General features: G+C 62.1%; 197 protein-coding genes, 1 tRNA gene and 2 pseudogenes (2 of these 200 running past the window's edge). 109 read left to right on the top strand and 91 right to left on the bottom strand.

What is annotated here, in order from left to right; translation table 11 throughout:
* The 4 genes in view from LDN82_RS11695 to LDN82_RS11680 are tightly spaced (at most 45 nt apart) and all read left to right on the top strand, a layout consistent with a single transcriptional unit that may run on beyond the window.
* Positions 1-1,423, top strand: the 3' portion of a protein-coding gene (locus LDN82_RS11695; RefSeq protein ID WP_224164353.1) for a DEAD/DEAH box helicase. Its footprint begins 1,112 nt before the window's first position; only the last 1,423 of its 2,535 coding nucleotides appear in the window; its start codon lies beyond the left edge, outside the window; the stop codon is at positions 1,421-1,423.
* A 45-nt stretch (positions 1,424-1,468) separates the two neighbouring features.
* On the top strand, positions 1,469-2,851 hold the full coding sequence (locus tag LDN82_RS11690; RefSeq protein WP_224164352.1) for a CoA transferase: 1,383 nt from the start codon (positions 1,469-1,471) through the stop codon (positions 2,849-2,851).
* A 29-nt stretch (positions 2,852-2,880) separates the two neighbouring features.
* A complete protein-coding gene (locus tag LDN82_RS11685; RefSeq protein WP_224164351.1) occupies positions 2,881-3,393 on the top strand; it encodes a GNAT family N-acetyltransferase in 513 nt (170 codons plus the stop codon).
* Positions 3,386-4,735 (top strand): alpha/beta fold hydrolase, encoded by a 1,350-nt coding sequence (locus LDN82_RS11680; protein WP_224164350.1) that lies wholly within the window; start codon positions 3,386-3,388, stop codon positions 4,733-4,735. The genes LDN82_RS11685 and LDN82_RS11680 overlap by 8 nt, the downstream gene beginning before the upstream one ends.
* Positions 4,736-4,782: 47 nt before the next feature.
* On the opposite strand, the gene LDN82_RS11675 is transcribed toward LDN82_RS11680, so the two are convergent.
* From LDN82_RS11675 to coaE, 4 genes are all read right to left on the bottom strand, one after another.
* Positions 4,783-6,099, bottom strand: coding sequence for an MFS transporter (locus tag LDN82_RS11675; RefSeq protein ID WP_224164349.1), 1,317 nt, complete (start codon positions 6,097-6,099; stop codon positions 4,783-4,785).
* Positions 6,100-6,128: 29 nt separating this feature from the next.
* Positions 6,129-7,157 carry a TerC family protein gene (locus tag LDN82_RS11670; RefSeq protein WP_224090214.1) on the bottom strand — a complete coding sequence of 343 codons (1,029 nt, stop codon included), beginning with the start codon at positions 7,155-7,157 and terminating at the stop codon, positions 6,129-6,131.
* A 166-nt stretch (positions 7,158-7,323) separates the two neighbouring features.
* Complete coding sequence (uvrB, locus tag LDN82_RS11665) at positions 7,324-9,420, bottom strand: excinuclease ABC subunit UvrB (protein ID WP_224090213.1); 2,097 nt, start codon at positions 9,418-9,420, stop codon at positions 7,324-7,326.
* Between the two features lie 42 nt (positions 9,421-9,462).
* Positions 9,463-10,692, bottom strand: coding sequence for a dephospho-CoA kinase (gene coaE, locus LDN82_RS11660; protein WP_224164348.1), 1,230 nt, complete (start codon positions 10,690-10,692; stop codon positions 9,463-9,465).
* 22 nt (positions 10,693-10,714) lie between these two features.
* Between coaE and LDN82_RS11655 the strand changes: the two genes are divergently transcribed.
* Together LDN82_RS11655 and LDN82_RS11650 are read left to right on the top strand one after the other, a co-directional pair.
* Positions 10,715-11,401 carry a YigZ family protein gene (locus LDN82_RS11655; protein WP_224164347.1) on the top strand — a complete coding sequence of 229 codons (687 nt, stop codon included), beginning with the start codon at positions 10,715-10,717 and terminating at the stop codon, positions 11,399-11,401.
* Positions 11,391-11,897: a GNAT family N-acetyltransferase gene (locus tag LDN82_RS11650; protein WP_224164346.1), complete on the top strand. Its 507-nt coding sequence runs from the start codon at positions 11,391-11,393 to the stop codon at positions 11,895-11,897. Before LDN82_RS11655 ends, LDN82_RS11650 begins: the two co-directional genes overlap by 11 nt.
* 112 nt (positions 11,898-12,009) lie before the next feature.
* On the opposite strand, the gene rpsA is transcribed toward LDN82_RS11650, so the two are convergent.
* The 4 genes from rpsA to polA all read right to left on the bottom strand — a co-directional run bounded on the left by rpsA (position 12,010) and on the right by polA (position 18,837).
* Positions 12,010-13,485 (bottom strand): 30S ribosomal protein S1, encoded by a 1,476-nt coding sequence (rpsA, locus tag LDN82_RS11645; protein ID WP_216925808.1) that lies wholly within the window; start codon positions 13,483-13,485, stop codon positions 12,010-12,012.
* 204 nt (positions 13,486-13,689) lie between these two features.
* Positions 13,690-14,724: a polysaccharide deacetylase family protein gene (locus LDN82_RS11640; RefSeq protein WP_224164345.1), complete on the bottom strand. Its 1,035-nt coding sequence runs from the start codon at positions 14,722-14,724 to the stop codon at positions 13,690-13,692.
* A 48-nt stretch (positions 14,725-14,772) separates the two neighbouring features.
* Complete coding sequence (locus LDN82_RS11635) at positions 14,773-16,113, bottom strand: GNAT family N-acetyltransferase (RefSeq protein ID WP_224164344.1); 1,341 nt, start codon at positions 16,111-16,113, stop codon at positions 14,773-14,775.
* Between the two features lie 81 nt (positions 16,114-16,194).
* A complete protein-coding gene (gene polA / locus LDN82_RS11630; RefSeq protein WP_263422305.1) occupies positions 16,195-18,837 on the bottom strand; it encodes a DNA polymerase I in 2,643 nt (880 codons plus the stop codon).
* 160 nt (positions 18,838-18,997) lie between these two features.
* Here polA and LDN82_RS11625 point away from each other — a divergent pair, with 160 nt between their 5' ends.
* The gene (locus LDN82_RS11625; RefSeq protein WP_223932901.1) at positions 18,998-19,462 is read left to right on the top strand and encodes a hotdog fold thioesterase; all 465 of its coding nucleotides are present in this window, start codon (positions 18,998-19,000) and stop codon (positions 19,460-19,462) included.
* 22 nt (positions 19,463-19,484) lie between these two features.
* Here LDN82_RS11625 and LDN82_RS11620 read toward each other — a convergent pair whose 3' ends face one another.
* From LDN82_RS11620 to LDN82_RS11595, 6 genes are all read right to left on the bottom strand, one after another.
* The gene (locus LDN82_RS11620; protein ID WP_224164342.1) at positions 19,485-20,030 is read right to left on the bottom strand and encodes a dihydrofolate reductase family protein; all 546 of its coding nucleotides are present in this window, start codon (positions 20,028-20,030) and stop codon (positions 19,485-19,487) included.
* A 13-nt stretch (positions 20,031-20,043) separates the two neighbouring features.
* Positions 20,044-20,973 carry a hypothetical protein gene (locus LDN82_RS11615; protein ID WP_224164341.1) on the bottom strand — a complete coding sequence of 310 codons (930 nt, stop codon included), beginning with the start codon at positions 20,971-20,973 and terminating at the stop codon, positions 20,044-20,046.
* Positions 20,970-21,971, bottom strand: coding sequence for a hypothetical protein (locus tag LDN82_RS11610; RefSeq protein WP_224164340.1), 1,002 nt, complete (start codon positions 21,969-21,971; stop codon positions 20,970-20,972). Before LDN82_RS11610 ends, LDN82_RS11615 begins: the two co-directional genes overlap by 4 nt.
* A gap of 92 nt (positions 21,972-22,063) precedes the next feature.
* Positions 22,064-22,285, bottom strand: coding sequence for a hypothetical protein (locus LDN82_RS11605; RefSeq protein WP_216925815.1), 222 nt, complete (start codon positions 22,283-22,285; stop codon positions 22,064-22,066).
* Positions 22,282-23,487, bottom strand: a complete 1,206-nt coding sequence (locus LDN82_RS11600) for an inorganic phosphate transporter (RefSeq protein ID WP_224164339.1) — start codon at positions 23,485-23,487, stop codon at positions 22,282-22,284. Before LDN82_RS11600 ends, LDN82_RS11605 begins: the two co-directional genes overlap by 4 nt.
* Before the next feature lie 179 nt (positions 23,488-23,666).
* Positions 23,667-24,173: an HAD domain-containing protein gene (locus tag LDN82_RS11595; protein ID WP_224164338.1), complete on the bottom strand. Its 507-nt coding sequence runs from the start codon at positions 24,171-24,173 to the stop codon at positions 23,667-23,669.
* Between the two features lie 131 nt (positions 24,174-24,304).
* On the opposite strand from LDN82_RS11595, the gene kynA reads away from it, so the two are divergent.
* Genes kynA through LDN82_RS11580 form a run of 3 tightly spaced genes read left to right on the top strand, consistent with a single transcriptional unit; the run spans position 24,305 to position 27,303 of the window.
* Positions 24,305-25,174, top strand: a complete 870-nt coding sequence (gene kynA, locus LDN82_RS11590; RefSeq protein WP_224164337.1) for a tryptophan 2,3-dioxygenase — start codon at positions 24,305-24,307, stop codon at positions 25,172-25,174.
* A gap of 36 nt (positions 25,175-25,210) precedes the next feature.
* A complete protein-coding gene (kynU, locus tag LDN82_RS11585; RefSeq protein WP_224164336.1) occupies positions 25,211-26,449 on the top strand; it encodes a kynureninase in 1,239 nt (412 codons plus the stop codon).
* Positions 26,446-27,303 (top strand): PaaX family transcriptional regulator C-terminal domain-containing protein, encoded by an 858-nt coding sequence (locus tag LDN82_RS11580; protein WP_224164335.1) that lies wholly within the window; start codon positions 26,446-26,448, stop codon positions 27,301-27,303. Before kynU ends, LDN82_RS11580 begins: the two co-directional genes overlap by 4 nt.
* Before the next feature lie 42 nt (positions 27,304-27,345).
* Here LDN82_RS11580 and LDN82_RS11575 read toward each other — a convergent pair whose 3' ends face one another.
* Entirely contained in the window at positions 27,346-28,077 is a 732-nt protein-coding gene (locus tag LDN82_RS11575; RefSeq protein ID WP_224091008.1) for a GntR family transcriptional regulator, read from the bottom strand.
* 112 nt (positions 28,078-28,189) lie between these two features.
* Here LDN82_RS11575 and LDN82_RS22580 point away from each other — a divergent pair.
* From LDN82_RS22580 to LDN82_RS11540, 8 genes and pseudogenes are all read left to right on the top strand, one after another.
* A pseudogene (locus LDN82_RS22580) lies at positions 28,190-28,792 on the top strand (MFS transporter); the annotation flags it as partial.
* 71 nt (positions 28,793-28,863) lie between these two features.
* Positions 28,864-29,622: an MFS transporter gene (locus LDN82_RS22575; RefSeq protein WP_263422241.1), complete on the top strand. Its 759-nt coding sequence runs from the start codon at positions 28,864-28,866 to the stop codon at positions 29,620-29,622.
* Positions 29,619-30,536 carry a BadF/BadG/BcrA/BcrD ATPase family protein gene (locus tag LDN82_RS11565; RefSeq protein WP_224164334.1) on the top strand — a complete coding sequence of 306 codons (918 nt, stop codon included), beginning with the start codon at positions 29,619-29,621 and terminating at the stop codon, positions 30,534-30,536. Before LDN82_RS22575 ends, LDN82_RS11565 begins: the two co-directional genes overlap by 4 nt.
* Positions 30,537-30,576: 40 nt before the next feature.
* Positions 30,577-31,656, top strand: coding sequence for an SIS domain-containing protein (locus tag LDN82_RS11560; RefSeq protein ID WP_224164333.1), 1,080 nt, complete (start codon positions 30,577-30,579; stop codon positions 31,654-31,656).
* A 127-nt stretch (positions 31,657-31,783) separates the two neighbouring features.
* A complete protein-coding gene (locus LDN82_RS11555; RefSeq protein ID WP_224164332.1) occupies positions 31,784-32,950 on the top strand; it encodes a DUF2092 domain-containing protein in 1,167 nt (388 codons plus the stop codon).
* 105 nt (positions 32,951-33,055) lie between these two features.
* Positions 33,056-33,991: an ABC transporter ATP-binding protein gene (locus LDN82_RS11550; RefSeq protein ID WP_224167526.1), complete on the top strand. Its 936-nt coding sequence runs from the start codon at positions 33,056-33,058 to the stop codon at positions 33,989-33,991.
* Positions 33,992-34,067: 76 nt separating this feature from the next.
* Entirely contained in the window at positions 34,068-34,883 is an 816-nt protein-coding gene (locus LDN82_RS11545; RefSeq protein ID WP_224167525.1) for an ABC transporter permease, read from the top strand.
* 20 nt (positions 34,884-34,903) lie between these two features.
* The gene (locus tag LDN82_RS11540; RefSeq protein ID WP_216925826.1) at positions 34,904-35,524 is read left to right on the top strand and encodes an L-threonylcarbamoyladenylate synthase; all 621 of its coding nucleotides are present in this window, start codon (positions 34,904-34,906) and stop codon (positions 35,522-35,524) included.
* Between the two features lie 25 nt (positions 35,525-35,549).
* On the opposite strand, the gene LDN82_RS11535 is transcribed toward LDN82_RS11540, so the two are convergent.
* Positions 35,550-36,566, bottom strand: a complete 1,017-nt coding sequence (locus tag LDN82_RS11535) for a serine hydrolase domain-containing protein (RefSeq protein ID WP_224167524.1) — start codon at positions 36,564-36,566, stop codon at positions 35,550-35,552.
* A 122-nt stretch (positions 36,567-36,688) separates the two neighbouring features.
* Positions 36,689-37,714 carry a non-homologous end-joining DNA ligase gene (gene ligD / locus LDN82_RS11530; RefSeq protein ID WP_224164331.1) on the bottom strand — a complete coding sequence of 342 codons (1,026 nt, stop codon included), beginning with the start codon at positions 37,712-37,714 and terminating at the stop codon, positions 36,689-36,691.
* 112 nt (positions 37,715-37,826) lie between these two features.
* Here ligD (LDN82_RS11530) and LDN82_RS11525 point away from each other — a divergent pair, with 112 nt between their 5' ends.
* A complete protein-coding gene (locus tag LDN82_RS11525) occupies positions 37,827-38,492 on the top strand; it encodes an alpha/beta family hydrolase (protein WP_224164330.1) in 666 nt (221 codons plus the stop codon).
* 4 nt (positions 38,493-38,496) lie between these two features.
* Here the strand turns inward: LDN82_RS11525 and LDN82_RS11520 are convergent, their stop codons facing one another.
* The 3 genes from LDN82_RS11520 to LDN82_RS11510 all read right to left on the bottom strand — a co-directional run bounded on the left by LDN82_RS11520 (position 38,497) and on the right by LDN82_RS11510 (position 42,122).
* Positions 38,497-40,581, bottom strand: a complete 2,085-nt coding sequence (locus tag LDN82_RS11520; RefSeq protein WP_224164329.1) for an elongation factor G-like protein EF-G2 — start codon at positions 40,579-40,581, stop codon at positions 38,497-38,499.
* 144 nt (positions 40,582-40,725) lie between these two features.
* Positions 40,726-41,460 (bottom strand): M50 family metallopeptidase, encoded by a 735-nt coding sequence (locus tag LDN82_RS11515; RefSeq protein ID WP_224164328.1) that lies wholly within the window; start codon positions 41,458-41,460, stop codon positions 40,726-40,728.
* A 44-nt stretch (positions 41,461-41,504) separates the two neighbouring features.
* Positions 41,505-42,122, bottom strand: a complete 618-nt coding sequence (locus LDN82_RS11510) for a TetR/AcrR family transcriptional regulator C-terminal domain-containing protein (protein ID WP_224164327.1) — start codon at positions 42,120-42,122, stop codon at positions 41,505-41,507.
* A 154-nt stretch (positions 42,123-42,276) separates the two neighbouring features.
* On the opposite strand from LDN82_RS11510, the gene LDN82_RS11505 reads away from it, so the two are divergent.
* Both LDN82_RS11505 and LDN82_RS11500 read left to right on the top strand, forming a co-directional pair.
* The gene (locus LDN82_RS11505) at positions 42,277-43,734 is read left to right on the top strand and encodes an APC family permease (protein ID WP_224164326.1); all 1,458 of its coding nucleotides are present in this window, start codon (positions 42,277-42,279) and stop codon (positions 43,732-43,734) included.
* Entirely contained in the window at positions 43,724-45,403 is a 1,680-nt protein-coding gene (locus tag LDN82_RS11500) for an amidohydrolase (RefSeq protein WP_224164325.1), read from the top strand. Before LDN82_RS11505 ends, LDN82_RS11500 begins: the two co-directional genes overlap by 11 nt.
* Before the next feature lie 20 nt (positions 45,404-45,423).
* On the opposite strand, the gene hrpB is transcribed toward LDN82_RS11500, so the two are convergent.
* Together hrpB and LDN82_RS11490 are read right to left on the bottom strand one after the other, a co-directional pair.
* Positions 45,424-48,114 (bottom strand): ATP-dependent helicase HrpB, encoded by a 2,691-nt coding sequence (gene hrpB, locus LDN82_RS11495; protein ID WP_346347118.1) that lies wholly within the window; start codon positions 48,112-48,114, stop codon positions 45,424-45,426.
* Positions 48,115-48,196: 82 nt separating this feature from the next.
* Positions 48,197-49,240 carry an NAD(P)-dependent alcohol dehydrogenase gene (locus LDN82_RS11490; RefSeq protein ID WP_224164324.1) on the bottom strand — a complete coding sequence of 348 codons (1,044 nt, stop codon included), beginning with the start codon at positions 49,238-49,240 and terminating at the stop codon, positions 48,197-48,199.
* A 130-nt stretch (positions 49,241-49,370) separates the two neighbouring features.
* Here LDN82_RS11490 and LDN82_RS11485 point away from each other — a divergent pair, with 130 nt between their 5' ends.
* Genes LDN82_RS11485 through LDN82_RS11475 form a run of 3 tightly spaced genes read left to right on the top strand, consistent with a single transcriptional unit; the run spans position 49,371 to position 52,915 of the window.
* Complete coding sequence (locus LDN82_RS11485; RefSeq protein ID WP_224164323.1) at positions 49,371-50,279, top strand: helix-turn-helix transcriptional regulator; 909 nt, start codon at positions 49,371-49,373, stop codon at positions 50,277-50,279.
* Between the two features lie 21 nt (positions 50,280-50,300).
* Entirely contained in the window at positions 50,301-50,705 is a 405-nt protein-coding gene (locus LDN82_RS11480; RefSeq protein ID WP_224164322.1) for a cupin domain-containing protein, read from the top strand.
* A gap of 53 nt (positions 50,706-50,758) precedes the next feature.
* Positions 50,759-52,915 carry an HNH endonuclease signature motif containing protein gene (locus LDN82_RS11475; RefSeq protein WP_224164321.1) on the top strand — a complete coding sequence of 719 codons (2,157 nt, stop codon included), beginning with the start codon at positions 50,759-50,761 and terminating at the stop codon, positions 52,913-52,915.
* A gap of 98 nt (positions 52,916-53,013) precedes the next feature.
* Here the strand turns inward: LDN82_RS11475 and LDN82_RS11470 are convergent, their stop codons facing one another.
* The 4 genes from LDN82_RS11470 to LDN82_RS11455 all read right to left on the bottom strand — a co-directional run bounded on the left by LDN82_RS11470 (position 53,014) and on the right by LDN82_RS11455 (position 56,639).
* The gene (locus LDN82_RS11470; RefSeq protein ID WP_224164320.1) at positions 53,014-54,276 is read right to left on the bottom strand and encodes an RNA polymerase sigma factor; all 1,263 of its coding nucleotides are present in this window, start codon (positions 54,274-54,276) and stop codon (positions 53,014-53,016) included.
* An 81-nt stretch (positions 54,277-54,357) separates the two neighbouring features.
* On the bottom strand, positions 54,358-54,777 hold the full coding sequence (locus LDN82_RS11465) for a YciI family protein (RefSeq protein WP_224090154.1): 420 nt from the start codon (positions 54,775-54,777) through the stop codon (positions 54,358-54,360).
* Positions 54,778-54,994: 217 nt separating this feature from the next.
* Entirely contained in the window at positions 54,995-55,552 is a 558-nt protein-coding gene (locus LDN82_RS11460; protein WP_224164319.1) for a hypothetical protein, read from the bottom strand.
* Between the two features lie 139 nt (positions 55,553-55,691).
* Positions 55,692-56,639 (bottom strand): 5'-3' exonuclease, encoded by a 948-nt coding sequence (locus LDN82_RS11455; protein ID WP_224164318.1) that lies wholly within the window; start codon positions 56,637-56,639, stop codon positions 55,692-55,694.
* A gap of 182 nt (positions 56,640-56,821) precedes the next feature.
* Here LDN82_RS11455 and LDN82_RS11450 point away from each other — a divergent pair, with 182 nt between their 5' ends.
* The 3 genes from LDN82_RS11450 to LDN82_RS11440 all read left to right on the top strand — a co-directional run bounded on the left by LDN82_RS11450 (position 56,822) and on the right by LDN82_RS11440 (position 60,549).
* Entirely contained in the window at positions 56,822-58,756 is a 1,935-nt protein-coding gene (locus LDN82_RS11450; RefSeq protein ID WP_224164317.1) for an FAD-binding monooxygenase, read from the top strand.
* Between the two features lie 129 nt (positions 58,757-58,885).
* Positions 58,886-60,142: an MFS transporter gene (locus LDN82_RS11445; protein WP_224167522.1), complete on the top strand. Its 1,257-nt coding sequence runs from the start codon at positions 58,886-58,888 to the stop codon at positions 60,140-60,142.
* Positions 60,143-60,330: 188 nt separating this feature from the next.
* Positions 60,331-60,549, top strand: coding sequence for a hypothetical protein (locus LDN82_RS11440; RefSeq protein ID WP_224164316.1), 219 nt, complete (start codon positions 60,331-60,333; stop codon positions 60,547-60,549).
* A gap of 67 nt (positions 60,550-60,616) precedes the next feature.
* Here the strand turns inward: LDN82_RS11440 and LDN82_RS11435 are convergent, their stop codons facing one another.
* Positions 60,617-60,970 carry a TraR/DksA C4-type zinc finger protein gene (locus LDN82_RS11435; protein WP_224164315.1) on the bottom strand — a complete coding sequence of 118 codons (354 nt, stop codon included), beginning with the start codon at positions 60,968-60,970 and terminating at the stop codon, positions 60,617-60,619.
* Positions 60,971-61,146: 176 nt separating this feature from the next.
* Here LDN82_RS11435 and LDN82_RS11430 point away from each other — a divergent pair, with 176 nt between their 5' ends.
* The gene (locus tag LDN82_RS11430; RefSeq protein ID WP_263422240.1) at positions 61,147-61,476 is read left to right on the top strand and encodes a DUF1801 domain-containing protein; all 330 of its coding nucleotides are present in this window, start codon (positions 61,147-61,149) and stop codon (positions 61,474-61,476) included.
* 126 nt (positions 61,477-61,602) lie between these two features.
* Entirely contained in the window at positions 61,603-61,992 is a 390-nt protein-coding gene (locus tag LDN82_RS11425; RefSeq protein WP_224164313.1) for a hypothetical protein, read from the top strand.
* On the opposite strand, the gene LDN82_RS11420 is transcribed toward LDN82_RS11425, so the two are convergent.
* From LDN82_RS11420 to LDN82_RS11410, 3 genes are all read right to left on the bottom strand, one after another.
* Positions 61,964-62,557, bottom strand: coding sequence for a dihydrofolate reductase family protein (locus LDN82_RS11420; RefSeq protein ID WP_224167521.1), 594 nt, complete (start codon positions 62,555-62,557; stop codon positions 61,964-61,966). The genes LDN82_RS11425 and LDN82_RS11420 overlap by 29 nt on opposite strands.
* A gap of 107 nt (positions 62,558-62,664) precedes the next feature.
* Positions 62,665-63,546 (bottom strand): SDR family oxidoreductase, encoded by an 882-nt coding sequence (locus LDN82_RS11415; protein WP_224164312.1) that lies wholly within the window; start codon positions 63,544-63,546, stop codon positions 62,665-62,667.
* The gene (locus LDN82_RS11410) at positions 63,543-64,016 is read right to left on the bottom strand and encodes a nuclear transport factor 2 family protein (protein WP_224164311.1); all 474 of its coding nucleotides are present in this window, start codon (positions 64,014-64,016) and stop codon (positions 63,543-63,545) included. The genes LDN82_RS11415 and LDN82_RS11410 overlap by 4 nt, the downstream gene beginning before the upstream one ends.
* Positions 64,017-64,082: 66 nt before the next feature.
* Between LDN82_RS11410 and LDN82_RS11405 the strand changes: the two genes are divergently transcribed.
* The 5 genes from LDN82_RS11405 to LDN82_RS11385 all read left to right on the top strand — a co-directional run bounded on the left by LDN82_RS11405 (position 64,083) and on the right by LDN82_RS11385 (position 68,421).
* Positions 64,083-64,745: a TetR/AcrR family transcriptional regulator gene (locus tag LDN82_RS11405; RefSeq protein WP_224164310.1), complete on the top strand. Its 663-nt coding sequence runs from the start codon at positions 64,083-64,085 to the stop codon at positions 64,743-64,745.
* Positions 64,746-64,841: 96 nt separating this feature from the next.
* Positions 64,842-65,261 carry an alternative ribosome rescue aminoacyl-tRNA hydrolase ArfB gene (arfB, locus tag LDN82_RS11400; protein ID WP_224164309.1) on the top strand — a complete coding sequence of 140 codons (420 nt, stop codon included), beginning with the start codon at positions 64,842-64,844 and terminating at the stop codon, positions 65,259-65,261.
* Between the two features lie 116 nt (positions 65,262-65,377).
* Positions 65,378-65,779: a RidA family protein gene (locus LDN82_RS11395; protein WP_224164308.1), complete on the top strand. Its 402-nt coding sequence runs from the start codon at positions 65,378-65,380 to the stop codon at positions 65,777-65,779.
* A 187-nt stretch (positions 65,780-65,966) separates the two neighbouring features.
* Positions 65,967-67,013: a homoserine dehydrogenase gene (locus LDN82_RS11390; protein WP_224164307.1), complete on the top strand. Its 1,047-nt coding sequence runs from the start codon at positions 65,967-65,969 to the stop codon at positions 67,011-67,013.
* The gene (locus tag LDN82_RS11385; protein ID WP_224164306.1) at positions 67,006-68,421 is read left to right on the top strand and encodes an aldehyde dehydrogenase family protein; all 1,416 of its coding nucleotides are present in this window, start codon (positions 67,006-67,008) and stop codon (positions 68,419-68,421) included. The genes LDN82_RS11390 and LDN82_RS11385 overlap by 8 nt, the downstream gene beginning before the upstream one ends.
* Positions 68,422-68,532: 111 nt before the next feature.
* Here the strand turns inward: LDN82_RS11385 and LDN82_RS11380 are convergent, their stop codons facing one another.
* The 3 genes from LDN82_RS11380 to LDN82_RS11370 form a co-directional block, all read right to left on the bottom strand.
* Positions 68,533-68,988 carry an Lrp/AsnC family transcriptional regulator gene (locus tag LDN82_RS11380; RefSeq protein WP_224090134.1) on the bottom strand — a complete coding sequence of 152 codons (456 nt, stop codon included), beginning with the start codon at positions 68,986-68,988 and terminating at the stop codon, positions 68,533-68,535.
* 300 nt (positions 68,989-69,288) lie between these two features.
* Positions 69,289-70,542: an MFS transporter gene (locus LDN82_RS11375; RefSeq protein ID WP_224164305.1), complete on the bottom strand. Its 1,254-nt coding sequence runs from the start codon at positions 70,540-70,542 to the stop codon at positions 69,289-69,291.
* A gap of 76 nt (positions 70,543-70,618) precedes the next feature.
* Positions 70,619-71,506, bottom strand: coding sequence for a dihydrodipicolinate synthase family protein (locus LDN82_RS11370; RefSeq protein WP_224164304.1), 888 nt, complete (start codon positions 71,504-71,506; stop codon positions 70,619-70,621).
* 124 nt (positions 71,507-71,630) lie between these two features.
* Here LDN82_RS11370 and LDN82_RS11365 point away from each other — a divergent pair, with 124 nt between their 5' ends.
* Positions 71,631-73,028 (top strand): PLP-dependent aminotransferase family protein, encoded by a 1,398-nt coding sequence (locus tag LDN82_RS11365; RefSeq protein WP_224164303.1) that lies wholly within the window; start codon positions 71,631-71,633, stop codon positions 73,026-73,028.
* Between the two features lie 51 nt (positions 73,029-73,079).
* On the opposite strand, the gene LDN82_RS11360 is transcribed toward LDN82_RS11365, so the two are convergent.
* Positions 73,080-74,828 carry a pyruvate dehydrogenase gene (locus LDN82_RS11360; RefSeq protein WP_224164302.1) on the bottom strand — a complete coding sequence of 583 codons (1,749 nt, stop codon included), beginning with the start codon at positions 74,826-74,828 and terminating at the stop codon, positions 73,080-73,082.
* Positions 74,829-74,934: 106 nt separating this feature from the next.
* Here LDN82_RS11360 and ligD (LDN82_RS11355) point away from each other — a divergent pair, with 106 nt between their 5' ends.
* Both ligD (LDN82_RS11355) and LDN82_RS11350 read left to right on the top strand, forming a co-directional pair.
* Positions 74,935-76,179 carry a non-homologous end-joining DNA ligase gene (ligD, locus tag LDN82_RS11355; RefSeq protein ID WP_224164301.1) on the top strand — a complete coding sequence of 415 codons (1,245 nt, stop codon included), beginning with the start codon at positions 74,935-74,937 and terminating at the stop codon, positions 76,177-76,179.
* A 302-nt stretch (positions 76,180-76,481) separates the two neighbouring features.
* Positions 76,482-76,673 carry a hypothetical protein gene (locus LDN82_RS11350; protein ID WP_224090122.1) on the top strand — a complete coding sequence of 64 codons (192 nt, stop codon included), beginning with the start codon at positions 76,482-76,484 and terminating at the stop codon, positions 76,671-76,673.
* Positions 76,674-77,039: 366 nt separating this feature from the next.
* Here LDN82_RS11350 and LDN82_RS11340 read toward each other — a convergent pair whose 3' ends face one another.
* On the bottom strand, positions 77,040-78,062 hold the full coding sequence (locus LDN82_RS11340) for an AraC family transcriptional regulator (RefSeq protein ID WP_224164300.1): 1,023 nt from the start codon (positions 78,060-78,062) through the stop codon (positions 77,040-77,042).
* A gap of 369 nt (positions 78,063-78,431) precedes the next feature.
* Here LDN82_RS11340 and LDN82_RS11335 point away from each other — a divergent pair, with 369 nt between their 5' ends.
* From LDN82_RS11335 to LDN82_RS11310, 6 genes are all read left to right on the top strand, one after another.
* Entirely contained in the window at positions 78,432-79,226 is a 795-nt protein-coding gene (locus LDN82_RS11335) for an SDR family oxidoreductase (protein WP_224164299.1), read from the top strand.
* Positions 79,227-79,369: 143 nt separating this feature from the next.
* Entirely contained in the window at positions 79,370-80,614 is a 1,245-nt protein-coding gene (locus tag LDN82_RS11330; RefSeq protein ID WP_224164298.1) for a styrene monooxygenase/indole monooxygenase family protein, read from the top strand.
* A gap of 49 nt (positions 80,615-80,663) precedes the next feature.
* Positions 80,664-82,442, top strand: coding sequence for a flavin reductase (locus tag LDN82_RS11325; protein ID WP_224164297.1), 1,779 nt, complete (start codon positions 80,664-80,666; stop codon positions 82,440-82,442).
* A gap of 16 nt (positions 82,443-82,458) precedes the next feature.
* The gene (locus LDN82_RS11320) at positions 82,459-84,036 is read left to right on the top strand and encodes an NAD(P)/FAD-dependent oxidoreductase (RefSeq protein WP_224164296.1); all 1,578 of its coding nucleotides are present in this window, start codon (positions 82,459-82,461) and stop codon (positions 84,034-84,036) included.
* 28 nt (positions 84,037-84,064) lie between these two features.
* A complete protein-coding gene (locus tag LDN82_RS11315; RefSeq protein WP_224164295.1) occupies positions 84,065-84,877 on the top strand; it encodes a cyclase family protein in 813 nt (270 codons plus the stop codon).
* Positions 84,874-86,550 (top strand): thiamine pyrophosphate-binding protein, encoded by a 1,677-nt coding sequence (locus LDN82_RS11310; RefSeq protein WP_224164294.1) that lies wholly within the window; start codon positions 84,874-84,876, stop codon positions 86,548-86,550. Before LDN82_RS11315 ends, LDN82_RS11310 begins: the two co-directional genes overlap by 4 nt.
* Before the next feature lie 286 nt (positions 86,551-86,836).
* On the opposite strand, the gene LDN82_RS11305 is transcribed toward LDN82_RS11310, so the two are convergent.
* Positions 86,837-86,977, bottom strand: a complete 141-nt coding sequence (locus tag LDN82_RS11305) for a hypothetical protein (RefSeq protein WP_224164293.1) — start codon at positions 86,975-86,977, stop codon at positions 86,837-86,839.
* A gap of 237 nt (positions 86,978-87,214) precedes the next feature.
* On the opposite strand from LDN82_RS11305, the gene LDN82_RS11300 reads away from it, so the two are divergent.
* Together LDN82_RS11300 and LDN82_RS11295 are read left to right on the top strand one after the other, a co-directional pair.
* Positions 87,215-87,634, top strand: a complete 420-nt coding sequence (locus tag LDN82_RS11300) for a nuclear transport factor 2 family protein (RefSeq protein ID WP_224164292.1) — start codon at positions 87,215-87,217, stop codon at positions 87,632-87,634.
* A 16-nt stretch (positions 87,635-87,650) separates the two neighbouring features.
* On the top strand, positions 87,651-88,463 hold the full coding sequence (locus LDN82_RS11295) for a hydrolase (RefSeq protein ID WP_224164291.1): 813 nt from the start codon (positions 87,651-87,653) through the stop codon (positions 88,461-88,463).
* Positions 88,464-88,493: 30 nt separating this feature from the next.
* Here LDN82_RS11295 and LDN82_RS22620 read toward each other — a convergent pair whose 3' ends face one another.
* Positions 88,494-90,146: a helix-turn-helix transcriptional regulator gene (locus LDN82_RS22620; RefSeq protein WP_275964361.1), complete on the bottom strand. Its 1,653-nt coding sequence runs from the start codon at positions 90,144-90,146 to the stop codon at positions 88,494-88,496.
* Between the two features lie 158 nt (positions 90,147-90,304).
* Here LDN82_RS22620 and LDN82_RS11285 point away from each other — a divergent pair, with 158 nt between their 5' ends.
* The 6 genes from LDN82_RS11285 to LDN82_RS11260 all read left to right on the top strand — a co-directional run bounded on the left by LDN82_RS11285 (position 90,305) and on the right by LDN82_RS11260 (position 94,875).
* Positions 90,305-90,691 carry a hypothetical protein gene (locus LDN82_RS11285; RefSeq protein ID WP_224090088.1) on the top strand — a complete coding sequence of 129 codons (387 nt, stop codon included), beginning with the start codon at positions 90,305-90,307 and terminating at the stop codon, positions 90,689-90,691.
* Between the two features lie 218 nt (positions 90,692-90,909).
* Positions 90,910-91,305, top strand: coding sequence for a hypothetical protein (locus LDN82_RS11280; RefSeq protein ID WP_224164290.1), 396 nt, complete (start codon positions 90,910-90,912; stop codon positions 91,303-91,305).
* A 94-nt stretch (positions 91,306-91,399) separates the two neighbouring features.
* The gene (locus tag LDN82_RS11275) at positions 91,400-92,074 is read left to right on the top strand and encodes a DUF6766 family protein (protein ID WP_224164289.1); all 675 of its coding nucleotides are present in this window, start codon (positions 91,400-91,402) and stop codon (positions 92,072-92,074) included.
* A 115-nt stretch (positions 92,075-92,189) separates the two neighbouring features.
* Positions 92,190-92,262, top strand: a tRNA-Lys gene (locus tag LDN82_RS11270).
* Positions 92,263-92,306: 44 nt separating this feature from the next.
* Complete coding sequence (locus LDN82_RS11265; protein WP_224164288.1) at positions 92,307-93,203, top strand: LysR family transcriptional regulator; 897 nt, start codon at positions 92,307-92,309, stop codon at positions 93,201-93,203.
* Positions 93,204-93,387: 184 nt separating this feature from the next.
* Positions 93,388-94,875 (top strand): NAD-dependent succinate-semialdehyde dehydrogenase, encoded by a 1,488-nt coding sequence (locus tag LDN82_RS11260; RefSeq protein WP_224164287.1) that lies wholly within the window; start codon positions 93,388-93,390, stop codon positions 94,873-94,875.
* Positions 94,876-95,105: 230 nt separating this feature from the next.
* Here the strand turns inward: LDN82_RS11260 and LDN82_RS11255 are convergent, their stop codons facing one another.
* Both LDN82_RS11255 and LDN82_RS11250 read right to left on the bottom strand, forming a co-directional pair.
* A complete protein-coding gene (locus LDN82_RS11255) occupies positions 95,106-96,521 on the bottom strand; it encodes a ferredoxin reductase (protein ID WP_224164286.1) in 1,416 nt (471 codons plus the stop codon).
* Positions 96,518-97,819, bottom strand: coding sequence for an aromatic ring-hydroxylating dioxygenase subunit alpha (locus LDN82_RS11250; RefSeq protein ID WP_224164285.1), 1,302 nt, complete (start codon positions 97,817-97,819; stop codon positions 96,518-96,520). The genes LDN82_RS11255 and LDN82_RS11250 overlap by 4 nt, the downstream gene beginning before the upstream one ends.
* 163 nt (positions 97,820-97,982) lie before the next feature.
* Here LDN82_RS11250 and LDN82_RS11245 point away from each other — a divergent pair, with 163 nt between their 5' ends.
* From LDN82_RS11245 to LDN82_RS11230, 4 genes are all read left to right on the top strand, one after another.
* A complete protein-coding gene (locus tag LDN82_RS11245; protein ID WP_224090081.1) occupies positions 97,983-98,915 on the top strand; it encodes a LysR family transcriptional regulator in 933 nt (310 codons plus the stop codon).
* 487 nt (positions 98,916-99,402) lie between these two features.
* On the top strand, positions 99,403-100,440 hold the full coding sequence (locus tag LDN82_RS11240) for a glycine betaine/L-proline ABC transporter ATP-binding protein (protein ID WP_224164284.1): 1,038 nt from the start codon (positions 99,403-99,405) through the stop codon (positions 100,438-100,440).
* Positions 100,440-102,467 carry an ABC transporter permease subunit gene (locus LDN82_RS11235; RefSeq protein ID WP_224164283.1) on the top strand — a complete coding sequence of 676 codons (2,028 nt, stop codon included), beginning with the start codon at positions 100,440-100,442 and terminating at the stop codon, positions 102,465-102,467. The genes LDN82_RS11240 and LDN82_RS11235 overlap by 1 nt, the downstream gene beginning before the upstream one ends.
* A 65-nt stretch (positions 102,468-102,532) precedes the next feature.
* Complete coding sequence (locus LDN82_RS11230) at positions 102,533-103,513, top strand: ABC transporter substrate-binding protein (RefSeq protein WP_224164282.1); 981 nt, start codon at positions 102,533-102,535, stop codon at positions 103,511-103,513.
* A gap of 397 nt (positions 103,514-103,910) precedes the next feature.
* Here LDN82_RS11230 and LDN82_RS11225 read toward each other — a convergent pair whose 3' ends face one another.
* The gene (locus tag LDN82_RS11225; protein ID WP_224164281.1) at positions 103,911-104,951 is read right to left on the bottom strand and encodes an AAA family ATPase; all 1,041 of its coding nucleotides are present in this window, start codon (positions 104,949-104,951) and stop codon (positions 103,911-103,913) included.
* 120 nt (positions 104,952-105,071) lie between these two features.
* Entirely contained in the window at positions 105,072-105,482 is a 411-nt protein-coding gene (locus LDN82_RS11220) for a Rid family hydrolase (protein ID WP_224164280.1), read from the bottom strand.
* Positions 105,483-105,563: 81 nt separating this feature from the next.
* On the opposite strand from LDN82_RS11220, the gene LDN82_RS11215 reads away from it, so the two are divergent.
* Positions 105,564-105,950: a helix-turn-helix domain-containing protein gene (locus tag LDN82_RS11215; RefSeq protein ID WP_224090072.1), complete on the top strand. Its 387-nt coding sequence runs from the start codon at positions 105,564-105,566 to the stop codon at positions 105,948-105,950.
* Positions 105,951-105,961: 11 nt separating this feature from the next.
* Here LDN82_RS11215 and LDN82_RS11210 read toward each other — a convergent pair whose 3' ends face one another.
* From LDN82_RS11210 to LDN82_RS11200, 3 genes are all read right to left on the bottom strand, one after another.
* Positions 105,962-106,804, bottom strand: a complete 843-nt coding sequence (locus tag LDN82_RS11210) for a pyruvate, water dikinase regulatory protein (protein ID WP_224164279.1) — start codon at positions 106,802-106,804, stop codon at positions 105,962-105,964.
* The gene (ppsA, locus tag LDN82_RS11205; protein WP_224164278.1) at positions 106,805-109,204 is read right to left on the bottom strand and encodes a phosphoenolpyruvate synthase; all 2,400 of its coding nucleotides are present in this window, start codon (positions 109,202-109,204) and stop codon (positions 106,805-106,807) included.
* 214 nt (positions 109,205-109,418) lie between these two features.
* Complete coding sequence (locus tag LDN82_RS11200) at positions 109,419-110,162, bottom strand: FadR/GntR family transcriptional regulator (protein ID WP_224164277.1); 744 nt, start codon at positions 110,160-110,162, stop codon at positions 109,419-109,421.
* A gap of 206 nt (positions 110,163-110,368) precedes the next feature.
* Here LDN82_RS11200 and LDN82_RS11195 point away from each other — a divergent pair, with 206 nt between their 5' ends.
* The 9 genes from LDN82_RS11195 to LDN82_RS11155 all read left to right on the top strand — a co-directional run bounded on the left by LDN82_RS11195 (position 110,369) and on the right by LDN82_RS11155 (position 122,297).
* Complete coding sequence (locus LDN82_RS11195) at positions 110,369-111,736, top strand: MFS transporter (RefSeq protein WP_224164276.1); 1,368 nt, start codon at positions 110,369-110,371, stop codon at positions 111,734-111,736.
* Positions 111,737-111,823: 87 nt separating this feature from the next.
* Positions 111,824-113,584: a dihydroxyacetone kinase family protein gene (locus LDN82_RS11190; protein ID WP_224164275.1), complete on the top strand. Its 1,761-nt coding sequence runs from the start codon at positions 111,824-111,826 to the stop codon at positions 113,582-113,584.
* The gene (locus LDN82_RS11185; protein WP_224090067.1) at positions 113,581-114,051 is read left to right on the top strand and encodes a ribose-5-phosphate isomerase; all 471 of its coding nucleotides are present in this window, start codon (positions 113,581-113,583) and stop codon (positions 114,049-114,051) included. Before LDN82_RS11190 ends, LDN82_RS11185 begins: the two co-directional genes overlap by 4 nt.
* A gap of 46 nt (positions 114,052-114,097) precedes the next feature.
* A complete protein-coding gene (locus LDN82_RS11180) occupies positions 114,098-114,853 on the top strand; it encodes a triose-phosphate isomerase family protein (protein WP_263422304.1) in 756 nt (251 codons plus the stop codon).
* Positions 114,850-115,647, top strand: coding sequence for a sugar phosphate isomerase/epimerase family protein (locus tag LDN82_RS11175; protein WP_224164273.1), 798 nt, complete (start codon positions 114,850-114,852; stop codon positions 115,645-115,647). Before LDN82_RS11180 ends, LDN82_RS11175 begins: the two co-directional genes overlap by 4 nt.
* 1 nt (position 115,648) lies before the next feature.
* Entirely contained in the window at positions 115,649-116,509 is an 861-nt protein-coding gene (locus tag LDN82_RS11170) for a phosphogluconate dehydrogenase C-terminal domain-containing protein (RefSeq protein WP_224164272.1), read from the top strand.
* Between the two features lie 257 nt (positions 116,510-116,766).
* Positions 116,767-119,181 carry a glycoside hydrolase family 3 N-terminal domain-containing protein gene (locus tag LDN82_RS11165; RefSeq protein WP_224164271.1) on the top strand — a complete coding sequence of 805 codons (2,415 nt, stop codon included), beginning with the start codon at positions 116,767-116,769 and terminating at the stop codon, positions 119,179-119,181.
* A 47-nt stretch (positions 119,182-119,228) separates the two neighbouring features.
* Positions 119,229-120,272 carry a family 43 glycosylhydrolase gene (locus LDN82_RS11160; protein ID WP_224167429.1) on the top strand — a complete coding sequence of 348 codons (1,044 nt, stop codon included), beginning with the start codon at positions 119,229-119,231 and terminating at the stop codon, positions 120,270-120,272.
* Between the two features lie 171 nt (positions 120,273-120,443).
* Positions 120,444-122,297: a hypothetical protein gene (locus LDN82_RS11155; RefSeq protein WP_224167428.1), complete on the top strand. Its 1,854-nt coding sequence runs from the start codon at positions 120,444-120,446 to the stop codon at positions 122,295-122,297.
* A 186-nt stretch (positions 122,298-122,483) separates the two neighbouring features.
* Here the strand turns inward: LDN82_RS11155 and LDN82_RS11150 are convergent, their stop codons facing one another.
* The 11 genes from LDN82_RS11150 to LDN82_RS11100 all read right to left on the bottom strand — a co-directional run bounded on the left by LDN82_RS11150 (position 122,484) and on the right by LDN82_RS11100 (position 139,213).
* Entirely contained in the window at positions 122,484-123,236 is a 753-nt protein-coding gene (locus LDN82_RS11150) for an SDR family oxidoreductase (protein ID WP_224167427.1), read from the bottom strand.
* Complete coding sequence (locus tag LDN82_RS11145) at positions 123,233-124,978, bottom strand: hypothetical protein (protein ID WP_224167426.1); 1,746 nt, start codon at positions 124,976-124,978, stop codon at positions 123,233-123,235. Before LDN82_RS11145 ends, LDN82_RS11150 begins: the two co-directional genes overlap by 4 nt.
* Entirely contained in the window at positions 124,978-126,720 is a 1,743-nt protein-coding gene (locus LDN82_RS11140; RefSeq protein ID WP_224167425.1) for a DUF5605 domain-containing protein, read from the bottom strand. Before LDN82_RS11140 ends, LDN82_RS11145 begins: the two co-directional genes overlap by 1 nt.
* Positions 126,704-127,981: an MFS transporter gene (locus LDN82_RS11135; protein WP_224167424.1), complete on the bottom strand. Its 1,278-nt coding sequence runs from the start codon at positions 127,979-127,981 to the stop codon at positions 126,704-126,706. The genes LDN82_RS11140 and LDN82_RS11135 overlap by 17 nt, the downstream gene beginning before the upstream one ends.
* A gap of 70 nt (positions 127,982-128,051) precedes the next feature.
* On the bottom strand, positions 128,052-129,812 hold the full coding sequence (locus tag LDN82_RS11130) for a DUF5605 domain-containing protein (RefSeq protein ID WP_224167423.1): 1,761 nt from the start codon (positions 129,810-129,812) through the stop codon (positions 128,052-128,054).
* Positions 129,813-129,822: 10 nt separating this feature from the next.
* Positions 129,823-131,334, bottom strand: a complete 1,512-nt coding sequence (locus LDN82_RS11125) for a glycoside hydrolase family 43 protein (protein ID WP_224167421.1) — start codon at positions 131,332-131,334, stop codon at positions 129,823-129,825.
* Positions 131,331-134,150 (bottom strand): family 78 glycoside hydrolase catalytic domain, encoded by a 2,820-nt coding sequence (locus LDN82_RS11120; RefSeq protein ID WP_224167419.1) that lies wholly within the window; start codon positions 134,148-134,150, stop codon positions 131,331-131,333. Before LDN82_RS11120 ends, LDN82_RS11125 begins: the two co-directional genes overlap by 4 nt.
* Positions 134,151-134,220: 70 nt before the next feature.
* On the bottom strand, positions 134,221-135,078 hold the full coding sequence (locus LDN82_RS11115; protein ID WP_224167417.1) for an ATP-binding cassette domain-containing protein: 858 nt from the start codon (positions 135,076-135,078) through the stop codon (positions 134,221-134,223).
* Positions 135,079-135,080: 2 nt separating this feature from the next.
* The gene (locus LDN82_RS11110; RefSeq protein ID WP_224167416.1) at positions 135,081-136,823 is read right to left on the bottom strand and encodes a dipeptide/oligopeptide/nickel ABC transporter permease/ATP-binding protein; all 1,743 of its coding nucleotides are present in this window, start codon (positions 136,821-136,823) and stop codon (positions 135,081-135,083) included.
* A 14-nt stretch (positions 136,824-136,837) separates the two neighbouring features.
* Positions 136,838-137,776: an ABC transporter permease gene (locus tag LDN82_RS11105; RefSeq protein WP_224167518.1), complete on the bottom strand. Its 939-nt coding sequence runs from the start codon at positions 137,774-137,776 to the stop codon at positions 136,838-136,840.
* Positions 137,777-137,806: 30 nt separating this feature from the next.
* Positions 137,807-139,213, bottom strand: coding sequence for an ABC transporter substrate-binding protein (locus LDN82_RS11100; RefSeq protein WP_224167415.1), 1,407 nt, complete (start codon positions 139,211-139,213; stop codon positions 137,807-137,809).
* Positions 139,214-139,654: 441 nt separating this feature from the next.
* Here LDN82_RS11100 and LDN82_RS11095 point away from each other — a divergent pair, with 441 nt between their 5' ends.
* Positions 139,655-140,728, top strand: a complete 1,074-nt coding sequence (locus LDN82_RS11095) for a LacI family DNA-binding transcriptional regulator (protein WP_224167414.1) — start codon at positions 139,655-139,657, stop codon at positions 140,726-140,728.
* A gap of 122 nt (positions 140,729-140,850) precedes the next feature.
* Positions 140,851-141,915 carry a LacI family DNA-binding transcriptional regulator gene (locus tag LDN82_RS11090; RefSeq protein WP_224167413.1) on the top strand — a complete coding sequence of 355 codons (1,065 nt, stop codon included), beginning with the start codon at positions 140,851-140,853 and terminating at the stop codon, positions 141,913-141,915.
* Between the two features lie 284 nt (positions 141,916-142,199).
* Here the strand turns inward: LDN82_RS11090 and LDN82_RS11085 are convergent, their stop codons facing one another.
* Positions 142,200-143,870: a sodium:solute symporter gene (locus LDN82_RS11085; RefSeq protein ID WP_224167412.1), complete on the bottom strand. Its 1,671-nt coding sequence runs from the start codon at positions 143,868-143,870 to the stop codon at positions 142,200-142,202.
* The gene (locus LDN82_RS11080) at positions 143,867-144,214 is read right to left on the bottom strand and encodes a DUF3311 domain-containing protein (RefSeq protein WP_224090062.1); all 348 of its coding nucleotides are present in this window, start codon (positions 144,212-144,214) and stop codon (positions 143,867-143,869) included. The genes LDN82_RS11085 and LDN82_RS11080 overlap by 4 nt, the downstream gene beginning before the upstream one ends.
* Positions 144,215-144,416: 202 nt before the next feature.
* Between LDN82_RS11080 and LDN82_RS11075 the strand changes: the two genes are divergently transcribed.
* The 3 genes from LDN82_RS11075 to LDN82_RS11065 are packed head-to-tail and all read left to right on the top strand — an operon-like array spanning position 144,417 to position 146,455.
* Complete coding sequence (locus LDN82_RS11075) at positions 144,417-145,109, top strand: histidine phosphatase family protein (RefSeq protein WP_224167411.1); 693 nt, start codon at positions 144,417-144,419, stop codon at positions 145,107-145,109.
* A gap of 24 nt (positions 145,110-145,133) precedes the next feature.
* Positions 145,134-145,688 (top strand): DUF3090 domain-containing protein, encoded by a 555-nt coding sequence (locus LDN82_RS11070; RefSeq protein ID WP_224167410.1) that lies wholly within the window; start codon positions 145,134-145,136, stop codon positions 145,686-145,688.
* Positions 145,688-146,455: an SCO1664 family protein gene (locus LDN82_RS11065; RefSeq protein ID WP_224167409.1), complete on the top strand. Its 768-nt coding sequence runs from the start codon at positions 145,688-145,690 to the stop codon at positions 146,453-146,455. The genes LDN82_RS11070 and LDN82_RS11065 overlap by 1 nt, the downstream gene beginning before the upstream one ends.
* Before the next feature lie 90 nt (positions 146,456-146,545).
* Here the strand turns inward: LDN82_RS11065 and LDN82_RS11060 are convergent, their stop codons facing one another.
* A complete protein-coding gene (locus tag LDN82_RS11060; protein WP_224167408.1) occupies positions 146,546-146,863 on the bottom strand; it encodes a DUF6457 domain-containing protein in 318 nt (105 codons plus the stop codon).
* A gap of 196 nt (positions 146,864-147,059) precedes the next feature.
* Here LDN82_RS11060 and LDN82_RS11055 point away from each other — a divergent pair, with 196 nt between their 5' ends.
* From LDN82_RS11055 to LDN82_RS11040, 4 genes are all read left to right on the top strand, one after another.
* Positions 147,060-148,649, top strand: coding sequence for an ATP-dependent DNA ligase (locus tag LDN82_RS11055; RefSeq protein WP_224167406.1), 1,590 nt, complete (start codon positions 147,060-147,062; stop codon positions 148,647-148,649).
* Between the two features lie 301 nt (positions 148,650-148,950).
* Positions 148,951-150,207 carry an extracellular solute-binding protein gene (locus tag LDN82_RS11050; RefSeq protein WP_224167405.1) on the top strand — a complete coding sequence of 419 codons (1,257 nt, stop codon included), beginning with the start codon at positions 148,951-148,953 and terminating at the stop codon, positions 150,205-150,207.
* Positions 150,208-150,265: 58 nt separating this feature from the next.
* A complete protein-coding gene (locus LDN82_RS11045; RefSeq protein WP_224090056.1) occupies positions 150,266-151,198 on the top strand; it encodes a sugar ABC transporter permease in 933 nt (310 codons plus the stop codon).
* Positions 151,195-152,055, top strand: a complete 861-nt coding sequence (locus tag LDN82_RS11040; protein WP_224167404.1) for a carbohydrate ABC transporter permease — start codon at positions 151,195-151,197, stop codon at positions 152,053-152,055. Before LDN82_RS11045 ends, LDN82_RS11040 begins: the two co-directional genes overlap by 4 nt.
* Positions 152,056-152,145: 90 nt before the next feature.
* Here LDN82_RS11040 and LDN82_RS11035 read toward each other — a convergent pair whose 3' ends face one another.
* The 9 genes from LDN82_RS11035 to LDN82_RS10995 all read right to left on the bottom strand — a co-directional run bounded on the left by LDN82_RS11035 (position 152,146) and on the right by LDN82_RS10995 (position 160,374).
* Positions 152,146-152,610: a VOC family protein gene (locus LDN82_RS11035; protein ID WP_224167403.1), complete on the bottom strand. Its 465-nt coding sequence runs from the start codon at positions 152,608-152,610 to the stop codon at positions 152,146-152,148.
* 53 nt (positions 152,611-152,663) lie between these two features.
* Complete coding sequence (locus LDN82_RS11030; RefSeq protein ID WP_224090049.1) at positions 152,664-153,413, bottom strand: SDR family oxidoreductase; 750 nt, start codon at positions 153,411-153,413, stop codon at positions 152,664-152,666.
* Between the two features lie 81 nt (positions 153,414-153,494).
* Positions 153,495-154,541 (bottom strand): Gfo/Idh/MocA family oxidoreductase, encoded by a 1,047-nt coding sequence (locus tag LDN82_RS11025; protein WP_224167402.1) that lies wholly within the window; start codon positions 154,539-154,541, stop codon positions 153,495-153,497.
* A 135-nt stretch (positions 154,542-154,676) separates the two neighbouring features.
* Positions 154,677-155,906 carry an MFS transporter gene (locus tag LDN82_RS11020; RefSeq protein WP_224167401.1) on the bottom strand — a complete coding sequence of 410 codons (1,230 nt, stop codon included), beginning with the start codon at positions 155,904-155,906 and terminating at the stop codon, positions 154,677-154,679.
* A gap of 119 nt (positions 155,907-156,025) precedes the next feature.
* On the bottom strand, positions 156,026-157,018 hold the full coding sequence (locus tag LDN82_RS11015) for a Gfo/Idh/MocA family oxidoreductase (protein ID WP_224167400.1): 993 nt from the start codon (positions 157,016-157,018) through the stop codon (positions 156,026-156,028).
* The gene (locus LDN82_RS11010; protein WP_224167399.1) at positions 157,018-157,917 is read right to left on the bottom strand and encodes a sugar phosphate isomerase/epimerase family protein; all 900 of its coding nucleotides are present in this window, start codon (positions 157,915-157,917) and stop codon (positions 157,018-157,020) included. The genes LDN82_RS11015 and LDN82_RS11010 overlap by 1 nt, the downstream gene beginning before the upstream one ends.
* 3 nt (positions 157,918-157,920) lie before the next feature.
* A complete protein-coding gene (locus tag LDN82_RS11005) occupies positions 157,921-158,487 on the bottom strand; it encodes a VOC family protein (RefSeq protein WP_224090044.1) in 567 nt (188 codons plus the stop codon).
* Positions 158,484-159,479, bottom strand: coding sequence for a LacI family DNA-binding transcriptional regulator (locus LDN82_RS11000; protein ID WP_224167398.1), 996 nt, complete (start codon positions 159,477-159,479; stop codon positions 158,484-158,486). The genes LDN82_RS11005 and LDN82_RS11000 overlap by 4 nt, the downstream gene beginning before the upstream one ends.
* Positions 159,472-160,374 carry a Gfo/Idh/MocA family oxidoreductase gene (locus LDN82_RS10995; RefSeq protein WP_224167397.1) on the bottom strand — a complete coding sequence of 301 codons (903 nt, stop codon included), beginning with the start codon at positions 160,372-160,374 and terminating at the stop codon, positions 159,472-159,474. Before LDN82_RS10995 ends, LDN82_RS11000 begins: the two co-directional genes overlap by 8 nt.
* A gap of 225 nt (positions 160,375-160,599) precedes the next feature.
* Between LDN82_RS10995 and eda the strand changes: the two genes are divergently transcribed.
* The 13 genes from eda to LDN82_RS10930 all read left to right on the top strand — a co-directional run bounded on the left by eda (position 160,600) and on the right by LDN82_RS10930 (position 173,493).
* Positions 160,600-161,247, top strand: coding sequence for a bifunctional 4-hydroxy-2-oxoglutarate aldolase/2-dehydro-3-deoxy-phosphogluconate aldolase (gene eda, locus LDN82_RS10990; RefSeq protein WP_224090041.1), 648 nt, complete (start codon positions 160,600-160,602; stop codon positions 161,245-161,247).
* Positions 161,247-161,789 carry an AAA family ATPase gene (locus LDN82_RS10985; protein WP_224167396.1) on the top strand — a complete coding sequence of 181 codons (543 nt, stop codon included), beginning with the start codon at positions 161,247-161,249 and terminating at the stop codon, positions 161,787-161,789. The genes eda and LDN82_RS10985 overlap by 1 nt, the downstream gene beginning before the upstream one ends.
* 315 nt (positions 161,790-162,104) lie before the next feature.
* A complete protein-coding gene (locus LDN82_RS10980; protein ID WP_224167395.1) occupies positions 162,105-163,505 on the top strand; it encodes an MFS transporter in 1,401 nt (466 codons plus the stop codon).
* A 198-nt stretch (positions 163,506-163,703) separates the two neighbouring features.
* Entirely contained in the window at positions 163,704-164,516 is an 813-nt protein-coding gene (locus LDN82_RS10975; RefSeq protein ID WP_224167517.1) for a sugar phosphate isomerase/epimerase family protein, read from the top strand.
* A 159-nt stretch (positions 164,517-164,675) separates the two neighbouring features.
* Complete coding sequence (locus LDN82_RS10970; protein ID WP_224167394.1) at positions 164,676-165,467, top strand: SDR family oxidoreductase; 792 nt, start codon at positions 164,676-164,678, stop codon at positions 165,465-165,467.
* A gap of 739 nt (positions 165,468-166,206) precedes the next feature.
* Complete coding sequence (locus LDN82_RS10965) at positions 166,207-166,635, top strand: helix-turn-helix domain-containing protein (protein ID WP_224167393.1); 429 nt, start codon at positions 166,207-166,209, stop codon at positions 166,633-166,635.
* Positions 166,636-167,178: 543 nt separating this feature from the next.
* Complete coding sequence (locus LDN82_RS10960; protein WP_224090036.1) at positions 167,179-167,592, top strand: tautomerase family protein; 414 nt, start codon at positions 167,179-167,181, stop codon at positions 167,590-167,592.
* A gap of 178 nt (positions 167,593-167,770) precedes the next feature.
* Positions 167,771-168,634, top strand: coding sequence for an alpha/beta hydrolase (locus tag LDN82_RS10955; RefSeq protein WP_224090035.1), 864 nt, complete (start codon positions 167,771-167,773; stop codon positions 168,632-168,634).
* A gap of 332 nt (positions 168,635-168,966) precedes the next feature.
* The gene (locus LDN82_RS10950) at positions 168,967-169,758 is read left to right on the top strand and encodes an SDR family oxidoreductase (RefSeq protein ID WP_224090033.1); all 792 of its coding nucleotides are present in this window, start codon (positions 168,967-168,969) and stop codon (positions 169,756-169,758) included.
* Between the two features lie 86 nt (positions 169,759-169,844).
* The gene (locus LDN82_RS10945) at positions 169,845-171,242 is read left to right on the top strand and encodes an aromatic acid/H+ symport family MFS transporter (RefSeq protein WP_224090031.1); all 1,398 of its coding nucleotides are present in this window, start codon (positions 169,845-169,847) and stop codon (positions 171,240-171,242) included.
* 25 nt (positions 171,243-171,267) lie between these two features.
* Positions 171,268-172,032, top strand: coding sequence for a glucose 1-dehydrogenase (locus tag LDN82_RS10940; protein ID WP_224090030.1), 765 nt, complete (start codon positions 171,268-171,270; stop codon positions 172,030-172,032).
* A 126-nt stretch (positions 172,033-172,158) separates the two neighbouring features.
* Positions 172,159-173,106, top strand: a complete 948-nt coding sequence (locus tag LDN82_RS10935; protein WP_224167392.1) for an alpha/beta hydrolase — start codon at positions 172,159-172,161, stop codon at positions 173,104-173,106.
* A gap of 21 nt (positions 173,107-173,127) precedes the next feature.
* A complete protein-coding gene (locus tag LDN82_RS10930; RefSeq protein WP_224167390.1) occupies positions 173,128-173,493 on the top strand; it encodes a CGNR zinc finger domain-containing protein in 366 nt (121 codons plus the stop codon).
* Positions 173,494-174,379: 886 nt separating this feature from the next.
* Here the strand turns inward: LDN82_RS10930 and LDN82_RS10925 are convergent.
* The 5 genes and pseudogenes from LDN82_RS10925 to LDN82_RS10905 all read right to left on the bottom strand — a co-directional run bounded on the left by LDN82_RS10925 (position 174,380) and on the right by LDN82_RS10905 (position 181,464).
* Positions 174,380-175,567 carry an acetyl-CoA C-acyltransferase gene (locus tag LDN82_RS10925; RefSeq protein WP_224167516.1) on the bottom strand — a complete coding sequence of 396 codons (1,188 nt, stop codon included), beginning with the start codon at positions 175,565-175,567 and terminating at the stop codon, positions 174,380-174,382.
* 288 nt (positions 175,568-175,855) lie between these two features.
* A pseudogene (locus LDN82_RS10920) lies at positions 175,856-177,577 on the bottom strand (3-hydroxyacyl-CoA dehydrogenase NAD-binding domain-containing protein); the annotation flags it as partial.
* A gap of 49 nt (positions 177,578-177,626) precedes the next feature.
* Positions 177,627-178,790, bottom strand: a complete 1,164-nt coding sequence (locus LDN82_RS10915; protein WP_224167389.1) for an acyl-CoA dehydrogenase family protein — start codon at positions 178,788-178,790, stop codon at positions 177,627-177,629.
* Positions 178,787-180,058 (bottom strand): CoA transferase, encoded by a 1,272-nt coding sequence (locus LDN82_RS10910; protein WP_224090024.1) that lies wholly within the window; start codon positions 180,056-180,058, stop codon positions 178,787-178,789. Before LDN82_RS10910 ends, LDN82_RS10915 begins: the two co-directional genes overlap by 4 nt.
* A gap of 32 nt (positions 180,059-180,090) precedes the next feature.
* Positions 180,091-181,464, bottom strand: a complete 1,374-nt coding sequence (locus tag LDN82_RS10905; protein WP_224167388.1) for an MFS transporter — start codon at positions 181,462-181,464, stop codon at positions 180,091-180,093.
* A gap of 487 nt (positions 181,465-181,951) precedes the next feature.
* Here LDN82_RS10905 and LDN82_RS10900 point away from each other — a divergent pair, with 487 nt between their 5' ends.
* The 4 genes from LDN82_RS10900 to LDN82_RS10885 all read left to right on the top strand — a co-directional run bounded on the left by LDN82_RS10900 (position 181,952) and on the right by LDN82_RS10885 (position 185,831).
* Positions 181,952-182,983 carry a LacI family DNA-binding transcriptional regulator gene (locus LDN82_RS10900; protein WP_224090023.1) on the top strand — a complete coding sequence of 344 codons (1,032 nt, stop codon included), beginning with the start codon at positions 181,952-181,954 and terminating at the stop codon, positions 182,981-182,983.
* A 97-nt stretch (positions 182,984-183,080) separates the two neighbouring features.
* Positions 183,081-184,082 carry a VOC family protein gene (locus LDN82_RS10895; RefSeq protein ID WP_224090022.1) on the top strand — a complete coding sequence of 334 codons (1,002 nt, stop codon included), beginning with the start codon at positions 183,081-183,083 and terminating at the stop codon, positions 184,080-184,082.
* A gap of 44 nt (positions 184,083-184,126) precedes the next feature.
* The gene (locus LDN82_RS10890) at positions 184,127-184,669 is read left to right on the top strand and encodes a carboxymuconolactone decarboxylase family protein (RefSeq protein WP_224090021.1); all 543 of its coding nucleotides are present in this window, start codon (positions 184,127-184,129) and stop codon (positions 184,667-184,669) included.
* 52 nt (positions 184,670-184,721) lie between these two features.
* Positions 184,722-185,831 carry an alcohol dehydrogenase catalytic domain-containing protein gene (locus LDN82_RS10885; RefSeq protein WP_224090020.1) on the top strand — a complete coding sequence of 370 codons (1,110 nt, stop codon included), beginning with the start codon at positions 184,722-184,724 and terminating at the stop codon, positions 185,829-185,831.
* Positions 185,832-185,899: 68 nt separating this feature from the next.
* Here LDN82_RS10885 and LDN82_RS10880 read toward each other — a convergent pair whose 3' ends face one another.
* Positions 185,900-186,430, bottom strand: coding sequence for a cupin domain-containing protein (locus LDN82_RS10880; RefSeq protein ID WP_224090019.1), 531 nt, complete (start codon positions 186,428-186,430; stop codon positions 185,900-185,902).
* 158 nt (positions 186,431-186,588) lie between these two features.
* On the opposite strand from LDN82_RS10880, the gene LDN82_RS10875 reads away from it, so the two are divergent.
* The 7 genes from LDN82_RS10875 (at position 186,589) to LDN82_RS10845 (ending at position 193,225) form a co-directional block, all read left to right on the top strand.
* Entirely contained in the window at positions 186,589-187,656 is a 1,068-nt protein-coding gene (locus LDN82_RS10875) for a fumarylacetoacetate hydrolase family protein (RefSeq protein ID WP_224090017.1), read from the top strand.
* Positions 187,657-187,667: 11 nt separating this feature from the next.
* Positions 187,668-188,657 (top strand): C-terminal binding protein, encoded by a 990-nt coding sequence (locus LDN82_RS10870; RefSeq protein ID WP_224167387.1) that lies wholly within the window; start codon positions 187,668-187,670, stop codon positions 188,655-188,657.
* Complete coding sequence (gene eno / locus LDN82_RS10865; protein ID WP_224090014.1) at positions 188,654-189,958, top strand: phosphopyruvate hydratase; 1,305 nt, start codon at positions 188,654-188,656, stop codon at positions 189,956-189,958. The genes LDN82_RS10870 and eno overlap by 4 nt, the downstream gene beginning before the upstream one ends.
* Complete coding sequence (locus LDN82_RS10860; RefSeq protein WP_224090012.1) at positions 189,955-191,001, top strand: aminoglycoside phosphotransferase family protein; 1,047 nt, start codon at positions 189,955-189,957, stop codon at positions 190,999-191,001. The genes eno and LDN82_RS10860 overlap by 4 nt, the downstream gene beginning before the upstream one ends.
* Complete coding sequence (locus LDN82_RS10855; RefSeq protein ID WP_224090011.1) at positions 190,998-191,936, top strand: fumarylacetoacetate hydrolase family protein; 939 nt, start codon at positions 190,998-191,000, stop codon at positions 191,934-191,936. The genes LDN82_RS10860 and LDN82_RS10855 overlap by 4 nt, the downstream gene beginning before the upstream one ends.
* A gap of 28 nt (positions 191,937-191,964) precedes the next feature.
* Complete coding sequence (locus tag LDN82_RS10850; protein ID WP_224090009.1) at positions 191,965-192,903, top strand: zinc-binding alcohol dehydrogenase family protein; 939 nt, start codon at positions 191,965-191,967, stop codon at positions 192,901-192,903.
* 109 nt (positions 192,904-193,012) lie between these two features.
* Positions 193,013-193,225 (top strand): hypothetical protein, encoded by a 213-nt coding sequence (locus LDN82_RS10845; protein ID WP_224090007.1) that lies wholly within the window; start codon positions 193,013-193,015, stop codon positions 193,223-193,225.
* A 143-nt stretch (positions 193,226-193,368) separates the two neighbouring features.
* Here the strand turns inward: LDN82_RS10845 and LDN82_RS10840 are convergent, their stop codons facing one another.
* The 11 genes from LDN82_RS10840 to LDN82_RS10790 form a co-directional block, all read right to left on the bottom strand.
* Positions 193,369-194,646, bottom strand: a complete 1,278-nt coding sequence (locus LDN82_RS10840; RefSeq protein ID WP_224090005.1) for a glycosyltransferase — start codon at positions 194,644-194,646, stop codon at positions 193,369-193,371.
* The gene (locus LDN82_RS10835; RefSeq protein ID WP_224167386.1) at positions 194,646-195,266 is read right to left on the bottom strand and encodes a TetR/AcrR family transcriptional regulator; all 621 of its coding nucleotides are present in this window, start codon (positions 195,264-195,266) and stop codon (positions 194,646-194,648) included. Before LDN82_RS10835 ends, LDN82_RS10840 begins: the two co-directional genes overlap by 1 nt.
* Before the next feature lie 163 nt (positions 195,267-195,429).
* The gene (locus tag LDN82_RS10830) at positions 195,430-195,609 is read right to left on the bottom strand and encodes a hypothetical protein (protein ID WP_224167385.1); all 180 of its coding nucleotides are present in this window, start codon (positions 195,607-195,609) and stop codon (positions 195,430-195,432) included.
* A 145-nt stretch (positions 195,610-195,754) separates the two neighbouring features.
* Positions 195,755-197,263 carry a sulfatase gene (locus LDN82_RS10825; protein WP_224167384.1) on the bottom strand — a complete coding sequence of 503 codons (1,509 nt, stop codon included), beginning with the start codon at positions 197,261-197,263 and terminating at the stop codon, positions 195,755-195,757.
* Between the two features lie 48 nt (positions 197,264-197,311).
* Positions 197,312-199,780 (bottom strand): glycoside hydrolase family 3 C-terminal domain-containing protein, encoded by a 2,469-nt coding sequence (locus LDN82_RS10820; protein WP_224167383.1) that lies wholly within the window; start codon positions 199,778-199,780, stop codon positions 197,312-197,314.
* Between the two features lie 36 nt (positions 199,781-199,816).
* Positions 199,817-201,517: a sulfatase gene (locus LDN82_RS10815; RefSeq protein WP_224167382.1), complete on the bottom strand. Its 1,701-nt coding sequence runs from the start codon at positions 201,515-201,517 to the stop codon at positions 199,817-199,819.
* A complete protein-coding gene (locus tag LDN82_RS10810) occupies positions 201,514-201,717 on the bottom strand; it encodes a hypothetical protein (protein WP_224167381.1) in 204 nt (67 codons plus the stop codon). The genes LDN82_RS10815 and LDN82_RS10810 overlap by 4 nt, the downstream gene beginning before the upstream one ends.
* 54 nt (positions 201,718-201,771) lie before the next feature.
* Positions 201,772-202,608, bottom strand: a complete 837-nt coding sequence (locus LDN82_RS10805) for an ATP-binding cassette domain-containing protein (RefSeq protein ID WP_224167380.1) — start codon at positions 202,606-202,608, stop codon at positions 201,772-201,774.
* On the bottom strand, positions 202,605-204,443 hold the full coding sequence (locus tag LDN82_RS10800; protein ID WP_224167378.1) for a dipeptide/oligopeptide/nickel ABC transporter permease/ATP-binding protein: 1,839 nt from the start codon (positions 204,441-204,443) through the stop codon (positions 202,605-202,607). The genes LDN82_RS10805 and LDN82_RS10800 overlap by 4 nt, the downstream gene beginning before the upstream one ends.
* A complete protein-coding gene (locus tag LDN82_RS10795; RefSeq protein WP_224089991.1) occupies positions 204,440-205,381 on the bottom strand; it encodes an ABC transporter permease in 942 nt (313 codons plus the stop codon). Before LDN82_RS10795 ends, LDN82_RS10800 begins: the two co-directional genes overlap by 4 nt.
* Before the next feature lie 62 nt (positions 205,382-205,443).
* Positions 205,444-206,973, bottom strand: coding sequence for an ABC transporter substrate-binding protein (locus LDN82_RS10790; RefSeq protein WP_224167377.1), 1,530 nt, complete (start codon positions 206,971-206,973; stop codon positions 205,444-205,446).
* A gap of 267 nt (positions 206,974-207,240) precedes the next feature.
* Here LDN82_RS10790 and LDN82_RS10785 point away from each other — a divergent pair, with 267 nt between their 5' ends.
* The 3 genes from LDN82_RS10785 to LDN82_RS10775 all read left to right on the top strand — a co-directional run bounded on the left by LDN82_RS10785 (position 207,241) and on the right by LDN82_RS10775 (position 210,448).
* Positions 207,241-208,806 (top strand): sulfatase, encoded by a 1,566-nt coding sequence (locus LDN82_RS10785; RefSeq protein WP_224167376.1) that lies wholly within the window; start codon positions 207,241-207,243, stop codon positions 208,804-208,806.
* Between the two features lie 5 nt (positions 208,807-208,811).
* Positions 208,812-209,474 (top strand): PadR family transcriptional regulator, encoded by a 663-nt coding sequence (locus LDN82_RS10780; protein WP_224167375.1) that lies wholly within the window; start codon positions 208,812-208,814, stop codon positions 209,472-209,474.
* 164 nt (positions 209,475-209,638) lie between these two features.
* On the top strand, positions 209,639-210,448 hold the full coding sequence (locus LDN82_RS10775) for a formylglycine-generating enzyme family protein (protein WP_263422303.1): 810 nt from the start codon (positions 209,639-209,641) through the stop codon (positions 210,446-210,448).
* Between the two features lie 99 nt (positions 210,449-210,547).
* Here LDN82_RS10775 and LDN82_RS10770 read toward each other — a convergent pair whose 3' ends face one another.
* Entirely contained in the window at positions 210,548-210,715 is a 168-nt protein-coding gene (locus tag LDN82_RS10770; RefSeq protein ID WP_224167373.1) for a hypothetical protein, read from the bottom strand.
* 743 nt (positions 210,716-211,458) lie between these two features.
* Entirely contained in the window at positions 211,459-214,803 is a 3,345-nt protein-coding gene (locus tag LDN82_RS10765; RefSeq protein WP_224167372.1) for a galactose oxidase-like domain-containing protein, read from the bottom strand.
* 2,051 nt (positions 214,804-216,854) lie between these two features.
* Here LDN82_RS10765 and LDN82_RS10760 point away from each other — a divergent pair.
* The 4 genes from LDN82_RS10760 (at position 216,855) to LDN82_RS10745 (ending at position 221,869) form a co-directional block, all read left to right on the top strand.
* Positions 216,855-217,445, top strand: a complete 591-nt coding sequence (locus tag LDN82_RS10760) for a MarR family transcriptional regulator (RefSeq protein WP_224167371.1) — start codon at positions 216,855-216,857, stop codon at positions 217,443-217,445.
* A gap of 9 nt (positions 217,446-217,454) precedes the next feature.
* Positions 217,455-218,828, top strand: coding sequence for an aminotransferase class I/II-fold pyridoxal phosphate-dependent enzyme (locus LDN82_RS10755; RefSeq protein ID WP_224167370.1), 1,374 nt, complete (start codon positions 217,455-217,457; stop codon positions 218,826-218,828).
* A 222-nt stretch (positions 218,829-219,050) separates the two neighbouring features.
* Positions 219,051-221,051 (top strand): FAD-binding monooxygenase, encoded by a 2,001-nt coding sequence (locus tag LDN82_RS10750; RefSeq protein ID WP_224167369.1) that lies wholly within the window; start codon positions 219,051-219,053, stop codon positions 221,049-221,051.
* Positions 221,052-221,647: 596 nt separating this feature from the next.
* The gene (locus tag LDN82_RS10745; RefSeq protein WP_224167368.1) at positions 221,648-221,869 is read left to right on the top strand and encodes a hypothetical protein; all 222 of its coding nucleotides are present in this window, start codon (positions 221,648-221,650) and stop codon (positions 221,867-221,869) included.
* Positions 221,870-222,622: 753 nt separating this feature from the next.
* Here LDN82_RS10745 and LDN82_RS10740 read toward each other — a convergent pair.
* Positions 222,623-222,916 carry a hypothetical protein gene (locus tag LDN82_RS10740; RefSeq protein WP_224167367.1) on the bottom strand — a complete coding sequence of 98 codons (294 nt, stop codon included), beginning with the start codon at positions 222,914-222,916 and terminating at the stop codon, positions 222,623-222,625.
* A gap of 1,177 nt (positions 222,917-224,093) precedes the next feature.
* On the opposite strand from LDN82_RS10740, the gene LDN82_RS10735 reads away from it, so the two are divergent.
* A complete protein-coding gene (locus LDN82_RS10735; protein WP_224167366.1) occupies positions 224,094-224,309 on the top strand; it encodes a hypothetical protein in 216 nt (71 codons plus the stop codon).
* Between the two features lie 22 nt (positions 224,310-224,331).
* On the opposite strand, the gene LDN82_RS10730 is transcribed toward LDN82_RS10735, so the two are convergent.
* The gene (locus tag LDN82_RS10730) at positions 224,332-225,273 is read right to left on the bottom strand and encodes a LysR family transcriptional regulator (protein WP_224089986.1); all 942 of its coding nucleotides are present in this window, start codon (positions 225,271-225,273) and stop codon (positions 224,332-224,334) included.
* Positions 225,274-225,393: 120 nt separating this feature from the next.
* Between LDN82_RS10730 and LDN82_RS10725 the strand changes: the two genes are divergently transcribed.
* The 3 genes from LDN82_RS10725 to LDN82_RS10715 are packed head-to-tail and all read left to right on the top strand — an operon-like array spanning position 225,394 to position 228,028.
* A complete protein-coding gene (locus tag LDN82_RS10725) occupies positions 225,394-226,386 on the top strand; it encodes a DUF1852 domain-containing protein (RefSeq protein ID WP_224167365.1) in 993 nt (330 codons plus the stop codon).
* A 20-nt stretch (positions 226,387-226,406) separates the two neighbouring features.
* Positions 226,407-227,453 (top strand): methionine synthase, encoded by a 1,047-nt coding sequence (locus LDN82_RS10720; protein ID WP_224167364.1) that lies wholly within the window; start codon positions 226,407-226,409, stop codon positions 227,451-227,453.
* A 2-nt stretch (positions 227,454-227,455) separates the two neighbouring features.
* Positions 227,456-228,028, top strand: coding sequence for a flavin reductase family protein (locus LDN82_RS10715; RefSeq protein ID WP_224167363.1), 573 nt, complete (start codon positions 227,456-227,458; stop codon positions 228,026-228,028).
* 499 nt (positions 228,029-228,527) lie between these two features.
* Here LDN82_RS10715 and LDN82_RS10710 read toward each other — a convergent pair whose 3' ends face one another.
* The 3 genes from LDN82_RS10710 to LDN82_RS10700 form a co-directional block, all read right to left on the bottom strand.
* A complete protein-coding gene (locus tag LDN82_RS10710; protein WP_224167362.1) occupies positions 228,528-228,722 on the bottom strand; it encodes a hypothetical protein in 195 nt (64 codons plus the stop codon).
* A 14-nt stretch (positions 228,723-228,736) separates the two neighbouring features.
* Positions 228,737-228,880, bottom strand: coding sequence for a hypothetical protein (locus LDN82_RS10705; RefSeq protein ID WP_224089980.1), 144 nt, complete (start codon positions 228,878-228,880; stop codon positions 228,737-228,739).
* Between the two features lie 440 nt (positions 228,881-229,320).
* Positions 229,321-230,686 carry the final stretch of a carbohydrate binding domain-containing protein gene (locus LDN82_RS10700; protein ID WP_224089979.1) on the bottom strand. It continues 1,544 nt past the right edge of the window, so the window shows 1,366 of its 2,910 coding nt (coding positions 1,545-2,910); the start codon falls outside the window, past its right edge; its stop codon occupies positions 229,321-229,323.

Genomic DNA, 230,686 nt, shown 5'->3' with positions numbered 1-230,686 from the left:
CGCCGGCACCGTGGTGGTCCAGGCACCGGATCACGTAGTGGAGAATGCCAAGGCCATGGCAAAGGCCACGGCAAAGTTCGGCGACGACCAGAAGAAGCTTCGCCAAGTGGTCAAGAAGAAGCCACCGGAAGGTTTCGTTTCCTGGGGTGAATCAACGTTCAAACGGCTGGTGGAGTCGGTTCCGGAGCCTTTGGGTTCCAGCTTTACGGTCACCCACGCGATGCTCCTCAACCTCATGGAACGCCCAGGAGATCCGTTCCAGGCAACCCGGCGCTTGCTCAGTGAAAACCACGAGAACCGCCCGGCGCAGTTGAAACTCATGAAGAAAGCGCTGGGCATCTACCGTGAACTGCTGGCCGCGGGTGTGGTTGAACGCATTCCGGAAAATGAACAACAATCCGAAGGCCGTTCTGTCCGCTTGACGGTCCACTTGCAGGCCAACTTTGCCCTCAATCAACCGCTTTCACCGTTTGCGCTTGCCGCGCTGGAACTGCTGGATCCAGAGTCGCCGTCGTATGCGCTGGACGTTGTTTCGGTTATCGAGGCCACGTTGGAGAAGCCGCGCCAGATTCTCTCTGCTCAGCAGAAGAAGGCCCGTGGCGAGGCGGTTGCTGCCATGAAGGCCGATGGCATCGAATATGAGCAGCGGATGGCCATGCTCGATGAAGTCACGTACCCGATGCCCTTGGCGGAGATTCTTGGCGAAGCCTTCGAGGTGTACCGAAAGGCTGCCCCATGGGTGGGCGACTTCGAGCTGGCGCCCAAGTCAATTATCCGCGACATGTATGAACGTGCCATGAACTTCGGAGAGTTCGTGCAGTTCTACGGCCTGGCCCGCTCCGAAGGCATCGTCCTGCGCTACTTGGCGGATGGATTCCGTGCACTCAGGCAGACTGTGCCCCAGGACTTGCTGCGCGAGGACCTCGAAGACCTCATCGCCTGGCTGGGTGAACTTGTCCGGCAAGTGGACTCCAGCCTCCTTGACGAGTGGGAGGAGCTCACCTCAGGGCTGATGCCAACACCGCATGACGCTCCCCCACCTCCGCCGCCGCTATTGACCACGAACATCAGGGCTTTCCGGGTCATGGTCCGGAACGAAATGTTCCGCAGGGTGGAGCTGTTTGCGGACGAAGACTCTGCTGCCCTGGGTGAGCTGGACGCCGACGCCGGCTGGGACGCCGAGCGCTGGGAAGAGGTTCTGGACGACTACTTCGATGAACACGATGACATCGGCACGGGACCTGATGCCCGCGGACCCGGATTGCTCATCATCACCGAAGAACCCGGCACGTGGCGGGTCCGCCAGATCTTCGATGACCCTGCCGGAAACCACGACTGGGGCATCTCCGCCGATGTGGATCTCGCGGCTTCCGATGAGACGGGCACAGCCGTGGTTCGCGTGACGAACGTCAACCGGCTCTAAGCCAACAGGCTCCCAGGTCCAGCTCAACCGGCTTAAGGAAGTCCCATGGAATCCGTCCCCGATCTCGGCAGCAGCTTGCGGGCGCTGGAGGTAATGAGCGCACAACCTGCGGCTCCCTGGACCGGATCGCGACGATGGTGGCCCTGCGCAAATGGCGTTCCTGCACTGGACGTGGAAGGGCTGGCTTTGGGCGCGGTGCGGGCTGCAGCTACGGCCCTGAATGCCTTGATGGGAACGACGCGCCGGTATTCTGTCGCAGCGGGGCCCACTGCGGCCGCGTTCGATTCCCTGGGGCACCTGCGCATAGGTGGCCGGAAAGCTGAAGGGTTCGCTCCCTTGTCCGGTTTTCAAAAAACCGCTGATGGCTGGATCCGCCTCCACGCAAACTATCCACACCACGCGGCCCGGCTCATGGAAGCGGTCTCGGCCAGCGAACCTGCCGACGTGGACCGCGCACTTCTGGCAATGACGGCTTTGGAAGCCGAACACCTTATTGCGGGAAACGACGGCGTAGCGGCCGCTGTCCGTACCAGGGAAGAGTGGGTAGCCGCCCCTATGTTTGAAGCGGCCAGTGAGGGGCCGTGGATCACTTTCGATCAACCGGGACAATCCGCTGAAGCAAGCCGCCCGTCGTCGTGGGTTCCTGCCGCGGAACCGGAACGTCCTTTGGCAGGTCTCAAAGTCCTTGACCTGACCCGGGTCATTGCCGGCCCCGTGGCAACCCGGCTCCTTGGAGCCTTGGGCGCGGACGTCCTCCGGATAGACCCTCCCCAGCTTCCGGAGCTGACGGACGCCTTCATTGACTCCGGCTTTGACAAACACAGCGCCGAAGCAGACTTCCGGAATCCCGAAGATCTGGCTGCGGTAATGGGCCTCCTGGAGACGGCAGACGTTGTGGTGGTGGGGTATCGCGGCGGCGGGCTGGATCGTTTTGGATTGACCCCCGACGCGCTGGTGCGGCGCCGCGCCGACCTCGTCGTAGTTGCCTTGGACGCATGGGGCCACGGCGGTCCCTGGCAGGCGCGACGAGGTTTTGACAGCCTCGTGCAGGCAGCATGCGGGATAGCTGATCGATACGGCCAGTCCGGCGACGGCGGGTGGAGGCCTGGGGCGCTACCGGTGCAGGCACTGGATCACGCCACGGGTTATGGCCTTGCGGCGGCAGTGTTCGCTTTGCTTGCCCAGCGGCTGGGTACGGGACGTGGCGGAGCGGCCCGGCTTTCGCTGGCCCGGACAGCGGAAGAGTTACTTCTCCTTTCGACGGGCACGGCAACTGAAGTCGAGCTGCCAGAGCCCGATTTCCACGAGATGGACAGCCCCTACGGCCGTCTCCGGTACGTCGGCCCACCCATCACGGTGGATGGTGTTCCCGTTGGTTATCAAGAACCTCCTGTCACGTACGGCTCCTCCGCCCTGCGCTGGCGGTAGGCGACCCGGGCCCTAGTAAGCTCGGAAGCATGAGTGTAATCCGCCCTGCCACCGTTGAAGACGTTCCCGCCATCCTGCGTATGATCCACGATCTTGCGATCTACGAAAAGGAACCCGACGCCGTCAGGAACACCCCGGAGCTCCTGACCGAGGTGCTCTTCGGAGAGAACCCCCGGGTGTACGCCACCATGGCCGCGAATGCCGCTGGGACAGTGCAAGGTTTCGCCCTGTGGTTCCTGAACTACTCAACGTGGGAGGGTGTCCACGGCATCTACCTGGAGGACCTTTACGTTATTCCGGAAGCGCGTGGCGAGGGCCATGGCAAGGCGCTCCTGCAGCATCTTGCCGCGACCGCCGTCGAACGCGGCTATGCCCGGGTGGAGTGGAGCGTCCTGGACTGGAACGAACCGTCCATCAAGTTCTATAAGAACCTTGGCGCCCTCCCCATGGATGAATGGTCGACGTTCAGGCTGGCCGGCGAGGCGCTGGAAACGTTCGGGGCAGGTGCCACCAACGGAAGCAAGGCTCTTGCCCATGGCTGAACTGCAGGCCGTGGCCGACGCGCACCGCATCCGCGCCCGGCACGAATTCCGAGGCCTCCGAACCGCTGAGCACTACTTCACGGTCCCCCTGGACCACTGTTTGGCCACATCTGCTGTGGACGGCCAGACGACCGGCGAAACGATCACTGTATTCGCGCGGGAGTATTCCTCCACGGAGTACTCCGCGGAGGAGGCCGCCAAACTTCCGTGGTTGCTGTTCCTCCAGGGTGGACCCGGCGGACGCGGGAACCGCGTCACTTCCCTCTCAGGTTGGATGAAGGCAGCGGCCAAGGATTTTCGGATCCTGATGCTGGACCAGCGCGGCACAGGCCTTTCCACTCCGGTGGAGCGGCAGTCATTGGAGCTGCGGGGTGACGCCGCAGCCCAGGCTGACTACCTGACGCATTTCCGGGCCGATTCGATCGTGGCTGACGCCGAGTTCATCCGGCATGCCCTGGATTCCGGCCCATGGTCGGTGCTGGGCCAGAGCTTTGGTGGGTTCTGCGCGTTGACCTATTTATCGTTCGCCCCGAAAGGGCTGCGGGAGGTTCTCATCACGGGAGGACTTGCCCCGCTGCACGGTCCCGCAGAGCGCGTGTACCGCGCCACTTTCCGCCGGGTGGCGGAGCGGAACGCGGAGTATTTCGCCTGGTATCCGGAAGACCGCGAAACTGTCACCAGGATCGTCCGCCACCTCGGGCAGCATGAGGAATTCCTGGCCAGCGGAGAACGGCTGACGCCCGAGCGGTTCCAGATGGTGGGATCGTTCCTCGGCGGCAACACCCGGGTGGACTCCCTGCACTACCTCCTGGAGGACGCTTTCATCGAAACACCCGTGGGCGAACGCCTGTCGGAGGTGTTCCTTGAGCAAGTCCGGACCCTGGTGAGCCGGGCCGGGAACCCTCTGTACGCGGTTCTCCATGAATCGATCTACGGGCAGGGGCAGGCCACGGACTGGGCAGCATGGCGCGTGCTGGAAGAATTCCCGGAGTTCAAACCCGAAGCAGAAGCCCCCCTGCTCACGGGCGAAATGGTCTACCCCTGGTACTTCGAACAGGATCCGGCACTGATCCCGCTTCGCGACGTAGCCGACTTGCTGGCAGCCAAGTCGGACTGGTGTCCCCTCTACGACCACCAGCAGTTGGCGGTCAACAAGGTTCCAGTAGCAGCCGCCGTCTACAAAAACGATATCTACGTGGACCATGACCTCTCAATGGAAACCGCCGCGGCAGTCCGTGGGCTTCAAACCTGGGTCACGGACGACTTCCACCATGACGGCATAGGGGAAGACGGCGAAGGCATCTTCAGGCGGCTCTTCGGGCTTGTGCGGGGTTCCCGCTAACCCACCCTGTTTCCAGCGCAGGGATTGTTCCCGCGCAGGGATTCTTCCTATGCGGGGAGTGAACGGCGCACCCGGGCAGCGGTGGCGGCCGTTAAGGCCAGCATGACGGCGGCCAGCACGCCAGCGGCTATGTTCAGTCCTTCGTAGCCGAGCCAGGCGAGGAGGAGTCCGGACGTCGCGCCGCCCGTTGCACCCGCCGCGCCCATGAGCGTATCGGAAACGCCCTGCACGGTTACCCTCTGTTCTTCGCCGACGCTCTCCGCAAGCAGGGTGGATCCGGCAATGGTCGCGGCGGACCAGCCAAGGCCAAGGATGATCAGCCCGGTGGTGACCAACACCGGCTCTTGTTGGCCGATTCCTGCGATCAGCACTGCGACCAGCAGAAGCCCGTGGCCCATGGCGATGGTTTGGATGCGGCCGGCTTTGTCCGTCAGCCAACCCCAAAGTGGCGATAGGGCGAACATGCCGGCGATATGCAGCGAAATGGTCAGCCCAATAACTACCAAGGCATCCGTGCTGTCAGTTGTTCCGCCGTGATGGCCGGCATGTGAACCGCCAACCAGCTGCTGCAGGTGCAAGGGTGTCATGGACATGATCGCCACCATGACGCCGTGTGCTGCGACCACGGCCGCAAGCCCAAGGATGGCCCGGGGCGAGGAACGAACAGCCTGCAGGCCGGAACGGATGGTGCCCCTGACAGGCTGGGACCCGGCGCCCGCGGATTCCGAGGCCAAGCGCCGTGCCAGCAGCAGCGGGTCGGGCCGCAAACCGGCAAACAGCAGCACCGCCGCCAGGAACAGCCCTGCGGCCGAGAAGACAAACGGTCCGGCAATCGGCGGCAGGCCCAATGCGGCCCCCACTGCGGCGCCGGGCTGGATGAGGTTCGGCCCCGCGACAGCCCCAATCGTGATGGCCCAAACAACAGTGGACAGTGACCTGCCGCGGTGCTCAGCGTGGGCGAGGTCGACGGCGGCGAACCTCGCCTGAAGGTTGGCGGCTGTACCAAGACCGAGGAAACCGGCAGCGAGCAGGAGCAGCGGGAAGGATCCGACCACCACGGATGCCATCACCAGGAGCGCCCCGATCATGGCAGCGACCAAACCGGAGACGAGGCCAACCCGGCGTCCGCGTGCTTCCGCGAGACGTGCCAGCGGTAGGGCAGTCAGGGCTGCAGCGAGGGTCAGCACAGTAGTGATGGATCCAGCCCACGCCTCGGATCCGGACAGGTCCACGGCCAGGAGCGATCCAATGGATAACGTGGCCCCGTTACCGATTCCGCTCAGGAGCTGCGCCGAGCTGAGCAGGAAAACAGTACGGCGCTGAACCCGTTGGGGGTCCAGCGCCGTAGTAGAAGTGGTAGTCACTTCACGAGACTACAACCTTCACAGCCCGGTTACTCTGCTTCGCTCAAGCTCTTCTTCGCGTCTTCTTCCAACCGCGCGTCCAGCTTGGACTGGCGGGCGGCCGGGCTGAGCAAGCTGGCCACGACGGCTACGACGATCGTGCCGATAATGACCGCCAACGAAACGAAGGTGGGAATCTCCGGAGCCCACTCGATGTGGTGGCCGTTGTTGATGAAGGGAAGCTCGTTGACGTGCATTGCGTGCAGGACGAGCTTGACGCCAATGAAGGCAAGAATGACTGACAGGGCGTGCTTCAAGTAGATCAAGCGGCTCATCAGTCCGCCCAGCAGGAAGTACAGCTGGCGCAGGCCCATGAGCGCGAAGATGTTGGCCGTGAAGACGATGAAGGCACTCTGGGTCAGGCCGAAGATCGCGGGAATGGAGTCCACCGCGAACAGGAGGTCGGTCATGCCGATGGTCACGAAGACGATCAGCATCGGGGTGAAGACCTTCTTGCCGTCCACCGTGGTCCGCAGCTTGCCGCCGTCGAACTTTTCAGACATCGGCAGGACCTTGCGCAGCCGGGCAACCAGGGGGTTTTCGGCACCTTCTTCTTCGTCTTCACCGGAATCCGTGGCCTGCTTCCAGGCAGTCCACAGCAGGAACGCGCCGAAGATGTAGAAGATCCAGCTGAATTGCTCGATGACTACCGCGCCCAAGGCGATGAAAATACCGCGAAGGACCAGTGCGATGATGATGCCCACCATCAGCACTTCCTGCTGGTATTTCCGCGGCACCGAGAAGCGGGCCATGATGATGATGAAGACGAACAGGTTGTCGATGCTCAGGCTGTATTCGGTAACCCAGCCAGCGACGAACTGGCTGCCGTATTCGGGGCCAGTGAAGTAGAACATGGCACCGGCAAAGACCAGGGCCAAGGCAACGTAGAAGGCGACCCAGAGGCCGGCTTCCTTCATTGTTGGTTCGTGGGGACGCTTGACGACCAGGAGGAGGTCGATCAGCAGGATAATTCCGAGGGCGACAAACGAGCCGACCTCAAACCAGATTGGAAGCTCCATTAATGCGGGCCTTTCGCAGGGTACGGGAAAGCGGTGTAAGTCTCTCCGGCCTGCCAGTGCGGTGAATGCACGTTCAGCGGCCCACTAAGTCCGGCGAGGCATCTGTGCCTTGCGTGCTGACGGACGTAGCGCTTGGGATACTCCCCTACGTGACCATAACCTTACCTTAGGCGTGCCCTGCAGACTGCATTTGACGCAATTCCCGCTTCAACTCCCCCACTTCGTCACGGATTCGGGCCGCCACCTCGAATTGCAGTTCGGCAGCGGCGCCATGCATCTGTTCCGTGAGTTGTTCGATGAGGCCAACCAGGTCTTCCGCTGGAGCTGCGGCCAGCCCGTCCTTCCGGACGGTGGCTGCACCTTTGGCGCCGGACGTACGTTTGGCTCCCTTGGCCAGCCTGTTGTTGTTCAGGAGCTCCTGGGTATCGGCATCTTCGCGTGCCAACTGGTCCGTGATGTCAGCGATCTTCTTGCGAAGCGGCTGGGGGTCAACCCCATTGTCGGTGTTGTACTTGACCTGAATGGCGCGGCGCCGGTTGGTTTCCTCGATGGCGTGGGCCATGGAGTCCGTGATCCTGTCCGCGTACATGTGGACCTGGCCGGACACATTTCGAGCGGCACGGCCAATCGTCTGGATCAGGGAGGTGGAGGAACGCAGGAAGCCTTCCTTGTCCGCATCCAGGATGCTTACGAGTGAGACTTCAGGCAGGTCCAGGCCTTCACGCAGGAGGTTGATGCCGACCAGGACGTCAAAGACCCCCATCCGCAGCTCGCGCAGCAGTTCCACCCGGCGAAGAGTATCGACGTCGGAGTGGAGGTACTGGACCTTGACTCCATGGCCCAGAAGGTAGTCCGTGAGGTCTTCGGCCATCCGCTTGGTCAACGTGGTGACCAGGACACGTTCATCGCGTTCAGTACGTTGGCGGATTTCACCCAGGAGGTCATCGATTTGTCCCTTGGTGGGCTTCACGATCACTTCGGGGTCGATCAGGCCGGTGGGCCGGATGATCTGCTGGACATAGCCGTCGGCCTTCCCGAGCTCGTACTTTCCGGGCGTGGCCGACAAGTACACGGTCTGCCCGATGCGTTCAAGGAACTCGTCCCACTTCAATGGCCGGTTGTCCATGGCGGAGGGCAGCCGGAAGCCGTGGTCTACCAGCGTGCGCTTGCGGGACATGTCCCCTTCATACATAGCGCCAATTTGCGGGACGGTGACGTGGGATTCGTCGATGACCAGGAGGAAGTCGTCAGGGAAGTAGTCCAACAGGCAGTGCGGTGCCGTACCGCCGGCGCGGCCGTCAATGTGCCGGGAGTAATTCTCGATGCCGTTGCAGAAACCCATCTGCTGCATCATTTCGAGATCGTAGGTGGTCCGCATCCTGAGGCGCTGGGCTTCCACCAGCTTGTTCTGGCTTTCCAGCACCTTCAGGCGTTCGGCGAGTTCGTCTTCGATGGCTGTGATCGCCCGGCCCATTCGTTCCGGTCCTGCCACGTAGTGGGAAGCCGGGAAGACGTACATCTCGGTTTCCTCGCGGATGACCTCGCCGGTGACTGGATGCAGTGTGTAGATGTTCTCGATTTCATCGCCGAAGAATTCGATTCTGAGTGCGAGTTCCTCGTACATGGGAATGATCTCTACGGTGTCTCCGCGGACGCGAAAGGTGCCGCGGTGGAAGTCCATGTCGTTTCGCGTGTACTGCATGGAAACGAACTTGCGAAGGAGGTGGTCGCGGTTCATTTCAGCGCCCTTGGTGAGCGTCACCATGCCCGCAATGTATTCTTCGGGCGTTCCCAGGCCGTAAATGCAGGAGACTGTGGCCACCACGATGACATCGCGCCGGGTCAGCAGTGCATTGGTGGCCGAGTGCCGAAGGCGCTCAACTTCCTCATTGACCGAGGAGTCCTTTTCGATGAACGTATCCGTCTGGGGTACGTAGGCTTCCGGTTGGTAGTAGTCGTAGTACGAAACAAAATACTCCACCGCATTGTTGGGCAGGAGTTCCCTGAACTCGTTGGCGAGTTGCGCTGCCAGGGTCTTGTTTTGAACCATGACCAACGTGGGGCGCTGCACCTGCTCAATGAGCCACGCAGTGGTGGCGCTCTTCCCCGTACCCGTTGCGCCAAGAAGTACGACGTCCTTCTCGCCGTTCTTGATGCGTTCCGTCAGTTCCGCAATTGCCGCCGGCTGGTCTCCGGCGGGTTTGTAGTCGCTGACGACTTCGAAGGGCGCGACGACACGGTTGATCTCCTGGGCAAGACTCATGACACCAATCTACCCCCGCACCCCGACAGTTATTGTCCTGCTTTATGTCCCGCTGCAACCGGATGAATACGACGGCGGTTGCCAGCCGGTGCGGCTGGCCCACTCATCCATCAGCGGCCAGGCCACCTCCGTGAACCAGGGTTCTTTGGCATCGGCGTATCCAGCGGTGCCGGCGTCAGTGGCATGCTGTGCAGCCACTTCGCGTTTGTGCGCCTCGTACACGGCAAGAGCAGAAGGTTCCGCCCTCAACCAGTCGCGGAACAGCAGCGCGTATCTCCAACCCGGCGTGCCGGCAACGCGCACATGAAGGTTGGTTGGGCGTCCCGGATCAGCATTGGCATGGAAGCGCTTTTGCCATTGGGCCGGATCAGGGTGTGACGGCTTCGGGGTGTCCGCGGCCACGCCAGGAACACGTGGGTATCCAGCAGCGGCCAGACGAGCTGCGATCCGATCCGCTGCGTCAAGGTCCGCAACGGTCACTTGAAGGTCGATAACATCCTTGGCGGCCAGTCCGGGCACGGACGTAGACCCAATGTGGTCCACGGCGAGGATGTCATCCGGTGCTGCCGCCTGGATGCGCGAGGAGAGCCGGGCCGCTTGGCGGCCCCAGTCGGTTCTCGGGGCGGACAGGACCGGACCATTTGTCCGCCGGGCACGAACACCACGCCTGCAATTCTCAGCGAAGGGCACCAACCGCCCGAACCACAGGTCATCGACTTTGGCGAGCAGTTCCTCACGGCTACCGGAATTTTCCAGGACGATGTCCGCCGCAGCGATTCTTGCCTCCTGGCTGGCTTGGGCCGCCATTCGGGAACGCGCGTCCTCATGGGTCATTCCGCGAAGGCCGACCATCCGTTGAATCCGCACATCATCCGGGGCGTCCACCACGATTACCAGATGGAAAGCGCTCCCCTGCCCTGTCTCTACCAACAAGGGAATGTCCTGGACCAGAATGTCTTCATCCGTAGCTTCGGCGACGATTGCCGCTGCGGACTCCCGGACCAACGGATGGATGATGCCATTGAGCACTTCCCGCCGAGCGGGATCCTGGAAAACTATGGCGCCAAGGGCGGGCCGGTCCAGCCTCCCCTGAGGGTCCAGGATCTCCGGCCCAAAAGCCTCTACTACACGGGCCAGGCCCGGAGTTCCCGGCTCCACCACTTGCCTGGCAATGACGTCAGCATCAATGAGCACAGCCCCCAGCTCTTGCAGCCTGGCCGCCACCAGCGATTTTCCCGAGGCGATGCCGCCCGTCAGCCCGATCTTCAACACCCCTCCACACTAGACTGAAGCGGTGGAATTTGAGGATGACAGCCGCGCGACGGCCTACACAACGCTGGCCGAGGGTCCTGATTTCCGTCACGAGCTGGAGATCCGCCGCTCCCGCTTCATCACCGTCCTCCGCCGCTCTCCTGACGAAGATACGGCACGCTCACTTGTGGCAGCGCTGCGACGCGAGTTCCATGACGCACGGCACCACTGTTCGGCTTTCGTTGTAGGTCCGGACAGGATGGTTCAACGATCCAGTGACGACGGCGAACCTTCCGGCACGGCTGGTATCCCCATGCTGGAGGCACTGCTCAAGCGTGAGACAGCACCCGGGGTGACTGATCTGAGCGACGTAAGCGCCGTCGTCGTGCGCTATTTTGGTGGGATTCTCCTGGGCGCCGGCGGGCTGGTCCGCGCCTATTCGGAGTCGGTCTCGGCTGCCCTTGATGCCGCCCCGCTGGTGCAGCGCCGCAGGCTGCGGCTACACGCCGTCAGCGTTCCGCATGCCGCCGCCGGGCGACTGGAAAATGACCTCCGCTCGGCCGGGTACGTAATGGCGGAGACCGGCTACGGAGCCAACGAGACGGTCCTGCGATTGGCGCTCCCCGATGAGCCGGCAGCAATGGCCGACGCCGGTGCACGGCTCGCGGCGCTAACCGCCGGGTCTGCGGTGCTCCAGCCGGAGGGAACGGAATGGATCGATGTGCCCTGACTCACCTGTGGCACCCCGCGTGGCACTGGCCGACGTAGATGAGGAGATGCTCAAGGAATTGCTTGCGTTGGCGCTCGTACAAGCCAGCGCTGATGAGGTCACTCCCCCGCTGGGCTCGACGCCGTCCTGGAACCCTGAGCGGATCGCCTGGTTTCACGCCTATCACCGGGCCGCTGCAGCCGGACTTGAAGGGCCTGCGCGTGAGAAGACCTGGGCTGTGGTGGCAGACGGAACGGTGGTTGGCTCCATCAGGCTGAAACGAACGGCGCCCGGTTCCGCAGAAACCGGCATCTGGTTGGGCCGGAGTTTCCGGGGCCGGGGTGTGGGGCTGCTGGCCCTCCACCTGGTGGCAGACGAAGCGCGTGCTCGGGGCTTCGCCGTCCTCCAAGCCTCTACTACGCCAGCAAACATGGCTGCACAAGCCCTGCTGTCTTCCCTCGGTGCCGAACTCATAGTCGAGGCCGCTTCAGTGGAAGCGCGGCTGGTCCTCCGATAGGCAGCGCTCTTTTCACTAGTGCCCCTCGCACCTGACTTAAGCAGAAGGACCCCTGCCTTGCGGCAGGGGTCCTTCTTTAGCTATTCAGCGCATCCCGTGAGGGGTGGCGGAATTAGTTGCCGGTCAGCTTCTCACGCAGTGCCGCGAGAGCTTCGTCGGACGCCAGGGTACCGGCGTTGGACTCGGCAGCAGCCGGCTCCGAGGAGTAGCTGGTGGTGCCGGAATCGCTCTCACCGGACGTTGCAGCGGCAGCGTCGTCAGCAGCGTGCTGTGCAACCTGCTTCTTGTGGGCTTCCCAACGGGTCTGGGCGTCAGCGTACTGCTGCTCCCAAGCGGCGCGCTGGGTCTCGTAGCCTTCGAGCCATTCGTTCGACTCGGGGTCGAAGCCCTCGGGGTACTTGTAGTTGCCCTCTTCGTCGTACTCAGCGGCCATACCGTACAGAGCGGGATCGAACTCGGTGCTGTCAGCGTCAACGCCCTCGTTGGCCTGCTTGAGGGAGAGGGAGATGCGACGACGCTCGAGGTCGATGTCGATGACCTTGACGAACAGTTCGTCGCCAACGGAGACAACCTGCTCGGCGAGCTCCACGTGGCGGACAGCCAGCTCGGAGATGTGAACGAGGCCTTCGATGCCGTCTTCGACGCGAACGAACGCACCGAACGGAACCAGCTTGGTGACCTTACCCGGAACAACCTGGCCGAGGGCGTGGGTGCGGGCGAAGGTCTGCCACGGATCTTCCTGCGTAGCCTTGAGCGACAGGGAGACACGCTCGCGGTCCAGATCCACTTCGAGGACCTCGACGGTGACTTCCTGGCCAACCTCGACAACCTCGGACGGGTGGTCGATGTGCTTCCAGGAGAGCTCGGAAACGTGAACGAGGCCGTCTACGCCGCCAAGGTCCACGAATGCACCGAAGTTGACGATGGAGGAAACGACGCCGGGACGAACCTGGCCCTTTTCCAGCTTGTTGAGGAACGTGGAGCGGACCTCGGACTGGGTCTGCTCGAGCCATGCACGGCGGGACAGCACAACGTTGTTGCGGTTCTTGTCCAGCTCGATGATCTTGGCTTCGATCTGCTGACCGATGTACGGAGCGAGGTCGCGGACACGACGCATCTCGACGAGGGATGCGGGCAGGAAGCCGCGCAGGCCGATGTCCAGGATGAGGCCACCCTTGACAACCTCGATGACGGTACCGGTAACGACGCCGTCTTCTTCCTTGACCTTCTCGATGTCGCCCCAGGCGCGCTCGTACTGAGCACGCTTCTTGGAGAGGATCAGACGGCCTTCTTTGTCTTCCTTGGTGAGAACCAAAGCTTCGACCTGATCGCCAACGGCAACAACTTCGCCGGGGTCAACGTCGTGCTTGATGGAAAGCTCGCGGGAAGGGATGACACCTTCGGTCTTGTAACCGATGTCGAGCAGGACTTCGTCGCGGTCGACCTTGACGACGGTACCTTCGACGAGGTCGCCGTCGTTGAAGTACTTGATGGTGGCGTCGACAGCTGCGAGGAAGTCCTCAGCGGTACCGATGTCGTTAATGGCGACTACGGGGGTACCGGGCTTCTCGGTGGAGGTGATGGTCATGTAGTAGGGGCTCCGTTGTGGATAGTGTGTCGGTCAGGCAAACCGCTGCCGCCCGGGTCCGGACGGCAGAACACGGCAAAATACCGGGTCATCCTGATTTGTGGATTAATACAAAATGGACGCATGCACGTAGTACACGCCCGTTTATTCTAGTCGTATCTGCAAAGCAGGGTCAAAAGGACCCCGGCAGGACTACGAAGGCCTTCACACAGGCAGGACATCTCCGAGCCGCGCAAACGTAACCCCGCGGTCCAGCAAGCGAGGCAAAGCCTTCGCATAACCCTCGGCAGTTCCCGAGGTCGGCCTGTTGAAATGCGAAATCACGATGTCCCCCGCAGCAACCTTGGCCACTTCCCCGGCGACGGTTGCCGGCGTGAAAGTGGCTCCGCCGTCGCCGTTCACCGTGAAGTTGACCGGGAGCATCCCCAACCTGCGGGTCATGCTCGCAGCGACTTCGTCGTAGAACGCCGTTCCCGGCCTGAAGAAGCGAGGCGAAACACCGGTCAACTCAAGCATCAGGGCTTGGTTGCCCATTAATTCCTCGTACACTGCGGCCGGGTTTGCCGTTCCGGCAATGCCGTAGGCGGACCTGCCGTTAACTGACAAGGGCAGGTGCAGTGTCCCGTGGTTCGCGAGCTCGAAGAGAGGCTCGGCGGCCAGTTCCGCGGCAAGTGACCTGTTGGCGGCAATCCAACGGCTGTTGATGAAAAGCGTGGCCGGGACGTTGAGGCTGCGGAGCGACTTCAGCAATTTGTGGTCACAGCCGGTTCCGCCGGGGCCACCGCAGGCGTCGAAGGTCAGGGCCACATGCTGCGAGGCAGAATTGTTCACCACACCCGTAACGTGAAGGCCCCACTCCTGGGGCCGCAGGGGACCAAATTCCGCCAGGATCTGCGGCTTGCCTGGGATTGTGGCTGGCGATGCAGGAACGCTCGACGGCGGAGCTACAGTGCTGTCGCCTCCCTCACCGCTGCCTCCTTCACCGCCGCCGGGTTTGGCGGCGATGGCCGCGGTGGCCTGCTCGCTTGAGAGTGCAGCGATCGAAGGCGGTGGCGTCGCAGGGCCGGCACCCGGTGCGCTTGGCCGGGCGACAGGCGACGCCGGCCCTGCTCCCGCGCCGTCCGGGAATGCCGGCCTCCCGTTGTCCGCGCAAGCCGCCAGGGCAGCAGATGCCAGTCCCGCCATTCCAAGCAGCACTGATCGCCGGCCGGCCAGCGGCCGCCGCTTGGAATCCCCCATGGATGTCCTTGTCTATTGGGTGTGTGAGCTCTTTGTAGAAGTGTATTTCTAGAAATGGGTGAGGCAGTGTGCTGGCCGTTCCACAGCAAAAAGCTGTTGGGCTGCGAATGCGGCACCGGGCTTGCCTTCACGCATCCGCCCTGCAGCAGTGAGCGTCACCGGGGACACAGCACCAAGATAGATCGACGCGAGATCGGCGACATCCATCCAGAGATCCGGTTCCTGGCCGGATGCCTCGGTGACGGTCGCGGCAGCACCGCCGTCGGACTCCAACGCCCACGTGCCACCAGCCATGCCAAGGGTATCCGAGACTTCCATGACAAGCTTTCCGGCAACCGGGTACCGGCGGGCGGACAGCGCTGCCGGAACGTCCAGGATCCGTAACCACAACATGTCCCGCACGTCCGAGGAATCCAAGCATCTGGGATCTTCCAGGGCCCACGTCAACGGATCATCCACGGGGGCCTCGGCCCACGTCACCTGGTCAATGAGATCGATGCTCCCAAGGAAGCGCCAGAGATCGAGGTAGGCCGCATTGGTACCAGCAACGAGGTCCACGATTTCCATGGTGTACGGCTTGGCGTCCCAGCCCTTGAAGCGATAGGAAACGTAGCCGTCCGGTGTCCCGGAGGAGTCGTAGTGCAGGGCGCTTCTGACCCCGGTGTCCGGCTTCCCGTCATGGCCGATCGCTCCGGAAGCCAGCAAGCGATAGTACTCTTGACGGTCTACTGAGCCAGGAGTTACCCGCTGGACGTGCTCGAAGACCTGTGGCGCAACGTCCAGCAGAACTGCCGGATCAGCCACCTCAACCGTTCCCGTCGCCAGCCCCTTGAGGCGAAAACGAGGGCCGGTATCGACCTTGATGCTGCGCTCAAAAGTAGCCACGCCAAAACCGAAGCGGCCGTAGATGGACCCCTCCGAGGCCGTCAGCGCTGCCATGGCGAGGCCATCGTCCTTTGCGCCGGCAAGGTCAGCGGTGATCATGCCCCGGAGCAGCCCTTTGCGCCGGTGCGTTCCACGTACGGTCACCGCGGTCACCAGGTTTGATTCCAGTTGCCGGCCAAACCCGATGTTCAGGGATTTGCGCATGGTGCCGTACGTGGCCACCGGAACCTCCGCGCCCAGAGCGTGCTGGGGAACGTCTCCGTTGATGTAGACCCCGGTCAATTCGCGGCGGTCCGTGCGGTAAGCGCGCAGGGTCTTGGCGATGTAGTCGTCGTCGCGCCTGTGCTGGTGGAAGCCGTGCGAGACTGCCTGGACCCACGCGGCACAGCGGGAGTAGCCGGGGTCCTCGCGATCAGCTACGGCAGGGAATTGTTGAACCCTGTATTTCCCGGCATATTTTTCGGCGGAATTCGTTTCGGAATATCTTTCATTGGGATCAGCCACGCCCCGAGCCTAGCCAGACGCCGGAGGGCGCGCCACCATCCAGGCGGCGCGCCCTCCGGCGATCCTTGGAACGTCTGGCGGCTAGTGGCCGGCCTCATACCAGCTGGAGCCCACGCCGAGCTGGACGTCCAACGGGACTGACAGCTCAGCAGCAGCCCCCATTTGCTCCACCACGAGTTTCTCGACGGCCTCGCGCTCTCCCGGTGCGACCTCAAGGACGAGTTCATCATGGACCTGGAGGAGCATCCGCGATTTCAAGCCCTGGCCCGCAAGTTCGGCCGAAACACCCAACATTGCCCGCTTGATGATATCGGCGGCGGACCCCTGGATGGGCGAATTAAGGGCAATTCGCTCGGCCGCTTCCCGGCCCTGGCGATTAGTGCTGGTGAGGTCCGGGAGGTAACGGCGACGACCCTCAATGGTGGCCGTGTAACCATCCACCCTCGCCTGGTCCACAACGCCCCTGAGATAGTCACGCACGCCGCCGAAGCGATCGAAGTAATCCTTCATCAGCGTCCGGGCCTCGTCCACGGAAATTTCCAGCTGCTTTGAGAGGCCGAACGAGGTCAGCCCGTAAGCCAAGCCATAGGACATGGCCTTCACTTTGGATCGCATCGCGCTGGTGACCTCGGCAGGAGCGACGTTGAAGATCCGCGAGCCCACGAAGCGGTGCAGGTCCTCCCCGTCCCTGTATGCCTGGATCAGTGCTTCGTCACCGGAGAGGTGGGCCATGATGCGCATTTCGATCTGTGAGTAGTCAGCGGACAGGAGGCATTCATACCCTTCGCTGACCACGAAGATCCCGCGGACACGGCGACCTTCTTCGCTGCGGACCGGGATATTTTGCAGGTTGGGGTTGTTCGAGGAGATCCTGCCCGTGGCAGCAATGTTCTGCGCGTAGGTGGTGTGGATGCGCCCATCGTCCGCCACGGACTTCTTAAGGGTTTCCACCATCTGGGCGAGCTTGGATGATTCCCGGTGCGCCATGAGCTGCACCAGGAACTCGTGGCCGGTCTTCTCCAGCAGAGCCTTCAACGATGCCGCATCCGTGGTGTAGCCGGACTTGATTTTCTTGGTCTTCGGGAGGCCGAGTTCCTCGAAAAGGACGGTCTGCAGCTGCTTGGGCGAACCCAGGTTCACCTCATGCCCGATCGCGGCGAAGGCCTGCTCCTGGGCGTTCTCGATCACCTTGGTGAGGTCCGCAAGCTGCTCGTTCATGCGGTCCATGGAGACGTAGATACCAGTCAGTTCCATCTGTGCCAGGACGCGGGACACAGGGAGCTCCAGCGTGGTCAGCAGGGCGTCGGCCTTGCGGTCGGCGAGTTCCTTCTCGAAGTGCTTGCTGAGGGCATGCACGACGGCGGCCTGCTGGACGAGCGCTGCGGCTGCGGCTTGGTCGCTGCCCCCCATGAGGTCCAGCTCCAACTGCCCGGCCGACGCGGTTACAACGCCCAGGGAGATCTTGAGGTGGACCTGGGCGAGTTCAGGGAGGTCGTAGCTGCGGCGGTCAGGCTGGATCAGGTATCCGGAAACCGAGGTGTCATCAACCACGCCTTCCAGTCCCAGGCCACGGTTGTGCAGGGCCTTGAGGGCGGCCTTGAACTCGTGCACCACCTTGGCTTCTTCAGGATCCCGGAGCCAGTTGGCCAGCACCGGCTCGGCTGCTGAATCCAACTCCGTGAGGTCGATATAGGCAGCGCCATTGTTCCGGACCACTGCCAACGCGTTGGCATCCTCGCCTATGCGGCCTTGGACGGGCTGGATGGCAATCGCGGAACGTGTGCCGGAGCCGGCGCTGAAGAAGGCCTCCAACTCAGCGGCGTCCTTGAGCGTGGCAAACTCAGGGGCTTCGATGGTGTCCGGGGCGGCACCGGTGGTGTCGTCACCGTACAGATCGAACAACCGGGCGCGCAGGGTGCGGAATTCCAGTTCCTCGAACAGTTCCTCGATGGCCTGCCGGTCGGGGCGCGGCTCGTGGAGGTCCTCCAGCCCGACGGGCAGTTCGAGGTCCGTCAGCAGCTGGTTCAGCCTGCGGTTACGTTTGACGTTCTCCAGGTTCTCCTTGAGTGCCCCGCCCACCTTGCCGCCGATGGCGTCCAGGTTCTCCAGGATGCCCTCCAGGCCACCGTAGAGGTTGATCCATTTGGCGGCGGTCTTTGGCCCCACGCCCGGTACGCCCGGAAGGTTGTCCGCGGATTCGCCCACCAGTGCGGCGAGGTCCGAATACAGGGCAGGCTTGACGAAGTACTTCTCCTCAATGGCCGCGGCATCCAGCTTGGGGATGTTGCTCACGCCCTGTTTGGGGTAGAGCACAAACACGTTGTCATTGATGAGCTGGAAGGAGTCCCTGTCCCCCGAGACCAGGAGGACCTCAAAGCCGGCGGCATCCGCCTGGGCAGCTAGGGTGGCCAGGATGTCATCAGCCTCGTAGCCGGGCAGTGCGATGGTCTTGATACCCCAGGCCTCCATGACCCTGGCGATGAGGGCGATCTGGCCTTGGAACTCCGCAGGCGTCGCGTTGCGGCCACCCTTGTACTCGCTGTACTCGGCCTTGCGGAAGGTGGTGTCGTCAGAGACGTCGAACGCCACGGCGACGTGCGTTGGCTTCTGGTCCTTGATCAGGTTGATGAGCATGGAGGTGAATCCATGCACGGCGTTGGTGTGCTGGCCTCTGGCGGTAGAGAAGTTTTCAGCAGGAAGGGCGTAGAAGGCCCGGAATGCCATGGAATGGCCATCCAGGACCAGCAACCTGGGCCGGCCCTCCCCCGTGGTGCTGGATGAAGCGGTGGAAGAGGGGGTGGGTGCTGTTGCAATGGCAGCAGCTTGGGCCGTTGGAACCTGGTCCGGTTTGGTTGTTTCACTCACAGGTGCCAGCCTAGTTGGCATGATGGACAATTTCACGCCGAACCGGTTTGTCGACGAACTGAACGAGGCAGGTGTGCCCGAAGAGTTCCATGATTGGCTTTCGGGGCACGGCGTCGGCTCCCTTGTGGTGAAAATGGGGATCCGGTTTACCGAGCTCAGTGCCGAGCGGACTGTGGCAACCATGCCAGTGGAAGGGAACACACAGGTAGCCGGCATCCTTCACGGCGGAGCCCACGTGGTCCTCGCCGAAACCCTGGGTTCATTTGCTGCCTCGCTTCACGCCGGCAGGGGACGGCACGCCGTAGGAATCGAAGTTGGCGCAACGCACCACCGCTCCATTGCAAGCGGCACGGTAACCGGCACATGTACGGCGATCCACCTGGGCGGGACATTGGCCACCCACGAGATCGTTATCACCGATGAAAAAGGTCGCAGGCTTTCAACTGCCCGGATTACCAACATGATCCGGAACAACCGCCACTGATCCGGGAGTTGCTGCCTAACAGCTACCGTGGCGGCATACGGTAGTGCAGTTCAGCCGCGGCCCCGCCAAGGATGCGCGAGGAGAGCAACTCAAGTGGCGCCGTCGGGCCCTTCAGCGGCAGCAGCCGCTTACCGGCGCCAAGGACAACCGGGATGATGGTGACGATCATCTCGTGGAGCAAGCCGGCGTTGGCGAACTGGGCCACGAGGTCGCCGCCGCCCACCAGCCAGACGTTCTTGTCTCCGGCGTCGGCGAGGAGATCCGGTGCGAACTCGCGCACGTCCCCACGGACGAACGTGACATTGGAACCGGCCGGAGCTGAGTACTCATGATGCGTGAACACCCAACAGGGGATGTCCGGGTACGGCCACTTGCCGGGCTCGTGCTCCATGAGCCAACGGTAGGTCCCGCCGCCCATGGCGACACAACCCACACCTGCGAAGAAGGACTCATAGCTGCCGCTCACGCCTTCAACCTGGTCGAATTGCAGGAGCCAGCCGAGATCGTCATCCTCGGAAGCAATGAAACCGTCCACGGTGGACGCCACGTAATACTGGAAGATCGACATGGCCCCACACTAGTCAGTTGGCGCTGGCGTTCCCATACTCCACACGCACACTGCCATCATCACGCAGTACCACCACCCGGCCCTGGGCAAGCGTCCATCCATCGTTCAGCAGGAAGATCCTTCCTCCACTGACCACCAGCAGCCGCAGGCCCGTGTACCGGTACAACGGCTCAGCGTCCGTACCAGCCGAGTCCTCATGGACGTTGGGCGCTGTCACGGCCAACCGCTCCTTGCTGTAGACCACGGCTGTTGGCAGCAGGCTGGATCTTTCCTGGTAATCGATGGCCGCGCCCCGCCCAAGGGCCTGCGCGTAATCGGAGGTACCCCAGAAAAGGAGCAGGGTGACCAGGACGAACACAAGGGACCTTTCGAGTGAGCGCGGAGTGGTGGCGCGGAGGATCCGCTGGGCCGGATCAGCGGCCCGCCGACGAACGCTCAGTCCCCATGCCCCCACGAGCAAGCCGGCGGCGATGAGGAAGGGTGCGTAGAGCAGGATCCGTCCTGGCTGGGTCACGATCGCCACCCACATCACCGCCGCGTAGGCGAAACCAAGAACCAGCACCACCAGGGCGGCCCTTCGCAGAAGCGTCCGGTGGCGTGCGGCGCCCAGGAGCCGGGAAACGAGCCGGTCCACCATGAGCCACAACAACCCGATCACCACGAGCCAGGCCAGCGGCTGGAAGAGCGACTGGATACTCCGCAGGATAAAGTCCTGCACGGTATAACCAAACAGGCTGACGTCCAGGCCCATGGCCTTCGCCTGGGCATCCGTACGCGCCCAGCCGAAGTAGACCAACAACGCCGTGGCCACGGTCAGGGGCGGACCTATGACGGAGAGGACGTCCAGGGTCCGCTGCCAGCGGTTGTTGACCAGGCTCCGCTCCTCGGCTTCTTGTGAGGCAGCGGGTTCTTGTGAGGCAGCGGGCTCCTGGGCGGCGCTCATGGAGTTGCCGTGGGGGACGCACCGACGGAAGGAATGGTGGCCGGTGGGGCGCTCCGCGTGGGCTCGGCGCTTGGCGGGGTTCCATTGGTTTCGGGCGTTCCACCCGGGCCCGTGCTGGCCGGCGTGGAATCTTCATAGAAGAAGGTCACTGTTCCGCTGATGTCCACGGTGTCCGTAATGGAAATGCGGACGGCGGCGCGGCCATCGGACGGCGGCATCCTCAGGTACAGCGTTTCGTAGTCCCCTCCTCCGGCAACTATTTCGGGAGCTGCGGGGACGCCGTCGAACAGGATGTCCCCGACCCTGACGTAATAGCCATCCAGCCTGACCACAGTGCCGCCTGACCGGGGGCCGGAGGCACGCGCTGTGCCTGCCACTGGCCTCAGGTCGTTGTCGACCACCGTGAGGCCGCTCAAGTGCCGCGGGCAAGCTTCACCCGGGGCGGTTTCAGGCTTTAGTTGGACTCCCGGGTTGCTGCGGTGTTGGGCGACCGCAGAAGCTGACGTTGCGGCGACGGTGAACTCAAGACACTGGGTCTGCGGTATACGCGGTGTGGCTGCAACGGCATTCGAAGCGCGCTGCCAGTCCTGCTGCACACCACTTTGCAGTGCCTTGCAGACAGCGGCGGCGGCTTGCCACACGGCAACATCTTCGGCGCCTTCCAGGCTCTTGGCCAGCGCATCGCATTGGAATTGCTGCAGCAGGAGATAGCGTTGACCGGCCGTGGGATCGTTGGGGCCTACTGGCCCAATGGGTACCCAGCGCACCACCGGCGCTTCTGCCTGGGGTGCTCCCGGTCCGGCCGGACCTGCGGGCTGCCCGGCGGTGGGAGCGACGGCGGTGGGAACCGCTGGTGATGTTGCGTTGGTGGCGGGCGGAGCCGGATTGGGAGATGGACTGCCTTGTGGGGTGTTGTTGGGAACGCACGCAGAAAGTGCCAGCATCAGGACCGGAACCAGCGCCAGTCCGATGCGATGTCTTCGGGAATGGCACTTCATGACAGCCCCACATCTGCCGGATCACGACCACGCAGTGATGTAACTTCACTGCTGATTATTCTCCCGAATGGACTTTGCTGCCAGAGAGGCGGTTACTTTCCGAAGTAGGGCACGATCAAGTAGATGCCGAACAGCACGGCGAGTCCGCAGATGCCAAAGCATACGGCCGCCAGGGAGCGAACGAGTCCGGGCGACTTCTGCTGGGCGTCACCGGCAATTGCGGTGAGGCGTACTCCCAGGGAGTAGAGAACCACCAGGGTCACAGCAGCAACGAGCGTGACGCCGGCAACCTGAAGCAATTCCAGCCACTTCATCGCTGCACATCCTTGTTGTTGACGGACTTTCGGGTTTTCTTTTTCTTGCTGAACTTCACGGCGTGGCCGGCCTCTTCGACTTCCACTGCGTTGTGGTGGCCAACATGCGATTTACGCGACGCAACAAACATGAAGACGACGGCGGCGCTGCCGACGACCGCTGCAATGACGACACCCACGACACCGATGTTCACCAGGAGCGCGGTAAGCCCGCCCACGATGGCCGACGCCGGCAGGGTGAACAGCCAACCCAAAGCGATCTTGCCGGCAGTGCCCCAGCGAACGGAGGTGCCCTTTCGGCCCAGGCCGGAGCCAATGACGGAACCGGAGGCGACCTGCGTGGTGGAGAGCGCGAAACCCAGGTGGGAAGAAGCCAGGATGGCTGAGGCCGTGCTGGTCTCGGCCGAGAAGCCTTGCGCCGGCTTTACTTCGGTCAGGCCTGAACCCATGGTGCGGATGATGCGCCAGCCACCGGCATAAGTGCCGATGGCGATGGCCAAAGCACAAGCAGCCACGACCCAGAACTGCGGACCGGATCCCGGAGCCTGCGTGCCTCCCGCAATGAGGACCAGGGTGATGATGCCCATGGTCTTCTGGGCATCGTTGGTGCCGTGTGCGAGGGCTACGAGGCTGGACGTGAAGATCTGGCCGGTCCGGAAACCACCGCGCTTCTGCGTGAGCTTGTCACCCGTTTCGGGGTCGTGCCGGGAGGTCAGCGCGTAGGCCAGGCGGGTGCAAAGGTACGCTACGGCCCCGGCGATGAGGGGTGCAAAGACAGCTGGCAGGATCACCTTCTGCAGCACTGTTTCAAAGTTGATTGAGTGAAGTCCGATACCTACCACCGCGGCGCCGATGAGGCCGCCGAACAATGCGTGCGAGGAACTGGAGGGCAGGCCTTTGAGCCACGTGACCATGTTCCAGAGGATTGCACCCATCAGACCGGCGAAGATGATGTCCGGTGTGATGTGGATACCGTCCGAGCCTTCCCGGATGAGTCCCCCGGAAATGGTTTTTGCCACTTCGGTTGAAAGGAACGCCCCAACAAGGTTGAGCACGGCTGCCAGGGCAACCGCCGTCTTGGGCTTGATCGCCCCCGTAGCGATAGGCGTAGCCATCGCATTGGCTGTGTCGTGAAAGCCGTTGGTGAAGTCAAAGAATAGGGCCAACGCTATGACAAGCGCGACCATGAAGGTGATTTCCACCTGTTGCCCAATCTGCAGAGTCGACGTTCAGCAGTTCCACTTCCCCATACCTGCCATGCACAGCATAGTTCAGCCATTGTTCACCTGACTGGACTTGCCGCACTCTATCCGGCGGGCTTGAAACCTTAAGAATCCTACGTGCCAACCACCGAGCGGCCAAACAGGTACCGTCGCTTCGGTCAACCGAGGAAGGTACGGACCGCGGCAAGATCGCGGCGGGAGAGTCCCTTGCGTGGATCCGGTGAGATGCAAAGCACACGGCCCTGGTGGTATTCAGCCCAGGAACGGGCGTCTGACTCCTGGCCAAGTTGGTCGTCCAGCCACACGAAGCGCTCGGCTCCCATCGCGGCCAGGTCCTTCTGGAGCGCCCCGAGTTTCCACCATTCCGCGCTTTGGTCCCACCCCTGGCTGGTAAGGACAGGCCAATCCTCGCCCTTCAGTCCAATGGCAGGACAGAGAAACTCCGGGGCAAGGCGTTCCCAGGTGGTGAGCCATACAAAGCGGGCGAAGGGATGCTCTGCCAGCTCGTTGAGTTCGGCCACTGCCTCGGGCGCGAACGCGACGTCAAGGATGCCGGCGTCGGCGATTTTCCATTCTCCACCCCAATCAGTGACGCCTTGGGGGCCGAACGGGTTCACCACGCCGTCGACGTCCAAATATATGGACACCGGCATGTTGGAGGCCATGGTCGTCCTCCCTTCCCCGCGTTCCGGTCTACCAAGCCCAGCGTACGGCACTGCGGCGAACGTCAGGGGAAAGAACGTGCGGGCGAAATCATTCTCTTGACGTTCGTCATGGAAGTGATAATCTCGAAGGTATGGAAAAGCCCCCAGTCCATTCCCCCCAAAGTGTCCGCCACATAGAAGACTCAGTGCGCACCGATTTCCGGCATGCAATGTCCTATGGCGGTTATCTGGACCTGGACCACCTGCTCAACTCGCAGCATCCGCTCAGCCAGCCCGAGCACCACGACGAACTGCTGTTCATCATCCAGCACCAAACCAGTGAGCTGTGGCTCAAACTCGTCCTGCATGAGCTCCTGGAAGCCCGCAGGCTTTTTGACCAGGACAACCTTGGCAAGGCGCTCAAATGCATCGCCCGCGTCAAGGCCATCCAGCGCACCATGACAGAACAGTGGTCGGTCCTGGGCACGCTCACGCCCCGCGAGTATGCACAGTTCCGCGGATTCCTGGGTAGTTCCTCAGGTTTCCAGTCGTATCAATACCGCGGGGTTGAATTCCTGCTGGGTAACAAAAACAGGGGCATGCTGCGCGTTTTCGAAAGCGACCCCGAAGCACATGCGCTGCTCAGCCGGCTCCTGGATGAACCCACCCTGTACGACGCCTTCCTGGCGGTTCTCGCCCGGGCCGGATACGACATCCCGGCCGACATTTTGGAGCGGGACACCAGCGAGCCTTGGACGTTCCGAAAGGATCTGGTTCCGGTCTTCCAGAAGATCTACGAATCGGACGATACCCAGTGGGGACTGTACGAGGCCTGCGAAGACCTCGTGGACATCGAAGACAACTTCCAGGCCTGGCGGTTCCGGCATCTGCGCACCGTCCAGCGGACCATCGGGTTCAAGGTGGGCACCGGCGGCTCCTCCGGTGTCGACTTCCTCAAACGCGCCCTTGACCTCACCTTCTTCCCCGAGCTGTACGCCGTCCGTACTGAGATCGGCAACTAAGCAAACAACCGCCAAGCACTCCCCCAGGAGGGAACCATGACCACTGCCCAGCAGACCCAACGGCCAACGTCGGCCGAGCTGGACGCCGCAGATCCTCTCGCCGCCCAGCGTGAGGCGTTCTACACGCCCGACGCCGGCCAGCTCACCGCTTATCTCGACGGCAACTCGCTCGGACGTCCGCTGAAGGCAACCGCAGCGAACCTCCAATCCTTCGTCCATGATGCCTGGGGCAGCCGGCTGATCCGCGGCTGGGACGAACAGTGGATGGATGAGCCTACACGCGTGGGCGACCGCATCGGCGAAGTGACGCTTGGTGCCGCTCCCGGGCAGGTCACAGTGGGCGACTCCACCTCGGTCATGCTGTACAAGTTGATCCGGGCAGCGGTTGATGCCCAGCCGGGCCGTGACGAGATCATCATTGACCGGGACAACTTTCCCACGGACCGCTTCATCATCGAAGGGATCGCCAGGGAACGCGGGGCAAGCATCAAATGGATCGCCACCAACCCCGCAAGCGGCGTTCGTGCGGCGGACCTGGACGGGCTCCTTGGCGAGCGGACCGCCGTCGTGGTTCTTAGCCATGTGGCCTACCGCTCCGGGTTCCTTGCAGACGCGAAGGCAATCACCGGCAAGGTGCATGCCGCAGGTGCCCTCATGCTCTGGGACCTGTGCCATTCCGTAGGTTCCGTGCCGTTGGACCTTGATGCCTGGGACGTCGACCTGGCCGTTGGCTGCACCTACAAGTATCTCAACGGTGGTCCGGGCTCCCCCGCATTCGCGTATGTCAACGCCTCGCGGCAGAACCTTCTCCAGCAGCCCATCTGGGGGTGGATGGGTGCCGACAATCCATTCGGCATGACGGATTCATACCGTCCCGCCGCGGGAATCCGGCGGTTCATCACGGGTACTCCTCCTGTTCTTGCCATGCAGCCGATCAAGGACATGGTGGAGCTGATCGCCTCTGTGGGCATGGATAAGGTCCGGGAGAAGTCGGTCAAACTCACGGAGTACGCGATCGCCCTTGCGGACGAGCTCCTGGTTCCACTTGGAGTAGAAATTGTGAGCCCCCGCGACGCTGCCGAGCGTGGCTCGCATGTCACGGTGGACCACCCACTGTTTGCCGATGTGACGGCGAAGCTGTGGGAGCGGGGCGTCATTCCAGATTTCCGTCCCCCGCATGGCCTGCGCATCGGGTTGTCTCCCTTGAGCACGAGCTACGCTGAGGTTGAGCTGGGAGTGACAGCTATCCGCGACGCCCTCGCCGAACTGCTGTGAGTGCCGTTCTTGACGATATGGACTCCCGTCCCGGGAGTACCACGTCGTTGCTGCGAACCGTCATTGGCTTGTACCTGCGGGAAGCGGGCGGTTGGATGTCGGCCAAGGACATTGTCGTCCTCATGGAGGCCCTTGGCACGTCCGGCACTGTGACCCGGACGGCCCTGGGCCGCCTGCGGAAGAAGGACGTTGTCCTTCAGGAGACGCGCGACGGGATCCCCGGTTTCACGCTGACCGAAGGAGCGGCTTCCATGCTGGCCCGCGGCGATCGCAGGATTTACAACCCCACCAGCATGTCACCGTCCGATCCGTGGTGCCTCGTTTCCTTTTCGATTCCGGAGACGGAGCGGGAGAAGCGTCACCAGTTGCGGCGCAGGCTCCACTGGATTGGTTGCGGGACGGTGGCCGCCGGCCTGTGGATCTGCCCGGATACCCTTCGTGGCGAGGTGGAGGAAATCCTCGCCGACCTCGAACTCCGGGGAATGGCCACCCTCTTCGTGACGCAAACCCCGCTGGTGGGCGGCAGCCTGGAGGATGCCGCCTCGAAGTGGTGGGATCTGGACGCGGTAGCGGAACTCTACAAGGATTTCATCCGCGAGCACGGGTCTGCCGTGCCCGCCCGGGACGGCGCCGGCATCGATGCCGGCGCCTTTGCCAGGTATGTCCAATGCATTGACCGCTGGCGGATCATCCCCTACCTCGACCCCGGGCTGCCCGGGACATTCCTGCCCGAAGACTGGCCCGGGGCCCAAGGAACTGCGTTGTTCAAGCAGATTATGGACGCCTACGCACAACCAAGTGCGGACTTCGTGCGCCGCACCTTGCAGGGAAGTACCGCGGTTACTGTTTCCTAGCGGCCACTCCGCACCAGCTCCCCCGACGGCGAATTGGCCATCTCAGGCGCCCGACTTCACCCGGGAAACGAAGCGGAACCGGTCGCCGCGGAACGTGCTGCGCGTCCATTCGACAGGGACCCCCGCAGCATCCCGCGCCAGGCGGTGGACCACCAGCAACGGCGCCCCCATTTCGATCCCGAGCAGCCGGACGTCCTCCGGTCCAGCCAGTGCTGTCTCCACGGTGTCCTCGACGTCGGAGATATGGATGCCGTAAATGTCGGCCAGGGCTGCATAGAGAGAACCGGCCTTTTCCAGGTTTGCCTTGAAGCGTGGCAGCTTGCCCGGTAGGTAAGCCACCTCGTGGGCCAGGGGTTCGCCGTCGATCAAGCGAATTCGCTCAAGGCGTGTGACGCCATCGCCAGGATCGATTCCCAAATGCGCTGCGACGTCGACGTCCGCCTTGGCCACAGCCAGGGACAGGAGGTTGGAGTCAGGCCGCAGGCCTTGGTTCCTTGCGTCGTCGGAGAAGGACGTGAGCTGCCGCACGTGGGTCATCTTTGGCGGCGCAACAAAGGTGCCATGCCCCTGGATGCGGCCCAGTTTCCCCTCCGCGACGAGCTCGCTGATCGCTTGCCGAACGGTGGTGCGGGACGTCTTGTACTTCTCCGCCAGAGCCCGTTCCGTGGGGATGAGAGTGCCCGGCTGGAGTCCGGCGATCGAGGCAAGCAGCTCGGTCTTGAGGACGTAGTACTTGGGCATTGCCGCCGCGACATCTGTGGACATATTGGACATCCTACTTGTAGACAAGGTGATTGGTCTATGCCAATCTAGTGCAGGTTGGTCTAAACCAATTTCGGAGAATCTCCGCTGAACCCCTACTTTTCCACAGATCCAAGGGACAAAGATGTCGATCCTGCAAGACCTACGGCAAACACCCAAGCTCGGGCTCCTGGTGGGCGGCGCCGCCGCCACCATCGGCGTGATTTACGGCTACGACATGTCCAACATTGCCGGCGCCCTGCTGTTCATCACCAAGCAGTTCAGCCTCACCACATCCCAGCAGGAACTTGTGACCACCGCAGTGGTTGCCGGAGAGGTGCTGGGAGCCCTGGTGGGTGGCTGGCTATCCAACCGCGTGGGCCGCAAAGCGTGCATGGTGGGCCTGGCGATCGGATACGCGCTCTTCGCAGTGCTCAGCGCCATGTCCAACGATGTGCCGACACTGCTCATTGCCCGACTACTGCTGGGCCTCACCATCGGCATCTCCGTGGTGGTGGTTCCCGTGTTCGTCGCGGAGTCGGCGCCGGCGAAGGTCCGCGGCGCCCTGCTGGTTGCGTACCAGGTGGCAACCGTCTTCGGCATCATCGTTGGCTACCTGGCGGCCTACGCCCTGGCAGGCACTGGCTCATGGCGGTGGATGCTTGGCCTTGCAGCGATCCCGGCAATCCTTGTGCTCGCCATGGTGGTCAAGCTGCCGGACACTGCCCGGTGGTACATGATGCGGGGCAGGACGGCGGAGGCCAGACGGACCCTGTCCGCTATTGAGCCGGGACAGACGTCGACGCCGAGTTGGCAGAGATGCAGCGGGCCATCAGCGAAGAACGCGGCGGCGGCCTGCGTGAAATGCTGCGCGTTCCCTACCTCCGCGCAACGGTGTTCGTGGTTGGCCTGGGCTTCTTCATCCAAATCACCGGCATCAATGCCGTGGTCTACTACAGCCCCAGGATCTTTGAAGCCATGGGCTTCAGCGGCAATGCAGCGCTCCTGTTGCTTCCCGCGGCAGTGCAGGTTGCCTCGCTCGTCGCTGTCTTTGTTTCGCTGTCATTGGTGGACCGTCTGGGCCGCCGCCCGGTGTTGTTGACGGGCATAGGCATGATGGTGGTGGCCAATGTCCTGTTGGTAGGTGTCTTCATGGCCGGCCAGGACTTCGGCGGCCTGCTCACCGTCCTTGGCTTCCTGGGCGTTCTTCTTTTCACGGTCGGCTTCACGTTCGGGTTCGGTGCACTGGTGTGGGTATACGCCGGCGAGAGCTTCCCCTCCCGGCTCCGCTCGCTTGGTGCAAGCGCGATGCTGACCTCCGATCTGGTGGCAAATGTCCTGGTGGCAGCGTTCTTCCTGACCATGCTTCAGCGGTTGGGTGGTGCAGGCACCTTCGCAGTGTTCGGTGTTCTGGCTATCCTCGGCTTTATGTTTGTCCGCAAGTTCGCTCCCGAGACGAAGGGCCGCCCCTTGGAGGAAATACAGCAGTACTGGGAAAACGGTGGGAAGTGGCCGGAGGCTGACGCGGCCGGACACATCCCCGCACAGGAAGACACCGAACCGGCGGTTGTCCGGTGACGCCGGCGGTGTTGGGCCTTCATATTGGAGGTTCCAAGACACATGCTGTCCGTTCGGAGCTGGATTCGGACCCAGGCCAGGGCACGGAACCAAGCAACGAGGCACCTCTTGAGATCACCGAGGCGAGCGCCAACCTGTCCTCAGTGGGTCACCAGGGCGCAGACGCCGTGCTGCGGCGGATCGCGGCGGCTGTCGGTGACGGTGTCCAGGCGGTTTGCGCCGGTGCCGCGGGGGCTGATACTCCTGCCAGCAGGGCAGTCCTGAGTGCTTTGCTGACCGAGCGCTTTCCGGGTGCCAGGGTCGAGGTGGTCCATGACACCCGCATCGTCCTCGCCGCAGCAGACCTCGACGCCGGAGCGGTCCTGGTCGCAGGCACCGGCTCAGTAGCCTGGGGCCGGAACCGGGAGGGACGGGAGGCGCGCAGCGGAGGCTACGGCTATTTGCTCGGCGATGAAGGCGGAGGATACTCCGTGGTTCGTGACGCGGTCCGGGAGGCCCTGCGCGAGTACTACGCGGGGCTGGAACCCGGCACGATGGTCAGCGCCCTTTTAGCTGCGACGGCGAGCGCGGACGCGCTGCAGCTCATGGATCTTTTCTATGCCAAGCCAGAGCCGGACCATTGGGCTGGCCTTGCACCGTTGGTCCTGGATCTTGCGGTTGAGGGTGATCCCGCTGCGTTAAGGATTCAAGCCGAAGCCGCGCATTCCCTGGCCACGTTGGCCAGGCAAGTACTGGGCGAGCTTGGATTGGACCTGCCTTTGGTGATGGCTGGTGGTCTCCTGGTCAATCAAGAACAACTGGCAGGCGCTGTTGCCCGCAAGGTTGCCTTGGAGGATCCCTCACTGATCAGGATCCTGGGCCACGCCCCGGTGCACGGCGCGGTAAAGCTGGCCCGGCAATTGATCGATCCCTGACTCCCAGAGATTTTGTCCCTTCGAAAAACAGACAGGAACCATGACCATCACTCCTACCTCCCCAGGCGTCCCGCACTCTATTCCGGCCACTCCAGGTGCCAAGATGGCCCATGAGATCAGCGAGCAGCCCCAGGTACTCGCCGGACTCCTGGATTCGGGCCGCCAGCAGTTCGTTGCCATGGCGGACACCATCAAGAGGACGTCCCCGCGGTTTGTCCTGCTTGCCGCCCGCGGCACGAGTGACCACGCGGCGTTGTATGCGAAGTACCTCATTGAAATCAGTCTGGGATTGCCGGTTGGCCTTGCCTCGCCGTCGACCCTTACTGCGTATGGAGCCACGCCCCAACTGGAAGGTGTGCTGTGGTTGGCGGTAAGCCAGTCCGGCGGTTCACCGGACCTGGTGGAGTCGACGGCGGCAGCCCGCCGTCTTGGCGCCCTCACCGTGGCGGTGACCAACTCTCCAGGGTCCCCGTTGGCCGGGGCTGCGCAACATCGCGTGGATATCCTGGCCGGGAGCGAAACTGCGGTGGCGGCTACCAAGAGCTACACGGCACAGCTTCTGGCTCTGTGGTTGTTGGTGGATGCGTGGCGTGGTGGAACGTCCACCAACGCGGCGGGCATTCCTGACTGGGCCGCTTCGGTGCTGGCTGACGATGCCGTGTTGGACGTGGCCGGCAGTTACCGCTTTGCCGAGCGCATCATCACTACGGGTCGCGGCTATTCCTATCCCACTGCGAGGGAGGGTGCCTTGAAGCTCATGGAAACTTCCTACCTTCCCGCGCAGGCATTCTCTGGCGCAGACCTCCTGCATGGACCGTTTGCGATGATCGACTCCCAGCATCCTGTGATTGCCGTTGTACCGGAGGGAATCGGGGGAACGGCCATGCGCCCGGTCCTGGAGAGGCTCGCAGAACGGGGTGCCCACGTGTGCGTGGTGGGTGACCTCTCTGCCGCCCTTCCGGGTAGTTTGGTTGTTCCTTTGCCTGCGGGCGTTCCGGAGGAGCTTTCTCCTATCCTGCAGATCCTGCCGCTCCAGCGGCTGGCCTTGCAGTTGTCGGTGGAACGCGGCAACGATCCGGATGCTCCGCGTGGCCTGATGAAGGTGACTGAGACCTGGTAGACGCCGTTGCGTGCGCGGCTGGATGTGCACACTGCATCCAGCCGTGCATCCAGCCGCGCACCGATGATCCGCACAGGTAACCGGAGTAGTCTGGATTCATGCCTCTCACGTGTGGTGGTCGGTAGTCATGGCGCGGGCCAGGCAGCGGTGGCTGCCAGCTCTCCTGGTTCCCCTTGCACTGGCGTTGGCGGCGCTCATCGGCTCCGTCCAGGCTGGCGCGAGTGTTTCCCTGCCGCCCAAAACAGCGGACGAGATCCTGGCCATGATCGCCCGTACCGAGGTGCGCGCTTTATCCGGCACAGTGGTGCAAACCGCTGATTTGGGTCTGCCTGAGATTCCCACTGCTGGCCCGGGAATCGTACCTGGGGCCACCTCGGCACTTGAACTGCTCACAGGTTCGCACACCGCCCGCGTTTATCTGGACGGACCCTCCAAAGCCAAGCTGCAGATCCTGGACAGGATGGCCGAGCGTGACTTTGTGGTCAACGGCGGCGATGCCTGGTTCTACAATTCCGCTGACAACAGCGCTACGCATCTGAGCGTCCCTGTGCCCTCATTGGCAGACCGGGGAAAGTCCCTTCCGACTGAATCAACGCGTCCTGACATTCCCACTCCGGAGGTAATGGCACGTCACTTCCTGTCAGCCATCGATTCCAGCACTGAGGTAACGGTGGGCGAAGCTTCCACCGTTGCGGGTCGAAGCGCTTACCGGTTGAGCCTGGTGCCGCGCAGTGACGGGACACTGGTTGATTCTTTGTCGATCAACGTCGACTCCGAAACTGGATTGCCGCTGGGCGTCGAGGTTCGCGCGAAGGGCCAGCCGGAGCCTGCTTATTCACTTGCCTATACCGAGGTGAACTTCTCCACACCTGACGCGGCCTTGTTTAACTTCACTCCTCCGGCCGGTGCAACTGTCACGGAGAAGCCGGCCCCCATGAAGCCGGCCCCCATGAAGCCGGCCCCCAGCAAGCCAATGCCGCCGGAGATGGGAGATCCTGCCGTCCCGGCACCGGATGAGCCTGTTCCGGCACCTGGGGGATCATCCATTCCCGCACTCCCCCGCCCCAGCCCTTCAGTGACCGGCGAAGGCTGGGACACCGTGATCGGGTTGCCCGCTGGAACGGCGCCCGCTGATCTCACATCCAACCCGCAACTCGCCCAGGTCCTGCAACCCGTGAATGGCGGACGGGCGTTGACCACGGCCCTGGTGAGCGTCCTCATTCTCGACGACGGCCGCGTGTATGCCGGCTTGGTGCCTTTGGACCGGCTCGAATCAGCCGCGAATGCACAATGACCGGTGCCCAATGATCGGTGTACAACCAGGGGAAACCTATGAACAGCGCCCCATGATCGGCATCCTGTGACGGAGATCCGCGAAGCTGCTCCCGGCTCCCAACCGATGGACCTTGCGATAGAAACCCATGGCCTCGTGAAGCGCTTCGGGCACCGTTCCGCAGTGGATGGCATTGACCTTGCGGTCCCCCGCGGCGCGGTGTTCGGCTTCCTGGGGCCCAATGGGTCGGGAAAGACCACCACGATCCGCGTCTTACTTGGACTGGCTTCAGCGAACAGCGGCGAGATACGGGTGCTGGGCAAGGAGATGCCCCGGCAGTGGGCCTCGGTGTTGCCCGATGTAGGCGCGCTGGTGGAGGGGCCGGGGTTCTATCCGTTTCTTTCCGGAGCGGCCAATCTGCTGCGGCTGGATTCAGCGGACCGCCATGCATCCTCTTCCACCCGACGCCACCGCGTCAACGAAGCGTTGGACCGCGTTGGGCTGGGTCACGCCGCCGGAAAGAAAGTACGTGCCTACTCACTGGGGATGAAACAGCGCCTCGGGCTGGCCAACGCCATGCTCCGGCCGCGCGAACTGCTGGTGCTCGATGAACCAACGAACGGGCTGGACCCCCAAGGCACCCGGGAGGTTCGCAGCCTGGTGCGCTCCCTTGCCGCCGGCGGGACCACCGTCTTCGTTTCCAGCCACCTCCTGGCCGAGGTGGAACAAATGTGTACCCACGTGGGGGTGATGAGTGCCGGACGGCTGGTGGCCCAAGGACCGCTGGATGAACTGCGGTCTGCCGGGCAAGCGCACGTTCTGATACGAACGCCCGACGTCGAACGTGCCGCCGCTGTCCTGGCCCGGCTGGGGCTGGTGCCCGGCGAAGCACCTGGCCGCGGGGTGATCCAGGGAAACGGGCTGGACGGCGTTGAGCCCGAAGAGATCGTTGCAGCCTTGGTAGCCGACGGCGTACGGGTCCGGGGCTTCTCTGTGGAGAACGCAAGCCTGGAAGAGCGGTTCGTGTCCTTGACCGGAGAGGGGTTCGACGTTGTCGGCTGAAACTGGTGACACCCTTGAGAGGGTTGGAACGGCTGGAACATCCAGGGCTTCCAATGACAAGGCTCTCCATACCGGGATGGGGTGGGCGTTGCTTGGCTCGGAGTTATCCGTGCTGTTTCGTCGCCTCCGCACCTGGGCCATGCTGGTGGCCCTCGCTGCCGTTCCCATCCTTATTGCCCTTGCCGTCAAGCTCTCGTCCCGGCCGGCGACACCTGGCCGCGGGCCACTGTTCCTGGATCGCATCACCCAGAACGGCCTCTTTGTTGCTGTAACAGCCCTCGTGGTGTGTGTCCCGCTGTTCCTCCCCCTCACTGTCGGCGTGGTGGCCGGAGACACCATCGCCGGAGAGGCCAACCTGGGAACCTTGCGGTATCTGCTCCTGGCACCGGCGGGGCGCATCCGCCTGCTCCTGGTCAAGTACGCCGGGGCCGTTGCTTTCTGCTGTGCCGCTACGGCTACCGTGGCAGCGGCGGGGACCTTGGCCGGCGTCGTGTTCTTCCCCGTCGGTCCTGTCACGCTGCTCTCCGGCGACACGATCGGGGTTGGCGAGTCAGTCCTGCGCTCCTTGCTGATCGCTGCCTACATCACGGTCTCGCTGCTGGGCCTGTCCGCGATCGGGCTGCTCATCTCGACCTTCACGGATGTACCCGTGGGCGCCATGGCCGCCACGATCGTCCTCTCGGTGGTATCGCAGGTACTGGACAACCTGCCACAACTGGAATGGCTGCATCCTTGGCTGTTCAGCCACCACTGGCTGGGCTTCGCCGACCTCCTGCGGCAGCCGGTTGTCTGGACATCGTTTGGCGAAAACGCGCTTCTCCAAGCGGGTTATATTGCCGTCTGCGGCGCGCTGGCCTACGGGAAGTTCACTACCAAAGACATCCTGTCCTAGCTTTGACGTAGGCTCTGTCCATGGCCAGATTCTTTGACGTCCATCCTGAAGATCCCCAACCACGCGCCATCGGCCAAGTGGTTAATATGCTGCAAAGCGGCGGGCTGATCGCCTACCCCACCGACTCCTGTTACGCCCTGGGTGCCCAGATCGGCAACAGGGAAGCCTTGGATCGCATCCGGACCATCCGGCAACTGGACGACAAACACCACTTCACCCTGGTCTGCAAGGACTTTGCCCAAATGGGGCAGTTCGTGATGATCGATAACGATGTTTTCCGCAGCATCAAGGCCGTCACGCCCGGCAGCTACACCTTCATCCTTCCGGCCACCCGCGAGGTTCCCAAACGCCTGCTCCACCCGAAAAAGAAGACAGTGGGCGTACGCATCCCGGACCACAAGGTGGTCCAGGCACTCCTTGCGGAACTCGGTGAACCGTTGCTGTCCAGCACGCTTCTGCTGCCTGACCAGGAGGAGCCACTGACCCAGGGCTGGGAAATCAAGGAGCGGCTGGACAACGAAGTGGACGCAGTGATCGATTCCGGCGATACCGGTTCAGAGCCCACCACAGTGATCGACTTCTCCAGCGGCACGGCAGAGGTAGTGCGTCGCGGAACGGGCGATCCTTCACGGTTCGAATAGGATCCAGCCCTACGCAGGAGCGGGGTCAGCGGAACTGGAAGCGGCAGCTCGCGTTCAAAGCGACCTGGGCCAGCCCTGTCAGTTCCAAGGCGATGGCCGAGGGTTGCGTGGACAGGGGCAGCGGCGGGTACGCCAAGGAAATGGTGAGCTGACGGTTGCCATCAGCACTGCTGATCGAGATGGTGCCATAGCCGGGTATGTCACCTGAATGGCCATAGTAGAGGCCGTTGGTGCACGTGTCCTTCCAGTGGTCCAGACCCAATCCGTAATCGGCGAAAACCGGGCCCTTCATCTCCAGGAGGCTCTCCGGTAGCAGCAGCCGCCCTTTGAGCAACGCTGCGTAGAAGGCATTGATGTCTGCCACGCTGGCGATCACGCCCTCTGAAGCCGGGCCACCAGGCTGCGCGGAATGCGTGACGTCCACGGTTTTGCCCCGCAGCACTGCATAACCATGGACCAACGCGGCCGGAAGGGGGCCCTCGTCCAACACCTTGGTTGAATGCAAATTCAAGGGATCCAGGATGTCCGTTCGCAGCACGGTTCCCAGTGGAGCCCCCCTCAGCCGCTCCACCAAAAAGCCAAGGACCGCATAATCCGAAAGTCCGCTGGCATAGGAAGTCCCGGAGGTGTGGTCCAGCAATTGCCGGACGGTCACTGACTCTTGGCCCGGCGGCAGGAGGACGCCGATCCCCGGCAGGTACTTGGCGATCGGATCCTCAAGTACCAGCCGGCCTTCTTCCACCAGCTTCAACACGCAAACTGCCACCATGGTCCGCGTCAGCCCACCCACACGGATCGGATCATCCGCCTGCACGGGAGCACCTCCGTCAAGGCTCCTGACACCTGCCGCGTGCCTCCACACTTGTTGCCCGGCTCTGGCCTCCATCAGCACCGCCGGCGCACCGTTCTGGAGCATCTCCCGACTAAAGAGTTCCAAAGTTGCCTGCAGCTCGCGAAAGGCAGGTGTTACCGGTGGTGACTGTGATGTTGATGTCGGCGGCGGCGCAGGGACAGTGGGAGGGGCCGCCGTCGAGCTTGTCACTGGCGTCGACGGCAGCGGGTTGGGCCGGGGTTCGCCCGTGCAGCCAGCGAGGAACAGGCCGCACACAAGCGTTGCGGTCACAATGCCCCCGCGTGAACCTGGATGCACACCTGCTCCTGCGTTTATTCCTCCTGCTTGCGCGCCCGGCTGGGCTGCACCCGCATTGGCTCCCCCGGCATCTTGGGAAATTCCGGTGGGAACGGCATTTCGCCTTGGCCGTTCTTGACGTCGCGCTCCCACCATTGCAGCAGGACGTCGATGTCTCCGGGCTTGTCATGCATCGTTGCCCACGGGTCACCTGTTGTCTTCAGCCGGTCCGGGACAGTGGTGATGGTGTATTTGGCCGGATCGGAATTCTCCAGCTCTTCCCACGCCAACGGGCACGATACCTGTGCATTTGGCACGGCACGCGGGCTGTATGCGCCGGCGATCGTCCGGTCCCGGTTGGCCTGGTTGAAGTCCACGAAGATCCTGGTCCCGCGTTCTTCTTTCCACCATGCTGTAGTGACCTTCTCGGGCATCCGTCGCTCCAACTCCCGGCCGGCAGCGATCACCGCGTGGCGCACTTCCAGGAATTCATGCTTGGGGTGGATGGGCGCATACACATGCAGTCCCCTGTTGCCCGAGGTCTTGATGAAGGCCGTCAGCCCCGCTTCGTCCAACAACGCACGGAGTTCCTGCGCAGCCGGTATGGCGTCATCAAAGTCGGTTCCAGGCTGGGGATCGAGGTCGATTCGCAGCTGGTCGGGGTTATCGGGATCGTTGGCACGGGAAGCCCACGGGTGGAAAACGACCGTGTTCATTTGCGCTGCCCACACCGCGGCCGCGGGTTCATCGATCACCAATTGCGGATGCGTCCGTGCGCTCGGATAAGTCACCATGACCGAGCGGACGTAGTCCGGCGCACCCTTGGGAGGGTTCTTGGAGAAGAACATCTCGCCCTCGATGTTGCCCGAGTACCTCTGGAGACTGACCGGCCGGTTGCCGTTGGCCGCCACAAAAGCGTCCCCCACGTCCACCAGGTAGTTTGCCAGGTCCAGTTTCGTCAGCCCGGCCTCAGGCCACATGATGCGGCCTGGACTTGAAATCCGAACTTCTCGGGGGCCCTCGGGACCGGGCACGGAGACTGTTGCTGATTCGCTCGCCATGGCCACAAGCTACCCCGTCAAGGGCGTTCACGTCAGCATCCCGCGTTCCTTTTTTCGGGCGGCGGGGAGTATGCCTGACAGCTCCAAGGCCAAACTGCTTCATGATGGATACATGCCAAACACTGAAACCGCCCTGACTGTTGCCATGGGAGACACCAAGGTATCGGGAATCCACGTCCGTCCGGAGAAGTCGTTCGCCACCCTCGTAGTTGCCCACGGCGCCGGAGCCGGAAAGGAACACCCCTTCCTGCAGGGATTTGCCGAAGCGATGGCGGAGGAAGGCGTCAGTACGCTGCGCTTCAATTTTCCGTACCGGGAAGCCGGGCGACGCTTCCCTGACCGCCCGCCGGCAGCCATAGCCACGTGGCGCGCCGTCATGGAAAAGGCCGCAGAACTGGCAGGCGATGAACCGTTGTGGGCGGGGGGAAAATCCTTTGGCGGACGGATGGCCTCCATGGCCGTGGCTGAGGGAATGCCCGCGGGTGGCCTGGTGTATCTCGGTTATCCACTCCACGCGCCGGGCAAACCGGAGAAGCTCCGCGATGAACACCTCTACGGGATAACGGTGCCCATGCTGTTCCTTCAGGGCACCCGCGATACCTTCGCGACACCGGAACTCCTGGAGTCTGTGGTGGCCAGGATAGGCACGACGGCGACTCTCCAGTGGAGCGAAAATGCAGACCATTCGTTCGTGGTCAAGGGCCTCAAGCGCAGTGCCGCCGAGATAGGTGCCTCGCTTGCACCCGCGGTGGCAGGATTCATGAGGGAAAACAGTTGAGGAACTACTTCGGCACCGGCTCGTGGCGCAGGTAGGATCTCCGGAAGCGGCCGGTGCCCGCTGTCAGGGCGCGAAGTTCCACGGCGTAGCGCCGAAGTTCCTGGTCAGGGACCTCGGCGGTGATCTCAGTGCCTTCGCCGTTGGCTGCCGTCGTGCCTGTCACCCGTCCCCTTCGGCCGGACAAATCACTCATCACAGCCCCGACATGTTCGTCCGGGACACTGACCACAACGGCTGACACGGGCTCAAGCAACTGGATTTTGGCCGTTGCCGCGGCTTCGCGGAGGGCCAAGGCGCCGGCGGCCTGGAAGGCTGCGTCCGAGGAATCCACACTGTGGGTTTTTCCGCCCACCAAGGTGACTTTGATATCCACCACGGGGAACCCGGCCGAAACGCCCTTCAGCATCTGGGAGCGGACGCCCTTTTCCACGGAAGTGACGAACGTACCGGGAATGACACCGCCCACCGTCTTGTCAGCGAATTCAAACCCCTCCCCGCGCGCCAGGGGCTCGACCTCGATGTCGCAGATAGCGAACTGCCCATGTCCGCCGGATTGCTTGACGTGCCGGCCGTGCCCGGCTGCCTTGCTGGCGAAGGTCTCCCGCAACGGTGTGATGACCTCCACGGTTTGAAGTTTGACGCCCTGGTTGCGCAGCCTGTCCAGGATCACCTCGGCATGCGCTTCACCCGTGCACCACAGGATCAGCTGGTGCGTGTCCTGGTTGCGTTCCACCCGAAGCGTCGGATCTGCCGCGACTACCTTTCCTATGCTTTTGGCCAGCGCGTCCTCGTCGCTACGGGACATTCCTTCGATCGCTATGGGCATCAGCGGTTCAGGCATGTTCCAGGTTTCGATCAGCAGGGGGGCGTCCTTGTCAGAGACCGTGTCCCCGGTTTCCGCGTTTGCCAGCTTGCTGAGGGCACAAATGTCACCTGCGATGCACTGGGAGACAGCTTTCAGGCTTGATCCGACGGGCGAGTACAGATGCGTGACGCGTTCATCGCTGTCGTGGTCCTCGTGGCCCCTGTCCGCCAATCCCCTGCCGCCGATGTGGATGGCTGTATCTTCACGGAGGGTTCCGGAAAAAACACGGACCAGGCACACGCGGCCGAGGAATGGGTCCACAGTCGTCCGTACCACCTCGGCAGCCAGGCGTCCTGCGGGGTCGCAATCCAGCGGTTTCAGGGACGAACCGTCGAGCTTCATCACCGGGGGTGCGGTTCGTTCCAGCGGCGACGGCAGCGCATCGATCATCAGTGCCATGAGCTCGGGAAGCCCCAAACCCGTTTCCGCCGAGGTAGCCATCACCGGGAAGAAGGAGCCCCTGGCCACAGCGGTCTCCAGGTCCTTGATGAGGTCCTCCAGCGGCAACTCTTCACCGCCCAGGTAGCGGTCCATCAACGTCTCGTCTTCGCTCTCGGCAATGATTCCTTCAATCAACGGACCGCGTGCTTCCTCCACGGCAGGATCATTGCTGCTTCCGTGGAGCACGCCTGCCAGTTCTCCCCCGGAAGGCAGGTACAGCGGGAGAACGGACTCGCCGAAGGCTTCCTGGCAACGCACGACGGCGGCACTGAAGTCTGCGCGGGGGTGGTCCAGGCGGCTGACTACGACAGCCCTCGGCATGCGGATCTTCTCGCATTCACCCCACAAGGCGATGGTGGCGCCGTCGATGCCGTCCACGGCGGACACGACAAAGAGGGCCGCATCGGCAGCCCTCAACCCTGCTCGTAATTCCCCTGTGAAATCCGTGTACCCCGGAGTGTCGATCAGGTTCACCTTGACCTCGCCCACCAGTATCGGGGCCACAGACAAGGTGACGGACCTCTGCTGGTGGATGGCTGAAGGGTCTGAATCACTGACGGTAGTCCCCTCGGTGATCGAGCCCATCCTGGTGATGGCCCCGGTCGCCGCCAACAGGGCCTCCACCAGCATCGACTTCCCTGCACCTGAATGCCCCACGAGTGCCACGTTGCGTATCTTGGCAGGATCGCTTGCCGCCAGAGCCGTACCGTTCTCGCTTCGCCGGGACTCGGGTGTGCCGGGTCCGGCCGCCTTGGCCGTCTCCCGTGTGCCCTTCGCGGACATGAGCACCTCCTGGTGTCGTATCCAAGCTCGGAGTTCGAACGCGTCGAAAGGTTCGAACGTGTAAGAGGATTGGACACCCTGAGGCGACCACAGGGCAAGACCCAGTTGCGGACGAAGAGCCGCCGGCGAAGCGGCCAACGGGTACTAGGCCGGCACCATGCCCCACAACAACCATGCTGAGGTTACAGTGCTTCCTGTGATGACTACGGAGAATCCTGTCAGCCACAGGAATGACGGGACACCCGTGGTTTGGCCAAGGATGTAGGCGTCCGAGGCTGCGAGCCGGTTCCGGCGCCGTGTATGGACACCGGCAAGCTTGAAAAGGTCGCGCACGGCACCCACTGACAGGGCGATCCCCAAGGCCAGCACAGCGTAGTCAACGATTGTGGGAGATCCGAAGAAGACCAAAAGCTGGGCGATAGCTGCGCTGACCACCGCCACGAGGATCCCTGTCAGGTTGCGCAGGAAAATCAGGGAGACCAGCAGGATGAGGGCGCCTACGGACATTGCAGCCCCTGACCGGCCGGCGGCGAACGCAGCGATCAAGGCAAGTCCCACGACCGCGGGCGCGGGGTATCCCCAGAACCCTGACCAGGCCGCACCAAAGGGGCTCCGGCCGCTGCTGACGAGACGGCCCGAATGATCCAGTCCGATGCGGAGGCTGTGGACGAATCGCCCCGTCATGAGGGCGGCATAGGCGTGGCCCAGTTCATGGACGAAGGTGACGTAGAGACCGAACCATCGCCACGTGGCTCGAGGGATGCTCAAAATGGTTGCTGCGGCAAGAATCGCCACCAACGCAGATAGTGGCACGGCCGTAGTGTGGACGTCGGTGAAGCCACGGACCACAGCCGCCCACCAGGTTTGTACAGGATTCACAGCAGAATTCACAGCGGGGTTCAAAGCAACGTTCACAGCAACGTTCACAGCACCGGGGAGTTGAGGCGTGAACGGAGCCCGGCTACCAGGATCTCCAAACCGAAATCGAAGGCTGCTTCACCCCGCTTGTCCGGCGGACCCGCGTGCGTTAACGCCTGGGTAAGGGCCGGGTAGCCGTCAGCGGGAGGGGCCCACACGACGTCGGGAGCGGCCAGGTCCAACGCAAATCCCAAGGCAAAACTGTCGATCGTGGAGATGGCCGAAACCACATCCTGTCCCTGGAAACCGGCATTTTCGAGGGCGACCGCCAGACTCTCATAGAGAGCCAGTACCTGATCGTCCTGCACAGTTTGCAAGACCAGCAGGGGCGCCAGGCGGGGGTGCCGGGCGAAGGCGTCGCGGTAGGCGCGGACGATGACCCTGAGGGCGTCCTCCCAGTCCTGCCCTTCATGGAGGGCGTAAGGGCTCTGGGCGATGATCCGTCCCCGCATCAGCTCCAGTATTTGTTCGCGGCCGCTGACATGGTTGTAGATGGACGATTGACTGACGCCGATCCTCTTGGCCAGTTTGGGCAGGCTGAAGTCCCCGGCCTCGTCCACCAGTTCCAAGGCGGCCGTGACGAGTGCGTCGATGGATATCAGCGGAACCAGCGGGCGTGGCATTCGGGTTCTCCAATCAATGTGTTGTTACGACTCTAGCCAGAAGTTTGGGCAAAGGTATTGTGCGCCCAATCACAAGGCTCTACGATAAACGAAAGCCTTTCGCTTATCGATCGGCTCCCCCCAAATCTCCCCGCATTAGATCTCCGAGGACACCATGTCTGAAATCGAAACCCGCCCTCCTGCAGCGGATGCTGGAAACGGGCTCAAGAAAAATGCCATCGGCACAGGCGGCATTGCCTTCCTGGTCATCTCCGCAGCAGCCCCCCTGACCGTGATGGCCGGTGTGGCACCTGTGGCCATTGGCATCGGGGGCATTGGCGCCCCCATGGGCTACGTCATCGCCGGCGCCGTTCTCTTGATCTTCGCTGTGGCTTTCATGGCCATGACCAAGCACGTCAAAGCAGCCGGCGGCTTCTACACCTACATCACTCTTGCCATGGGAAAAACGGTAGGTCTGGCCTCCGCCATCCTCGCCATCGTCTCTTATAACTGCCTGCAGATCGGCGTCTACGGGCTCTTCGCAGTCCAGACCCAGGCCATGCTCCGAACACTCTTCGGCCTGGACGTCCCATGGCCCGCAGTCGCCTTGATGGCCGTCGCTGCCGTCTGGTTCCTTGGCTATCGGGGCATCGACGTCGGGGCAAAGGTCCTGGGTGTCCTGCTCATTGCCGAGACCGCCATCCTTGCCGTCATGGGCGCCGGCATCCTGGCGAACGGGGGCGCCCAAGGCATCAGTCTTGCCTCCTTCTCCCCCGAGCATGCGTTCACCCCTGGCGTCCTGGCCATCCTTGCCATCTGCTTCGCCGCTTTCATGGGCTTTGAATCCACCGTGCTGTACCGCCGTGAAGCCCGAAACCCGGACAAGTCCGTCCCGCGGGCAACCTACATCGCGGTCGGCTTCATGTCCGTGTTCTATGCGTTCATCGTGTGGACGGTCATCCAGGCCTACGGCGATGGTGACGTGATGGCAGCTGCAGGTGAGTTGGCCGACGGCATGTTCTTCGCCACGATCAATCACTACGTGGGTCCGTGGGCCGAGGTTGTCATGTACGTGCTGATCGTGACCAGTGTCTATGCTTCCCAGCTTGCCTTCCACAATGCCATCAACCGCTACGTTTACATGCTGGCAAAGGACGGCGTCCTTCCCGCTTTCCTCGGGAGGACCCATCCGAAGTACAAGTCCCCGCACCGCGCCGGACAGATCCAGACAGCCCTCGCAGCCATCGTCATCATTATTTGCGCCATCGCCGGCGCCGATCCTTACAAGCAGCTGCTGATCTGGGTCAACACCCCCGGCATCTTCGGCATTGTCGCGTTGCAGGGACTGGTGTCCGTAGCAGCATTCATCTACCTTCGGCGCAACCCGGAAGCCGTGACCAACCGGCTGCTCATTCCTTTGAGCATCGCTTCAGCCATCCTGCTCTTCGGTGTGGTTGCCCTGATCGCCATCAACATCGAACTGCTGACTTTCGCCGATGCCCTTACCAACACCATCCTCCTGTTGGTGACCCCCCTTGTTTTCCTGGCAGGCCTGCTGACAGCCCGCAGATTGCGCAGTGCCCGCCCTCACATCTTCGCCCGGATTGGAAGCTTCGAAACCCATGACTCCTGACCTCATTGTCCTTGCCGACACCATCCACACACTCGACGACCGCCCGGATAACGGTTCCCGACCGGCCATTCAGGCCGTTGCCGTCCGCGACGGGTTGATTGCCGCCGTCGGAACCCGGGAGGATGCCCAGCAGTGGCGTGGGCCAAGTACACGGGTAGTGGACCTTGGCGGTGCGACACTTACGCCAGGCCTGGTGGATTGCCACATCCACCCGGTGTTTGGCCTGGACCTGACCATCGGCTGTGATCTGTCCGGCGCGTCGACTTTGGCTGAAGTACGCGCGCTGCTGCAGTCAGAATCAATGAACGGCGCAGAATCAACGACCGGCCCAGTGACATCGGACGACGGCGGCTGGTTGCGTGCGTGGGGTCTGAATCCGAACGCGTTTGGCCCAGTACCCCTGCACCGGAGTGTGCTCGACGAGGTCTCCGGAGACCGGCCAGCGATGATCCGTTTGTTCGACGGGCATTCGGCGTTGGCGAACAGCCGGGCACTGGAATTGGCCGGGATCAGTGGCCGCGTTGAATTCGACCAGTCCGCCGAGGTGGTCTGCGACGCCGACGGCGTCCCCACCGGGATGCTCCTGGAAGCGGCGGCCATTGAACTGGTGCAGCGTCACATTCCCAAGGAATCGTTTGAGGACCGCAAGACCCGCCTGGGTGTCTTGCTCCGGGACTTCGCCCGGTCCGGCCTGACCGGCGGGCACGTCATGGACCATGACGAGGAGTCGACGGCTCTACTTCAGGCTTTGGAAGCCGACGGCGGGCTGCCGCTGCGGTTGCGGAGTGCGCCGTGGTGCATGCCGGGCACTGGCGTTGCCGAATGGAAGCAGCTTGCCCGCACCGTAGGCACCGGCGGACGCCGCTGGTCGATCGAGGCCATCAAACTGTTCGTTGATGGAACCGTGGACAATGGGACGGCGTGGCTTTACGAGCCGGACCTGTACGGCCAGTCCACTGCGCCATTCTGGCCACGGCCGGAAGAATACACAGCTGCGGTCCGCTACTTTGCCTCCCGGGGAATCCCGACGGCGACACACGCCATTGGCGATGCCGGCGTGGAACATGTCCTGGACGCCTTGGAGTCGCTCCGCGGTGTTGTGCCCTCGGATGTGCTCCGCCAGACGGTTCACAGGATTGAACATATCGAAACGGTGCCCGACCAGCTGGTGGAACGCTTCCAGCACGCCGGAGTGGTGGCGAGTATGCAGCCGACGCACTGCACACATTATTCCGTGGCTGACCACAGTGACAATTGGTCCACCCGGCTAGGCAAGGTCCGTGCCGACCGCGCATGGCGTTGCAGGGACCTCCGCGAGGCCGGAGTCACCGTGGGCATCGGCTCCGACTGGCCGATCGCTCCGTACGCACCCTTGCCGATCATTGCAGACGCCCAGTTGCGGCGCCGTTCCGGACATCCGGAGCAGGAACCCATCGCACCAGCCCAGGCGCTCACCGCACTCCAAGCGCTTGAGGGCTACACCTCGCACGCGGCGCGGGCTGCAGGACTGTGGGACGTTTCGGGCTCCATCACGGTGGGCAAACGCGCCGACTTCACCGCGTTCGAGCGGGACCCACTGACAACGGCCCCGGATGAGTTTGCGGCAAGCAGCGTAATAGGCACGTTCGTGGACGGCGAGATCCAGTTCATGTTGGAAAGGCTTGCCTAGCAGTTCTTTCATCGGCTGGGCTACATGCGGTTCTTGGTTTTGGCCGTAGCCAGTGCCGTCCACGGATCTTCGGGCCAGGGATGCCTGGGGTAGCGCCCACGCATCTCTGCCCGAACCTGGGAGTAGGGCCCGGACCAGAACGAAGCGAGATCGGCTGTTACTGCCAACGGCCTGCCTGCGGGAGACAAAAGGTGGAAAAGCACCGGTACCCTTCCGCCAATAAGGCGGGGCGTGCGGTCCCAGCCGAAGCATTCCTGCAGCTTGACCGCTACAACCGGGCTACCGCCGTCGTGCTCCGCATTCTTTCGCTCCGGGCCCCCGGAGCCGTCAGCGACCTCGGGGTAATCGATCCTCACCCGCGAGCCGCTGGGCACCTGAAGGCGCTCAGGCACCAGGCTGTCCAAGGTGGAAGCCTCGGGCCACGGGAGCAGGCGCCGGAGTGGATCGGTGAGGTCGATGGTGGCGGCCGGGGTACCGGTGGCCATGGATTCGAGCTCCGGGGCAAGCCAATCATCCAACCTGGCCAGCAGGGCGGATTCGCTGACATCCGGCCACGGATCGCCCAGCTCCCGGTGCAACAAGGCCAGACGCCGGCGCAGCGCATCTGCCGCAGCGGACCACCCGATCATCGAGAGTCCTGCCTTTTCCAGCGCAATCGCAACAGCATGTCGGCCCTGCTCGACGCTGGGGCGCACGGGCGTCGAAGACAAAACGAGGGCTCCCAGTCTCCGCTCAAGCCTGGCGGTCACCCGACCTTGGGCGAAACGTGCCACTACGTCCTCCACCGACAGCTCCGGCGCCGCAGCCACCGCGAGTTCGGCGGACAGGGGCGCCGCCGATCGGATCACGGCTCCCGTGCCCGCGGCATCCCTGCCTTGGGCGCGGGAAACCTCCGCCACGGCCAACCAGTCATGACCGGCCAGGGAGCTACCTGCGGGCAGACCAGCCCTGGTGCCCGATGTCAGCAGATACGTGGGTGCCCCTTGGCCGGGAACCCGCCTGGCAATACGGTCCGGGAAGGCCAACGCGACCACGAACCCCGGTGCCTCCCTCGCTGTAACGTCCAGCGGCGCTTTCACGACGTCGGAGGTCTCCTGACGCGCGAACGATTCCATCCGTTTGACGTCCTCGGCGAATCGTCGGGCTGCCGGGTCTGATCCGGAACGAACTGCCGCCAGGAGTTTTGTGAGATCGGCACCAGGTGCGCGTTGATCACCTGCCACCAGTGCCACGGTTTCAGCGGCAAGGCGGCGGCCAACCAGCGCGGAACCGTCCAGCAACGCGCGGGCCAGCCGCGGGTCGGCCGGGATCTTCGCGAGTGTCCTGCCCAGGTCCGTGACAGTTCCTTCCACTGTCACAGCACCGAGTTCCCGAAGAACCTCGACGGCGTCATCCATAGCGGCACGCGGTGGTGCGTCGGGCAGTGCAAGCCCCCGGCCCCCGGGTGCTCCCCAGCAAGCGAGGACCAGAGCGGCGCTGGTGAGGTCGGCCACCGAAACCTCGGGGGTTTGATGTGCTGGCGCAGCGGCGAAGGCCTGTTGGTCGTAGCACCGGACCACCCTGCCTGGTCCTTGGCGCGCTGCGCGACCGGCCCGCTGCTCCGCAGAAGCCTTCGAGCAGGACACCGTCACCAGTCCGGACATGCCTCTGCCCGCGTCACGACGCGGTTCACGTGACAGGCCGGAATCAATAACGAGCCGGACGCCCGGCACCGTGAGTGACGACTCGGCCAACGCCGTTGACACAATAATTCGAGGAGGGCCGCCGGGTTCCCGGCCCGAAACCGCACGGTCCTGGGCGTCTGGACCGATCTGGCCGTGCAGTTCAAGTACCTCAACACCGGCCTGGACCCGCCCGCGGAGGCGGCTGGCGACGTCGGACACTTCACGGACGCCTGGGAGGAAGACCAAAGCGTCAACGTCGGGGTTTTCCATGAGCGCTTCCTCGTGGGCAGCCACCGTTGTTTCGGCAACATGGCTAAGGAAGCTGCATGCCACGCCGCGATCATCCAAGCGCTGGCCGTTGGCCGGAACCCACTGGACCTCCAGGGCGTGCAGCACGGAAGGACAGTCGACGACGGGAGCCGGCACACCGCCGTCGGCCTCCCCCAAGCCGCCTCGCTCCAGCCCGTTTTGCCCCAGCAGGCTGGCGAAACGCTTCGCGTCAACGGTTGCCGACATGGCCACCAGCGTGAGGTCGCCCCGGAGTTCCTGGACTTCCGCGAGCATGCCCACCAGCAGGTCGGTTTCGAGGCCCCGCTCGTGGACCTCATCCAGGATCACCGCTTGCGTGCCCTCAAGTCCCGGATCAGCCAGGAGGCGCCGCAAGAGAATGCCCGGAGTGACGAATTCCACTACAGTGTCCGGGCCCGATTTGCTCTCGCCGCGGACTGTATAACCCACCCGGCTGCCCAGACGGCTGCCGTCGAGAGAGGCAAGGCGGCGGGCGGCTGAACGCGCGGCCACCCTGCGCGGTTGGGTGACGACGACGCGGGGCTGGCCCGGGCGCGCCTCCTCCACGAGGTTGGCCAGCAGTGGAGGAACCAAGGTTGTCTTTCCCGTCCCGGGTGGCGCCTGGACGACCACCGTTCCGCCGTCGCCCTGGCTTTTGAGCGCGGCGGTGAGCTTTCCCAGGGAATCAGCGAAGACCAGCCCTGCGCCAATGGTCTCCAGTCTAAAAGTCACCACACCATTGTCCCTGCTTGCCTGCACTAAAAAGGCCACGCCCCTCGATCAACCTGACGGCTGCGAGGAGGCGTGGCCCCTTCAGTGGTCTTGCTGTTGGGTCGGCGTGCTAGCCAATGGTGGACGCGTCGATGACGAAGCGATAACGCACATCGGAGGCGAGTACGCGCTCATAAGCATCGTTGATCTTGCTGGCCGGGATGACCTCGATCTCGGCACCGAGCCCGTGCTCGGCGCAGAAGTCCAGCATCTCCTGGGTTTCGCGGATTCCGCCAATCATGGAGCCGGCGAACCTGCGGCGCCCACCGATGAGGGCGAAAGCATTCACGGGCAGCGGCTCGGCCGGCGCGCCAACGTTCACCAGCGTGCCGTCAAGGCTCAGCAGTTGCAGGTAGGCGCTGATATCGATGGAAGCACTGACCGTGTTGATGATGAGGTCAAAGGTACCTGCCAGTTGCTCGAACGTGGCAGGATCACTGGTGGCGTAATAGTGGTCAGCGCCAAGATTGAGGCCATCTTCCATCTTCTTCAGGGACTGAGACAAAACCGTCACCTCGGCACCCATGGCGTGGGCAATCTTGACCCCCATGTGGCCCAGGCCGCCCAGGCCCACGATCGCGACCTTCTTGCCAGGGCCGGCTTCCCAGTGGTGCAGCGGGGAGAAGGTCGTGATACCTGCGCACAGCAGCGGTGCAGCGACGTCGAGATCCAGCGCTTCAGGAATCGTGACGACAAAGTCCTCGTTCACCACCACGCTGCTCGAGTAACCGCCCTGGGTGACGGTACCGTCACGGTCAATTGCTCCGTAAGTGCCCACGTTGCCGTTGAGGCAGTACTGTTCCTCGCCCGCCAAGCAGTTCCTGCACTCCTTGCACGAGTTGACCATGCAGCCAACACCAACCCGGTCACCGACTTTGTGCTTGGTGACGTTCGGGCCAACTTCGGTAACGATGCCGGCAATCTCGTGGCCAGGGACCAGCGGGTACTGCTGGGGACCCCAATCGCCGCGCACAGTGTGGATGTCCGAGTGACAGATGCCAGCGAATTTGATGTCAATGTGCACATCGTGAGGTCCAACCCCGCGACGTTCGATGGTGGTCAGGGTCAGGTCGCCCGTGGCCGAGGGGGAAGCATAAGCGTTAGCGGAAGGCATGTTTCTCCTGCGTGATGAAGATCAGTGGATGTTTCCATCTAACCCTCTTTTCCACAATGCAAGGAGTTACTGCTGTTAGGGGTACTGACAGGGACTCCCTTGGGAGACCAAAACCCCTACCGTTGGAAACATGGACAACCGTACCGAGACGCGCGATTTCCTCTCGACACGAAGAGCGAAGATCACCCCCGAACAAGCTGGGCTTGCCGCCTATGGCGGCAACCGGCGCGTCCTGGGGCTCCGCCGAGGCGAAGTTGCCATGCTTGCCGGCGTCAGTGTTGAGTACTACACCCGCTTGGAGCGGGGGAACCTCTCAGGCGTCTCGGATAGCGTCCTCGAATCGCTCGCCAATGCCCTGCAACTGGACGACGCCGAACGGGCGCATCTCTTGGACCTCGCCCGTGCGGCCAACGACGGCGGCCGGTTGCGGCGTCGGCCGGTACGGAAACAATCCATCCGGCAGGGCGTCCAACTCACATTGGACGCAATCACCCATTCACCGGCATTCGTGCGCAATGGCCGGCTCGATATCCTCGCTACCAACGCCTTGGGCAGGGCACTGTACTCGGAAAGCTACGACAACCCTTCCGGACCACCCAACCTTGCCCGCTTCCTCTTCCTCGATCCCCGCAGCCATGACTTCTACACCGATTGGGAACGGGCCGCCAACGACACGGTGGCCATTATGCGGACCGAGGCCGGGCGGGACCCATACGACCGTGGACTCACAGACCTCGTAGGCGAGCTGTCCACCCGCAGCGAAGAATTCCGTGTGCGCTGGGCTTCGCACAACGTCCGGCAGCATTACACCGGCAAGAAACAATTCCGTCATCCGATCGTCGGGGACCTGCACATGCTCTACGAGGCGTTTGAGTTGTCCGCTGACGACGGCCTGACCATGACCATCTACAACGCGGAGCCCGGCACCGGGACTGAGGATGCCCTGCAACTGCTTGCGAGTTGGGCTGCCACCACGCTTGCCTCTGAACCCGGCACGCCTGAACCCGGCCACGACCTCCGCGCGACGAAACGCAACTAATTCCGCAACGAAAAAGGAACCATGGACATTACCGCCAAAACCACAAGCACCAAGGGACCATCAGGGCTCTTCACCGGCGAAGTCTACTTCGACGTCATCGCCAAGGGAGACGAGCCCTCCCGACTGCGGGTGAACATCGTCCGCTTCGCACCGTGTGCGAGAACGGCGTGGCACACCCACGCGGCTGGACAGACGCTCTACGTGACCGACGGTGTGTGCCTGGTGCAGGCGCGCGGAGGCGAGGTCAAGGTGGCCCGTCAAGGTGACACCATCTACACACCGCCGGGCGAGTGGCACTGGCACGGTGCTGCTCCGGACCATTTCATGAGCCACCTTGCCATGTGGGAAACCACCGGAGCCTCCGACGGTTCCGAAACAACCTGGGGCGAGTTGGTATCTAACGAGGAGTACGGCTATCCCGGCTGAAGCCCTTGGAAGTGCTTCCTAAAAATGTCAGACCCTGGTGAGAGGGTTTATTCATGGGAAGCATTGGGGAAATCATGGCGCGACGGGCAGCGATGCCTGGCGTCGCGGTGCGCCCCCGGGGCCTTCCCCGAGGAAGCCACACCGGTCCGGCCAGCGGCCAGGCCGGCTGTGAAAGCCCGACGGCGGCGGCTGCGGCAGGCGGCGATTCGGAGAAGCTCAGGGCCATGGCGCTGCTTCGCGGCATTGAACCGAAATCCTTCGCCACCCTTAGTGAAATGGACCGTGAAGGCGAGCGTGTTCACGGCCTGGAACCACTGCCCTTCGCCGGCCTTGGGGTCGATCCTGAAGTTGAAGTCGATCCAGGAATTAGGGTCGATCCTGAAGTCAGCCCTGTTTCCCGGGGACTGGGCGGTTCCTTGGGACTTGGGAGTCCGCTAAGACATCAGGGCGCGCCGGGGCTTGAGGATACGCTCGGGCTCGGGGATGCGCTGGGACTTGGGGATGCGCTGGCGGACAGCGTTGGGGCCTTGGAAAGTCTGCGTTCCGTCACCGTGGCCGGCGCCCCGGGGTTCGGGTTTGCCGAAGCCGCGGGGTTCGCCGGGCGGGTGGAGGATATTGCCCGCACCGTGGAGTATCTGCAGGTCATCGCGGCGCACGCCGTGGAACGGACTCGCACCCGGGCCCAGCAGGCACGGCCCTCCTCCGCGGCGGGCACGGGATGGCAGACAGGCTGGACCAACCCCACACCCACAGGACCAAACCCCGCCACCGCCACAGCCACAGCCACAGCCACAGCTGCAAGGTCCGATGCTGCTGCTGGCTTCAATACTGCTGCTGGATCCGCCACCCCTGCTGGCTTCAATGCTGCTGCTGGATCCGCTGTTGCTGCGGCGGACGCTGCTGCGGTGGCGGACGCTGCTGCGGTGGCCGATGATGGCTACCGCAACGCCGCGGAATTCCTGCGGGCCCGTCTGAGGATCGGCATCGGCGAAGCCCGGCGCCGGCTCGCCCTGGCCTCCCAGGTCCTCCCCGGGACCGGAATCGCCGGGCAACACATCCCGGCCCGCCGCGAAATCCTGGCCCAAGCCCTCGAATCCACGCAAATACCCACCCGGTCCGCGAGCATCATCAGCGCCGCCCTGGACAAAGTACGGCTCCTCACCGACGAGGAGACCATCACCCGGATGGAACACGCCCTCACCCGCACCGCCGCCGGGTCCGACCCCGACTTCGTCCTGAAAATGACCAAACGCTGGAACGACCTGATCGACCAGGACGGCCCGGAACCCAGCGAAGAAATCCTCCGCCAGCTCCAAGGCACCTTCATCCGCAAGCCCCGCCACGGACTGCACCACCTGGAAATCTTCGCCACCACCGAACAATACGAAACACTCACCACCGCCATGAACACCGCCACCAACCCCCGACTCACCACCGCACACACTAATGAGCCCGAAACCAGCAACACCACCGACGAAAGCAACGCCACCGGCGAAAGCAACGACAGCGTTAACGGGAACGGGGGCGGGAACGGAGACGGCGGGAACGAACCAGCGGGTCCGGACCTGGACCGGCGTTCCCGGGCCCAGAAACTCCTCGACGGCCTCGTCGGAGCCTGCGCCGTCGCCATGACCACAGGGAAACTGCCCTCCAACGGCGGGCTCCGACCCCAGCTCGCCGTCACCATCGACGAACGCGACCTCTTCCAACGACTCACGCGCACGGCCCCCACCCGGACCACAGGCACAGGGACCGGAGCTGACCCGCAACACCCCCGGCTCAGCTCCGGCTCCGCCACCTTCGCCGGCCCGATCCACCCCAACACCATCCGCAAAATCGCCTGCGACGCCGACATCCTCCCCGTCCTGCTCGGCAGCGAATCCCGCATCCTGGACATCGGCCGCACCACCCGGATCTTCCCGCCCCACATCCGCAAAGCCATCACCGCCCGGGACCAAGGCTGCGCGTTCCCCGACTGCACCATGCCCGCCCCCTGGTGCGAAGCCCATCACATCACCTACTGGTCACACGGCGGCACCACGTCAACCAACAACGGCACCTTGCTCTGCAGCCACCACCACCACCTCATCCACAAAGAAGACTGGCGCATCGACATCACAACAGGGGTTCCGTGGTTCATCCCGCCACCCCACATCGACCCCAAACAAACACCCCGACGCAACCACCACCACACACCCCTCAGAACATAAGAGCGCCTCCGAACATGAAGAGTGCCCGGCTATAAAAATGCCCGGCTATAAAAGTGCCCGGCGCACATCGAGGGGCTAGCATGCACCCGTTTGAGCGCTTACTGGCGTTGTCCGGGTTGCAAGTCCTTGATTTTTCGCTCAAGGACCACGCGTTCGGCGCCGCTGGAGCACAGTTCAAGAGCTTGGTGAAATGCATCCCTCGCTTCTTCATCGCGTCCAAGCCGCCACAGCAGCTCGCCTCTTACCGCCGGCAAGAGATGCGAGCCCTTGAGTTCACCCGTGCGATCCAATTCGTCAACGAGGTCCAGTGCGGCGGCAGGGCCAGAAGCCATGGACACGGCGACGGCACGGTTCAAATCGATGATGGGCGACGGCGTGAGTCGCCCGAGCGCCTCGTACAGAACCACGATTCGATCCCAGTCCGTCTCCTCCACTGAGTGCGCCACAGCGTGGCATTCGGCGATGGAAGCCTGCAGCCCGTAGGCGCCGAGCCCACGGCCGGAACCAGCCGCCGTCGAAAGCGCTGCGCGTCCGCGCCGGATTGCTGACTGATCCCATCGACGTCGGTCCTGGTTTTCCAGCAGGATCGGCTGGCCATCCGCGTTGAGCCTTGCCGGGAACCGCGCCGCTGTGAGTTCCATGAGTGCAAGCAACCCGAACGCTTCGGGCTCCGGTGCCACGCGGACCAGCACTCGGGCAAGTCGACGTGCTTCACTGGCCAGCTCGGTCCGCATCCAGTTTTCTCCTCCGGAAGCGTAGGCTCCTTCGTTGAAGATCAGATAGACGACATTCAGCACCGAACCAAGCCGCTCAGGGACCTGATCGGCTTCGGGCACTGCGAAGGGGACGCGCGCAGCAGCGAGCGTCTTCTTGGCCCGGGTGATGCGCGCCTGGATGGTTGGCACCGGGACCAGGAATGCCTTGGCGATCTCTTCCGTGGTCATGCCGCCCACAACGCGAAGAGTCATGGCTATGCGGGCTTCCCTGGACACCACGGGGTGGCAGGAGATGAACATCAGGGCCAGGACGTCGTCGTCTATGGTTTGGGGGTTGAACAGCGCATCCACACCCGCTTCTTCCTCTGTGAGGTCGCGCGCAAGCAGCGCATATTTGTCGTCCAGGGCGGCCCGCCGCCGGAAAGTATCGATGGCACGACGACGACCCGCTGTGAGGAGCCATCCCACGGGATTGGCAGGTGCGCCGTTGACAGACCATGACACGAGGGCCTCTGCGAGTGCTTCCTGTGCGAGGTCCTCTGCCAGTGGAAAGTCTCCGGTATAACGGGCAAGGGCGCCGACAATACGGGCGGATTCGCTGCGCCACACCGCTTCGACGGCGGCCCTTGCCTCGTTACTGCTCATGCCAGTTACTGCTCACGTCAGGTGGTTCTCACGTCAGTTACTGCTCATGTCCGGTACTGCCCAAAGGAGTGCCCGTCCGGTCTAGAGCTGTCCGGTCTGTTCGCGCCAAGCCCGCTCCTTTTGGATCCATTCGTTGTCCTGGGGGAATTCGTCGATGCTGGTTACCCGTCGGATCTCCGTCTTGGTGCCCGCGGTCATCGGCGCACGCTTGGCCCACTCGACGGCTTCCTGCTTGGACGCAACATCGAGGATGTAGTAACCGGCAAACAGTTCCTTGGTTTCACCGTACGGACCATCAGTGACCACCGGAGTGTCGCCGGTGAAGTCGACCACGACGCTTTCCTTTGCATCGTCCAGTCCTTCTGCAGCCAGGAGCACCCCGGCGCGAATCAGTTCATCATTGAACTTGCCCATGGCTTCGAGGATTTCGTTGAAGTCAATGTTCTCGAACTTGGCGAACGATTCGTCGGTTGCCCGCATGATCAGCATGTACTTGGCCATTGCACTCAATCTCCTGTGTTGTGGAAGGTCGCCCTTCGACCTTCTCATCCATGGGTCGAACAGTGCGAGGCAAAATCGACAACCTCTCAAAAGAATTTTCCCGGTTCTTCCAGAAGCTGTGTGGCCTCAACGATAAGGATCCCCTGGAGCTGTCCAGGGGATCCTTATTGCTTTCGGAGCATCGCGGGGTGGTTACTCCTGCCCGGGGGGCAGCGCCTTAGTGGCCGCCGCCTCCGATGACTCCAGCTTCAACAGCTTTGGTCACGGCATCCGCTTCAGCCTGTGTGAGCTTGCCGTCCGCCACGGCCTTGTCCAGCCGGGTCTTGAGGGCAGCGGCTCGCTCCTGCTGGGCGGCAGCACGAATTTCTTCCAAGGCGGTAGTGACCTTGGATTCGTCAATGCCCAGGGCTGCGGCCAGGGACTTGGCCAAGGCTGCTTCCTGAGCCGCCCGGTCCGGCTTGGTTCCTTCGGTGCCTTGGGTTGGTGGCGTGGTGGGCTTATTCGCTTCTCTGAAGGCCTTTAATGCGTCGGTGACTTTGGCTTCGTCCACTCCCAACTTGGCGGCAAGGTCCGCTGCGAGCTGGCCGCGGTCCGGACCGTGGCCTCCGGGCCTTCCGTGGCCCTGCCCGGGCGTTGTGGCATCGGCTGACGACGTTGCGCTCGGTGTAGGCGTCGGCGTCGTGGTGGCTGAAGCGACACTGGTGACACCCAGCCCTGCGCCCAGCGCCAACGCTCCGGCTGTGATGCCCAGCGTGATTCTCTTGGTCTTTGACATGGTGCCTCTCCTCAATCCGCCGTCAATTTAACGGTGCTGAGCCGTCCGAACGGCTGGTAACTTCCAGACGATCTGTAAACATCGTCCTGTTACTACAGTGAGGCGATCACCCAAGCCCACGCTGTTCTGAAGCTGTCAATCAGCTGTGAAGGTGTGGTTGGGTGTCCAAGGCCGCAAGCAATCGTTTGACTGAACCACCCAGGTTCCAGTCGTTGGCCAAGCGCTCAAGCTCAGCGCGTGCCTCGCCGGTCACGGGACGCAGTTGGGCGCCTGCCTCCTCAAGTGTGGGCACCTTCAGGTCGCGAACCACATTGACGACGGCGGGAGCTACCTTAAGGTATTCGGCCGCTGCGGAAAGCTTGGCGCGTACGGAACTGGAGAGTCCGCCGTCGGGATCCTCTGCTGCCTCCAGGAGGCCCTCAAGGGAGCCGTATTCCGCGAGCAGGGACGCGGCCGTTTTCTCGCCGATACCGGCAACGCCCGGCAGGCCATCGGATGAATCGCCGCGCAGTGTGGCGTAGTCCGCGTATTGTTGCGGCAGCACGCGGTACTTGCCAACGACGACGACGTCGGTGACCACTTCCAGGTTCTTCATGCCACGAGCGGTGTAAATGACGCGGACGTCCCGATCATCGTCGACGAGTTGGAAAAGGTCCCGATCACCCGTGACCACATCGGTGGGCAGCTGCGCCTGGCTGGCGTATGTTCCTACGACATCGTCGGCTTCATGGTCATCGATGCCCACCACAGCAATACCCGCAAGGTCCAGCACGTGGCGGATCAGCGGGATCTGCGCTTCGAGAGGATCGGGGACGATTTCGACGTCGGGGCCCACCGGCACGATTTCGGCCACCCTGTGGGCCTTGTAGCTGGGGATGAGCTCAACACGCCATTTCGGGCGCCAGTCATTGTCCCAGCAGGCGACCACGTGGGTCGCTTCATAGTCCGTGGTGAGGCGGGCAATCATGTCCATCAGGCCGCGGACGGCGTTGACGGGTGTGCCGTCGGAACGGCGGATGGAGTCCGGAACACCGTAAAAGGCGCGGAAGTACAAGGAAGCAGTGTCCAGGAGCATGAGTCGAGGCATATCTGATCCTGACACGTTCTGGCCGGAATCACCGTGAACCTGCGCTAAGCCTCGTCGGCCGGCTACATAAAGACTTGATCCTCACTGTGAGCCGCATTACGATTGGGTGAGCGATAATAGAACAAGGTGTTCAACTATAGAACACAATAAGAATTCAACCCACAAAGAAGTGAGGAAAGCCCGTGCAGTTCCACCACCACGGTTACGTATCCGGTGACCCTCGGGTCGAGCCAGCCGCCGGCGTCGGAATCAACCGCCCGGCCGAGCTTCCCGATGAAGTCGACGTTCTCATCGTCGGTACAGGCCCTGCAGGGATGCTGGCGGCTGCGCAACTGGCTCAGTTCCCGGATATCACGACGCGTATCATCGAGCGGCGCCCCGGCCGTCTGGCCATCGGCCAAGCCGACGGCATCCAGGCCCGCAGCGTGGAGACCTTCCAAGCGTTCGGGTTCGCCGAACGCATCACGGCTGAGGCCTACCGCATCACCGAAATGGCGTTCTGGAAGCCGGACCCCGCCGACCACTCGCGCATCGTCCGCGCGGCCCGCACAGTGGATGACCCCACCGGCATCAGCGAATTCCCGCACCTGATCGTGAACCAGGCCCGCGTGCTGGACTACTTCGCGGAGTTCATGGCCAACTCCCCCACCCGCATGAAGCCTGACTACGGCTACGAGTTCCGCAGTCTCCAGGTCACTGGTGTCGGTGACTACCCGGTCACCGTCACCCTTGGGCACACTGCGGGGCCGGACGAAGGCCAGGAGCGCACCATCCGGGCCAAATACGTCGTTGGTGCCGATGGTGCCCGCAGCAAGGTCCGCGAGTCCATCGGGTGCCATCTCGCAGGTGACCAGGCCAACCATGCCTGGGGTGTCATGGACGTTCTGGCCGTCACCGACTTCCCGGATATCCGCACCAAATGTGCTATCCAGTCCGGCGCCGGCGGCAGCATCCTGCTGATCCCCCGCGAGGGCGGGCACCTGTTCCGCATGTATGTGGACCTTGGCGAGGTTAAGCCTGAGGATCACGGCGCTGTGCGGAAGACCACCATCCAGCAGATCATCCAGAAGGCCAACGACATCCTGCACCCCTACACGCTGGATGTCCGCAACGTCGCGTGGCACAGTGTTTATGAGGTGGGGCACCGGCTCACGGACAGGTTCGACGACGTCCTGCCGGAGGAACGCGGGACGCGGACGCCGAGGGTGTTCATCACCGGCGATGCCTGCCACACACACAGCGCAAAGGCCGGCCAGGGAATGAACGTTTCCATGCAGGACGGCTTCAACATCGGCTGGAAACTCGGGCATGTCCTGGAAGGCCGAAGCCCTGAGAGCCTCCTGGACACGTACTCCGCTGAGCGTCAGGTGGTGGCCAAGAACCTGATCGACTTCGACAAGCAGTGGTCCACCTTGATGGCCAAGAAACCGGAAGAGTTCGAAGACCCCACAGAGCTTGAAAACTTCTACACAAGCACGGCCGAGTTCCCTGCCGGTTTCATGACCCAGTACGCTCCGTCCATGCTTGTTGCCGAGCCCAGGCACCAGGAACTCGCCACGGGCTTCCCCATCGGCAAGCGCTTCAAGTCGGCCCCGGTCCTGCGGGTCTGCGACACGAACCCGATGCACCTGGGCCACCACGCCAAGGCAGACGGCCGCTGGCGGATCTACGTCTTCGCCGATGCCGCGCAGGCCGGCGCCCCGGGCCGGCTCGCGGACTTCGCCGAGTGGATCGCGAACTCGCCGGACTCGCCGCTGGCGGCTACGCCGTCGGACGCTGACCGCGACGCCTGGTTCGATGTGAAGGTGATCTACCAGCAGGACCACACCAACGTAGACATCAACGCCGTCCCCGCAGCGTTCAAACCCACCGTTGGACCATTCAAGCTCACCTACCTCGAGAAGGTCTTCGGCACGGACCCGACAGCAGACATCTTTGAGCTGCGCGGACTCAGCCGCGACGGCGTGGTGGTGGTGGTCCGCCCGGACCAATACGTCGCCAACGTACTCCCCCTTACTTCGACGGCGGAACTCGGTGGGTTCTTTGCCACCGTGCATTCCGGGCAGCGGGAAAAGTCGAAAACAACGGACGCCGATCTGGTCAGCCACCAGGCGTAAGGATGGATGCAGCTGCCGGGGGCCGGCCCAGGCTCCCGGCAGCGAAACCTTCCCCGGGATCTGGCGGAGGCCGGGCAAGCGGACGAGAATGAGCGTGTGGTCACACCTGCCAGAGCTGGCGGCGACACCCTGAACGACGCCGCCAGAAAGATTCAACGTGTCTATCTCACGCTGACGCTGGGCAACACGGTGGCAGCTTCCTTCATCTGGGGTATCAACACGCTTTTCCTGCTTGATGCAGGCTTGAGCAACCTCGAGGCCTTCGCTGCCAACGCTTTCTTCACAGCGGGGATGGTCCTTTTCGAGGTACCTACAGGCGTGATCGCGGACGGCTGGGGTCGCCGTACTTCTTTCCTGCTTGGCACGATCACGTTGGCGGCGTCTACATACTTGTACTTCGTGCTGTGGCAGATCTCTGCACCGTTTTGGATGTGGGCCGTTGTCTCGGTGCTCCTTGGCCTCGGGTTCACGTTCTTCTCCGGTGCTGTGGAGGCCTGGCTTGTGGACGCCTTGCGCTTCTCAGGCTACGAAGGCGGTCTTGAAACCGTTCTGGGCCGCGGCCAGATGGTGCAGGGTGTGGCTATGCTGCTGGGTTCGGTGGCAGGTGGGGTTATCGCTCAAGCCACCAACCTTGGTGTGCCGTTCCTCTTACGGGTTTTCGTTCTGGTTGCCATGTTCGCCGTGGCGTTTGGGTTAATGCACGACGTCGGATTCTCACCTGAGCGGTCCACGCACCCCCTCCGTGCCACCCGCGCAGTGCTCACTGCCTCGATCGAGAACGGCCTGAAAAACCCGCCGGTCCGGTACGTCATGCTTGCCGCTCCCTTTAGTGCCGGCGTCGGGATCTATGTTTTCTACGCCCTGCAGCCATACCTCCTGGACCTGTTTGGCGACCCCCATGCCTATTCCATTGCGGGCCTCGCCGCTGCAATTGTGGCTGGCTCGCAAATCCTGGGCGGTTGGCTTGCCCCGCATGCCCGGCGCTTGTTCCATAAACGGACCTCGGTGATGATCCTGGGCGGTCTGGTGGGATTCGTGATCTTGCTGGTCCTCGGTTTCACCCGTGTCTTTTGGGTGGCACTGGTGCTGCTGGCACTGTGGGCTGTGGTTGGCTCTGCGGCAACTCCGGTCCGGCAGGCGTACGTCAATGACATGATTCCCTCGAAGCAGCGCGCCACAGTGCTGAGCTTCGATTCGCTCATGGGATCCAGCGGCGGTGTGGTGATACAGCCACTCCTTGGCCGTGGGGCTGACCTTTACGGCTACCCGGCGTCGCTGGCCATCGCGGGCATTATTGAGCTCATTTCGGTGCCGTTCCTGCTGGCGAGCCGCAGGCAGGGGGCATCCGCAGACCGTGCCAACACCGAAGCCGTTCAGTCACCTTGAGCCGGCAGCGAGGGCTTTATGGGCAATCTTCCGGTCAGGGGAAGGTGAATGAGGCCGCAGGTCCGTGGGCATGACACAGTGGGACTCACTCCATGAACGTGTTTAAACGCAAATGTGGTGAAACCAGATACTGAAAGCGTGGACAAGCAATGATTTCCCTAAGGCAGGACTCCCAAGGCTTCATCCGGATGAGCAGGCATTTTCCCGCCAGCGCCTCTGTGTCCGTCACCTTTGCCGACGGCACCCGGAAGGTTTTCCCGGGCAAGCGGCTCAACGAGATCTTCGACGATGCCCTGGCCGCGTTCCGGGCGGGAAACAACCTGGACGCCAAGGGCTTCGACCGCGGACCAAGAAAGAAGGTCCAGCAGGGCATCGAGTTCGTGCCCATCAGCCCTGACATGGCGTGAAGCGTGCCTGGCTGGTCTCTACCCGTCGGGTTTTCCTGTTTGCCTGGGTTTCCTGTTTGTCCGGGTTCTAATGTTTGCCTGAGGCGTGCTTGACGCAATAGGGCGTCCACGGCCTCGCTTCGAGCCGGCCCTCCGGAATAGCGACACCACAAACCGTACATATGCCGTAAGTTCCATCGGAAATCCGCTGCAAAGCGGCCTCAATCTGCTCAAGGCCCACACGGCTCTGGTCGAGCAGCGCGGAGGCCTGTGAGAGCTCGAAGGCGATGGTGGTGCCTTCAGGATCATGCTCGTCGTCGACGTTCGAGTCCTGGCGGGCGAGGCTGACCGATGTGATGTCACTGCGCAGCGCCTTCAGCAGGGCAAGCTTCCGGCCCCGCTCCTCCTCCAGCAGAACCCGGAACCGCTCGACGTCGACCATGTGAGCAAGCCTACCCATCGCCCCGCCCGCGGTCTGGGCAAGACCCAGTCTGGACAAGCTGTGGGGCGTAGTGCCCTAATAACGTGATGGGGAACTACTCGCACCATCCCGGAGTCGATAGTTACATAGACGCCCTCCCGGACTGGCTACAAACACTTTGTGAGGAACTGCGTGACGTGATCCACGAGGCCGAACCGGACATCGTGGAGACAATCAAAAGACGGGTTCAGCCCTACTTTGTCCTGGATGGAAACGTCTGTGCATTGCTCGCGGCCAGGAACCACGTGAACCTCTTTCTCTATGATGGCGCTATCGTTCCTGACCCTGCCGGGATCATCACAGCAGGGCACGATAACAAGACCGGCCGAATGATCAGCTTTTACATCAACGACGATGTACCTACCGCACCCCTCATCGCTATGCTGCGACAGATCGCCGCCAACAATCGCGCAGGCGGGTGGCGGAAAATCAAAGCAGGTTTGCAAGAGACTTCCGGCCCAGCGTGAGCGCCGGCCTTCATCGCGCGCCGGCCGGGAATCATGCGGAACAACGGCCCGTTATGTCTACAACGGCCATCTCTACAACGGCCGTTTCCGCCGTACACATAACGACAGGAAGTTTGGGGACTGACCATGACGTTGAACGAAACGATTGCCCGGCTCCGGGCGGCCCACCTCATGGTCCGTGACGCCAAGGAGTGGGACGAACTGTCCGTGAATCTGTGGACGGCATACCAGGCCAACGATGAAGAACTCGTTGAGCAGTTGCGGCCGCCGTTCCTGCAGTCCTGGCGGACCGTCACGCGGTACGTGCTCCGGGACACCTTCGACGCAGCCGGCATCTCGGTCGGCGAACCATCGCATCCATGGGGAATCGCTACGCTCACCGCCAATGGAACCACCAGCGAACCACTCCTCTGCCCCGCTGAAGGATTCCAGCTGCTCACGTTTGCCGAAATAATGTCCGGCTATTCGGATTCGCTGGAGCCTCTTTTCACGGCTGCCGGACAGGCGGACCGCTGATCAGCGTGGGTATGTACTCCAGCAGCTGCAGCTGACCATCGAAGGTCCTGCTGTTCACCATTTGAAGCGAAACATCAGGATAGCCGTCATAGATCCGTTCCGTGCCAGTACGGCCAGTGATCACCGGAAAAACGACGATCCTGTATCGGTCCACAAGTCCGGCACTCAACAAAGAGCGGCAAAGGCTGAGGCTTCCCAGTGTGGTCAGGGTGCCGGTCCGGGTCCGCTTCAGCTCTTTGACAGCTTCCACAGCATCCCCGCTTACCAGCTCGGAATTCGGCCAAGCCAGGGGTTCCTGGAGTGTGGACGAGAAGACGACCTTCGGCAGGGCCGCCAGCCCTGTCAAGGCCTCTCCCTCTTCCTTGGAGAACCCGGAGTCTTCGCCTGCGGCCTGTTCCGACATGCTTGACATCACCCGATAGGTGTTGGCCCCCATCAGCGTGGTGAAATCCTTCTTCCCTTCTTCCTCAAGCCAGGCAAGGTATTCCGGGGATTCAAGTCCCCACCAACCGGGCCACCCCTCCGCTGAGGCATACCCATCCAGGGAAATGATCAAATCCACCATCAACTGCGCTGATGTCGCTTCTGTAGTTGGCTCGCCCACGGCTGCTCCTCACGGGATTTCAGGTTGTGCCTAGCATTGTCCTCCCGAAGGCCGGTTTGCACCACGACTCATGTGCTCCTGATCCGGTCCAAACTCTCACGCAGTCCGATCACGGGAATTTCAGGGAACGCGGCACGTTCCACAGCCGGATCGAAGGCCGCAGCGCCTGATTCCATCCACAGCGCAGCCCTGGCCATCCGGGCCATGAACGGAGAAATCGTACCCGCGACGGCGGCCATCACCCGTAACCCTGCCACTGGTATCCGCTGGATCGAGCCCTTTCCAGCGTCTGCGAGGATGGCTTCCGCCAGCGTGTTGAAGGGGTGCGTTTCGGACCCCCACTCAACGGTCCTTCCACGCAAGGAAGGGCTGAAAAGGGCCAGCCGAACAGCGGCAGCAGCGTCCGGCGTCGACGTAAATGTCACAGGTGCCCGTCCCGAACCGAAGACAAGCACCCTGCCCTTCGTGTGGAGGGGCTGGCTCATTGAGTCGAGGAACTGCTCAAGGTTCGCTCCCATCCGGATTACTGTCCATGCCATGCCCGAGGCCTTCAATGCCTCCTCCGCTGCGTACTTCATGCGCAGGAAATCCAGAGGGGCATCGGGAGCCGCCCCATGCATCGACATCATCACTACATGTTCCACGCCCGCCCGGGACGCGGCATCGATGACCCGAAGTGCGCCGTCGCGGTCCACACTGCGTGGGTTGCCGCCTCTTTTCAGCCCAAAGCCCGACGCCGCGAACACCACGTGGCTGCATCCGGCAACGGCCCGTCCGCAGTCCTTGCCCGAGGCGAGCGTCCCGCGGACAAGCTCGACGCCGTCGACGTTCTTCCTGGGGAAGGGCTGGGATTCACCCCTGGCCATGACCCGTACGGAAGCACCGCGCCGAACCAGTTCCCCCGTAAGCCGCGAACCCAGGCGGCCCGTACCGCCCACTACGAGGATCATGACTCCTGCGATATCGGAAGTACGGCCCCATCCTGAAGGCCCGTGCCCGCAGTGGTGCGGACGGCGTCGTCGATGTCACCCGAAGAACGTTCCACAGGTTCGAGATAGAAATGGACGGAGGCGATCCGCTCCTGGCGCACAGTAAAAATCGCCACTCCGGCAAGTTCCACCAGCGTCCCATCGCGTCTCGTGCCCCGGGCGCCCCATTCAACCCAAACGGTTCCGTGCCGGCCTTCAGCGGCGTCGGCGATTGCTGGTGTGAGGTCAGGAATGCCAGCAAAAAGGCTGGTCCAGTTGGCACGGACCTGGGCGCGGCCGGTGAAATTACGTTCGGGATGAATCGGGGTGATGTTGACGTAGTCGTTGGCGAATTCGGCGACCAAGGCGTCAAGGTCGTGGCGGCCGGACGCAGCGAACATCCGCCGAACGGGCCCTTCCGGAAGGCGCTCCAGGCCCTCCACGGTTTCCATGGTGACTCCTTGGTGCGGTATCTTGAATTCAATACAGTTCTCTGTATTGATTGGAGTCTAGGAGTCATGGCAACCGGAATCAAGAGTCCCGGTGAAACATCCGGGGGTCAACGCAGCTACGATGCCAGCCGTCGCCGCCAAGCCGCCGAGGCGTCACGGCGCACCATCCTCGCGCGCGCCCGCGAACTATTCCTCCTGCAGGGCTTCGGCGCGACCACCATCTCCGAAATTGCCGCTGCGTCCGCAGTATCGACGGAGTCCATCTACAAGAAATTCGGCGGCAAGGCCGGCCTCGTCCGCGCTCTCCACGAGCAGAGTCTCCTCGGCAAGGGCGGGCCGCCAGCCGAGCAGCGCTCAGACCTCGCACAAGTAGCGGCAGACGACCCACGGGAACTGATGGAACAGTTCGGCCGGTTCACTGCAGAAGTCAGCCCCCTTGCGGCACCAATCAGCCTGCTCATCCGTGACGCCGCTGCAACAGGGGATGCCGACATGGCCGGCCTCCTGAAGGACATTGACGACGCCCGGCATCGCCGGATGCTGCACAACGCGCGTCAACTGATTGCCCGCGGCCTGCTCCGTCCGGGCTTGGGCGCTGAAGAGGCCGCCGACATCATGTTCGCGTGCACCACGCCCGAACTGTTCGAAAGCCTCGTCCTGAAACGAGGGTGGAGTGCAGGGCGGTACGGCCGGTTCATCGCCTCCGCTCTCGCAGCAAACCTGCTCTGACACGCAAGCCTGCCCTGACACGCAGACCTACTCTGACACGCATGCCGAAGCACCGCCCGGCTGGGAAGACCCGCCCCGACGTGCAACGCTTGTTCAATGGACCTGGAAATCTCGCCCTCCCTCACGATTCCGGCGTCGGAACTCGGTTGGCGGTTCTCGCGTTCATCGGGACCGGGCGGTCAACACGTCAACACGACCGACAGCAAGGCTGAGCTTTCCTGGAACGTAGCTACGTCTAAGGCAGTGACAGAAGGCCAGCGGGAGGTCTTGCTGCGTCGCCTGGAGAAGCGACTCGTCGACGGAGTCATCACAGTTACAGCCTCCGAACAGCGCTCGCAGTTACGCAACCGCGAGAGCGCCCTGGCTAAGCTCGCTGGCATTGTGGTGACGGGCCTTGCCCCACGGACTGTCCGCAGGGCAACGAAACCCACACGCGGGTCCGCCCAGCGGCACCGCGCCGCAAAAGTACAGAGGGCAGCAACGAAACAGCAACGACGGCGGCCCTCGCCTGAGTGACGAACACCTGACTCACAAGCACCTGAGTGCGAATACGCGACTGACGAGGCGGGGCCAACGGGAGCATTGGGGTGCACCCCCTTTTGGCAATTGGCCGGGGATGGCAGCATACAGTCATGTCACCTATCCAGCGCATCCGGCCCGAGGGACTTGTCTCCAGCCCGGCATTCAGCCATGTAGCCGTCGTCCCTCCAAACGCCACCACCATCTACGTCGGCGGCCAGAACTCCGTCGACAGCGGCGGTTCGCTCGTCGGCGAGGGTGATGTTGGAGTGCAATCTGGCCGCGCCCTGGCGAACGCAAAGACCGCGCTCGCGGCTGCCGGGGCAACCCTTCGCGACGTCGTGCAGTGGACGGTCCTCTTCGTGGACGGCGCCGACCTCGCCGCAGGGTACGGCGCCATTGCATCCGACCTCGCCGCCGACGAGCCGCCGCTCGTGACAGCAGCGTTTGTCTCCCGTTTGGGCGTTCCCGGGGCGCTGGTGGAGATCAGTGCGGTAGCCGCCGTCGAGCGGTAAAGAAGGCCATTGCACTGGAAGATTCTCCATCCAATCCCAACTGGGGGCAGCACCGCGGGCGTTTAGGCATGGTTGGCGGCTTTTTTGGGCGTTTCGTCATCCTTGGCGGGCGATTCGCATCTAGGGAACTGACACGCCTGGAACCGAGGCTTATAGGACAGCACCACCGCCCTACCAAGGAGATCACGTGACTACCTACAACCTGGCCCTCATCGGTTTCGGAGGCGTCAACCGCGCTTTGGCCGAACTCATCCGTGATGAACCCCGGCGATTTGCCTCACTCGGATTCGAGCTTCGTGTCGTGGCCATCACCGATCTTGCCTTCGGCTCACTCGTACAGGTAGACGGCATCGACCTGGCCGCCGTGTTGGCGATGCCCCGTGGGTCCTCGTTCGAGGGACTGCCAGGTGGCAGCCCGGATCCCCGCAATGAAGACGTCATCAAGAACAGTCCGGCCGACATCGTCGTTGAGGCTACCTTCACCAGTCCGATCGACGGCGAACCCGCAGTTTCGCACGTCAAGTGGGCCATCGAGTCCGGCAAGCATGTGGTGACCACCAACAAGGGCCCGGTGGCCTTGCATGGTGGGGAACTGGGCCGGCTTGCGGCAAACAATGGTGTCCGGTTCGAGTACGAGGGTTCAGTCATGAGTGGCACGCCCGTCATTCGACTAGCACACAAAATGCTGGGCGGCCTCGAATTGAACTCCGTTCAAGGCATTCTGAACGGAACCAGCAACTACGTCCTGGGCCGGATGGAGGCCGGGCTGGGCCTGGAGGAAGCGATTGCCGAAGCCCAGGACCGCGGATACGCCGAAGCGGACCCCACTGCTGACATCGGCGGCTCGGACGTCCGGTTGAAGGTCGCCATCCTCGCCAACGAGCTGCTCGGTGCCAACATCCACCCCAATGACGTGGAAACCACCGGTATTCAGGACATCAAGAGCGAAGACGTGGCACAGGCCCTGGCAAGCGGCTACCGCTGGAAGTTGATTGGCGAAGCCCGGCGGCAAGACGACGGCGGCATCGTAGCTACCGTCCAGCCCATCGCCCTTCCGGGTGAACACCCGCTGGCTGGTATTTCCGGCGCCACCAATGCCGTGTCCTTCAGCACGGATTTGCTGGGAGCCGTCACAGTATCGGGTCCTGGGGCCGGCCGCGTGGAAACTGCCTACGCCCTCATCTCGGACATCATCGCCGTCAACGAATTCGCCAAAGGAGCGGTCCGTGCCTGAGTCAGCCATCGCCGACGCCACAACCGCAGCCGCTACCACCGATCTGGCGGTCTACGACAAGTTTGACGGTTCCATCCTGGCGACACTTCCACAGTGCACCGAGGCAGATGTGCGCGTGGAGATCATCCGTGCAGCGGCCTCCGCTCCGGCAGCAGCGGCTATGCCGCGTCATGAACGTGGGCGGATTCTGGATACGGCTGCAGACCTTCTCCAGCAACGGACGCAGAAAGTGGCCGGGCTAATCGTCGCCGAGGCCGGGAAGACCATCACACAGGCGCTCAAAGAGGTCTCCCGTGCAGTGAATACGCTGAAGCTCTCGGCAGCGGAAACCCGCCGCAACGTTGGCGAAGTAGTTCCCTTCGACTCCTTCTCCGGCTCCGAAAACCGCCAGGGCTGGTTCACCCGTGAACCGTTGGGTCTTATCGCTGCCATTACCCCGTACAACGATGCCCTGAACCTGGTGGCGCACAAGTTGGGGCCGGCGATTGCCGGAGGGAACACCGTCATCCTCAAGCCGTCCCAGCTGACACCTTTGACGGCCATCCTCCTCGTGGACCTGTTGCGCGAGGCAGGCCTGCCGACGGAGTTCGTCACCGTTGTCCTGGGCGATCGCACCATCGCGCAAACCATCATCTCGTCCAAACTGGTTCGGATGGTCTCCTTCACGGGCGGCTTTTCCACGGGCCGGGCCATCGCCGCCAATGCCGGTATAAAACGCCTGTCCATGGAACTCGGCGGCAACGCACCCGTGATCGTGTTCGACGACGCGGACATTCCTGCCGCCGTCGAGGCCAGTGTTTCCGGTTCCTTCTGGGCCGCGGGACAGAACTGCATCGGCGCCCAGCGGATCCTCGTCCAGCGGCCGGTCTTCGACACCTTCCTTCACGCTTTTGTCTCCCGAACGGCCGCCCTCACGACAGGCGATCCCCGAAGGGAGCAGACCGACGTCGGACCCATGATCAGCGCCGCGTCTGCCGCAGAAGCGAAGCGCAAGATCGACGAAGCGGTGTCGGCCGGTGCGCGACTGCTCACTGGCGGCACCTTGGACGGCGCGCTCCTGACACCTGCCGTTCTTACCGCAGTACCGCGCAGTTGCGAGGCATGGAGCGAGGAACTGTTCGCACCCGTGGTCCTCGTGGAACCGTTCGACTCCCCCGAGGAAGCCATCGAACTGGCCAACGACAGCGAATACGCGTTGCAGGCAGGGGTATTTACCAAGGACCTGGCCCGGGCGCTGGCCACCGCCAAGGCAATCGACGCAGGCGGAGTGATGATCAACGATTCTTCGGACTACCGCCTCGATGCGATGCCTTTTGGCGGCTCGAAATACGGCAGCATGGGCCGCGAAGGCGTCCGCTTCGCCTACGAAGAAATGACGCAGCCCAAGGTCATCGCGATCACGTCATGATGATCGCCTGACGTTACCGTCAATAGATCAGGCCGTGCCTGTCCGGCGCTGCGTAACCTCCTCGGTTCCGCAGCGCCGGAACCATTTAAGCCCGGTATGGTTCGCGCCGCCTTAGCGGGGTGACTGCCTGTCGATGACTGTGGAGAGGGACAAGGCAGTGGTGATGTCGCGGACTCCAGGAAACTCTGAGACCTGCCTCCAGATCTCCTGGATCCGTGCAGCGTCGGGGGCCTCCACCCTGACCACGATATCCAGTTCGCCGCTGACGACATCACAAGTGGCGATCTCAGGAATGGCCTTGAGTCCGGCAATCACGTCTCCGCCCCGCATCCTGTCATGCCGTTGGATCAGGAGCACCGCATTGACCGTGGCCGAGCCTTCTCCGGCTGATTCCTTGATGGTGTACCCGTGGATATACCCGTCCCGTTCAAGCCGCTCAATCCGTTGCCTCACTGCGTTTCGGGAGAGCAGCACCTTCTCGCCCAACTGGGCAAGGCTGATACGGGCATTGCGCCGCAGCTCGGCCAGAATCTGCGCATCTATCTCATCACGTGGACTCTTCGGCACGGACGCTCCTGTCTGAGGGGATGTGAACATGTGTTTGGGTCAACGCCCTTCGAAGCAGGAATGCCGCTGCGGCTACCGTGTCCGGCGAGTTGGCCGGTTCAAACATATCCCATTGATCTGTTGCTTCTTCGGGCATAGTTGGCAGGACCTTGTTCGGTGATCGCCGCTCGGTGTAGGCCTGCCGGACCTGGTCCAGTCCCCCGAACCCATGAGCGTCAAGGCGACACGAAAGGGTGAAGGTGCCCTGCTGTGGAGAAGTGCGGCAAGCGGCTTTCTGCTCCAGTAGAACACTGATATGTCTTACGGCCTGGCCTGCCTCAGGGCCGATCCCGCTGTTTGGGACCGTTCACGACGGCGGTCAAACAGGGAAGCGCTCACGGCCACCGCAATAAGGGCGGACGCCAAAAGCAAGGGCAGGTGTGTCATGGGTACAACCATGGCCCCTGCCAACGCTGTGCCGGCAGAACCCGCTGTGATCTTTAATGCTCCGATCCACACGAAGACCTGACCTCGTGCCCCGGCTGGTGCATATTCGCTGCGCGCGGCCAATGTTGCGGCGAAAAAGCAGGAGTTGAGCACTCCGGCCAGGGAATAGACCACCGCTGCCACGGGGAAGATCCCGGCGAAGACCGCCACACACAGCGCAACGCCAACAGCAGCTCCCAGCCAGGTTATGAGGTGGTCCGCATCGCTTCGCAACGGCCGGATCATGACACCAGCGGATCCTAGAAGCCCGCCAAGACCATATGCGGCAGTCAGGACCCCTGCCGCGGCTGGCCCAACCCCCAGTTGTGTCGTCGAAGCCACTGCGGTGACAGGCAGCGAAGCGACCGACAAGGCGACGACGACCGTCAGGTAGAGCGTGCGACGCAAAGGACCGTTTGACAGCATCATTAGCAATGTCGGACCCGGGCGCGGTACCTCCGAGGGAACTGAAGTTTGAGGAGAAGAGGGCAAAAGCCTGACCAGGGCGGCGGCGACAAACGTTAGTCCGGCTAGGATCAATGCCGCCAATGCCGGATTCGCCCAGCCCGAAACAGCTGCGACCAAAGAGGGACCAATGGTTCCGCTGATGCCATATGTTGCTACATCCCATCCATGTGCGCGTCGCTGACTGATTCTGCTGCCCCCAGCGATCGCTGAGAGCCGGCTGCTAATGCCGCCCGTCAATAATGGACCGACCAGTCCGGACGCAATGAGCAGAAGACCCGGCACGATTGGAGGAGTCCGCGGGTACAGCAGGACAGCAGCGGCCAGGGTAACGCCGTGCATCAGGCACGCCCAGGCGATCACCGTTCTGCCGTCCCGGGCAGTGTCCAGTGTCCTGGCAACGAACGGACCGAAAAGGTGCGGTGCCGTGATGCAGGCACCCAGGATTCCGGCCAGCCAACCCGGCGCCCCACTGGTTGTCACCAGCAGGACAATGGCGACAACCGCACCCCCATCGGCGCTGCGCGCCAGGGTGGCGGCAGCGACATAGCGGGCCAATCCGCCCGGAGACGTCTGCTTACCCCTGGCAGCACGGTTGATTGTGCGCCCGTCGATGAGGCTCATGTCCCTCTCCCCCGTTCTTGGTCCGACCCCATTCATTTGCGTTGTTTCCAGCCAGGTGACCAGCCCTCCAAGCCACCTAGGCCTCCAATCCACACTGGCGGATGGCCTCGGTAACTCTGGTGCGTCCTTCGGTATCCAAGCCGTGCAGCGGCAACGGCAAGGCTGACGACGGAATGAGCCCCAGGTCTTCAGCCAGTGCGACGGTGACCCGAAGGCTCCCATAGGTTCGGAACAGGGACCAGACGGGTTCCAACGCGGCGGAAGCTGCCATCGCATCATCGCGCCGGCCAGCCAAAGCGTGGTCAACGATTTCCCGGGCCTGGCGGGGAAGGATCCCGCCAATCACCGAGTACCAGAGATCGCAACCAGCAAGCAGTGCTTCGGCGGCAATCCAATCTCCGCTGATACCCAAAAATGTTTGCCCGGGCAAAGCTGCGCGGAGCTTGCCGAGCCTGCTCTCAATGTCAGTGGCAGCCGGCGGCGGAATCTTGATGGAAGCTATTCCCGGGATACGTGCGATCCGGGCATGCAGTTCGTCCGTGAAGGTAAAGCCCGTGGTGCCGGGATTGTCATACACGACGACCGGAAGGTCTGACTCTGACGCGAGGTCCTCAAACAACCCGAAAACTTCCCCTTCCGACAGGCGTTGATAGGACACCGGGGCCAAGAGCAGTGCCGAGGCGCCAGCGGCATGGGCATCGCCGGCAAGAATGAGGACGTCGCGGGTACGCACTGCCCCGACACCGGCCAAAACCGGCACGCCCCCCGCAGCCTGAACGGACACTTCAAGGACCATGCGTCGTTCTTCACGGGAGAGATAGGCGTAGTTTCCCGTCGAGCCAAGGACACCGAGTGAATCCGCCCCTGACTGTGCCGCGCGGGCCGCCAGCCGGGCAACGGCGTCCAGATCGACACTTTCACCGTTCATGGGTGTCAGGGGGAATGCGCTGAGGCCGTTGAACACTACAGTCCTGCTTTCTTGTGGCTGTGGCCGGGTGCGAGCACAGCAAATGGGTGAGTACGCGTCTCATGCTGCCAAAGGGCTTGGTCCTACACTAGATCCAAGAATGAACAACTCCGGAGGTCCAATGAGCGAATCGGAAATACCCATCGAGCTGGATAGGCAGAGTCCGGCCTCCCTGTCCGCCCAAGTTGCAAGCCAGCTCCGTAGCGCCATCCTCAGCGGACTCCTCCAGCCTGAGCACACGCTCCCCGCAACCCGACGCCTGGCCAAGGACTTGGGGATATCCCGTGGCGTGGTGGTGCGGGCCTTCGAGCAGCTCTCCGGGGAAGGTTTCCTGGAAAGCAACGGTACTGGTGGGACCAGAGTGGCTGTCCGGCCGGACATTCAAAAGCGCCCGGACGAAGTGAAAGCGCAGCGCAGCAGCCCTGCCAACGCCGAGGTGATTGACCTGACCCCCGGCCGCCCCTCGGGATCGCCGTTCCAAGACCGGGAGTGGCGCAACGCGTGGAAGAGGGCCTTGGCGGAGCAAGGAAACACGCACCTGCCACCAGCCCTTGGAACGCTGGAGCTTCGGGAAGCCGTGGCCGGTCACCTGGCGGTGTCCAGGGGGCTGGCCGTCGACCCGGAGGACGTCATCATTACGGCCGGCACCAGTGATGCACTGCACCTGGTGGTGTCCATGCTTCGAGGCAGGAGGAACAATCCGCGCATCCTGGTTGAAGACCCGGGCTACCCCACGGCGCGGCGGGTCATGAGCGCCGCCGGTGTCCATCTTCAGCTGCTTCCCGTGGACGAGGACGGCCTGAAGAGCTCCCAACTCGCCGGACTCAACGTCATTCCCGACGCCGTCCTCATCACCCCCAGCCACCAGTACCCTCTCGGTGGCAGGATGGCAGTCCAGGAACGGCTCGGCCTGCTGAAGTGGGCGGACCGCCATGGCGTGCTCGTGTTGGAGGACGACTACGATAGCGAATTTCGCCACAGCAGAATGCCCCTGCCTGCCGTCGCCTCCCTGCCGGCAGCTGCCGACGTCGTACTTCTCGGAACGTTCTCAAAGAACCTCAGTCCTTGGCTGCGCTGCGGATATCTGGTGGTCCGGGGTGATGCCGGCCAGCGCCTCAAGGCCGTACGTGAAGCCATGGACACTCCGGTGGCCGGGGTCCTGCAGTCGGCCCTCGCCCATTACCTTCAGGGCGGCGGGCTCTCCCGACACATTGCCCGGGCCCGGAGGGAATATTCGCACCGCCGGTCCTTGCTCATTGAACGCTTGGGCCCGCGGACCGATGTGGAGCTTGCAGGACTCGACGGCGGGTTGCATGCCGTGATCCGCTTCGAACACCCTGACGCGGCGGATCTGGCTGGGAAGGCGCTGGAACGGGGTGTACGGGTCATCCCCCTGGCCGGATATTACGCTGAGCGCCCACCGGTGAACGGCTTGGTCGTCGGGTATGGCGCAGTGTCCGACCTCCAACTGTCAAAAGCCCTCGCTATCCTGGGCACCCTTCTCGACGAGCATCCGTAAGCCAGGGAATTCCTGCGTTCCGTTTGAGACTGCTGCCGGCACAGACTCCCGTCACCGCCGGGGAATGTTGCGCAGATTGCTGCGGGCCATGCTCACAGCTTCGCCGGCACCGCGGTTCAAGACCACTTTGGACATGGCCGTCGCGAACCCGATGACTTGTTGCCCCGAAATCTTCGGCGGGATGGACAGCGCATTCGGATCAGTGATGAGCTCCACCAGAGAAGGACCCGGGTGGGCGAACGCCTCCCGATACGCTTCCTCGATGTCCGCAGGATCCGTCACCCGGACAGCATGGAAGCCCAAGGCCTTCGCGACGGCGGCATAGTTTGCGTCAGGTACGTCGACGCCGAAATCGGGCAGCCCATCCACCAACATTTCGAGCTTGACCATGCCCAGTGTTGAGTTGTTGAAGACCACTACATTGACCGGCAGTTGATGTGCAGCCACGGTAATGAGCTCACCAAGCAACATGGACAAGCCCCCATCACCAGAGACAGAAACCACCTGGCGCCCGGGATAGGCCATCTGTGCACCGATGGCGTGTGGAAGGGCGTTGGCCATTGACCCGTGAAGGAAGGAACCGATCAGCCGGCGCGTGCCCAGGGGGTTGATATAGCGAGCCGTCCAGACGTTGCACATTCCGGTATCCGCGGTGAAGATGGCGTCTTCCGCCGCTACCTGGTCCAGCAGGGAAGCAGCATACTCAGGATGAATGGGCTGCTTCTTTTCGACCTTCCGCGTGTACGCGCCCACGGCCTTGTTCATCAGGCGGTCGTGCTTCTTCAGCATCTGGTCCAGGAAGCGGCGGTTCTTCTTTGGATTGACCAAGGGCAGAAGAGCGGCCAAGGTAGGCAGGACGTCGCCGTGGACGGAAATGTCGACGTCGGTCCTCCTCCCCAGCCGCTGTGCGGCCCGGTCAACCTGTGCCGTCCGGGTGTCCGGCAGGAACTGGTCGTAGGGAAAATCGGTACCAAGAAGGATCAGCAGATCAGCGTCCTCGATGCCCTCCGCAGCAGCACCATAGCCCAGGAGCCCGGTCATGCCGATGTCGAACGCGTTGTCGTACTGGACGAAGTCCTTGCCTCGCAGCGAGTGGCCAATCGGGGCGTTGACCAGTTCCGCCAAAGCAATGAGTTCGTCGTGGGCTCCCTGGACGCCCGCCCCCGCGAAAATGGCGACTTTTCCGGCGTCGTTGATGGCGTCAGCCAGTTCCTGGACGCTCGACTGGTCCGGGATCAGGCGGGCGGGCCGAAACGTAGCGGGTAACGGCGTCGGCGCGGTGGCCTCAAGTCCGGCGATATCGCCGGGAAGAGTCACGACGGCGACTCCCCCAAGGGCTACAGCGTTCTGGATGGCGCTGTGCATAACGCGGGGTGCCTGCTCGGCCGTGCTGACCAGTTCCGAATACACTGAGCATTCGGTGAAGAGCCGGTCAGGATGGGTTTCCTGGAAGAACCCGCTGCCGATCTGCTTGCTGGGGATGTGCGAAGCGATGGCAAGTACGGGCGCGCCAGTGCGGTTGGCGTCGTAAAGTCCGTTGATCAGATGGAGGTTGCCCGGTCCACAGGAGCCGGCACAGACTGCAAGCTTGCCAGTCAGTTGCGCCTCGGCGGCCGCAGCAAAAGCGGCCGCTTCTTCGTGGCGGACATGGATCCAATCGATACCGCCTTTGGCCGACCCTCCCGTTTGACGTACGGCATCCACTATTGGATTGAGGCTGTCACCGACGATTCCATAAATGCGCTGCACACCGGCAGCCTGGAGTTGTTCGATGAGCTGGGTAGCAAGTTCCTTGGCCATAGTGTGCAGACTCCCGCGATTGTGGTGGTGGACTGACATGGTCAATATAGTCGCCGCCCTCGCCCTTGGTCTGGCTGGGACCGCCGATCGTTGCTAGCGTGGCGGCATGAACCCGTCGAAGACTCCGGCAGAGATTCTGGACATTGGCGACGCCGAAGTTCGCGTCTCGAATCCGGACAAGGTGGTTTTCCCCGAACCCGGGCTAACGAAGCTGGATTTGGTCCGCTACTACCTTTCAGTTGCGGAAGGTGCGCTGCGGGGCGCGGGCGGCCGCCCCATGGTGCTCAAGCGCTTCCCCAAGGGCATCGACGCTGAGCCGTTCTTTCAGAAACGCGTACCCGAAAACCATCCGGAGTTCATTGATACGGCAACGTTGCACTACTCATCGGGGACATCAGCAGAAGAAACTGTAATCCGGGACGCCGCCGGTTTGGCGTGGGTGGTGAATCTTGGCTGCCTGGACCTCAACCCCCACCCCGTCCGTGCCGAGGATCTGGATCATCCCGACGAGCTGCGGATCGATCTTGATCCCATGCCCGGTGTGGATTGGTCGCAGATCGTCGACGTCGCCTATGTGGCGCGCGAGGTGCTTGACGACGTCGGGCTGGTTGGTTGGCCCAAGACAAGCGGGTCCCGGGGACTGCACATTTTGGTGCGGATCGCCCCGGAGTGGTCCTATAGCGAGCTGCGGCTCGCCGCGGAGACCCTTGCCCGGGAGGTCGAGAACCGGGCCCCCGGGCTCGCCACGGCGCGGTGGTGGAAGGAGGAACGCGGCGAAAGCGTCTTCGTCGACTTCAACCAGAACGCGAAGGATCGGACTGTCGCCTCCGCCTACTCTGTCCGGCCCCGGCCGGATGCCCGCGTTTCTACTCCCCTGACATGGGCCGAGGTCACTACCACCAGGCCCGAACAATTCACCGTCCGCTCAGTGCCAGAACGCTTCGCGGAGCTGGGCGATCCCCACGCTGGAATCGACGGCGCCGTTGGATCCCTCGAGGGCCTGCTGGCCTTGGCCAAGGAACTTGGTCCCGCCGAGAAGGCACCGCGCGCCGGCGATGGGTCGGGCCGCCGTGTCTCAACAATGCCACTCATTGAGGTAGCCCGCACGAAGACCAAGCCCGAAGCGCAGGCCGCCCTCGATGAATGGAAAGCCCGGCATGCGGACCTTGTCCCGGACCTGCACCCCGCCGATGTACTCATCGATGGGATGCGCGGTTCGAGTTCGCTCTGGTACCGGGTCCGGGTGAACCTGCAGCACATCCCCGAAGCAAAGCGCCCGGCCCAGGAGGAGCTCATCGCGGACTACGATCCCTGGGCCGGCAAGGAATGGCCAGGGCGTCCAGGATCCTGATAACTCTTCTTTGCAGCTTGGATGAGTTCTGCCAGTTTGTTGGCAGCTGCCCGTGATGGCCTGATCCGCTGCCGGGGTTCCAAAGGCTCCACGTGGCCTGTTCCTGCCGGCGCCTCCGCGCTTTGCGGCGAGTGGACGCGGCTTAGCCACTGCCCCGACGCTCCTGCCGGAGGAAATCCTTGGCAATCGTCAACAATTGACGATATTGTTGTTGCATCCGTCTGCGAAAGGCAGCCCCCAATGCGACAACGTCGTCGTCTATCGCCCTGGAACTTATGCAAGCCGGCGAAGGTTCTGGCGCCATGCTTAGCCTGAGCCTCATCATCGCCGCGGCCTTGGTGACCAGCTTCAGTGCAGTCTCCCTCATTCCGCGCTCCGCGCCAGGAGGATCGCGGCTCTCCAAGGACGGCCTCCTCTTGCAGCTCGGCGCGGGAATCCTCGCGCTGGCGTCCGTGGTGCTTGCCGTCAACATCCAGCTGGGCGCGTTTGGGTGACGGAAGCACTGCGTCCTACTTTTGATCCACCGGCGCTCCCGCATTGGCGGGCGTAGAGCTGCGACTCGACTGCACGTGCACGCCGGATTTTAGAGGGACAGGCAGGTCCAGCCGCGGCCACGTTGGCCGAAGCCGCCATCGACGCCGGGTTCTCCCACCTTGGGCGCTTTGCTGCGTATTACAGCGAAAAGTACAAGGAATCTCCATCCGCTACTCTCCAGAGATTGCGGGGGCGTCCCTTGGCGGCTACGTCCATCCGGTCAAGTGAGTAGGTTGGGGGGCATGCGCCCTTCGATGGCGGATGGGGACCAATTGGACGGACCTCGGCCGGGCGACTAGCGCATAGCTGGGTATCGGACAGCGGGGCTACCGGCGAAGGCTTTCCGAGGGCAACTCGCCGAACGTGTCCAAGTACAGCGCCGAGAAGCGCCCTTGGTGTGAGAAACCGCAGCGCTCGGCGATCGAAACAATGGTTTCCTGCCCGGGGGCGGCAGCGAGAAGCAGTTCCCGGGCCCGGTCCAGGCGCACCCTCCTCAACAACTCTGACGGCGTTGCCCCAACTTCGGAGCGAAGAGCCAGCTGCAGGGTGCGCACCGACACTCCCAGGTTCTCTGCGATGTCCGGAACCGCCAGGTCCTCAGAGGCGTGCCGTTCCAGCAGTTCGCGGAACTGGCGGATCAACCGGCTCTCGGCGGCAGGGCTGGAGCGATCAGCCTCCGTCGCAGGATTCATTGCCAAGAGCAGCCGTGAAACCATCGTGTCCGCGAGTAGCTTCTGGACGAACCCTGGAGCTGTCTTTTCCTGCTGGCTGATCATGTCGTCGTGGAGTTCGACGACGGACCTCAAGAACGCCCGGCCGGCCGAGCCCGTGAGGTCCATCGCGTAGCCGAGCTTCACGGTCTTATCCGGGTCTGCGCCCGGATCATTGCTGCGCAAGTCTTTACCCTGCGTATCCCCGCCGTAGAGCTGGGCTGCAACGGAGGCAAGGGCGAGGCGGCTCACGTAGACAATTAGATGCGGGGTTCCGCGATCCCACGTCATAGTGAACGGGCGGTCGATCGGCGGAACTGTCGCGGTTTTGGGGCTCGAATCCACCGAGGATGAGCCCACATCCATGTGCGCGTGGCCAGCGAGGGGAATCTGGATCAAGTGGAAGTTCTCCAGGCCTTCCGGACTGATCCGGACGTCCGCACCATAGTCGAGGAATTCGATACCCACGTCACCGCGATGCAACGAGCGCAGCTTCATGTCCACAGACGTCCCCCGGGTCTGCGGAACGAGGTCGTGACCGCAGAACAAATCGGCGATTTTCTGGTGCGCATCATCGACATCGGTCGTGGTCACTGTGGGCAAACCCCGGAGGACGTCACGGGGAAGGATCCTCACCATTGCGCGTTCCTTCCCCGGTTTTCGTTTTTCGGATGAGCGCTGCGCCAAGCGGATAGACCCGTTTTTCGCCTATGAATAGAGTCGCTCTTAGAACAAGTATGACGCACGTCATAGAAACGGAGCAACGAAACCGATGGAAGGGGTGAGCAGAGATGAAGAACGTCAAGCTGGTGCATGACCGCCGAATCGAGTGGGAACGGACTCATCCGAAGCCCGCGCCCAAGCCGACTGTCAAATAGGTCCAGGCCGACTGTCCAATAGTCCTGGCTCGGTCAAATAGGCAGTGAAACGGGCCCTCCGTCGGCAATGACGAGCGTCATGCGTACGTAAGACTTTCCACCTCACAGATTCACTACGAAAGGTTTGGCCATGTCAGCACTCTCGCGCAGGACTGCAGTCGTCACTGGCGGCGTCACCAAGATCGGCCAAGGCGTCGCCATGGCGTTGCGCGATGCCGGTGCCACCGTTGTGGTCGCCGACATCGACGCCGACGGCGGTGCCCAGCTCCACACATTGGGAAGCGGCATCAGCTTTTCACTCACTGACATCACGGATGACGTAGCCATTGCGCGGCTTATGGACGACACGGCGTCCTCGCACGGGGGTATCGACATCCTCGTCAACCTTGCCTGCACTTACAAGGATGACGGTGCGGCTTCGGACAGGAACGATTGGCTTCAGGCACTGAACGTCAATGTGGTGAGCGCCGTCATGGCAAGCAACACAGCACGCCCCTACCTCAAGGCATCCCAGCGCGGAGCCATCATCAACTTCACCTCGATTTCGAGCTCCGTTGCCCAGACAGGCCGGTGGCTCTACCCCGCGGGCAAGGCCGCCCTGGTCCAGCTCACCCGGAGTATGGCCGTGGATCTTGCCGACGACGGCATTCGGGTCAATTCGGTCAGCCCTGGATGGGTGTGGAGCAACATCATGGACACCCTGTCCGGCGGCGACATTGACAAGACAGACTCGGTGGCAGCCCCGTTCCATGCCCTGAAGCGGGTCGGCCGGCCCGAGGAGATCGGAGCCGTGGTCGCTTTCCTCGCCAGCGACGCCGCAAGCTTCGTGACAGGAGCTGATTGGGCCGTCGACGGCGGCTACTCCGCTTTGGGGCCCGAGCGCGCCGAAGAAGCCATCCCATTACTCGCCGCTGAAAAGAGGTGACGACACATGAATGACATCAAGCTCGTGCACATCGGCCTTCCCGGCTGGGAACAAACCCATCCCGAACGAACGCCGAGGCCCGGCCAAATATCTTCCCCCATCATTTACGGATGCAGAGACAGCAGAAAGACAAGGTCAACACTATGACACAGCGCCACATCACCATCGTCGGAGCAGGGCAGTCAGGCCTGCAACTTGGCATCGGCTTGCTCAAGGCAGGATTTGCGGTCACCACGATCTCCAACCGCACCGCTGAAGAAATCCACAAGGGAAAAGTCTCCTCCAGCCAGTGCATCTTCCACGATGCCCTTGAACAGGAGAGGGCGCTTGGGTTGGACTTCTGGCCAGAAGCTCCCACTGTGGACGGAATATCGTTCACGATCCCCCATCCTGAAGTTCCTGGTGAGAAGGCCATCAGCTGGGCATCCCGCCTGGATAACCCGGCGAAGTCCATTGACCAGCGGGTCAAATTCCCGCGGTTCATGGAAGAGTTCGTGGCGCAGGGAGGCGAGCTCGTGTTCGAGGACGCCGGCGTGGAAGAACTGGAACGCTACTCGCTTAACTCCGATTTGGTGATTGTGGCAGCCGGCAAGGGAGAAATTGCGCAGCTCTTCACCCGGGATGCCCAGCGCAGCGCCTACGACGCACCCCAACGCGCTTTGGCGCTGACGTACGTCACTGGAATGGAGCCCAGGGCAGAACATTCGGCAGTTTCCTTCAACCTGATTCCAGGGGTGGGCGAATATTTTGCCTTCCCTGCGCTCACCACCACTGGTCCCTGCGAAATCATGGTTTTCGAGGGCATCCCGGGCGGACCCATGGATTGCTGGAAGGGCCTGACTCCCGCGGAACACCTGGAGACGTCCAAAAACATCCTGAAGCAGTACTTGCCGTGGGAAGCCAGCCGGGCAGCCGACGTCGAGCTGACCGACCCCAACGGGTTCCTGCAGGGCCGGTTCGCACCCACTGTCCGCCATCCCGTCGCCACGCTCCCCAGCGGCAAGAAGGTCCTGGGACTCGCCGACGTCGTTGTCCTGAACGACCCCATTACCGGACAGGGCTCCAACAACGCCAGCAAGTGCGCGGCTTCCTACTTGCAGAGCATCGCGGCGCACGGCGAAGGTGCCTTCGACGCAGCGTTCATGCAGGCCACTTTCGAAAAGTATTGGAACTACGCCCAGCACGTAGCACAGTGGACGAATGCGCTGCTGGCTCCGCCGCCGCCGCATGTCCTTTCGCTACTGGGAGCGGCCGGCCAGTCGGCCGAAATCGCCCACCGCTTCGCGAACGGATTCAACAACCCGCCGGACTTCCAGGAATGGTTCATGGACCCGGATAAGGCGGCCGCATACCTTGCAAGCGTGGGCTCCGCCGTACCCGCGACCTGATAGTCGTTCCACTTCCCTGGCAACAACGTTCCTCGAAGGAAAACCAGACATGCGAAAGATCGCAATTATCGGAGCCGGCGAATCCGGCGCTCAACTGGCCTTGGGCCTGCAGCGGGAGGGGTATGAAGTCACGCTGTTCTCGGACCGTTCGGCCGCCCAAATCCGCACCGGCAAGGTTATGTCCAGCCAATGCATGTTCCCCACGGCCCTCGCCGCCGAAGCACAGCTGAGTTCGGCCCTGACCAGGCTTTATGACGATGAAGCCGTGCCCGGGATCAGCGCTATCCAATTGCGTGTGGAAGGCGAACCCGGCTTCGGCGCCATCGAGTGGGAGGCGCTCCTTGAGGGAACCGCCCACTCGGTGGATCAGCGGATCAAGAGTGCTGTCTGGATCGAGGCCTTTGTGGCTGGCGGCGGTGATTTCCGTATAGAGAAAGTCACGCCGCGCATGCTCGAGCAGCTCGCACGGGACTACGAACTGGTTATCGTCAGCACCGGAAAGGGAGAGATCGCCCAGATCTTCCCCAAGGACAGGTCCAAGTCCCCGTTTGACCGGCCGCAAAGAGTCCTCGCCCTGAACTATGTCTGCCTCGATACGGTCTCTCTCGATACAGCCTCTCTCGATGCATCCACCAGCGAACCGGCCGATCAGCCCAGCGACAGCATCCGCATGTCGGTAGTCCCCGGTGTGGGGGAATTCTTCACCTTTCCCGGACTCACCGTGTCCGGGCCATGCCAGATGATGGTCTTTGAAGGCGTCGTGGGCGGCCCGATGGATAAGTGGACCGACGTCACCAGTCCGGAGGAGCAGCTGAGTCGATCTCTGGAAATCCTGGAAGAGTATTTTCCCCACGAGGCGAAGAACTTCGCCAACGCAAGGCTCACCGACGAGGGCGCAACCCTCCTGGGCCGGATCACCCCGACGGTTCGCTCAGCAGTGGGTGAGCTGGGCAACGGCAACCTCGTCTTCGGCCTGGGCGACGCCGTCCTGCTCAACGATCCCCTCACCGGCCAAGGGTCCAATAACGCGACGCTGGCCGCCAAGTACTATCTGGATTCCATCGTGAGGCGAGGCCAGCAGCCTTTCGACAAGCAATGGATGGAACGCACCTTTGACGAGTTCTGGCGGGGCTGGGGCCAGTGGGCGGTGGCATGGACAAATGACATGCTCAAACCCCGGCGGGAACACCAGCAGACTGTCCTGGCCGAGGCTGCAGACCACCCGGCCCTGGCCGCAAGCATCGCTGCAGGATTCGATGATCCCCGCACGTTCTACCCATGGTGGTTCGATCCCGCAGCTGCCGCCGAGTTCGTGCAGGCACGCAAGGACGAAGATTCGTCGGCTTTTGACCTGAGGGACTTCCGCGGCGCCCTGGGACAATTCGCCACCGGCGTCACGGTGGTCACCACCCTCGGAACCGACGGCCGGAAAGTAGGCATGACTGCCAACTCCTTCACGTCCGTTTCCATGGAACCTCCACTGGTGTTGTGGTGCCCCAGCAAACGGGCTCCGAGCCTGGCGGACTTCGAGGACGCCACGCACTTTGCCATCAATATCCTGGCCAGCGACCAGCACGTCCTCTCGCGCCAGTTCGCAACACCCGCCACAGACAAATTCGCCGGCGCGGAAACCACGGAAGGAATCGCCGGGATCCCGTTGCTGGACGGCGCCGTCGCCACGTTCCAATGCCGGACCGTCTCGCGACACGATGCCGGAGACCACGTCATCTACGTAGGCGAGGTGGAGAAGTACGAGAATACTGGAGGGGCGCCCCTGGTGTTCCACAGCGGGAAGTACCACGCCGCGACCAACCACCCGGACTTCTGAGATGACGGCGTCCTCCATGACGGACTCGACCGATATTGCCATCATTGGTTCGGGGATCAACTCTCTGGTAGCCGCCGCGGAGCTTGCCATGGCCGGGAAGCGCGTCTGTCTCATTGAACGGGCTGGCAGGCTGGGCGGCTTCATCCATTCAGCGGAACGAACGCTGCCCGGGTTCATCCATGATTCCTTCTCTTCCTGGCACCCCCTGTTCGTTTCCGGAGGGGCTTACCAGGCTTTGGGAAGCGAGCTCCATGCGAGGGGGTTGGAATACTGCAATTCCGACGGCGCGGTGACCGCCAGCGTGGCAGCCGATCCAAAGACAGGGCAGCACAGAACGGTCGTGGCCCACCGCGATCCCGAGGTCACTGCAGCCGCTCTGCAGGCAAACGGAGACGACGGCGCCTACCTGGCGATGCTGGAGGACCTGGCCTGCAATGCCGGGACCATTTTCGGTGCTTTCGGTGCTGAACTGCGGTCTTTCAGGGAGGTCCTGACGATCGCCGCCGGCGCCCTGCGGCGAGGCAAGGTCAAGGGCACCGAAGCATTCGTCCGCGATTCGGTGATGAGTGGCCGCAACTACCTCCGCAGCCGCTTCAATGGATGGCAAACCGACCAGCTCTGGTCTCCTTGGCTCCTTCACGCAGGCCTCGGCCCGGACCAAGCGACCGGCGGCGTCATGCTTCCGGTCATGGCCTTGAGCATGCACAGCTTTGGCCTCCCTGTCGTGAAAGGCGGAGCCTCGAACTTCATCGCTGCGTTTGAGGCCCTCCTGAGAGATAAAGGCGTCCGGATCATGCTGGACACAGAAGCCGAGGAAATCCTGGTCGATTCCAAAGGTGCAACGGCAGTGAAAACCTCCAACGGCCTGGTCAGCGCACGGACCGTCCTGGCAAATGTGTCGCCCCAGGCCTTGTATTCCAAACTGTTGCGTCAACCACCAGCGGGCTTGGCCGAAGCAGCCGCGCGTTACCAGAACGGCCGCGGAGCCATGCAGATCCACCTGGCCCTGGACAAACCGGTCCAATGGCTCGATCCCCGTTTGGATTCCGTGCCCCTGGTTCACTTGAGCAACGGTTCGGACAGCACTGCAATTGCTTGCGCCCAAGCCGAGGCGGGGCTGTTGCCTACGGAACCTACCGTCGTCGTCGGTCAACAATGCGTCCTGGATCCTACCCGGGCCCCCGCAGGCAAAGCGACACTATGGCTCCAGCTACAGGAAGTGCCCTTCTCGCCGCTGGCGGATGCCGCAGGCGCGCTCGCCGTGGACGGCGGCTGGACACAGGAACTTAAGGAACGGTACATGGAGCGCGTCCTGAGCAGGCTCGAACAATTCGCGCCGGGCACCAGGGCGTCCGTCCTGGGCTGGGACATCCTGGCACCAACCGATCTGGCTGCGGAAAACCCCAATGCCGTCAACGGCGATCCGTACGGCGGATCCGCCGAACTCTTCCAGAACCTGCTCTGGCGGCCCTTCCCCGAGGCCGCAAACCACAAAACCCCGGTTAAGGGCTTGTGGCACATCGGCGCGTCCACCCACCCCGGCCCCGGACTGTCCGGCGGGTCGGGGCATTTGGTGGCCCAGAAATTGAAATGAACCCACACATCAATCCGACAGGAGAACAATGTCTGTTCTAAATGAGCTCACCGCAGCCTTGTCAGCCGGCGCCATCGACGTCGTCGACCTCACCACGCCGCTCAGCGGTGACACTCCCATCCTGAATCTGCCGCAACCCCTGGCCAACACGGTTGGACTCTCGCTGACTCCCGTCAGCAATTTCGACGACGCCGGACCGGCCTGGGCGTGGAACGACGTCACGGTGGGCGAACACGCCGGGACGCACCTGGACGCTCCCGTCCACTGGATCACGGGCAAGGACGGGAAGTCGGTGGACCGGATCGAGCCGCATCGTTTGGTGGGGCCGGTCGTGGTGATTGACAAGACCGCCGAAGCTGCACAAGACGCCGATTTCCTGCTGGAGCCCGAACACTTCGAGCAGTGGCAGCAGGAGCATGGCCCTTTCCCGGAAAACTGCTGGGTCATCTTCCGCACCGGCTGGTCCGCACGCGGCGGTAACGCCGCGGACTTCATGAACGCTGACGACGCCGGCCCCCACACCCCGGGGGTCTCCGCGGCCGGCGCCAAGTGGCTCGCCGGCAATGCCTCCATCAGCGGCTTCGGCGTGGAAACGGTGGGCATCGACGCCGGCCAGGCCGCCACGCTGGACCCTATGTTCCCCGTCCATTCGTTCCTGCTCGGCGCTGACAAATATGGCGTGACGTCGCTGCGGAACGTTGACCGCCTCCCGGTCACCGGCGCGACGCTGGTGGTCGCACCGCTGCCTATCGTTGGCGGGACGGGCAGCCCCAGCCGCGTTTATGCTCTGGTTGACAACTCAGCACATACGGCAAGCACGGCATCGGAGCCGGGCGCATGAGCGAGCAGGTAAGGGTCGCCACCCTGGTGGGCCGGACACTGGCAAAGCTGGGAGTCGGCCACGTCTTCGGGGTGGTGGGAAGCGGCAACTTCGACGTCACCAGCACCCTGATGAACGCCGGTGTTCCCTACACCGCGGCCCGCCATGAGGGCGGCGCTGCCACCATGGCCGATGCCTACTCCAGGATGTCGGGCAAGGTGGGCGTGGTGACCACACACCAAGGATGTGGCCTGACCAACGCGATTACCGGCGTCGGAGAGGCTGCCAAGAGCCGCACCCCCATGATCGTGCTGACGGCTGATACGCAGGCGGCAGCCATCCGGTCCAACTTCAAGATCGACCAGGATGCTATGGCGCGCAGCGTAGGGGCCGTGGCAGAACGGATCCACTCCCCCGAAACGGCCGTAGCGGATACCGTCCGGGCCTTCCGAACGGCGGTGAACGAGCGCAGGACCGTGGTGCTCAGCTTGCCTTTGGATATCCAAAGCGGAACCGCCGCAGACACGGTGGGTACCGTCGCCGTGCCTGTGCCGGCGCGGCTTCGTCCGGATACCGGTGCAGTGAACCAGCTGGTAGAGCTAATCTCGAATGCGAAACGCCCCGTGTTCGTCGCAGGCCGCGGTGGCCGGGGCGCCCGGGATTCCATCCTGGCCCTGGCCCGGCACGCCGGGGCGCTGGTGGCGACCTCGGCCGTGGCCAATGGGCTGTTCAACGGCGATTCGCATAATTTGGGCATCTCCGGCGGGTTCTCCTCCCCTTTGACCGCGGAGCTCATTACCTCAGCGGACCTGATTATCGGGTGGGGTTGCACGCTGAATATGTGGACTATGCGTCACGGCAGGCTCATCTCTGCCGGAACAAAAGTAGTCCAGATCGACGTCGAAGACTCCTCCTTGGGCGCCAACAGGGCGATCACACTGGGCGTACTGGGTGATTCCGCCCTCACCGCGGAGGACGCCTTGGAAGTCCTCAAGACGATCCAGCCTGCTGCGGCTGAAAAGTACCGCACCGAGCAGAACGCCCTCGCCATCAAACAGAGTGCACGGTGGCGGGACGTGGAGACTCCGGACCTGGGCACTTCGACGTCCATCGATCCCCGGGTGATCAGCCGGGAACTGGATACAATCCTCCCGGCAGACAGGATCGTCGCAGTGGATTCGGGCAACTTCATGGGCTACCCCAGCCAGTACCTGGCGGTGCCGGACGAATTCGGATTCTGTTTCACCCAAGCGTTCCAGGCGATCGGCATTGGCCTCTACACGGCAATCGGCGCTGCAATGGCGCAACCGCATCGGTTGCCCGTCCTGGGTGCCGGAGACGGTGGTTTCCTGATGGGCATCAGCGAACTGGAGACCGCCGTCCGGCTGAAGCTGCCGCTGGTTTGCATCGTCTACAACGATGCTGCGTATGGCGCTGAGGTGCATCACTTCGCTGAGCACCACGCCCAGGAGGAACTGGGCAGCGTGTCCTTCCCAGAGACGGATATTGCCGCAATCGCCAGGGGATTTGGGGCCGACGGCGTGACAGTCAGGACCCTGGAGGACCTTCAGCCAGTGCGGGAATGGGTTGCGGCCTTCCGCGACGGCGGACAGGACCGGCCCTTGGTTATCGATGCCAAGATCGCCTCGGACGGTGGCTCCTGGTGGCTGGCGGAGGCCTTCCAAGGACACTGATCCCGGGATGGGTTGTCGGAGAAGGGTTGGGGCGCGATGCTGCCCCAACCCTTCTCACGGTTGCGTACTTTCACACAGTTGATAAGGGGCTGCGACTGTTAAGGGCTGCGACTGCCGGCACATCCGATGTCCCAGGTGATCCAACGATGGACAGCGCATCATCACGGGCCTTCGGACCCAGGAGACCGTGCAGCTTGGTGAAGAGCTCCTTGGCGGCCAGCCCATGCAGTTTCACGGCCCTACCTGCTGTACGTGCTGTACACGCAAGGAATTTGTTCAAGTGTGTCTAGATGAAGATGAGGCCAGCCCACGGTGTGGCAACCGGCGTAGTGCCGTCGAACACGGAGCGGAACTCTTCATCGAGCAGAGCGCCCATGGTCAGTTCCTGTGAATGTGCCTTGATCTCATCAGAGCGTGAACCAGACATCTTTGTCTCCTTAGTTCGGACATGAGGAGCGGGCCACCACTTGCGGTGCCCCAATGCTTCCAGACAAAAGTTTATATCGATACTATGACGCTCGTAAAGAGATCGACATATAGATTTCTCGCGTAGAGGGGCTGGAGTAGTGGGCTGATACAGCGTAAATTGGCGCCAGGTTCGGCCCTCCTGTCTACCCGTTCGGGAACGGGGCTAGAAGTAATCACGGAGCAGAAGGAGACCCGGTTGAGTGAAGTCATAGACCGGCTCTTGGAGGCGATGAACGCGCACGACCTCGAAGCGGTGGCAGCCCTGTTCGACGCCGATTACCACAGCGAGCAGCCTGCCCACCCCGGTCGGACATTCGTAGGCAAAGGACAGCTGCATGCGAACTGGGCTGCGATGTTCGCTGGAATCCCTGACTTTCGGACAGAATTGATCCGTTCAGTCGACGACGGGAACATCACGTGGACAGAATGGTCGTGGACAGGCAATCGTACCGACGGGGAACCATTCCATGCCCGTGGGGTCACCCTCTTCGAAGTAAAGGACGGCCTGATCACCTCCGGAAGGCTGTATATGGAGGATGTCGAACGCGAGATAGTAGGGATCGATCAAGCGGTCGAAAATCTGTCCGGGCGCAGACCGGATACGTCCGGGATCTGAGGGGGAAGGGATAGCTGTGCTGATCTGCGCAACCTGTGCCGTTGAACGCGGCGAGCCGACGCCGGAAGTCTGCCCGATCTGCGCCGACGAGCGCCAGTACGTGCCCGAGGACGGACAAACGTGGATTTCACTCGACGAATTGGCGCAGGCTGGCCAGCAGTTACTGCTGGAAGAGAACGAGCCGGGACTTATCGGCATCAGAACTGCGCCGAAAGTCGGGATCGGTCAAACTGCCCAGCTTGTAGTGACACCACAGGGTTCGCTGCTGTGGGACCCCGTTGGATTTGTTGATGACATCAGCGTGAAAGCAATCCTTGAACGAGGCCCGGTTGTGGCGATTGCAGCCAGCCATCCCCACATGTTCGGGGTACAGGTGGAATGGTCACGCCGGCTTGGCGGCGTCCCCGTGCTTGTGGCGGACGCCGACCGGCAGTGGGTTGGTCGGAATGATGCGGTCATCTCCTACTGGTCCGGCAGCAGGACCATCACCGAAGGATTGACGTTGCACCAGACCGGAGGCCACTTCCCCGGCAGCGCGGTAGCGCACTGGACTGCGGGAGCAGGAGGCAAAGGGGTCCTGCTGACCGGAGACAGCGTGTTTCCAAATCCGGACCGCCGCTCCATCGCCTTTATGCGCAGCTACCCGAATCATCTACCGCTTTCGGGAGCGGTAGCATTGCGGGTCGCCGCACAGCTGGAAGAACTCACGTTCGACAGGATCTACGGCAACTTCAACAACATCATCGTCTCCGAAGCCAAAGCCGTTCTGCACGATTCAGCCCAACGGCATGCTGCCTGGGCGCGAGGCGACTTTGACCATTTGACGTGATGGGGCAACCTGGCGCCCAAAGACACTCGGCTACGGGGCGATGTTAACGATCCCCTGCCCGATGGCATGCGTGGCTGCTTGCGTTCGGGAGCTCACGCCCAGCTTTTCGAGAATGTTGGTTACGTGCCGGTGGACGGTCCGCTCGCTGATGAACAGCTCGCCGGCAATTGCCCGGTTCGTCCGGCCACGCACGATCAAACGGAGCACCTCCAATTCGCGTGGCGAGAGCCCGTATTGAGGGGGAACGCCCTGCTGCCGGAGCATGTTCTCAACCTCGGCCAGGTCGGCACGGGCGCCGAGACGCGTGAATTCCTGTCGCGCTGATTCAAGCTCAAAGCCTGCGGCCTCGTGGTCCCGCACACCCCGGCAGGCCGTCGCGAGGAGGACCGAGCACCGCGCGACCTCGTAGGGGACATCCAGCCCACGCCATAGGTCAGCGGCCCGTCGAAGTTCGGGAAGTGCCTTCTGACAGTCACCGTCGGCAAGAGCGAGCTCGCCCAGGGCCCGCGCGTGGGCTGCGCGAACACTGTCAGAGGCGAAATGCTCGGCGAGGCTGCCTATCTCCTCGGCAGCGGCCGCGGCCTCGCGGCCAGCCCCGGCCGCAAGGAGGACCGTCACCGCCGCGGGCAGCAGGTCCACGCGGGCACCTGATCCCGCGGATTCCCCGAGTGCGCGCCGGATACCCGCGGCCGCCGCTGGAACATCGCCCAGGGAAAGCCTGAGCAGTGCCAGCCCCGGCTGCGTAGGACCTCCCGAGAAGGCGGCTGCCCGGAAGGACGCCTCTGCCTGGGGGAAATCGCCGAAAAGACGATGCGATTCACCGAGTTCGTAGCGGGCGTGGCCGATAAGGCGTGTGCCCGCACCGTCGGCCAAACTCCGACATGCCTCCTGAAGCTCAGCGAGGGCCGCCGCCCATTGTCCCGCGAGCCGGAGATGGACTGCCCGGTATGTAAGGCAATTGCCATAGAAGGGCCCGCCGAATGGGGGCACCGCATCCAACCAGGATCCAAGGGCTATGCTCCACTCGCGGACCCGCGACACATCCCGGGCCTCCATCTGGCACGTGCCGATGGCCGCGCAGAAGAGCAGGCTCGTGGTCCTGGGGGTGGTTTCGCCCACCACAACACGGAGCATCGCATCGTCCAGCCAAGCCAGTCCGTCCGCGAGGTGGCCGGACTTGACCAGTGCGCGGCCGGTAAGAAGCGTCGAAAAAGCCAGCTGATCGGCGTCGTGCGCGGCAGTGGCCGTCGCCCGGGCGCGCGCGAGAAGTACGCCCGCCTCGTCATACGCGCCCGCCGCGATGAGACCGTAAGCCTTAGTGATGAGCAGCCAACCGGGGTCTCCCCCCACGTCGTCCGGACCGAGTTCGCGAGCCCTTGCCATCCAGCCGCTGGCCTGGGCGAACTCATTATTGAGGTTGTAGGCCTGCCACAGCCAGAACGCTGAGGCGAGCGCGGCGCGCACCTGACCCTCCGCTGCCCGTACTTCGAAGGAACGCTCAAGCGCGGGTATCGCATCCTCATTCAGCCCTGCGATCTGTGCGCACTCCGCGAAGCGCTCCACATCCTCTACCCCGAGTGCCGGCAGTCCGCCGGCGGCGCGAAACTCCTCGCACGCCTCCCGCCACTGGTACTCCATGTGGAGCGTCCGGGCCCTCGCCAGGTGATCTGCCTCGTCGGCCACGTCCACCTCCTGATCACCAGTATGCATCGGTGGACTGGGCAGAACTACCCAACGCCGGGACGGCGAAGCCGGCCCGAACTCCCGATGTCCGGGCGGGGCGCCAGCGGGATCCTGAAGGTAATCCGCAAGGTGCGGATCCCTTGATTCAGGAGGCAATCATGTCAGAGCCGTTCATCTACTTCAGCACATATAAGGTGCGGGCCGGTCATCTGGAGGAAGCCCTCGAAGCATGCCGCGAGGTGTCGCGGCTTGTGGAGAGCCGCGAGCCCAGGATGCTTATTTTCCAATTCTTCGGCGACGAATCAGGCCGGAAAATCACCTGCCTTCAGGTCCATGCCGAAGCAGAGTCCATGGCCAATCACATGTCCGTGATCAGCGATCATCTGGCACAGTCCGGTTCATGGATCGAGTCCTTCACCAATGCCGTCACACTGGGCGAGCCACCAGCCGTCCTGACGCAGTGGTATGAGGAGGCCGGCGAGCAATTGGATCAGTTCCCGCGTCGCATAGCGGGCATCACCAGAGTTGGGTCGCCCGTAGGGTGAGCACAGGCCCTGATGAAGGTAGGCATTGAGGACCACCGCGGAACTGCCCAAAGTCGCTGGATAAGGCGGCGACGTGCAGTTCACCTGGCTAAGCAGTTCCTGGGTTTACACTAAAGCCATAGCAGATCCTCAGGTTGCTTAGTGTCGGTGGCGGGGAGGGACGCATGGGTGCATGTCGAAGGTTCGGTTGCCTGGTCCAGTCTCTTAAGCTGGGGCCCATGCGCAGAATAATCCCCGCCACTGCCGCCAGCCTTCTCCTCTTTGCTGCGACAGGTTGCGCCGTAGATACTGCCGGCGCAACCAAGGTCGCTGAGGATTTCCATCGTGCCGTAGATGCCTCGGACTGGGCTGCTGCCTGTGATTTGCTGCAGCCCACGGTCCGGGACAAATCTGAAGAGCAGGACGGTGACGACTGCCAGACCCACTTGGCGTCGCTACATCTTCGAGCCTCCGGAGAAGTGGTCAAAACCGAAGCCTATGGCCGGGAAGCATTGGTGCAGTTCGAGAGGGGTAACGTTTTCGTCGCTGTTTCCGGCTCAAGTTGGCGTGTGACAGCTGCCGGATGCACTCAAAGGGAGGAAACCCCCTATTCCTGTGAAGTAGGAGGAAGATAGCAATGCGTGTCGCCTTTAGCCTCTATCTCATTCTCATTTTCGGTGGTCTTGCCTACCTGGCCTCCGTGGGACTGGTTCACGGATAGGACGCGACGTGAAAAAAGCCTTGAGGAACAACGGATTAAGCCTATTTTTCGGTCTGATCTTCATCCTTGCGTTGGCGGGTCAGGCCATTACTGGACAGGCAGTCTTCAACGAAGACCAACTCACTGCCGGCCTTGATGAAATCACCTTCCTCCAATACATCACTTCTTCCAGCTTCGCGGTTGACGTGTCGGAAAACTGGCAATCCGAGTACCTGCAGTTTCTCCTCTACATCACAGCCACCATTTGGCTGCTTCAGAAGGGGTCCCCGGAATCAAAAGAGCTGGACAAGCCCGGCCTGGAATCCGACGAAGAACAACTCGTCGGTGAGCATGCCAACGCCAAGTCCCCCGCATGGGCCAAGGCAAAAGGTTGGCGCCTGACCGTATTCTCGAACTCGCTCGCCGCAACAATGGGTCTGATTTTTATCCTCTCGTGGCTGGTCCAATCCATCACAGGCCACGTTGCCTTCAACGAAGAGCAACTTCGCAACTTCCAAGAGCCCCTGTCCTGGGCTGAGTACCTGGTATCACCTGACTTTTGGAACCGCACCCTGCAGAACTGGCAGTCGGAGTTCCTTGCGGTCGGATCCATGGTGGTCCTTTCCATTTACCTTCGCCAACGGGGATCACCGGAGTCCAAACCTGTTGGCGCAGCCCATGATGCCACCGGAACCAGCGGCTGACCCGGCCGGGAATACCTCGTGGTGAGGCACGGTTAAAGATTGCGCCCACAATGAATCACGCCATGTGACCCTGGCCGAGCCGGAGTCCTGCGCGCATGGCTCCGGCGCGATTCCGGCATCCGTAGCTCAGTGGTCAGAGCAGGGGACTTTTAATCCTCGGGTCGTGGGTTCGAACCCCACCGGATGCACCGAAGTGGAAACTACCCCGCCTGCGCACGCGTAAGCTACCAGCATGCTCGACCTCCATCGCCTCACCCTCCTCAGGGAAGTCAAGCTGCACGGCAGCATGAGTGCCGCCGCCCGCGAACTTTCGTACAGCCACTCCGCGATCTCACAGCAGCTCGGTTTGTTGGAAAAGGAAACAGGTGTCGTTCTTCTCGAACGGGTGGGGCGCAATGTCCGGCTCACCCCTGCAGGCGAGGAACTCGTACGCAATACCGAGGCAATACTGACCGCGATGGAGCGCGCCGAAGCTGATCTTGCGACCTCCCATGAACGGCCCCAGGGGATTGTGACCATAGCGGCATTCAGCACTATCAGCCGAAGCGTAATGCCTTTTGCGCTGGCCGAACTGGCCCGAAACTATCCCGGACTGGACGTCAGGTTGCGACGCGAGGATCCCGAGCAGGCAGTCGTTCAGCTGATCTCCCGGCAGGTCGATGCCGTGGTCAGCGATGCGTTTCCCGGGACTGCAGTGGCTCCGCCCGGAGGAGTGCACACCACCCTGATCGGCCAGGACCCAATCCGCGGCTATCTGCCGCATGGCCTGGAGTTTGCTGACTTTGACGATCTAAAGCAACTGCGCTGGGTAGCAGAGCCACTGCACACCGCCTCATCACAATGGGCCGTGCGCGTCTGCCGCGAACTAGGCATCGATCCGGTCATCTCCTATGTTTCTTCGGACCTTCTTTTCCACCTCCGCATGGTTGAACAGGGCCTCGCCGCGGCCTTCCTGCCTGACATGGTGCTGCGTGAAGCCGGCAGTGTGATGACGCCCAGCTCCTGGCTGCCAGCGGATCAACAGCGCAGCATCCAGTTCCTGGTTCGGTCCGGCTCTGAGCGCAGCGCTTCCCTGACTGCCGTGCGGGAAGCAATAACCCAAGTGCTGCACGCCAAACACAACATGTAAGAAAAACTTACATAAGTACGTCAAAAAGGTTCGCTTTTATTTACTTTCGCACGTAATTACATTGGCTTTAGGCACAAAACCATCATGCGTTGGTTATCGATCGCGGCGAAACGCAGATCATCCGTTGGAGATGTACGCGTCTTCGTACCGCCATCGACCAGGCCAGTACTGAAAGAGAGAATCGATGAGCCTCATATCCGACGTCGCTGCACCCCTGATTGCGGCCGACTCCGCCAGCGTCAAACACGCCGATGCCGTCATCCGATCCATCAGCCTTCCCAGCTCGGGCATCGAAGTCCAGGACCCCGCGACAGGCGAAACCATAGCCCATGTCCCCGACGCCGATGTTGAGGCCGCGCTGGAAGCTGTTGCGACAGCCGACAAGGCTGGAACGCCCTGGGCCAGGTCCAGCCTCCGCCAGCGCGCCGACGTACTCCACGCCTGGTACAACAAACTCGTTGAACACACCGAAGACCTCGCCCACCTGATCTCCCGCGAAATGGGCAAGCCCCTCGCCGAAGCCCGCGGCGAGGTCAAGTACGGAACCGATTTCGTCCGCTGGTACGCCGAGGAAGCAGTCCGCCCCGCAGGAAACTTCCGCGAGACACCGGATGGTGGTGCGAGCCTCCTGACACGCCGCTCCCCCGTCGGCCTGGCGGTCCTGATCACGCCATGGAATTTCCCCTTGGCGATGGCCACCCGAAAAATCGCACCCGCCCTGGCTGCGGGATGCCCCGTAGTCATCAAGCCTGCGACCCTCACCCCCCTCACGACGTACTTTGCCGTTCAACTCGCGGTCGAGGCAGGGGTACCGGAAGAACTTATCCAGGTCATCACGACCTCAAAATCAGGTGCGTTCAGCGAAGCCGTCCTGCTCGATCCCAGAGTCAGGAAAGTTTCTTTCACTGGATCGACGCCGGTGGGACGCCAGCTGTTGCAGCTTGCCTCCCAGAATGTCCTCCGAAGCTCAATGGAGCTTGGCGGCAACGCACCGCTCATCGTCTTCAACGACGCCGATCTGCAGCGGGCAGTGGACGGAACGTTTGCCGCGAAACTCCGCAATGGCGGCCAGTCCTGCATTGGAGCCAACCGGATCTACGTCCAGGACGGAATAGCCGATGACTTTGTTGCAGCGCTCACCGAACGCTTCGCCCAGGTCGCTGTGGGAAGCGGGCTCGGACAGCAGACCGGACTCGGCGCGCTGATCGACGACCGTGCAGTCGCCCAAATGCAGGCCTACACCGAGAACGCCGTGGCTCTGGGAGCCACACTGCTCACCGGCGGCCACGGTTACGACTCCGCAGGCAATTTCTTCGCCCCGACCGTCCTGGACCGCGTCACCGAGGATTCCGACGTCGCCCAGTCCGAGATTTTTGGCCCCATCGCGGCGATACAGCGCTTCAGCTCCGAAGCCGAAGTGATTGCCCGCGCCAACGCCACGGAATTCGGCCTCGCCGGCTACGTCTTCACCGAGAACCTGGACCGCGCCCTTAATGTCGCCGACAATCTCCAGACAGGAATCGTCGGCATCAACCAAGGCGTCCCATCCAACGCAGCCGCCCCCTTCGGAGGCGTCAAGCAGTCAGGTCTCGGACGCGAAGGAAGCGCCGAGGGCCTCGAAGAATACGAGAACATCCGCTTCTACAACGTAGCGCGACGCGCCACATCCTAGCCCGTGGCAAGGCTAAGGGCCGGACATCTGCATTGCTGCAGTTGTCCGGCCCTGGCCGACGGAACCCTTGGGCACCAACCGCCAAACGTTGGGGGGTTATTGGCAGTTATTTGGGCTCCGCTGCATCCAGTAAAGACCAACGGGCAGTCTTGGTGCACGAGTAGTTTGTACTCGTCTTTCGTCCGTAACCGTGGCCACGCTACCTGTCCCGCTATCTCCGCAGCTGGAAGCTAGGCATCAATCACCATATCGGTCCGGGCTGTGGAGCAGCAGGGCAGGAACTTGCCTGCATCGATTTCCCTGGCCCGGATCCCGCCCTGGTGGTTCATCTCCACCTCCCCGGAAAGCTTGACGACCTTGCAGGAGCCACACATGCCTTCCTTGCAGTTTGCGCCGATCCTGACGCCCGCACGCTGGGCCGCCCCCAGAATGTGCTCGGTGGGATCGATGCGTACATTGATTCCCGTGCGCATGAAGGACAGCGTGAGGCTTCCCGTTCCGACGGTGTCGAAACTTGAGGCATCCGGGGACGCGGTCTCCGGCTCGGTGTCCGAACCGCCGTCGAGGGCTTCCGGACCAGCCGCATCAGCATCGACGGTTTCCAGCGGCAGTCCCCCGGCCTTCAGGGTTCCCTCGGCGTCGTAGCCTGGCTCGTAGAGCCCGAACGCTGTGGGCTGGCTTTCAAAGTAGTCCTCGGCGGAATCGGCGATTTCCTCCGCGATTTCCTCGGCAATGTCCGCTGCATGCGCCAGCTCCGCCTGGTATTCAAGGAGCGTCTGGCGGTCGCCGGTGAAGAACTCCATGTAGATGGAGGTGTCGTCGACGCCCACCTTCTTGAGGAGCTCGGTGGCAGTGTTCAGGTAGCCCTCGGGACCGCAGGCATACACCTGGCGGCCGTTGGCATCGGGGGCCACCTCGTCGAGCATGGCCGCCGTCAGCCTCCCGCTGAGTCCTTCCCACCCCTCGGGTTTGCTGCGGTCACCCAGGGAATAGAAGACCTTTACGCGCGAGTCCACGGACGCTATGTACGCCAATTCCTGGTGGAAGGCAAAACCCCCGGCTTCCGCTCCGTGGTACAGGACAACAACGTCAGCATGCCCCGGCAAGGAGTGGATGGTCCGCACCATGGACATGATGGGCGTAATGCCGGCTCCAGCAGCGAGCAAGAGGTAACGAGCACGCCGGTCCGCGTCGGGCAGGTGGAACGCGCCGACTGGCCCGAGCATCTCCAGGACGGTACCTGGCTTGACGTTTTCGTGCACCCACGGCGAAACCAGGCCGCCACCATCGCGCTTGACGCTGATGCTGAAAGTCCACGGCTCGGTGGGCGAACTGGACAGCGAGTAGCTGCGGTCCACCGGTTCCTTGTCCTCGCCGTTCACGGGAAAGGCCACGTTGACGTACTGCCCTGCACGGAACGCAAGAGGGGCGCCGTCGCAGCGCCGGAACACGAACGTCATGAGGCCGCCCGCTTCCGGAACGGTTTCCACGCATTCAGCCATGAACTCCTGCGGGTGCCAGGGGCCCAGGGCACGGGCAGCACGGGCGGGTGCCTCGGTGCTGCCCATCACCCTGTTCCACGGCATTTCAAGTCCACGGATCCGCTGTGGCTCCTGGATTGCCGTCTCTGTGAGGAGTTCAATCATGCCAAGTGCTCCTGCACGCGCTGTACGTACCAGTTGATGAACGCCTCAACCTGGTATTCGCTCTTCATGTACGGGCCGGGCTCGTAGGCGGGGCTGCCGGCGCCCTGCTGGCACAGCTCCACGAAGGCCTTGTCCTGCAGGTTGGTCTGCTTCCAGGTGTAGGTCAGCTTCTCGAGGTCGTAGTCAACGCCTTCCACGGCATCGTCGGCTACCAGCCAGGTGGTGCGGACCAAGGACTGGTGCTCATTGATCGGGAAGACACCGAAGGTGATCACGTGGTCGCCCAGGAAGTGGAACCAGCTGTTGGGCTGCAGGTGCATCGAGCAGCGGCCAAGGCGGAAGTCGGGCAGGTCACCGAGCAGCTTCTTGGACAGCCGGCGGCCATCGGCGGAGAACGATTCGCCCTCACCGTCCAGGGATTCGCGCGAGATGCGGATTCCGGCGATACGGGTGTCCAGTTCCTCAACTACCTCGTAGGGCAGGCCGTAACGGCGGCAACGCTCTTCGAGCGAGGACTGTGCTTCCTTGTTGCGGTCCCAAACTTCCTCGAGATGGGCCGGGATCAGCCCCTCGGTCAGGCCCCACGTGGGGAAGAGCGAGCAGGCGAGTTCCGGATGCCCGTCGCAGTGGTAGCACTCACGGTTGTTCTCCATGACGAGCTTCCAGTTGCCCTCTTCGATGATGTTCTGCTGGTAGGCAATCTTCGTCTTGGACAGATCGTGGGGCGCGAGGTAGGGCTCGAAGATCTTGGAGGTCTCGTCAAAGTCCGTCGGCGGTTCATCAGCGATGCAGACGAAGATGAGGCCGGCAACTTCGCGGCTGTGCGCACGCTTGAGCGCGAAGCAGTTCTTGTCGAACTTCGCTTCGCCGGGAGCGGAGGCGTGGATCAGGTTACCTTCCGCGGAATAGGTCCAGGAGTGGTAGCCACAAACGAGGTTGCCAGTGGACCCGGCAGCTTCGGTCAGGACGCGGGCGCCACGGTGGCGGCACACGTTGTGCAGGACGTTCACGCCGCCGTCGTCGTTCCGCAGCACAATCAGCGAGTAGGGGCCATAATCCACAGTGATGTAGTCACCCGGCTCCGGGAGTTCTGCGACGCTGCCGGCAAAGATCCAGTGCTGGCCAAAAATGGCCTCCATGTCGATCTTGAAAATCGTGGGGTCTGTGTAGAAGGGGGCATCGAGGGAATATCCCGTGCGCCGGAACTCGAACAACTGGCTGATCTCTGCCAGCTGCTCTGCAGGCAATGATGAAGCGAGTTTTCCGCGTGAATTGAGGGGCAAGACTGGAGCAGACATGTGTTTCCTCCCGGGAGGCCTGGGTTAGCGTGCGATTCATGGCGACCAAGGGTGCTTGGGTGCAACCGATGTTGTATTCAAAATCCTTGTAGTCATGAGATTAGGGACGAATGCGCTGCAACAAAAGCGCAACATTTGGAAGATAACCGTGCACAATAGGTGCATGATCGATGCGAGACTCATCACACTTCGGGTGTTTGCCCGCTGCGGCACCATTGGCGCCACCGCGGAGCTCACAGGTTATTCTCCCTCCGCCGTGTCGGCGCAGTTGCGGGAGCTCCAACGCGTACTTGGAATGCAGCTGCTGACGAAGGACGGCCGGGGGGTGCGGCTGACCGCCACGGGCCGCTTTCTCGTGGCGGGTTCGGACACGCTCATTGCCGACTGGGAGAGCCTGCGCGCCGCAGCCATGAAGGCCGGGGACCAGGTCCAGTCACATTTTGGCCTCGGCGGATTCTCGACGGCGGCCGCCCAGTTGCTTGCGCCACTCGCCGCGACTCTTCGCTCAACGCGCCCCCAACTGGAAGTGCAAGTGCTCGAGGCCAACCCGGCCCGCTGCTTCGACTTGTTGGTTGCCGAGCGAATCGACCTTGCAGTCATCGTCGCCATGCAGTCCGACACTTACGCCGAGGACGATCCGCGTTTCGAACAGACCGTCCTGCTCGATGACCCCCTGGACGTGATCATTCCCTCTGACCATCCGTTGGCATCGCGGGAGACAGTGACACTCCAGGAGCTGGCGTCGGAACCATGGATCACGGAGGCCGCCGGCTCCACCTACCATTCCCTCTTCACTGCGGCGTTCACCGCGGCCGGGGTAACACCACGAATTGCCCACGAGGCCGTCGAGTGGGAAACCCAAATCGCCTTCGTGGGCGCAGGGCTGGGCGTGGGTCTGTTGCCTAGACTGGCGCCGCTGCGTAGTGCAGAAAACGTAGTTCGCCTCCGGATCACGGGCAGGGGTAAGCCGTCGCGCCGCATTGTCGCTGCCGTGCGCCGCGGCAGCATCACCTCGCCCCTGATCCAGGAATCGCTCGGCATCCTCCAGTTGAGCGCCAATCGAATTCTCACTGCCCGGCCCGAAGACGACCTCTGAGATCCTGACGCCGGTCGGAACCAGTACGGGCCAATGCCGTCATACGACTCGACGGCACCGTCACAAAGCAGCTTCCCTCGCGGTGACCCTTCCCTTGACGTGGTCCAGCGCCCAACCCGCCAATCATTGGGATGGCGCAAGCGTCACCCACGGTGGCTGTTGGCCATCGTTTTTATTTATTTCCAAACCTTGACAGGTGGAGTGAGATACATCACTGTTGCGTATTACGGGTGATGTTGATGCATGCACAACCAGCAACATGCAGATCAGGTCCGTTCGCAGCGAAGAAGATTTACAGTGCCCTCGCGACATCGCGCAAGGATTTGCCCGCGGGCGTCTGGAGCATGGCGTTGAGAGCGCTGCCTCCACCGGCGTATCCCCCAGCTTTCCCCAAGCTCAGTGGGGGACTTCGGCGAAAAGGCAAGCAGCAAGACATCCACTCAAAGCCCGGCCATTGGTTCGAGCCGCCATAAGCAGGAGTACAGCAATGAACAGCCCCGACATCTCAGTACGGAACCTCTGGAAAGTCTTTGGCCCCGCTGGTGAAAAGATCCCCGGTGATCCCCGGCTTTCGTCCCTTAGCTCTGCTGAACTGTTGGCAGCCTCAGGCTGCGTAGCGGCCGTCCGCAACCTAAGTTTCGACGTCGCAAAGGGTGAGGTCTTCGTCGTTATGGGTCTCTCGGGATCCGGCAAATCAACCCTTGTCCGCTGCCTCACCCGGCTTATTGAACCCACTTCAGGGCAGGTAATGGTGGACGGCAAGGACGTCCTGCAGGCAGGCGTTGGGGAGTTGCGGGAACTTCGCCGGCGGAAGATGTCCATGGTGTTCCAGCACTTCGGACTCCTGCCTCACCGGACGGTTTTGGACAACGTATCCTACGGGCTGCAAATCCGCGGGGCGGCTAAGAACGAGCGCTACGGCCGGGCTCGGGAAATCATTGAACTGGTCGGCCTGAAGGGGTACGAACAGCACTATCCGGACCAGCTGTCCGGCGGTATGCAGCAGCGTGTCGGCCTTGGCCGGGCTTTGGCAGGCGACCCGGACACCATCCTTTTCGACGAGCCCTTCTCTGCATTGGATCCCCTCATCAGGCGTGACATGCAGGCCGAGGTAATCCGGCTCCACAAGGAAATGGGGAAGACCATGGTGTTCGTCACCCATGACCTTTCCGAGGCACTCAAGCTCGGGGACCGCATCCTGATCATGCGCAATGGCGAGATGGTCCAGTGCGGCACCGGGGATGAGTTGGTGGGATCTCCGGCAGATAAGTACATTCAGGATTTTGTGTCCGAAGTTCCCCGCGCGGACGTCCTGACCTTGAAGTGGATTATGCGTCCCTTGATGGATGGAACGCCCCTGGATGCTCCGGTCCTCAGTTCCAGCATGATCATCCGGGACGCCATAACAACCGTGATGCATTCCTCCTGCCCCGTCCTCGTGGAGGATGAAGCAGGCAGGATCATCGGTCAGATCGACCGTGACAGCATCCTCTCTGTGCTGCAGCCAGCGGAAGCAGCGGCCTGATGACTACGCTTATCCGGGATCAGGAAAAGATCCAGCCAGCCTCCTCCCCCGTTAAGGAACCGCGCCGCCTGCCCAGTCGCCGCACCATGCTGCTGGTTGGCGCGGGCGTCATCTGGATCCTGGGCTTTCTGATCCTGCACGGGACGTCCACCCTGACTTTGCCTGCCTCCGAGTTGACGGATCTGCACCGCTCACTCAACCAGTTCAACGCCTGGGTTGCGGCCAACCGGGCCGACAACCCCGTCTTCCTGTATATCTTCACACCACTGCGGGCCGTGGTGGACAACGTCGCCAACCTCTTCATCACGCTCTTTGCGGCGAGTTCAACCGGCCTGCGGCTGCCTGAAATTGGCTGGCTAGGAACCGTAGGACTACTTGGCTGGATTGCGTTCGCCGTCGGGAACGTCCGCGTGGCTCTCCTGACCGTATCCGTCTTTACCTTCTTCGGCATCCAGGGTCTGTTCGTTGAGGCCACCTACACGTTTGCCTTGGTTCTTACCGCTGTGCTGCTGACACTCCTGATTGGGATCCCGCTCGGTATCCTCGCCGGTGTCTCCAGCCGAGTTGCCACAGTGATCACGCCGGTACTGGACTTCATGCAGACGCTGCCCACATTCGTCTACCTGGCCCCCTTGGCGCTCATCTTCCTCATCGGCCCGGCCTCGGCCGTCATTGCCACCGTCATCTACGCCGCGCCTCCGGTAATCCGCCTCACGGCCCACGGTATCCGAAGCATCCCGGAGAACACCCGGGAAGCCTCGGACTCGCTGGGTACCACGGGCCTGCAGCGGCTGCTTACCCTGCAGCTTCCCATGGCCAGGCGCACAGTTGTCATGGGAATCAACCAAAGCACCATGGCGGCTCTGTCCATGGTCACTATTGCGGCACTGATCGCCGCTCCAGGACTCGGCCAGGTCGTTGTCCGCGCGCTGCAATCGCTCGACGTCGGAACTGCAGTAAATGCCGGCCTCTCCATCGTCCTGCTCGCGATCGTGCTGGACCGGGTAACCACCGCAGCCAGCCGCCGGGCGGAACCGGGCGCTGCCCGGAACGGCCGGATCTCGCGCAGGAACCGATACATAGTCCTGGGTGTCACGCTGGGCCTGGCCCTGGTCATGGTCCAGTTGTCCAGGAGCTCATTGTGGGCCGCGGCTTTCCCGAAGGACTTCAACATCGGCCCGGCGATTGTCCAAGCGGTCAGCTCGGCAAGTCAGTGGATGCAGAGCAACCTGTCCCTGTTCACAGTGTCCCTGCGTGAATCGGTCACCACTGGAATCCTGAACCCGTTCCAGTCCCTGCTCACCGACACGCCTTTCTACATCCTCGTGGGCGTCATTGCCTTGGCCGCTTACGCGTTGGGCGGTTGGAAGCTCGCCGCCGTAACCACCGCCTGCCTTGGTGTCATCATCTACCTTGGCCTCTGGAGCGATTCCATGGTCACCCTCGCCGGAACGCTGGTGGCCACCGCTCTTGTCATGGTCCTTGGTGTGGTCTTCGGCGTCGCGATGGGCCGTTCCGAAAGGGTAGACCAAGTCCTTCGGCCAATTCTGGACGCCGGCCAGACGATGCCCGCGTTCGTTTATCTTGTTCCGTTCCTGGGACTCTTCGGCGCTACCCGTTTCACGGCGATCATCGCAGGCATCATCTACGCAGCTCCTGTCGCCATCAAAATCACCGCCGATGGCATCGCAGCAATCTCACCCACTGTCCTTGAAGCTGCCATTTCCAGCGGCTCAACGCCTTGGCAGGTCATTACCAAGGTCCAGTTGCCGATGGCCAGAAAGTCCCTGGCACTCGCCGCCAACCAAGGGCTGATCTACGTCCTTGCCATGGTGGTCGTGGGTGCCCTGGTCGGTGCAGGCGGACTCGGGTACGACGTCGTCGCCGGCTTTGTCCAAAGTTCACTGTTCGGCAAGGGCCTGGCCGCAGGCCTTGCCATCGTGTTCCTCGGCATCCTGCTCGACAGGATGACCCAGGCTGCGGCAGCAACCCCGCTGCGGAAAATTGCCGCGGCCAAGACCCCCTGAACCTGGTCGCTCCAATGAACAACCATTCCCGCCATACTCCCACCCCCCAACAAGGAGACCCAACAATGAAAAAAGCCGGACCGCTGTTGAAACGAACTATCCCCCTGATGGCAGGAGTCGCCGCGGCTGCTTTGCTGCTGACAGGCTGCGGGGGTGCTTCCGTGAACCAGGTGGCCGCCGCACCCGCAGGTGCCTCGGATGCACCCTGCGGAGCTGTTAGTGTCGCGATGAACGCCTGGGTCGGCTATACGGCCAATGCCGCCGTGTACAGCTACGTAGCGAAAAACCAGCTTGGTTGCACTGTGGTGCAGAAGGACCTCAACGAACAGATTTCCTGGCAGGGTTTCGCCTCCGGTGAGGTGGACGTCATCATGGAAAACTGGGGTCATGCTGACCTCACCAAGCAGTACATTACGGATCAGAAGGTGGCTATAGACGCCGGGCCCACCGGCAACGAAGGCCACATCGGCTGGTACGTACCACCATGGATGGCAGAGAAGTACCCGGACATCACGGACGGGAAGAACCTGAACAAGTACGCGTCGATGTTCACCACCTCCGAGTCCGGCGGAAAGGGCCAGATCCTTGACGGCGACCCCGCTTTCGTCACGAACGACGAAGCCCTGGTGAAGAACCTGAACCTTGATTACAAAGTGGTGTTCTCCGGCTCGGAGGCTGCCCTTATACAGTCATTCCGGACGGCGGAGCAAAACAAGACGCCGCTGCTGGGCTACTTCTACGAACCGCAGTGGTTCCTGTCCCAGATTCCCCTCAAGAAGGTCTCCCTGCCGGCCTGGACCGAGGGCTGCGATGCTGACGCAGAAAAAGTGGCCTGCGACTACCCCACCTATACACTCAACAAGATTATTTCCAAGAAGTTTGCGGACAGCGGCTCACCGGCAGCCAAACTGGCCAAGGGCTTCAAATGGACCAACGATGACCAGAATTCAGTCGCCACGGATATTCAGGGCGGCATGAGCCCCGAAGCCGCAGCCAAAAAGTGGGTGGACGCGCACCAGGAAACGGTGACGTCCTGGCTTAAGTAACAGGAATCGTGCGACGGCGGCACTCGGCAAGTACCGCCGTCGCACTTTTTCCTGTCCATAAACTTTGCCTACGCTGCGCAAAACCGGGGTAACTCTTGATCCAGCTGAAGCATGGTTGAACCAGCAGGATGCAGGAGGAGCCATGAAGCGCATAACAGCCACCCCTACCTTTGGCCGAGCCCCCAAGGGAAGCTCGCCGGTCAAAGTGTCGAGCGGTGTCACATGTAAGGCGACCGCGTGGCGGACTCCCCCCGCGACTGGGCTGCGATCCGAATCCCGTGGTTTTGGCATTCAGGAAACGAGCCATCAAATCTGGCCCGACTGCCGTGACTGAAGGCTTTCCGGCGGCGTGCCACCACCTCGAGCCCGAGCCCGAGGCGGCGAGAAGGTCTCTACTTCAGACCAGCCAGCGCCACCAGCGTGACTGTTCCCGTTCCGGCGTCGCTTCCGTCTCCGGTTCCGGCTCCTCACCCAAGGCCAGCGCGGCCTCGGCGATGTCGTCCGCGGTGAGCGTCATGACGGCCTCACGATCGAGGGCGTCGAGACTTTGTTCTTCATCGAGCGAGAGCCGAAGCGCCTGGCGGTTGAGCGCCTGCTCGAACAGCGTGCGTGCGAACCGCGCGTTGCCGGAGTCCTCGCCCGCGTGGAGTCCGGTGAGGATGCGCCGCAGCATCTGGTCCGCACCCGGCTCCAGCGTGTACTCGTGCTGGGCAAGCATGTGGTGGAAGATCGTATCGAGCTCGTCCACTGAGTAGTCCGGGAACGTAATCTCCCGGGCGAACCGGGAGCGCAGTCCAGGGTTCGAGAGCAAGAAGGACTCCATCAGCCGCGGGTAGCCGGCCACGATCACCACCAGGCGGTGGCGGTGGTCCTCCATCCGCTTGAGCAGGACCTCGATCGCCTCGGGGCCGAAATCCATCCGGCCGTCCTCCGGGGCCAGCGCGTAGGCCTCGTCGATGAACAGGACACCGTCCAACGCCCGCCGGATCACCCGGTCCGTCTTGATGGCGGTCGCCCCGACGTACTGCCCCACCAGGCCCGAACGGTCGACCTCGACCAGGTGCCCTTTCTGCAGCAGCCCGACCGCGCGGTACATCTCGGCCAGGAGCCTCGCCACGGTGGTCTTGCCTGTGCCCGGGTTTCCGAGAAACACCAGATGCTGGGATGTGGCCACCTCCGGCAGACCGTGCGCCTTACGACGGGCCTGGACCTGGAGCAGTGCGACCAGGGCCCGCACCTGTTCCTTCACGGTCCCCAGTCCAACCAGCGCGTCGAGTTCGGCCTGCACCTCGGACAGCGGTCGGGCCGGCCCGGGCCTTGCACCGATGAGATCGCCCACGAGGTCGTCGACGCGTTCGGAACCGGGCAGCTTGAGCTGATTGGCCAGATGGCCGATGGTTTCGCGCAGGTCATCGAGCGGATTGCGGCTGGCAGCCATACATCCACTGTAGTACCCGATTTACCGCTGAGTGGGCTTGGCCCCCATCGGTATCACGATTTGGTGGTTGAGGCGCTGAGGACTCTTTAAACAGTCGTGCACGAACCCGTGGTGGTGTTGCTAATCCAGTACCGCGGTTGCTTCAACTTCGACGAGCACATCCGGTTCGAACAGATACTCGACGCCGATCAGCGAGGACGGTGGCATCGGCGAGGGCAGTCCGATCTCCGCAGCGACACTTTCGATACCTTCCATGAAAGCGCTGATCTTCTCCGGAGCCCAGGCGGTGACATAGAACGTCAAACGCACGACGTCGTCGAAGCTCGCCCCGGCGCCGGCCAGCGCGGTCGCGGTATTGCGGAGCGCCTGGCCGACCTGGCCGGCCAAGTCGTCCGGAGCGACGGGCGTAGCATCAGCCAGGCGCGAGATCTGGCCCGCGACGTGAACGTGACGGGTGCCGGTGCCGACGGCGACGTGGTGGTACGGGGTGGGCTGCATCAGGCCTTCCGGGCTGAAACGGTGAACAGGCATGAGACTCCTTGGGAAAGAGGTAAACGTTGGTATATCTTTGATACCTGGTAGATGCAGGACACTTCAACGAGACCAGGTTTCATGCCGGATACCACTAGCCACGATGACCGTCTGGAGATCAGCACGCCGCATCGGGAATTGCTCGATCAAGTTCTCGACAAGTGGTCATTGAGCGTGCTCAACGAACTCTGCGAGCGGCCTTGCCGGTTCAGCGAACTGCGACGGGCCATCCCATCGGTGTCGCAGAAGTCCCTGACGGCGACGCTGCGTCGCCTCGAACGAAACGGCATTATCGAACGCGAACTGCTTAGCTCGCGCCCCGTCGCGATCGAGTACCGCATCACACCTTTAGGCAAGACGCTTCGTTACCCCATCGATGTGCTCCTGGAGTGGGCCGCAAAGCACATGCCCCTCATCGAACAGGCGCGCGAGACCTTCGACGTCCAGGACCTGGCCGAAGACACCTGACCCTCACGCCATCAGTGATGCAGCTGCATCCGTTGGAGCACCGTGGCGGATATTTCTTCCACAGACATGGACGCGGAGTTGACGTAGGGAATGTCATTGGCCCGGTACATGTCTTCGGCGTTGCGCAGCTCAAAGGTGCACTGGTTCAGGGACGCGTAGTTACTGCCCGGGCGGCGTTCCTGCCGGATTTGGCTGAGCCGGACGGGCTGGGATGTCAGCCCGAAACACTTGCCCGCGAAAGGCAACAAGGGCTTCGGGAGCACCATGTTGTCAAAGTCTTCCTCCACCAGCGGGAAGTTGGCGGCGAGGATGCCGTGCTGCAAAGCAAGGTACATGGTGGTGGGAGTTTTCCCGCACCGCGAAGGGGCAATGAGTATCAATTCGGCGCGTTCAAGCGCCCGGAGCGATTGGCCGTCGTCGTGCTCTATGGCATATTCCACCGCGGCCATGCGGGATTGATAGCGGACGGCATCGCCCACGCCGTGAGCCTGGCCGGGCTTGCCGTTGGCCTGCGCACCGAGGACTTGTTCGAGTTGCCCTATATGCGTACCGAACAAGTCGAAGAATTGCCCGCGGCTCTGGGAGAGTACGGCACGGATGTCCTGCCCCACGGCGGTGGAAAAGATGATCGGAACAGGACCTGTGGCCGCCACCCGGTCGATCAGCGCCACCACCTCACGCGCTTGCTGGATGGTGGTGATGAACGGGATGGTCCGCCGTTCGAGCCGCTGGCCGGGGAACTGCGTCAGCAGCGTATTGCCGAGCGTTTCAGCGGTGATTCCGGTGCTGTCCGAGAGGAAGAATACCGTGGGGGCGGGCGGGGAGCCCGCCCCCACGTTTTGGTGGTCGGCCATTTAGACCGTGGTGCTGGTGGTGCGGGCCAGGCGCAGCCAGGTTTCGGTCACGGCGTCGGGGTTGAGCGAAATCGAACTGATGCCCTGCCCGAGCAGCCACTCGGCAAAGTCCGGGTGGTCACTGGGGCCCTGGCCGCAGATCCCGACGTAGCGGCCCTTGGCGCGGCACGCCGTGATCGCCATCTCCAGCAGCTTGGTCACGGCCGGGTTCCGTTCATCGAACCCTTCGGCAACCACGGCGGAGTCGCGGTCCAGGCCCAGGGTGAGCTGGGTGAGGTCGTTTGACCCGATGGAGAAGCCGTCGAAGTACTCCAGGAACTCGTCGGCAAGGAGCGCGTTGGCCGGCAGTTCGCACATCATCACGATCTCCAGCCCGTCCTCGCCGCGCCGCAGCCCATTGGCGGCGAGCAGTTCGGTCACGCCACGGGCCTCGTCCAGGGTCCGTACGAACGGGACCATCAGCTTGATGTTGGACAGGCCCATCTCGTTGCGCACGTACTTCAAGGCTTCGCATTCGAGTTCGAACGCCTGCCGGAAGGATGCCGACAGGTACCGGGACGCACCGCGGTACCCGATCATCGGGTTTTCCTCCTCCGGCTCGAACGCCGGACCACCGATCAGGTTGGCGTACTCGTTGGACTTGAAATCCGAGAGCCTGATGATGACCGGTTCGGGGGCGAAAGCCGCCGCGATGGTGGCGATGCCTTCGGCCAGGCGCCGGATGTAGTAGTCGCGGGGACCGTCGTAGGCGGCTGTTTTTTCCTGGATTTGCCGGATGGTGTAGTCATCCAGGGTCGCCGGGCGCTCGATCTCACCAGCCACAGCCAACAGGGCGTTGGGATGGACACCGATCTGCCGGTTGATAATGAACTCCAAGCGGGCCAGGCCCACACCGTGGTTGGGGAGCTTGGCGAAACTGAACGCCTGTTCCGGGGTTCCCACGTTCATCATGATCTTCACCGGAGCTTCCGGCATGGTCTCCAGGCTGGTTTCGTGCAGCGAGTACTCCAGCAAACCTTCATAGACGAGCCCAGCCTCGCCCTCCGCGCAACTAACGGTGACCGGAGTGCCGTCCTTGAGGATCTGGGACGCGTATCCGGTACCAACAACGGCTGGAATACCCAGTTCGCGGGCAATGATGGCGGCGTGGCACGTCCGTCCGCCTCTGTCCGTGACAATCGCGGCGGCCTTCTTCATGATCGGTTCCCAGTCCGGGTCCGTCATGTTCGCCACAAGGACATCGCCTTCCTGGAACGAGGCCATCTGGTCGATCGAGGACAGCACCCGCACCTGCCCGGCACCGATCCGCTGACCGATCGCCCGGCCCTCCACCAACACCGTGGACCGCTCCGTGAGCGTGTACCGGGAAGTGGTCCCGGCGGCTTTTCGGGACTCTACGGTTTCCGGACGGGCCTGAAGAATGTAAAGCTCCCCGTCCACACCGTCCTTGCCCCACTCAATATCCATCGGACGGCCGTAGTGCTCCTCGATTGCTACCGCGTGCCGGGCGAGCTGTTCAACCTCAGCATCGGTCAGGCTGAAACGGTTCCGCAGATCCTGCGCCACCGGGACGAAGTCAATCGTCCGGCCAACTTCGTCCGAATCCGTGTAGACCATCTGCACGGCCTTTTCGCCCAAGCCGCGCTTGAGCACCGCCGGGCGTCCAGCTGCCAAAGCGGGCTTGTAGACATAGAACTCATCAGGGTTCACAGCCCCCTGGACCACGGCCTCCCCCAGCCCATACGAGGACGTGATGAAGACAGCGTCCCTGAAGCCGGTTTCGGTGTCCATCGTGAACATGACGCCGGAAGCACCGACGTCGGAACGCACCATCCGCTGAATACCTGCCGAGAGCGCCACTTCCGAATGCGTGAAGCCGTGATGTACGCGGTAGGCGATGGCGCGGTCGTTGTACAGGGAAGCGAACACATCCTTAATGGCCAGCAGGATGTTCCCGATGCCGCGGATGTTCAAGAACGTCTCCTGCTGCCCTGCAAACGACGCATCCGGAAGGTCCTCAGCCGTGGCACTGGAACGTACCGCCCACGACACACCCCCACCATGCTCCTGGGTCAGTCGCTCATAAGCCGTCCGGATGTCCTCTTCGAAACCGGCCGGAAACGGCGTCTCACGGATCAGGGTCCGGATTTCCTGGCCGGCCTTGGCCAACGCGGCCACATCGCCGCTGTCCAAGCCCTCAAGAATTCTTTCAATCCGGGCATCCAACCCCGAGTCCGCCAGAAAACGCCGGTAAGCGTCCGCCGTCGTCGCGAAACCGCCTGGAACCTTCACCCCGGCAGAGGCGAGATTCCGGACCATTTCCCCAAGCGATGCATTTTTGCCGCCAACCTGGTCAAGGTCGGACAAGCCAAGCTCAGAAAACCAAAGAACGTTAGTCATAAATTGTGTCCTCCATTGGGCACGCTCTGACAAGCGCTAAAAAAACTAGGTCATGCAAGGATCCAGCGCACAGGTCGAGGGAAGCAAATAGATGTGATGAGCGCAACATGACCGGGAAGTAACGAAAGGTCACCCACCCGGTCTCGGAAGCCACTGCGTAAGACCATTGCCGGAATCAAAAGCCCGCGGCGTTTGGCGCGAATCGCGCGGTGCCTTACTGCGCGGCGTCGAATCCGGCGAGAAGGCGCCGTGATGCCGTAGCCATGTGGGAACGCATCGTCTCGGATACTGCTGACGCGTCCCTGGAACGCAATGCCTCGAAGATCGCAGTGTGTTCGCGGAGCGCGGCTTCAGCGTGACCTTCGTCGGTCAGGGCACGGTCCACCCAGATCCGCAGCAGCGAGCGAATGCTCTGGAGGAGCTCCTCCAGGACCATGTTGCCGGAGGCGGCCGCAATTTCGCGGTGGAAGGCCGCATCTGCTTCAACGAATGCTGCGAGGTCATCGAGGTTCTTGGCCATGACGTCCAGGTCGGTCTGCATGCGCTCAAGCGCCTCGTCAGTAACCCTAAGCGCGGCAAGCTCGACAGCTTGAACTTCCAGGCCGCTGCGCAACTCAACCAATTCGCGGGTACGCGGCTCACCCAGCATCAGTCCCCAACTCAGCGTCCGGGGCAAGAGTTCGGAGACGCCGTCGCGCAGGTACGTTCCCGAACCTGGGCGCACGATGACGATACCGAGGATCTCCAACGCGGCGAGGGCCTCGCGGATCGCTGAACGCCCAACCCCCAAGGAAGCAGCCAGATTCCGCTCCGCCGGAAGGCGGGTTCCCGGTGCGATGTCACCACTCGTGAAGTAGGCGAGCAGCCTTTCTGCAACTTCGGACACAACGGAGCCCTGCTCCATGGGGGCAAGCGCTGCCGTCATGTGTGCCGCTGCTGCGGCGGTGTTCGCTGACATGCTCTCAGCGTAACAACCGGATGACCAATTGAGCGTTTGGGGATCCGGAACAAATACTTGAGGTCAACCGGTTGACCAATTTGCCTCGAGCGCCCTATGGTTTAACTCACAAGCTTCGCCATCGCCGGATCCCCACCGGCATGACATGAGTCAGCCCGGCGCATCCAGTGCAGGATCCGCAGGGATACCAACATCTAGGAGTCAATGTGGACACCACACAATCGGTGGTCGAAAAATCCGCAATCAAGAAGGTGGCAATCCGGCTGGTGCCGTTCGTCGCCCTGATGTTCTTCATCAACTACCTTGACCGCACGGCCATCTCCTTTGCCGGCCCTAACGGCATGAACAACGATTTGGCACTCTCTGCGGCCCAGTTCGGCTTCGCATCCGGAGTTTTCTTCATCGGCTACATCCTTCTCGAAGTCCCCAGCAACCTGGCCCTCCACAAATTCGGCGCCCGCCGCTGGCTGGCACGCATCATGGTCAGCTGGGGCATCGTGTCCCTGCTTTTCACCTGGGTAGGAAACGTTGAGCAGCTGTACATCCTGCGTTTCATCCTGGGTGTTGCCGAAGCCGGCTTCTTTCCCGGCGCCATCCTCTTCCTGAGCCTCTGGGTTCCGTCCAAGCACCGCAGCAAGATCCTTGCCCTCTTCTACTTGGCACAGCCACTCACCACTGTGATCGGCGCCCCGCTTGCCGGAGCTTTGATCCAGCAGCACGGCGTGTTCTTCGGCCTCGAGGGCTGGCGCTTCATGTTCTTCGGTGTAGCCATTCCGGCAATCGTCATCGGCATCATCGCCTGGTTCTACCTGGCGGACTCCCCCGCCAAGGCCAAGTGGCTGACATCCGAGGAAAAGACCTGGCTGACCGGCGCCCTGGAAAAGGAGAAGGCCCAGACCGCCGCAAGCAACAAGCACGTCAGCGTCCGCACCGTATTCGGCAACGGCCGCGTCTGGATGCTCTCCCTGATCTACTTCGGATTCATCTACGGCCTGTACGCCCTGGGCTTCTTCCTGCCGACCATCATCGCCGGCTTCGAAGGCCTCTACGGCACCAAGTTCGATGTCTTCCAGAAGGGCCTTATCACGGCCATCCCGTACCTGCCGGCAGCGTTTGCCCTGTACTTCTGGTCCAAGGACGCCACAAAGCGCGGCGTAAAGACCTGGCACATCGCCCTTCCGGCCCTCATTGGCGGTGTCAGCATCCCGCTGGCGCTGTTCGCCGGATCCCCCGCGGCAACGATTGCCGTCATCACCATCACGGCCATGTCCATCTTCGCGGCACTGCCCAACTTCTGGACGGTTCCCACCCAGTTCCTTACAGGTGCAGCGGCCGCCGCAGGCATCGCACTGATCAACACGGTGGGCAACCTGGCAGGTTTCAGCGCCGGATACATCACGGGCTGGCTCAAGGACCTGACCGGCGGCTACACGGTACCCATGTTCGTCGTCGGAGGCTTCATGTTGCTCTCCTCGATCCTCATGGTCACCCTCAGCCGCCAGCGTAGGTCCAGCGACGGCATCCCCGCCGAGGCCCTGGACCCCGCAGGCGCCGGCCACCACGCGGAGCCGTAACCACGCCAAGCAGCAGGTTGTGCCCTTCCAGCAGGGAGGGCACAACCACCACACCTCACACCTTTAGTACAGCCCAGGAGATACCCCATGACCCGCCTCTTCAACGAGCCCTCAGCTTTCGCTGACGAAATGATCGAAGGCTTCGTCGCATCGCACGGCCGCTGGGTCCGGCGTGTCCCCGGTGGCGTCGCCCGAAGCACCCGCAGCATCCCGGGCTCTGTGTCCTTGGTGATCGGGGGCGGCTCCGGTCACTACCCGGCTTTCGCCGGCTTGGTTGGCCAGGGCATGGCCCACGGTGCAGCGATGGGCAACCTGTTCGCGTCCCCTTCCGCCCAGCAGGTCTACAACGTAGCCAAAGCCGCGGACAACGGCGGCGGCATCCTGCTCGGCTACGGCAACTACGCCGGCGATGTCCTGCACTTCACCCAGGCCCAGGACAAGCTCCGCGCCGAGGGCATCGACTGCAGGAGCATCGCCGTCACCGATGACATTTCCAGCGCGCCCTTGGCCGAACGGCACAAGCGCCGGGGCATCGCCGGCGACCTCACGGTCTTCAAAGTGGCCGCAGCGGCCGCCGAAGCGGGCTACTCCATGGATGCCGTGGTGGAGATTGCCGAACGGGCCAATGACCGCACCCGTTCCTTCGGTGTCGCGTTCACCGGCTGCACGTTGCCGGGCGCGGACCACCCGCTCTTCACAGTTCCCGAGGGGCGTATGGCCGTGGGAATGGGCATCCATGGCGAACCCGGTATTGCCGAGATGAACATCCCGACGGCGGATGAACTCGCCGAACTGCTGGTCAAGGACCTCCTCGCCGAAATTCCGGATGGACTCTCCGCCCACGGCGCACGGGTGGTCCCGATCCTCAATGGCTTGGGCAGCGTCAAGTACGAGGAACTGTTCGTGGTCTACCGCCGCGTGGCCCAGCTCCTGGCCGAGGCAGGCATCCAAGCCGTGGACCCACAGGTGGGCGAGCTGGTCACCAGTTTCGACATGGCCGGGACGTCCCTGACGTTGTTCTGGTTGGACGCGGAGCTGGAGGCGTTGTGGCTCGCCCCCGCCGATGCCCCGGCTTTCCGCCGTGGTGCGGTCACAGCAACACCGCTCGACGCCGCACAACTCGCCGCCGGCAACGACGTGGCGGAGCGTTCCATCCCAGTTGCCTCCGTGGTCTCCCGTGATGCAGCCGTCCGTGTCCTTGCGGCACTTGGTGCCGCGAAGGCAGTCATTGACTCAAGCGTGGACGAACTGGGCAGGATCGATGCGATCGCCGGCGACGGCGACCACGGCATCGGCATGGAACGCGGAGTCGGGGCCGCCGTGGAAGCCGCGGCAGACGCCGTCGAACGCGGTGCCGGCGCCGGAACCGTCCTGAACCTGGCCGGTGATGCCTGGGCAGACAAAGCCGGTGGCACCTCCGGCGCCCTCTGGGGCATGGCCTTGCGGGCGGTGGGTGACGCCTTGGGTGATGTCAACGCGCCCGACGCCGGTGCTGTCGCCACCGGTGTGGCCGACGCCGCCGCCGCGATCATGAACTTCGGCAAGGCCAAGGTGGGCGACAAGACCATGGTTGACGTCCTGGTCCCTTTCCGCGACTCACTCAGCGAGGGTGTCCACCACGGCCAGTCCCTAACGGAGGCGTGGGGCATCGCCACCACCATCGCCGAGCAGTCGGCGGAGGCCACCGCGAACCTGCTGCCCCTCATGGGCCGTGCCCGCCCGCACGCGGAAAAGAGCCTTGGAACGCCCGACGCCGGAGCCGTCTCCATGGCTTTGATCGTCCGGGCCATCCACAACACCCTCGCCGGGAACACCGCCGGGAAGATCTCAGTAAAGGAAACAGCATGAGCACCAAACTGCGCCTGGTCATAGGATCGGACGACGCCGGATTCGAGTACAAGGAGGCCCTCAAAGCCGACTTGGAAGCCAACGGTTTGGTGGAATCCGTCACCGACGTCGGCGTCGACGCGTCAAGCCACACTCCGTACCCGTCCGTGGCCATCGCAGCTGCTGAACTGATCGCCGCCGGCAAGGCCGACCGCGCGCTCCTGGTCTGCGGCACCGGCCTCGGCGTGGCGATCGCAGCGAACAAGGTTCCCGGCATCCGCGCCGTCACCGCCCACGATTCCTTCTCCGTGGAACGCTCCGTCCTTTCGAACAACGCACAGGTCCTCACCTTCGGACAGCGCGTGGTTGGGCTGGAACTCGCCCGCCGCCTCGCCAAGGAGTGGCTCACGTACACCTTCGACGAAACCTCTGCCTCGGCCGAGAAGGTCACACTGATTAAGGACTACGAGGGTGTCACTTCCTGCTAACAACCCCGGGGTGAAATCCAAGGCGGTAATCGGCGTGAGCCTGAAGATGTACTTCGGCTACCAGCGCTCCGTGGACTATTGCCGCGATGTCGCCACCATCGCTTTCAAGCACCCGGCCGTGGTGAGCGGCGACATCGAAGTATTCGTGCTGCCCACCCTGCCGGTCCTGCCCGAAGCGGCCCGGATCCTGGGGCAAGCCAACGTTGGAACGGGAGCGCAGGACATCTTCTGGGAAGACGAAGGCGCGTACACCGGGGAGGTTGGCGGCAAGACCGTTGCCGAGCTCGGTGGCAGGTACGTCGAGGTCGGACACGCGGAACGCCGCAGGATCTTCGCCGAGGACGATCGCGTGATCGGCCTGAAGACTGCAGCTGCCTACCGCAATGGCCTCACGCCCGTGCTCTGCGTGGGCGAACTGAACGCCGGCTCCCCCGAGGAAGCCGTTGCCCACTGCACGGCAGAGATCGACGCCGCGCTCAACCGTGCCGCAACCCTTGGCCCCACAAACAGGACCATCGTGGCCTACGAACCGCAGTGGGCCATCGGAGCACCGGAACCTGCAACACCGGACTACATCAGCGCCGTGGTTCGTGGCCTGGACGAGCACCTCCGCTCGCTGCCGGGCCAGGAAAACAGCCGGGTCATCTACGGCGGCAGCGCCGGACCGGGCCTGATCACGGAACTGGACACCGCCGTCGCGGGCTTGTTCCTGGGCCGCTTCGCGCACGATCCGCAAGCGCTGAAGACCATCCTGGACGAGACAGCGGCGCGGCTCGCCGCGGATAAGGCGGTGGCGGCATGAGCAGGATTGGACTCAGCAGCTACGCGTTCTTCTGGCAGCTCTCGGACCAGGTCAGTGAACCGCTGAGCATTCACGACGCCCTGCGGAAGGCCGCGGACCTGGATGTGGATCTCTTCCAGATCTGCGATTACGCGCCGCTGGAGGACATGGACGACGCCGACCTCGCCGCCGTCCGCCACACGGCAGACGAACTGGGAATCACCCTGGAAGTGGGGACGAAGGGCATCCGCGCGGAACACCTGCGAAGGTTCCTGCATATCGCCCAGGTGCTGGGCTCGGACCTTTTGCGGACCATGTTCAACGTTCCCGGCCACACCCCGGACAACGAGGAAGCCGTGGCGATCTTTACCGAGGTGCTGCCCGAGTTTGAGGCAGCCGGGGTGAAGATCGCCGTCGAGACTTATGAACAGGTCCCCACTGAACGGATCCTGGACGTCGTCCGCCGCGTCAACAGCCCGTATCTCGGCATTTGCAGCGACCCAGCCAATACCGTGGCGGCGCTGGAGATGCCGCGGCAGGTGATTGACGCCGTCGGGCCTTACGTCCTGAATATGCACATCAAAGACTTTGCGTTCAGCCGCAAACAGGGATGGGTCGGGTTCACGTACTCGGGCGCACCCCTGGGCGAGGGCCTTCTCGACTACGACTACATGGTCGAAAAGATCCAGCCCAAAGAAAGAAACATCAACCAGATCGTCGAACACTGGCTGCCGTGGCAGGACACCGAGGCGGAGACCATCCGCCTCGAAAACCAGTGGACCCAACAAAGCCTCGATTTCCTAAGGAGCAAGTGAAATGTCAGCAGAACAATTGACCGTCGCGGTTATCGGAGCCGGTGGCAAAATGGGGATGCGCGTTTCCCGCAACCTCCAGAAGTCCAGCCACACCGTCTTTTACAGCGAGAACTCCCCCGCCGGCCAGGAGCGCGTCCGCGCTGAAGGCCGCGAGATCACGGCAACTGACGACGCCGTCAAGTCCGCCGACGTCGTCATCCTCGCCGTCCCGGACACCGTCCTTGGCATTGTCTCCGAGGGCGTCGTCCCGCAGATGAAGGCCGGCGCGATCCTTCTGACCCTTGACCCGGCCGCCGCGTACGCAGGACTGCTGGCCAAGCGCGACGACGTTGTCCAGGCCGTCGCCCACCCGTGCCACCCGTCCGTGTTCCTGGAGCGCACCACCAAGGAAGAATGGGCCGATTCCTTCGGCGGCCAGGGGGCCCCGCAGAATGTCGTAGCAGCCATTGACGACGACGCACCCAGCACCACCCGCGACGTAGCCGAAGCGGTCATCCGCACCATTTACGCACCCGTGATCGACGTTCACTGGGTCACCGTCAAGCAGCTCGCCATCCTGGAACCCACCCTGGTGGAAACCGTGGCCTGCATGATCGGCACCCTGCTCAACGAAGCACTGCACGAGACCGTCCACACAGCCGGGGTTCCCGAGGAAGCCGCCAAGGCCATGCTGTTCGGCCACGTCCAGATCGCACTCACCAACGCCCTGCGCGGGTCCAATCCCTTCTCCGAAGCCTGCGAAATCGCGATCCAATACGGCAAGGACACCATCATCAAGGACGACTGGAAGAAGATCTTCGACGACTCCGAACTGGACGGCGTCATCGCCAAGATGCTCAAGCTGGACGCCGTCAAGCGCTGAAACCTTCCGGGAGGTGCGGTGGTCACCATGCCACCGCACCTCGGGCCGTTAATGTCTGTAATTCAAACGCAGGCCGCATTTCCATTGCCTTCTGGAGAATGGCTCGATAACCTGACGTATAACGTTGCACGCAAGTGCATCGTTTCACTTTGAAGTCCGGCGCCCTGTCGTCCGGCACGGCGGGGAGACCCCCGCTGTCCGGTTGGGCACGCGAATTTCCCTCAACCGGTTGAACGACTGCTGGATTGAGGACTTCCATGAGCGCACACGTCATAAAACCCTGGCTGGACACCGCGAAAGCCCCTGAAGACCGCGCAAACCTGCTTCTTCAGGAACTGAACCTTGACCAAAAGCTGGCCCAGGTTTCCTGCTACTTCCCCACGGACATCACCAGCACTGCCGACTTTGCCGAGCGTTTTCCCTTCGGAATTGGCCAAGTGTCCTGCCTTGAGGCCCGTTCGGCGCGATCGCTGGATGAAGTGACCGCCTTCCAACGGCGGATACAAACCGAAGCGATGGATCGTTCACGGCACGGTATCCCTGCGATCTTCCACATGGAAGGGCTCTGCGGTGCATACCTGCCCGGTGCGACCAGCTTTCCCTCCGGTCTCGCTAGGGCGGCAGGGTGGAACGTGGATGTAGAACGCAGGATCGGCCAGATCGTAGGCAAACAGGAACGTGCGGTCGGCATCACCCACACGCTGGCACCTGTTCTGGACATCTCCCGCGACCCACGAATGGGCCGACAAGGCGAAACCTACGGTGAGGATCCGGCTCTTGCCTCCGCACTAGGCGTCGCCTATACGCAGGGGTTGCAGGGCCAGGACCTGGCCGGTCGGCGAACAGAGGCCGTTGCAAAGCACTTCGTCGGTTCACATCACACAGAGGGCGGTATCCACGGGGCCCACTGCAACGTGCCGGAACGCACCCTCATGGAAATTTATGCCAAGCCCTTCCAGGCTGCTATTTCAGAAGCCGGATTGAGGGGAGTGATGCCTTCGTACAACTCCATAGGCGGGGAACCAGTCACAGCGTCCGTCAGACTCCTTAGAACAGTCTTGAGGGAACAAATGGGTTTCGACGGCCTTGTCGTCTCCGACTACGGCGCCGTGGGCAATCTGCACTCCGTACAGCGTGTCGCACAGTCCCCCGCGGAGGCCGGGCTGGCCGCTTTGCGCGCAGGCCTGGATGCTGAGCTCCACGTACCCCAAGGCTTCGGCCCGGAACTCAGGACGTGGTTTGCCGAGGGACGCGCCGACATTGCTTTACTGGACCGGGCAGTGCAGCAAGTGCTTCAAGCAAAATTCCGCATGGGTCTTTTCGAGCATCCATTCGCCCCCGGCCCTGACGAGCGCGACGCCTCATTTAACGTGGCCTCTGACACGGCAGTCTCCCTCCAATCAGCCCGGGAGTCGCTTGTCCTGCTCAGCAATGATGGCGCCCTCCCCTTGCGGCCACCGAAGGTGAGGAAACTGGCTGTCATCGGCTGCCACGCCACCACCGCAAGGTTTTTCTTTGGCGGCTACACCCATTATTCAATGGCAGAAGGAAAGCTTGCCGCCAACGCTTCAATGGCCGGACTGGCCACCGGCGGCGATGCCCTCAGGACTATCCGCGATACCGTTCCCGGGACGACGATCGAGGCTTCTGACGGCGCTGTATTCGAGGAATGGCTGCAGTATCAGAAGCCACACATCCGCAGCCTCATGGATGAGCTCGTTGAGCGGATGCCCGGGACAGAGGTGGAGTGGGCCTACGGGTACCCCATCGCAGGTGCTGACGAATCCGGGCACGAGGAAGCCTTAGCGCTGGCGGCTGAAGCCGACGTCGTACTTTTGACGCTCGGAGGCAAGCACGGCACGGCATCCATTGCTTCGATGGGTGAAGGAATTGACGCAACGAACATCAACCTTCCGGCCTGCCAGGAACAGCTCATTGTGAAACTGGCGCAATTGGAAAAGCCCATGATCGGGATCCACTTGGATGGCCGCCCGGTTTCCAGTGACGCAGCTGACAAGTACTTGTCAGCACTCCTGGAAGCATGGAGCCCTGCCGAAGGGGGCGCGGAAGCGATCGTTGACGTCTTGATTGGCGAACAATCTCCCAGCGGCCGACTTCCAGTCAGCATTGCCCGGAACGCCGGCCAGGTCCCGGTCTACTACAACCATCCCCACGGATCCTCCTGGCACCAAGGAGAAAGCATAGGATTTCCGGACTACGTCGACTCACCTCACACTCCGCGGTATGTCTTCGGACACGGGCTGTCCTACACCGCCTTCGACTACTCGGAACTCTCAGTGTCCAAGGATCACATTCTGGCCAGCGACGGGTTCGATGTTTCCTTCTCCCTCACCAACACAGGCGATCGGGCAGGGACTGAAGTCGTGCAGATTTACGTGAGTGACAGATTTGCTTCCATGTCCCGCCCCGTTTTGGAACTCGCCGGCTTCCGCAGGGTGACTTTGGAAGCGGGACAAAAAACCCGCGTGGACTTTCACGTTAAGACGTCTCAACTGGCCTTCCTCGATGCTGCGATGCAATGGAAGGTCGAAGCGGGCGATGTGGACATCCTGGTCGGTGCTTCGTCCGCTGACATCCGGTTGAAGAGCTCGGTACACATAGATTCAGACGCACTGATAGACGGCAGGAACCGGTCCTTCTACGCCGGCTAATGCCAACCGCATCCTTACCAACACCTCACAGACAAGGCGTGACTCCCATGACACCCAGCATCCGCCCCGGCGAAATCATGCACGACGCCGAAGGCAAACGGATCCACATCCATGGTGGCTCCATCCTCGCAGTTGATAGGCAGTACTACTGGTACGGCGAGGATAAATCCCAGTCAACGCCAGCCACGGGACAATGGCACAGCGGGGTCAGGGCGTACCGCTCCTCCGACCTACTGACCTGGCACGACCTCGGAACCATCATTCCGGCGGAGCCGGACGTTCCTGACTCTCCGCTGCATCCGGAATCCATGATGGACCGACCCCACATCGTTCGTCACCCCACTACTGGAAACTTCGTTTGCTGGATGAAAGTGATGCATGCAGACGGCAAGCAGCGCTCCTGGGTCTACCAGGCTGAGCGCTTCGAGGGACCCTACAGACTGGTGCAACAAGGATTCGAACCTTTAGGGATGAGTGCCGGCGACTTTGACTTGGTCATCGACCCTGAAACCGGACGAGGCTATTACTTCTTTGAACGGGTTCATTCCGAACTCATCTGCGCAGACCTGACCGACGACTTGACGAATGTGACGGGGACTTACAGCTCCCATTTCCCGCACCCGCATCCTCCGTTCGTCAGGGAAGCGCCTGCCTATTTTCGCCATGAGGGCCGCCATTACCTCATCACGTCAGGTACCAGTTGGTACTTCCCCAACCGCTCCGAAATCGCAGTCGCCGACGATTACCACGGACCTTGGACAGTTCTGGGGGACCCGCACAGAAACGATTCGACGGGCACATCTTTCCACTCGCAAATATCCTCTGTCTTCACCCTCGACAATGGACGTCACATCGCGCTTGCCGATCGGTGGCTCCCCGACATGCCTGACGACATGATCCGGCGCTCATGGGATGCAACAGAAGCCCAGTTCACGGGCGGAACACCCGACCCGGAGATTGACGCGTTCGTTAAGGCAGGAGCTCCCGACACCTCATCTGCCCGTCACGTGTGGCTCGAGGTCCGGTTCGAAGGCCAGCAGCCCGTCATCGACTGGCAGGACGCGTGGAGTCCCCAGGACCACACACCTTAGGACGACCTCGGCGGCTTATGGAAGCCTAACTCCTCAATCTTGTCAACCGGTTGACCGATTTAGGTGTCAGCGATAAGCTCCTGAAACGTTCCATTGCGAGCGTTTCCCCACTCACCCGCCGCAGACAAAGACCGTCTGCCAGCGCCCTGGGGCCCCCAATGAAGGAGGACCATGACCATGAATTCCACTCTTGTCCGTCACGGCGGGATCGGTATCCTGACAGCATCGCTGCTGCTGGGATCCGGCCTCGGAAGCTCTGTACCGGCGACAGCAGCCGCACCTGAGTGCAGCGCAATCGCCGGCGCCATACAGATCACTGCCGATTGCATCGACCCGCAGTACACCAAACCCGTCATCGACAGCGAAACGGACGAAACAGCTCCGGTAGCCCACCACAGGATTCGCGGGCATTTCGAGGGCACCAACATCCAATTCACCGTCTACTTCCACGCCAAACAAAACCTCAGCAAATGGGAGGGGCGCTTCTTCCAGTACACCTACCCCACGGCCTTCACCCCCGAGGAGGACACCTCCCAAGCCGACGATCGCGCCATAGGGTTCGCGCTTTCCAGCGGAGGCTACGCAGTTCAGGCGGGTAACAAGTCCTTGGCGTTGGGGTACCGGCACACAGCCGCAGCTGCAAAGTTCGCCGAAACACTGGCCGCGAAATACTACGGAAGCACCCGGAAGATTTCGGGTTATCTTTACGGCCCAAGTGGCGGCTCCTACCAGACGATCGGCGCAACCGAGAACAGCACCGGCGTCTGGCAGGGGTTTGTACCGATGGTCCAAGGCGTCCCTCAACCCACCAGTTACAACTTCCTGGGCCGCTCAGCCGCTGAACTGATTCTCGGCGACAAGTCCGAACAGATCCGCAACGCACTTCTCCCAGGCGGCAGTGGAAACCCCTACGCGGGCCTCGATGCGGCCGAGCAGGCAATGCTCAGAGAAGTCCACGCACTCGGAATCCCCTGGAAGGGCTGGGAGTTCCCTGACTACCTCCTTGGACGTTCGGATCAGTATCCTAATGGTCTTGACTCCAGCGCTCCGCTGTCGTTCGACCCAACGTATGCCGATGACTTCTGGAACGCTGCAGGGTATCTGGGCACTGAGGACTCCCCATTGGGAGTCCGGGTCCGGGCTGAACTGGCGAAGATGGGCGACACGGTCGCTAACCGCTGGAACATAGCCAACCGCTTCTACTACCGCTACCAGACCCCTCCAGCGAGCGACGGCTGGGTAGGCCTACAACAATTCCTCAAGGCTGACGGCACGGCCCTGTATCCACAGCGGCCCGTGAAGGATCCGGGCTTCTACGGATTCGTGTCCGGAAACACAGCCTTCGACGGCTCCATCAACGGAAAAGTCATTGTGGTGGACAACCTCTACGACACCGACGCCTTGCCCCTGCACGCCGATTGGTACAGGAAGCGTGTCGAGGCCAGCCTGGGCAATGCAGCGTCTGACAGCTACCGGATCTACTACAACGACCACGCTGACCACCAGAACGCACCCGTCTCGGGGGAACGAGCCAAGCACCTGGTCAACTGGTACGGCATGGCAGAACAAGCCCTCCGCGATGTCGCCGCGTGGGCCGAAAACGGGGTAAAGCCGCCAGCATCCACTAACTATGAGATTTCGAATGCCCAGGTCGTCGTGCCTGATAACGCAGTGGCCCGGCGAGGTATTCAGCCTACGGTTGACCTGACAGTCCAAGGTAAGGAATCCGTCACCGTAAAGGCCGGTCAATCAGTGAAGCTCACAGCAAAGGCTCAGGTGCCTCCAGGCACTGGCGAGGTAGTCAAGGCCGAATGGGACCTGGACGGCGACGGCGTATATGAGAACGCGCCGCTGACCCGCATCGGGAACGTAGTTACCGTGCAGACTGACGCGACATTCGATAAGCCAGGAACCTATCTAGTGGCGCTTCGAATCTCCTCGGAACGTAACGGAGACCCGTCAGCCACTTTCGCCCTGGCCCAAAACCTCGACCGCGTCCAGATCATCGTGACTCCGGGCAGCTAAAGACCAAGTCCTAACCCAAAGGAGATCCTCCGACATGACCGGGGCCCAGCTGATGGCGGGGTCCCGGTCATAGTCGTGCACAGCCACCACCGTTTTCCTCAGGAGCAACGGCTGGAATGCCTGGACAAAACTGAAGGCCCCCACCAGAGATTGGCGAGGACCATTTCAGAATTCTGCAGGGAACGATCAGAGAGCCGTCAGGCCACCATCGACCGTGAAAATGCCCCCGGTTGCATACGCTGAATCGTCGCTGGCCAAGTAAACCATGATGCCTTCGACGTCGGCAGCCCGGCCCGCCCTTCCGAGCATTGTGGCGTTCACCAACCCGGCCCGGCTCTGGGGGTCATCGGCGATCGTCTGGACGAGGGGCGTTTCGGTGTACCCAGGGACCACGATGTTGACCCGGATACCGGAGGCTGCGTAGTCCGCGGCGACCACGCGGGCAAGCCCATGAACTCCCGCTTTGGAGCTGGTGTAAGCCGAGAAGGTCTGTCCGCAGGCCACAACTGCCGTGGGGCTCCCCGTGACGATGATCGATCCTCCTCGGCTTTCCATGGCACGGACAGCGTGCTTAAGGGTCAAGAAGGCGCCGCGCTGGTTGATGGCCACGGTGCGTTCCCAAACTTCAAGGTCCAGGTCTCCGACCTTTGCGTCTTGTCCGAACAGTTGAACTCCAGCGTTGGCGACAACGATATCCACGGGCTCACTTGCCAGGCTGAACGCCTCCCGGACGCTGGCCTCGTCGGAGACATCCATGTGCACTGGCAGTGCACGGTCGGTGCCGGTCTCAGCGGCTGCCTTCGCGGCCGCTTCAACGTTGATGTCCGCGAAAAACACCTTCGCACCTTCCGCCGCGAATCGTTGGGCTACCGCCAGTCCTATGCCGGAACCCGCTCCAGTGACAAGGGCGCTCTTGCCCGAGAGTCGATTGCTCGTCATGTTGTCCTTCTTTCTACTGGTATGTGTTGGAAAATAGCTGTCCATGGTTCAAGCACCAGATCCGTGCTGGTGCCGTCGGGCAGTTGGACGCTCTCGGTCTTCCGTTTGGCTGTCAGGTTGGCCGCGTAAAGGGCAATGCCGTCCTCTGCCTGCACTGGGTACAGAACAAGACCGCGCCGGCTCCCTTGTGTACCAAGGATGTTGCGGCCACGTTGGGCGGCGATGGAACTCAAGATGTTCCCGGCCGGTGTCAGACCCGTGGATGAGCTGATGCCGCAGGGCCCTGCCGCTTCGAAGTAACTGATGCTCCGAATGCCGGGGATGCTGAGGGCCGCGATACTGCCCAGCATCCACGCCGCCGCAAAGGGCTCTGCTTGGAGCGGATCGCAGGAAGCCTCGGCTGTTCCGTCCAGACCTCCTGATGTGGATACAGCGTTGAACCGCGGTTTGAGCGTGACCGGGCCAACGTGAAGCGGACGGCCCCCGGAGATCCGCAGTGCGTTGCGTGCCGTGAGCCGCTGCATCGGCAGGCTCTCGACCAGATGGGGGACCTCGGTGGCATGCATCTGGGGCGTGATGCTGTAAACCAACGCCTCGGCTTCGGAGGGCAGTAGGTGGGCGTTGCGGTTGAGCTCGGTGAAATGCGATCGGGCGCCCGCGATGAGCGAGGCGGTCAAACCTGCCTCGTCCGCCGCGGACTTCAAAGCCTTCCACAGGTCCGGTTCCGTAACGTGGCTGGTGGAATGGAAAACGCCGAGCCGTGCAACATTCCGGCTGGGAACCAGTTGCAGCAATCCCGGTACTTGATCGGGTGTTTCGGCGCTGATCCGGACATCCAATGGCACCTGAAGGGCCTTGGCCTGTTCGGCGGCCTGCTTGGCCAATTCGGCAACTTTTGGCGCTCCGGCCACAAGCTCAACCAGTACGGACTCCACCCCCTGAAGGACCCCGGATTCTGCCTGCGGCTCAAGGGTTGAGGCTACAGGCATGGACAGAGCCGGCACCACAGACACAACGTCGGAGGTGATGGCCAGGTCCTCGACGCGGCTGGTCTCGGGTTTGGGTTCCTGACCAGTCGGTGCCGTCAGCGTCACGCTTTGACTGACCCGGCTTCCCGCCGGCACGTCCATTGGGAATGGCAGAGCTAACGGCCGGCTGTACGTTTTAAAGGAGGCGTCAGTCCAGTTGCGCTGGTCTTCCGTTTCGAAAACATCGCCGGTAAATGCCAGATTGCAATCCACCCCGTCACGCTGCCACTGCATACTGGCGACATTCTGGAAAGGCTGATGCGGGCTGATCTCCACCGGGAACCTCGACGGCGTGAGGTCGCCGGAGCGTCCCCCGATAAGAACGTCCCGTCCTGCGTCATCAGGCCTGTGAAGCACAACCAGCCCGATGCGGTTGCTTTGGAAATCGGCAGGCGACTCCCCCTCGAACACCACCACAAGGGAATCGGCGGAAAAAACGATGCTCAATGCCGCGTTGTACTGGCAGCTGAACCCGTCGAATTCGACCTCAAGGAGCAAACGTAAGCCCTCCGCGGAGGCGGAACGTTCAACGGCCCGAACGACCGGGACCAGCGTCTGCCAGTCCCGGTCCCGGACCACCGCACGGATTCCCCGCACCACGGGAACGCCTGCATAGTTGATGTCGGCGATTTCGTCGTTGCGCAGTTCGGCCCGCCATGCTCCTGCCTCGATCACGTCAGATGCTGCGAAGAGCCGTTCTCGGTTGCTTGCCATTACGGCGCCTTGTTTACACGGACGCGCACAGCCATGAAGGGTCGGGCGGGCAACTCAACGCGAGGCCTGCCGGAGTAAGTTCCAGGCAACGTGTCAGTGGTCATCGCCCACGTATCAATAATGTCAATGACCGCGTCCCGTCCCTCAGGGACACTCACGGTCACATACCGGCACTGGCTGTAGCCGTAGTAATGGAGTTCGTACTCTCCTGCGACGCCGCCGGCAGGAGTGGGAACGCCGGCGAGAGACAGTGGCTCGAGACGCCCTGTCGGGGACTCGGCGACAAGCTTGTCGAGGAATGCGATCCTGTCTGCGCTCTGGCCGACCAGCTCCCCGCCCTTGGCCCACCACAGTACATCCTCGGGGTGATAGTAGGTTTCGCCGTGGGTATAGTAGCCTCCGCGCAGATTCGTTTCCCAAACTCGCCGGACAACTTCCTGGGCAGAAAGGTTCCCCCATTCGTATTCAAGGTCACCCTCGTATCCGATTTCATCCATGATGACCGGCTTGCCCCACTTTTCGCGCAGGTCCTCAACCAGCTCAGCAGACTTGTAGTAATCGACTTTCTGCAGACTGCAATGGGTCGCCCACTGCGCGGAGAAGTCGTAGACCCGGGTGCCGTTGTGGATGGACAAAAGGTGGTTGGCGTGATCTTCTTCCGTGACGATTTTGGCGAAGCGCTCCCAGTCCCGGGACGTTTTTGCGGTGAGAAAGTCATACTCGTTGGCCAACGACCACCACACGTTGGGAATGGCTGCCAGGCGGCGCACAACGTAGCGAAGGTACCGGTCATCCGCTGCTGCTCCCAAATCCTGGAAACCCCAACGATCGTAGGGGTGGAACAAAATGACGTCCGCTTCGATGCCCAGCGCGCCCAGATCGCGGATGCGGTCTTCGAGGTGCTGGAAGAATCTCGGGTTGAAGTGGGTGGTATCCCAGGTTTCGTCATCCCGTTCGAAGGGGTAGAGTCCAGGGTCGTTGTCATTGAAGATATACCCCTTGGGAAAGACGCACATCCGGACTTTGGTGAAAGGACTGGTCGCCAGCGTCTCCAGGGTCTTTTTTTCCAGTTCAGGACTCTGATGGGTCCACGCATAAAGAGTGGTCCCCACGGGCCGGTACACCTCGCCGTCGGTGTAAGCGAAGTGGAACGACTCTGCTACGCGTACCGCACCTCGGGCAGGACCAGGTTCAACACGGACAGTGCCGGCGTGCCCGTTGAGGGACCGTGCGGTTGACTCGGTACGGAACTGCCACTGCCCTGGCCTTTCCGGAAGGAAACGAACGAGATACCGTCCGTTTCCGTCGTAAAAACCCCCTACACGGATTTCCACGCCGTCCAGTGAGAAGTAAGCATGGAGTTCGACGTCGGTGAAAGGGTTGCCGTGTGAAGGTCCTTCGAAGGCAATTTCCACAGTCTCGTTGACTCGTCCGGCTGCCGGAACGCTGATCCGTGCCGACGCGAGGGCAACGCCTGGCCCTTCGTATCCTGGGTCGGGAGCTATGGGCGGAACTTCCACACGGTCGGGCACCTCTATGGTGGAAAGCTTGACCCACAGCTTCTCTTGCGCGGCTTCCTTCACGCGGAATACTGTCGCCAAAGCCCCAATGGGCAGATCGCCGGCACTCCCAAAGTTTTCGGGGTGGCTGGTGAATTCCGGCAGTGCTTCAGACAACGCTGCCCTGCCGTCCTCGTAGTCAAGAATCAATCGGGCTTTCGTGTGTTCACCCATAAACGCCATGGTTTACTACTTTCTCTTTTCGTGGCCCGTTGTTTCGGCGCCTTCTAACGTAAATTTCCCAAAGACCCGCAGCCACGAGGGCCACAAACATGCAGATAGCGGCCCAGAACGGCAGGACGTCCAGTGAGATCCGGTCCAGCACAAGACCGCCCATGAACGCTCCTCCACCGATCCCGACGTTGATGGCCGTCGTTTGCAAAGCAGCGGCTGCATTGCGCATCCGGGGGGACGCCGAGATCATCATGCGCGTTTGCAGCATGATGGGCACACCACCGAACACAGCGCCAAGCAAAGCCGACAACAGCCACACGGCCGGCTCGGACCCCGCCACAACTGGTAGGGAGCCAAGAAGCCCCACAAGGACAGCGATGGAAATGAGGAAGAGCCGGATGGGGAACTTGTTGTAGAGGACTCCGGTCAGCGCCACTCCCACGGCACTGGCCACACCACCTATGAAGAGCATGATGGGAACAGCCACAGGAGCCATGTGGGCTACATCCAGCAACCACACCACGTTGAACGTTCCAAAACTGTTTTGGGCGCCCACCACAAGGATGAAGAGCAGGCACACGATCAGGATCGCCGGAAGCGTCGCATCCCGGCGCGCGGCAGGAGGCCCTTTTGAGGAGTGTTTTATGCTGCGTGGAACGGCGATGGATGGCAGCTTCCAGGCCATCAGCAATCCAGTCAGCACAACAAGCGCTGCCAGGACCCCGAAGGAGACGCGCCATCCGAAGGCCTGTCCCACAGCGTTTCCCAGAGGTATTCCCACAACTCCTGCGACCGATCCCCCGGCAGCCGTGAGCGCGGTTGCCTTCGCAAGCTGAGTGGGACGTACAAGATGGGCTGGATATGCGGCCACTACGGACCAGAACGCCCCATGGGCGAGGGCTCCCACAACCCGCGCAGCCAGCAGGAACTCAAACGACGGCGACAAGACCGTGGCGATGTTGCCCACACCAATCAGGGCGAAAGCAATGAGTATCAACGCCTTCCGCGGGACCCGGCGGGTAAGGATGGCGACGGGGGCTGCCGTAAGGATGACGGTGAGCGCAAAGATCGTTATGAGGTGTCCGGCGTCTCCTGCTGACCGGTCGAAGTCCGCAGCGATCTGCGGGATCAGCCCGCCTGGCAGAAACTCCGTGGCCATGGAAATGAAAATTGCCCCGGAGAGCGCAAGAAGTCCATAGAGGGGGAATCCCTCGTTGGACAGGGCAACGGTTTGCTGCCCTGAACGGTCCGGTTTCACGGAAGAAGTCATCCTGTTTCCTCACAAGATTGATTGTTTCTGCCGCGAAAACTGCGGATCAGTGGCCCTTATGGACCGTAGGTCAGTTGGTTGTGCTCGTAGCCCGACGGACCCGAATCGCCATGTATTCGCGGCCGGGCAACTGGACGATGACGCGGCCTTCAAACGGTTCCGGCAGCGTCGTTATCGTCATGTTCCACGTATCGATCACGTCCACATGCCAGGAAGCGCCGGGCGGAACCAGGACCGAGCGGAAACGTGGCCGCCCGATCCCCAGGTATATGACGCGGTGGTCCTGGTCGCCTCCGGTGCGGGAGTCCCAGTCTCCGGGGAGCGGATCCCATCGAGCGCTGGGCGCCTCCGCCACCAGCCGCCGGAGGAAACCGATTCGTTCGGGTGATTCACCCTTGAGGCTGCCCCCCTTGGCCCACCAAATGACGTCATCTGCGTCCAGGTACGTCTCCCCGTGAGTGACGTATCCGCCGCGGACTGCGCCTTCCCAGCAGCGACGGACCAATTCCTGGGGGCTGATGTTGCCCCAACCTTCGGCGACATCACCTTCATAGCCAACTTCATCGATGACTGCGGGCTTCCCCCATCGTTGGCGCCATATGTCGGTGTTCTCGGCGGACAGGTAATTGTCCGTGCGTTGGATGCTGCAGTGGGTCACCCATGGCCGGGAGTAGTCGTAGAAGGAAGCTCCGTTATGTATGGAGAGCAGGTGGCCGGCATGGTCTTCCTGCCCTACGATTGCGGCAAACCGCTCCCAGTCCTGCTCGTTCTTGGTTTGCATGAAGTCGTATTCATTGGCCAGGGACCACCAGACATTGCGGGTGGCGCCAAGCCTGCGAACGATGTAGCGCAGGTAGAGGTCATCAGCCCAGGCCGGCATGGCGGAGAACCCCCATCTGTCATAGGGGTGGAAGAGGATCAGGTCCGCTTCTATCCCCAGTGCTAGGAGACCCTCAATCCGCTGTTCGAGGTTGCGGAAAAAGGCGGGGTTGAACCTGCTGAAGTCCCAGCTGCCGTCAGGATTCTTCTCAAAGGCGAAGCTTTCGGGCTCATTCGCGTTGTAGGAGTACGACTTTGGGAACACGCACATGCGGATCTTCGTAAAGGGGCTTCCGGCCAGGGTGCGCAGTGTCCGTTCCTGCAATTCGGTGCTTTGGTTGGTCCAGGCATAGGCGGTGGTCCCGAAAGGCAGGTAGGGTGTCCCGTCGGCGTATGCGAAGTGGAAGGTGTCACGAATACCTACAGGACCAGGGTTGCCTTCCTCTGGCGCCGCGGCCTCAACTGCGCCTGTGGCTCCGTGGAGTTCGTCGGCATTTGAAGTCACCGTGAATTGCCAAGTGCCGGCCCGTGGTGGCATAAACCGGATACGGTACGTGCCTTCGCCGTCGTAAAAGCCGCCTACGCGCACTGCTTCGCTGCCGGAGCGGAAAGTCGCTTCGAGTTCAACGTCCGTGAAGGGATTCCCGGTTGATGGGCCTGCCAGCACAACTTCGGCCACGCCCCACTGTTGGGAAGGGATCGCCGGACACTTGGCCGAAGTGTGCGCATGCTCGCTGGCTTTCCTGTCTCCCGAGGTGGCAGGCTTCGGGGCATCGGCAGTTGCAATCGTGGGGGACGATTCGACGGCGGCCATATCCTTCCAAAGTGCCGCAAGGTCCGGTGACTGCTCCCCTACCCCGCGTGCCCAGTGCGATACCTCGTCCAGGGTGGCCAGAGGCGTTAGGGACCAGTCATTCCACGTCGCGAATCCGGGAAAGTGCAGCTCCAGAACCCGGGAAGCCGCAGGGTCTGCCAGGATGTCCCTGAGCAAAGCATTCTTCGTGAAAGGCATGTAAGTTTTCCTAGGTTTGTGGGGTGTAGCTGACCGACAGGACGGTCCCGGGGCCTTGCGCGCCTTGGAGGGCCAACATGCGCCCGGTAAATCCGGAGGCGACTTCCGTGGACAGATGGCGCCCATCCAGGCGGCCGAGCTGGACGGTTCCCGTGTGCCCAACGACAGAGAGTACAACGTCATCCGGCCCGCCGTGGCCCAACGGGACTGTCGGAGATTGAGCAGGGACGCTTTCAATGTGCACGATGGTGCTTGAATCAGCAGGGCATGATCCGAGGTCGAACGTTAGTCCGCCGATACGGGCCCACGCCCGTACGACGTCGGATCGGACGGTGATCCCGTAACAGTACCTGTCGTCGATTCGCAGCATGAAGCTGCCCTGCCCCTCGATCGTCGCTTCGGCCCTCCAACTCAAATCCTTCACACGGGTGCAGAGCATTCCCGGAGATCCGTCCCGCATGGGTAGAAGCGTTATGCCACCCCCAGGGTTGCGCTGGGTGACGCTGTCCGGCTCCCCCGCCGGTACTACCCACCGGGGGTTCAGGTCCGGGCCGGAAAAGTCGTCCGAAAATGCTGTGTCTACCGAGGGGACGTGAAACCGGTCCTCATCGAACACCGGCCACCCGTCGACCCAGTCGATGCCCGCAATAAAGGTTTCACGGCCCAGAACATGGAATCCAGGCGTGGACCCCTTGGGACGGACACCAAGGTAAACGGCCGCCCATTCGCCGTCGGGTGTTTGGACCAGGTCAGCGTGACCGACGTTCTGGACGGGGTGGATGGAACTGCGGTGGGTGAAGACCGGGTTGCTGGGACAGGGTTCGAACGGACCCGCTGGATGTGTGCTGCGGGCAGCGGTCACGCAGTGACCGCGTTCGGTGCCGCCCTCCGCCAGCAGGAGGTACCAATACTCGCCGATACGGTACAGATGGGGCGCCTCCACGGCGCCCATTCCACTGCCCTGCCAGATCGGATATGGAGCATCGCGAAGCATGCCGGTGCTGGTATCAAGGCGGGCTTGCAGGATACCGATTTCACCTTCGGTGAAGTTCATGGCCTTCCAGCTCAGGTAGCAATCGCCGCTGTCGTCCCAGCACAGATCCGGGTCGATGCCGATGGCGTCCCCGATGAACACCGGCTCGCTCCATGGACCAGCCGGGTCGGTTGCCCGGACCAGCACCTGGCCGGCCCCGTAATCACTGACATTGGTGGTAATGAACCAAAAGGTCCCATCATGCTCCCGAAGCGTGGAACCATAAATCCCGGTCGACGGTAGCGGGTTCCCCAGTCTGAATTGGGTCCGCCGGTCCAAGACATGGCCGATCTGTGTCCACGTCACCAGATCAGTGCTGTGGAAGATGGGTGCGCCCGGGAAGTACTCGAAGCTGGACGTCGACAGGTAGTAGTCCGGGCCTGCCCTGCAGATTGTAGGGTCAGGGTAAAAGCCGGAAAGGATCGGCTGAATGGCAGAATTCGCCGTCTGCTCCCCGCCTGCGGGCACGTGCGTTGAGGTCGCTGTCATGCCTGGGAGCCTTTCAGGATTTGGGCTACTTTTTCCCGCAGAGAAACGTTCCGGTTGATCCAGGGTTCGGGAACCAAGGCGTATCCCAGATTGCCGACAGGCTCGTCCAGATACCTGGCGAGTTTGTCAGCGGTCTGGGCTTCACCCTGGGGGGCAATGCCGGTTTCGACGGCGGCGTCCACCACGGCTGACCAGGTGAGGGGTTGACGATCCAACAGTTCGCGGATGGTCAGGGCGTTGCCTTCCCCGGTGTCCGGAGTGGGATCGGAAACGGTCCATGTGTGGGTGCCATGCGAAACCACTTCGGGTTCGCTGGTGCCGGGGACGTGAACGGCGGCGGTGGTGCCGACTGGTACGGTGACGTCGAGGGTCAGCTTCCCCCCTTCGCGCTGCCACTGAACCGAAGCTTCACCATACGGGGTCAGGTGCCGTGCAGATGCCTGGGTGAGGGCCGCCGTCGGGCGTGGTTGGACTGTGATCTTTCGGTACCCGGGCGCCGCAGGTGCCAGGCCGGCGACGGTCCGGTGCAGCCAGTCCGCCACAGCCCCCAGGGCGTAATGGTTGAATGAGGTCATACCGCCAGGGTTGACGCTGCCATCCGGTCGCAGGCTATCCCATCGCTCCCAGACAGTAGTGGCACCCATCGTGACAGGGTAAAGCCAGGAGGGGCACCCCGTTTGGAGGAGCAGACGGTAGGCGACGTCCACTTCACCGGCGGCGGTCAGCGCATCACAAACGAGCGGCGTGCCGACGAAACCGGTACTGATGCGGAAACCGCTGACGCGAACCAGGTCCGCGAGCCGGCGCCCCGCCTCCTGACGCTGGTCCTCGCTGGGCAGAAGCGCCCACTCGAGAGCCATTGCATACGCCGTTTGGGTGTCGGAAAGAATCCGGCCGGACGGGGTCACATAGGAGCGGGCAAACGCGGCGCGCACCTCTTCAGAGAGCTTGTGATAGGTTGCGGCGTCCTCATCGTGGCCGAGTACGGCGGCGGTATACGCCAGAACCTCCGCAGAACGCGCCAGATGCGCGGTAGCGACGACGTCGGGGTCCGTTTTGGCCCTGGCAGCGTCTTCGGGCGGAGCGCTGGGGTCGAGCCAGTCACCGTATTGGAAACCACCTGTCCACAACATGTCGTCACCGGCCAGTGAGGCCACCTTGGCGACATATTTGCATGCGCTTGGATATTGCTGTTCCAGGATCTGGCGGTTGCCGGTCCTTTGGTACAAAGTCCACGGGATGAGTACAGCTGCATCTCCCCAGGCAGCTGCGGGGGTGTTCGTGAAGTCCGAGTGGATGACGTCCGGGACCACGTGGGGTACCGAACCGTCGGGAAGCTGCTCGGCGGCCAGGTCGCGGAGCCAGGAACCAAGGAACCCGCCGATGTCGTAAAGGAATGAGGCTGTAGGAGCGAAAATCTGGATGTCTCCGGTCCAGCCGAGCCTCTCGTCGCGCTGGGGGCAGTCCGTTGGCACATCGACAAAGTTCCCGCGGATGCTCCAGTTAACATTCTCGTGGAACCGGTTCAGCAGTTCGTCCGAGGATGAGAACCAGCCGATACGCTTTAGGTCCGAACCGATGACGACCGCTTCAATGTCTTCAGCCTTCAGGTCCGGAACGCCAGTGACCTCGGCATAGCGGAAGCCGTGAAGCGTCAAGGACGGTTCCAGGGTTTCTTCCGGGGCCCCGGCCACTATGAAGGTGTCAGTAGCCTTCGCCGACCGCAACGGCTCCGTGCAGAGCTCATTGTTTTCAAGAACTTCGGCGTGCTGGATGACCACTTCGCTGCCCCCCGGAAGACCGTGGGTCCGAAGCCTGACCCAGCCGACGAGGTTCTGCCCAAAGTCGACCAGTGTCTTCCCGGCAGGCGAAGTGAAGACAGACACCGCCGGGAGCACCTCGATCGGGCGTATAGCCGGGCCTTCCGGGGCGACGAGCCGTGAATGATCCGCGGGAATGACTTCTACCGCGCTGGAGGCAGACGCGGTGACGCCGGCCATCTCGCGCAGGTCGGTGCTCTGGCCGTCGTAAAGGTCGTCGGCAACAATGTGGCTGTTGCGGGCGGTCCAGGAATCGTCGGACAGGAGAACATGGACGGCGCCGTCCGCCGTCGTGACTTCAAGTTGTGCCAAGACGGCCAGGCGGTCTCCGTAGATGGCGCGCTTGTTTTCGAAGCCCAGTCGACCACGGTACCAGCCGTTGCCCAGCAGCATGTCCAGGTGGTTCGGGCCCTGCCGCAGCAGCGACGTGACGTCATACGTTTGGTAGCGAAGACGGTTCTCGTAGGAAGTCCAGCCCGGAGCCAGCACCGTGTCGTCGACGCGCTGGCCGTTAACAGTCGGGACGTAGATGCCGTGGGCTGTGGCGTAGAGACGGGCTTTGACGATGTCCGCAGGCAGGTCCAAAATGCCGGAAAGGATGGGGGCCGGCATGGCGGGTGCACCTATATCCGCGGGGCTGACGAAATCGGCTGCCCAGTCTGATGCGTTGAGAAGACCGGCTTCGACCGTCGAGGCTTCGCTCCAGTCACTCCAATTCCCACCATCGGTGACACGGACCCGCACGGCGGCGGACTCCCTGGACTTCAGCTCCGGCGCAGGCCACGGGACCAGCACCTGCTCGTTGCTTTCGACACGGTAGACCTCAGTTGCTTCACCGCGGGTCACCTCGACTTCGTAGGCGATCTGCGTGTATCCGGCATCGGCGACTGGCACGAACCATGAGAGTCGCGGTGTTCCGGTACCCAGCCCAATAACGGGTGAAGTTTCGGTACGTTGATCAAAGCGAAGGCCTTGGGGAGCGGCAACGTGTGCCATGAGTGTCTCCAGACGGTGTTGTATCGGGTGCCGGCCTTGTCAGGAAGGGGCGGCTGGTTAAGCGTGAGGGTCAGAGCTGGGCGGGGGCGCCCCGGGGAGTTTCCGCGGCCTTCTCGGCGGCGAGGAACTGCAAGCGGGCGGCTCGGCGTTCTCGTTGCTTTTTCGGGTCTGCCACAGGCGCTGCCATCTGAAGTCGGCGGGTGTAGTCGTGGCGTGGAGCACGGGCTACCTGATCGGCTTCCCCGATTTCAACCACCGAGCCTTGATACAGCACGGCGATACGGTCGCTGATGGAATTCACAACGCCCAGGTCGTGGCTGATGAACAAGTACGCGACCCCGGTTTGTTCCTGGAGTTCCTTGAAAAGTGTCAGAACACGGGCCTGAGTGGTAACGTCCAGTGCGCTGGTCGGCTCGTCGCAGATGATGACCGACGGATCCAAAGCCAGCGCACGCGCGATGGCGATGCGCTGACGCTGTCCACCGGAGAACTCCTTCGGGTAACGGCTGCCCGAATCGCTGGGCAAGCCAACAGAGTCGAGCAGCTCCCTCACGCGCTGGCGGCCTCCGGACGCACCAGCGGCGGCCATCGGCTCCACCAGGATGTCTTCGACCGTCATTGACGGATTCAACGATGAGTAGGGGTCTTGGAAGACCACCTGGATGCCTCGCGCCACCTTCCGACGCTGAGAACGGGAAATGTTGCTGATGGTGTCACCACGGAACCTAATGGAACCTTCCGTAACGGGTGCGAGTCCAAGGATGGCCCGGCCGATGGTTGTCTTGCCTGACCCGGATTCACCTACCAGGCTCAGGGTCTCGCCCGCCTTCAGTTCCAGGCTGACATTGTCGATAACCTTCTTGGAAAGCCCGTGGCGCCCGGTATAGGTCACGACGAGGTTTTCGACTTGGAGTATGGGAGTAGTCACCTTTACGCCTCCATCAGTTCGACGCTGCGGGACGATTCCAGCAGCGCCTTCGTGTAATCCTGCTCCGGGTCGCTGAACAGGGATTCGACGTCGTTTCGTTCCACAATCCGGCCGTTCTTCATGACACTGACCGTGTCGCAGAGGTCTGCGACGACGCCCAGATTGTGGGTGACAAGGATCATGGCCAAACCGCGTTCGGTGCTGAGCTCGCGCAGGAGTTCAAGTACCTCAGCCTGCACCGTGACGTCCAGTGCGGTGGTTGGTTCATCGGCAACGATCAGGTCCGGGTCCCCGGCAACGGCACCACAGATCAGGACGCGCTGGGCCATACCTCCGGATATTTCGTGCGGGTATAAGCGCATTACGTTTTCAGGGTTGCGGATGCCGACCCGTGTCAGCAGTGCGATCAGTTGTTCTTTGGCTTCTTTGTCGCTGATCTTTTTGACGGCCCGGAGACCGTAGACGAGCTGTGCGCCGATGGTGAAGGAGGGGTCCAGGTTGGACATGGGCTCCTGGGGAATGTAGCCAATGCGCCGGCCTCGCGCATTCTTGAGTGCTTTGTCATCCGCCAACAGGTCTTCGCCATCGAGATAGATGCTGCCGCCGAGAATGAGGGCTTCCTTGGGCAGGATGCCCAGCGTTGAGAAGGCCATCTGGGATTTTCCGGATCCGGATTCCCCAACGAGACCGTGGATTTCGCCACGGCGGACGTCCAGGTCGACGCCGTGCACGACTGTGCGGACACGGTTGGGACCGTCAGGATAACCGACCTTCAAGCCGCGGATGGACAGGAGCGCCTCATCGGATCCTGAGGAAGCGGACGTTGTCCGCGCATTCTGGGCGTCAGTGAGCAATGCCCGTCGGCGTGACCGCTTCAACGTCTTGTTGTGAGCCGAGGACTGGAGTACGTCTCGGAGCACGTTCCCCAGAAGGACCAGGGCAAGAATGGTGAGGCTGATCAACAGCGCCGGCCAGAGCACTCCGAACCGGTTGTTGTAAATGTTGCTGTTCGCGTTCTGCAGGATGCCGCCCCACGACGGCTGTTCCGGATCGCCGAGTCCAAGAAACTCGACACCGGCCTGGATGGCAATACCGGCCGCGGCGACGAAGGAGCTCTGAATAACGACTGGGGCCCGTACGGCCCAGAGGACGTGCCGGCCAATGATGCGCTGGTCCGAAAGGCCGACCACTTTTGCTGCATCAATGTACAACTCCGTCCTGACGCCAAGAACCACCGAGCGGACCAAACGGTAGTAGGTCGGGGCGACCAGGACACCGAAGACTGCCATGGCGACCATCACGTTGGGCCCTGTTAGCGCGAAAAGCGCAATCAGCAGGACGATGCTTGGCAGGGACATGATGAGGTCCGTGACGAAACCGGCAACGGCTTCGAACTTGCCTCGGTAGAACCCTGCGAGGAGACCGGTGGTGACACCGAACAGGACCGCGATCACGAGCACCAACAATGACCCAAGAAGGGTGCCATTGGTACCCCACATGAGCTGTGACAGGATGTCGCGACCGGCGCGGTCGGCACCGAACAGATGCCCTTCCGAGAATGGTTGGGCGTTCACTGAGTTGAGGTTCGCCTCGTTGGGCTGGAAGGGAGCCAGCCAGGGGCTGAGGACCCCGAAAAGTATCACCAGCACGAGGAACACGATGCAGATCATGCCCTGTGGGTTTGTCAACAGGCGCCGCAGTACGGATCGGCCTGCTGCGGGGACCTCGGCTTCAGTCTCAATCATGCTTGCTTCGGCGCTCATCGGGTCCTCGCTTTCGGGTTCAAGACGGAGTTGGCAAGATCGCCAAGGAAATTCACGCTCAACACGATGATGATCGTCACCACGACGGTTCCCATCACCATGGGAACGTCACCTTGCTGGGCCGACTGGTTGGCCATTTGCCCCATTCCGGGAAGTGCCATGACCTGTTCAACGAAGATTGCACCGCCGAGCAGCCCCAAGGTCTGGAGACTGAGGACCGTCAAGCCTGGACCGCCGGCATTCCGGAGCACATGTCTGAAAATCACGTGCGACTCCTTAAGCCCACGGGCCCGCAGGGTACGGACAAAATCCTTGGAGAGCGCGTCCAGGACAGCTCCGCGGAACTGGCTGGCAGCGCTGGCCACTGAGCCGATGAGCAGGGCTACGACTGGCAAGGTGACCGAGAGAATCCATCCGCTGAAGCTGCGGTCAGGGGAAACGTACCCTGTGGCCGGGAAAAGCCGGATGGATATGGCAAACATGAAAACCAGGGCGATAGCGATGATGAACGGCGGAACGGCGGCACCCAGAACAGCGACGAACTGGAGAACCTTATCCAGCCAGCCGCCGTAGACGGCCGCTGCCACGCCCAGGAGGACGCTAAGAATTAGGGTAAGGATCAAGGTAAGGATGACCAGGGTCAGGGTCACCGGCACCCTCGTCGAAAGAGCCGAGGTCACGGTTTGTCCCGTGAAGAACGACTCGCCGAGGTTGCCGGTGACCGCATTGACCAGCCAATCGCCGAACTGCACAAACAACGGACGATCGAGGCCCAGGTTGACCACTTTGCGTTGAACATCAGCCTCTGTGGCCTGGTAGCCCAGGATTGCCCTGGCAATTCCCGTTCCGTTGCCGAACATGAGACAGAACGTTGCAAAGCTGACAAGGAGAAGTATGGCCGCGGAGCGGAGAAGGCTTTTGAGTAGGGATAACATCATTGTGGTCGCTGGGTCTCTTGTGTTCGGTTACTTGAAGTCGCGCAGGAGCGGGTGCAGACCGGAGAAGTCGCTTGATTCCTGGACGTCAACCTTGGGGTTGGATGCGTAGAAACGGTCCATGTAGGCCATCGGAACGAACCAGGCCTGCTCGGTTACGTACTTGTTCAGGTCCTGCTGGGCCTGCTTGCGTTCGGTATCGGATCCGGACAGGACCGTGGCCCAGAGCGCGTCAACGTTGGCGTCCGGCTGGTGGGAGACGTTCCAGATGCCGTCCTTGAGGACGTAGTCACTGATGTCCTGCAGGGATTCACCGTAGTTGCCCAGCTGCCACAGCGGCACGGGGAACTTTCCGCTGAGAAGTTCGGCAATGGCGTTCGGTCCGGACAGGGCAACCTGCTCCACCTTGATGTTGATCTGGGCCAGCTGCTGGGTGATGTACGGCATCAGCGTTTCGTGATTCTGCCCGGTCATGGTCGGAATCTGCAAGGTGAATCCGTCAGCGTATCCGGCCTTTTCCATCAGCTTCTTGGCTTCGTCGACATTGAAGGGGTACGGGTCCTTCATGTCCGGGATATAGGCATCGCTCCCTTCACGGAAGATCTGAAACGCCGGCGACGCATGCCCCTGGTACAGCTTCTCGGACATGGCATTACGGTCAAAGACCATGTTCATGGCCTTACGGACGTCGAGGTTGCCCAGGGCCGGGATCTTCTCGCCGAGGTGGTCGGTGATCAGCAGGCGCGTGGTGCTGCTGCCCTTCAGCGTCTGGATGTTCTCACCTGCACCCTTTGCTTCCTCAAGGGTGGCCGAGGACACCATCGTGCCGTCGATCTGCTCCGTCTTCAGGGCGTTGACCGCTGCTGTCTCGTCTTCCAGAACCTTCAGGACAAGCTTCTTGTACGGGAAGCGGCTGCTGTCCCAGAACGAGTCGTTCTTGGTGAATGTGTAGACGGAGCCTCGGGTGGTGTTGGCAACATCCAGGACATAGGGACCGGAACCGACCGGTACATCAAACTTCTTGCCTTGGATGGATGCGGGGGTGGCAATCTTGGACTCGCACATGCGCAGGGCAAGCAGCGGATTCGGAGCCGGCCAGGAAATGGCTACAGTCTGGGTGTCGGGGGTCGTGACGGTGATTCCGGCCCAACGGCTGGAAGCTCCACCAGCGGTGGCGTAGTACTCAGCGTTGGTCTTCACCGCAGCAGCATCGACAGGCGTGCCGTCCGAGAACTTCACGCCCTCGCGCAGGTGGAGGGTAGCCGTCTTCTGATCGGCGCTGAACTCCCACTTGTCGGCCAGCGATGCCTCCGGTTTACCCGTCTTGTCGCACCGCAGCAGGGAATCCCATACCGCGTCGGCGCTCCACCCCTGGTAGCTGGGCTGAACACCCGGGTCCCAGCCCTGAATGTCAGCCGTCATACCGAGAGTCAGCATTTCTTTGCTGCTTGAACTTCCGCTCGTATCGCCTGTCTGGCCACCGCTCGTGCAGCCTGTCAAGGCTACGAGCCCAACGGCCAAGGGGGCCGCAAGGGCGACTAGGGCACGTCGTCGTGTGCGTCGCATGAAATAACTCCTTTGTTGTTGAGGGCAGGAACGCTGCCAGCAACGGCCGCCAAATTCTCCAGTCGATGACGTGGACCGCAAGGGCGTGCAACGTTGTCCATAAGAACACTAAGCCAAGAGTCTCAACACCGTCAAGGGACTTTTGTTGCTCAGCTCACAGGAGGCCCTGCAAAGTGCGGAAGTGCTGGGATTCTGCGTTCTTTTGTTTATCGTCCTCGCTTCGTCCAACCCGGAAGTTTTGGCATGTCTAGTGCAACGTTGTCCAGCGCGATACACTGAGCTAGCCATGAACTCAGACAGAAGGGGTCGACGGTGACACCCAAACGAACCACATCTACGGAAAAACCGCGCCGGGCAACTCTTCAGGACGTTGCCAGTGAAGCAGGCGTGTCGTTCTCTGCGGTGTCCAAGGTCATCCGGGGTGCCTCCGGAGTAAGCCCGCAAATGCGGGAGCGTGTCACAGCGGCAATCGAAAAGCTCGGTTACCGTCCGCACGCCGGCGCCAGGGCAATGCGCGGAAAATCGTACACGATCGGGGTGATGATCGTGGAGATGAGTTCGCCATTCCAGCCCGAAGTGGTTCAGGGAATTACCGACGCACTTGAAGGTACGCCATACCAAGAGGTACTCATCGCTGGTGGCTTATCACCCTCACGTCAGAAGCGAAGCATAGAAGCCTTGATGGACCGGCAGGTCGACGGTCTTATTCTTGTCGCTCCCTGGATGGAAGCTGCGTGGCTGGAGGAGCTTGGCGCCAAGATCCCGACCGTAGTTGTGGCAAGGCATGGCACGGCCAGTAATTTTGACACCGTCGTAGACGACGAGTATCAGGGCGCCCGCCTGATGGTTGACCACTTGGTCGCCCTCGGCCATGAGCGGATCGTCCATACCAGCATGCCCTCTGGCGGGCTTGAGCCCTTCGTTTTGTCGCATACCGCCCGTAGATACGGCTACGAGCAAGCCATGACACGCCATGGACTTGTCCCGGAGATCGTTGAAACTGCCTATTCGGAAATCGGCGGATACGACGCTGCAATACAGGTTTTGTCCGGGGATGAACGGCCGACGGCAATTTTCGCGGGAGCGGACATCGCTGCCCTCGGCGTCCTCCGTGCTGCCGAGGAGCTAGGACTCCGCGTTCCTGAAGACCTAACCGTTGCCGGCTACGACAATATTTACGTCTCTGCCATCGGCCGGATCTCATTGACCACAGTGGACCAGTCAGGCCAGCTCACGGGAGCCAACAGCACACGCTTATTGCTTGAACGTATTGGCGGCCGAACCCAACCGGCGCACTATGTCATTGCACCCCAGTTGGTGCCCCGCCATACCAGCGCCGCGCCCGGGCACGTTGGACAACCCGCGTCGGTTTCGATCAACCAGTAAGCAGCCACGGGATAAGGCTTGACGGACATGATGCTGAGCTCTCGCCGCACACCCACGCTGGTTCTGCGCAAATTCAATTCCCAATCAGGGTGAATCACCGCTCGTACAAGGACAAAATGGCGATGACCGCAGAAACGATTCCGCCAACAGCCGGATCCTCAGCCGCCCCCAAATCGCGGCAGCCGACCCTATATGACGTGGCAATGTTGGCCGGTGTGTCACATCAAACCGTCTCTCGATACCTCAAAGGCGGGAGCTCACTTCGACCTGCCACGGCTGAGCGCGTCGCAAAAGCTCTCTCCCAGCTCAACTACAGCCCAAACCTCGCCGCCCGCGCTCTCCGTTCCCGCGAACCCTACACGATCTATTTCATCGTTCCGGAACCCTCCATCCAGGTCCCACCCAGAATGCTCAACAGCGCCAAAGCCGCTGCCCAGGCCAATGGGTATCGCGTGGAGATCGTTATATTGGATCCATATAAAGAGAACAGGGAATCACAGTTCCACCGATTGTTTTCACTCGACGATGTCGCCGGAGTCCTCTCCTTCGCACCTCTGCCGCGGTCCATCTCCGACCGGTCCTTTGCCCAGCCGCCGTTGGTGGTTGCCGGCGACTGTGACGACAATTTGCGGCTACCGGGAACGCTCGTCGACGGCGCACCTGTTGCCGCCATCGTGCGTCACCTTGCCTCTCTGGGTCACTCGAACTTCGTCCACGTTGCTGGCCCAACTGACTGGACGGCGGCCCGTAGTCGCGCGGCCGTCTTCTCCCAGACCATCATTGAACTGGGCTTGACCTCGCACGGCATCGAGGCCGGCGACTGGTCCGTGGCCTCCGGTTACACGGCCGGCCAACGAATCGCAGTTCATAAACACGTCACAGCCGTTGTGGCCGCCAACGATCAGATGGCAATTGGCGTGATCAGGGCCCTCCACGATAGCCGTCTCAAAGTCCCCGATGACGTCAGCGTCATCGGCTGGGGCGACGTAGAGGAATCTTCCTTCCTTGTCCCCTCACTTTCGACGGTTCGTATGGACCTGGAAGCCTTGGGCGCCAGGAGCATGATGAAGCTCATCGGACGAACCCGCAACGCGCCCGGGCCGGAATTACCCGCACTCGCTGACTCCCGGATCTTACTGCGCGAATCCGTTGGACCTGCACGGAAGCGGGCACCGCAGGTGGCCTAGCACTCTCACGGGCGCAGTCCGCCCGGCCGGTGACTGCGGTACACGCGCTAAGCCAAAAGACGGCTCCTGGCCATACCCGAGAATGTCATCACTCCCCTGCCCGACGAGACCCTGGCATCGCCGAAAGGCAGCCGAATGCTGCGAATCGACGGACTCGACACCAACTTCTTCTGCAGGACCGGCTCAGCGATCCGGAATCGCCCATTACCTGGCGTCCGCGGAAGGAAGCGCCGGCTCCGGTGCGCTGAGAGACATCGCCTCCCCCGCCGTCGACCAGGTCTGCCTCACGGCACCGGGGGCGCGTCTCCCGGCTCCACGAAGCGATGCGTCCGCTCGATCTCGGCAATCTTCGGATCGGTTTCATCGGCGCCATAATCCGATGGCCGGGTCTTGTCCGGCCCTGCCGGCACCTTCAGCGCGCGCAGCACCAAGGTGAGGACAGCGGCGACGATCAGGTTGAGGACGAAGGCCGTAACGGCGATATACACGGTGAAGTCGGTTCCCGGGACGGGGGCGACGGATCCACCAAAATGCGCGTGGGTCACCGGGTTGACGACGTTGTAGGCCGAGACGGTACCGAAGGCTATGCCTACCGCCCATCCGACAAGCAGCGCCCAGCGGTCAAACCATCGCGTGTATAGGCCGGCTACAACGGCCGGGAACGTCTGGAGGATCCAGATACCGCCCAGCAGCTGCAAGTTGATCGCCGTGGTCTGGTCCATGGCGACGACGAAGATGAGCGCGCCAACCTTGACCACCAGCGAGACGATCTTGGAGACGCGCGCCTCTGTCTTGGGGTCGACGTCGGGCCGGATGAAGTCCCGGTAGACGTTGCGCGTGAACAGGTTCGCCGCGGCAATGGACATGATGGCCGCCGGCACCAGGGCACCGATGGCAATGGCCGCGAGGGCAACTCCGGCGAACCACGCCGGGAAGTGGTCCAGGAACAACTGCGGGACCACGAGTTGGGGATTGACCGATCCATCGAGGTCAGTCGGCTTGGTACCGGCTTTGATGGCCACGTAACCCAGCAGGGCGAGGAACCCGAGCATGAGCGAGTAAAGCGGCAGGATGGCTGCGTTGCGTCGGATCGTGTTGCGGCCTTTTGACGCGAGGACGCCAGTCACCGAGTGCGGGTACATGAAGAGGGCCAAGGCTGAGCCGAGCGCCAGGGTCCAATACGCGGAGTAGTTGGCGCCGCCCGGGATGAACACCCCGGCGGGCTTGCCCGTTGCCTGGTTCACTGTGCCCAGCTTGGTTTCCGCCGCACCGAAAATCGTGTCCCAACCGCCGAACTTGATCGGAAGGTAGATGACCGCCACGATGACGGAGAGGTAGATGAGCAGGTCCTTGACGACGGCGATCATGGCCGGCGCCCGCAAACCTGAGGTGTAGGTGTAGGCGGCGAGCACGACGAATGCGAGGATGAGCGGCAGGTCCGTCAGCAGCACGTTCTCGGAGCTGCCGAGGCCGAGCACCGTGAGGACGGCCTTGATGCCCACGAGCTGGAGGGCGATGTAAGGCATCGTCGCCACAATGCCGGTGATGGCGACGGCGAGCGACAGCCACCGGCTCCCGTACCGGCCACCAACGAAATCCGCCGAAGTGACGTAGCCGTGCCTGTGGGACACGGACCACAGCCGGCTCATGATGATGAAGATGATCGGGTAGAGGACGATCGTATACGGCACGGCGAAGAAGCCGGTCACCGCGCCCGTGGCCCACATCGCTGCAGGCACGGCCACGAAGGTGTAGGCCGTGTATAGATCGCCGCCCAGCAGGAACCAAGTGATCCACGTGCCGAAGCCACGGCCGCCCAGCCCCCATTCATCGAGGCTGTGGAGCCCCTCGTCCGACTTGCGCCACCGAGCGGCAAGGAAGCCCATAACAGCAACAATGACGAACAGCACGATGACGATGATGAGGGCGATCCAGTTGATCTCGCGTCCGTTCATGGCCTGTCCCCTCCGTTTCGGTTCCCGGCGCGGGCCGCTGTCCGCCGTCGTCGATCCTCCGTACTGACCAGCCAGTAGGCGATCCCGCTGAGCCCTGCGGAGATGGGCACCCAGAGCAGCTGGTACCAGTAGAAGAAGGGCATACCGCCCAGGCGTGGCGCGTCGAACGAGTACAGCTGCGGCATGAGTGGGAGCACGATCGCGGTGACCAACAGTACGCCTGCCACAACGTAGGGTAGCGGCCTCGCCGGCCCTCGGGTTGGCGTCTCGCGGGTTGGCTGTCCGCCCGGCGGAACTGCGGGGAAGGGGCCCTGATCCGGACCCGCACCATTTTGATTGGACACCACGACCTCCTTGTCGACCATGGTTGGAGGGCGAATATGCCCTCCTCAACTCTTTTGTACCGCTGTGTGTCCCGCTCGGGAAGGCCTCTTCGGCCTATCCGAAGCCTGTTTGTTCACCGCAGGATTCTCTTCCTTATCGAGCCCGGAATGATGCGACCCGGCATGGTCCACACCACCAGCGGAGGGTGGCTAGGCTGGGTGGATGGCAACACTAATTCTCGTGCGGCATGGCCGCACCACAGCCAACGCCAGTGGACTGTTGGCGGGTAGGGCCGACGGCATCAGCCTGGACCAACTGGGGTGCGATCAAGCAGCCCTGGCCGGTGACCGGCTCGCTGCTGTGCCCGTCGCCGGAGTGGTATCGAGCCCTCTTGAGCGTTGCCGGCAGACCGCCCGGCTCATCATCGATCGCCAGGCCGGCTCGCCGCAGGCAGTAGTCGATCCCGATCTCACCGAATGCGATTACGGTCAGTGGCAGGGCCGGAAGCTCGATGATCTCGCCACCGAGGATTTGTGGCCCATGGTGCAGTCGCAACCGTCCGCCGTAGTCTTTCCCGGCGGTGAATCCATGGCCGCGATGCAGGCCAGGTCCGTGGCAGCGATTCGACGCCACGATGCTGCCTTCGAAGCCCGGAACGGGCCAGGGGCCGTGTGGGTGGCCGTCAGCCACGGTGACGTCATCAAGTCAATCCTTGCCGACGCACTCGGCATGCACCTTGACCTGTTCCAGCGAATAAACGTCAGCCCCGGTTCCGTATCAATCATCCACTACAGCGCGAGTCGCCCCAGCGTCCATGCGACCAATACCGAAGCTGGTGACCTGTCATGGCTGTCCAACGGCATCCGTTCGGGCGATGCACCGGTGGGCGGCGGTGCAGGACAGAAGACGACGTGAACGTCATGTGCCTAAACTACTGGCATGCCTACACGCGTTCACGAGTTTGCCTGGCCTGATCGGGTTGTCATTGGCACCATTGGCCTTCCCGGAGCGCGCACGTTCTACCTGCAAGTGCGGACCGGGGCGCAGATCGTGAGTATTGCCCTTGAGAAGCAGCAGTCCGCCCTGCTCGCGGAGAAGATCGACGAACTGCTCGATCAGCTCCTCACCGTCGACGGCAACCCCTTCAGCGTCCCTACGGGTACACCCATTGAACTCGTCGACAATGACCCGATCGAACCTCCTGTGGAGCAGTTCCGCACCGGCGCCATGACCTTGGATTGGGACCCAACCACAGCCCAGATCGTCGTCGAGGCATACCCCCTCATCGACGTTGATGCTGACGACGAGGACGAACCGCTTGTTGAGGACGGCACTAACGAAACCGAAATGATGCTGGTGCGAATGCCGGTTGGCACCGCCCGCGCGTTCGCGAAGCGCACCCGTGAGATTGTGGACGCCGGGCGGCCGATATGCCCCCGCTGCGGTTACCCCATGGATGCGGACGGGCACGACTGCACCTTGCCCGAGGTCTAATGCCGGCGCTGGACCTGATGACCGCCGAGCTGACGCTTTCAGGGCGCATCACGACGGCCTCAAACGCCACATTCCTCGGCAGCATCGGCGACGTGCCGGTCGTCTATAAGCCAATAGCGGGCGAGAGCCCCCTATGGGACTTTCCCGACGGCACCCTCGCCCACCGGGAGGTGGCCGCGTACCTGGTCTCGCAGGTTCTCGGCTGGAACGTCGTGCCGCGCACCTGGCTGCGTGACGGTCCTCTGGGCGAAGGGATGGTGCAACTCTGGCAGGAGCAACAGCCCGCCCAAAGCGCGGTGGACCTGATTGCAGCGGACCACCTGCCAGAGTCAGGTTGGAAACACGTTCTCGAGGGACAAGATGAAAACGGTCGGATGGTGGCCCTCGTGCACGAGGACTCGCCGGCGCTGAGACGTATGGCGGTGTTCGACGTCGTGGTCAACAACGCGGACCGCAAAGGAAACCACATACTTGCCATGACGGACGGGCACCGGCACGGTGTGGACCACGGACTCACCTTTCACAGCGAACCTAAACTGCGTACGGTGCTATGGGGATGGCTGGGAGAGGCCCTGACAGCGGAGGAACTCGACGGGATCGATCGCGTCATCGAAGGACTGAAGAGCGAGCTGGGCCGGAATCTGGCGGACCTGCTGACTTCCGAAGAAATCGCATCGCTCACCGCGCGCTGCGCTCGGCTCCGGCTGACGGGACGATTTCCGGCCCCGGTCGGTGGAATGCCGGCGGTCCCCTGGCCGCTGTTCTAGGGTCAGCTACCGGCTACCGGCTACCGGCTTCGCGGGCTGAGTCGTCCGGTTCTCCCCTGTGCCAAGTCTTACCGTCAGGGGTTCTCAGCCTTACGACTGATTTGTGGGCTCCCAGCCCTTTCCTTCCGCCCGGTCAGAACAGAGCCTGAAGGCGATGTCTGCCGCCTTGCTAGTTGCCACGGCAGGTAAAACGTCCGATCCCCGGCTTCCTTTCCCGGCTTCAAGCCCGGCAGCGTAACCGACCATGAAAGCCGTCACCGGCGCTGCTGCATGGATCACGGAGTCGGCAGATTTCCTGGCCAGATCAAGGACAAGTTCCTGGTCAACCTCAAGATCCAGGATGTGCAGCGCCCGGGCCAGTTCCTGGCTCCACTGGGACAGAACCTGTGCTTCGTCGTCGCTGGGCATGATTTCTCCTTGCCGAAAGTCTCAAGTGGTTCGGGGGTGGTGCCGTGGTTCGGTGTGGTGCCACGAGAATACAAGGCATTGCTCCACAAGTCAGGGGGTTGCCGGCAAATTGGCCGGCGACCGGGCATTCGCCCGCGCCGCTTCTGGACAGGGCTTAATCACTGTTCATGGACGGCGACCGTGACAGACTGGTGCCATGCTGCTCGATGAGCTCGTGAGGACCTCGGAAGCCGTCGCGGCCACCCGCTCCCGGGTCGCCAAGATCAACGAACTGGCAGGCCTGCTGCTGCGCCTCGACCCCGCGGACATCCCGACGGCGGTCGGCTTGCTTACGGCCAAGCCTCGCCAAGGCCGAGTCGGGATCGGCTGGAGCGGCATGAGGGCGGCCAAGGGCAAGCCCGCTGCTGAGACGACTCTCACCATCGCCCACCTCGACGCTGCCTTGGACCGGCTGCTGGCGGCCGCAGGCGCTGGGTCGACCGTAGAACGCGCCGCCATCCTTCGGACCCTGATGGCGGAAGCCACAGAACGAGAGCAGAACTTCATCGCCGGCGTGCTGCTCGGGGAACTTCGTACCGGTGCGCTTGAGGGCGTATTAACGGATGCCGTTGCCCGTGCCGCCGATCGCCCGGTCGAGGCCGTACGCCGCGCAGCGATGCTCTCCGGCGATCTCGGCGCGACTGCCCTGCTGGCGATCACGGGCACCGCGGCACAGCTTGACGCAGTCGGCCTCGTCGTCGGGCGTCCGGTCCAACCCATGCTCGCCGCAACCGCGGCCAGTGCCAGCGAGGCGTTGGAGACGACGGGGGAAGCGTCCGTGGAATACAAACTCGACGGCGCACGCATCCAGGTGCACCGTGCCGGCGACGACGTGCATATCTTCACCCGCACCCTGGCCGAAGTGACCCATCGGTTGCCCGAGGTGGTGGAGGTGGTGCGCGGACTGCCGGTGCGCGATGTGATCCTCGACGGCGAGACACTGGCACTCGACGAGGACGGCGGGCCCAGACCGTTCCAGGAGACCATGTCCCGGTTCGGGGCGAACGCGGCCCGCACCACACTGCTGCATCCGTGGTTTTTCGACGTGCTGCACGTAGACGGGCGCGACCTTCTCGACGAGCCGCTGGCCACACGAATCGGCGTGCTTGAGCGGATCGTCCCCGATCACCGCATCCCAGGGAAAGTAACTGCGGATGCAGCTGTTGCCGAGAGCGTTTCGCGCGATGCCCTGGACGCCGGCCATGAGGGTGTGGTCGTGAAGGCGCTGGGCTCGTCCTACGCCGCCGGGCGGCGGGGTTCGAACTGGATCAAGGTAAAGCCGGTGCTCACCTACGACCTGGTGGTGCTCGCCTGCGAATGGGGGTCAGGACGACGCGCCGGGCTGCTGTCGAACCTGCACCTCGGAGCCTTGGACCCTGTTGGGGAGTTCGGCGAACCCGGCGATTACGTGATGGTGGGCAAGACTTTCAAGGGCATCACCGACGCGCTGCTGAAGTGGCAGACTGAAAAGTTCCAGGAGTTGGGGGTGCGGCGTACTGCGGGCACCGTATGGATCGAGCCGGTCACCGTGGTCGAGATCGCCATCGACGGCGTCCAACACTCTCCCCGCTATCCGGGCGGAATCGCCCTTCGGTTTGCACGCGTCAAGCGCTACCGTGACGACAAGACCGCCGCCGAAGCCGACACGATCCAGGCCTTGCGCGCTCTGCTCCGTACAACAGGGGGTAGAAAGGTATCGCCCGCACCGGCGGAGCCGGATCCCCGGGCCCTGGCTGAGGAGCCTTAATCTGGATGTTGGTTGAGTTCGACCAGTGTGGCGGCGGCCGCACGGGCCGCCGATCGAGAGCCAGGCACTTCCAAAATCCGCATCAAAGGTTCCCTTGACAGAGTCCTCCATCGGCCCTAAGTTTATTGCAACCGATCTCAGCAACCGATCTCACTGCTAATTTCGGAAAAATGCAACCGATCTCAAAGGAGAGACTCGATGATCAACTGGCTCCTCCCGATCGTCGGTGGCCCACGTTTGGTAGGCATCGATTGAGCACGGCATGCTCCCGCATAAGCAACCCAGTTCACAGGAGAAATTCATGATCAAAAAGCGATGGGGCTTGGCGCTCGTCACAGCTGTCGTGGCCGGCCTCGCCCTCAGTGGCTGCTCCCCCTCGGCTTCGGAACCCAAAGGTCCCGTGACGCTCAATTACTGGGACTTCCTCGATCCCACCCAGGCGAATCCGCGCTCGAAGGCACTCAAGGAAAACATTGCCAAGTTTGAGGCGGCAAACCCCGATATCAAGATCAACCTCTCTGTGGTTTCGCTTGGCGACATGTTGAACAGACTGCCGCAAGCCGCGGCAGCAGGTCAGGCTCCTGACGTCTTCAAGATGTTCACTCCCGTAGTGCCCCAGATGGCGTCAGCCGGCGTCTACGCACCGCTGCCTGAGGCTGCTTCCAAGGTGACTGACTGGCTGCGTCCGACCGACACTCTTGCCGGCCCTGACGGCAAGCCGGTTGCCGTGCCCTATGAATACCGAACCTGCGCCCTCTACTACAACCAAAAGATCCTTGACCAGATAGGCGCGACCGTTCCCACCACGTACGACCAGGTTGTCGACGTTGCCCGGAAAGCTGCTGCTGCAGGATTCACCGGCTTCGGGACCGGCTTCTCGGACACCGACAACTCGGCAATCATCAGCACCTTCTTCAACTGCTTCATGACACAGGTTGACCAGGAAATCTGGAACAAGGATGGGAAAGCGGATTTCGCAACAGCCAAAGGCAACGAGTTTGGTAACTTCCTTGCCAAGCTCAGGGACGCAAAGGCTTTGGGTAGCAACGTCGTATCAGACACTTACGGCACAGTAGCTGACGGCATGGCGAGCGGCACGGTCGCCATGGCAGTTCTGGGCACGGAACGAGCAGTTTCCTTCGGCTCGCAGAACAAGGACCTTAAGTGGACGGCCTTGCCTAAAGCGAGTACTGGCGATACGACAGGTACCACCATTGGCTGGACGTTGGGCATAGGCAATGGCAGCAAGAACACCGACGCCGCCTGGAAATTTATCGAGTACATGACCGGGCCGGAAGCCGGTGCCCTCATGGCAACCGGCGGTGAGGTGCCCACCCGGGCAGCCACCTACCAGCAACCGTTCTTCTCCACGCCTGAGGCAAAGACCGTCAATGACATCGCAGCCTACGTCAAGACCAACAGTGAGCCACGCACCTATTCCAACACCTGGACCGCACTTGCCACTGGTCTGTCCCAAGCCGGGCAGAAACTGACCCTCAACGGTACGTCAGGCAACGACTTTATCCGTTCCGCGCAGGACGCGGCCAACAAGAAGTAGCCGCCCGATATCAGGGGAGCCTGACCAAATCAGGCTCCCCTCGGAAGGAACACAGATAATGTCAACAAAAAGCCCAACCCGCACCTCACGCCAGACTGTGGCTTCCCCTTCAGGCGTCGATGCTATCCGCCGGGTCCGTAGGGATCGAATGGTATGGCTCTACGTCGTCCCCGTCAGCGCCGTCTTCCTCTTTGTTTTTGTGGGGCCGCTCATCTACACAGCGTGGACGGCCCTCCACGAGACGACTTATTACCAGATAGGGAAATTCTCGGGTCTGAATTCGTTTGTCCGACTGTTCTCAGACTCCGAACTCCCGAGCCGCATCTGGACAACCTTGGTATTCTCGCTCGGCGCCCTGGTTATCGCCTTGCCGGCCGGGCTTCTGTCTGCGATCGTGCTCAACAATCTTCACCGCTTCAAGCGCTCCGTCCGGAGCCTCTTCCTGCTGCCTTGGCTGATGTCACAGGCCACTGCAGGAACAATCTGGCTCTGGTTCCTCAATCCCAATTACGGTCCCGCTTCCGCTATCACCAAATCCCTCGGATTCGGACCTACTGATGTGTTCTCATCACCCGGCAGTGCGCTTGTTGCAGTAACTCTGATGACAGCCTGGTGGTCCTACCCCCAGGCCATGCTCCTCTTCCTGGGCGCCCTTCAAACGATTCCTGAAGAGCTTCGCGAAAGCCTGAGGGTAGACGGCGGCGGTATCTGGCACCAGTTCGTGAATATCACTCTGCCCTACCTACGCAACACCATCGTCTCCGTCGTCGTCGTTCTTCTCATGCTCTATGTGCAGATGGTCACCATCATTTTGGTCACCACAAGAGGAGGCCCCATCGGGTCTACAGAGACGCTGTCCATGCGTGTCTACAACCAGATGTTCGACAAGTTTGATCTCTCCGGAGCATCAGCAACGGCAATCCTTCTTTTCGCCGTCAACATCGTCCTGACTCTCGTCGCCATTCGCTTCCGACGGAAGGAAAGCCTGTGAGCATCACAACCCCGCGCCGCCAGCGACGCCTGGGCAATGTCATTCGTGCGGTCCCGTCCTGGGCGTACGTCATTCTCTCAGCCGCGGTGGTCCTTCCTCCGGTCGCATGGATCCTGTCCACTTCGCTCAAGACCGCCTCGAGCACCCTGGAATTTCCTCCAAGGTGGATACCGGCCCCATTCTCTGCCGAGGGCTATATCGGCCTGCTGACGTCGACCAACATGCGCTTTTTCGCAAACTCCCTCATCTATGCGGTCGGCTCTATCGTCCTTGCCCTGGCCATTTGCATCCCGGCAGCGTACGTGGCAACGCGGTACCGGAGCCGCCGCATGGAAACACTGATGACCGGGATTCTGGTCCTGTCCATGGTCCCGGCGATCGTGGTTTTCATCGCGCTGTACTCCATGTTCGTCAAGACCGCCTTGATCAACACCTACCCGATGCTGATCATCGTCTACACGGCAATCATCTGTGGACAAACCATCCTGTTCCTGCGAAATTTCATCGAGAACATACCCGTCGAAATCGAGGAAGCGGCGGCAATCGACGGATGCTCCCGAATGCAGATTTTGTGGCGCATCATCCTCCCGCTCATCCGGCCCGGTATCGCTGCTGTGGCAATCTTCATCTTTGTCTTCGTTTGGAACGACTTCCTTGTGGGCACCGTCCTCGCCACCACAGAAGACATGAAGACCGTCCAGAACGGCATAGTGCGATACATAACCACCGGCTTCGGTAGCTTCTGGGGACTCTTCGCCGCATTCATCGTCGTGGCTTTCATCCCCGTACTCTCAATCTTCCTCGCATTCCAGCGCTGGTTCGTTGCCGGCATGACCTCAGGTGGTGTCAAGGGGTAGCCTATTCGCCGAGGTTTGGTCCTCAGGCGGGCGTGGTGCCACGGTAAATGCAACATTGGCGGGCAGGGTGCACCCTGCCCGCCAATTCGCTTATGAATTTTCGCTCGAGCGCCAGTCGGGCGGCTGAATCAGTTCTACCCGATTCCCATCCGGATCGAGTAAGTAGATCAGCAGACCTCCTGCAACCGGTCCGGACGTGGGCGCGACCGGTTCGGACAAGGCCCTGTATCCGAGCTTCGTCATTCTGGCGTAGACCTCGCGCAGGTCAATATCCGTGAAGGCAAGATGTGCCGTGCCAGGCTGTGCTTCCGAGGGATCAACGGCAGGCGGAGGATCCTCAACCTGGACCAGCTCCAGGTGAAAGGTCCCATCACCGGCTGTGAGCATCATGGCTTTGACCTTGACGTTCGGACGGCTGTACAGCTCGCCGACGTAGGGGCCCGAGGTCCACTCATTCAAACGGGTAAAGCCCAGCCCTTCCACGTAAAACCGGGCGCTGCGCTCCAAGTCTGCAACGTGCAGAGCGGTGTGATGATGACGGATTGCTGTATGCATTTTTCCTCTAATTCCTGACTGAATCGAAATATCTGCTCAAGGATGCGTGCGGGTCAGGTTCCTATTCCCAGATGTGCTCCGCCTGCCACGTCGAGGGACACTCCAGTGATGTAGCGATTGTCGGGATCAGAAAGGAACAGGATGGCACGGGCAACTTCATCGGGTTCGGCAAAGCGGCGCATCGGTAGCTGCGCTGCCCGCTTGGCCCGGTTTGCTGCTGCGTCCGGGCCGGAGTCCCTGGCGAATTGAGCCCACATGGGCGTGTTCACCGGTCCTGGTGCAATGGCGTTCACTGAGATGCCGTTGGGTCCAAGCAATTCGGCGAAAGACCACATAATATGCAGGACCGCGAGCTTGCTCGCGTTGTAGGGCAGATAGTTGAGCCGTGCTTCTTTGGCCGCAACTGAGGACAGGACTACGATGGCGCCGGATGTGCCGGTCTCAAGCATCGATTTTGCGGTCTCCCGGACCATGGTGAAGGTCGCGGTGGTATTGATCCTCAGGATGGAGTCGAACTCTTCGGTGCTTGTTTCCATGATGTCCGGTGTGGGGCCGAGCACTCCCGCTGCGTGGACGAGGACATCAAGACGGCCATATTTGGCTTGTATGTCCTGGATAACCGTTGCGCACTGTTGTTCAGAGGTGATGTCGAGGGGATGGAATGCCTCCAGGGACTGGTCCTCTTTCGGGGAACGGTCTGCGCCGATGACGATGGCACCTGAGGCTGTGAGTGCGCTGACTGCAGCATCGCCGATTCCTCCGCTTGATCCGGTTACCAGAACCACCTGGTTTTTGAGGCTCATCGGTTCCCTCCGCTCTGGGCGCGGCTCATCCGCGGCGTTCCTGTGGTCGGGGCATGAGGTGCTTGCGTCATGTTCATTTCCTTACTCGATATTGCTCGGTCGGTCGCCATTGGTTCGCGTTTTGTCTATTTCGCGTTCTGCTGATGCTGCGTGATGAACCTCCCTGGCATCGGGGGCTGCCCCTGCACGGATTGCGTCGGCGATCTCTGTGGCACGGAGTGCCTGGGCGAATGAAACGGCCGGCGTTTCACCCGCACAGAACCTCAATGCCGCTTCCGCCTGGCGGAGGAAGAGGTCAGAGGGATCGAAGGTCTGCTCTTGTTGGCCGCCGTCCCGGTCCCACACGTGCAGGGAATCGTTTGACCACAACATCCGGCCGCCATTGGCAAGGACATCGATGGTCAGGCTCCAATCGCCCTGGTTGAGACCTTCGGGTTCTTGCCAAGGGGACCAGTAAGTCTGCAGAGTGAACACCACTCCAGAGGGGAATTCGAGCGTGGAGACGACGTGTTCTGGCACCGGAGATCCGTAAAGGCTGTTGCTGGCGCTGGTGGCCAGGACCTTCGGGGCACCCTTGAACCACGACGAAACCAGTTCTATGGCGTGAATGCCGTTCACTACCGCGACGCCACCCTCCTTGGGATCAGCACGCCATGAGTCAACGTTCTGCTTATGGGCAACCGAACGAACAGTAATGGCAATAACGTCGTTGTCGCTGACCCACTGCGATACGGATGGAACGCCTGGATGCTGGTGGAGTGTGTATCCCACCATGAGCCGTTCATTGACTCCCGAAGCAGAGGCCATGAGTGCAGCACCTTCTGCATCTGCCGCCACCGGCTTTTCAGTCAGCACCCGGAATCCCCTGTTCAGCAGATCCGCACAGATGGCCGGTTGCAAGGTTGTTGGCAACGCGACGACGACCAGGTCAAGGTGATCAGGCAGCTCCAGGACGCTGGGCACCAAGTGCGCACCCAGCTCCTGTGCGAGCGCAAACCCCCGCTCGTCCTGCTCCACAAGGTGGGTGACATTTGCACCGGCTTTGGCGAATGCGCGGGCATGCCGGGATCCGGCCCAGCCGGCCGCTCCCACCACAGCGACGCACGGTGCCTGTGCCGCCGTCGTCATGATGCGGGTCCTGCGAAGATCAAGCCTGGGGTGAAAGTGTAAGTCATGAAAACTCTCCCTTGAGTCCATTCAAAATGTCGATGAGATCGGTTGTATTAATGGGCGACACCAACATTTGGTGTCGCAGTAAGGGTGTCAAGGGCCTTTATCAAGCATGCGTGGCTTGTTGACCATGATTGCCCCTGCCACAAGCACCACGAGCCAGGCACCGAGCATGCCAAATGAGGGCAGCCAGTCGTCCCCTGGACTGTGCAGGAGCGCGAAAAGAAAAGGGCCGATGCTTGCGAAGGCGTAGCCGGTCCCCTGGGCGAAGGCGGATAAACTTCCCGAGCCGGATTGCGTTCGTGTCCGCTTGTTGATCATGGTGAACGCAAAGGCATAAGCGCCTTGGCCCAGGCCCGCAATGACGACCCAGACCGCTGCAGAGGCTGGTGGGGCGAAGATTATGCCTGCATAACCGACGGCAAATGCGAGGACAAAGAGGATTGCCACAGGTAGCGGGCGTGGCATTCTTACGACAACCACAGGCGCAACCAGGGCGACCGGCAAAGCGAGGATCGAATAGAGCGCCAGCATGGATCCAGCAGCGTCCGGGCCCGTCCCTCTGTCAACGAGAACCGCCGGAAGCCAAGTCAGCGCCGCAAAGGTGTTGCTGGAGCAACCAGCAAAGATCATCGCTGTGCCCCAGCCGATTGATGATCTCCATGGTTTTATCGCGTTCGCAGGGGGCAACGGCCTATCATCGGCTGGTGAGGTCCGCGAACGGGCTAGGTTCCGTTTGGCCGCCGGAAGAATCAGCCAAGGGATCGCAGCAAGCGCACTGAAGGCAGCCCAAATACCTATGGAGAACCGCCAGCCATATAGATTGCCCAGAGGGATGGCGAATTGGGCGGCCATGGCCGTGCTGCCACCCAGGAGACTGATGTGAAGCGCTGCCAGAACCCCGATCCGATCGGGAAAATACTTCATCAGTAGAGGCGGAGCCACGACATTGACCAGGCCAATCCCAAGCATGGCGATGCAGGTGAACACCAAGAATGCCACGACGTTCCATCCAAGTGCACGGCCCACCTGACCTGATGTTGTCAACAGGATCGCGACCAAGAGCAGGTGTTCCATCTGGAATTGCCGCACGAGCGGCAGCGCAAAGAAGCCCATCATTGCGAAGCCTGCGGTCGGCAGCATCCCGAGGATCCCCGTGGTTACCGCGTCGAACGGAAGGTCCGCACTTATTTGGCCAAGGAGCGGGGACACCGCCGAGACCGCTTCTCTCGCGCTGAAGGCAACCAGCAGGACTCCAGCCAGCGCGGTGACACGCCCCCGAAGCGGCCGCTTCTCTGCTTCCTTGCCTTTCAGTGCACCCATGTTTCGTAGGCGAAGTAGAGCTATGTTCGCACCTCCCTATATCCGACAGGCGGCTCTGGCCACTGCGTCTAAAGCGCCCGCGCCAGAAAACCTGTGCAACTTTGGCAGAGGTGATTGGTTCAGCTTGCGTTTACCGCGTGGCTTGCCCATTCGCGGCCGGTCTGCTCCTCTGTCGGCAGGCCGGCGGCTGAAAGGATCTGATCGAGCAGACGTTGGGTGTGAACGGCTTCCCGGCCTGAGGTAAGCGGCTGGCCCCTGTCGGCCACCCGGTCCAGGAAGTGGTGAACGGCGGCCGAGAATCCGAGGGTGTCTGTCGCCGTAGCCCAGCCGTATGCTTCCGCGCTCAGTTCCCGTGACGTCGTGACGCCGTTGATAGTGGTGGAAACCGTTTCCGGTGCCCTGACTTCGACCGTCTTCCCGTCACCATAGGCGTCCAGTTTTTCGTTCCATGCCCCCGCTGTACGTGCCGCCATCAGGACGCCGGTATTCCCGGTGCTGAAGCGGATGGTCGCTGCAAGTCCGTCTTCTTCCCAAGGATCCTCACCCGCGGCATGGGCGGCCACGTGTTCCGGTTCGCCTCCGCAGTACCAGCGGAGGAGATCGACCATGTGGATGGCGTTCTCGAAAGTCGCGCGGTATTCGGACCCTGGGCGGTTCTTCTGGGCGACGCAGAAAGTAGCACCTTTGTCGCCAAAAACTTCGCGGCCGGCCGTGTATACGGGTGCATACCGGCGGTTGAAGTCAACCATCAATATCCGTCCCCGCTCGTCGGCCAGATCAGCCAGACGTTCCGCTTCATCAGTTGCCGGAGCCAAAGGCTTCTCGCAAAACACATCCACGTCGTGATTGAGGCAAAGCTGGACGGCATGGGCATGCTCGGAACGTGGGGTCAACACGAAAACTGCATCCAGCGCCTGCGCGGCCAGCATGTCCTCCACCGTTTTGTAGGCATCGTTGAAACCCCACCGCCGGACCAGGCTGCTGGGATCCTCACGCCGGGAAACCAAGGCAGCCAGTTCAATGTCATCGCGTTGCACGAGGGTGGGTAGCTGGGCAATGGTGGCGATGTTGCCGGCGCCGATAACTCCGACGCGGAGGCGGTTGGTATTCATCAGGCGTTCCTTACTTTGGCCGAATCAGCGAGCATTGAGCGCAGGACGGCGACGGATTCCCGGAATCCATCCTCCGGCGCAGGGAGGTCTTGCGGGTGCCAACGGTATTCAAGCTCGATGCTCAATACGTCGTCATAGCCGTGCTGAAGCAGCGCGACGAGGATCCGGGCCCACGGAACAACACCGCTTCCTACAACGCGGGAGCGGACTGCCCGCTCTGAGGCGTTGACCCTGGCCGTTTCAGTGGCGCGGAAGGCCGCATTGGGATCCGTGAAGACAAGGTCCTTCACGTGGACGTGACCGATCAGGTCACCTTGAACAGCGAAGGCTTCTTCGTAGTTTTCGTCGTGCGTGAAGGTGAGGTTCGCCTGATCGTAGAGCACGCGGACGGAAGGCTGGGCAATTTCCCGGACCAGGGCCGCCGTGTCCGCTGCCGTCTGGGTCATGGTGCCGAAATGGTTCTCCACGCAGAGGCGGACGCCAGCCTGCTGGGCCACGGGGGCAAGGGTCTCCAGCGCCTTCCGCAGCTGTCCCCAGCGGGCCGCGTGATCGGTGTCTCCGGGGTGCCAGGAACCAGCGTAGACACGGACGCGGTCAGCGCCGAGCAATTGTGCGGTGTCAATGGCACCACGGAATTCGTCGACGGCATTGCGCCATTCGGCATCGTCGAGTGAGTTGATAGCGGTGGTGTAAGGCGTCAAACCGACGATTGGTACGCCTTCGCCTTCGGCTGCTTTCAGCGCCTCCATTGCCGAGCGCCGGTCGCCCAGGGGCAAACCGGACTTGTAGTCATCCTGGTAGATGACCTCGGCGGCATCGAGCCCCGCGGCCCGAAAGAGACCAAGTGCTTGGGGAACGGTGTGGTTCGGAGTACCTAGAGTGTGACCCGCTAGCCGCATTGTTTATGTCCTTTCTGAAGTGTTTGGAGCTGCCGTCCAGTCCGTAGGACCGACCAGCCGGGGCGGGGCTGCGACGCGGGATCTGTCCACGATTTCCATCAGCAGCCCCCAAGGGGTGACGAAGTAGGTCCAGCGGTTGCCAGCTACGCGTGGGCTGTCGCCAGCGACTTCCTTGCGCTCACCGAGCACCCTGACGCCAGGTGTTTCCTGCAGTACGGCGATGGCTTCGTCGACGTCATCCACGACGAAGCACAAGTGGTGCCCACCGGCGTCGCAATGACGCGGTGGCGTCTCACGCCGCTCAGCGCTGCTCCACTCGAAAAGCTCGATGTTCAGGTTCGGCGGCAAGCGCAGCATGGCAAGCGTGAGCTTGGCATCTGCCGGCACTTCGAAGTTGGTGGGCATGAATTCTTCATCGGGGCCGCGCTCGGAGCGGTACAGCTCCTCGGCGCCGAGGACTTCGACAAAGAAGCGAATGCCTTCATCAAGGTTCGGAACCGTCAGACCGACGTGGTCTGTGTGCCGTATTCCCGGCAGGCGCCGGAGCGTCTGTTCCTGCGCCCCGCTCATTTGCGCGGTCCAGAGGTGGAGCGACGGACCAGAAGCTCAGGCTCGAGGACTATATGCTCAACCGCCCCATCCACGTTTTGCTTCTCGGCCAGCTCGATGGCAATGTGCCCCATGTCGGCAATGGGCTGCCGGATGGTTGTCAGGGCAGGGTTAAACCGGGCACCAAGAGCAAGGCCATCGAATCCGATAACCGAGACGTCTTCCGGAACCTTCACACCGCTGCCGCCCAGTGCTGAGATCACGGCGAAGGCCACCATGTCGTTGGCTGCGATGATGGCCGTTGGCGGATTGTCCATCTCCAGGAAGTGCTCTGCACCGCGAGTGCCCGCATCAAGGTCTGAACCGCTGTCCAGCACGATGGGCGTGCTCCCGCTTTGGGCGGTGAGTTCAAGGTAGGCGTCCATCCGGTCTTGGGCAGTGTGTGTGCCGGCGATGCCGGATACGTATCCGATCGATGTATGCCCCAGGCCGTGCAGGTGGTCAAGTGCGAGCATGATCCCTTGACGGCTGTCGACCGTGACGGTTGGTACGGAGGAATCCCCTTCCACACGGTCGATTACCACCACTTTGTGGCCGAAGTCGAAGCGTTTCAGGGCCTCGGTATCGACCTTGGTCGAAGGTGCCACAATCCCGAAGGGGGCGTACATCGCCTGCATGGCGGTGAAGTATCCGTCGGTCTTGGCTGGGTCGCCGTTGGTGACGCAGAGCATGAGCTGGTAGCCGCGCTCGTCGGCTGCCTGTGTCATCGTCTTGGCAAGTTCCGCGAAGAACGGGTTGGTGATGTCGGGGACGATCAGCGGAATGATGTTGCTTGTCTTCCGTCGAAGCGCCTGGGCGAGTGGGCTCATCGTGTAACCGAGTCCTTCGGCGACCCGGAGGATATGCTCGCGTGTTTCGCTCTTCACCGCCTCTGGGCGAGAGAACGCCCGGGAGACGGTTGACCGATGGACACCGGCGGCTTTCGCGACGACGTCGATACTCAAGTCAGGCATGTTCTCTTCCTCCGTGCTGGTTGCCATAGGCCTGCCAAATGGGGCGCATGACATTTTCGAGCTGGGCCAGCGTCGGCAGGCCCCGGAATCCATCTTCCAGCGTCCGGGCGACGTTCCGCACAAACGGGTCGTAGAGCGGGTCGCTGTCGACATTGATTTCGTCGATTTCCGTAGTTCCGTCCAGTGCCGTGAAAGTAGCTGTGCCATCGGAATTAACGGAGGCGAATCCGGCCTCGCCCACTGAGGTAAAGCTGCAATACCGCTTCAATGGCGAGCCAGGGAATGCGTAGCCAACTTCCACGATGGCTTCACGTCCCTCCGGCGTCGTGATGATGAGGCTGGCATGATCCTCAACAGCCTGGCCGTGGAGAACCGAAGAGAGCCGGGAATCCACGTCCGCTGCCGGCTCATCGCAACCTCGGAGGAACAGGTCAACAAAATGTGGACCCAGGTTCGCGAGGCAGCCTCCCCCGGCCTTGACCGGATCGAGCATCCAAGGATTGGAGTTCTCCAGATACCGGGATGGCGGCCCGGCAATGAATGAGGCTCGCTGATAACTGGGCCTACCCGCCTTGGCAAGCCATTTCTCTGTGGGTCCGCCGCGCTGAACCAAGGGCACAGTGGCTGGCACACCTGCTGCTTCGGCGGCCTGGCGCACGGTGGCAAGCTCCCCGAGGGAAGTGCCCACCGGCTTTTCCACGACGAACGGAATACCCCGCTCGATCAGGGCCATGCACTTTTCCGCCATCCCCTCGTGGGGACCAAAGACGTAAGCGAGTCCCACGTCGGGAAGATCAACCAGCTTTTGCCAATCGGCTTCAGCGTCTGTCTCCCAGCGAGCGGCCAGTTCCTTTACCTGCACACGAGAGACATCTTCGTCGCTTACTCCAACCACGTCGTGTTCTTCGGCGATAGCCTGCGCGCAGAGTGGAACGTGCCAATGGGAGGCGCCAAGAATAATTGTTCGTACATGAGTCAACCGCAATACCCCCTTGTATGAGATCGGTTGCTGAGATCGGTTGCAATAACAGTATGGATGGTGGGAGAGTTTGTCAACGAAACATCAATACGGTCGGGCCGCTCGTGAAGATGACGCCGCCCGGCCAGAGAGAGGCCAGCTATGAATAAGAAACTTCGCACCCTGCAAACCATCCATGAATCAGGAGCCGTCCTCATCGTGCGGCTGGAGAGCGCCGAACTTGCCGAGCAGGTCGCTGAAGCTGCCATCGAAGGAGGCTTCCGGGCCCTGGAAATTACTCTTTCCATTCCGGGGGCCGTTGAAGTGATACGCCACCTGGCCGCAAAACACGGACCCAGCGGCGTGGCGGTCGGGGCGGGGACAGTGCTTGATGAGCACTCCGCATACGAGTGCATCCGGGCGGGCGCCGAGTTCCTGGTCAGCCCCCAACTGAACCCTGCCATGATCAGGACAGCAAACCGGTACCAAGTGCCAACAATCAGCGGAGCCTACACGCCAACCGAGCTCGTCGAGTCCGCCGAGGCAGGTGCCGACATCCTCAAGCTCTTCCCCACCGAGGCTGGCGGAGTCGCCTACGCGAAAGCAGTGCTGGCACCGCTGGCGCACCTGCCGATCATGCCGGCTGGGGGCGTAACCCTGGACAATGTGGGCGAGTGGTTTGCCGCGGGTGTGGCAGGCGTCGGCGTGGGGAGCTATGTGACCAAGGCATGGCAGCCGGACGGCGACTTTACCCGCGTCAGCGAGGCAGCCCGGGCTTTCCTCGCAGCTGTAGCAGAGGCCCGCCGTTAATGTCTCCCCAAGTCTTCATTGTCATAGGACCGGCTGGCTCGGGGAAAACGTCCATTGCCCAGCAAACGGCAAAGGATCACGAGGCCGCGTATCTGGACAAGGACCGGGTCAGCGGGCGATTTGTCGAATTCGCCCTGGCCGCGACCGGACACGATCCCACCGACCGGGAGTCCAACGACTACTACCGGGATAATTTGCTGCCCCTTGAATACGAGACACTCATGGATGTGGCGGGAGTGAACCTGCGCCTAGGCAGGTCCGTAGTCCTCGACGCCCCTTTTGGGGCCTATTTCGGGGACCCTGACTATTTGACCCGCACGGCAGAAAGCTTCCACTGGCCAACGTCCACGATCACCGTAGTCCGGGTACGGGTGCCTAAAGACGTTCTGCGTACTCGGCTTATCCGCCGCGGACTGGAACGAGACCAGTGGAAACTTGCCCACTGGGATGAATATTGGTCCTTATATGGCCGCTTGGAGTGCGCCTGGTCCGGCGTGGAATACCTGGACTTCAATAACGAGGCACCCCTTCCCGTCGATTGAGCCCCTTGCTCCTAAACGACCGCACGTTGGATACGACGCGAAGCTATGGCAAAACACATTGACAATGATCACATTGCATCCGTATCGTTGACTGCAACCGATCTCAGCAACCGATCTCATTGGAGATTCCGGATGTTGCATATGCTTCTTTCCGCTTCAAAACCAAGCAGCGCCCACCGCACTGCCCGGCTGCCCGGCGTTGGAATTCCATCGACCGGGCCAACAAAATCTACAGCCGGCTGAAACCCGCACACCGACGTGTCCGGGAACCCGCAATATACCCACAGCACTAAACGTGAAAACATGGAGAGTTCAATGAAGACCTCAAAGGAAGCCGTTGACAGTCCCGGCACTTCGGAGCGACCCGAAGCGTCTGAACATCCTCGTCGCACACTGAACATGGTGGCCGGTACGATCGGCCATTTCGTTGAGTGGTACGACTGGTACATTTATGGACTGCTGGCGGCCGTGTTCTCGTCACAGATTTTCCCCAGCGATTCCCCCTTCGCCTCCCTCATCGCAGCACTGCTCACCTACGCGGTCGGGTTCGTGGTACGCCCGCTCAGCGGAATCATCGTCTCGCCGCTGGCCGATCGTTTCGGCCGGCGGGTCATTCTTACACTGTCTATCTCCGGAATGGCCCTCGGCTCGCTCATCATTGGCCTCACTCCTTCATTTGCAACCATCGGTTACGCAGCGCCTGTACTCTTCCTGGTTGCACGCATCCTCCAGGGAATCTCGGCCGGCAGCGAGGGACAGAGCGCCATCGCATTCATGGTTGAACACGCTCCCGCGCGCCGGAGGGGCCTGTTCGGTTCGTTCACCAACATGGCAAGCGGTCTGGCGACCCTCGCGGCAACAGGGGCCGCTGCAATGGTCACATCATCCTTTACCCCGGCAGACCTTGCCGCGTGGGGCTGGCGCATCCCCTTCGTCATTGGAGGCATCCTCGGCATCGTAGGCCTCATCCTGCGGTCCCGCGCGGAAGAAACCCCTGAATTTGAAGCAGGGAGCCTTGTCGATCAAAAGTCCGCAGCTGCGCGCCTGATGGACCTGCTTCGCGAACACCCGAAGGCGCTGCTGCAGGCAGCAGCGCTCTCTGCTCCGGCCGTGGCCTACTACACCTGGGCCACGTTCCTCCCCACCTACGCCAAGCTGACCTCCGGCCGGGACCTCGCTTCCACACTGGCCGGCAGTGTTATCGGGCTGGCCTTGCTGGTTATCATCGTGCCGGCATGCGGCGCGCTTTCCGACCGTCTCGGCCGACGCAAGATCTTTCCGATCATCGGCGCCATCGGCATGATCGTCCTCTTCTACCCCTTGCTCCTGCTCCTGAACCAGCCGGGCTTCGGCGTTTACGTCCTCGTATCGGCGTCCGGATGGGTTGTTCTCGGTATCTGGCAGTCGGTCTATCCGACCATTCAGGCGGAGCTGTTCCCCGCCTCCGTCCGCGTATCGGGCATCGGCTTCGCACACCAGATCGTGATTGCCGTCTTCGGGGGTACCGCTCCCCTGATTGCGGCCGCATTCGTCGGCGCCGGGCAGCCAATGCTTGTCGCGGTCTACATGATCGTCGTCGTCGCTATCTGCCTCGCGGTCTACTTCACGCTGCCGGAGACCGGAAACCGCGGTGACCGCGCCACCGTGGCGCTTGCCGACCCTGAGGTACTCGAAGGCGAACACCTGGTCTCAAGCACGTCCTCGCGTACCAGCTAGGGCAGGCCTGGCCGTTAGGCGCGCCTGTCCTTTGAAGGCCGGCACAGCCCGACGAGGCATCAGCGGGTGACCCCGATTTACCGGGCCGCCGGCTCGCGCAGCAAATTGCCGGGTGGGATCGAAATTTACAGTACGTGCTATCTAAAAAGCTCGTTCCACGTTGGCTCAGAACTGAGAGGAACTCTCCAAGTGAACCAAATGATTATTAATACGTTTTCCTACCTGTGGTCATCCACGGCAATTGATGCGATTGCCGATTTGGTTGAAAACGGGCACAAAACCTTTGAAGTCCCAATTAGCTCTCCACATTGCTGGCCGGAGGAAATCTCCGGCCCCGAGCGGTCCGCGATCTACAGCCGGCTCAATGGCTACGGCGCCGAAATCAGGTCGCTGAATGCCGGTGGATACGACATCAATCTGGCCAGTCCCGGGGCAAATATGCGCCGGAAGAGTATCGAGCATATCAAGTCAGTGATTGAGCTGGCCGAAGCTTGGAAGGTCCCGGAGGTGGTGATCTCCCCCGGGACGCGACGCCCTATGATTTCGCCCTCTCTTGAAAAGACTTACGGGTGGATGTACGAGAGCCTGGAAAGCCTGATTCCGCTGGCCAAACAGGCGGGCACGCGACTCCTCTTCGAAAACACTCCGTATTGCTTCACCCCCACGATCCAGGACCTGGCAGGCGTCGTTAAGACAATCAACGACGACGCCGTCAAGATCGTCTATGACGTCGCCAACGCCGCCTACATAGGTGAAGACCCCGTACAAAGCTTGCTCTCCCATCACGAGCTAATTGGGTTGGTACATATTTCCGATACGGGTACTGACACATGGGGTCATGATCCGATCGGCACGGGAGTGATTGACTGGTACGGACTGGGCAAGGCGGTCAGCGAAACGTGCGGCGTCAACAACGTAGTTCTCGAGATTATTCGCGAAGAAAACCCCGAACAAGAATTCAAGAAGGCGATGCAGGACCTCAAAGATCGGGGCTGGGAACTGGCCAATTAACCCGGATTTGGCGATCGCGACGCCTGCGGGCCCGTAGGTCAAATTAGAAATTCTAAATAGTTCACATTGCGAATCAGCTGGCCGGTAAAATTGGGCAGATCTTGATTCTCAGCCAATAGAAGTATTTCTCAAGTGAACCGATGATAAGGACTACGTTTAATGAGAGCTTTGGTCAGTGGTGGAAGCAGCGGCATAGGAGCATCTGCCTGCCTAAGAATCGCAGAGGCGGCTCTTGCCCGCGGCGTACATCCCATGATCGCAGTGGCAGGACACGAATCGAACGGCAACCAAGACCAGGTGGTGCGTTCGATCCAGTCAATGGGCGGTACCGCGATAGCACTGGCGGGCAACCTCGGCGATCCGGATGTACCAGCTCAATTGGTGGAAGCTGCGGTAGCGGAATTTGGTGGGTTGGACGCCCTGGTAGCGAATGCCGGGATCGCAAATCCTGGTGTTATCTGTGACGTGACAATCGAGGACTGGGACGAAATGTTCTCCGTCAACCTTCGCGGACCGTGGCTTCTTGCCAAAGCAAGCCACCCGCATTTGAAGCAGAGCCGCGGATCCGCCTGCTTTACCTCTTCAATGTCTGGCCAGATACCACACGCAGGATCAGGTGCTTATAGTCCCAGTAAGGCCGCGTTGACGATGCTGGCCCAAACTCTCGCGTTGGAATGGGCGCCTGAAGGAATTCGCGTCAATGTGGTCTCCCCCGGAATGACTCACACACGGATGACCGAAAAAATGTATGCCGATCCCCAAATCAAGAAGGCCAGGGAAAACATCATCCCCTTGGCACGAATTGGAGATCCCATGGACATTGCCAACGTGATCGAGTTTCTCGTAAGCCCTCTGGCGGGCTACGTCACCGGGCAAGACATTTGTGTCGACGGTGGCTTCACCAAATCTATTCTTAGCCATATCCCTGGACGACCAAGCTCCAAATCCTGAAGCCTGCACTGCACCTGCAACCCGGAGCAAAGGGCCAGCCCCGCCACCGTCACGTGCTTTGAAAGCACCGTTACGTTGGCGGGGCCCGACTCACCTGGGCCGCAGCACATCGCTCAACTGTCCATGACAACTACACGAGGAGGCGCCGTGTACATGGCAAAGAACATTTTGGATGGCACGGAATGGACCGCCCCGGAGTTCGCGGTTCTTCTCCCGGAACAACAAAAAGCAGCCCGACAGGAACTGGCATGTCTGTCTTGTGGCGGCCCCGCCGTATTTCGAGCGGGAGCGAAGCGGCGGCCATCGTTCGCCGCCCATCATCAGTATGGCTGCCAGTTGGTTTCGCCAACGTGGAGTGCTTTCAAATACTTGGCAGGCCAGGGATACGCGCTGGACCAAAAGGCCGGAATCTCAATCGGGTGACCCGTCGAAATATGAAGCATGAGGGGCTCGTTCGTGATGAACGGAGTACGGATCATCGTCATGGCTGACAAGTCATGACGCCTACTCCCCCACCCCTGCGGCAGGGCCCCTCTATAGTGCGCCACGCTCCTACGCAATAACGGGACTGTCCCTCGGTACTTGGGTTCCTTCAAGCCAGGCACTCCTGTCTGGGACCCATCGTGCGGCTGACTCTCACTCCGAACTGAATTTCGGGCCTTCGGGTATGATAACTATCAACTCAGGAGTTACATCGGTAGATCAGTTATTGAGTCAACCCCAGAAAGGCGGTGTGACAATGCGCAGCCGAAGCAGCTTTGACGGCATGAAATGCAACGTCGCCCATGCTCTCGAAGCCATCGGTGACGAATGGAGCGTGCTGATCATCCGGGACGCCGTTGTCTGGGGCAAGAGCCGCTACGACGAATTCCTGGAGAGTCTCTCCATCTCGCCCACGGTTTTGTCCAAGAGGCTGGCCACTCTGGTGGACGCGGGCATTTTCGAGCGCTCTCTGTACAACGAAAGGCCTCCCCGGTTCGAGTACAAGCTGACGTCCGCTGGCAAGGAACTCGAGGTGCTGATAAAGGTTTTGGATAACTGGGGATACGAACACGCCCGCACGCCCGATGCCGCTGACCCCATTATGGTCTCAGGCTATGCCCAGAACGTCATATCCCGCTGGTTCAGCGAGCCCGTAACCGTCGGGTCAGGCGCCTCCAGCCGTTAGCCGGCGCATCGGCGAAGTTCACGGCGGTCTGGTCTGCACCATGCCGGAGCCGGGGCGTCGGCACCAACTCAGGCAGCCGTCGGCGCCAGCCGTTTGCTGGCCGGCGCCAGCAGAACGGTCCAACACGCGACCAACTCAACGACCCGCGCCACAAAACGGTGCGAGAGCGGGCCGGGCCCGCACGCGTCGCACCTCCATTGCCAAGGATGTCCACGAACAGCCCCAACCGGGCCTTTTTCAACGAGGCAACCTATGCCCCGCCGAGGACCTTTTCCGTGAGTCAACGTGAGGGGTTGACAGGCGCACTGTGACGGAATAATGTATCTGCCATCACCACTTACTACTGAAAACGTAGCAACCCTCCGAGTAACTATCGAAAATGGAGTAAGTGCGATCCGGAGGCCATCGCGCTTGTTACATTCCCCTTCGCGATTCGGCCGCGGTTGGCCTTCACGCCATGTTCCCGGCGATTGTTGATTCGATTCGCTGGAAGTTCCACTTCGAACGCTGTTCAAGCCCCAGCAACTACAAAGGAAAAGTTTTATGCCCATATTTCACGCGTATATTCCAGCTCAAAAATTCTCAAGCGAGGAGAAGCGCGCTCTTGCCGATGCCTTGAATCTTGCGCTTCATGAAGCGATGGAAACGCCCATGGATGATCGTTTTGTCGTCATCAGCGAGCATGGCGTGGATGAGCTCTTCATCCACCCAACATTCCCGGCCCAAAAAAGGTCCGACCGGCGCCTGATCGTGACCGTAACCTTCGGTGACAGCAGGACTATCGAGCAGAAGCGCAGGCTCGCCGAGTTGGTCACCCGCTACGCAGTGGAACGCGTGGGCGTCGACCAGGACGATGTAACTCTGCTTATGCATGCCATTCCGCTGGAGAACATGAGCTTCGGCGGCGGCAATCTGGTTTCCGACATCGACCTTTCGATGCCCTGGGTGGAAAGGTAGGAAAGTTCGCGGATGGGATGCTGAATCCAATCGTTGACAGCCACGCTGCCACGGAATAGTGTTGCACGCATCACCATCGACTACTGAAAACGTAGTGACTTCCGAAGTAACTACCGAGAATGTAGTCATTGCGGGCTGTCGGGCATTGCCCCTGCATTCCCAATCTGAAAGGAAAGGCATGTCCTCTCTGTACCTTGCTACCCCTGTGCGCTCTGTCGACGTTGACGGCACTGGGCTGGCATACCGCGAATTCGGAGACCAAGCCGGCGTTCCGCTGGTTTTGTTCAGCCGGTTCCGCGGAAGCATCGACGACTGGGATCCCACTGTCATCGAACTGCTCTCCCAGCATCGCCGCGTGGTCACCTTCGACAACGCCGGCGTGGGCTTCAGTGACGGTGAGGTTGGGGCCAACATTACCGAGATGGCCAAGACTGCCATCGAGTTCATCAAGTCCCTTGGTGTTGAGAAGGCGGACCTGCTTGGCTTCTCGATGGGCGGGTACATCGCCCAGCGCATCGCCCTGACCGAGCCGGAGCTGGTCCGGAACATCATCCTCGTAGGCACGGGTCCTGGTGGCGGCGAAGGAGCCACCTACCCCGGGCCGGAGGTTGAACACTGGGTGAATGCAGCACGAGACCCGGAACTCACCTTCCAGGCATTGTGGTTCAACGGTAAATGGACCGGCAGAGCCGCCACCCGCGCCTACATGGACCGCATTTACACTCCCGAGCGTCCCGGGCGCGCCAATGTAACTGCCGAGGCCGGCGCAAAACAGCGCGCCGCCATCGTTGACTGGTGGGAAGGCAACGGCTCCACCTTGCCGGAGCTGGCGAACATCCAGCACCCGGTCCTGGTCGTCAATGGTTCCAATGACGTCATGGTGCCCACCCCGAACTCCTTCCTAATGGCCCAGCGCATTCCCAATGCCCAGTTGATCATCTACCCCGACTCCGGACACGCCTCACTCTTCCAGTACCCGGAAACCTTCAGCGAACATGTCCTGAAGTTTCTCAGGGACCAGGACAACGGCGGCCTGAAGTGATCCATTCCCCCTTCGAATGTCGGGGAAGAGTTTTGGTCACCGGACACGACGCCGGGTCAGGGACTGGCCAGCGCCAAGGGCTTTGATCCCAGGGCCGGCCCAGCAGAAAGGTCCCCGTCGGACGCATTGGCGAATGCAACGAAGTCATCGGGGCAGCCCTGGCACGTCATCCGAAACCCCTTTCTATCATTTCTCCTCTAATTAGACAGGACTGGAATTCAATGGAGACTTCCACAACACCTACGACATCCAGTGGCAATGGATACTCAGCCATCGCGAGCGGCCATCACGCCGCTCTATTCCCTCAACGACAACAGGAACTCTCCGAGCCCATGCCCTCAATGCACCAGGGGGCCACTGCGCCCGGCAGCCCCTTTGAACTCCGCGGCAAGCGCGCCGTGATCACGGGGGCAACTTCCGGCATGGGACTTGCTGTCGCTCGAGCCTTTGCACTGCACGGGGCAGACACCATCATCTCGAGCTTCGACGCGGACGATGTTAGTAGCACAGTCGAGATGCTGGCCAGCGACGGTATCGAGGTTTCGGGCACAACATGCGACCTCTCGAGTTCGGATAACGTGCGCTCGTTCCCAGCGGCCGTCACCGACGAATTCGGGCCCATCGACATCCTGATTGCGCATGCCACGCCATTTGCGCCAATGGGCCCGATCGAACAGACTACCCGCGAGGAACTCGACCGCCTCTTCAACGGGGTCCTCAACAACTTCGAGCTGATGCGCGGCTTCCTGCCGATGATGTCGAAGAACGGTGGCGGGTCCATAGTCGCAACTTCAAGCATTGCCTCAGTTCGCGCCAGCATTTCGCTTGGCGCGTACGGCGCAGGCAAGGCAGCCACGGACGCCTTCGTTCGAAGCATCGCGGCGGAATGGGGCAGCCGCGGCATCCGAATCAACAGCATTGCTCCCTCGATCGTGCGCACACCATTCGCCGCTCCCGTCTGGGACGACGACCAACGCGGCGACGCAGCCGCGCGCAAGACGGCCCTCGGGCGCATCGCAGAACCGGAAGAGGTGGTGGGTGCTGTCCTGCTGTTCGCCTCGCCGGCCGGCTCCTACATCACCGGTCAAACACTCGTGATCGACGGCGGTCGTTCGATTCTCTAAGAGATCCGCAGTGCATGTCACCTACGAATTAGACGTTCCCTCACACTCATCTACCGGGTCAATGCTGATCCCAAGAAAGGCCGATCGTGGCTACTTCTGACAAAACCTCGCCGATCGTGGCGACCACTGATACGACCTCCGCGAAAACGACCATCCAGGGTTTCCTCGACTCGCAACCCGTAGGAAGAAGACGCTGGTCCATCGTGGTCCTTGCGTTCCTGGTGATCACCCTCGACGGCATCGATGTCCAGGCGTGGAGTTTCGTCTTTCCGCAGATCGTGGCCAAATGGGGGACGCCCCTTGCCGCGATTACCGCAGTGGTTACTCTCGGTGTAGTGGGTATGGCCGTTGGCGCCATACTCGGTGGCCCCCTCGCCGACCGCTTCGGACGACGGACAATCATCTTGGTGGGGACCGCGTGGTTCACAGTCTTCACGCTTCTCGGTGCCGCTTCGCAAACTGTTGAGATGGTTGGCGCCACCCGCTTGTTGGCGTGTCTTGGCCTCGGCGCCGTCCTGCCTACAATCGTCACTCTCGTAGCCGAGTTTATGCCGGCGGCGCGACGTTCCACTCTCATTACCATCGCCTTCTCCGGATTCACTTTCGGTGTAATCTTGTGCGGCTACTTGGCAGCAGCAATCGTTCCGACCCTCGGATGGCAGGCGCTCCTGGTCACTGCAGGGATACTCTCGCTCGCGATCATCCCCTTGCTCGCGTGGAAAATCCCGGAGTCGGTTACCTTCCTGGCGCTCAAGGAACGCTCCCCCGAGATGGTCAAGCACACTCTCCAGGCAATTTCGCCATCGGCTGACGTTGAGAACATCAACCTCGGCATCGATCGCGCCGAGCCTGTACGGGAGGGCGGCGTCCGAGTCGTGCTGTCCAAGCAGTTCCTGGCCTCGAGCATCCTGCTATGGGTCTGCTACTTTATTGGGCTTTCGGTCACGTACCTCCTCGTCAACTACTTGCCCCTCATCATCAATGCCTACGGGCTGACCGCTGCAGATGCCGGCGTGATCGTCGCAATGTACGGTTGGGGCGGCACGGTGGGCTCGCTGCTCGTCGGTTTCGCCATGGGCAAGCTCGGCAGTTTCCGGGTGCTCGGTGTCATGTTTAGCCTCGGTTCCCTCTCAATCTGGGCTGTCGCGGCGTTCACACTCGGGTTATCCGGCCTCTTGGTGGCCGCCTTCGCCTGGGGACTGTTTCTCCCCGCAACGAACACGGGCGTCAACGCGCTTGCCGCGCTTGTCTACCCAACAAGGGCCCGAGGTACGGGAGTCTCGTGGATGCACGGATTCGGTCGCGTCGGCACCATTGTCAGCGGCATTGTCGGCGGCGTCATGCTCTCCCTCGGCTGGAGCACCGGGCAGATCTTCTTTGCAATCGGCTTCCCGCTCCTCATAGGAACGATCGCAATGATCCTGCTCGGGGTCGCGTCACGTCGCCGGGAGGCGCGCGCGCTGGCCGACAACACCCTCAACTAAATCCCGCCGACAAGGAAGCTACACCATGAACGAGACAACCGATCGCTTCCGCCTTGACGGCGACGTCGTCGTCGTCACAGGCGGCGGGAGCGGCATTGGAAAAACCTTGGCCGCGGCATACGCCGATGTGGGCGCGACCGTCATCATCACCGATGCCAACGAGGAGGCCGCCGAATTGGCCGCCGCGGAAGTTGGTCATGGCGCAACTGCGGTCGCTATCGATGTCACTAACGAGGCATCCGTAACCGACGGTTTCGCGCGGATCGCCGACGAGCACGGCAAACTCGACGTGCTCTTCAACAACGCCGGCGTCAACCGGCGTGTGAAGACCACTGAGCTCAGCATGGCGGACTGGCAGTTGGTGATCGCGGTGAACATGACTGGATCGATGCTTGCCGCCCGGGCCGCGGCCGCAATTATGTTCACTGGCGGAGGTGGCAGGATCGTCAATACTGCCTCGGCACTGGGGCTGTCCGGCGGGTGGTACCCGAACCTGGCTTACCAGGCCACCAAGGGTGCTGTCGTCAACATGACGCGATCGCTGGCAGTTGAATGGGGGCCGCAGAACATCCGCGTCAATGCGGTTGCACCGTCCCTGGTACGCACACCGTTCATCAAAGCAATAACGGATCAACCGGATCAGGTGAAGTTCTTCGAGGGGCTCTCTCCGCTCGGGCGCATCGGTGACGTGGAGGACCTGATCGGGCCGGTGATTTTCCTGTCATCGCGTTCCTCCGATTTTGTAACCGGACACATCCTGCTCGTCGACGGCGGCCTAATGGCCTCCTAGTGCTGATGGTCTTGCGCGAGGAAACCTATTCCCTGACCATCGGCGGTCGAACGATACATGTAGAGCACCGGCACGATGGGTTCCCCCGATTTAGTAACTGCACTGACAATGACAAAGGAGTCAGCCATGTCCAATGATCAGCACCAAACGCCGCGATCGCAAACCCAGGGCAAATTCACGATCGAACGGGTCGGCTTCCGTGCCGACGGCGACGTTGAGCTTCGGGGCAATCTCTACATCCCCACGACAGGTGATGGCCCACACCCGGCACTGACACTTTCCATGGGGTACGGAGGAGTCAAGGAACAGGGCGCACTCCCCTATGCCGAAGCCTTCGCCAGCGCCGGCTTCGTCGTGCTCTTCCACGACCACCGCGGCTTCGGAGAAAGCGATGGAACACCGCGCCAGGACATCAACCCCTGGCAGCAAATCGAAGACTGGCGCAGGGCCATCACCTACCTTGAGTCCCGCCCTGAAGTGGATCCGGATCGGATCGGCCTATGGGGCTCGAGCTACTCGGGAGGCCACGCACTCGTCCTGGGCGCTACCGAACCCCGGTTGAAGGCGATCGTCTCGCAAGTGCCCACCATCAGCGGCTATCAGCAAGGACTCCGGCGGGTCAGCCCGGAAAAACTGGCAGCATTGCAGGCCTCGTTCGCGGCCGATGACCGTGCACAACTCGCCGGTGAGGAACCGCACCGTATCGCCCTGGTCTCTGACGGGTCCGTCCCTGCCAGCTACACCGATCCGGAAGCCGTATCGTTCTACCTGCAACCCATCCCCGACGGGCTCTGGGAGAACAACGTCACCATACGCTCAACACGGGCGGCGCGGGCCTACGAACCCGGGATCTTCATCGGACGCATCTCACCGACGCCTCTGCTGATGATCGTCGGGGACAGCGACACGGTGACACCAACGGATCTGGCACTGGAGGCCTACCAGCGCGCCCTCGAACCCAAAGAGCTGCTGGTCTTCCCCGGGGGACACTTTGACGCCTACCTCGGCGAATTCGAAGCGACCTCCGGTGCAGCCCTGCAATGGTTCACCAAGCACCTCATGCCGGAACAGTAGTGTAGGGAGAAACATCTGACCATGACTGACGGATCCGGACGCTACATGGCTTGGCCCGCTACCACCCGCTACGGGCTCTCTGTCGCGCCCGGAACCCTCGGTCTCGTTCAGGACTTCCTCAACACCATCACAGAGGGAACCATAGCTCCCCCCGACCTGCTCGTCACCTTGGACACCGCCCACTACTTCGAGATGGCACTGCTGCTCATCTGCCACCAAAGTCAACTCGAAGGCGTCTTACGGCGCATGAAGTCATGCAAGAGCGAGACGTGTGACGTTGTCTTCTTCGACCGTTCCAACAACAACAGCGGCGCCTGGCATGACGTCAAGGTCTGCGGAAACCGGGCCAACGTCCGGGCCCACCGGGAACGCTCAGCAGCGGTCTAAAGCCCTCACCAGGCAAGCTTCCCCCTCCCCCCCCGCATTAGTTGCGCCCATACCTTTGGACCACACCACTACGGCTGAATTCCAACACGTCCGCGCCGGCCACTGGGGCATCAATCGGTGCGCTGAACTCCCTTTCCGTGACAGTCCAAGCTGTGTAGCCTTGCGATTTTTCGAAGAGAACGCGAGGTTCCACACCATCGCCAAGCATCCATAGCATGTCAGCCTTTGGTGTTACTGCCTCTACTTTTCCAATCCGGCTATACCGGCTGCCTCTCCGTACACAAATGGTGCGCCCGGCCAGATGAGTCCAGTCATCAATACGTCGACCCGTCATATCAGCGACTCCATGGTTGGTAGGGCTATCTTGATGAAGCCAGTGAGTTCCTGGCCGCTCGAAGTGGTGCAGCATCAAATTTCGAACCACCATCCAATCCACGCTGCCGAGCCGAGGAGAGGACCCTCTGGCATCATCTCTTCGTGCACAGATGCGGACGGGAGCGTAAGATTCTCCAGCCCGCGTTCGGTATACATAGTTGGTTGAGGATGCTGGTCGGGCAATACAACGCTCGTACAGAGCTCCGCGGGGGCAGTACCGTGATGGCACAATTTTCCGTGCAGATTATTTGACATGGGCGGATCCACTTGGCTTTGCGCGCCATAAAACTGCCTGAGTGATATGGCCATTGGCATCAGCATCGTAGGGGCCGAGCAACTGTATCTCGGGCGGGATGTGTTCAGGGCATGTCAGTGGGAGTCTTATGACCGTTGGAGTGCTCCCTCTCGGATGATTGATTAGCCGCCGGGACTTCATGGCGGTTCCCTTCTTTCCTGTTGGTGGTGTTGTTCAGCTGTGCAGTCGCGAAAATTGAGCAGGGCAAACCCTTATTCAGCGGCTGAGGAGCAGGGCTTCCCCCTGGCCGCCGCCGCCGCATAAGCCGACAGCGGCCTTGCCGGTGCCGCGCCGTAGGAGTTCGTAGGCGGCGCTGACCACCAGCCGTGCACCGGAAGCGCCGATAGGGTGGCCTAGGGCGATCGCTCCGCCGTTGATGTTGATCCTCTCCATCCCGACGCCAAGCTGTGCGGCAGAATGGAGCGCTACCGAGGCAAAGGCCTCGTTGATCTCCACGAAATCCAGTTCAGCGGCGTTCCAGCCCTCCTTTGCCAGTGCTTTGCCGATTGCACGGGCTGGTTTGTCCGGCAGTGACGTGTCGGGACCGGCTGTCTGCCCGGGGGCACCGAGTACGGCCAGGACCTCAAGCCCATGGTCATTCGCGTAGCGGCGGGTAGTAAGGACGACGGCGGCCGCACCGTCGTTGAGGGGTGAGGCATTACCGGCCGTGATTGTGCCGTTGGGTGAGAAGGCCGGCCGGAGCCGACCCAGCAGTTCTTCGCTGCTGTTCGGGCGTACGCCCTCGTCCATGGTTGCCAGTTCGGTCTGTCCGCCCCGATGGGGCACCTTAACAGGGACGATCTCGGCGTCGAAGAGCCCGGCAGCCTGTGCGGCAGCAGCCCGGCGGTGGGAATCGGCCGCAGTCCTGTCCTGTTCCCCGCGGGCAATCCCGATAGCCTCATTGACGCGGTCCGTCGCCAGGCCCATGGCCTCGTGGTCGAAGGCATCGGTAAGTCCGTCATGAGCCGCCGAGTCGACTAAGGCGGCGTTTCCGTAAAGATGTCCGGCGCGCGAGCCTGCCAGAAGGTGTGGGGCGTTGCTCATCGACTCCTGTCCGCCTGCCACCACTACATCGGCTTCTCCCAACTGCAGCAGGCGGCTCGCCTCGATAATGGCACTCAGGCCGGAGAGGCACACCTTATTGACGGTGGAGGCGTGGGCGGCAAGCGGAATCCCCCCGGCGACGGCCGCCTGGCGGGCAGGGTTTTGTCCCGCCCCGGCCTGGAGGACGTGACCCATGATGACGGCGTCCACCACATCGGGGTGGATTCCAGCCCTGTCCAGAGCCGCCGAGATTGCTTGGCCGCCGAGCTCAGTGGCGGACAGTGATGCAAGCTGTCCCATAAGCCTGCCTTGCGGGGTGCGTGCTGCCCCTACGATCACAACATCTGACGTCTTCTTCATATCTTCTCCTTGGGAAACGCGCAGGCCGGGGTGGAAAGTGGTGCCAACTTTCCGGTCCAGCAGCGGCGTCAGCCCTCCTGCATGGAAGGGATAGTTGGCGCCGAGGATCATGCACAAATCGATCTGCTCCGGTCCGGCCACCACGCCCTCGTCGAGCATGGCTGTGACTTCCTGGGCCAGCGCGGACAGAATCCTGTATTGGACGGCGACGGGATCGACGGACCTCGGCACAGGCAGGAGGTCGACGGCGGCAGGTGAAATCCCGCCTTCGTCGTCCAAATAGCCGGCGCTCCCGGAGGCGACGAGCGCAGCCAGGCTGGTGCTTACTGGGAAGCGCGCCGGATAGGCCGCATGCATGGCCTTGCAGATGTGCAACTGCACGGCCGGGCCGATGTATTGCAGCAGTTGCAGTGGAGTCATGGGCAGGCCCAGCGGTTCCAATGCACCGTCCACGGTGGCGGGATCGGCGCCGTCGTCAATCATCGAGAGCATCTCGCTGAACAGGCGGGTCAGCACACGGTTCACCACGAAGCCGGCCGTATCCGTGACCAGCACGGCGGCTTTGCGTAGACGCCGGGCAAGCTCAAACGCCGTCGCAAGCGAGGAATCGTCTGTGCGAGGTGAGGTGATGATCTCCACCAGCGGCAGCACGGCTACGGGGTTGAAAAAGTGGAAACCGACCAGCCGTTCAGGATGCGCGAGGCCGTGGCCCATAGCTTCAATCGACAATGAGGAGGTGTTGGTCAACAGCAGAGTGTCCGGCCGCAGCATCGGTTCGAGCTCAGCGAGCACTGCCCGTTTCACCTCTAGTTCTTCAAAAACTGCTTCAATGACGACGTCGCAGTCGGCAAAAGCGGCCTTGTCCGTGCCCCCCGTGATCAGGTCGCGGACGGCATCCGCATCCCTTCCGTGAAGGATCCCCCGGTCCACCAGTTTGCCCAGCTCCGCGCCGATCCGGCCCAAAGCTGAGTCGATGCGCTCCTGGGACAGATCGGTGATGTGTACTGGGATGCGCAACTGCTGGGCGAAGACGAGGGCGAGCTGACTGGCCATGAGTCCGGCACCGATGACGCCAACCGCGCGCACGGACAGCGGCTCGGCGTCCGGCCTGCCCGTGGGCCTCTTGGCCATGGACTTCGTGAGGTGAAAGGCGTAAATGCTTGCTCGCGCCTCATCGGAAAGCAGTAGCTCTCCAAAGGCCCGGATCGTTGCTGCTGTCTGAGCAGCGGTGCCGGCGGTGACATCGGTCGCTGCGATCAGGTCCAAGGCGCGGTAAGGAGCAGGCGCAGCACCATGGAGGCGGGCGTCGAGTTGAGTCAGGACCGCCTCCAGCGCTGTGGAATCAGCGAACCCGGCGGGCTGCCCTTCCTCTTCGGCTGGGCCCGGGCGGCTCGGGGCTCCAGCAGTGCCGGCGAGGATCCCGGCGGCAAAATCCAATGACGCTACCAGGAATCCCTCCTCCGGCAACACCGTATCGACCAAGGCAAGCCCAGCCGCGGCTTTGGCTGACAGGTTCTTGCCAGCGAGCGAATCCGTGACCACCAGCCGGGCCGTCCGGGCGGGTCCGAGTAGCGCTGCTGTTCGCGGTATGCCGCCCCAAGCTGGAACCAGCCCGAGCCGGACCTCGGGAAAGCCAAGGGCCTGAACCGAGTCTGCGACAGTACGGTAGTCGGCGTGGAGGGCCAGTTCGAGCCCGCCGCCCAACGCGATTCCGTTGACGAACGCGAAAGTTGGCACGGGAAGCGCCGCCAGCCTGCCCAGCGCATCGAGGCCCTGGCGCGCCACGTTCTCTGCCTGCTCCAGGGTGGTGGCCTCTGTCATCGACTTCAGATCGGCGCCGGCACAAAATACCGCGCCCTTACCTGTAACGGCGACCGCGTCAACTCCATCCAGTCTTAGTGAAAGCACAGCGGCCTTGAACCTGGCCAGGGATGCCGGGCCCAGTGTCACGGGCCGGTTGCCCGTGTTAGCCAAGGTTAGGACCGCGAAGCGGAAACCGGCGTGGTCCATATAGGTCGTGACGGTCTCCGTGACGGTTTCTGTGGGCTGTGTCATGGGACTAGGAGAAGCTTGGAATGCCGGTGATGACACGGCCCATGATCAGGGTGTGGATCTCGTCCGTGCCCTCGTAGGTCCGCACACTTTCAAGATTGTTTGCGTGCCGCAGCGGCGAGTATTCGAGCGTTATCCCGTTTCCGCCGAGGATGGTGCGCGCGGAGCGGCAGATCTCAATTGCCTGCCGGACATTGTTGAGCTTCCCGAAGGAGATTTGCTCGGGACGCAGCCGTCCGGAGTCCTTCAGGCGCCCGGTCTGGAGGGCCACCAGTGTCCCCTTTTGGATCTCCAGCACCATGTCCACCAGCTTCTGCTGCGTGAGCTGGAACGCAGCGAGCGGCTTGCCAAACTGGGTCCGCTGGTTGGCATAAGCCAAGACGGTTTGGTACGCATCGCGGGCGGCGCCCATGGCGCCCCACAGGATGCCGTACCGGGCTTCATTGAGGCAGGAGAAGGGGCCCCGGAGACCAGTGACTTCGGGGAGTACGGCAGTGGCGGGCAACTGGACGTTCTCCATGGTGATGTCGCACTGGATTGAGGCCCGCATGGACAGCTTGTCCGGGATCGGGGTGGCCATGAAGCCCTCGGTGTCCGTCGGGACGACGAAGCCGCGGATGCCGTCGTCGGTAGCTGCCCAGACGACGGCCACATCCGCGATGGAGGCAAGGCCTATCCAGCGCTTGGCCCCATTCAGCACCCAGCCGTGCCCAACACGTTCCGCCCGGGTGACCATGCTGGCGGGATCACTGCCCGCAGTTGGTTCGGTGAGGCCGAAGCAGCCGATGAGCTCACCTGCAGCCATGCCTGGGAGCCATTGGCGCTTTTGCTCCTCTGACCCGAACTTGGCTATGGCGCTCATAGCCAGGGAACCCTGCACGGAGACAAAAGTTCGGATGCCTGAATCGCCGGCTTCAAGTTCCATAGCGGCTATTCCGTATTCGACGGCGCTGCGGCCGCCGCAGCCGTAGCCGTTCAGGTGCATGCCGAGCAGGCCCAGGCTTCCCATCTCTTTGACAAGGTCCTGAGGGAAAACCGCGTCCTCGTACCAGGCGTTGATGTTGGGCCGAATGCGGTCATCGACGAACTGGCGGACCTGGCTGCGCAGGTCGAGCTCCTGTTGGCTGAGCAGTGAGTCGATGTCAAGGTAGTCGGTGGCGAGGTCGATCACGGGTGTGCTCCCATTGGCTGGTCGTTGGTGTTCTTGCTGTGGAGTTGTGGGGAATCTGTGACTGGCAGGCTGTTGAGCCAGGCACGGACTTCGTCGGCGTGCTGCCCAAGCCGGGGTGGCCGCCGGCGGTAGGACACTGGGGTGTCGGATAAAGTGATCGGATTGGCGGCCAGGTCTACGCTGTCCTGGCTCACGCCATCTCGGTCGGTGTTGTCGTGGCCGGCTCCAACGCTTACGCGGGGGCTGAGACCAAGTTCGCCGGCCATGGCAAAGGCTTCGGCGATGTTGTTGACCGGCCCGCAGGGAATCCCATGCGCTGACAGCAACCTGTACCAGTGATCGGCGGTTTCGCCGGTTGTCCGTTCCGTGATGATGCTGTCGAGCTCATCGATGTGGGCGACGCGGGCAGCGTTGGTAGCGAAACGTGGATCGTTTGCTGCCTGTGGAACGCCAAGTGCGGTGCAGAGCTGGGTGAACTGCCGGTCGTTGCCAACAGCGATGACCACTGACCTGTCCGAAGCGGGAAACAGCTGGTACGGCGCGATCGACGGGTGCCGGTTGCCCAGGATGCCCGGAACCGAGCCCGCGGCGGTGTAGCCCACGCTCTGGTTGACCATGCTGGACAGCAAAGTGCCTAGCAGATTCACCTCAACAAGCTGGCCCCGTCCTGTTGTCTCCCGCGCCCGCAGGGCGGCCAGCACACCGATCGCGGCATGGAGCCCCGTCAGCACGTCGACCAGGGCGACGCCGGCCTTGACCGGCTCACCAGGTGCGGGCCCTGTGACGCTCATCAATCCTCCGACGGCCTGCACCAGCAGGTCGTAGCCCGGCAGGTCCGCCGCGGCGTCGTGGGAGCCGAACCCTGTGATGGAGCAGTACACCAGCCGTGGGTTAATCTCTGCCATCTGGTGGTAGGACAGCCCGTACCTTGCCATCGTGCCCGGCCGGAAGTTTTCGATCAGTACGTCGGCGCGCCGAATCAGTTCGACCAGGTCCTCATGGTCGGCCGCCGCTGACATGTCTGCGGTAAAGGAGCGCTTGTTGCGGTTGACCGACAGGAAGTACGTCGCCTCATGATCATCGGTAAACGGCGGACCCCAGTGCCGGGTATCGTCACCCGAACCGGGACGCTCGATCTTTATGACGTCGGCGCCAAGGTCACCGAACAGCATCGTCGCGTACGGCGCCGCCAGCACCCTGCTGAAATCTGCGACGATGATCCCCGCCAGCGCGCCGGCAGGCGGGCGTTGCGGACCGGTGTCAATCATTGGAACTCCTTAGTTGGTGATCAGCGGGGTGATCAATGACTGGCTGCGCGGACCGCGTTGTTGAAGAGCGGCGTCCGGACGATCAGCATGATGGCGGCGGCCGCCAGCGGCAACACGGTCACCTGCAGCAGGCCGGCTCCTTGCCAACCGACGCTTGGCACCAGCGCAGCGAACAGCAAGCCGGAAAAGGCTGCCGATCCGTAGTAGCAGGTGACGAAGAGACCGGCGGCACGCCCCACCTGGTGCGGACGGACTGCCCGCTGGATGGCGCTGTTCATGTTGGGGAAGAAGACGCCAGTACCGAACACCCCCATGAGGCAGGCGAAGACGCACTGCCAAGCGAACGGTGCCTTGAGCTGGTAGATCAGCACGCCGAGCACCGCCATGACAGCCAGGGAAACGATCAGCAGGGTCCGCTGGTTGATCCGGTCCCCGATCCAGCCCCCGAGCAGACCGGCGAGGCCGCCCAGACCCACGAAACTCAGTGCCACGGCGGACTCTCCGGTGGAAATGCCCAGTTGAGTGGTCAGGAATGTGGGGTACAGGCCCAGGAATCCATAGAGCGCGATGGAGCCGCAGCCGGCGGCAGCCGCGATCGCCAAGGAGTTGCGGTTGTACGCCCTGTCCGGCATGTAGTCATAGGATCCTTCGACGCCGGTCAGGCTGATGGCCCGCTCGGTGAACTTGCGGCTGACGGTGAACGCGACCACCACTGCGAGCAGCAGACCGAGTGCCCCGAAGATCGTAAAGGGCGCACGCCACGTTCCGAACTGGCCGGCGAACATGATGCCGAGGGCGGGCCCGAAGGTTGCACCCAGGCCGAATGCGAAGCCCAATATACCCAGGGCGAGGCCCCGCCGGAGGTGGAAGAACGACCCGACCGCGGCGAACAGAGCTGCGGCCTGCATGCCCTCACCCAGCCCGGAGATGACCCGGTACACGGCCATGTCGCCCCACGAAGCGGCAAGCGGTGTGGCCAGCGTGCCCAGGGAGTAGATCGCAATGCTGACTATCAGGACGGTTTTGCGCGAGAAGCGCTCCACCAGGAACCCCGCAGGGATGCCTGCAATAGCCATCCCCAAGGTGAAGATAGTGGCCAGCAGTCCGCCGGCCTGCAGGCTGAACCCGTACTCAGTGCTGATAGTGCCCAGCAAGGGAAAGAAGACCTGCCTGTCCATCGCGTTGAGCATAAATGTGATGGCCAGTACCGCGAGCGACACACCAGCAACCACCTTGGTGGGCATGCCCTCGGGATTGTCCTTGACCCGTGATGGTGCAGGGCTGGACGGAACCGCATCCATGGAAATAGCGTCCATGGGTTCCGGGTATGTGGGCACGGCGGGGTCGGTGGAAGGTCCAGCTGGGGCCGAAGCCTGGCCTGTGCCGAAGGGGGTCGAGTGGGACATCTTTGTCTCCTAGTCGGGAGGATTTCGTTCTCATGTGGATTTGCTGGCCGAATCGGCCAATGATCAACGGAATGACATGAAGTACGGCAGGTGGCCGGATCCTGACCAGGCCCGGAAGTCTCCTCCCCTGGTCAGGTGGGACCCGCCTCGTGCGTCGCAGTGTATAGAAGCTGCCCGTTTCTGCTCGTGCAGTCTGTGCAGATTGGATGCGACGAGATGTGGAACTTGTGCTAACGATAGCACGCTCACTGGCCGAGTCAAGAGCATGTTGGTACTTCTGATCACAAAAGTCATCCGCCTTGACGACTACCGCAGGAGTGCTATCGTTAGCACTAGTAGTCCTCGTCGCTGGCACGATTTGAGCCTTCATGCCAGTACGTTGAAATGGACTGGCGCTCGGGATGGCGCGTCAGTCCAGGCCGCATCAGTACACTGATCCCAGCCCGGTTCCCGATAGCAACCGCTCACCGGCTTCACAGGAGGAACGATGGTCACCACCAAGGATATCGCTGCACACCTGCAGCTGTCGGTCTCCACAGTGGGCCGCGCACTAGCCGATGACGCGCGCATCAGCGACCAGACCAAGGCGCGGGTGCGCCAGGCGGCTTCCGAGCTCGGATACGTAGGCAACCATGCCGCACGAATGATGCGCGGGGCTCCCAGCAACGTGGTAGGGCTGGTCATCCCTGATATCCGAAACAGTTTCTACTTCACGATTGCCCATGAGCTGTCTACGATCATGGCCGGCGAGGACTATCAGCTGATGCTGGCCGAGACTTTCGATGACCGCCTCATTGAGAGGCGCCATCTTCGCGAGCTCTCGGCGAGCCGTGCGGCAGGGGTCGTTATTGCCCCCACCCCAAATCCCCACAGCGATTCGATCAATATGCTGAGCGGAATGCCGCACGTCCAACTACTGCGCAAGCATTCATCTCTGGGCGCCCAGTGGTTCGGCATCAACGACCGTCGTGCGCTCAAGGATGCCACGACGCACCTGCTCGATCTCGGCCACTCCCGGATCGCCTATATCGGAGCGCCCGCCGACCTGCCCACAGGCCGGGAGCGGCTCGAAGGCTACAGCCAGGCCCTGCACGAAAGCAACGTTCCACAACGCTCGCAGCTGGTCGAGCTGGGCCCACCGGCGTCTCCCGAGCACGCCCGGGAGGCCATCCGCCGGCTACTGAACCGACCCAGCCCGCCCACCGCCGTCGTCCTTGGCTCCGTCCTTCACACTGTGGGCGTTCTGGACGGATTACTGGAGATGGGCATCGACGTTCCAACGGAACTGTCCGTGGTGGGCTTCGGCGATCAAAGCGGATTCTCCTGGTGGGGGCCTGGCCTGACTACCGTCAGCCTTCCCATCGGCGATGTGGCCACCTCCTGCGGCCTATGGTTCATCCGCCGGCTCAACAATCCGCCTGCTGGAAATGACCCCTACGAGTCGGCGTCAGTGGGCTGGCTCGTGCAACGGGGCAGCACTGCCCCACCTCCCGCGGCATCGCGCGAGCGCTCCGCCTGAAACCGAATTACCAACCAAAAGCTGCGCCCCTTGCGCGAACTTAAAAGTAATGATGCTAACGATAGCATGACATAAATCACATTGGAGATGGACAAATATGCTGCCACCGGTCGATCTACGTCCGCCATTCAACATCACCCGAACCAGCCACCTGCGCCTGAATGTCGCCGACCTTGCCGCGAGCCGTGACTTCTACACCACTGTCCTCGGCCTGGTGGTGACCGAGGAGGACAACTCCACCGTCTACCTGCGTGGCCTCGCCGAGGCCTGTCATCACAGCCTTGTGCTGGAGAAGAGCAAAGACGGCGGCACCGCCCGCCGGATAGGTTTCCGCGTCTTCTTTGAAGAGGACCTGGACGAGGCCTACAGCTATTTTCGTGAGCGGGGACTCCCGGCCGAGTGGGTGGACATGCCACATCAAGGCCGCACCTTGCATGTTGCAGACCCCGCCGGCACTCCCCTGGAGCTGTGCGCAACCATGGAGACCCGGCCACGGCTGCACATCAACTTTGAGCAGTACAAAGGCGCCCACTCCCAGCGGCTGGACCACTTCCAACTGCTCACGCCCGACGTATACGGGTTGTGCGCGTTCTACAGCGAACTGGGATTCCGCAACTCGGAGTACCTCGAGCATGGCGATGAACTTGTGGGAGCCTTTATGTACCGCAAGGGCACCTGCCTCGACCTGGCGATGGTGCCCGGCGCTGGTCCAAGCCTCCACCACTTCGCTTACACAGTCTCGGAGAGCCACGACATCTTCACCGCCTGCGATTTCGCCGGCATCCTGGGCTATGGCGACCAGGTGGAGCGTGGTCCAGGCCGTCATGGCCCGGGCGGCATGCTGTTCGCGTACCTCCGGGACCCGGACGGCCACCGTGTTGAGGTCTTCAACAGCCACTACCAGACCATCGATCTTGAGACCGAGCCTGTTCGCTGGGACGCCGCATCGGTGAGCACCAACGCACGCTGGGGCCTGCCGGCCCTGGAACAGTGGTACTTCGAAGCCTCGCCCTTCGTCGGCACACCACTGAAGTCCCCGGCTGTCCGCCCTGCCCCCATGACGCTGGAAAAGTTCCTGGCCAGCCCCCAACTCCCCTGATTGCCAGCCCCGCTGACACCCCAACCCGACTGGAGCACCACACTATGTCCCGAGTTCCCTCCCTGTCCCGCGACAACGCCGTCTCGGTCCACCAGCAGCCGCTGTGGGACCGCATCGAGGCGGAACGCAAAATGCCCACAGCCAACATCTTCCGCTCACTGGCGAACGCCCCGGTGCTGCTCGACGCGTTCCTCTCCTACGCCAACGCCATGCGCGACAGCTCCCTGCTGAGCCCGAAGCTGCGGGAGCTTGCCATCCTGTCCGTGGGTCACGCCACCGGCTCTGAGTATGAGATCGCGCACCACCAGTCCCATGGCCTCAAAGCCGGACTCACGGATGAGCAGCTTGCCGCAGTGGCCGACGGCACCAGCACTGAGTTGTTCAATGACCTCGAACGCGCAGTGATAGCGCTGGCGCGTGAATCCACCATCAACGTGAATGTGTCCGATGAAAGCTGGTCAGCTGCAGCCAAGCACCTCGATGACCAGCAGATGGTGGAGCTCACGTTGACCATCGCCTGGTACAACTCAGGCGTCCGGATAATGGGCCTCCTCGGCATTGAACTCGAGGACAGCTACCGTAAGTAGCTGCCTGCCTCCCTCCCCCAGAACCACACCCTTTTCCCAGAAGGAGCCGTCAATGGCGACGATGCGCGCAGCCAGACTGCATCAGATCGGCGATCCGATGTCGATCGACACCATCGAAGTACCCAAGCCCCGACCCACGGATGTACTGGTCAGGGTCAAGGCCGTCGGCATTGTGCCGAACATGGCCAACGTGATCAATAGTTGGCCCACTTGGTTTCCGCACCAACCGATCCCCAAATTTCCGGCGATCTTCGGGCTCGATCCCACCGGGGTGGTGGAAGAAGTGGGCGAGTCCGTCATCAACATCAAACCCGGAGACCGGGTGTATGTGAGCCCGCTCCGCTCCTGCGGCAGCTGCTACGCCTGTTCCGGGGGAACCCCCAGCCGCTGCCGCTACTACACCCTCAACGGGTATTTCAGCACCTCCCGCGATGGCCAGAGGATCTTTGATCTCTACCCTTACGGCGGGTTCAGTGAGTTCATGACCGCGCCACAACAGGCTCTGGTTAAGATTCCTGACAACCTTCCGTTTGAGCTGGCAGCCCGTTTTGGCTACATCGGCACCGCTTACGGTGCCCTGCGCCTGGCCGATGCCGGACCCGGCACGGTGGGCTTGATAGACGGCATCACCGGTACCTTGGGCGTGGCTGCTACCGTGCTTTGTTTGAGCATGGGCGTTGCGAAGATCCTGGGCACGGGGCGCAACGCGGAGCTGCTCCAGCGCGTGAAGGCGCTCGCCCCGAACAGGATAGAGGTCATGAACCTCGGGGAGCAGTCCTCCGGGGAGTGGGCCAAGGCTCGGACACGGGGCGACGGTGCCCACTTCGTGATCAGTGCGCTCGGGGCCAGGGCTGACGCCGCAACCATGGTGGACTCCATGAAGGGGGTCCGGCGTGGCGGCCGCGTGGTGAACGTCGGCGGAGTTGCCGACGAGGTCCCAGTGGACATGAAGTGGCTGATGGACGAGCAGGTGCAGATTATCGGTTCGAACTGGTTCACCGCAGCCCAGGGCCAGGAGATGGCAGACATGGTCGAGACAGGAACCCTGGACCTCACCTACCTTGAGACCGAGGCCTTCCCGCTGTCAGACGTTAACAATGCCATCTCAGGGCGGTTGAAGGACCCGCGCGGTGGCTTCAGCAACTATGTAGTCATTCCCTAGTGAAGTTTCCGGCTGGCCGTCCCTTCGGGGACGGCCAGCCGAGGTGTCCCTGAGACACGGGACAGTACTCAGGCGCCGGCGCCGGTGAGCACAAATGCCACCGTCGCCGGCGTCTTTGTCTTGTTCCGCCAGGCATGGCGGGCGGCAAGCTGCACTATGGTGTCACCCGGGCTCAACAGCACCTGTGCGCCGTCGTCGAGCTCCAGCCACAGCTCCCCGTCCAGCACCACTCCGTAGTCGACGCTGGGCGTGCGGTGCATGCCGTCCGGCTCGAACACCTCCGCAAGGTCAGGGGCGTAGGCCGCCATCTCCTGCCCTGCGGCGCCCGGATCGAAGCCCGGGCTCATCACCACGGATTCCGGTGCGTAGCTCACGATCACGAAGCTGGCCCCGCCTGGCCCCGGCACCACCGGGCCGTGGTTGTCGGTAGGTTCCCCCTCCGGCAGCGAACCTGATGGCACCCCCGGTGTAAACCAGACCCGGACCTGAGCCTGTCCCGGCATACTCGCGAACGCATGGCTGTTGGGCACTGGTCCGTCGGAAACAAAAACGGACTTTCCAGATCCGTCCATGCCGGTCACCACTCTGCGTACAGTCATGGCTTGTCCTCTCTCTATGTGCAATCGTTAGCACTATTCCCCCATGACGCTGAGGTGTCAAGGGATGGGATCAAAACCGGGAGTGATTTAGCGTCGACCGTTTACTTTCACGGGGTAAGCATCTGGCATTTGCCTCCATCTGTGCTATCGTTAGCATTATGCTTGAAGAAGATAAGATCGACGACGGCGTCGCTCCCGCAGGAATCGTCCTGACCCAGGCGGGCCTCCCCCACGAAAAGGCAGCCATCTGGCTGGTGCACAGCGGCAAGGCACTTCCGTTGCAGGCGTGGGCCGGACGCTGGGCCTGCGCCGGATTCGCCTCACTCACTGAGCTGATTGCCCACTGGGGCAGCGTCCATGCGGAGCTTCGCCGGCTCATCGAGCTCCCTCAGACTTCAGCGGCGATCAGCGAAGACGGCGTTCCGGTGGCTTCCCTGCGGCTCAAGGCTCCCATCCAGCCCACCCAGGTTTTCTGCACCATCGGGAACTACCGCCGCCAGGTCATCGAAGCCGCAGTGGACGCCGGCGACCCCGCCGACGCCGGGCAATTAGCGGCCGACACCGCCCAGGCACTAAAACTCCGACGCCGGGACGGCAGCCCCTACGTCTGCTTGACCAGCAACGACAGGGTTGGCCCCGCTGATGGTGAACTCGCCCTGGAGCCGGACATGGACACCCTTGACTGGGAAGTGGAGATCGGCGCCGTCGTCGGAGGTTCCGGCTACCGCTTGACGCTGCCGGAGGCTGAGGCGGTGGTCGCCGGCTACTGCGTGGTCAACGACCTGACCATTCGCTCCCGCATCTTCCGGCCCGACTTGCCCGCGCTGGCCTCGGATTGGCTGCAGTGCAAGGGAATGCATGGGTCGCTGCCGCTTGGACCCTGGTTCGTGCCAGCCTGGCAGGTCCCCGACCCCTCGTCACTGCGGCTTCGGCTCTCGCTCAACGGCTCGCCCATGCAGGACGACACGGCCGACGACATGCTGTTCACCATCCCCGAACAGATGGCTTACCTGTCCCAACACACCCGTCTTCGCCCCGGAGACCTGCTCTGCACCGGCTCCCCCGCCGGGTTCGGGATCCACCACGGCCGGTTTCTGCGGCCCGGAGACTCCGTGAAGGCCTCGATAACCGGGCTCGGCGAGCAGCGCACCCGCTTCGTTGGTCCGACATCCATTCCCACCCCATCCCCTTCAACCTTGGCCGATCCAGGCCTGACCACCACATAAGGAGCAGACTCATGACGCTGCAGCAAACAGTCCTGCTGACAGACCGGGCCTGGCCCGACGACAGTATTGAACGCGGCATCATCGAAGACGCCGGCTTCCGTCTTGTTGCCGGTCCTGCCGACCCCGCACCAGTTGAGGCCATCGACGCGCTGATCGCCGAACACCAGCCCGCCGCCATCCTCACCTGCTGGGCAACAGTGTCCGCCAAAGCAATCGCATCCTCAGCCCCGTTGCGGGTTGTTGCCCGGATGGGCGTTGGCCTGGACAACATCGCCGTGCCCGCGGCCACGGATCATGGCGTGCAGGTGACCAACGTGCCCGACTACTGCGTCGAAGAGGTCTCCGACCACGCCGTCGGTCTGGCCCTGGCTTGGACGCGCGGCCTCGTGGCCGCGGACCGTGAGGTCCGCGCCGGACGTTGGAACCCCGCCGGGGCCCGGCTTCGCCGCCTGTCCAACCTGACGTGCGGCGTGGTCGGATACGGCCGCATTGGCAGAACCACCGCAGCCAAGCTCAAAGCGCTCGGAGCCCGCGTGGTGATCAGCGATCCACACCCACCGGCCAAAACCGACGGTATTGAGGTGATGGCATTGGATGGCCTCCTGGCAGCCAGCGACATCGTAGTCCTCCACGCTCCCCTGGTCCCGCAGACACATCACCTTATCGGGGCCCGGGAACTGGCCCTGCTTCCGCAGGACGCCTTCCTGATCAATGTCAGCCGCGGCGGGTTGGTCGATACCGACGCCCTGACGGCCGCCCTGCAATCAGGCAAGCTCGGCGGAGCAGGACTGGATGTCCTGGAGGAGGAGCCTGCAGTTCCGTCAGGGCTGCTGGCCTTTCCAGGTGTGATTGTCACACCACACATCGCTTTTGCCTCCGACGCTTCGGTGATCGACCTGCGACGCAGCGCCGCCGAGGAAGTGGTCCGCGTCCTGCGCGGAGAACCCGCAAACTATCCCTGTAACACCCCGTCCGCCCTCGCAACAGGAGTGTCATCGTGAGCAACATCCGCACCGTCCACGGCCGCCAGATCTTTGATTCCCGAGGCCGCCCCACTGTTGAGGTGGACATCATCCTCGAAAACGGTGCCAGCGCCCGGGCGTCAGTACCTTCCGGAGCCTCCACCGGCACCCACGAGGCACACGAATTACGCGATGGCGACGCATCCGTTTTCGACGGCCTCGGAGTCACCTCCGCCGTCGAGCATGTAAACGGCGAGATCGCAGCGTCGCTGCTCGGCCAGGATGTTGACGACCAACGGGCCATCGACGAAAGGCTGCGGAACCTGGACGGCACCTCCACGCTGTCCCGGCTCGGTGCCAACGCAGTACTGGGGACCTCGCTGGCGGTCTGCCGCGCCTCGGCCGTGGCCAGCGGCCTGCCGCTGTACCGAAGGATCGCCCAGCTCGCCGACGTCGACGAGCCCGTACTGCCGATGCCGATGGTCAACATCCTTTCCGGCGGCCTCCACGCCGGACGCGGCATGGACGTCCAGGACTTCCTCGCAGTACCGGTCGCGGCAATGTCCGCACTCGAAGCCATCCAACTTACCTCCCGTGTCCGAACGGCCGCCGCTGCCCTCTGCGCCGAACGGGGACTGCCCACGCTGTTGGCCGACGAGGGCGGGCTGAGCCCTGGCTGCCGAACGGGCGAGGAGGCCCTGGAGCTCATCACCGAGTCCATCCTGGCCGCTGGCCTGCAGCCGGGTACGGACATTGCCATCGCCATCGATGTCGCCGCTGCATCCCTGTACGACAGTGAGGCAGGCGACTACCACCTGCGGCGACAGGGACAACGCCTCAGCACCACCGAGATGATTGACATGGTGTCCTCATGGGTGGACCGCTTCGCCATTGTCTCGATTGAAGATCCGCTCGATGAAGATGACTGGACCGGCTGGCGGACCCTGACGAAGCGCCTCGGCCACCGGATCAGGCTGATCGGCGACGACCTGTTCACCACAAACAGCGAACGGCTCGCCCGGGGCATTTCCCAGGGCGTTGCCAACGGAGTCCTGGTCAAAGTGAACCAGAACGGCACACTGACAGGCACCCTTGACGTGGTGGCCCAAGCGCGGGCCGCAGGCTATGCGCCGGTGGTATCAGCCCGCTCCGGGGAGACCGAAGATGACTTCCTCGCCGATCTGGCTGTAGGCACCGCATCGGGGCAGATCAAGGTCGGGTCGGTACGGAATTCTGAACGGCTCGCCAAGTACAACCAGCTGGTGCGCATCGCCGAGGACCCGGCCCTGGGCTTCACGAACCTCCCGGCGCTGGCCTTAACCGCGGACGGTGGCCGGTGAAAATCGCCGAACCCCAGGAGCGGGTTCGGGAGTTCCTGCTCCGCCATGGACTGATGCAGCCTGGTGAGGAGCCGGCACTACACCCGTTGACCGGCGGCGTGAGCTCGGACCTCTGGCAAGTGTCGCTGCCCGGCCGCACCCTGTGCGTCAAGGGAGCATTGGCCCAGCTGAAGGTGGCCCACGAGTGGCTCGCGCCCCTCTCCCGCAACCGGGTTGAGTACGACTGGCTGCAGTTTGCCGGCAGCGTTGCCCCCAAACAGGTCCCCCAGGTCCTGGCCTACGATGGGGAGGCCGGGTTGTTCGCCATGCAGTTCCTCCCCTCCCGGGACTACCCGGTCTGGAAGGAAAGCCTCCTGGCCGGGCACGTGGACCCGGCCGCCGCTCATGCTCTCGGCGTCCTCCTCGGCAGGCTGCACTCGGCAAGCGCCAAGGATCCAGCGCTGGCACGTAGGTTCGCCACCGACAGCAACTTCGACGCCCTGCGCATTGAGCCATACTTCCGCGTCACTGCACGCGCCAACCCCAACCTCGCGGACAGGATCGAGGTTCTTGCCGAGAGGACCGCCGGCACGCATATGGCGTTGGTACACGGCGACGTCAGTCCCAAGAACATCCTCCTGGGTCCGGACGGGCCGGTCCTGCTCGATGCCGAGTGCGGCTGGTTCGGCGACCCTGCATTCGACGTCGCATTTTGCCTGAACCATCTGATGCTCAAAGCGATTATCCTGCCGCAGCACACAGCACAGCTGCACACTTCCGCAACAATGCTGCTGGACGGCTACGCCCACCATATTGACTGGGAACCGTCCGCGGACCTGATGGCGCGTGTCGCTGGCCTGCTGCCGCTGCTCGCCCTGGCCCGGGTCGACGGAGCCTCCCCGGTGGAGTATCTGACATCTGGGCAACGGGGCCAGGTGCGCGACCTTGCACGGGAGCTGCTGGCCCGGCCCGCAGTTGCCCTCCACATTGTCCTCAAGGAGTGGATGCTGGTGGCGGCCGCTCCAGCGGCCGGCAGGACCCATGTGAAGGAGCAGACCAGGTGACCTTTTCCTTGTCCACTCTGCGGGTCGACGGAGTGCCCACCCCGGTGCTCCGGCTCTCCGACGGTCCCATATACCGACTCGCCGACGTCGCACCCGAGGTACTCCACCACCATCCGGTGGGCGGGCTTATGACAGTCTTCGCCAATTGGGAGACCGCCGAGCCCCGGCTGCTTGCCGCCGTCGAGACCCTCACTGAGGGCACGGCAGCCCAGTTGCCCGAGCCGGCCGAGCCTGAAGACTGGCTCACGCCGCTGCAGTATCCGAACAAGGTCATCTGCGCCGGCGCCAACTATTACGACCATGTGGTCAACGACGGCGGCCATGCTGGCTTTTCGAAGGAAGACAACATTCCGGTCTTCTTCCTCAAGCCGCCCACCACCACGCTCGTCGGCCAGGGCAGAGCCGTCCATTACCCCAGCCAGACGGAGAAGTTCGACTACGAGCTTGAACTTGCCCTTGTCATCGGCCGGCGCGGCCGGAACATCCCGCTGGACCGGGCGCGTGACCACATCGCCGGCTACACCATCGCCCTGGACCTGTCGGCCCGTGACTGGCAGCGCCACCCCAAGCACCTCGTCAAATTCGATCTCTTCGGCGGCAAAGTCTTCGACGACAGCTGTCCGCTTGGTCCGGGAATTGTGCCCGCCCGCTTTGTCGATGACACCAACCTGCAGCTGCAGTTCCGGCTCAACGGTGAGCTGCGCCAAAACGCCAACACGTCCGACCTGATCTGGTCTGTTCCCGAGCTGGTCTCCCTGATCAGTGAACACGTGACCCTCGAACCTGGCGACGTTGTGCTCACGGGAACTCCCGCTGGGGTGGGCCTCAGCACCGGAACCTGGATGCACCCCGGAGACCGGCTCGAGGGACGCATCAGCGGCCTTGGAACCATCAGCGTGCAGATCATCCCCGCCGACACCGACCAGCCAGACTGACACACACACCAACATCAAGGAGCAGACCATGAAGGCAGCCGTTCTGACCCGGACTGGAACAGTCCCATCTTACGAAGACTTCCGAGATCCAGAGCCCCACAGTGGACAAGTGGTCGTCGAGGTAGCGGCGGCCGGGGTCCATCACCTCGACCTGGCCAAGGCCTCGGGAGCATTCGGAGATCCCGACACCCTGCCTTACGTGATTGGCGCCGACGGCGTAGGCAGGACCTCCGCCGGACGTCGCGTCTTCTTCACCTCACCGGTTTCGCCGCATGGTTCCTGGGCCGAGCGCACCGTCGTGGCCGAGGAAGACCTGCTGGACCTCGCCGACGACGTGGACGACGTCACCGCGGCTGCGCTTGGCAACACCGGACTTGCCGCCTGGCTGGCCCTCACCTGGCGGGCCAAGCTGCAGCCAGGCCAGAACGTGCTTGTGCTTGGCGCAACCGGCGCACTGGGCTCCATCGCCGTCCAACTCGCAAAGTCCCTTGGCGCCGCAACGGTGGTCGCTGCCGACCGTGACACCGGCCGCCTCGCCCTGTCCCGGGAACGCGGAGCCGATGCGAGCGTGACCATCAGCCCGGGCACCGACCTCGTGGCAGCCTTCCGCAGCACAGTGGGTGACAGCGGGTTCGATGTCATCCTTGACCCGGTGTGGGGTGAACCCGCCCTTGCCGCAATGCATGTTGCAGCCCGGGGCGCCCGCCATATCCAGATCGGCCAGTCAGCGGGAGCAACTCTGGAGCTTCCCGCCGGGATCGTCCGTGCCGCCCGCCTGGAGCTCCTCGGCTTCGCCCATATGGACCCGCCAGCACAGATCCGGAGAGAGGCTTACCTGAATCTGACGGCGCTCGCGGCGACAGGCGCTTTGTCCGTCGACGCAATGACCCTGCCTCTTTCCGCTTGCCAACAGGCCTGGGAATTACAGCAGCAGGGGGCCCCGCGGAAGCTCGTGCTAACCCCGTAGGGGCCCACATTCCTTCCAACCACGAAAAGGCTGCGATGGAACCCGGCTACACCGAGACGGCCAAGTCAATACACGACCACAGAAATAAGAACGAAGGTTTTACAACATCATGTCCCGTCCAGTACGGCTCAACATCAGACACCGCAATGATTTAGACAACGGACTCAATCTGGAAGTGGCTGCCGCGATCCAGAAGGCCCTCAAAGACCCCGGATATGGCGTGTTGGTAACCCGCCATGATCGCGAAACCTTCACAATACAGCTCTCCCCTGATGTCCCTCACGGAATGACCCACGAATTGGATCTTTTCTCCCGCTCCTGATCGAGCGCTTCGTCCCTGGCCAAACCCTATTAACGGCAGTTCCGTCATGAATTCGATGCTCCGGGGGGTACTTGTAGGCGGCCAGCCTGGTCTTGGCAAAGGCTGCCAATTCCTCCACCCTGAGGCTGGGGTTCTGCCAGGCCTCAGGCGTGGGGAATCCGGAGCAGCTCTTCGAGGGCATCGGCTCCAGCCGCCGCACCCCCGGCGGCTGCGTAGCCAGCAGCGACCCGCCGGGCTCCTTCCTTCTTTGTCAGGGCTTCGTGAACTGCGGCGCGAAGCTTCTCCGCAGTGAGCTTCTTCCTGCTGAGCCGCACACCCGCGTCGGCGGCCACCACCCGGGCCGCAACCTCATGCTGATCGCGGCCGAACGGAACCACCACCACCGGAACTCCCTTGGACAGTGCCTTTTGGGTGGCTCCCATACCGCCATGGGTGATGGCAACCGCAGCGCGCTCCAACACCTCTGAATGGGGCACGAACCGTTCCAGCCGGGCATTGGCAGGAAGGGGTCCAAAATCCACCGGTCCGGCGGACCGCTGGTCTCCTGCCGATCCGCTCCCCTCCGCAGGCAGCGTGGCAACGACAGTGAAGGGCTCGTTGGCCATGCCCTGCAATGCTGCGCGGACCAAATCCTCGTCGGCCTGGTACTCGGACGAGGTGGTCACCAGGATGACCGGGTCCACGGCGTTCTCAAGCCAAGCTGGCGGAGAGAAGGGCGGGTCCCATGACAGCGCCCCGATCATCCGGACACGGTGTCCCCAGTCCGGGTGCGGGTATTCAAACGGCTCGGCACTGGTAACGAGGAGGAGCGGCGCGGTGAGGAAGAAGTCATCCACGTTCCGCGACGGCGGCAGTTTCCCGCCGGAGATTTCGGCCCGGGCCCTGTTGATCCCGGGCATCATCAGCTTTTCGACGGCGCCAGTCACCAGGGGTCGGATGAGCGCGTCCCGGAGCCTTCCCACTGGACCTGGCATCGGATCCAGCCCGGGTCCGAACGGCGGGGTTCCCCGGGACGTCAGTGGCGGTGTGTAGGGGCAGAAGCTGGCCCACGGGAGCCCGAGATCCTCAGCCACGATACGTGCGCCCCACGCATTGATGTCCACGAGCATCAGATCCGGACTGGTATCGCCGATGGCGCGGCGAAGGTCAGGGGCGTCGAAGCGGGCACGCGCCGTGAAGGTCTCAGTGCTCGCGGTCAGCCCATCCTTGATCGATTTCGCCAGATAGTCCCGGTGCCTGATCTCAAGGAGGCGCGGGTCGACGGATTCGGCCTGGAAGCCGGCGCCGCGAAGGGCCGTTAGCTGTTGGGGAATTGTCCGCACGTGGACCTCATGTCCCCGGGCCTTCAGTTCCAGTAACAGCGGGACCATGGGAAAGAGATGGCCGATGGCGGGCGAGGTGTAGGCGAGAACGGTGGACATTATGGCCTCCGGGTGAAGGGCTCAAGCATTTCGATTAAGGAAAGGGCCACCTGGTCACGGGTCAGGCCAGCGTCCAGCCGGAGCAGCTTCCAGGTGTAGACGTCACAAAGAGCGACGAACTGGGCAAGACGGCGGCCCCGTTCCGCCCCGTCCGGGAGAAAATCATCCTCAAGGAACGGGGCGAAAACCCGCTCGCACCACAGGCGGTGCAGTCGTCTGCCCGTTTCAGTCATGTCCGCCACGGCAGCTGAGGTTCCCTCCTCGGATAGCATCTTCAAGGCGAGAGCGCCCGTGGTCTCATAGTGTTCGAGCAGGTTCTCGATGGCGCCGGGGACGTTGCCGGCAGGCGCAGCATCGCGCTGGGCCATCACCTGCGCAGCGGTGTGTTCGACCGTTGCATCGATGAGCCCACTGCGGTCGCCGAAGCGACGGATGACGGTCTGCACGGTGACTCCGGCACGATCAGCCACCGCGATCAAGGTGATCTCCGAGAGCGGTCTTTCCATGAAGAGCTCCCGTGTCGCCTCAAGGATCCGGCGCCCCGTGTCGGCGGCGTTGGACGCCCGTTTCCGGTTGTCGTAGCGCCGGCTTGTACCCCCGCCAACATTCATGTTAATCATGTTAACTCCAATATTGACGACAGGTCCAGAGGTGCAGAGCGCACGGATATCTCCGGGCTTGGTGTACTGACGCCAGCCTCTTTGAGTCTTGCCGTAAACCCGGGCGCTTCCTTGCACCGGGTCGTTCCGGGGCTCTCAGGGCCTGGTGTCCCCGGAGGGGCTCTCAGGGCCTGGTGTTCCCGTCGTGCAGGTCCCGTTCCCGTGGGCGGACCAGCGCAAGGAATCTGCGGGCCCGCTCCCGCCGGCCGTATGCGAGGATGACGGCGGCCCAGCGCAGGGCACTCAGCACAGTGACGGCGGGCGTGTCTGCGGGAGCGGCAGCGGGCCGCTTGCTCATGGTCATGGGTGTTCCTAACGTTGACGCGTGATCCGGGCCATTACGACAACCAGAGGTGCGGTGCGACAACCAGAGGTGCCGCGCGACAAGCGGAGCTGCAACGGTACGGGGCTGCCCGGCTTGTGCTGGACAGCCCGCCACCTATCGCGTCCTAGCTGGATGCCCGAAGAGCCTGGACATATGTTTCGACTCGTTCCAGGGTGTCTGCATCGTGCGGTCCCCATTCCGGGTGAGGTGTGCCCGGACCCACGTAGGGTTCGTCCCGGTAATGATGCTGGTACCCGGCTAGTTTCTGTTCGAGCTCGGCTCTGACGGAGCGGTAGCTGGGGTCATCGGCTACATTACGGACTTCGGTGGGGTCGCTTCTGAGGTCGTACAGTTCCCATTCAGCCTCAAAGACACGATCAGAGGCCCCGGGGACGTCCAGCCCGGCGTTGTAGTAGTGGATCAGCTTGTAATCGGAGGTCCGGATGCCGTAGTGGCCTGGTGCTGAGTGAATAGGATCGTCGTGCTCCCAGTACCGGTAATACGCCGCGTCGGGCCAATCGTCGATCTCCTCACCCCGCAGGAGAGGCCGGAAGCTCCTGCCCTGCGATGTGGGAAGTGCCTCGTCTGCCTTGATTCCGGCGATGTCCAAAAAGGTGGCGGCGAAATCGACGTTGGTGATGATTGCCTCGCAACGGCTGCCGGCAGAGATTTCGGCGGGCCATTTCATCAGCATCGGCATCTGCAGGGACTGGTCAAACATCAGCCGCTTGTCGAACCAGCCGTGGTCACCGAGGAAGAAGCCCTGATCGGATGTGTAGACGACGAGGGTGTTCTCGGACAGTCCGCGCTCATCGAGGTAATCGAGAAGCCGACCGACGTTGTCGTCGATGGATTGGATGCACTGCAGGTAGTCGCGCATGTAGATCTGGTACTTCCACCGCATGCGCGCTTCCCTGTTCTCAGGTCCGCGGAGTTCCTCCGGGACCTCAGACTTGAGGTCCTCGGCACCCATGTCGTCGGCAATGGTCATGTGGACGTTCCGTACAGCTTGGCTGCGGGTGGCGTAGTCATCAAAGAATGTTTCGGGCCCCGGGATCTTCCCGTCAGCGTAGAGGTGCTTGTGTTTCTCGTCGGGGATCCAGGGGCGGTGCGGTGCTTTGTGGTGGACGAGCATGCAGAAAGGCTCCTCCCCCGTGAGTCCATCCAGCCAATTGATGGAGAGGTCGGTGACGATGTTCGTCGCATAGCCGGGAACGGTCGCGCTGCCCGTCTCGTCGATCATCTCCGGATTGAGGTAGTCACCCTGTCCAGGAAAGATCTTCCAGGCATCGAATCCGCGCGGCAAGGACTTCCCGTGCTCACCCAAGTGCCATTTCCCGAAAAGGGCAGTCTTGTAGCCCTGTTCGTGGAGTACGTCCACGAATGTGGGTACCCGGTAGTCCATCTCGGTCCAGATGGAGGATACGCCGTTGATATGGCTGTAGGTCCCTGTGAGGATAGACGCCCGGGAGGGACTGCAGATCGAGTTGGTGCAGAAGACGGCATCCATGCGCATGCCTCCTTGGGCGATGCGGTCAAGGTGCGGCGTTTGGTTCACCCGGCTGCCGTATGCCGAAATGGCGTGGGCGGCGTGGTCATCGGACATGATGAAGATGATGTTCGTCCTCGACATCGTTCTTCCTTTCGTACGTTTGGTGCTGATCCTGGGGGCTGTCGCTTATCAGTGCTCTGGCTGGGTGAGCCGAACAACCCTGGTGATTGGAAGCTCTGAGACGGAGGTGCCGATCCTGAGGGTGTATTCGCCGGGTTCGTAAGTCCATCCGTTGTTCCAGTACGCCAGCAGACGGGTGGGGACCTCCAGAGTCGCGGTTACAGTTTCGCCGGGTTGGGCCCAGACGGGTGTGGAGGCAATGAGCCAGCGGACCGGGCGCTCGACGGCGGAGTCCTTCTTTTCGGCGTAGACCTGGACCACCTGCTTGCCGCTCCGTTCGCCTTTGTTGGTGAGGGTGACGCTGACCGGGATGGCCTCGCCCGGAGTGAGGGGGCCGTCGGGTCCGTCGACGGTGTCCAGGGTCCAAGTGGTGTAGCCGAGGCCGTAGCCGAATTCGTAGGCTGGAGTAGCCCCGGTCTTAAGCCAGGCGCGGTAGCCGATGTGGATGCCTTCGTCGTACCGGAGCTTCCCGTCGGCGTCGGGTGTGGTGTTAAGGACCGGGACGCTGCCTTGGGTGGCAGGCCAGGTGGTGGGCAAGCGCCCGCCTGGTTCGACGGCGCCGGTGAGGATGTCGGTGAGGGCGTTGCCGAATTCCTGGCCGCCGAAGTAGCCGATCAGGATAGCGGCGACCTCGTGCCGCCACGGCATAATGACCGGGGACCCTGCGTTGACGATGACAATCGTACGGGGGTTCGCGGCGGCGACGGCGTGGACCAGCCGGTCCTGCAGGCCGGGCAGGTCCAAGGTGGTGCGGTCATAACCTTCGGATTCCACCCGGGCATTGGTCCCGACGACGACGACGGCGACGTCGGCTTTCCGGGCGGCCTTGGCTGCTTCAGTGATCAGCATTTCAGGGTCCGCGTCGGCGGGCTCGGTGCCGAGGGTGACGCTGAGGGCATTGTCTAGAGGCCCGGAACGTTCCGCGGTGTCCAGGTCGACGCGGACGTCCAGGGGAACACCGGCTTCCACCGCGATTTCGGTGGTTGAGGAGGGTGGGGCGAGGAAGGATTCGGCAATGTCCTTTCCCTCCACCTCAATGTTCCCCTCGTGGACAAGAACGTCGTTAACGTAGAGGCGTGTCTTACCCACGGTCGCGGCGCCCAGTCGGACAGTGCCGGTTTCGTCCGGGGTGTAGATGGTGTGCAGCCGCACAGTGGAGGAATCCCGGACCGGCGCGTCACCGCCGAACCAGACCAGGGCCGTTGAACGGCGGTCTTCGGCGAACAGCTCAGCCCCTGCGCCGTCGAGGAAGGTCACCCGCAGGCCGGGTTCGCCGGTGACGGGGTTGGTCAGCTGGTCCAAGGGCAGCTCGGCGACCCCTTCCTGCACGATGGCGCCGATGCTGTAGGTGATATTGTCACTTCCGAAGGCGGCCCGGATGCCGTCCAGCGGTGAGACGACCTTCTCCGGAAGGACCGTGGCCGAGCCGCCGCCCTGGGTCCTGGAGTGCTTGGCATTGTGCCCGATCACCGCCAGAGGGCCCGTCGCGGCACGATCCAGCGGCAGCACGCCGTCGTTCTTCACCATCACCGTGCCGGCGGCCGAGGCTTCCCGGGTGAAGGCGACAAGGTCTTCCTTGTCCACGGGTTCTGCCTGAACGGGTTCGAACCCTTCCAGCGCGCCGACCCTCGCGGCGAGCTGTAGGATCCGCAGCACCTTCCGGTCAATGCTTGCTTCCGGGATCTCCCCTGCCTGGACTGCGGCAACGAGCGCCCCACCCCACGGCCCATCCGGTCCCGGCATGACCAGGTCCTGGGAAGCCTTCGCGGCATCAACGCTGCGGACCGCGGTCCAGTCACTGATCACCACCCCGTCGAAGCCCCACTCGCTGTTCAGCGGGGTCTCCAGCAGGTCGTTTTCGGTGGCGGTGGTGCCGTTGATGGAGTTGTACGCGCTCATCACCAGCCACGCACGGGATTCAACGACGGCTTTCTCGAACGCCAGCAGGTACAGCTCGCGCAGCGGCCGCTCGTCCACCTGCACGTCAACGGTGAACCGGTCGGTTTCGGAGTCGTTGGCTACGTAGTGCTTCGGTGTGGCGCCGACGCCGTTGCGCTGTACGCCGTTCACATACGCCGCGGCAAGCTCAGCCGTCAGGACAGGGTCCTCACTGAAAGCCTCGAAGTGCCGGCCGCCCAGCGGGGAACGGTGCAGATTGATCGTCGGGCCAAGAACGACGTCGACGCCCTTGCGCCGTGCCTCCACCGCCGAGGCGGCACCTAGACGGTCAGCCATGGCAGGGTCCCAGGTGGAGCTGATGGCCGTCGCGGACGGGAAATTCACCGACGGCTGCCGCTCATCCCACGCCTCACCCCGCACACCCGTCGGACCATCCGAAACCAGGATCCGGCGCAGGCCGATTTTCTCCATCGGCCATGTCGTCCAAAAATCCCGGCCCGTCAGGAGCTGGATCTTTTCCTCCAAGCTCAGTTCGTTGAGCAGTGCTTCCATGCGTTGGTCTACGGTGAGGGTTTCCATGATTCCTTCTTTCGCTGCACGTTGTTGTTTGGCGCCTCAAAGGGGCAGTTCTTTGCTTTCTTGGAGGTGGCCCTCGTAGGAATGCGGGGCACGTCCGGGCAGTGGGGCTTCCAGCCGTGCTTCTTGGCTTGGCGTGAAGCCGAGACGCCAGGCTTTGAAGCGCAATGAAGTGGCCCCACTGACGCGTACGGGGCCTGTGTAGAGGTTCCAGATACGTCCGTCTTCCCCGGGACTGCCAGTTACCCGGTCCATGAGTTTCCTCGGCTCTTGCGGTTGCCACGGGAGGGCCGTCCATCCAATTGACGCGCCTGGTGTCTCGCAGTCAGCTGTGGCCCCTTCGGCGGTCAGCGAGACGGTTGGAGTAGCGGTCACCGGCGCCTGGCCGTTAGGGCGCCATGTCTCCATCAACTGTCGTTCCGGCAGCATGCCCATGTCTTCGATACGGTCCTGCCATGTTTGAAGGACGCGACGCAACGTCGCCAGAGCTTCGGCACTTTCAGGGTCTTGCACGAGGTTGCACGTTTCGTGGGGGTCCTGCTCAAGGTCGTAGAGTTCCTCTTCGGGCTTTGAAGCTGCGACGAGGCGCCGTTGAAGCTCGCTCAGAAGGCTGGGCAGTTCACCGCATGCCAGTTGCCTGGCTTCCTCCCCCCTTAACCGCCTGAGCTCTGCCCAAGTGGCTGTGTGGTCGGGGTAGTCGATGTGCGGCATGGGCGAACGGTCCGGATGGAAGTTCCTGACATAGCGGTACCGCTCGTCGCGGACGGTCCGGGTCGTGTCCTCCGACTCGTCCATGCGGTCCCGGCCGCCATAGATGTAGGCGTTGGGGTGGCTGATGAAAGTGCCGTCCCGTTCCATGAGCGGTTTTCCGTGCATGTGGGCAGGAATGCCCAGCCCGCTGACGGCAAGCATTGTAGGAGCAAGATCCATGGTGTGGACAAGGTCAGTCCTGACTGTCCCGGGGTCAATGACACCTGGCCAGCGCAGGAGAAGGGGTACCCGCAGGCCGGCTTCCGTCGCCCAACGCTTGGCGCGGGGCATTCCCCTGCCGTGGTCGCTCCAGAAAACCACGATGGTGTTGTCGGCAAGCCCGTCTTCCTCCAGTTGGTTGAGGATATCGCCGACCCAGTGGTCCATTTCGGTAATGAGGTCCGCGTACCGTGCCCACGCTTTGCGGAAGATTTCGGTATCCGGGTAGTAGGGCGGCAGCGGCGCGGCTGCCATGTCGTGCCGATCCTGCGGCGCTACATGCGTGGTGGCGCGTTGGAAGGACTCCTCATCGAGATATATCTGTGACTCATGGGTGGTCATTCCATGAAAGGCTGCGAAAAACGGCGCGTCCTTGTCCGGTCTGTTGCGCCAATGAGCCGTTGGGCTGCAGTCGTCGAAAACGACCGGCGGTACGTCCACCTGGAAGTCGGTGAAGTAGTTGTTGGTGCAGTAGTAGCCCGCTTCGCGAAAATATTGCGGCAACAGCCTCACTTCGGCCGGGGGGACGGCCTTCGTTCGCATGTGCATCGTGCCAATTGCATTGGGAAAACAGCCGGTCATGATTGCCGATCGGGCAGGCGAGCAAACCGGTGCAGAGGCGAACGCCCGGTCGAAACGGGCGCCCTCTGCGGCCAAGCGGTCCAGATTAGGCGTCAGCGCATATTCGGCACCTGGCCAGATGCCCCGGTAGCTGCCGAGATCAGGGTTGATGTCATGCGTGGAAATCCAAACTATGTTGGGCTTGTTCATGCGGTGGGCGCCCCAGTGAAATCAGTTGCCTGCCCGATTCCTGAACGAAATTGGCTGGTCATCGGATCGCCGGTGCCGGTCATCCAACGGGACAGGCTGTTCCCTTTTCGGGCGCGGACCGGTGCCATGTCAGGGTTTACCGCGAGGTTAGTGGTGCTGCCGTTCATGTCGTCGGCCGTGATCAGGGAGATGCTTGTCACGCTGTTGCCTTTGTTAGCTTCTGGGCTCATGGTGTTGGTTGTCTGCACCGCTTCCTATGCGTTCTGGGCGGCGAGCAGCTGTCGGCGTTCTTCGCGGCGACGTGCCTGGGCCTTGGGGTTTGCCACCGGGGCGGCGAAGAACAAGCGTTGGGTATAGGAGTGCCGGGGTCGGCTCGTGACCTGGTCTCCGTCGCCGAATTCGACGATTTCCCCTCGGTACATCACTGCAACGCGGTGACTGATGTGTCGCACGACCTCAAGATCATGGGAGACAAAGAGGTAGGCGACCTGGGTCTGCTCCTGAATGTCTTTGAATAGTTCCAGGACCCGGGCCTGGGTTGAAAGGTCAAGGGCTGATACCGGCTCGTCGCAGACGATCAGGGCTGGTTTGAGTGCAAGGGCGCGTGCAATGGCGATGCGTTGCCGCTGACCGCCGGAGAACTCCCGGGGAAGACGGCTTCCCGCGTCGGCCGGGAGGCGGACCATATCGAAGAGGTCCTTGATTCGCTTGGAAGATTCGGCCTTGGGGACCTTACGTACGTCGAGGGGTTCGGACAGGATCTGCTCGACTGTCAGCGACGGGTTCAGGGAGGTGTAGGGGTCCTGGAAGACCACCTGGATGTCGCTGGCCAGCCGCCGGCGGTCGGCACGGTCGGCATGCGCGATGTCTTCTCCGCGGAACAGCACTTTTCCTTCGGTGACCGGCGCCAGGCCGAGGACAGCTCTGCCCAGCGTGGTTTTGCCTGACCCGGATTCACCTACCAGGCCTACGCACTCGCCTTTTTGAACATCAACGGAGACACTGTGCAGGGCCCGGAAGGGTTTGCCACGGAGACCATGGCCGGGGTACTCGACGGTGACATTCTGGATATCAAGCAACAACTCGCTCATCGAACTGCTCCCTTCGGGGACGGGCTGGCGCTGCCGCCAGCACCAACGAGCGGGCCACGCGGTTCAGCCTCGCTAAGGATGGCGCCGAGCAGCTCCTGGGTGTAAGGGTGACGCGGGGAGTCAAAAATCGGCTCAGTCGGGCCGGTTTCCACGATCCGGCCGAGCCGCATGACGGAAACCCGGTCGCAAAGGTCCGCGACGACACCAAAGTTATGCGTGACGAGGACCACTGCCATCTGGAACTCGGACTGGAGGTCCCGGAGGAGGTCCAGGACCTCGGCCTGGACGGTGACGTCGAGGGCGGTAGTGGGTTCGTCGGCGATCAGAAGGTCCGGGTTACAGGAGATGGCGCCGGCGATGAGGACGCGTTGGGCCATACCGCCGGAGACCTGATGAGGGTAGGAGTTATACGTTCGCTCGGGGTTGGGGATGCCTACTCGTGCCAGGAGGCTCAGCGCACGTTCTTTGGCCTCTTTGGCCGATATGCCAAGCTGAATGCGCATGGGCTCAACGAGTTGGCTTCCGATGGTGAAGGACGGGTCCAGGTTGGACATGGGTTCCTGTGGAATGTAGGCGATCTTCCGCCCGCGCATTTTTTCGATGTCCCGTGAAGACAGCTTCGCCAGGTCTTTGCCCTGGAAGTGGATGGAGCCGCCGACGATCTTGCCGCCTTCGGGGAGTAGTCGGAGGATGGACCAGGCAGTCTGGGTCTTGCCCGAACCTGATTCGCCGACGAGCCCATGGACCTCACCCCTGCGGACAGTGAGGGAGACGTCGTGGACGACCCTCTTGGTGCCACCGTCTGGGCCTGGGTAGCCAACAGAGAGGTTGGCGACTTCGAGGACGACGTCTCCTTCGGAAGCTTCAGGCTCCGGGTGCCGGATGATGTCGTCCACGGTCTTCGGGTCGGTCGTGGTAACTGCGGCCTTCTTCTTGCGCACCTGCTTACGGGGTGCGTTGGCGCGTTCAAGCTCGTCCCTGAGGCTGTTGGCCAGCAGAGTCAGGGCGATCAGGGTCAGACCGATGGCCATGGCCGGCCAAAGGATCAGCATCGGAGCGGTGTAGAGGTTGGTGAAGCCATCGCTGAGCATTGAACCCCATGTAGGGACGTTGATGTCCCCCAGGCCGAGGAATTCGAGCCCTGACTGGACGGCCAGGGCGATGCCGCCCACGATGGCGGACTGGATCACAATGGGGGCCCGGACGACGGACAGGATATGGATGGTGATGATGCGGGCATCACTGAGTCCCGATACACGGGCGGCGTCGACATAGAGTTCGTTGCGTACCGCGGTGACGGAAGCGTAGACCAGCCGGAAGAACGCCGGGGACAACATGATGCCGAAAATGAGCATGGACACCCACAGGGACGGCCCAACGACCGCGCGGGCCGCCAGAAGTACGATGATCGCGGGCAGCGCCATCAGCAGGGAGATGACCCATGTCCAGACGGTGTCGATCCACTTGCCAAAGTAGCCAGCCAGAAGGCCGCCGGTCACGCCGATCACCATCGCGGTCAGCAAGGCGACCAAGGCTCCGGCAAGGCTGAACTGCGCGCCGAAAATCAACCGGGACAGGACATCGCGGCCTGAACCGTCGGCCCCCAGCGGGTTGTCCCCGCCTGGAGGGGCGAGCACATTCTGGATAACGGCGTTGTTGGGGTCATGCGGGGCAAGGAACTGGGCGAACATTGCCGTGAGCACAGCAATGGTGAGGAACACCATCGAAGCGAGGGCGAGGGGATTGCGGAGCACTCGGCGGAAGAGGGAGACCCTTGTGCCGTCGCGGGGTGCGACGACGATCTCGGGATCAGTGGTGTGTGCCGGAGTTGTCATGACAGACGCACTTTCGGGTTGAGCCAGCCCTGGGCCAGGTCGACCAGGAGGTTGAAAACGATAACGATGACACCGGTGGCGACAAGCAAACCCATGACGAGGGGAATGTCGCCCTGGGTTGTGGCCTGTACGGCTACTTGTCCCAGTCCGGGGATCGCGAATACTTGCTCCACGATGACTGCTCCACCGAGGAGTCCAACGAAGATGACGGCGAGGACTGCAAGGGCAGGGCCTGCAGCATTACGCAGAACGTGCTTGAGGATGACGGTGCGCTCGGGGATTCCACGGCTGCGCAAGGTTCGGACGTAGTCGTTGCGGAGGGCATCGATGACGGCCCCCCGGATCTGCTGGGTGACGTTGGCGATACCACCCAGCGCCAGGGCGATTACGGGCAGGGTCACGGTCTTGAGCCATCCCGTCGGTGATTCTGTGAAGGGGACGTACCCAGTCGGGTCGAACCAGCCCAGGGCAAGTGCAAAGAACAGAACCAGGCCGACGGCGAAAAGGAACCCGGGGATTGCGTGGCCGAGGACGGCGAGCAACTGGGCAAGTTTGTCGACCCAGCCCCGTTTCGTTGCCGCGAGTACGCCAAGAACCACCGAGACGATGGCGACCACAACGACGGTGCCGATGACAAGGGACAAGGTGACGGACAGACGGGAGATGATCGCGGCGGAAACGGTCTGGCCGCTGAACCATGAATAGCCGAAGTCTCCGGTAAGTGCGTGGACTACCCAGTCGCCGTATTGCATCAGGACGGGACGGTCCAGGCCGAGTTCCCGGGCCTTTTGGGCGACCGTTTGGGCGTCCGCGGACTCGCCGAGAATCTTCCTGGCGATGTCCCCGCCACCCAGGTACAGGAGCGTGAATCCGACTGTGGTGATAGCAGCGAGCATGACGATGCCCGTGAGCAGCCTTTTCACGATGAATGAAATCATGATGATGATCTTTCAGTGGGTAGGGCTGCCGGGGGCCGTGGGAGCGGCCCCCGGCAGTGGTCCTATGCCTTGGGGGTGATGTTCCAGAGGTTGGGCCAGGCGTTGCCCTGGTTCAGTTCAACGTTCGTCTTGGCATTGGTGACGAAGAAGTTCGTTGGCGTGTACCAGGGGGCAAACCAGGCTTGGTCAACTACGTACTTATTGAGTTCCTTCAGGGCCGCGTCACGGTCCCCGCCCTCGGCGGTACGGATCTTGGAGATCAGTGCATCAACGGTGGGATCCTGGTACTTGAAGGTGTTCCAGGTTGCTGTAGGGGCCAGAAGGAAGCTGATGAGCTGCCATTCATTCGCATCGCGCTGGAGGGTGAAGAAGGACACCCCGTATTTCTTGGCCTGAAGGTCAGCAATGATGTTCTGTCCGACGTCAGTGTAGGAGACCTTGATACCTACATCGCCGAGCTGCTGCTGCAGCAGCGGCCACATCTGCTTCGGGAATCCCGGGGAAGTGGGGATCGTCAGGTCAAAGCCCTTGGGGTAGCCCGCCTTGGCGAGCAGTTCCTTGGCCTTGGCGGGATCGAACTTGTACGTGTCGTTCAGCTGGCCGTCGAAGGCCGGGGAGTCTTCACGGAAGACCTGCCCGGTCACCTTTCCGAAGCCGAGGCCGACAACTTTGAGGAAGGCGTCACGGTCGACGGCATAGTTGATGGCCTGCCGTACTTCGACTTTGCCCAGCGCTGGGTTGCTTTGTCCTGCGCGGTCAAACAGCATCAGGCCGGCGAAATTCAAGTCGCTGCCGTTATCGCTGAAACCGGCGGCCTTGACCTGGGGGATGATGCTGACGTCGTTAATGGCGGACGCGTCCAACTGCTTGCCCCGCAACGCGTTCAGCAGTGAGGTGGCGTCGTTGTAGACGTTGATCGTCAGGGTGTCGTACTTGACCGCATCCGGATTCCAGTACTTGGGGTTCTTGTCGAATTTATACGACGTCCCGACGACACTCGAGCCGGAGTTAAGGATGTACGGTCCGGAGCCGACCGGGTTGGTCTGCACATCGGGCTTGTCGAAAGCGGCAGGACTTTCCTGCATGCCGGCCGCCTGGGCCAGGTAGATCAGGAACGCCGGGTTTGCCTGCTTGAGCTTGATTTCCAGGGTGTTTTTGTCTTTGGCGGTGGCATCTGCCAAGTCCACGACCTTGCTCTTCTGGGGGGAAGTTCCATCGCGGAAGCGAAGAAGGTTTTGTGCTGCTACGTCCGCGGTGAAAGCAGTGCCGTCGGTGAAGGTGACGCCATCACGCAGTTTCATCGTGAGGACGGTCTTGTCTTCGTTGTACTTCCACTCCGTGGCCAGGTTCGCTTCGACGTCCTTGCCGTTCGGTGAAGGCTTGAGGAGGCTGTCGTACACCGCCTGGAAATACACTGACTGGTTGCCCCAGTTGATGTTCCGCGCCTCAAACGTTGCCGGAGGGGTGATGTTGCCAAGAACAAGGCTGGGCGAAGATTTCGCCGCACCACCGGTCCCACCGCCGCCGCATCCAGCCAGCGCGAGACCGGCGGCGATCGCGGCTGCAACGGCGGCCTTCTTAAAACGCATCATTACGTCCTTTCAGCTGTGGAGGTACCCAGCCGTTTTCGCCGCAGTACCTGCCGCTCAGCATTGAGCAGTAATTCGAGAATGACACACTGTGAGCCACAGCACAAGACCTTTGCTAGTCAACTTGTGAAATAGTGCTGTCCCTTGTTTACCGTGAAATATCTGTTCAAGCATTTCCACTAGTGCTATAAAGGATGACATCAGCGGGATGTCCCCACCCACACAGCGACCTCCCGGCTTTAGCGGCAACCAGCAGACAGGAATGGATCGATGAAGATCATCTACGTGGACGTGGACTCGCTCCGCCCCGACCACACCGGCGCCTACGGCTACGCCAGAAACATCACGCCCAACTTGGACGAGATGGCCAAAAGCAGCGTGATCTTCGACCGGTACTACTGCTCCGACTCGCCGTGCCTGCCCTCCAGGACAGCGTTAACCAGCGGTCAGCATGGGATCACAAACGGGGTCATCGGACACTTCGGCGACGACGCCCGGTTCCGCCTCGACGCCGGCCACGCCCCTCACCCTCACCGGCCACTTCTCGGCCAGGCGCTGAACATGGCCGGTTACACCTGCGCCGCAGTCTCATCGTTCGCCGAACGGCACCGGGCCTACTACTTCATGGGCAACTTCCGGGAAAATATTCAAGTCACCCCCGATATGGGCGACGAACCGGCAGACATGATCACCGATGCTGCCCTGGAGTGGATCGGCAAGCACCGCGACCTAGATAACTGGTACCTCCATGTCACCTACTGGGATCCGCACACCGACTACCTGCAGGACGAATCGTGGACACGGAAAGCCGCAGAGTCCGGCCCCGCGCCCGCTTGGCCAGACCAGAAAGCCATTGATGGGCACGCCGAGGTTTATGGCGCACGCAGTGCCCTTGACCTCCACTATTCCGGGGGACCCCGTAAGTCACGTGTGCCCCACAACATGCCGGACGAGATCCGTACCCGGGCCGACTTCGAACACCTCATCAACGGCTACGACGGGGCAATCCACTTCTGGGATTCCGAGTTCGGCCGGCTTCGCCGGTCCATCGAGGAGATGGGACTGGCCGAGGACGTCGCGATTATCGTCTCCTCAGACCATGGCGAATCCTTCGGCGAACTCGGCCTCTACGCCGAACATGGCCTGGCGTCCGAACCCGTGCATCGCCTCCCCATGATCATTCACTGGCCAGGCGTCACTGACCAGCCCGCCGTAGCGGCGACCCACAATGACGCACTGCTCTACAACATTGATTACGCCCCGACCATCCTTGACCTGCTGGGGCTGCAACAGCCCGAAAAGTGGCAGGGCGTGTCCTACGCTCCAGCCGTACGCGGAGAAGCCATCCAATCGCGCCCCTATCTCGTCTGGGGACACGGTGCGCACACATACCAGCGGGCCGTCCGAACCCGCGACCACCTGTACATCCGCACGTACCACCCAGGCTGCTTTCGCGCCGAACTCGAGTCACTGTTCAACGTCACCGAAGATCCCTACCTCACCAACAACCTGATCGACGCACACCCGGCCCTCGCCACGCAGATGCGGTCCAACCTTATGGAGTGGCTCGGTTTCTATGCGGGAACCCCAGGAGCGCTTCCGGACCCCATGCAGGGAGCCCTTCAGGTGGGTCCTACCCTCTACAATCAGCCCAAAGACTATATGCGGCATCTGCGTAACACCGGGCGGAGCCACCTCGCGAAGCATCTCGAGGAACGTTTGAACCCGGGCAACTCGGCGACACACGTCTCCTGGCACGCGCAGGTGCCGATCAGCGAGGAAGATCGAGAAGCAATGCGGAAGCGGTTTGCTGCAACGGTCATGGCGGAGGAGTAAGACAAGTGGTGACTGTACCTGTCGAAAAAGTACCGACACTTAAGCGGTCCCGTGCCGAAACCGGTGCGTCACTGGGCAGGCTCGAGGTGATCCTGCTGAGCCTGCTAAGCACCAGCGCGCGTACCGGATACGACGTGCGCAAATGGCTTGACCGCCACGGTCCGTACGTTGGCTACAGTGCCCAAACCTCCCAGATCTACCGCCAACTCGGCAAACTCGTGGATCGCGAATGGGCTATCCCGGTGCCGGATCCCCGCGAATCCGGACCGGACGCCAAGCTATACGAGATCACCGACGAAGGCCGCCGGAAGCTGCAGGAATGGATTGACTCACCCTATGAGCCGCCCATCCGGCCCCTGGACCCCGATTTCCAGGTACGGCTTAGGTTCGCGGGAACCCAGAGCCCGGAAAAAGCTCTGGAGCTTGTCCGCACCGAGTTGCGTTTCCGCCGCGAGCACCGTCAAAATCACCTCTTTGCCAGCGCCCTCGCAGAAGAAGACTTCGCCCCCGAGGAGGACGAAGACGAGCGGTACTGGCGCGAGGAACTTGTCAGACTGCAAAGTGAGAGGGGCCTCTACATGGTCAACAGTCTAATGGCGTGGCTTGAAGCAACAGAAGTCCGCCTGGAAGCCCTGATACGGCAACGGGACCTGAGGAGAGAAAAGTGACACCTCTGTCCTTGAGTGTTTCCAACACGGCCCATGGCAAAAGCTGCTGTGCGCCGACACGGAAGCCGGGTGGAACGCGGCAGCAAGCTCAGACAGATTCGCCATCGACAGGGTTCTTGAAACCGACCCACGAGGACATCTCCATTGCCGGAGGAACGTACACCATGGGGGATGCTTTCGGGGAAGGATATCCCCGTGACGGGGAATCACCTGCCCACCAAGTGCGCGTCGACTCATTCACCATTGACGCAACCACGGTCACCAACAAGATGTTTGCCGCCTTCGTGGAGGAGACCGGCTATCGTACCGAAGCGGAGGTCTTTGGCTCATCCGCTGTCTTCCACTTGATCTCCACCGCCAAGGCAGACGACGTCCTCGGCGTCGCTGCGGGAGCACCCTGGTGGCTGAACATCCGCGGCGCCGAGTGGGCCCATCCCACTGGCCCGGACTCGCAGTGGGAGGACATTCCGGACCATCCCGTCGTCCACGTATCGCACACCGATGCCCTTGCCTACTGCGACTGGGCTGGACGGCGACTGCCAACCGAGGCGGAGTGGGAGTACGCTGCCCGGGGCGGCCTGGAAGGCATGCGCTACGCGTGGGGCAACGAACTGACACCCAACGGCGAACACCGCTGCAACATCTGGCAAGGTACGTTCCCCCAAAGGAACACCACCGACGACGGCTACCTGGGAACGGCGCCGATAAAGTCTTTCCCACCCAACGCATACGGCCTCTACGAAGTAGCGGGAAATGTCTGGGAATGGTGCTCGGACTGGTTCCTGCCCAAGTACTACCGCAACTCACCAACCGATAACCCCCAAGGCCCCTCAATCGGGGCGGGACGCGTCATGCGTGGTGGCTCCTACCTCTGTCACGATTCCTATTGCAACCGGTACCGCGTTGCGGCACGTACGTCGAACACTCCCGAATCCTCCAGCGGCAACTGCGGGTTCCGGACCGTCGCCCTTTAGGCGTCCTGGGCGCGTGCCTGCCGGACTCGAGAATGAGGCGGGCAGCGCTGACACAGCGCTTCAGGCCGAGTTGAAGGGGGTGGCGGAAACCTCGTCAGATTAGGACTTGTCTTTCAGCGATGCCTCAAACAGTGCGATTTGGAAATCCATATCCAGCTTCGAAGCAGGTCCGCGGCCAGCACCGTCCGCAGCCGTCTCTTGCTGCTCGTGGACAGACTCGCCGGATAGCGTATACGCGGCGCGCGAGAGGGATTCAAGACGAAGCATGACCCCGTCGGTCCAACGGCGAATCCGACCAAAACCATTTGCCGCTCCGCAAGCACTGCCCTCATCGACTCGATTTCCTGGTCGGGCGCAACAAACTCCTTCCAGTTCGCGCCACGAACGACTGGCTCAGGCCGACGGCGTCGGCAACCTGACGGCTGGAACTTTTGGTTGACTGCATCCAGAGCGGCGCCGTCAGAACGGCACGTTTGAGCTCTGCTCGCGCATCTTCACTCCCCGCGAGGCCAGTCTAGGGACGCGTTGACTCTACTCAGAGACTCATTTCCTCATTGTTTCGCGGCGGAGGTATTCCCATCTTTTCCGTCACAAGCTAGTGGCGACGTGAGGGCCTTGTAAGCAAACTGCTCAACGTCGACAGCTTCAGCTGAAGATCGCGTGAGCTGCCAGTCCCCCTGGAAGCCCGCAGGTACTTGTGATCTGCATCGGGGAGCGCCCCTCGTATTTGTTCAGGTGCGGTGTCGACTACCGGGACGCGTCTAACCCGACGAACCAAGAGAGAATCTACACACCTAAAGCAAACCCCCTCTGACGAGGGGGTTTGCTGTGCCCGAGGCTGGACTCGAAAGAGAGTCCAGGCCTTGTCATTGTTGGAAGGGGTGTCGTGGCCCCCACCCTTGACCAAAGTGACCGAAGTCTGCACCGGATCATGCGGCAACCTGGCATCGTGAAGTGCCAACAAACCCCGCGGCCACAACGAGACCGCTGGAACTCGGATCTAGCCCAGGCTAGGGTGCGGCGAGAACTTCAATGATCGCGAGGTTCCACTGGTCGGTTGTTGGGGACGTGTCATTGATCGTCACGGGCGTTCCGGTTGTCGGTGTGGTGGAGTTCTGTCGTTGGACCCAGTACGTGTCTCCCGCAGGCGCGAGGAACTGGTCGACGAGGGTCTGATTCGACCCCGGCGTATGGGATATCGGGTTGGACCAGTCCGTGCCGACGCCCCAGACCCAGGAACCGGCCCTCGTTGTGGTGAGGGTGGCCGTTGGCGCGCCCGAGGAGGCGTTCGCACCCAGTGCTGCACCTGTCGTGATGTCTGCCCCGCGGAAGGCGACAACCGTCATGGCGGCCTGCCAACTGCCCGAGGCTTGTGTGGCGGTGATGGTTGCATTCGAAAGCGGGCCGGGGGCGACCGCTTGCCAGATCTCGGCCGTGCCAGGTTGCGTGTTGGTTCTTTGTCGGAGTGTCCAGCTGAGCCCTGCGCCGGAAACGGCCGCAATCCGGGCTGAATTGGCGGAGTTCGGTCCATCGGAACTGATGAAGGCAAGGATAAGTTCGTTGGAGCCGGTGGTCGTCACCCCGGTTGTGCTGATCGTCGTCGTGCTGGTTCCTTGGTGAGCGGAGACGATCTTATCGATCGTGATTCCAGTAGGTGCGGCGACGGCTTGCGTCGTGGCAGCGTTCGACGGCGGGCTGATATTGCCTGCCGCGTCGAGGGCGGTGACTGTGTAGGTGTACGTAGTACCGGCGACCACAGAACTGTCGGCGTAGTTGGTCGACGCCGAGGTCCCGATCACGGTTCCATCGCGCGAGACCCGGTACGAGGTGACACCCACGTTGTCTGTGCTGGCCGTCCATGTCAAGGCGATCTGCCCCGCAGATGCAGACGCCGTCAGGCCCGTGGGCGCCGTTGGAGCAGTGGTGTCCTGGCCCGGCGCCGGCAACCGGAGCATGCCGGCCGTCGATGGGACACCATTGCCGTCAACGATCGAGAGCATGTAATACCCCGGAGGGGCATAGTTGCCGTCGACAGGCATTTGGACGTTGAGACCGCCGGAGGCCTGCGAGAAGTTCAGGTTCAAGGCCCTCGCGTTCTCATCGAAGGCATGGGTTACGGATCCTGTCTTGATCAGGGATACGGATTGGATCCTGGTCGCATCCGGTGTTCCGATGAACGCCGCCGAACCGTACTGTACGCTGCCCGGAACGCTGGAGATGCTCGGCCGCGGACCTTTGAAGAGGTATGGCGGGGAGTAGATCTGATAGCTTTTCTGGTCCGCGACCCCGTCATCCCCGCCGCTGCCGGATACGAAGACCCGACCGTCCGGGAGCAAGACGGCCACCGAGTGGTAGAGGCGGGGAACCGACATCGGCGCCATGGTGCTCCACGTTCCGGTTGCGGGTTGCCAGACCTCAGCCTGCATCACAGCTTTGGTGACGTCCTGACCAGATTTGTCCGTTCCACCTCCCGTCGCAAGGACTGTGCCATCCGGAAGGTTCGTCAAGTTCACGAAGCTACGCGGAAACGCCATGGGGGCCGTCCCCTGCCATAACGGGTTTGGCGCGTTCATGTCCAGGGTGTAGGCGGTATTGGTGGACTGACCCGTGAATCCACTGTCCGAGGCAGATCCGGCTTTGATGAATTTCCCCGGCGCATAGTTCGCGATCGAGGCGCCGTCCAGGACGCGGGAGTCCACGGTGGTCCATTGCTGTGTGGACACATTGAGGGCCAGGCTCGAGGTGGCTTGTTCGGACGCCCCTGACTGGAGGATGCGGCCGTCGGGTAGTTGATACATGAAGGGGTAGTACGGGATGCTCCGGTTCGCGCCCGTCAGGTCCGTCCACGAGTTCGTGGTGGGTGAATAAACTTCGGGGACGGTCACGAGGTCTGTCAAACTGGTGTTCGAACCGGAGGTCACCAGTACGCGTCCGTCGGCGAGCGTCGTCGCCGTCGGGTACCAACGTGGGTGGTTCATGGGGGCCAGGGTCTGCCAGGTTTCCGTAGCCGGGTCGAAGGCCGTCACATCGCGGATACCCAGCCCACCTTTTGTGGATGTCCCGCCTACGACGAGAATACGACCGTCGGACAAGACCGCTTGCCCTGCGCAAAAGAGGTCGGCGGCTGCGCTCGGTACCTGGATGAAGCTGCCTGTCGCGGGATCGAGCAGGTACTGCTGGCCGCCTTGGGAGAAGTCGCCCTGCCAGGTAAGAACCTTGCCGGTAGGTGTGAGTGCCGCGTGGATGGAGACCTCCGGCCAAGCGACGACAGGGCCCCACGAGCCCACCACTGATGGGTCCGTGCTGGACCCGGTCGCTGTGGTGAAGGTCGCGTCGCCCGAGACGGCAAGATTGCCTGCCGCGTCGGCAGATTTCACCCTGTAGTGGTACAGCGTGCTGGCCGAAAGCCCGGACAGTGCCTGCGAGTGCGTGGTCTGTAGTGTGGAATTCTGAACCGTGCTCTGGCCGTATGCCGTGGTTGTGCCATATTCCACTTGCGAGCTGGAAGCTTCGTCGGTGGTCCAGGTGATGGTTGCTCCGCTGGAACCGGGCGTGCCGGCAGACACAGAGGAGATCAGCGGCGCAGTGGTGTCACCTGTTGCCGTCGAGGCCGGAAGAATTTCTACGACGGAGAGGTTCCACTGGTCAGTTGTGGGTGCTGTGTCGTTGATCGCGACGACAGTAGGAGGTGCCGTCGTCGTCATTGTGCTTTGGCGCTGGACCCAGAACGTATCGCCGTGGCTTGAGAGGTACTCATCGACCTTTGTCTGCCCGACGCCGACAGTACGGGCGATGGCTTTGTCCCAGTCATTTCCTGCTCCCCACACCCATGAGCCGGCCCGCGTGGTGGTCAGGGAAGCGCTGGGCGCTCCAGTAGCGGCGTTCCCTGTTCCAACGGCGCCGTCAGTGGCCAAATCCGCGCCGACAAATGTAACAACAGTCATCGACGACTGGTATGTGCCCGAGTTAGTCGCCGTAACCGTGGCGTTCGTCAGTATGGTCGGCGCGGCGGCCTGCCAAATCTCCGCAGTGCCCCGTCGGACGTTGGTCCGCTGGCGCAACCGCCAAGAGAGGCCGCCACCGGCGACCGACGTGAAAGACTCCGCGGTGGATTGAGGCCCATCCGACATGACGAAGGCAATGAGGAGTTCGTTCGCCTGGCCTGTCGTGAAGGCGGGCGAGACGATTCGTGTCGAAGGCGTGCTCTGGTGCGTACTGACAATCCGGTCCGTGGCCAGAGGTACCGCTGCAGCCGCGGGCGCGGCTGCCGGGAGCTGGCTCAAGACGGATCCGGCGACTGCAAGGGATAAGCTCGCAAGTAGCGCGAGGGGCCGTGAGGAGAAGATGCGTTGCATGATTGGTCCTTCGATTCGACTGGCCATAGCAGGCCAGGACCGCAAGTAGTGGAAAACCAAGGCGTCAGATTCGACGGAACGAACGTTGGCTTCATCGCTGAGCTTCAAAATGTGGACGGGAACTCAGTAGCTTCCCCATGGCCTCTCAGCACGCGAAAATGCCCGCAGGGTAATTCGAGAACCGCACAGGCCCTCCGACGCCGTGAAGCCACAGCTTCAACACGACCGCTCAAGAATGCTCCACTGAGCTGGCAAACGGTCCTCCGCCGGACAGCGCTGGCGTCGACTGAGGTGTGCGGTCAGGTGCCGCAGGCGTCGTTAACCGCTTCAGACGCCTGATCATGGACTTTTACGAACAGGGTGATCTCCTCACGATTCTGCAGAGAAACGCATCACCCATTGGGCGGAGACCATGCGTTCGGTAAGCGGCACGGGTGAACCCCTGACGGCGGCAACGATGCCGCCCAAAACGCCGGGCTGTGTACGTCGGCGGATGGGAAAGACCTGTAGTAGGTATGGATTTCCATGCTTCCTGAACTGCTTGCAGAAGCGCAACTGGGCAACGGTAATCGTTTGGGAAGGCAACCTTGTCGCCGTCACGCCCCGCTGCCACGGTCCATTCCACACTCGAAGAATAACTGTCCGTGAGCTGTCCTAGCAATGGAAGTTAGTCAGACTATTCGACAGGCCTGCCCACTCGTCTTTAGGTGCAGGCGTCTACCGTTAAGACTCAGTGTTCGTACTAAGGACAAAGTTGTGTATTTGCCCTCAGCGCAAGATAAAATGAGCTGGATCTGGGCAGGTCAACAAGGGGTTTGTCCGCCCTCATTTCCTTGGTCAGCAGTCATGAATTTCATCCTGTTTTGGAATGCCAGGTCGCACTGAGGTCGACCACGACGTACTCATCTCCATGGAAGACCTGCTGGTGGCGCTACTTTCGGAAACGTATGTAGAGGTGGATGGGCACGATTTTATGATGACGTTGACGAGCTCTCACTCACGACGGCTCGGTGCACGGACAGCGTACAGGCCCATTGATACAGATATCTTTTGTGATTCTGTGGCCAAGTAACTTCGTCCGGTCCACGGAATCAGTTGATGCAGAATGACGCGGCTTCCACGGCTCCAGGTGAGAAACAATGGTCAACGAGTTGAGGATCAGAGTGTAGCTCTCAGGCCGTCGATCTTTGACAGCTGGTGTGACCTTCATGTTCACCATGTCGTACTTCTTGAATTTCGCGTCAGCCTCACAGTACCGGAAAGGGATTTGGGTACATCCGAATCGATTCGGGGCCATTGTTAATGAGCCTGAGACCACGGCGCAACGGTGCCACTATGGTTGGCAGACGGCTGTGGAGCGGCCTCCACGGCGATCGGCACTTTGGTCTCAGCAATATCCTCACCGAGACGCCACAGGCATGAAGCACAGAACGCTCCGGGAATTTCTTTCAAATCTGCCACCGGCCCAGGATTTTCCGGCTCTGCAGGCGGCGCCCCGGTCACTTGACGGCAACGTAACGACCGCAGCCGCTCCTGCACTAGATTCTCCCAATTACCTCATTCACCGATCCCGAGGCAGTGACCTATGAAGCAGAGAAAGCAGCTATCGGCGAGATTCTGCCCACCTTCGCGAGCTTCCGCGAGTAAGAGCCCACTCTGAGCAAATAGATCGCAGTCCACGCCAGGTCGCCTTGATCAGAGATGATGCTGCGCTGCAGTCATACGTTTCATCGACCCTGCCCCCACGCTCATCTTTTGCTGGCGATCGATTCAATAGATAGATATCTAGCGTGCTTGCCCGCGCGCCGGAAGCTGAGCATGCACAGTACCCCGGCGAAGGCGCCCCGCGCGGGAAGCCTCGTCCATGAAGGTGCGGAAGGCAGTATTCCGCCCTCCGGTCCGGAAGTTCAACGACCATTCCGACATCTACCTACTCCGTCAGCGGTCAACACTCCCCCGCCTAACTTAGGTTCCAAGTGGCACAGTTTGCAATACTAAGCTAGACTTCTAGCAAATACGGCTGCCGCCTTCTGATCGTTATTGGAGATATTGTGATCGCTGAAGACGCAGAGGAATCTGCAACCGCTGAGGAACCGTCCCGGATGACTGCCAATGTCCAGAAGGCGAAGCGCGTCGGGTCCTTTGAATATGAATCACTGGCACATGCCGCAGCGATTGACCTGTACCCGGAGGTCAATTCGCCCGCCATGGCGTTGTGTTTCAACCTCATCCGAGCCGCAAACAGGATGACCACGGACATGGAAGTCTCGGTGCACCGCCCCATGGGCATCAGCTTCGCCGGGTACCGCCTCTTGTTCACCATCAAGTCAGTGAGGCAGGTTAACCCAAACGAGCTGGCCCGGTTGTCCAGCGTTTCCACGGCTTCCATCGCCAGCTTGCTCAACACATTGGAGAAGAGCGGGCTCGTTACCCGAGAACCGGATCCGGAGGACAAGCGCAAAACCGTAGTGCAGCTTTCGGACGAAGGCGAGCAAACGCTGGCCGATCTCTTCCAGATCAACAACCAGCGCGAGCAAGCCTGGGCCGCGGGACTCACCGAAACCGAAGCGTCAATCCTGGCCCAACTGCTGCGCAAGCTGTTGTTGCACCATCCAGCTCCCCCGAACCAGCTAGAACTATAGGAGATGCACATGAGGGCTCAAGACGTCCGCTTGGACGACACCGTGATCGCCGAGCTAAGGCAACGCGCCAAAGACTTGGAGGCGCATTCCACGTTGTGGGCCGGAGGTCCTGGAATTGACTCATCAGGCTCAGCTGCCCTGTCCTCCTTGGTTGAACGGCTGGCCAACATGTATCCATACGGGGATGCAAAGTACATCGGCCAACTCCTTAAGCCCCCGCACCCTGTGGCTTGGGTTGCGCAGGCCATCACGGCACTGATCAATCCGAACAACCATGCCATGGACGGAGGCCCCGCGACCGCAGTCTTGGAAAAGGAAGTCGTGGCCAAACTTGCGGCAATGTTCGGCTACGAGGAACATCTGGGCCATCTGACGTCTTCCGGCACCATCGCCAACCTTGAGGCGCTCTGGGTTGCCAGGGAGTTGCATCCCGGCAAGGTCATACTGTCCGGAACGAACGCCCACTACACCCACGAGCGCATGTGCCGGTTGCTCGGAACCCCGCATGAAACCATTCCGGAAGACGCCCTCGGCCGCCTTTCAATGCCGGATCTCAGGACCAGGCTGGCACAGGGTGGTGTCGGGACCGTTGTCGTCACTTTGGGCACGACCGGTCTTGGTGCACTGGATCAGGTCCATGAGGCAGCGGACCTGGCAGCCGAATTCGGAGCCCGGCTACATATCGATGCAGCTTACGGAGGATTTCACACCCTCCTGGCAACTGGTCCGGAACCGTTGGTTGATCCTGCCCCCTTCCTGGCCATACGCCGGGCGGATTCAATCGTCGTAGATCCACATAAGCACGGACTTCAACCTTATGGATGCGGATCTGTGCTCTTCGCTGACCCATCTGTCGGCCAGCTCTACTCGCACAATTCCCCCTACACCTACTTCACTTCGTCTGACCTTCATCTTGGTGAGATCAGTCTGGAGTGCTCCAGAGCGGGAGCGTCGGCGGCAGCATTCTGGACCACGGTTGAAGCTCTGGGGTTGTCACGCGAGGGAATGGGATCGATTATCGCCGACGGCCGAAAGGCCGCGCTGCAAATAGCTCACATCATCAGAGCCGCCGACGGTGCTGAGCTCGTGGTCGAACCCGAACTTGACATTGTTTGCGCCTTCCCTCGACGTCCTACCACCGGGCAAATATCGGCGGCAACAGAAGATGCGTTCGCGGCTATGGCCCAGGACGGCTGGCACTTGGCACTATATCGGGTCGACAGCAAGTGGCTTGCGAGGAACCATCCATGGGTCGAAGTTGATAGTGACTACACCACTGTCCTTAGATCCTGTGCCATGAAACCCGACCACCTCCAATTGGCCCAGGAATTCAGCCACCGCCTCATTGCGTCGATGGAGCAACAGCCCTCACGGACAAGCTAAACGTGCAGCATTGTCGCCCGCGCAGGGCTTGAACCCGGATTACCAACGACTTCCCGCGCATGCCCCGACCGTGGGCGATACAAACGCACCTGGACGTGCACCTCAGGGACTGCAGGCCTTGGGCGATGCATCCAGATGCGGAGAGTCAAATTTCAGATACCGCGCGTCTGGTTATGAAGAGCTTCGACGCTGACCGACTTACAACGTAGTGAGGAATTTCCCGTGCAGTTTCACCATCACGGTTATGTATCCGGGGACCCCCGGATACAGCCGGCAGCAGGAGTCGGCATCAACAGGCCAGTTGAACTGCCGAACGAGGTCGACGTGCTGATCGTCGGCACCGGGCCCGCCGGCATGCTCGCGGCCGCTCAACTGTCCCAATTCCCAGGCGTCACCACGCGCATCGTGGAGCGCCGTCCGGGGAGGCTCGCCATCGGCCAGGCCGACGGCATTCAGACCCGCACAGTAGAGACGTTCCAGGCCTTCGGATTCGCCGAGCGGATCATCGCCGAGGCATATCGGATCACCGAGACGGCATTCTGGAAGCCCGATCCCGCGGACCCCTCGCGCATCATTCGCGTTGCCCGTACCCCGGATGACCCCTCCGACATCAGCGAATTCCCCCACCTGGTCGTTAACCAGGCGCGCGTGCTGGACTACTTCGCCGAGTTCATGGCCAATTCGCCTACACGGATGTCCCCCGACTATGGCTTTGAGTTTCGTTCCCTGAGCGTCACGGAGGAGGGAGAATATCCCGTTACGGTGACCCTGGCCCACACCTCCGGCCCCCACGAAGGGCAGGAACGCATCGTCCAAGCCAAATACGTTATCGGCGCCGACGGCGCACGCAGCAAGGTCCGCGAGTCCATCGGCTGTACCCTCGCCGGAGACCAAGCCAATCACGCCTGGGGCGTCATGGATGTCATGGCAGTCACGGACTTTCCAGATGTTCGTCTCAAGTGCGCCATCCAGTCAGGAACCGGCGGCAGCATCCTGCTGATCCCGCGCGAAGGCGGCCACCTGTTCCGAATGTATGTTGACCTCGGCGAGGTTGAGCCCAACAACAACGGCGCTGTGCGTCGCACCTCCATCGATGAAATCGTCAACAAGGCCAACGAGATCCTCCACCCCTACACCCTGGATGTCCGTGACATCGCCTGGCACAGCGTCTACGAGGTCGGCCACCGGCTCACGGACAGGTTCGACGACGTCCTGCCGGAGGATCGCGGCACACGGACCCCACGGGTGTTCATCACTGGCGACGCCTGCCACACCCACAGCGCCAAGGCCGGCCAAGGCATGAACGTTTCGATGCAGGACGGCTTCAACGTCGCCTGGAAGCTCGGCCACGTTCTCGAGGGCCGCAGCCCCGAGTCTCTGCTGTCTACCTACTCCGAAGAGCGGCAGGTGGTGGCCAAGAACCTCATCGACTTCGACAAGGAATGGTCCACCCTCATGGCAAAAAAGCCCGAGGAGTTCGAAGACCCTTCAGAGCTTGAGGACTTCTACGTCCGCACCGCCGAATTCCCTGCCGGTTTCATGACCGAATACGCTCCCTCAATGTTGGTAGCCGCCCCCGAACACCAGCACCTTGCAACCGGCTTCCCCATCGGCAAGCGCTTCAAGTCCGAGCCCGTTGTGCGGGTGGGTGACAGCAACCCGATTCACCTCGGCCATCACGCAACTGCGGACGGTCGCTGGCGCATCTATGTTTTCGCCGACCACGCGACACCCCAAAACCCGAAAGCGGGAACCGCCTCACCGGCCGAAGAATTCGCCGAGTGGATCGCCAATTCACCCGAATCGCCGCTCGCCGCCACTCCGGAAGGTGCCGACGCGGACGCGTGGTTCGATCTGAAGGTGATCTACCAGCAGGACCACATGAGCGTCGACATCAACCACGTTCCCGCAGTGTTCAAACCACAAGTCGGACCTTTCCAGCTCACGGACTACGAGAAGGTCTACGCCACGGATCCCGCCTCGGACATCTTCGAGCTGCGTGGCGTGGACCGCGGCGGCGTCGTAGTGGTGGTCCGCCCCGACCAGTACGTGGCAAACGTCCTTCCACTCACGGCAACAGCAGAACTGGGCGCCTTCTTTGCACCCCTGCTGCCGAACAAGAAGTCAGGGCAACTTCCATCCGCTGCGCTGCCCGACGCGCCCACCCCGACCGACGTCCACATCAGCAACGCTCGTAACGACGATCTCACCTTCTCAAAATGACCGGTACGCATCAGATTCGCCACCGGTAATCGTGAATTGACAGTGGATTCCCAACTGAAAGAAATCCTAGGACGCGGACCAGATGTTCAATCCTTCCGCCCCAGACCCGCCCTATTTCTGGCGTCATTGCCGTTGGCAATGATTGTCGGTTGGGGGCTAGACGCTGAGGCGGGCTCGCGACCACCAGGATGTCCCATAGTCCGTTCGGCTTACTGTACTTAACAGGCGTTCGATGAGGGATCCTTCACCGGACACCATGCTCATGGTTTGTCGACCTAGTTATTTGACGACGGGATGATGGAGGCCAGCAGGGCCATTGAGGAAGACAGGTCCGAAGTGTTGATCCCTCAGGCACCATCCTTGCCGAGGTGACCATGCGGGGCCTGATCAAGCACGGTAACCGGCTTCAGGTAGTGGGTGACCCCTTCGCTTCCATCACACGTGGCGATTGCTCTGGTGGCACGATCCGCTCTCGAGCCAACACGCGCAGCAATGACAAACCGCCAGAAGATGGACCCGGCGGACCTTGTCGCCACGGCGCGCAGGGTCCATAATTCAAACGTTCTGTACAACCGCAAACGTTCCAAGGAGGAGCAATGCGCGGATTCCACTGTGTAGATCCCTCGCACGAGAGGATCGAGTTCACCGGCGCGGATGACGAAGAGCTGTTCCAAAACATCAAGGCGCACACCACCGAGGCCCATCCTCAGCTCACTGACAGCCAGGTCAGGGAGATGATGGCAGGCGAGGCGTGGTGGAAGGAAATGGCAACATCTGGGAACAACGCTGGATCGTCACCGTCCGCCTACGACAAGTAACGCAACCGGCCTCTAAGGCTCCCAGCCCGCCCACCCCGAACGCCTAAGCGTACGATTTTTTGCCGTTTGTGCGGCTCCCCAAAGAGCCACGCCAAGGGACTCCAGCAGCGGGCCCCTACCGCCTCGGACGAGTGAATCAGCCAGCATGTACGGGCTACTTCAGCTAAACAGATATCCATTATCGGCAAAGAGTCCGTCGAATGAATCTATTCTCAAATCACAGCAGTCCCGCTTGATCCGAAGATCAAGCGGGACTGCTGTGTCAGGATTCAAACTACTTGGCCGGTGGGATCAAACACGACACTGCGCCCGGACCTGTCGAGAACGCTCCCAAGAACAAACGACTCATAAGCGGCAACAGGGCCAGGACATCTCTGCCTGTCCACCCAACAGCTTCTGCCTCGACGATGAAGTCCCTCGTACTCGGACAGCAGGACAGGTGACGAGGCGCGCGTCGTCACCAAGAGCGGAACGGCTCAAGGGTGAAGTTACGTGCAGTTGTCGAAGGCCGACATATGAGCTGATACCGGCCCTGGCCCGGACGACCTGAAGGATCGGCGGCCCGGCGTGGCCGCCCGCTGTCAGGTCTCCAATGATCCTGTCCCCCTACTTCGACATCGCACATAGCCTCACGTGTGGACGGTCTTCGCCCAATCTGACTTTGCCAGCCGCATACGCAAACAGGCAGCGCGCCGATAGACCTTAACGACCATACCCGTTAAACGGGGTAGCCCGGGCAGCCCCGGAATCTTGCTAATCGGTCGGCGGGACGGAGCTTCCGAGGCGCAGTTGGTCGATCTCGAACTCTTCAAGACTCATGTCGTCCATAGACACACCGGCGGCCTGCATCGCAGGCCCCCACTTCTCCATGCCACGATCGCAAGCCTCTCGGGTCTCCCAAGCGTCGATAGCCCAGATCGCTCCGCCCTGATAGCCGTCAACATAAAACAGCTCGCCATCCAGCAATTTCCCGCCGGTGGCCTGATCTCGCATCGCCCGGTACCGGTCCTTGTCGAGTGATTGGCTTCTCGTCACCTGAACAAACATGGCAACCTCCATTATTCGAGCCGCTGCCTACCTATGGCGATTTAGACGTTATAGCCCCTACGACCTTCGAACAAGAGCACCAGATTACGGAACCCTTAAGCTGCGGATTCACGGACAAACGAAGCAATCCCTGGCCAACTTCTACAGTCCGCCACCCAACCCGCCCGGGTTGATTCCCCACGCACAGCCAGGAAGATAGGTATCGGACATTGCCGACGCACGTTGAGCCCCGTGATGTCGTCATTGCAGGTGCGCGTAGACCGCAAACGCACCACCCTCAGGGCAGTGAGCTTGCCCTACAAAGCGCACACTCATTGCCATGCCGTCGAATCATGTAGCCGTCACCCGATGACACCATGAATGTGTGAACGCACAGGCAGGAATCCCGGACACGACCACCCTAAAAGGATTCCAAAAACTTCTTCTTAGTCATGCAGTAGAGCACGAAAGTCGGCATGAACCGGTATGCAAACAGTTAGCCTCGGCCAGCAGCGCACGATGCCGGTCCCCCTCACGGACTAGTCATGTCGCTCCGGCCACTCAGGACCATGAAGAAGTGAAAAAGCAAGAACTGCCCAAGCCGGCACAAGGGAGGCATCGGCACAGAACGGCTAGCCACAACTAAACGCACCAAACGAGTCTGGTCCGAACACCCTGCGCAGCGTCTGGACACTGTCCACACGCCAAACGCCCCAACAACCGCCCTGGCCTGGGGGAAAACGCGTGCCCGAGGTGGGACTCGAACGGGATTCCATGGCCTTGTTATTGCTGGGAAGTCGGGAAAACATGCGGGATCCGGGCCAGTCCGGCGGTTGCACGAGCCAGTCCGAGGTGAAAAGTGTGGACATTGTCCAAATCCTGTTCTTGCTTATACGGCTACCCTGCAGGGCGAATTCCCGAGACCCACTGAGAATGTCGCTTGGCCACTCCTTGCCCTGGACCTAGGTCAGCACCGGATCCGGGCTGATCACACAGTACGGTGTCTGCTCGCTATCTTTGACTTGGAGTTCCAGAGGCCTGCCCAACATGCCCTACAGCTCAATGGAGTTGGCCAAGTAAGCGGTCTACCGCAGATCCGCACACTCAGGTTCCCAGTGGATAGACAATGTACGCTGCAGACCAGATCTCTTAGGTCAGCGATCCTCCGCCTGCGAGTTGAATGAACAGAAGGGCCCCGATGAACGGCCCGACATTGGGGACCTGCATCTCGGCCAGGACGGCACCGCGGCCTTATAAGCCCGGCGTGATGTCCCTTGGCTGGATCGTCACCACCTGGAACAGGCCGGTTTCCTCGCTGGCGTCTGCCCCGGCCATGCCAACGTCGGCGACGGGCGTGTACGTCACCAGCAACCCGCTCGGCTGCAACGATCAAGTCCAATCACCGAAGGGTTAAAGACCCGCCCGCTCAACTGCAGTCAGTCGAGTAGCGCTACGCCGAACTCAGCGACGACGGCCCGCAATTCCCTGAGGTAGTGCTGCGCCTGGTCGGTAAGCGGAATCGCGGCGTGGCCGACCCAGCCGATCTCGATGCGTTCGTCAACGTCGAGCGGGATGGCGACGATCTCCGGGTCGAGCTGCCCGCTGATGATGCCCGTCGAGATCGTGTAGCCGTGGAGCCCGATCATGAGGTTGAAGATCGTGGCACGGTCAGAGACCCGGATCTCCTGCTTGCTGGACATGGTGGAGAGAATCTCCTCGGCGAAGTAAAAGGAGTTGTTCGCACCTTGATCGAAGGTTAGCCGCGGCAAGCCGGCGAGATCATCGAGAGTCGCACGCTCTTTTGAGGCGAGCGGGTTGTTCCGTGAAATGAAAATGTGCGGATCCGCGAGGAAAAGCGGAGTGAACCCGAGCCCGGATTCCCGGAGCAGCTTGTCGATGACCTTCCGGTTGAAATCGTTCCGGTAGAGGATGCCTATCTCGCTGCGGAGCGTCCGGACATCCTCGATGATGTCCCAGGTGCGGGACTCACGCAGCGAGAACTCGTATTCGGCCACATCAGTGGCCTTGACCATCCGGACGAAGGCGTCCACCGCGAACGAGTAGTGCTGCGTCGACACCCCGAGCAGACGTCGCCGCGGTGGCCTGCCAAGGTAGCGCTGCTCGAGGAGAGCGAACTGCTCGACGACCTGCCTCGCGTAGCCGAGGAACTCTGCCCCGTCGGCGGTTAGGGTGACCCCGCGGGCGGAGCGAACCAGGAGCTCACGGCCCACCCGGGCCTCAAGATCCTTCATCGCTGCGGACATTGTGGGCTGCGCTACGTAGAGAAGATCGGCAGCCGCGGAGATCGACCCCTCAGCTGCAACTTCTATGAAATAGCGCAGCTGCTGCAGGGTCAATCCGCTCGAAATCTGGGGCATAGGAAAATTCTATATGAACGCATAGTAACCACGAGTTACTTGATACCCCACGGAAGGCTGCACCATGGATACATCACCTTCTGAAAGGCCGTCTCCGGCCCATCAACGGATTGGCAGCACATGGCAGACGACTTCACCTTCAGCATCACCACCACCCCCTTCGACGAGGACTACTCCCCGTCGGAAGGCTCACGGATTACGACGAATTTCGCCAACCTGGCACGGGGCGAGCACCGCCAGGAGAACCTCCGCAACGCCTTGACCATGATTCGGCGCCGCTTCAACGATCTCGCAAGCTGGGACAACCCGGACCGGGACCGTTACACGCTCGAGCTTGAGATCGTCTCTGTGCAGATAGAGTTCACTGCAGACGGTACGGATCAGCAGTTCCCGCTGTTCGAGGTTCTCGACATCCAGATCATCGACCAGCTGAACGGGGTCCGCCACCAAGGGATCGTTGGGAACAACTTCTCCTCCTACGTCCGTGACTTCGACTTCAGCATCGTACTGCCAGCGGCAGCAGGGAACTCAGGCAAGCCCACCGTTCCCGGGGACTTCGGCGATCTTCACGGCAAACTGTTCCAACAATTCCTCGATTCCCCGGCATGCCAGGAACGCTTCCCACAGCCGCCAGTGGTCTGCATCAGCGTCTCCACGACCAAGACGTACCGGCGAACGGAGAACCGTCACCCGGTTCTGGGCGTCGAGTACCAGCAGGACGAATTCTCGCTGACGGACGCGTACTTCGCAAAGATGGGGCTGCAGGTCCGCTACTTCATGCCACGCGGTAGCGTCGCGCCGCTCGCCTTCTATTTCCGCGGCGACCTGCTCAACGACTACTCCAACCTGCAGCTCATTGGCACGATCAGCACCATGGAGACGTTCCAGAAGATCTACCGCCCGGAGATCTACAACGCGAACTCCGCCGCCGCCCACGTCTACCAGCCGAGCCTGGGAGAGCAGGATTACTCGCGGACCCAGATCGCTTACGACCGCGTAGAACGCAGTCAGCTCGCGGTAAAGCAGGCGAAGTACACGGAGGAACACTTCATCACGCCCCACAAGGACCTGTTGGACCAGTGGACCGCCAAATACCCCGCTCTCGTCAACTGACCCACGGAGAATCGTCAATCATGAACACACTTTTGCCCACCACCGTTGTCGGAAGCCTGCCCAAACCTTCGTGGCTCGCTCAGCCTGAGACTCTTTGGTCCCCGTGGAAACTGGAGGGAGATGCGCTGCTCGAGGGCAAGCAGGATGCTCTGCGCATCGCCATCCACGAGCAGAGCCGACGCGGCATCGACATCGTCAGCGACGGCGAGCAAACCCGCCAGCACTTCGTCACCACCTTCATCGAGCATCTCAGCGGGGTCGACTTTGAACAGCGCAAGACCGTGCGCATCCGCGATCGCTACGACGCCAGTGTGCCGACCGTCGTCGGAGCGGTGCGCCGCGAGCAGCCGGTATTCGTCGAAGACGCAAAGTTCCTCCGCGCAACCACCGACCGGCCGATCAAATGGACTCTTCCCGGCCCAATGACGATGGTGGACACGCTCTACGATGACCACTACAAGAGCCGCGAGAAGCTGGCCTGGGAGTTCGCCACGATCCTGAACCAGGAGGCGAAAGAACTAGAGGCGGCCGGCGTGGACATCATCCAGTTCGACGAGCCCGCGTTCAATGTCTTCCTCGATGAGGTCAAGGACTGGGGCGTGGCTGCGCTTGAGAGAGCGGCAGAAGGACTGCGCGCGGAGACCGCCGTGCATATCTGCTACGGCTACGGCATCAAGGCGAATACTGACTGGAAGGCGACGCTCGGCTCACAGTGGCGGCAGTACGAGGAAACGTTCCCGCTGTTGCAGAGCTCCAGTATCGACATCATCTCGCTGGAATCCCAGAACTCCCACGTGCCCATGGACCTCATCGAGCTCCTCCGCGGCAAGAAAGTCATGCTCGGGGCAATCGACGTCGCAAGCGAGACCATCGAGACCCCGGAGGACGTCGCCGACACCCTCCGCAAGGCCCTGCAGTTCGTCGATGCGGACAAGCTCATCGCCAGCTCCAACTGCGGCATGGCACCGTTCCCCCGGGACGTCGCACTGGCCAAGCTGAGTGCTCTCAGCGCAGGGACGAACATCATTCGCGAGGAACTCGCCCGCTCCGCCCCCAGGGTGTCGTAACGATGTTTCACGCCTATCCCACCGACACGTGGCTCGGGGCTCCGAAGCAAACCTTCCCGTCCTCCCTCTCCGCCGACGAATTCAAAGCACTGTTCCGTGGCCACCCAGGAGGTGTCGCCGTCATCACGGCGGATGCCGGCGAAGGACCGGTGGCACTGACGGTATCGTCAGTCGTGTCAGTAAGTGCGGAACCTCCGTTGCTGATTTTCTCGGTCTCGGCACTGTCCTCTGCGTCCGAGGTGCTTTCGCGCGCCGAAACCGTCGTCGTGCACCTACTGGACGCGCACGACGTCGACTTGGCCAAGTTTGGAGCGACCCCGGGGGCCAACCGCTTTGACCAGACGCACCGCTGGTCGCCCCTTGCCACCGGCGAAGCGGTGTATGACGATGTCCGCGCCTGGGTGCGGTGCGCCGTGATCAATCGCATGGAGGTGGGGACCTCCACAATCATCGCCGTTCACGCCCTGGAGTCGCGCGTGATGCGTGACGTCCACCCGGGCGAACCGGGCGACGCTCTGGTCTACCACAACCGTTCATGGCACCGTCTGGGCGAGCATTCCAAGCTTGAAGGCTGAGCGCCGCGCCAGCAATGCGAGGCGGCAAGCCGAACGGCTCACGACGGCGGGAGGATAACTCCCGCCGTCGTCCTCGTTAACATCGCTCATGGGAAGTGACGGAAACATGCGGAATCCGGGCCAGTCCGATGGCTGTACGAGATAGTCCGAGACACCGAGAAACGAGGCCTTGACACGTTCCTGCCCACCCGTAAGGCGGGCAGGAACACCGGCACAGCCGCCCCTGCAGATTGCATGTTGCGTGGCACCGCGCAGCCCGCCGGATCGATGAAGTATCCAACACAGTGACTACACCGCCGCGCGGGCTGCGAACCGCGATCTCATGACCAACCTCAACCGGGCCACGCCACGTGACTAATCACCAGACCAGCACGAGTGGCCCCATGATTGAACGATGTCCAAACAAGCGTCGACTCGCATAGCGAAGTCGGTTCCAAGCCGAAATTGTGCCGAACCCGGGAAAACCTTCAAACTGAAGCGACTCCAGAAGTGCCTAGGTTCACGGCGTGCTGTGAATCCAATCCACGGGATAGCCGAGTTCCTCGAGCGTGAGGAGTATCGGCTCCAGGCCAAACGCATAGATCGTCCAGTCGAGGTAATGCTTGCATCGGACGGCGATGCAATCGCCCATCATCAAACCCGGAGCCCTGAAGATCTTGGTGACCTCGGACCGCTCGACGCGCCATGGTCCCATAAACCGGCCGAACCCTAAACGGGCACGGAACTCCAGTCGTTCCGGCGTTGCCACGAGCTCGATAAAAGGGCTACGTAAGCCGAGAGTTCCTGATTGTTGAAGCCGATGACGACACGGAACGGTTCCACGGGTTCGCCAGCCTCCGGGACAGTATTCATGGCCTTGAGGCTGTAGAACCTTCTGCCGGCTTGGAAGGGACGGCAGCGGTAGGCACCCGATCAACGCCGGGGTAATCGCTTGGCCAACACATGTGGCCCACGTTCCAGCGTTGGCCAACAACATTGACTTGCGTAAACCCGGGGTCGGGAAAGGAGCATCTACGACGGACCCTGACAGAACCTTGGAACCGGAACAGCGTTGACGGGCAGCCCTTCAGGGCAATCCAACCATGGCCACCGCGCCAACGTACCGCGAACGTCGCTGGCAGAACAGCTTCCGGAGACGGCCAGGGGAGCACAACACCCCGGGCGGCGATGCGGCCCGGGGTGTTGTTTCATGAACGGCCGTCTCAGGACGCTTACTCAAATGTTGCGGTTCCGAGCGCAGGTCGCCGCGACCGACGTCTGATGTGTCATCCGCGGTTTGCGATGGCAGCAAGTTAGGGACGGATTGCTGGGTCGAAGAGAATGACGGTTTCTCCCGGCCCGACCCTTCGCATGTTTGGCAGTGCTGTCTTTTGCCCGGTACGGCAGTCAATTCCCGTGCCGGTTGCAGGACATTTGTACTCGAAGGTTTGGTCCTTGGTGGTGTTCATTGCGATGTGGTAGCCGGCGTAGGAGAGCCGGTAGAAGGGCGCCCGGCCCGATTCGATGGCTTCCACGCCCAGTGTGGTGGCTCCAAGCTTCGGATCCATTCCCTCCGGTGTGCGGGCGATCGGAAGCTCGTCGCCGGCGTAGGCCTGGTGAAGGGCAGGGCCGGGAGGGGCGAACCCGCCGGGACGGAGTCCGTTCCCGTCGCTGTCGTTGATGGTGTAGTCCCAGCAGACCCAGTCTTGGATAGTGAACGTGCCAACAGGTGTTGCGGACCCGAATTCCACCTCGCAACGGACCGTGGCGCTTCGCTCGGTGTCCGGTCGCAACAGGTGGACCCGGGACCAGCGGTTCACGGCTTGCCGTGCCCGCCAGTAGAGGGAGGCGTACAGAACTTCGTCGCCGCGCTTGATTGCGATCACTCCGGTGGTTGGGTCGGCGAAGGCGAAGTCGGGGCGCCCCCAGCCGGCGGGGAGTCGTTCGCTGCTGGGGGCCGCGGCTTGGAAAGCTGGGAGGTCATGCATGATGAACCGCGAAGCCGTGAGTCCGATTCTTGCCGAGGTATCGGTGTGCAGGAGGGCCAGGGCAGGCCCAAGTTGTCCGTCCTGGATCATTTGCTGGGCCCAGCCGACGAGTTTGGGGCTTGGGAACGCCGCAGTTGCCTGGAGCGGGGTTACGTCCTTGTCAGTAGGAGTTACATAGACCACTTCCCCGGGGTAGTGCTCGTTGCGCCAGCCTACGATGGATTCAAGGCGCATCACGCGGTGGCCTTCCTCATCGAAGCCCTCGTGCCTGAACCATCCCCGGTTGAGGAAGAGCTGCTCCACCCGGGCCCGCAGCTTTTCATCGTCGCGTTTGATGGCGCCGGTGGTCACGGCCTCGTACATCCCCACGAGCAAGTCCGCGGTGATCTCGCCGTAGCCCCCGACGTAGCCCAGCTCGCGACTGAGGCCCTGCTCGCTGTAGATGTAGTACTGCTTTCCCAGCTTCCATTTCTTGCTGCCGTCGGCGTTTTCTCCGCTGGACAGGGGAAGCAGTCCAACGGCCTCGTAGATCCATTCACGCGCGCGTTCCTCCGGCCATGCGTCGGCCGGGGAAAGCAGCTCCAGTCCCTTATTGCAGAGGTATACGCCCAGGCTGGTGAACTGGACCTGGTTGGTGTAGTGCCGCTGGTTTTGCCGCCAGTACTCGCGGCTGGCGAGGAGCATCTCGCGG

Source organism: Arthrobacter sp. StoSoilA2, from assembly GCF_019977195.1.
Classification (GTDB): domain Bacteria; phylum Actinomycetota; class Actinomycetes; order Actinomycetales; family Micrococcaceae; genus Arthrobacter.
This window is presented reverse-complemented; position numbering and strand designations above follow the sequence as displayed.

Bases quoted from the DNA above. Each gene is read 5' to 3' on its own strand.
- LDN82_RS10895 (WP_224090022.1), top strand. From the start codon at position 183,081: ATGCTGCCACCGGTCGATCTACGTCCGCCATTCAACATCACCCGAACC.
- LDN82_RS10730 (WP_224089986.1), bottom strand. From the start codon at position 225,273: ATGCCCCAGATTTCGAGCGGATTGACCCTGCAGCAGCTGCGCTATTTC.
- rpsA (WP_216925808.1), bottom strand. From the start codon at position 13,485: ATGACCATCACCTCCACCGAGAAGCCCGGTACCCCCGTAGTCGCCATT.
- LDN82_RS11555 (WP_224164332.1), top strand. From the start codon at position 31,784: ATGGCGCGGGCCAGGCAGCGGTGGCTGCCAGCTCTCCTGGTTCCCCTT.
- LDN82_RS11340 (WP_224164300.1), bottom strand. From the start codon at position 78,062: ATGGTGAGGATCCTTCCCCGTGACGTCCTCCGGGGTTTGCCCACAGTG.
- eda (WP_224090041.1), top strand. From the start codon at position 160,600: ATGAATAAGAAACTTCGCACCCTGCAAACCATCCATGAATCAGGAGCC.
- LDN82_RS11225 (WP_224164281.1), bottom strand. From the start codon at position 104,951: ATGGCTGCCAGCCGCAATCCGCTCGATGACCTGCGCGAAACCATCGGC.
- LDN82_RS10825 (WP_224167384.1), bottom strand. From the start codon at position 197,263: ATGTCGAGGACGAACATCATCTTCATCATGTCCGATGACCACGCCGCC.
- ligD (WP_224164301.1), top strand. From the start codon at position 74,935: ATGAACCCGTCGAAGACTCCGGCAGAGATTCTGGACATTGGCGACGCC.
- LDN82_RS10740 (WP_224167367.1), bottom strand. From the start codon at position 222,916: ATGTTTGTTCAGGTGACGAGAAGCCAATCACTCGACAAGGACCGGTAC.
- LDN82_RS10970 (WP_224167394.1), top strand. From the start codon at position 164,676: ATGAGAGCTTTGGTCAGTGGTGGAAGCAGCGGCATAGGAGCATCTGCC.
- LDN82_RS10830 (WP_224167385.1), bottom strand. From the start codon at position 195,609: ATGACCATGAGCAAGCGGCCCGCTGCCGCTCCCGCAGACACGCCCGCC.
- LDN82_RS11620 (WP_224164342.1), bottom strand. From the start codon at position 20,030: ATGTCGATCTTCCAGTATTACGTGGCGTCCACCGTGGACGGTTTCATT.
- LDN82_RS11255 (WP_224164286.1), bottom strand. From the start codon at position 96,521: ATGATTGAACTCCTCACAGAGACGGCAATCCAGGAGCCACAGCGGATC.
- LDN82_RS11160 (WP_224167429.1), top strand. From the start codon at position 119,229: ATGACACCCAGCATCCGCCCCGGCGAAATCATGCACGACGCCGAAGGC.
- LDN82_RS10710 (WP_224167362.1), bottom strand. From the start codon at position 228,722: ATGGGACCATGGCGCGTCGAGCGGTCCGAGGTCACCAAGATCTTCAGG.
- LDN82_RS11335 (WP_224164299.1), top strand. From the start codon at position 78,432: ATGTCAGCACTCTCGCGCAGGACTGCAGTCGTCACTGGCGGCGTCACC.
- LDN82_RS11690 (WP_224164352.1), top strand. From the start codon at position 1,469: ATGGAATCCGTCCCCGATCTCGGCAGCAGCTTGCGGGCGCTGGAGGTA.
- LDN82_RS10785 (WP_224167376.1), top strand. From the start codon at position 207,241: ATGAAGATCATCTACGTGGACGTGGACTCGCTCCGCCCCGACCACACC.
- LDN82_RS11540 (WP_216925826.1), top strand. From the start codon at position 34,904: ATGGCCAGATTCTTTGACGTCCATCCTGAAGATCCCCAACCACGCGCC.
- LDN82_RS10960 (WP_224090036.1), top strand. From the start codon at position 167,179: ATGCCCATATTTCACGCGTATATTCCAGCTCAAAAATTCTCAAGCGAG.
- LDN82_RS10720 (WP_224167364.1), top strand. From the start codon at position 226,407: ATGAACACACTTTTGCCCACCACCGTTGTCGGAAGCCTGCCCAAACCT.
- LDN82_RS10815 (WP_224167382.1), bottom strand. From the start codon at position 201,517: ATGAACAAGCCCAACATAGTTTGGATTTCCACGCATGACATCAACCCT.
- LDN82_RS11520 (WP_224164329.1), bottom strand. From the start codon at position 40,581: ATGTCCGCGAAGGGCACACGGGAGACGGCCAAGGCGGCCGGACCCGGC.
- LDN82_RS11670 (WP_224090214.1), bottom strand. From the start codon at position 7,157: ATGGAGCTTCCAATCTGGTTTGAGGTCGGCTCGTTTGTCGCCCTCGGA.
- LDN82_RS10900 (WP_224090023.1), top strand. From the start codon at position 181,952: ATGGTCACCACCAAGGATATCGCTGCACACCTGCAGCTGTCGGTCTCC.
- LDN82_RS11015 (WP_224167400.1), bottom strand. From the start codon at position 157,018: ATGAATACCAACCGCCTCCGCGTCGGAGTTATCGGCGCCGGCAACATC.
- LDN82_RS10885 (WP_224090020.1), top strand. From the start codon at position 184,722: ATGGCGACGATGCGCGCAGCCAGACTGCATCAGATCGGCGATCCGATG.
- LDN82_RS10715 (WP_224167363.1), top strand. From the start codon at position 227,456: ATGTTTCACGCCTATCCCACCGACACGTGGCTCGGGGCTCCGAAGCAA.
- LDN82_RS11310 (WP_224164294.1), top strand. From the start codon at position 84,874: ATGAGCGAGCAGGTAAGGGTCGCCACCCTGGTGGGCCGGACACTGGCA.
- LDN82_RS11375 (WP_224164305.1), bottom strand. From the start codon at position 70,542: ATGAGCCTCATCGACGGGCGCACAATCAACCGTGCTGCCAGGGGTAAG.
- LDN82_RS11505 (WP_224164326.1), top strand. From the start codon at position 42,277: ATGTCTGAAATCGAAACCCGCCCTCCTGCAGCGGATGCTGGAAACGGG.
- LDN82_RS11435 (WP_224164315.1), bottom strand. From the start codon at position 60,970: ATGGTCGACGTCGAGCGGTTCCGGGTTCTGCTGGAGGAGGAGCGGGGC.
- LDN82_RS10840 (WP_224090005.1), bottom strand. From the start codon at position 194,646: ATGTCCACCGTTCTCGCCTACACCTCGCCCGCCATCGGCCATCTCTTT.
- LDN82_RS11360 (WP_224164302.1), bottom strand. From the start codon at position 74,828: ATGGCCAAGGAACTTGCTACCCAGCTCATCGAACAACTCCAGGCTGCC.
- LDN82_RS11150 (WP_224167427.1), bottom strand. From the start codon at position 123,236: ATGACGAGCAATCGACTCTCGGGCAAGAGCGCCCTTGTCACTGGAGCG.
- LDN82_RS11500 (WP_224164325.1), top strand. From the start codon at position 43,724: ATGACTCCTGACCTCATTGTCCTTGCCGACACCATCCACACACTCGAC.
- LDN82_RS11050 (WP_224167405.1), top strand. From the start codon at position 148,951: ATGATCAAAAAGCGATGGGGCTTGGCGCTCGTCACAGCTGTCGTGGCC.
- LDN82_RS11560 (WP_224164333.1), top strand. From the start codon at position 30,577: ATGACCATCACTCCTACCTCCCCAGGCGTCCCGCACTCTATTCCGGCC.
- LDN82_RS10870 (WP_224167387.1), top strand. From the start codon at position 187,668: ATGACGCTGCAGCAAACAGTCCTGCTGACAGACCGGGCCTGGCCCGAC.
- ppsA (WP_224164278.1), bottom strand. From the start codon at position 109,204: ATGACTAACGTTCTTTGGTTTTCTGAGCTTGGCTTGTCCGACCTTGAC.
- LDN82_RS10775 (WP_263422303.1), top strand. From the start codon at position 209,639: ATGGGGGATGCTTTCGGGGAAGGATATCCCCGTGACGGGGAATCACCT.
- LDN82_RS11595 (WP_224164338.1), bottom strand. From the start codon at position 24,173: ATGGCCTCCAACATGCCGGTGTCCATATATTTGGACGTCGACGGCGTG.
- LDN82_RS11305 (WP_224164293.1), bottom strand. From the start codon at position 86,977: ATGTCTGGTTCACGCTCTGATGAGATCAAGGCACATTCACAGGAACTG.
- LDN82_RS10805 (WP_224167380.1), bottom strand. From the start codon at position 202,608: ATGAGCGAGTTGTTGCTTGATATCCAGAATGTCACCGTCGAGTACCCC.
- LDN82_RS11455 (WP_224164318.1), bottom strand. From the start codon at position 56,639: ATGCCTCGACTCATGCTCCTGGACACTGCTTCCTTGTACTTCCGCGCC.
- LDN82_RS10890 (WP_224090021.1), top strand. From the start codon at position 184,127: ATGTCCCGAGTTCCCTCCCTGTCCCGCGACAACGCCGTCTCGGTCCAC.
- LDN82_RS11085 (WP_224167412.1), bottom strand. From the start codon at position 143,870: ATGAACGGACGCGAGATCAACTGGATCGCCCTCATCATCGTCATCGTG.
- LDN82_RS11220 (WP_224164280.1), bottom strand. From the start codon at position 105,482: ATGCCTGTTCACCGTTTCAGCCCGGAAGGCCTGATGCAGCCCACCCCG.
- LDN82_RS11190 (WP_224164275.1), top strand. From the start codon at position 111,824: ATGACCCGCCTCTTCAACGAGCCCTCAGCTTTCGCTGACGAAATGATC.
- LDN82_RS11120 (WP_224167419.1), bottom strand. From the start codon at position 134,150: ATGGCACACGTTGCCGCTCCCCAAGGCCTTCGCTTTGATCAACGTACC.
- LDN82_RS11420 (WP_224167521.1), bottom strand. From the start codon at position 62,557: ATGGTGGATTTGATCATTTCCCTGGATGGGTATGCCTCAGCGGAGGGG.
- LDN82_RS10950 (WP_224090033.1), top strand. From the start codon at position 168,967: ATGCCCTCAATGCACCAGGGGGCCACTGCGCCCGGCAGCCCCTTTGAA.
- LDN82_RS11045 (WP_224090056.1), top strand. From the start codon at position 150,266: ATGTCAACAAAAAGCCCAACCCGCACCTCACGCCAGACTGTGGCTTCC.
- LDN82_RS10880 (WP_224090019.1), bottom strand. From the start codon at position 186,430: ATGACTGTACGCAGAGTGGTGACCGGCATGGACGGATCTGGAAAGTCC.
- LDN82_RS11090 (WP_224167413.1), top strand. From the start codon at position 140,851: ATGACCGCAGAAACGATTCCGCCAACAGCCGGATCCTCAGCCGCCCCC.
- LDN82_RS11010 (WP_224167399.1), bottom strand. From the start codon at position 157,917: ATGCGGCTAGCGGGTCACACTCTAGGTACTCCGAACCACACCGTTCCC.
- LDN82_RS10725 (WP_224167365.1), top strand. From the start codon at position 225,394: ATGGCAGACGACTTCACCTTCAGCATCACCACCACCCCCTTCGACGAG.
- LDN82_RS11065 (WP_224167409.1), top strand. From the start codon at position 145,688: ATGCCGGCGCTGGACCTGATGACCGCCGAGCTGACGCTTTCAGGGCGC.
- LDN82_RS11325 (WP_224164297.1), top strand. From the start codon at position 80,664: ATGCGAAAGATCGCAATTATCGGAGCCGGCGAATCCGGCGCTCAACTG.
- LDN82_RS11130 (WP_224167423.1), bottom strand. From the start codon at position 129,812: ATGCCTTTCACGAAGAATGCTTTGCTCAGGGACATCCTGGCAGACCCT.
- LDN82_RS10845 (WP_224090007.1), top strand. From the start codon at position 193,013: ATGTCCCGTCCAGTACGGCTCAACATCAGACACCGCAATGATTTAGAC.
- LDN82_RS11525 (WP_224164330.1), top strand. From the start codon at position 37,827: ATGCCAAACACTGAAACCGCCCTGACTGTTGCCATGGGAGACACCAAG.
- kynU (WP_224164336.1), top strand. From the start codon at position 25,211: ATGACCACTGCCCAGCAGACCCAACGGCCAACGTCGGCCGAGCTGGAC.
- uvrB (WP_224090213.1), bottom strand. From the start codon at position 9,420: ATGAGTCTTGCCCAGGAGATCAACCGTGTCGTCGCGCCCTTCGAAGTC.
- LDN82_RS11170 (WP_224164272.1), top strand. From the start codon at position 115,649: ATGTCAGCAGAACAATTGACCGTCGCGGTTATCGGAGCCGGTGGCAAA.
- LDN82_RS11055 (WP_224167406.1), top strand. From the start codon at position 147,060: ATGCTGCTCGATGAGCTCGTGAGGACCTCGGAAGCCGTCGCGGCCACC.
- LDN82_RS10935 (WP_224167392.1), top strand. From the start codon at position 172,159: ATGTCCAATGATCAGCACCAAACGCCGCGATCGCAAACCCAGGGCAAA.
- LDN82_RS11680 (WP_224164350.1), top strand. From the start codon at position 3,386: ATGGCTGAACTGCAGGCCGTGGCCGACGCGCACCGCATCCGCGCCCGG.
- LDN82_RS11480 (WP_224164322.1), top strand. From the start codon at position 50,301: ATGGACATTACCGCCAAAACCACAAGCACCAAGGGACCATCAGGGCTC.
- LDN82_RS11235 (WP_224164283.1), top strand. From the start codon at position 100,440: ATGACTACGCTTATCCGGGATCAGGAAAAGATCCAGCCAGCCTCCTCC.
- LDN82_RS11510 (WP_224164327.1), bottom strand. From the start codon at position 42,122: ATGCCACGCCCGCTGGTTCCGCTGATATCCATCGACGCACTCGTCACG.
- LDN82_RS11100 (WP_224167415.1), bottom strand. From the start codon at position 139,213: ATGCTGACTCTCGGTATGACGGCTGACATTCAGGGCTGGGACCCGGGT.
- LDN82_RS10985 (WP_224167396.1), top strand. From the start codon at position 161,247: ATGTCTCCCCAAGTCTTCATTGTCATAGGACCGGCTGGCTCGGGGAAA.
- LDN82_RS11285 (WP_224090088.1), top strand. From the start codon at position 90,305: ATGTCAGAGCCGTTCATCTACTTCAGCACATATAAGGTGCGGGCCGGT.
- LDN82_RS11140 (WP_224167425.1), bottom strand. From the start codon at position 126,720: ATGGCGTTTATGGGTGAACACACGAAAGCCCGATTGATTCTTGACTAC.
- LDN82_RS10795 (WP_224089991.1), bottom strand. From the start codon at position 205,381: ATGATTTCATTCATCGTGAAAAGGCTGCTCACGGGCATCGTCATGCTC.
- LDN82_RS11280 (WP_224164290.1), top strand. From the start codon at position 90,910: ATGCGCAGAATAATCCCCGCCACTGCCGCCAGCCTTCTCCTCTTTGCT.
- LDN82_RS11035 (WP_224167403.1), bottom strand. From the start codon at position 152,610: ATGCATACAGCAATCCGTCATCATCACACCGCTCTGCACGTTGCAGAC.
- LDN82_RS11405 (WP_224164310.1), top strand. From the start codon at position 64,083: ATGGCAACCGGAATCAAGAGTCCCGGTGAAACATCCGGGGGTCAACGC.
- LDN82_RS11350 (WP_224090122.1), top strand. From the start codon at position 76,482: ATGCTTAGCCTGAGCCTCATCATCGCCGCGGCCTTGGTGACCAGCTTC.
- LDN82_RS11185 (WP_224090067.1), top strand. From the start codon at position 113,581: ATGAGCACCAAACTGCGCCTGGTCATAGGATCGGACGACGCCGGATTC.
- LDN82_RS10940 (WP_224090030.1), top strand. From the start codon at position 171,268: ATGAACGAGACAACCGATCGCTTCCGCCTTGACGGCGACGTCGTCGTC.
- LDN82_RS11465 (WP_224090154.1), bottom strand. From the start codon at position 54,777: ATGGCCAAGTACATGCTGATCATGCGGGCAACCGACGAATCGTTCGCC.
- LDN82_RS11180 (WP_263422304.1), top strand. From the start codon at position 114,098: ATGTACTTCGGCTACCAGCGCTCCGTGGACTATTGCCGCGATGTCGCC.
- LDN82_RS11610 (WP_224164340.1), bottom strand. From the start codon at position 21,971: ATGAAGTGCCATTCCCGAAGACATCGCATCGGACTGGCGCTGGTTCCG.
- LDN82_RS11070 (WP_224167410.1), top strand. From the start codon at position 145,134: ATGCCTACACGCGTTCACGAGTTTGCCTGGCCTGATCGGGTTGTCATT.
- LDN82_RS11105 (WP_224167518.1), bottom strand. From the start codon at position 137,776: ATGTTATCCCTACTCAAAAGCCTTCTCCGCTCCGCGGCCATACTTCTC.
- LDN82_RS11165 (WP_224164271.1), top strand. From the start codon at position 116,767: ATGAGCGCACACGTCATAAAACCCTGGCTGGACACCGCGAAAGCCCCT.
- LDN82_RS11075 (WP_224167411.1), top strand. From the start codon at position 144,417: ATGGCAACACTAATTCTCGTGCGGCATGGCCGCACCACAGCCAACGCC.
- LDN82_RS11470 (WP_224164320.1), bottom strand. From the start codon at position 54,276: ATGAGCAGTAACGAGGCAAGGGCCGCCGTCGAAGCGGTGTGGCGCAGC.
- LDN82_RS11625 (WP_223932901.1), top strand. From the start codon at position 18,998: ATGATGGACAATTTCACGCCGAACCGGTTTGTCGACGAACTGAACGAG.
- LDN82_RS10965 (WP_224167393.1), top strand. From the start codon at position 166,207: ATGCGCAGCCGAAGCAGCTTTGACGGCATGAAATGCAACGTCGCCCAT.
- LDN82_RS10790 (WP_224167377.1), bottom strand. From the start codon at position 206,973: ATGATGCGTTTTAAGAAGGCCGCCGTTGCAGCCGCGATCGCCGCCGGT.
- LDN82_RS11425 (WP_224164313.1), top strand. From the start codon at position 61,603: ATGACGTTGAACGAAACGATTGCCCGGCTCCGGGCGGCCCACCTCATG.
- LDN82_RS11060 (WP_224167408.1), bottom strand. From the start codon at position 146,863: ATGCCCAGCGACGACGAAGCACAGGTTCTGTCCCAGTGGAGCCAGGAA.
- LDN82_RS11395 (WP_224164308.1), top strand. From the start codon at position 65,378: ATGTCACCTATCCAGCGCATCCGGCCCGAGGGACTTGTCTCCAGCCCG.
- LDN82_RS11005 (WP_224090044.1), bottom strand. From the start codon at position 158,487: ATGAGCGGGGCGCAGGAACAGACGCTCCGGCGCCTGCCGGGAATACGG.
- LDN82_RS10955 (WP_224090035.1), top strand. From the start codon at position 167,771: ATGTCCTCTCTGTACCTTGCTACCCCTGTGCGCTCTGTCGACGTTGAC.
- LDN82_RS11210 (WP_224164279.1), bottom strand. From the start codon at position 106,804: ATGGCCGACCACCAAAACGTGGGGGCGGGCTCCCCGCCCGCCCCCACG.
- LDN82_RS10705 (WP_224089980.1), bottom strand. From the start codon at position 228,880: ATGAATACTGTCCCGGAGGCTGGCGAACCCGTGGAACCGTTCCGTGTC.
- LDN82_RS11685 (WP_224164351.1), top strand. From the start codon at position 2,881: ATGAGTGTAATCCGCCCTGCCACCGTTGAAGACGTTCCCGCCATCCTG.
- LDN82_RS10735 (WP_224167366.1), top strand. From the start codon at position 224,094: ATGAACGGCCCGACATTGGGGACCTGCATCTCGGCCAGGACGGCACCG.
- LDN82_RS11475 (WP_224164321.1), top strand. From the start codon at position 50,759: ATGGGAAGCATTGGGGAAATCATGGCGCGACGGGCAGCGATGCCTGGC.
- LDN82_RS11460 (WP_224164319.1), bottom strand. From the start codon at position 55,552: ATGTCAAAGACCAAGAGAATCACGCTGGGCATCACAGCCGGAGCGTTG.
- LDN82_RS11000 (WP_224167398.1), bottom strand. From the start codon at position 159,479: ATGCCTGACTTGAGTATCGACGTCGTCGCGAAAGCCGCCGGTGTCCAT.
- LDN82_RS10975 (WP_224167517.1), top strand. From the start codon at position 163,704: ATGATTATTAATACGTTTTCCTACCTGTGGTCATCCACGGCAATTGAT.
- LDN82_RS11315 (WP_224164295.1), top strand. From the start codon at position 84,065: ATGTCTGTTCTAAATGAGCTCACCGCAGCCTTGTCAGCCGGCGCCATC.
- LDN82_RS11215 (WP_224090072.1), top strand. From the start codon at position 105,564: ATGCCGGATACCACTAGCCACGATGACCGTCTGGAGATCAGCACGCCG.
- LDN82_RS11025 (WP_224167402.1), bottom strand. From the start codon at position 154,541: ATGACGACGGCGGCACAGGCACCGTGCGTCGCTGTGGTGGGAGCGGCC.
- LDN82_RS11250 (WP_224164285.1), bottom strand. From the start codon at position 97,819: ATGTCTGCTCCAGTCTTGCCCCTCAATTCACGCGGAAAACTCGCTTCA.
- LDN82_RS11145 (WP_224167426.1), bottom strand. From the start codon at position 124,978: ATGGCAAGCAACCGAGAACGGCTCTTCGCAGCATCTGACGTGATCGAG.
- LDN82_RS10910 (WP_224090024.1), bottom strand. From the start codon at position 180,058: ATGATTGACACCGGTCCGCAACGCCCGCCTGCCGGCGCGCTGGCGGGG.
- LDN82_RS11135 (WP_224167424.1), bottom strand. From the start codon at position 127,981: ATGACTTCTTCCGTGAAACCGGACCGTTCAGGGCAGCAAACCGTTGCC.
- LDN82_RS11490 (WP_224164324.1), bottom strand. From the start codon at position 49,240: ATGCCTTCCGCTAACGCTTATGCTTCCCCCTCGGCCACGGGCGACCTG.
- LDN82_RS11200 (WP_224164277.1), bottom strand. From the start codon at position 110,162: ATGTCAGCGAACACCGCCGCAGCAGCGGCACACATGACGGCAGCGCTT.
- LDN82_RS10820 (WP_224167383.1), bottom strand. From the start codon at position 199,780: ATGGAAACCCTCACCGTAGACCAACGCATGGAAGCACTGCTCAACGAA.
- LDN82_RS11155 (WP_224167428.1), top strand. From the start codon at position 120,444: ATGACCATGAATTCCACTCTTGTCCGTCACGGCGGGATCGGTATCCTG.
- LDN82_RS22575 (WP_263422241.1), top strand. From the start codon at position 28,864: ATGCAGCGGGCCATCAGCGAAGAACGCGGCGGCGGCCTGCGTGAAATG.
- LDN82_RS10835 (WP_224167386.1), bottom strand. From the start codon at position 195,266: ATGATTAACATGAATGTTGGCGGGGGTACAAGCCGGCGCTACGACAAC.
- LDN82_RS11615 (WP_224164341.1), bottom strand. From the start codon at position 20,973: ATGAGCGCCGCCCAGGAGCCCGCTGCCTCACAAGAACCCGCTGCCTCA.
- LDN82_RS11330 (WP_224164298.1), top strand. From the start codon at position 79,370: ATGACACAGCGCCACATCACCATCGTCGGAGCAGGGCAGTCAGGCCTG.
- LDN82_RS10930 (WP_224167390.1), top strand. From the start codon at position 173,128: ATGACTGACGGATCCGGACGCTACATGGCTTGGCCCGCTACCACCCGC.
- LDN82_RS10745 (WP_224167368.1), top strand. From the start codon at position 221,648: ATGCGCGGATTCCACTGTGTAGATCCCTCGCACGAGAGGATCGAGTTC.
- LDN82_RS11550 (WP_224167526.1), top strand. From the start codon at position 33,056: ATGGACCTTGCGATAGAAACCCATGGCCTCGTGAAGCGCTTCGGGCAC.
- LDN82_RS11410 (WP_224164311.1), bottom strand. From the start codon at position 64,016: ATGGAAACCGTGGAGGGCCTGGAGCGCCTTCCGGAAGGGCCCGTTCGG.
- LDN82_RS11485 (WP_224164323.1), top strand. From the start codon at position 49,371: ATGGACAACCGTACCGAGACGCGCGATTTCCTCTCGACACGAAGAGCG.
- LDN82_RS10875 (WP_224090017.1), top strand. From the start codon at position 186,589: ATGCTTGAAGAAGATAAGATCGACGACGGCGTCGCTCCCGCAGGAATC.
- LDN82_RS11110 (WP_224167416.1), bottom strand. From the start codon at position 136,823: ATGATTGAGACTGAAGCCGAGGTCCCCGCAGCAGGCCGATCCGTACTG.
- LDN82_RS11605 (WP_216925815.1), bottom strand. From the start codon at position 22,285: ATGAAGTGGCTGGAATTGCTTCAGGTTGCCGGCGTCACGCTCGTTGCT.
- polA (WP_263422305.1), bottom strand. From the start codon at position 18,837: ATGGCATTCCGGGCCTTCTACGCCCTTCCTGCTGAAAACTTCTCTACC.
- LDN82_RS10905 (WP_224167388.1), bottom strand. From the start codon at position 181,464: ATGTCCCACTCGACCCCCTTCGGCACAGGCCAGGCTTCGGCCCCAGCT.
- kynA (WP_224164337.1), top strand. From the start codon at position 24,305: ATGGAAAAGCCCCCAGTCCATTCCCCCCAAAGTGTCCGCCACATAGAA.
- LDN82_RS11440 (WP_224164316.1), top strand. From the start codon at position 60,331: ATGAGCAGGCATTTTCCCGCCAGCGCCTCTGTGTCCGTCACCTTTGCC.
- LDN82_RS11125 (WP_224167421.1), bottom strand. From the start codon at position 131,334: ATGACAGCGACCTCAACGCACGTGCCCGCAGGCGGGGAGCAGACGGCG.
- LDN82_RS11575 (WP_224091008.1), bottom strand. From the start codon at position 28,077: ATGTCCAATATGTCCACAGATGTCGCGGCGGCAATGCCCAAGTACTAC.
- arfB (WP_224164309.1), top strand. From the start codon at position 64,842: ATGGACCTGGAAATCTCGCCCTCCCTCACGATTCCGGCGTCGGAACTC.
- LDN82_RS11260 (WP_224164287.1), top strand. From the start codon at position 93,388: ATGAGCCTCATATCCGACGTCGCTGCACCCCTGATTGCGGCCGACTCC.
- LDN82_RS10755 (WP_224167370.1), top strand. From the start codon at position 217,455: ATGAGGGCTCAAGACGTCCGCTTGGACGACACCGTGATCGCCGAGCTA.
- LDN82_RS11020 (WP_224167401.1), bottom strand. From the start codon at position 155,906: ATGGGTGCACTGAAAGGCAAGGAAGCAGAGAAGCGGCCGCTTCGGGGG.
- LDN82_RS11030 (WP_224090049.1), bottom strand. From the start codon at position 153,413: ATGAGCCTCAAAAACCAGGTGGTTCTGGTAACCGGATCAAGCGGAGGA.
- LDN82_RS11320 (WP_224164296.1), top strand. From the start codon at position 82,459: ATGACGGACTCGACCGATATTGCCATCATTGGTTCGGGGATCAACTCT.
- LDN82_RS11245 (WP_224090081.1), top strand. From the start codon at position 97,983: ATGATCGATGCGAGACTCATCACACTTCGGGTGTTTGCCCGCTGCGGC.
- LDN82_RS10800 (WP_224167378.1), bottom strand. From the start codon at position 204,443: ATGACAACTCCGGCACACACCACTGATCCCGAGATCGTCGTCGCACCC.
- LDN82_RS10925 (WP_224167516.1), bottom strand. From the start codon at position 175,567: ATGAAGAAGACGTCAGATGTTGTGATCGTAGGGGCAGCACGCACCCCG.
- LDN82_RS11640 (WP_224164345.1), bottom strand. From the start codon at position 14,724: ATGGGGGATTCCAAGCGGCGGCCGCTGGCCGGCCGGCGATCAGTGCTG.
- LDN82_RS11415 (WP_224164312.1), bottom strand. From the start codon at position 63,546: ATGATCCTCGTAGTGGGCGGTACGGGCCGCCTGGGTTCGCGGCTTACG.
- LDN82_RS11265 (WP_224164288.1), top strand. From the start codon at position 92,307: ATGCTCGACCTCCATCGCCTCACCCTCCTCAGGGAAGTCAAGCTGCAC.
- ligD (WP_224164331.1), bottom strand. From the start codon at position 37,714: ATGGCGAGCGAATCAGCAACAGTCTCCGTGCCCGGTCCCGAGGGCCCC.
- LDN82_RS10765 (WP_224167372.1), bottom strand. From the start codon at position 214,803: ATGCAACGCATCTTCTCCTCACGGCCCCTCGCGCTACTTGCGAGCTTA.
- LDN82_RS11650 (WP_224164346.1), top strand. From the start codon at position 11,391: ATGTGCCCTGACTCACCTGTGGCACCCCGCGTGGCACTGGCCGACGTA.
- LDN82_RS11240 (WP_224164284.1), top strand. From the start codon at position 99,403: ATGAACAGCCCCGACATCTCAGTACGGAACCTCTGGAAAGTCTTTGGC.
- LDN82_RS10980 (WP_224167395.1), top strand. From the start codon at position 162,105: ATGAAGACCTCAAAGGAAGCCGTTGACAGTCCCGGCACTTCGGAGCGA.
- LDN82_RS11545 (WP_224167525.1), top strand. From the start codon at position 34,068: ATGGGGTGGGCGTTGCTTGGCTCGGAGTTATCCGTGCTGTTTCGTCGC.
- LDN82_RS11365 (WP_224164303.1), top strand. From the start codon at position 71,631: ATGAGCGAATCGGAAATACCCATCGAGCTGGATAGGCAGAGTCCGGCC.
- LDN82_RS11230 (WP_224164282.1), top strand. From the start codon at position 102,533: ATGAAAAAAGCCGGACCGCTGTTGAAACGAACTATCCCCCTGATGGCA.
- LDN82_RS11175 (WP_224164273.1), top strand. From the start codon at position 114,850: ATGAGCAGGATTGGACTCAGCAGCTACGCGTTCTTCTGGCAGCTCTCG.
- LDN82_RS10850 (WP_224090009.1), top strand. From the start codon at position 191,965: ATGAAGGCAGCCGTTCTGACCCGGACTGGAACAGTCCCATCTTACGAA.
- LDN82_RS10770 (WP_224167373.1), bottom strand. From the start codon at position 210,715: ATGCTTCGTCTTGAATCCCTCTCGCGCGCCGCGTATACGCTATCCGGC.